Origin of the sequence: Pseudoalteromonas sp. GCY (genome assembly GCF_016695175.1) — a bacterium.
GTDB lineage: Bacteria > Pseudomonadota > Gammaproteobacteria > Enterobacterales > Alteromonadaceae > Pseudoalteromonas.
Map to the genome: position 1 here is coordinate 862,227 of NZ_CP068023.1, position 230,686 is coordinate 1,092,912.

Here is a 230,686-nt window from a genome sequence, read left to right on the forward strand (position 1 = left end):
ACTTGCCGCCAAGCATGGTCGCATAGCAGTAATAGCTTATAAAATAGTGCGAGATAGGGGCCTGCCGTTAAATACAGTAAAGCAATGACAAAAAAATGGCGCAAGGTATTTAATGCGGTGCTATCTATGGCGGCTTTACAAATGCCAAGCTCTGTTAGCTTCTCTACATCTCTTGCTACCATTCCTTGCAACACGGCTCTTGCGGTTACTTTTTGCTTTGACTTTATCAGCGCGGAAATACGCTTAGCACGGCTTTCATGGCTAATATCTAAGCATAAAAACAACACCAGCCCACCGAGCCAATTGGGATAAAAAGCAAAGCTAATAATCGCATAAGTCAATATAGTGATGGTTAATGCAGGGAGGAAGAATCCCAGTGTACCGGATAAAAGTTGATAACTAGAAGCGGCTTTAGGACGATAAACTTTTTCGGCAATCGCTTTAAAAATAAGGCTAAGAATAAGATTAGGGTGATAAAGTGTTGATAACCTTACCCCTAGGCTGGCAAAAATCGCCAGTAAGAAAATGATCAGGCCCTCATGGGCCTGAAGCAAGCTGTCGAGCACTAAAGCGTAACCTTATCCAGCTTATTAAGTAGTGCCATCACCATCTTAGAAGAGTTAACAGAAGCGACTTCTAGATACTCTTCGAATGATTGCGGTGATTCTTTGCCGGCGATATCAGATAGCGAGCGGATCACAACAAATGGGGTGTTTAAAGAATGACAAGCCTGCGCAATTGCCGCACCTTCCATTTCTACTGCTAACATCGTAGGGAAGTCTGCACGCGCCTTATCGATGCGTACTGGGTCACACATAAACGAGTCACCCGTACAGATCAAACCAACCATAGTTTGAATGCCCTCAAGCTCATGTACGCTTTGCTCTGCCGCTTCAACTAATTTTGCATGCGAAGTGAACGCAGCAGGCATTTGCGGAACTTGACCAATTTCATAGCCAAATGCAGTAACATCAACGTCGTGATGACGTACTTCATTTGAAATCACCACATCGCCGACGTTTAGTGATGGTTCAAAACCACCTGCAGAACCCGTGTTGATCACGCAATCTGGCGCAAAGTTGTCGATAAGCAAAGTTGTCGCAACCGTCGCTGCCACTTTACCAATGCCAGACTGTACAAGCGTTACGTCAAGACCAGCCAGTTTGCCGGTATAAAAAGTAAAGCCACCTTTGGTCAATGTTTGCGGGTTTTCCATGGTGTTACGCAAAATGGTAACTTCTTGCTCCATTGCGCCGATAATGCCTACTTTCATCAAAAGATTCCTAATTTGTGTTGGGGAAAGCCCCAGTGTCAAAATTGCTTTTATTATACGAAAGGGGTTTTGATAGGTAAAACAAAAAACGGGCTGACGCCCGTTTTGCTAGATTTCTGCCAACTGAGTTGACTGTGCTTTTGCCTGTGAAGGGGACAGCACCGCAGGTTTGTAGGTGCGGTTTCTGGTTTTCCTTGGCATCTCCACTTTTTGGCCAAGCTTGAATAAGATTGCCGCACGAACTTCAGCACTTTGGTAGCCACTTTTGATTTTCATGCGAATGTGTGGAATACCCGCAGATTCCAGAGCGCCACTGACAAACCAATCTTTTTGTGCTTTGTGGCCGTTTTTATTGGCGTTATTGACCAAATCAACAGCGGCAACAATTTTCAGTGTCTCTTTGTCTACCAAAACATAATCCAACTGCTTATTCTTAGCTTTAGTTACCGCAGCACGACGTGCTTTTGGAGAGATACCCGGTTTGCACTCAATCACATCAATGAGCTTAATGCGACTTACGATTTTATATCTATCGCCAACGGCACGTTCTAATAATTGTAGAAACGATGCTTCAACGGTGGTAAAAACAGATTCTTTACGATTAAACGGATAAGGATTGCCACCCACATCGGTGTACTTAGAAGCGACAATGGAAGCAACGACCACTAGAGCCAAAATAGCAAGTAACGCAAATTCCATACAAAACTCCAAATCAAAAAAATGACATCTGTGGTTTTACAAGCAATAGGTGTGCCAAAAAGTACAGAGGTTCCTTTGCGATGAAAGCGTTCAAACAGCGACGATATTGCAGCTTTGATAAGTAATAGATGTTTACAAAAACATGGCTGCAAAGTCTCATTGCAGGTTTATCTGAACATATGCTGGTGATATTCTCTTACTCATAATTGTAAACGCATAATAACAATAATATGTCGGTTAACTTGATCCCCACAGTACTTTACTCGGCTATGGTGGGCGTGGTTTTGTCTGCGCTGGTCCGTATCTTCACCATAACTAAGCCTAAACAAACCATGTATTTATCTGGATTGTTGGTATTGTTGTTCATTCATATTATGGGCGAACTCTATATTTTTACAGGTGTATTTCAATATGCTCCCGCTATTGCTGGGTTTCAATTACCCGTCAGAATGTTGATGGGGCCTGCGCTCTATTTTTATGCGTATAAGGCGATGTTTCCCAATAGCAAAATTTCTTTAAAGGCACATTTGCTCGCTTTACTTGGGCCTGCAGTGGTGTTTTTGTCTATGATCCCTTTTATTTTTAGCATCACTCCAGAGCAGAAGCTTGCCTTGGCCGAACCGAGCACGCGTGATCCTGAACTTTGGAAAATAGCCGTATTTGTCTGTTTGTTTACCGCGGTCACTTTTATCGTAGTTACTTTTGCCTATTTAATCGCGGCATTAAGGCTTCATAGTCGTCATCGCAAGCAGCTTATGGATAAGTACTCCGCGATTGAACAGCGCGCAATGGATTGGCTGAAAGTCATCTTGATCCTATGGGGGCTAGTATGGCTTTTTTATACAGCAAATTACGCGGCCTCATTTTTTGGGTTGAATTGGTTCGCGATGCGGTCATTGTTACCCATATTTGAGCTGGCTGTATTAGTTTCATTTCTTAATTTAGCCCTCAAGCAGCTCGAATTGAGCGAGCCTGAAGAGGCAAAAAAGCCAGAGGTACAACCAAGAGAAGCCGTTATTTCCCATGATAAAATGCAGCTGATTGCAGACAAATTAATCACAGCGATGTCTGAGAAAGCACTATTTAAAGATGAAGATCTGTCTTTAAATGGCTTATCGACAGCGATTTCTGTGAGTGAAAACCACATATCAGAAACGCTCTCACAGTTTATGAACACCAACTTCTTTCAGTTTGTGAATGGTTATAGAATTGAAGAAGCAAAAAACCTGCTAACAAATAGCGACATGTTGGTTTCCTCTATCGCTTTTGAGGTGGGGTTTAAATCAAAATCGACATTTAATAGCGCGTTTAAAAAACGAGTTGGTGCAACGCCAACTGATTATAAAAAGAACAATTGAAGGAAAAGTGATGCTGTTGATGTGCTAATTAGTACGAATATGCCCATTCGGACGACAACAATGACAAGTTCTTAGAAAATTTGATGAAACATTTCGTTGAATATAGAAGGACGCATTATGAAGGTCACAACAGCGCGTTTTAGGCTATCAAATGAACAACAAAGTAGTGCTTCAGCGACTACACAGACAAAGCTAGAAAATGCCAATAAGTTATTGAAATATTCAGCTATATTTTGGTTCTCGGTGATATTGGCTGGCCAGTGGTTTTTCTTTTATTACATTATTAAGTTTTATGGTATGTCGGTCATTAACGACAATATGGAAATCTGGAATCGCTGGGAACCGATGGGAAACACGCCGCATAAGGCCGGAGATACAGCAGGAAATATGCTCTTTTTCGTTCATGTCATGGGGGCTGGGATCGTTGCGTTTGGCGGTGCGTTACAGTTGCTCCCAAAAGTGAGGGCTGTTGTACCTGTTTTTCATAAAATTAATGGCTATGTTTTTTTGGCTACGGTGTTTTTTTTAGCGATGTCTGGATTTTATTTATCTTGGATAAGAGGCGCGAGTCCAGATATTATCTCTGAGATAGGCACGAGTATTAATGGATTTTTTATCTTAGGCTTTGCCTATATGACGGTGAAAACGGCGATAAGCAAGGATATTGCCAATCATAGAAAGTGGGCGATTCGACTATTCCTTGTCTCTAACGCGCAGTGGTTTCTTAGAGTCGGGGTATTTAGTTACTTTATTACGGGGACGATGCTAGGAGCTTCTCCAGCGTTTGGAGACCCGTTTTTCCCTATCTGGACTTTTGGCTGTTTCTTGTTGCCTCTGGCCGCTTCACAGCTTTATTTCTACGGCTCTCAAAGTAAGCGCTCGCATGTTAAAGTCGCAACTTCAGGTGTACTGATTGTGCTTACCGTGCTGATGTCATTAGGGATAGTTGGATTCACCCCGTTTTTACTGCAAATCATGAGTGGAGATCCAATTACATTTTAAAATGCATCCAAACCTATTGAGCGACATAAGGCTATTGCTAATCTTGGGTAGACAATTAAGAATAAGATGCTACTCAAGTAATTGAAAAAAATACAAAGAAAAATAAAGTGCTTTAAGTAACCAGAACTAGGCAGCAGTGTTTTATGGCATGGCTGCCTAGTACGGGTGAATGATAACGGCTCGCGTTATTTGTCCTCTTTAAGCACATAGATCTCGCCGTCGAAGCTGCCTTGAATAGTCAGTCCTTGGCCTGCCAGTTCCTTGAGATATTCAATATGCTCTTGGGTGATATGTTGGCCCGGCACCAAAAGCGGAATACCCGGAGGATACGGGGTGACTAAACCCGCACAAATACGGTTGTTGCTCTTGCTAATAGGTACAGACTCACGCTCGCCGTAGAAGGCATCACTAGGAATACAAGCAAGGTCAATAGCGGGTAAATTCTCTGGTAAGCGCGAGCGTCGCGTTGACTTCGATAGTTTTACCTTGCCGCCATCGAGTTTCTTTAAGGCATTGTATAAACGAATGATCTTTGAGCGTGTACCACCCAAGGTTAGTAAGACTAAGATGGTACTGTGCGTGTATTTCTCAATCTCCAGCCCAATTTCGTCCAGCAGAAACTTATGAATATCCTTTAATGAGTATGGCAGTTCACTAATATCGATGAGGATTTTAAGCGGATCATGCCCCATATTATCGCCACTAAAATGTGGGAATATGTTCATAAAATCTTGCTTATCAAGCACTTTTATATGTTTGAGCGAGGCCATCTGCTGTTTAAACTCTGCAACATGGTTCAGCAGCGCATTGAGTAACTTATAGCCTTCCATCTCTAACTGCTTTTGGCACACATCCAAAGACGCAATAAGCTGGTATTTTGGCGAGGTGCTGGCGTAGATACTGTAAATTTCACGGAAAAAATCAGCATCAAAATCAGGGTCGTTAATATGGATATAAGATGCCTGCGAAAATGCCGATACGACTTTATGCGCCGAATGGGTGACATAATCGGCACCTGCATGAATGGCGGAATAATGGCGCAAGCTGGGGTGAAATAGCGAGTAAGCAAACCAAGCTTCATCAATAAAGACTTTGATGCCATGCTGATGGGCAAATTCTACGACTTGTTTCAGGTCGCTCAGCAAGCCATCATAGGTACAGCCTGTGAGTACCAGTAGTTTTGCATCGGTATTCTGTTCAATCGCTTGCTTAATATCGGCCAGAGAAGGCGGTGCGAATATGCCATATTTGGGGTTTAAAATACTCGATAAATAGATAGGGAAACTGGCCGATTGCAAAATGCCATAGTGCACAGACTTATGGCAATTGCGGTCGATGATCACCTTATCGCCCTTGCGAAGGAGGGTTTGCAAAATAATTTTATTCGAGGTGGACGAACCGTTGGTCACGAAGTAGGTGCGTTTAACCTCAAACGTTGCTGCTGCGGATTCCTGAGCGCGGCCAATGGTATTGGTGCTGTCTGACAGTGAACCTAACGAATCAACCGATACAGACAAGTCTCCGACAAATACATTACGGCCATAGAATTGATAAAAATCTTTGATATAAGGAGAGTTTCTAAAGCTCGAACCGCCGCTGTGACCTGGAGTATGCCAAGAGTCGTTCGCTTCGCCGACATAACTGCGATACGCCGTCCAAAATGGCGTCTCGGCTCTGTCATCAAAGTCGTTGATCATATAACCTAAAATGGCTTCAGGATCTGAGATAACTTCATCTTTAAAGAAGAAAGACTCGATTTCCTCGGATTCGTTGACTATCTCAAGCCCTTTAGTGTCATCGCCAATAACGTAAACCGGTAATTCTAGACGAATACTTTTTAGTTGCTCGATAAAGCGACTATAGGTTTGTTCGCCACTTTTCTGTTGCACATCCCAACTCAGCACGACGGCTTGAATATCACCATCTTCAGTGACATGCTCCAAGGCTTTTGAAAGTTCGAGACATTCAATAATATCGATTTGAACATCCTCTCGCTCAAAGTTAGGGATTGTTTTTGACAGATTGCTTGAGAGCGCTTGCAATACGGCTGGCTCTTGTTCTATTAACAAGATACGAAGGACAGGTAGCATAATGATATTCGCATTAAAATTTAAAGACTTTCATTAGCATAAAGAAAGCGCAGTGATTTGTGAAATCAATACTTTGAAAATGTTCCAGAAATTGTAAAACGGATGTAGGCGAGGAAGTTGTTGCGAGTGATGGAAAGTGTGCTATTCAACATAGGAAACAGGAAGGTTTCGAGTATCAGGCTTGTCTGAGTTAAATTTGGGATAGGGTGTTTTTGAAGGCTGTATTACGATTGCTTTTCAATGATAAATACAGTAGTTATAAAAACAACAGTACTAGTAATCATTCAGGCTAACAGATCAATAGGAGTCAAAATGAGATTGGTTAATAATGTTGTGTATGTGTTCTTATTTGGGTGTTTAATCAGCTTCCCTTCATGGGCTGATACAAATAACTTGTCGGGAACATTGGTTGTTGTAAATAAAAAGGGGGACTCGGTTGATTTCATCGATCTTAGCAGCCGAAAAATTAAGCTGACGCTCGCAACCGGCAGAGGACCACATGAATTAGCAATGAGTGCCGACGGGCATACGGCTGTTGTCACTAATTATGCACGTGGCAATAGTCTAAGTGTTTTTGACGTTCGGCAAGCAAAAAAAGTTAAAACCATTGATTTTTCTCGTTATCCAAGGCCACATGGCGTGTTGTTTTTAAAAGACCAAAAACGCGTTGCAGTATCGTCTGAAGGCTCCGACAGTGTGGTAATCGTTGATATAGAGTCGGGGAAAATTGATAAAGTAATAGCAACAGAGCAAAGAGGCTCTCATATGGTGGCGCTGCCGGCGTCTAGCGAGCGTGTTTACACCACAAATATGCGCGCAGATTCAGTGTCTGAATTAGATGTAAAGTCAGGTGCCTTACTTCGCAAAATTTCAATGCCAAAAGTACCAGAGGCTATCACCATAAATAAAAGTGGCTCAGAGCTCTGGGTTGGTAGCAACGATGATGGCTTAGTTACCGTGTTTGATGTAGCAAATGAGCGTATAATTAAGCAATGGAAAGGCTATAGCTTTCCATACCGTGTGTTACTTACCCGCGATGAGCAGTTTGCTGTGATCTCAGACTATAGGAATCACACCCTTGATGTGATCGATGCAATGCACAAAGAAAAGCTGCGTCAAATAAAGTTTGAGCCGGGAACAGGACCAAAAGGCGTGATCCTCCATCCAGACGATCGCACTTTATTTTTATCCGCTTACCAAAAAAATAAGGTCCTTGTTATAGATATTGTATCTGGCAAAACCTTATTTGAACTCCCTACTGGTAACGGACCAGATGGAATAGGGTATTCAGCAGTTGTATTGCCTTAGGCTAACCATCACGTCGATACGAATGTGGCGTGAAGTAGGAGCTGCTTTACGCAGCGATCTGTGTTTTCATATCGCTTGAACAATTTTACGAAACAACAAATTCACGGTAACCACCACAAATAAAAGTTGTGCTTATGCTAAAACAAAGATTAACTATCAGTCTTCTCTTTAAACTCACATAAGTCTTCAATAATACAGCTGCCGCATTTAGGTTTACGCGCGGTGCAAACATAGCGGCCATGGAGAATGAGCCAGTGGTGGACATCTACTTTAAACTCTTTTGGTACCACCTTTTCTAGCTTTTGCTCGACTGCCACCACATCTTTACCCATGGCAAACTTGGTGCGGTTGGAGACGCGGAAGATATGGGTGTCTACAGCGATAGTAGGCCAGCCAAAAGCGCAGTTTAATACCACGTTTGCGGTTTTTCGGCCGACACCAGGCAGAGCCTCTAGCGCTTCACGGTTTTCGGGGACTTCGGAGCCGTGTTTGTCGACGAGGATCTGACACATTTTATAAACGTTATTGGCTTTTGAATTAAATAAACCAATGGTTTTGATATAGTCTCTTAAGCCTTCAAGGCCGAGCTCCAGAATTTTCTCTGGTGTGTTGGCAACAGGGAACAATTTGCGTGTCGCTTTGTTCACTCCAACATCAGTGGCTTGTGCTGAGAGGGTAACGGCAACTAAAAGCTCGAATGGTGACGAGTATTCTAGTTCGGTTTCAGGGTGCGGATTTTCGTCCCTGAGTCGCGTGAGTATTTCTATACGTTTTTGTTTATTCATAAGATTTACTTGCTAAATTCAATGACGGTAGCATGCGGTTATTTTCATTAAGCAGCGATAGTGACGGTATCGCTGCTTAATGGCATTATTATTTCCGCATTAGTTTAAGTTAGTGACCCGCGCTCTTGGGCCTTTTACTTCTTCTGCTGTTGGCGCTGCTTTGGCTTTGAGTTGAGCGTCGATAATGTTTTTAGCAGCAATCAAAAAGCCAAGTCCTAAAAAGGCGCCCGGTGGCAGGATTGCAACTAAAAATTGATGATCGAATGAGAAGATCTCAATACGCAATACACTTGCCCAGTTGCCAAGGAGTAGCTCGGCACCATCAAATAGTGTTCCTTGACCAATCAATTCGCGCATTGCACCCAGTACAAATAGCACCAGTGCAAAACCCAGTCCCATCATTAAACCATCCCAAACCGATAACAGCGGACTATTCTTCGAAGCGAATGCCTCGGCACGACCAATAATGGCGCAGTTGGTCACTATCAACGGAATAAATATACCAAGGGATTGATACAGACCAAAGGTATAAGCGTTCATGAGTAGTTGAATAACCGTAACAAAGGCGGCGATGATCATTACAAATACTGGAATACGAATGTCTTTTGGCACCCAATTTCTCACTACGGATACGGTAAAGTTAGAACCAACCAGTACCAGTAGTGTAGCGATACCAAGCCCTAACGCATTGGTTACCGTTGAAGTCACAGCAAGGAGCGGACACAGCCCTAAAAGCTGCACCAGTGCGGGGTTATTTTGCCATGTTCCTTCTTGAAAGAGCGATTTTAACTGACTCATTGCGACACCTCGCAAGTATTAGGCGCGTTAAATAGCGCATCAAAATGAGTTTTGGCAAACCATGCTGCCTGATTTACCGAGGTTACCACGGCACGTGGGGTAATGGTTGCGCCGGTAAATGAATCAAATTGACCGCCGTCTTTTTTTACATTCATTTTTGGGTCTGCTTCACCTTCAACTTGAACGCCGTTGAAAGTCGTAACCCAAGCAGACTTTGCAAGCTCTACCTTATCACCAAGGCCTGGGGTTTCTTCATGGCGCGTTACACGCACACCTGAGATCAGACCTTGTCTATCGACAGCGGTTAAGACATCGATATTGCCACTGTAGCCTTTTGGGGTGATATGTCTCACTAACAGGGCTGAGGGTTCGCCATTGAGTCTGGCTCTGTAAATTGTGTGCGGGCCGTCTGGGCCGAGTTCTAAGGCGTTGCTGGTGGTGCAATCCAAATACAGTGTATTGTCATACTTATCTGCTGCAATCACCTGAGAAAGCAGTTGCATCAGGTGCTGCTGCTCTTGGCTGGCAATTTTATCTTTGGTGAGGTCATTAATCAGTGCGACCGCTCCTGTTGTTGCCAGTGCAAATGCTGCGAGGATGAGGCCATTTTTCTGCATCGATTGAATTATCATGATTTTGCTCCATGACCATAAGTACGAGGCTGAGTGTAATGATCGATAAGTGGTACTGCCATATTCATGATCACAACTGCAAATGCAACGGCGTCTGGATAGCCACCAAATTGACGAATAACATAGACAGTTAAGCCGATTGCCGCGCCGTAAATCAGGCGACCTAAGTTAGTGGTGGAGGCCGATACCGGATCGGTGGCAATAAAGAAGGCACCAAGCATAGCGCCGCCACTTAACAAGTGGAATAGGGTGCCTGGCTCTGACTCAGGGGCAATGATATAGCCAATCGCACTAGCAAGGCCAAGACTGGCAATAAAGGCCACTGGAATATGCCAGTTGATCACTTTGGCTTTTAGCAGGTAAAGACCACCTAGCAAAAAGGCGAGGTTAACATATTGCCAACCAAGTCCTGCAAGCTCTCCGAAACCCTGCTTATTCATCGCCTCATTCACGGTTAAGCCTTGTGAGACTGCGGTTTTTACCGAGTCTAATGGCGTTGCACCAGTCGCGCCGTCAATCACGCCCGCGCGCCATACGTCAAGTGTGACACCTTGGCTGGTGGACTCGGTAAAGATCATCGCGAGTTGGTCGACAAAGCTTAGCGACTCTAGCGTGAGCGCTTGAATAGGTGACCATGAAGTCATTTGTACAGGGAAGGAGATCAGCAATAATACATAGGCCGCCATGGCCGGGTTGAAAAGGTTAAAGCCTAGGCCACCGTATAGCTGTTTTACAATTGCGATGGCAAAAAATGCGCCAATGACGGTTATCCACCAAGGGGCTAGTGGCGGAATACTGATTGCCAGTAGCACAGCGGTGAGCCAAGCACTGCCGTCGCTGAGGCTGGGCCATATCGCTCGACCTCTTAGCTTTAGCACTAGCGCTTCAGCAAGGCTTGCGGTAATAAGCGCCAAAGCCAACTGGATCAATACACCAAAACCAAAATAGTAGGTTTGGACTAAGATCCCGGGAATACAGGCTGCCATGACGGTCATCATGATTTTGTTGACCGACTTATGGCTATGATTGTGCGGGGATGAGGCCATGGTTAGTTTCATGACGGTTCATTTCCTTCTTGTTCTTTCGCTTGCTTCTTCGCTTTTGCTCTTGCAATTGCGGCTTTAACGGCGGCTTTTTTACGTGCTTCAGGGCTAAGTGCTTGTTGCTGCTCAGATGTGCCCTCAGTACCTTGCTCTGTACGGCTGGAGTCTGTTTCTGATCCCGCCGTTGGCTCATTTGCTTCTTTGCCTTGCTCACTCACGCTTGCGCCTGCTTCTTCAGCCTCTTTAGCAGCTTTCTTGGCCTTAGCTCTGGCAATTGCGGCAGCAACGGCGGCTTTACGTGGATCTTCGTCAGCGCTTTCCGTTGAAGCGGCTTCTGCTTGTTCGCTCACGCTTGCGCCTGCTTCTTCCGCCTCTTTAGCGGCTTTCTTGGCCTTAGCTCTGGCAATTGCGGCGGCAACAGCGGCTTTACGTGGATCTTCCTCAGCGCTTTCGGTTTGAGTAGCCTCTGCTTGCTCGCCTGTGCTCTCGCCAGCTTCTTTAGCTGCTTTCTTGGCCTTAGCTCTGGCAATTGCGGCGGCAACAGCGGCTTTACGTGGATCTTCCTCAGCGCTTTCGGTTTGAGTAGCCTCTGCTTGCTCGCCTGTGCTCTCGCCAGCTTCTTTAGCTGCTTTCTTGGCCTTAGCTCTGGCAATTGCGGCGGCAACAGCGGCTTTACGTGGATCTTCCTCAGCGCTTTCGGTTTGAGTAGCCTCTGCTTGCTCGCCTGTGCTCTCGCCAGCTTCTTTAGCTGCTTTCTTGGCCTTAGCTCTGGCAATTGCGGCGGCAACGGCGGCTTTACGCGGATCTTCCTCAGCACTTTCTGTTTGAGCGGCTTCTGCTTGTTCGCTCACGCTTTCACCTGCTTCTTCCGCCTGTTTAGCAGCTTTCTTGGCCTTAGCTCTGGCAATTGCGGCAGCAACGGCGGCTTTTTTATCGCTTGGCGCTGCATTGGCTTCAGGTTCAGCAGTGTCTTCTGCGGCTGCTTTTTTGGCTTTAGCCCGGGCGATTGCAGCAGCTACGGCTGCCTTTTTATCACCTGTTGCTGTAGCTGCTGGCTCAGACTCTGGTGACGCTTGGGCTGCAGCCTTTTTCGCTTTAGCACGAGCAATGGCGGCGGCTACTGCATCTTTTTTATCTGTGCTTTCAGGCTGGTCAGTTTTTTCTTCTTTATATTTACGCGCCTGCGCTTTGCGTTTTGCACGCGCTTCAGCAATGGCACTGTTATCCGGCTCTAACTCGCCGTTCTCACCACGTTTGGCTTTGGCGCGTGCAATCGCAGCTTGGACCGCGGATTTATCTGATTGCTTATCTTTAACGCGTGAGAGTGCTTCTTGCACTTTTTCTTTATCAGCGGCTTTTGGCGCAGCACCCGCCGAACGGCGTTTATGTTTATTTTGGCGCTCTTCTTGTTCGCGCTCTAAGCGCTCTTTTCTTGCTTCAAAACGCTCTTTAGCGCGTTCTGCTTTGACCTGTTCAAGCTTTTGTTCGCGAATGTCGGCTTTGGCCACTCGATAGTATTGCACCAAGGGGATTTCGCTTGGGCAAACATAAGAGCACGCACCGCATTCGATACAGTCAAAGAGGTTATATTCTTCTAGCTTTTGGTACTCTTTGCCTTTAGCAAACCATTGCAACTGCTGAGGCAATAGGCTTTGCGGGCAGGCATCGGCACAAGCACTACAGCGAATACATGCCTTTTCATCACCCGGGATCGCAAGTTCTTGGTTGTCTGGCGCGAGTATACAGTTGGTGGTTTTGACCACTGGGATCCTAACCGATGGCAAGGTAAAGCCCATCATTGGACCGCCCATAACGACGCGCTGCGCCTCTACTGGCGAAAAGCCTTGTGAGTCTAGCAGGTGCTTTATTTCAGTGCCGAGTAAAGCCCACACGTTGCTTGGCTGAGTAATGGTATTACCGGTTACGGTAACTACGCGCTCGATAAGTGGTTTACCCTCAAAAATAGCTTGCCAAATTGCGAACAGTGTTCCGACGTTCTGCACCAGAACGCCGATATCCGCTGGTATTCCAGCACTTGGTACTTCTATGGAGGTTAATAGCTTGACCAGTTGCTTTTCACCACCAGAGGGGTATTTGGTTGGCACACTACGGACTAAGATATCCTGATTATGCTGAGTCGCTGCGGTGATAGCTGCAATAGCCTCAGGTTTATTATCTTCAATGCCAAACAGCACCTTTTGTGGCTTTAATATACCTTGTAGCACTTCGACGCCAGCGATGATTTCTTTGGCGTGTTCACGCATCAAACGATCATCGGCTGTAATATATGGTTCGCACTCAATGCCATTGACGACTAAAAACTCAATGGGCTTTGGGCTGTCTGCTTTGACATAGGTTGGGAATCCCGCACCGCCCATACCAGCAATACCAGCTTGGTGGATAATATCGATAAGCTGTTTGTTATCAAGCGTGCTAATGTTGCTAATTGGGTTCAGTGGTGTCCACTTATCTTCACCGTCTGGGCGCAAAATAATACTGAGCTCAGGTAGTGCAGATGGATGCGCCGACGGCATCGGCTTTATCGCTTCAATGGTGCCAGATGTGGGGGCGTGAATGGGTAGCGACCAGTTCGTGCCCGGAGCGGTTAAAGCTTGTCCTTTAAGGACGTGATCGCCAGAGTTAACTAACAGGCTACCATTGGCACCAATGTGCTGTTTCAGTGGCAGGATTAGTTTATCAGGCAAAGGTAAACGAGCAATCGGTTGTTGGTTGGATAATGTCTTTTGCTCTGGTGGATGGATGCCACCTGGGAACTGCCACAGTTTTCCGCTTTCTATTTGTTCAAGTAATGTTTCCACTTAAACCTCTTAATCAATCTGTGTCACAGGAATGGCGTCTAGCTGCCACTTCCACGTTTGCTTGGTCTGTGCAACCGGGATCATATCAATACAATCGACCGGGCAGGGCTCGACACACAGATCGCAGCCTGTGCACTCGTCGATGAGCACGGTGTGCATTTGCCTAGTTGCACCAACGATGGCATCAACGGGGCAAGCTTGAATGCATTTGGTACAGCCAATACATTCGTCTTCACGAATGTAAGCCACCTTCTTGACCGGCTCTGCGTCTTCACCGCCAGCGAGCGGCTTTGCTTCTACGCCCATTAAGTCCGCCAGTTTTTTTACTGTTGCTTCACCGCCGGGAGGGCATTTATTTACGTCATCGCCATTCGCAATCGCTTCAGCGTACGGTCGACAGCCGGGATAGCCACACTGGCCGCATTGAGTTTGTGGAAGAATGGCGTCTATCTGTTCAACAATTGGGTTGCTTTCAACTCGGTATTTCACTGCGGCATAGCCAAGCACAATACCAAAAATAAGCGCCAGCGCACCAAGCGCAAGTAATGCGTAAAGTAATGTCATATCTAAAACTTAACCAATCCAGAAAAGCCCATAAACGCAAGCGACATGAGTCCTGCGGTGATCATTGCTATCGATGCGCCTTTAAACGGTGTCGGCACGTCAGCGACAGCTAAACGTTCACGCAAAGCGGCAAATAGCACCAAAACCATAGAAAAGCCAACCGCAGCGCCAAAACCATAGACTGCAGACTCTAAAAAGGTGTGGTCTTTCTTGATATTAAGTAGTGCAACGCCTAGTACTGCGCAGTTGGTGGTGATCAAAGGTAAGAAAATCCCCAGTAACCGATACAAGGTTGGACTGGTTTTACGCACCACCATTTCCGTAAATTGTACAACTACCGCGATAACCAAAATAAAGCTCATTGTTCTTAAAAAAGTGAGGTCGAGCGGCAATAAAATATACTGATTGACCAAATAGCTGGTGACTGAGGCTAGCGTGAGAACAAAGGTGGTCGCTAACGACATTCCCACCGCGGTATCCAATTTTCCAGATACCCCCATAAATGGACATAAGCCCAAAAATTGGACTAAAACGAAGTTATTCACCAGCACAGTGCCAATGAGCAACAAAATGTATTCGGTCATTCCTGCCTCTATAACTTATTCACTTTATGCGGGTTTCTCCCGTCAAATCGAGGTGATAGTTAACTGTATTAAAGAACTTACTAGGTGCAAGTTTTGACTGGATTTAATTTTGCTAAAAATACTTTTTAGTAGAATTAAACCGATAGCACCGTTCTGCTTTGAATTTTTTAAGTGAAAACATGTGTCTTGCTGTCATTTAAGCTAGCGTCTCACATTTTATGAGGCTGTAGCTTGTCATGTAATGCTGACAGTTTTCATTTAGTTATTAGCAAGTAATCCTAATTCAGAGTTTGCTTATTAGGCTAAATATATGAGCTTTTAGCAATAAAATCATGGTGATAGAGTGATTTTGTTGCTAGGCCTTAGATTACCGCTAGCGCCGAAATAATCTTCAAGTTTATCTTTGTGAACTTCTTAGATCGCATGGATAAATTTGAATGATAATTCCTGCCAATAGTAACACAGATTGTAACTGGTGTGGCAAATGATAGTGTGCGAAAGTCAGCGCAATGGCAGGGGGATAAAGGGAAGGGCAAACAAGTTGCCCTTGGAACTCTCGTTGAACTTGGATAAGAGGTGAATTATCCAAGCTCTGGTTACCTAGATTTCTTTCGGCTTTTCGATGTAATAGCCTTGTACACCGTCCAAACAAAGCGTTTCGACTATGTGTTTTTCTTCTTGGCTCTCGATACCTTCGGCAAATACGTTGACACCGATACGGTGTGCAAGGTCAACCATTAAGCGCATAAAATATTGATTATTCTTGTCTTCTTCAAGGCCGCGAGTATAGCTCGCATCCATTTTGATATAGTCAGGTTTTAAGTCTCTAAAGAACTTAAATGACGTCAAACCCACACCAAAACGTTCAACGGTGATACGAGCTCCGGCACGATGCACCATATCAATAAAGCGCTTACTGGCTTTAATATTTTGCTGTAAGCCAAACTCGCTAACTTCAAATACCAGTTTAGAGGCTAAATTGGTTTCTTTTAACAAACGACGCTCTAACCAGATCACAAATTGATCGTTATGAGCGCTCGATGCAGTAACGTTGATCCCAAAGTACTTCTCATTAAAGTTACGCGTTTTGATAAGTTCTAGTGAAGTGTCGATGATCAGCTGATCAATCTCGATGGCCATTTCCAGCTTTTCCGCCATGGCAAGGAAGGACGCCGTTGGTAGCATTTGTCCTTCTTCGGTTTTGAAGCGGGATTGGATCTCTGCATAGGCCTTAGAGTTTTTACCAATTGGCATGATATTTTGCATCATCAAGCTAACACGCTTGCTGTTGATCACATCGCGGATCACGCGACGCCAGTTTTGATTGCCAAATCCAGCACTGACATTATTCACTAAGTCAGACTCACGTTGAATATGCCAAGCATTGGCTTGCTTGCTCTGCGCCATACTCATCGCATTATCGACGACCGAGAGTAGTTCTCCAAGTGGTTTACCGTTCTCGTAAGGCACGATCCCGGTGTTTGCAACCGATGATAGCTCTTGGTTTTGCTGGAACTGAGTAAAGCGCGCTTGCAGTGTTTCACCAAATTCTTCCGCTTCTTTACTTGGCACATTGGGTAAGATCACTGCAAAATCCGAGCTATTTAAACGGAACACCTGGCTGCCAGCATAAGTGCCGGTGACGTGCTTGATGATATCCGATACTGACTTAATGTATTCATCGCCTTTTTGATAGCCGCGGGTTTGGTTAATGACCTGCAATTCAGAGCAACGGATCATCGCCAGTGAGCCAAATGCCTTTTTGGCAGACGACTCGATATATTGCTCGTAGTACTCAACAAACATATTGCGGTTGCCAAGATCAGTAACCACATCTTTATACGCTTCTTGCTTGATAGAATGGGCGGCATTTTTAATGTCTTCTTGCTTTGACTTTAAAAAGCTGGCTAAGCGTTTAAAAGAGGGGATTAAATCTTGGCCGAGTTCCGCAACTTTGCCATCGTTAAAGTCAAATTCAATATTGTCGGTAACTTGATTTTGCGTGATATATGAATCTACAGCATTGGCTACTGTCATACTAACGTTGCGATTCAGCTTTTTATAGACGCCTTGCATAAAGAAAACAGGAATAAAAGCAACTAAAGCTGAAATAATGATAAGTAGCAGTAGGGCTTGTTGTAGTAATTGCGCCTGACTTTGTGCATTGATCAAGAATTCGATTTTGATGTCTTTGCTATCGTTAACAGCAAATTGGGGGCGAATAGCATTGATATTTGATTCTATGAGTTCGGCGATAAAGGGGAGGTTGCTCGGTGTATTGACTTGCAAAACGGTTTGACCGTCAAAGTCTCGTACAATAAAAGTTGAGAAAACATCTCCGCTATTTAAGGCTTGGCGGATATGTTCAGGAGTAACTTCAGTGAGTTTCTTATCCTTTATATACTCTGTCACCATGGTATGGGCACTTTGCTGTGCTTTGTTGATTGCAGAGTCAAAACTTGTTGCGAAAAAAAAGCTACCAATCAAGGAGAATAATAGCCAAGAGGTGACTTGGAGTACGATAAGTTTTTTAAAACCAGCCATAGTACGCTTCTTAAAGAGGGTTATTCCATAGTATCGGGTGCATTGCCAATTTCTTTATCAAATTCATCGGTTTGATTTTTGTCTGGTCGATAAATTACAGAGAAGGTGTTATTCGAGCAAATGCAGTGAGAATATTGCTTGTAGAGTAGTGTAAATGCTGGGAAAAGTCTAATGCTTTCGTGGAATTGGCTCCCCCTCCCCGACTCGAACGGGGGACCTGCGGATTAACAGTCCGTCGCTCTAACCAACTGAGCTAAGGGGGAACAATTTGGAACTTTGGGAATGCTCTTTTTGAGCAATATCTTATTGATTGGCTCCCCCTCCCCGACTCGAACGGGGGACCTGCGGATTAACAGTCCGTCGCTCTAACCAACTGAGCTAAGGGGGAACTACAATAAGATGTTGACTTTCCAGTAAATTAGTGGCTCCCCCTCCCCGACTCGAACGGGGGACCTGCGGATTAACAGTCCGTCGCTCTAACCAACTGAGCTAAGGGGGAATAGTCAAGTGTGAGAATTTGGCTCCCCCTCCCCGACTCGAACGGGGGACCTGCGGATTAACAGTCCGTCGCTCTAACCAACTGAGCTAAGGGGGAAGCGTATCTCTCAACGGGGCGAAATATTAATGACGACATTGCAAGGTGTCAACCACTAAAATCACAGAAACGTAAAAAACTCTACTAAGCGATGAATTAATGCGCTATTTGTTGGCTTTTTAGCTAGTTTAGGATTCTTGATATAGGGGCTGTTGACCTTTGCTGTTTGATTTTTGTTTCCCTGAGTGGGTTTTGGTCGCGGCGCTCGACTTGCCGCCTAGTAATCTAAGCAAAAGTTGAGCAATACGTAATTTTTCCATCGTTCATATGATGACTCTTAGTGAGTTTTGATTTCAATATGCCTAATGCCTATATGATGAAGATCCGCAAAATATGAAAGATAGGGGTGTTGTATAAAATTCCTCAATCATCGTGTAGGGGATGTCGAATAAAATTAACATATACAGTATTTACTGTTTATCTATACAGTGATATATTCTGTTTAATGTATTTTTTGAACGTTTTGTTTGAATTATATCCCTAACTGCTCATTTTATGATGTTTTCTTGAGATCTTTAAATCATTGCAATTATCACGTGAATGAGATCAATGAGCACAAATAGTGTGGTATTGATAATCTCTATTTAAACGCGGCGTGACAAACAGTAAGTAGTTACTATCATTAAAGTGAAAATCAATAATTTAATAAAAAGTTGAATTAAAACAGTTGGATATGTGTTCCTTATTATTTTTAGTCGTTAGATGCTTTTTACTTCCAGAAGCAAGGTTAGCCTAGAGATCTAAATTGATCCAGTTGTTGTTTTAAGAATGATCACACTAAACACGCCATTGATCAAAATTACTCCAAGCTGAAAACCTTTATTCTATTGGCTTGGAGCGACTTATCCACGGAATCTGTGGATAACATTGTTTATTATTATTTGAGAAGTATTGCAAGACTATGAAATTAGGGCGCTGCAGCCGTTTCAAGTAAAATTCGATAAATATTTAATTGTAATAATATCAATGGCTTATATTTGGTTGGTTATTTTTGTTTATTTGTTGTTCAGTGTGAAGCTTTTATGAACTTTTTACCATTTTGGCTGTGCAAAAAACATGCTACTTTGCAAGCTGGATTGTAACTTTTTTGTCAAAACATACTGAATCGTTATTTTCAACACTAAACCTTAATCCTGTAGCGTAATACAAGCTTTTTATAGGTAACTGTTGCTAATTTAGACTTTATAACGACTCTTAACGTTTACCGCATAGCGTCAACATCTTGAATAGCATACAATGAGCCGCTTAAAGTATCAGAAATAGGTTGTTATGACTCAAGCTAAGTCAAATTCCAATGGCAACGATATCCTTTTTGGTGATATTGGGGCGACTTTAAAGCGAATGACGATCCCCATGATATTCGGGATGATCACGCTGATGATGTTTAATCTCGTTGATACTTTCTTTATTAGTATGCTTGGCACCGAGCCGCTCGCGGCAATCAGCTTCACCTTTCCTGTTACCTTTACTGTAATTAGCTTAGCCATCGGGTTAGGTATTGGAACATCCGCCGTTATCGCTAAGGCCTTGGGTAGCAATTTGCTCGATGAAGCCAAATTTGATGCCGCAGTGGCTATTATTATCTCTGCGATATTCGTTTCATTACTTTCTATTCTTGGTTTCATTTTTGTCGATGAGATCTTTATTCTCCTCGGGGCAGGTGAAGCTGTTATGCCATTTATCCACGACTATATGTCGGTGTGGTTCATTGGATCGATTTTATTGATAACGCCGATGATTGGTAATTCAGTGCTGCGTGCCAGTGGTGACACCAAAACGCCAAGTTTAGTCATGGGACTCGGGGGATTAGTAAATGCGGTGTTGGACCCGATATTAATCTTCGGATTTGGGCCTATTGATGCAATGGGTGTAAAAGGGGCTGCAGTGGCCAGTGTGTTGTCTTGGAGTCTTGGGGTAACTATCATTTTATATTTGCTGATAGTTAAAAAGCGTCTTATCTCACTGTCTGCAAAATACACCAGCTTCACAAATGCGGCGAAAAAAATTCTCACCATAGGCTTGCCTGCAGCTGGCGCAAATATGCTGACGCCTTTAGCAATGGCGGTAATGACCGCACTTATTGCTAGTTATGGACCTGAAGCTGTGGCTGCATTTGGTGTTGGAAGTCGTATTGAGTCTATCGCAAGTCTGGTGGTTTTAGCGCTTTCTATGACGTTGCCTCCCTTTGTAAGTCAGAACTTTGGTGCAAAGCACTATCAGCGTGTGTCTGATGCCTATACCCAAACACTTAAATTTGTGCTTGGTTTTCAATTTGCGGTCTACTTATTACTGGTATTAAGCGCTTACTACATCAGTCATACTTTTGGTAATGAGCCAGCTGTCGTTGAAACCATACAGCTATTTATTTATATCATGCCGCTAGGATACGGCCTTCAAGGCGTGATCATATTAACCAATTCGTCATTTAATGCGTTGCATAAACCGATGAATGCGCTCATTCTAAGTGTGATCCGACTGTTCATATTTTATGTACCTATTGCTTATATAGGCTCAAAGTTGGCTGGGTTGCCCGGGCTATTTGCAGGCGCTGCTTTGGGGAACTTATTTACCGCAGCCATTGCCTACAATTGGTTTAAGAAAGTGATTAATGAAATAGCAGCAAGCGAGGTCCAAAAGGAGGCGTAATGGAAGATAAGTTTCAGCTAGTTTCTGAGTTTCAGCCAAACGGAGATCAACCAACAGCGATTGCTCAGCTGTGCGATGGTTTAGAATCAGGCCTTGCACATCAAACCTTGCTGGGGGCTACGGGAACGGGTAAAACCTTTACCATGGCCAACATCATTAATAACCTTAACCGCCCGACAATTATTATGGCGCATAACAAAACGCTGGCGGCGCAATTGTATGGCGAAATGAAAGAGTTCTTTCCTCATAATGCGGTTGAGTATTTCGTCTCTTATTATGACTATTATCAACCCGAAGCCTATGTCGTTGCCAGCGATACATTTATTGAGAAAGACGCGTCTATCAACGATCACATAGAGCAAATGCGTTTATCTGCGACCAAAGCCTTGCTTGAGCGCAGAGACACTATCATCGTCGCCTCAGTTTCAGCGATTTACGGCCTTGGCGATCCCGACTCTTACATGAAAATGATGCTGTTACTGAAAGTCGGTGAAACCATTGATCAGCGTGACATGTTAAGGCGTTTGGCAGAACTACAATACACGCGTAATGATATGGATTTTAGCCGTGGTACCTATCGAGTTCGCGGTGAGGTTATTGATATTTTTCCTGCCGAATCGGAAACCATTGCGGTACGGGTTGAAATGTTCGACGATGAGATTGAACGGATCAGTTTATTTGATCCCTTGACTGGCGCTGTTGAAAAACACCTCGTTCGCGCGACTATTTATCCAAAAACTCACTATGTGACGCCAAGAGAAAAGATCCTTGATGCCATTGAGCGCATTAAGGTGGAACTCAAAGATCGCCGTACTCAATTATTGGATAAAAACCGCTTAGTCGAAGAGCAGCGCATTGCTCAACGTACACAATACGATATTGAAATGATGACAGAGCTTGGCTATTGCTCTGGTATTGAAAATTACAGTCGATATTTATCGGGACGTGCACCAGGCGAGCCACCACCAACTTTGTTAGATTATTTACCGGATGATGCGCTTATGATCATCGACGAGTCTCACGTTACCGTTTCGCAGGTGGGGGCGATGTACAAAGGCGATCGCAGTCGTAAAGAAAACTTAGTTGAATATGGTTTTAGATTACCGTCTGCATTAGATAATAGACCACTAAAGTTTGAAGAGTTCGAAGCGATTTCGCCGCAGACTATTTATGTTTCGGCGACTCCCGGTGATTATGAATTGAATAAATCAGCGGGTGATGTTGCCGAGCAAGTGATCCGCCCAACAGGGCTATTAGACCCAGAAGTAGAAGTGCGTCCAGTTGCAACTCAAGTTGACGATTTGCTCTCTGAGATCTACAAACGGGTGGAAGTGAATGAGCGTGTGCTGGTTACTACGCTAACAAAACGCATGTCAGAAGATCTGACCGATTATCTTAACGATCATAACGTTAAGGTGCGTTACTTACACTCTGACATCGATACCGTTGAGCGTATGGAGATCATTCGAGACCTGCGCAAAGGCGTTTTTGATGTACTAGTCGGCATCAACTTGTTACGAGAGGGCTTGGATATGCCAGAGGTTTCTTTGGTTGCCATACTTGATGCAGATAAAGAAGGCTTTTTACGCTCGACGCGCTCTCTTATTCAGACAATTGGCCGCGCGGCACGTCACTTACATGGTAAAGCAATCTTATATGGTGATAGGGTGACGAACTCAATGCGCCAAGCTATAGATGAAACGCAAAGACGTAGAGAAAAGCAAGAGGCGTATAATGAGGCCAATGGCATTACACCAACGGCGCTCAATAAGAAGATCACGGATGTGATGGATCTCGGTGAGGAAGTGGCTGATGACAAAGTGGTTGATATTGATGCCAAATTTAAACCAGGCATGCCTGCAATGAATGCGAAAGAGATCGCCAAAGAAATAGACCGACTTGAAGCACAAATGATGAAGTTTGCTAAAGAGCTTGAGTTTGAAAAAGCAGCTCAAGCGCGCGATCAAGTTCAGATCTTACAAAAGCGTTTGATTAAAGCTTAGGGCTAAAACGTAGGCTTTAAAGAATAAAAAAGCATGTGTAGACCACATGCTTTTTTATCGGTTGGGTAGGCCGCTTTAGAAGCGGTAGCTGACACCTAGAGATAGGCTAGATGTATCCAAGTCACCCATATCAAGGTACTTGTAGCCAAGGTTAACTGCCATACCGTTATCCCAGTCATATTGCCAACCGGCTTCAGCTACAAAGCCGATACCATCGTCGGTAATTAATTTAGTGCGGCCACGAGTGATTTCGTAATCGTAATAGTTTGCACCTAATTTGCCGTAAAAGTAGCTGTTGTCGGAAATTTGATAGTAGCCTTTTGCCGCAACGACAAAGTTATCAAATTCTAAGTTATTAGCACCAAGGCCAAACAAGGTTTTGTTGTTTTGCGCACAGGTAAACTTGCGATCGTTTTCGTCTTCACACTTCCAATCATCTAAGTCTTCACCGCTGTTGTAACCTAATTCAAGCGCCAAAATTGGCGTAAAGTGATAGTTGTAATACAGATAGGCTTGGCCTACACCATCACCATCTTTACTTGAGCTTTTATAAGAAGCGCCACCGCCAGAGATGTCTAAACCAACGCGATGCGTCTCATTATTTTGTTCTGCAAAAGACGATAAACTTGTTGTGAGTAATGCAAGAGATAAAAGCGCTTTAATTTTCATAATCAATGTCCGTTGTGGTTAACTTGAGGACAGTATAAATAGCGGGGGTGTCAAGGTCTGTTGGGGGGGTGTCATAAAGTGTAAGAAGGCGTCGAATTTGGTTCTAATTATTTCACAAATATAAATAGCTGTATTTGCTAAGTGCTTTTAGCTGTCTTAGGTTTTGCAATGAACGTTTGGTATTTTAGTATGGTCGTCAATGTTAAAATCGCAGCAATAAGCCCACTCCATATGTGATGCATGATCAAATGACTTGCAATGAACATAGGCACGTCTTGCCAGCCATCAATTAACAAAAGTTTACTCACTAGCAGCAAATATCCGAGCAGGTGCGCGAAGAGAACAAACTTAAAGGATTTAATAAATTTGCTTTTTGCATTGACTGGCAGGGCTGGGAGGTTGAGGCGTAACGCGACGATAAAGGCTACCGAGAGCACAATACTGACTACTCCTAACCCGAGTAATGAGGTTTTTATCAATACGATGGAGTAGATAAAAGCAAGTAACATGAGCCAGCCTAACAATTACGGAAAACGCAGTTTATATACGCTTAGGTTTTGAGTCTATTCGAATTATTCTAAGGATTAGGTAGTGATTTTCTGAGTGATCGCTCTATACTAAAAGCCGATTTTATCAATAGTTTGTAAACCGATGTAACATTGCCCTATATTTTCACGGCATGTTTCGCTATAAATGCAATGTTATGTCGTAGTAAATTCGAATAAAACAATAATTATTATAGTAATTAAGACCAAGTTGGGAACTAGGGAAATGAAATTCGCTTTTAAGGATTTTTTGTTTGATAGCAAAGAGCTAAAGCTTTATAAAGACGACAGAAAGCTAAATTTAAAACAAAAACCTGCTCAGATATTGGAGTTATTTTTATCCGCTCCTCAAACTATCCACAGTAAAGAAGATATCTTAGAGAAAGTATGGCCAGATAGAAAGGTCACGGATCAGGTCGTATTTCAAAATATTGGCCATTTACGTGCTTTGTTCGGTGATGATGCCATCAAAACCTTTTCACGAAAAGGGTATCAATGGCAGATCCCTTGTACGGCTTTTGAAGGGACTGCGGAAGCTCAGGCTTCATCGCAGGCTTCACCTCAAACAGCGAATGAGTCGACTAAAGTGGATGTACAACCGGAGGAGGACGAAGCTGTAGTGACTGAATCACCTTCTGAAGTGCTCGAAAAATCAGAACCGATTGGTAGCAAACTGCCAATGTTTGGGCTTGCAGGTGTACTTGTGTTGCTAGCATTGGGTATCTACTTTACGTTATCGTGAGTCAAATTTACATGAGTTGAGGTTGTGTCATGTTGCAAACGTTGTATATCACAGGTGCTGGGGTGAGTGCCGAAAGTGGTATTCCGACTTTTCGGGGAGAGGATGGCTTTTGGACGATAGGTTCGGCTAATTACACTCCTCAAGAAATGGCCACGCGAGCAATGTATAAATCACAACCGTCGGAATTTTTAAAATGGTATTACCATCGTTTTGTGACTTATCGTAACTATGGCCCTAACCAAGTTCATCAATGGCTTAGTAATAAAAATGTGATCACGCAAAATATCGACGGTTTAGATGGTAAAGCAGGCAATAATCACTTTATTGCGATCCATGGACGTGTTGATCAGGTGACACCCTTTCATACACAAGGAGAACCCACAGAGTGTTTTACTGCTCCTTGGGATGAGGTAGATGAAAGTCGATTAGCCGAGTCGTTGTTAGCACTTTTCAAGATTGCTCGACGAGGGCCTGAAAAAGGCGTGTCACTCAAGCCATATGTGTTGCTATTCGATGAGTACTATACCGATCTTTATCGTATTAGCGAAGCACAGTCACGAATGTATGCTGCGGATAGAATCATTTTTATGGGCACCTCCTTTAGTGTCAATATCACTCAAATGGCCTTGGAAATAGCAAGGCACAAAGCAATTCCAATTGAAGTGGTTGACCCAAACCCTGCGCACTTACTCTATGAGCAAGTCACCTATCATCGCATGACAGCAAGTGAATACATCGCTAGTTTGCAAGCCTCTTAACCTAAAGCTTGGAGAAAGTTAGCCTGCTTTGCCTTGATAGTAAGTCGCTAGCAGAAATTGTTTATATTCACTGAGTCGGCGTTGTTGAATGAGGTGTGATTCAATCACTTTTGCGTTGTGGTTTTCCATTGTGCTTATTTGCCGCCTTTCGATTTCCATCAAGCCAAGTAACGCGCTTAATTCTTGAATACTAAGTGGCGCAGTATGGCTATTAAAAGCTAAGTAGCATTCGAGAGGTGTTAACTTTTTTGTATTTCTTTGACTAAGCGCGTTTTGTAGTAGCTCTTTGCTTTCAAAGTGCAATAAGGTTCTAAGGTAGTTGAGGCCGTTATCTTTCGCGGGCATTTGCGATAAAAGAATATGCAGTATGTTATTTCCTTGCGGGTTGAGGTTATTGATTTGCTCAGCTTGGATCAAAGGTGTTGAGAAAAAGGCAAACTTCTCCAAGGAGTTAATTGCAGCTATCATCGCTTCTGGAAAGCATGCTGCTTGTAAGCAAATACTCGCTATATCTTGATAGTGGCCATAGAGTGTAGTGTTACTCTGCGCACTTTGAAAAAGAAACTTGAGGACTTCAATCTGCGTGTCTTTGGGAGCGTGTGCGTACACGGCTTTTATTTTTTCTATATCCGCGCTTTTTAACGCTAACAAAAACTGAGTTAGACTATTATTCGACATACATAGAACCACAATTTATTATTTAATGCTCACGCAATATGATAGCCTATTCGCCTGCTGTTTTGCTCAATTTATAACGATAATAACAAAGAGACGATTACGTGTTGCACTTTAAGATAATACTGCTTACTTGTTGCCTACTATTAAGCCCGCTAGTTTATGCCAATGAGCGTTTATACGATGCTTTTATTAAAGAAATTCAGCAACAAGAAACACGTGATAGCGCACTTCAAAAAGTCGACCAAGTATTAGAGTCGGGCTTAACGCTGGAAGAAATTGCTGACGTTCACCATAAGACCACGGTTATATTAAAAAACGCTTTCCAGCTCGAAGAAGCACATAAATGGGCAGAACGTTTTAAGCAAGTATTACTCACACATCATTTACCCGAATATGAAGCTAAATATTCATTAACGTATGGTGACCTCATGCTTAATGAGGGAAGGTTTAGCGATGCCATTAGTCATTTGCAGATCTCGGTTACCCAATTTTCCGAGCTTAAAATGTATCGCTTGCTTAGCCATGCACACCGTTTTCTAGGCGTTGCATATACTCAAAACGGTGATTATAAAAACGGTGTAAAGAGCTACGAGATGTCGATTGAAATTGCAAGGACTAATGAGCTCCCGGAGTTGCAAATATTGGCTATTACTCAGCTTGCAGACACCTATTCAGAGTTGTCCTTACCTGACAAAGCCCTTGAGCTATTACAACAATCAATTGCGGTACTAAAAAGTCAAAAACAGGAAAACATCGTTTTACTTGGACAAGTTTACTATAACTTGGGTAGCGCCCATCAAGTGATTGGCGACCATGAAAAGTCGTTGGCAGCCTATCAAACCGCTTATGACTATGATATTAAAGCGGGCAGTGCAGTTTACTCAGCCTATACTTTGATCCGCATTGGTCGTGAACAAATGATGCTAACCCAATATAAAAATGCCGAAGGTTCCTTTAAAAAAGCATTTACGATTTTCGAGGAAAATGGCCACACCAGAAACCAGGGCTGGGCGCTGAGTAATTTGGCCGAAGTTAAATTAAAAGCAGATGAAAAAGTTAAGGCCAAAGAGTATGTTGAACAGGCGTTAGAGTTAATTGATCCGGTACAAAGCAAAGTGCTTTATCAAGAGACGATGACCACCTATGCGCATATTGTTTTACCTGAGCGAGCTGATTTTTTTATAAAAAATATGAAGCAAATTATAGCGCAAGATGAAGTCCAGCCTGGCCTTAAAGTAATCGCTTTGCTGGTGTTAAAGGACGCCTACAGCGCGAAAGGTGACTTTGAGTCTGCACTTAATTATCACTTGCAATATGCGGAATCTAAGGTTTCTCAGCTTAAAAAAGAAGCCAGTCAAAAAGCCTTGGCCTATCAGATGGATACCGAGTACCAGAAGAATCAATATGAGCTACAAAGTCTAAAAACACAGCGTGATGTAGAGCTGGCCGAACAGCGCGTAGAACAAATAGTAACGGCAGCAGTGGTGGGAGTTTTGGTCATTCTACTGAGCGCGTTCCTATTACTTGCGAGAAACAAACGTCGCGCACTGGAACTCGAGAAGCAGCTTCTCAACAAAACCTTGGATTTAAAGCAGCAACTACTTGCAGATATTTCTCATGAATTAAGAACACCGCTTACCGTACTTAAGCTACATATTGAATCTCTGGAACATAATTTGGTGGAAAATCCAAAGCAGAGCTACAAAGTGCTTAACCGCCGTCTCGATACTCTTAACACATTAATTAAAGATATCTATGAACTCGCGCAGGCAGATACTGGCAGCCTTAACTTGGCGTTAAAGCGTGTCAATGCCAAACAAGCGTTTATTGGTCTTGTTGAAGATATTGATGACTTTGTGACGGATGAAGGGCTTAAGTTTAATGCCAATATAGAATTACCAGATGAACTGGAAATCGATATTGATGTAACTAGATTTGCTCAGGTATTCAATAACTTGGCTCGTAATAGTGTGAATTATACCGACAAGCCGGGAGAAGTCTCCGTGGATATTAGCTATCAAAGCCAGCAGATCCAATGTGTTATTGAAGATTCAAGCCCAGGTGTGGGCGATGAAGCTTTAGGGAGATTGTTTGAACGTTTATTCCGCTGTGATAAATCACGTAGCCGAGATCTTGGTGGCTCTGGCTTAGGTTTATCTATTTGTCAAAAACTGGTTGAATTGCACGGTGGCAGCATTGCCGTTGCGCACAGCGAATTAGGTGGGTTGAAAGTGAGTGTTATTATACCTTGTGAGTAATAACAAAAACCTGCTTTTACCTGAGGTTATATACTCAGTGCGATTTTACATCGCGATTTAGTAAAAGCTCGCCGCATAAAGCGGCTCCTATCAGAGGTTATATATCGTGTGTCGGAGCGATTTTACATCGCGATTTAGTAAAAGCTCGCCGCATAAAGCGGCTCCTATCAGAGGTTATATATCGTGTGTCGGAGCGATTTTACATCGCGATTTAGTAAAAGCTCGCCGCGTAAAGCAGCTCCTACCAGAGTTATATATCGCGTGTCGGAGCGATTTTACATCGCGATTTAGTAAAAGCTCGCCGCATAAAGCGGCTCCTACCAGAGTTATATATCGCGTGTCGGAGCGATTTTACATCGCGATTTAGTAAAAGCTCGCCGCATAAAGCGGCTCTTACCAGAGCTTATATAATAGGTGTAGGAGCGATTTTACATCGCGATATGGCACAAAAGCTCGCCGCATAAAGCGGCTCCTACCAGAGGTTATATATTACGTGTAGGAGCGATTTTACATCGCGATTTAGTAAAAGCTCGCCGCATAAAGCGGCTCCTACCAGAGGTTATATATTACGTGTCGGAGCGATTTTACATCACGATTTAGTAAAAGCTCGCCGCATAAAGCGGCTCCTACCAGAGGTTATATATCGTGTGTCGGAGCGATTTTACATCGCGATTTAGTAAAAGCTCGCCGCATAAAGCGGCTCCTACCAGAGGTTATATATTACGTGTAGGAGCGATTTTACATCGCGATTTAGTAAAAGCTCGCCGCATAAAGCGGCTCCTACCAGAGGTTATATATTACGTGTAGGAGCGATTTTACATCGCGATTTAGTAAAAGCTCGCCGCATAAAGCGGCTCCTATCAGAGGTTATATATCGCGTGTCGGAGCAATTTTACATCGCGAAAGGTACAACACCGCAACTACAAAAAGTTGCGTTCAAATCGCTTAAGCACTATGGGCTTTACCTTTGCAGCGGTGAGTATCAGCATAATAAAAGTGACAATAAACCAGATGGGGCGATTACCATGCTCTGCATACCAGCTCACTCCACTAATTAGTTTTACATCACTTTTCAGTATATTGGCTTCGAATTGTGGAATGACATGCTGAACTTTGCTAAGCGGATCGTAAACACCAGTGATACCATTATTCGTTACTCGAATTAATGGGCGCTGTAATTCTAAGGCACGCATGCGAGCGATCTGCATATGCTGATGCGGGCCGTGGGAATCTCCAAACCAAGCGTCGTTGCTCACAGTAAAAAGAATATCTGACTCAGAGGTAAAGTTACCTCTGACAAGCTCGCTAAATGCAATTTCGTAACAAATAGCGGGTAACACATGCAAACCGTTCGCAAGTAGGTTTGGTTGTACCGCATCACCTCGAGTAAATGACGACATCGCTAAGTTAAAAAGAGGCGCAATAGGACGCAATAGGTCTTCGAACGGCACAAACTCACCAATAGGCAACAATTGGTGCTTCTGGTAGCGGTTTTTGTGCAGATAGTGATATTGCCCTTCGCTATCTTCTTTTTCTTTTTTACCAAGCGAGATCAGCGTGTTGTACGCGGTTCTGGTATCAAACTGATAATCGGGAATGCCCGTTATCAGCGCCGTGCCATTAAACGCGGCGGCTTTGTCCAGCCCTTCTAAAAATGGGTAGGCGATATCTTCAAATTCAGGAATAGCCGCTTCTGGCCACACCACTAAATCAACGTCTTGCCAGTTAGGTCTAGTCATATCTCGATATTTAGACATGGTAGGCCAAAACTGCTCAGGCTCCCAGCGCAGACTCTGCTTGATATTACCTTGTACAAGCAAGGTGGTAATTTCATCACCGGAGTATTTCAGTGGGCCTTGAATGACTGGCACACTGTATAGACCGGCAATGCCAGCAAAGCTGATAATGGTGAGATAAATCGCACGTTGTTTAAGTAGATAGTAAAGGCTTGTTGTCGCTAAAATAACTAGCAATGTTAAGCCAAATTCACCGATCCAAGGGGCTAAACTGCTCAATGGCGAGTCAGTTAACGTATAACCAAAGCTAAGCCAAGGGAAGCCTGTGAGCATGTGGCCTCGCAGCCACTCGGTAATGGCAAACCCCGCAACAAGTGCCAGCACCCGTTGCCAAGGTGTGCGAGTAAAGTAGCTGGCAAAAGCAAATGCCAATGTCGGGTAGATGGCAAGATAAGCACATAGCAATGCCATCAACAGCACTGAGACAGGTAAGGGTAAACCACCAAATTCAGCGATAGAGACATGCACCCAGCTTATGCCAAGGGCAAACCAGCCAAAGCCAAATAAGAAGCCATACTTAGCCGCGAGCTTTGGATAGGGTTTATCGGTAAGCCAAGTCGCTATAATCAAGCTGACAAACGCGATAGGCCAAAAACCAAAAGGGGAATAAGCAAAAGTAAGCGCACAGCCAGAAATGAGTGCCAGCCATGCAAACTTATCTTTTGCGAGGTTACTCAGGTTAGATACTAGAGTCTTCAACATGTTCAGATTTAGGTACACTTACTTGAATTTGTAAGATCCTCCGGTTATCGGAGTTAGTTACCTTAAACTGAAGGGGATCTATGTCTATAGTTTCACCACGGCTTGGCATATGGCCAAATGCATGAAGAATAATACCGCCAATGGTATCGGCTTCTTGGGTGTCGTAGTTGGTTTTGAAAAATTCGTTGAATTCATCCAATGGCGTGAGTGCTTGCACGGTATAAACATGTTTAGATAGCTGACGAATATCTTGTTGTTCTTCGTCGTCATCATGTTCATCTTCGATTTCACCAACAATGGTTTCGAGAATATCTTCGATAGTAACCAGTCCAGATACACCACCGTATTCATCAATCACAATAGCCATATGGTAACGTTTTTGACGGAATTCGTTGAGCAGGGTATCGACACGCTTACTTTCAGGCACGACCACAGCGGGACGAAGATATTCGCGGATACTTGGCAAATCGCTCTCTTCGCGCAAAATCAAAGGTAAGAGATCTTTGGCAAGTAAGATGCCTTCTACGTGGTCTTTGTCTTCACAAATCACAGGAAAACGCGAGTGTGAAGATTCTACCATCATAGGGAGTTGAGCACTGAGCGGCTCATCTACATCAAGTGTAATCATTTGCGAACGTGGGATCATGATGTCACGTACTTTCAGCTCTGAAACGCTGAGTACACCTTCCATCATATCTTTGGTTTCTGGGTCAATCAGCTGGCGCTCTTGCGCATCAGCGATGACTCCAGCCAGTTCTTCTTTATTTTGGGGTTCCCCTTGCAGCATCTGTGTGATGCGTCCCAGCCAGGTCTTGCTAGAAGAACCCTGACTACTTTGCGAGTTATCGTCGCTCATTAGTTGTGTCTGCTCCGTTAATTTAACAATCGTCTCTGTAAGGATCTGCGATATTCAAAGAAGCGAGAATTTGCTTCTCTATTGTTTCCATTTCTACCGCGTCTTGTTCATTTATATGGTCAAATCCAAGTAAATGCAAGCAACCATGGATAACCATATGGGCGAAGTGGTCATGAAAGGTCTTTTCTTGCTCTATGGATTCTTGGTATACCACTTGGGGACAGATAATTAAATCACCAATAAGTGACAACTCAATCCCCGGTGGCGCATCAAACGGGAAAGACAACACGTTGGTTGGCTTGTCTTTGCCCCTGTACTGGCTATTGAGCTCTTGGCTTTCGTGCTCGTCAGCGATACGAATCGTTAATTCTGCTTCTTCGCGAAATTGCGTTAATGCATGTTCTGCCCATAATTGAAATTGTGCTTCGGATGGCAAGTTTTCAAACTCACAAGCCAATTGCAAATCTAGCATTAAGTCCATGGTTTATTCCTCAGAAGGTTGCTGTTTCGCTTGATGCTTTTCAGCTTTAGCGAGACGCTCTTGTTCTTCTTTCTTCTCGTATGCTTCGACGATACGAGCAACCACAGGGTGTCTAACTACATCGTGAGATTTAAAGAAGTTAAATGAAATTTCTTCTACATCATTGAGCACTTCTATCGCATGACGAAGTCCAGAGCGCGCACCACGAGGTAAATCGATTTGGGTGATATCACCGGTGATCACCGCTTTTGAATTAAAGCCAATCCGCGTTAGAAACATCTTCATTTGTTCAGTAGTGGTATTTTGGCTCTCGTCCAAGATAATAAACGCGTCATTGAGTGTTCGACCACGCATATACGCCAAAGGTGCAACTTCGATGACATTTTTTTCGATTAAGCGCTCAACTTTTTCAAAACCAAGCATCTCGAATAGGGCGTCATAAAGTGGACGAAGGTAAGGGTCGATTTTTTGTGTTAAATCACCTGGTAAGAAGCCCAGCTTTTCACCAGCTTCAACTGCTGGACGAGTGAGGAGGATGCGACGTATTTCTTGACGTTCCAGCGCATCAACCGCTGCTGCAACAGCAAGGTAGGTTTTACCAGTACCCGCAGGACCAACACCAAAGGTAATATCGTGAGTTAAGATATTAGCGACATATTGACTCTGATTTGGGTTACGAGGCTTAACCACACCGCGACGAGTCTTAATATAGACTTCTTTGTCCCACACGGTTGGGGCGTCTTGCTCAAGTACGTTCGCTTCTGTGATGGCCAGATGAACCTGATCTGGTTCGATTTCTGTCATTTTTCCTTTCACAGGCTGAGTATCAACATATAGAGACTTTAGAATATCCACAGCTGCTTTTGCCGTTACCGCTTGTCCGGTCACTTTAAACCAATTGTCACGGTGCGCGATTTCAACTCCAAGGCGACGTTCTATTTGTTTTAGATTTTCGTCGAACGGACCACAAAGTGAAGAAAGGCGGTGGTTATCTGCGGGTTCTAAGTAAATTTCTATATTCTTTATCTGATTACTCAAAATGTCTTCCTATAAAAATGACGCTAGCCGAAGCTAGCGCACAATTTAAAAATGCTAGGGGGTAAAAGTACCAACACCTAATTCGTTAATTTCAGGTTCTTGTGGTGCTTTATTTAAGATATCCGACGGTTTTACGTCACGACGTAAATCCATTTCTGCTTCAGTACGGATAAGCTCACCACGTAACGAGTTCGGTAACGCCTCAGTAATACGTACATCGACGAATTGGCCGATCACTGAGTGTGGACCTTCGAAGTTTACAACGCGGTTATTTTCAGTTCTACCACGCAGTTCCATTGGGTTTTTCTTCGATGGGCCTTCAACCAAAATACGCTGCTCGGTATCGTGCATCTTGCGGCTGATATCCTGCGCCATTTGGTTGATACGGTTCTGTAGAAGATAGAGGCGTTCTTTCTTTTCTGATTCCGCAACATCATCAGGTAAGTCGGCTGCTGGTGTTCCTGGTCGCGCCGAGTAGATGAAACTAAAACTCATATCAAAACCGATATCATTAATCAGGTTCATCGTTGCTTCAAAGTCTGCGTTCGATTCGCCTGGGAAACCAATGATGAAATCTGAAGACATGCTTAGGTTCGGACGGATCTTACGTAGCTTGCGGATCGTTGACTTGTACTCAAGCGCAGTATGACCGCGTTTCATAAGGTTTAGAATACGGTCTGAACCACTTTGTACCGGTAGGTGTAAATGGTCAACAAGCTCTGGCACATCCGCATAGGCTTCAATGATATCTGGTGTAAATTCAACCGGATGAGATGTTGTATAACGAATGCGGTCAATACCGTCAATTGCTGCAACGTAGCGAATTAAGTCAGAGAAGTAACAAATTTCACCATCGTGCATTTCACCGCGATAAGCATTTACATTCTGACCGAGTAAGTTAACTTCACGCACACCTTGCTCCGCAAGCTGAGCAACTTCAAGGATAACGTCATCTAAAGGACGGCTTACTTCTTCGCCACGCGTGTACGGTACAACACAGAAAGTACAGTACTTAGAGCAACCTTCCATAATTGAAACAAATGCACTCGGGCCTTCAGCCTTTGGCTCAGGGAGACGGTCAAATTTTTCAATTTCAGGGAAGGAAATATCAACGACAGCACCTTCTTTGCTTTGCACCTGCTTGATCATCTCTGGTAGGCGGTGCAATGTTTGTGGGCCAAACACGATATCAACAAATGGAGCACGCTGGCGAATGGTGTCGCCTTCTTGTGACGCTACGCAGCCACCAACACCAATAACAAGATCGGGGTTTGTGTCTTTTAGTAGTTTCCAACGACCAAGTTGGTGGAATACTTTTTCCTGTGCCTTCTCACGAATCGAGCAAGTATTGAGTAGGATCACATCAGCTTGCTCAGCTTCTTCTGTAAGCTGATAGCCATTTGTTGAATCCAAAAGATCCGCCATTTTCTGGGAGTCATACTCGTTCATCTGACAACCCCAGGTTTTAATATGCAGTTTTTTACTCATTTAAATATTGCCTCGTTTACAACTCGGTGTTTAGCACTACGCGTTTCTCGTGCAGGCGATGCTGAATTGATATCATTATGCCTAAAGGACGCGTATTTTATATGACCTATCTTGTCTAGCCAAGTATAGATTTTAACTTTCAAAATGTGGATCAATACAGGGTGTTTTAAGCAAACATCTGTTTTTATATGCGTTACAATGCGCAAAGACTCAATTAAGTGGAATATGGCATGAAAAACAAGGCTCTGATAGTCGGTGGTGGCATGGTTGGTGCAGCGTGTGCTGTTAAGCTAGCGAAGCAAGGTGTTGACGTAACCATTATTGAACATTCTCCCATCTTACCTGATGCAACACTCGCAAGTGATAAGGTAGATATTCGCGTATCTGCTATCAATCGCTTTTCCGAGCAGTTATTGGATGAGCTCGGTGCTATGCCTGTGTTAAGAAGCACCAGAGCTGCGGTTTACAAGCAGTTAGAAGCCTATGAGGATAAGCCAGGACAATTGATATTTGATTGTGAAGCACTAAACGCCTCGCACTTAGGCCACTTAATTGAGAATAACCTCATTCAAGCTGCATTGTGGCAACAGTTTGAGGAATTTGATATCAAAGTGGTTTCACCAGAGGGGATCCCAAAGCGCATTGTTCATAATGATGATTCCGTGACGATTGAGTATCAAGCAGCATCCTTTACCGCCGATTTGCTAATTGCAGCTGATGGTGGCCGTTCTATCGTCAGACAAATGAGTGGCATAGGCGTGACGGGTTGGCAATATGAGCAACATTGTATGGGGCTGCTGATTAAACTCGACGCGCCGCAGCAAGAAAAAACATGGCAGCAATTTAAGCCATCAGGTCCCATTGCCTTTTTACCTATGCAGTATCCGTATGCCAATCTGATTTGGTATGACAACGGCAATAAACTCAATTTACTTAAGCAACTAGATAAGCAGGCGCTAAAACAAGAAGTAAAGGCTGCATTTTTTGAGCTACCCGGTGACTTTGAGATTGAAGAAGTGGCGGTTTTTCCTTTAGCAAGGCAACATGCTAACCAATACGTGAGCGAACGAGTGGTATTAGTAGGGGATGCAGCTCATACCATTAATCCGTTAGCAGGGCAGGGAGTAAATCTTGGCTTTAAAGACGTAGCGGCACTTGCTGAAGCGATTGAGGCAAAAGAAGATATTGGTGATAGCAGCGCACTACATCATTACGAGTCAAAGCGTAGGAAAGACAACCTCTTGATGATGAGTATGATGGATGCGTGTTATTTTGGCTTTTCGAATCAAGTAACACCGTTAAAGCATTTGAGAAATCTGGCGCTGAATGTGGCGAATAAAGCTGGGCCGTTAAAAAAAGAAGTGCTAAAGCACGCCATGGGAGGAGTTGGTTTTTAATTACATTTGTAGGAGAGAATTAATTATCCGGATCTCAGGTTACTGGGCTCTCCTACATTTTCTTGCTATAAGCTACCGACTAAACGTGTTCTATCAATGATTTGAATTAATGTTCGTTTGTTAAACTTGCCATCAATCTGTAATAGCCAGTCGCTATTTTCTAACAACAAAAACGCAGTATTTTGACCTGATTTATTTAGTGCAGAAAAAATATAACTACCTTTAACTTTTTCAACAAACAGTTCGGACGTATCAATGTCACCAAATACTGCACTGATTTTATGACCGTGTGGCTTTTGTTCTTGAATTTTGCCATTAAAGAGTTGCTCAAGGAATGTGATCGGGGCTAAGCCATATTTCTTAGGTAGATCGGCAAGTGCAATTGAGCTGGGCAACCAATTTAAAAACAATTCAGACTCCTTGTTGCTTATAACCATTGAATAGGAATTATCGCTAAAGGTATGAAACGAGAGTTTGCTAGTCTGCTCTGGAGCAATGCAGTAATTAAAGTGTTTAAGTGAGATATCAATATTTGGAGGTGTGCAGTGGGTCTTCATAGCTGCTTGAGCACTGACGAGTAGAGGTAACAAAGTCAATATGAGTAATAATAACTTTCTCATTATCATACTCCTAAAGCAGCGATTTGTAGGTGTCTACGGTAACCCCATATAACGGACTTAGCACAGGTAAGGGACTGCTTTTGCTCCAGCTGCGCCAATACACTTTGTGTAAAGTTTTTGGCTATCCATGAAATTGAAGCTTTTCCACCAGTAGGTTCAGGAACCCAATTAAGGGCTTCAGTGCAATCTTTTGTTTTTTTTACCATCTCACCGAATATTTCAGCGACTTTTGGGTTCGCTTCACCGCTAAAGGCTATCTCTAATCCCGCGCCTTTATAAAATGAGTTTATTGCTGCTTTAACTTTATCTTGTTCGGTCATGATAATAATCCTTTATTATTAATTTCTAATAAAGAATCTAACATAAATGTTGATAAAGTAAAATTAACGAGATGATGGTTTTTGGGGGAGGATTTTTTATATAGAATAAATGGTGCGGAAAGAGAGACTTGAACTCTCACATCCGAAGATACTGGAACCTAAATCCAGCGCGTCTACCAATTCCGCCACTTCCGCACAGTAGATATTTTATTTGTAGCTAACATCTCAAAAAGAGATGGCTGGAGTACCAGGATTTGAACCTGGGAATGGCGAGATCAAAACCCGCTGCCTTACCGCTTCCACTTCGTGTCGAGACAATACCCAGCAATAGAGGTAAGTTCAAACCTTATTTAGCCCAGATTTGATTTAGGCTACCTTACCGCTTCCACTTCATGTCGAGACGATACTCAGCAATAGAGATAAGTTCAAGAGTTTGAGTTCTACTTGAAAGAACATGGTGCGGAAAGAGAGACTTGAACTCTCACATCCGAAGATACTGGAACCTAAATCCAGCGCGTCTACCAATTCCGCCACTTCCGCATATCATTTTGCATTAGTTATTAGAACCTAAATCCAGCGTCTATATCAAGACATCGACCAATTCCAAAACTTCCGCATTTGTAAATGGTGGCTATGCCCTGATTTGAACAGGGGACCCCATCATTATGAGTGATGTGCTCTAACCAGCTGAGCTACATAGCCATTGGCTGGAGTACCAGGATTTGAACCTGGGAATGGCGGGATCAAAACCCGCTGCCTTACCGCTTGGCGATACTCCAACGAAATAAAATCTTTTTGAGTTCTGATTTAAAAGAACATGGTGCGGAAAGAGAGACTTGAACTCTCACATCCGAAGATACTGGAACCTAAATCCAGCGCGTCTACCAATTCCGCCACTTCCGCATTTATTATCTAGAGTATATTGGAATCTAAATCCAGCGTCTATTTCAAGACATCTGCCAATTCCAAAACTTTAGAAATGTGGCTGGAGTACCAGGATTTGAACCTGGGAATGGCGGGATCAAAACCCGCTGCCTTACCGCTTGGCGATACTCCAACGAAATAAAATCTCTTTGAGTTCTGATTTAAAAGAACATGGTGCGGAAAGAGAGACTTGAACTCTCACATCCGAAGATACTGGAACCTAAATCCAGCGCGTCTACCAATTCCGCCACTTCCGCACATCTTTTGGCATTAGTTATTGGAACCTAAATCCAGCGTCTATATTAAGACAACTGCCAATTCCGCCACTTCTGCATATATTATCTGGAGTATTTGGAACCTAAATCCAGCGTCTATTTCAAGACATCTGCCAATTCCTCAACTTCAGAAAGTTGGCTGGAGTACCAGGATTTGAACCTGGGAATGGCGGGATCAAAACCCGCTGCCTTACCGCTTGGCGATACTCCAACGAAGTAAAATCTTTTTGAGTTCTGATTTAAAAGAACATGGTGCGGAAAGAGAGACTTGAACTCTCACATCCGAAGATACTGGAACCTAAATCCAGCGCGTCTACCAATTCCGCCACTTCCGCACATCTTTTGGCATTAGTTATGGGAACCTAAATCCAGCGCCTATATTAAGACAACTGCCAATTCCGTCACTTCCGCACATCTTTTTGCATTAGTTATAGGAACCTAAATCCAGCGTCTATATCAAGACATCGGCCAATTCCACTACTTCTGCACATTTTTTGCAACAACAAATCGATGAGTTTTGGTAGTAGTTAAAGCATGGTGGCTATGCCCTGATTTGAACAGGGGACCCCATCATTATGAGTGATGTGCTCTAACCAGCTGAGCTACATAGCCATCTCTTTAACTTCTCATCATCGCTGATGCGGGGCGTATTATGCGTATATGCCCCCAAGCCGTCAACACCTTTTTTGCAAAAAATCTGCTAACACAGTTTGTTTGCAGATAAATTAAGCGAAACGGCTTGTTTTTATATCAAATCATGCGGGGCAATTGCAAATTTTTAACAAAACCTGTGAATTTTTATTCCTTTGGAGTCTATAACTTACTCTGAAGAACAAGGTACTTATTTGATTAAAAAGCAGAGTTGATAAAACTAAAAAGGAGCCGAAGCTCCTTTTATTGAAATAGCGTGTAGTAACTATGGTTACACGTTAAATAAGAAGTTCATCACATCGCCATCTTTTACGATGTATTCTTTACCTTCTTGACGCATTTTACCTGCGTCTTTCGCACCAGATTCACCACGGAACTCGATATAATCATCAAAGCCGATAGTTTGTGCACGAATAAAACCACGTTCAAAGTCTGTGTGGATTTTACCAGCAGCTTGAGGTGCTGTCGCGCCAACAGGGATAGTCCATGCACGTACTTCTTTTACGCCAGCTGTAAAGTAAGTTTGCAGTTTTAACAACTCATAACCACCACGGATCACGCGGTTTAGGCCCGGCTCTTCTAAGCCTAAGTCATCCATAAACTCTTTCTTATCTTCTTCTTCAAGTTCAGAAAGTTCAGCCTCAATTGCTGCACATACTGGGATCACAACCGCGTCTTCTGCAGCTGCAATTTCACGTACTTTGTCTAGGAATGGATTATTTTCAAAGCCATCTTCGTTAACATTGGCGATGTACATAGTTGGCTTGATCGTTAAAAAGTTTAGGTAGCTTATTGCTGCCGCTTCTTCTTTATTTAGCTCAAGTGAGCGAAGCGTTAAGCCTTCGTCCAAGTGCGCTTTCACTTTTTCAAGTACAACTAGTTCAAATTTCGCGTCTTTATCGCCGCCTTTCGCTTTCTTCGCGTTACGTAACACTGCGCGATCAGCAGTATCCATGTCTGCAAGTACCAGCTCAGTGTTGATAACATCAATGTCTTCAGCAGGATCGATTTGACCAGCAACGTGAACGATATTTTCATTTTCAAAACAGCGAACTACGTGACCGATAGCATCCGTTTCACGGATGTTTGCCAAAAATTGGTTACCTAAACCTTCACCTTTCGATGCGCCTTTTACCAAACCGGCAATATCCACAAACTCCATTGAAGTTGGGATAGTGCGCTGAGGGTTTACAATTTCAGCTAGCTGGTCAAGACGAGCATCTGGTACTGGTACTACACCGGTATTCGGTTCGATAGTACAGAAAGGAAAGTTTGCGGCCTCAATGCCCGCTTTAGTCAACGCATTAAATAAAGTAGATTTACCTACGTTAGGTAAACCAACAATGCCACATTTAAAACCCATAGTGTTTATTCCTAAATTTCTACCGTATTATCTCAAGCACGCATCATGGCGAACGAGAAGCTTAGGTATTACTCAATCAATCGCAGCAGTGAACTGTTACGGTTTAAATGAATGTAGTCGATTTTGCGCTTTTAACACACCGTCTTTTGCGAGTATTTCCATACATCGGACTGCTTCATCCACAGCGGCATCAATTTTTTCTTGATCAGCTTGTGGTGCTTTGCCTAAAACCCACCCCGTGACTTTGTCTCTGTGTCCTGGGTGACCAATACCAACGCGCAATCGCATAAATTCTTTGTTATTTGCCATTTTAGCGATAATGTCTTTTAAGCCATTGTGACCGCCGTGACCACCACCTTTTTTTAGTTTGGCGATACCGGGTTCTAAATCCATTTCATCGTGAGCAACAAGAATACTCTCGACGGGGATCTTATAAAAATTGGCAAGACTCGCGACCGCTTTACCACTTAAGTTCATATAAGTCGTAGGGATCAGCAATTTAAACTCTTGATTATTGATGAGCACTTTGCCGGTGAGGCCGTGATGTTTAGCGTCTGGTTTTAGGAGGCAGTTGTATCTTCTGGCTAGTTCTTCGATAAACCAAGCGCCAGCGTTATGACGGGTGTTTGCGTATTCGGGGCCTGGATTAGCCAGGCCCACAAGCATTTGAATATTATTCAAGGTGTTAACACCTGAACAATTACTCAGCTGCGTCTTCAGCAGACTCTTCAGCAGGAGCTGCTTTAGGAGCGTTTACTGAAACAACTGCTTGGTCGTGATCTGCACCTTTAGCAAGTTCAACTGAAACAACGCCAGCTGGAAGCTTGATATCAGATAGGTGTAGAGTTGCGCCAACAGCTAGAGTCGCTACGTCAACTTCGATGAACTCAGGAAGTCTTGCTGGAAGACAAGTGATTTCAATTTCAGTTAGTTGGTGAACGATAGTGTTGCCACCTTTAGTTGCTTTCTCTTCGTTGATGAAGTGAACAGGAACTTTAGTGTGAAGCTTTTGAGAAGCATCAACGCGTTGGAAGTCTAAGTGAGTGATCTTAGGCTTGTACGGGTGACGTTGCATATCTTTAAGAATTGCTTCAACAGACTCACCGCCAATGTTTAGCGTTAGGATGTGAGTGTAGAAACCTTCGTCTTCTTGCGCTTTCAATACTTTGTTGTGATCAAGAGTTAGTGAAACTGCATCTTTACCAGCACCGTATAGGATTGCAGGAACTTTGTCAGCGCGACGTAGGCGGCGGCTCGCACCAGTACCTAGGTCAGAACGTACTTCAGCGTCTAATTTGTATACAGACATGGATGTCTCCAAAATAATTTAAGTTAATGTGTCAGAGAGCTCGCGACCAAGCTCCCTGCCTAAAAAAGGCGCGCCAATATACCACTAACGCACCTGCAATGAAACCTATAAAACAAAAAAAGCACCAGAGGTGCTTTTTGGCTAATCAGTTTTGGTGCCGATTAGTGTTGAAACATCGCAGAGATTGACTCTTCGTTGCTGATACGGCGGATAGTTTCGGCCATCATATCTGCAAGTGTTAGTACTTTGATGTTATCAAGCGCTTTCAATTCATCAGAAAGTGGAATTGAGTCAGTCACGATAACTTCATCGATAACTGAGTTGCGTAGGTTTTCCGCAGCATTGCCCGAAAGTACTGGGTGGGTTGCGTAAGCGAATACGCGTTTTGCACCGTGCTCTTTAAGTGCTGCTGCTGCTTTACATAAAGTACCGCCTGTATCTATCATGTCATCGACAATGATACAGTCACGACCAGCAACATCACCAATGATGTGCATAACTTGAGAAACGTTAGCCTGTGGACGACGCTTATCAATGATCGCTAGGTCTTTATCATCTAACAGTTTTGCAATCGCACGAGCACGAACCACACCACCGATATCAGGTGAAACTACTACTACATCTTCGAACTTACGCTCTTTCATGTCTTCGATTAGCACTGGGCTACCGAATACATTGTCAACAGGTACGTCGAAGAAGCCTTGGATTTGTTCTGCGTGTAGGTCAACGGTAAGAACACGGTCAACACCTACGCTTGAAAGGAAGTCTGCAACAACTTTAGCAGTAATTGGAACACGAGCAGAGCGCACGCGGCGGTCTTGACGTGCGTAACCGAAATAAGGAATAACGGCTGTGATACGACCAGCAGATGCACGACGTAGCGCATCAACCATGACGATTAACTCCATTAAATTATCATTTGTAGGAGCACATGTTGATTGGATGATGAATACATCTGAACCACGAACGTTTTCGTTGATTTGAACGCTAATTTCACCGTCGCTAAAACGGCCAACAACGGCATCACCTAACTCAATAAACAAACGTTTTGCAACTTTTTGAGCTAGCTCAGGTGTTGCGTTACCAGCGAAGAGCTTCATGTCGGGCACGGTAGGGTTCCTCAGGCACTGAATTTTTTGGACTAACATGCAATGACCATGAAATAAAAAAGTCAAAACAAGCTAACTTAAACAATTTACTTCTAGTTTTGCCAAGCGCGCAATTGTCGATGACAAATTGACTCACTTGTATTTTGGGCAATAAAGCCCTGCCAAGATGAAGGTAGAGTTTCGAGCACACGCAGCGCTGCCTCACGATTTTCAAACTCCGCGAAACAACAAGCTCCAGTACCAGTCATTTTGGTTGGTGCATATTTTAGCAACCACGCGAGGGTCTTTTCAACCTCGGGGTAAAGCTTTTTGACAAGAGTTTGACAGTCGTTGCCCGTATCCGAGAGTTTCCAACCGCTTTTTAGCTTAGGCGTATTGCGCGGTAAGTCTGGGTGAGTAAAGACTAATGCTGTGCTGACATGAATGGCTGGTGCGACCACCAAATACCATTTTTGGGCGATATCAATTGGCTCAAGTTGCTCCCCAACGCCGTGGGCTACAGCTGTTTTACCTTCAACAAAAACAGGCACATCGGCGCCTAGCTGGAGACCGAGTTTTGCAAGTTCTGGGATAGTAAGCTGACATTGCCACAGCGTATTGAGTGCCAATAAAGTCGTGGCAGCATCAGACGAACCACCACCAACACCTCCACCCATGGGAAGCTGTTTATTTAAGTGAATGTCGACACCAGCCGCAATTTTTTTATAGGGCTCAAGAATTTTGGCGGCTTTATAAATGAGGTTATCTTCAAGTGGAATACCTGCGGTGTCACCACAAACGACGATTTCTTGCTGGTTACTGGTTAGCGTAAATGCTAATTCATCACCAAAATCTAAGAAAGTAAATAAAGTTTCTAGTTCATGGTAGCCGTCTTCTCGACGGCCATTGATATGCAAAAAAAGATTTAATTTTGCCGGAGCGCTTAGCGTCAATGTCTTCATTTAAACTGCCATGAAGTGATTAATACTTTGACCTCAATATTGGTCGATGAGAGTTTCATGCGGCTAGGCAGCCACATTCCATCTTGCATTTTATATTGTTGATAGGTGATTTGCCACACTCGGCCAGATGGGCTTTGCCACTGTGCATTGCTTATTCTGCCAAGGTCATCAAGTTCGCTGGCTGGTGCTTCAATTAAGCCCGTTAGCCACTGAGGGGCTTGATTTACCGGAAGAGAGAGACCACTTAAACGCTTAACTAGGTCGCTACTGTCCATGCCTTTATGGACATTGTCTTCAAAGGTCAGCTCCGAATGTGTGTCTAATTCTTCTAGCTCGAATATGCGGGTGCCAACAAAGCTGGTTAAAATCAGATTTTGTTTATCTTCTTTTAAATACCAATTAAAGTTAGTTGATTGACGATTGTCTGGGGCAATAAATGCAAGTTTACCTCTCGCTTGCCAATTTTTTTGTTGTTTTAGCCTAGATTGCCAGTCTTGTGCTACGTTTTGCTGAGGTAATTGTTGCGCACAACCGGTTAAAATTAATAAAAATATGAGTAAAATCAAATGAAGTTGTCTCAAAGGCCTTTCCTTACTTTCCATATTCGATTGATTTTTGGTAAAATTGCCCGCTTTAAAGCAGGGCTCGAGCAATACTGGCATCTATGACCATCATCGCACTTGGTATCAATCACAAAACCGCGTCTGTAGAATTACGTGAAAAAGTTGCGTTTTCTCCAGAACAGCTTACAGAAGCATTGCACCAACTCCAACATTCTTCGCAGTTTAAAGAATCTGTGATTGTGTCGACCTGCAATCGAACCGAGATCTATTGTAGCCTTGAGTCTGCTGATCCCCAAGCACTACTCGGTTGGTTGTCAGATTTTCATAACATAGAGCAACGAGACTTAACAGAAAATGTCTATGTGCATATGAATCAGGATGCGGTGAACCATTTAATGCGAGTTGCCTGCGGTCTTGACTCATTGGTTTTAGGTGAGCCACAAATTCTTGGGCAAATTAAACAAGCTTTTAGTACAGCCAAACAACACCATGCAATTCAGCCAACATTTGAGCGCTTATTCCAAAAGACTTTTTCGGTGGCGAAGCAAGTGCGAACTGAAACCGATATTGGTGCAAGTGCTGTCTCAGTTGCATATGCCGCTGTTAACTTGGCAAAGCATATTTATGGTCAATTGGATAAAACTCAGGTCTTGTTAATTGGTGCCGGTGAAACAATTGAGTTAGTTGCTAAACACTTATCGCAGCATAATCCAAAGTCAATCACAGTCGCGAACCGCACAATTGAGCGTGCACAAAACCTAGCAAAAGAAGTTGGCGGCAGTGTTATTTCACTGGCACAGTTGCCAGATGCGCTACCAAGTGCAGACATTGTTATTAGTTCAACTGCGAGCACCTTACCAATTATCGGTAAGGGAGTGGTCGAGCAAGCGCTTAAAAAACGTCGCCATAAACCAATGTTATTTATCGATATCGCGGTGCCTCGCGATATCGAAAGCCAAGTGTCAGAGCTGGATGCCGCTTATCTTTATTCAGTTGATGACCTTCAGGCGATAGTCAATGAAAACTTGGCCAGTCGTGAACAAGCGGCCATTGAAGCGCAGCAGATCATCGATGTACGCACGCAAGAGTTTTCCGAGTGGCAACGTTCGCTGCATTCAGTGGATGTGATTAGGCAGTATCGCCAAAGCGCGCAAGAAATTAAAAATGAGCTCGTGGACAAAGCACTAAATCAGCTACAATCGGGCAAAGAAGCAGATAAAATTATTATTGAATTAGCAAATAAGCTGAGTAATCGACTAACACACGCACCAACACGCGCCATTCAAGAGGCTGCGAAAGAAGGCGATATAGATAAGTTAGCGCAACTCAAGCAAACATTAGGTATTGAGCAGGAATAACGTGTAAATGAAAGAGTCTGTATATCGTAAGTTAGAAACCTTAGTAGAGCGCTATGAAGAAGTTCAAGCGATGCTAAGCTCGCCTGAGGTGATTAGCGATCAGAACCGCTTTCGCGCCTTGTCAAAAGAGTTTTCAGAATTGGAAGACGTAGTTAAAGCGTTTACAGCCTACCAACAGGCTCAGGAAGACGTCGCAACTGCAGAAGAAATGCTAAAAGACTCAGATCCAGACATGCGTGAAATGGCACAGGAAGAGTATAAAGAAGCAAAAGCTGCCATTGCTGCGCTTGAAGATGACCTTCAAGTATTGATGTTACCCAAAGATCCAAAAGACAATAACAACGTATTCTTGGAAGTGCGTGCGGGAACGGGTGGTGATGAAGCCGCGATTTTCGCTGGCGATTTATTCCGTATGTATAGCCGCTATGCAGAAACGCAAAAGTGGCGCGTTGAAATCGTGAGCGCTAACGAAGGCGAGCACGGTGGCTATAAAGAAGTTATCGCTAACATTAGCGGTGACGGTGTTTATGGCAAACTTAAGTTTGAATCTGGCGCTCACCGTGTGCAACGTGTGCCTGAAACCGAATCTCAAGGCCGTGTTCACACCTCTGCGTGTACGGTTGCCGTGATGGCAGAGATCCCAGAGGCAGAAGCAATCGAAATTAATCCATCCGATCTAAAAGTGGATACTTTCCGCGCCTCAGGTGCAGGTGGTCAGCACGTAAACAAAACCGATTCTGCTATTCGTATCACTCACTTGCCGACAGGCGTCGTGGTTGAATGTCAGGACGAACGTTCACAACATAAAAACAGAGCGAAAGCGCTGTCTGTACTAAGTGCGCGTTTACAGCAAGCAGAAGATGAAAAACGTGCAGCGGCAGAAGCTTCTGAACGTCGTAATCTAGTAGGTAGCGGTGACCGCTCTGAGCGTATTCGTACTTACAACTTCCCGCAGGGCCGTATTACCGATCACCGTATCAACTTGACGCTGTATCGCCTTAATGAAGTGATCTCTGGCGAGTTGGGTGCTGTTATCGATCCGCTGGTTATTGAATATCAGGCTGATCTACTAGCAGCAATGAGCGAAAGCGATTAATGCCAACACTTAACATTGCCCAAGCCGTTGCTTGGGCAACTTCTGAGCTGTTACCACACTCCGAGTCAGCAAAGCTCGATAGCGAAGTGTTGTTACTCCATGTTATCGATAAAAACCGCACTTATCTCTTTACTTGGCCCGAAGCTGAGCTTTCGGCACTAGAGCAGCAGCAATTCGAAGAATGTATCGCACGCCGTGTTACGGGAGAGCCTGTCGCACACATCACAGGTCAAAGAGAATTCTGGAGTCTGCCTTTAAAAGTCAACAACAGCACGCTTATTCCAAGGCCTGATACTGAAACACTGGTTGAGCATGTTTTAACACTCAGCATGCCAAAAGACGCTCAGGTGCTAGACTTAGGCACGGGTACTGGCGCGATTGCACTGGCGTTGGCGAGTGAATATCCAGCTTGGCAAATCACCGCAGTAGATGCTTCAGCAGACGCCGTGGCCCTTGCAAAGTCTAATCAATCTCAGTTGGGCTTTAATAACGTGTCGATTTTGCAAAGTGATTGGTTTAGTGCGGTTGCAGAGCAACAGTTTGATTTGATTGTGAGTAATCCACCTTATATTGATGAAGCCGATCACCACTTATCACAAGGTGATGTGAGATTTGAGCCGCTCAGTGCGCTGGTCGCGGATGACCATGGCTATGCGGATATTTTTCATATCATCAGGACGGCTAAGCAACATCTGAACTCGGGGGGATATTTGCTACTTGAACATGGTTTTGAGCAAGCAGATAAGATCCAACAGTTTTTTGCAGAAATGGCGTATATTAATATACTTACAATAAAAGATATGGCAGGGTGTGATAGAGTGACGTTGGCAATGTTGCCGTAAAGTCATGAACTCATACGAAAGTTAGGCGCTTCAATAGGATCCGCAATATGGATGATTTTTTGTTTTCAGACGAACCCGCTGACGTAGTTGAACCTGAAAAAGTAGGCACTTGGAAGGTTATTATTGTCGATGATGAGCCCGAAGTGCATGCAGTGACAAAGTTAGCACTGAGTGACTTTGAGTTTCAAAAAAAGCGTCTGGAATTTATTAGCGCTTATTCGGGTGAAGAAGCAAAGAAAATCGTCGATGCCAATCCCGATGCTGCGGTGGTGTTACTGGATGTTGTCATGGAAACCGACGATGCTGGTTTGCAGGTCGCAAAATACATTCGTGAAACCGCCAAAAACAATCATATCCGTATTATTTTAAGAACTGGTCAGCCGGGTCAAGCGCCTGAGCGCCAAGTTATCGTGAACTACGATATCAACGACTATAAGTCAAAAACAGAACTCACCGCGCAAAAACTCTTTACTGTAGTCATGTCGAGTTTACGTTCATATCGCGACATTCTCGCCATCGATCAATCAAGACAAGGGCTTGAGAAAATCATTAAAGCCTCCCGTGATATTTTTGCTACTCACTCAATTGAGAGTTTTATTGAGGGCGTGTTACAGCAACTCACTTCGCTGATAGGTACGGTCGACCAAGCCATGTATGCAACGTCACTTGCGGCGGGTAAAGAGCCTGGTCAAACGAACGATCAACTGGTTGTATTTGCAGGGCGTGGAGAGTTTGAAAGTAGCGAAGGTAAGCCGATTTCTGAAGTGCTTAGCAGCGATCAAATGGATGCCTGCTTAAAAGCACTACAAGATAAAGACATTGTATATAAAGACAATTACCTATTTGCCTATTGCTCCAGTGACTATAACCACGCCTCAATGCTATTTGTGTCTGGTATTCCTGAGTTCTTAACCGAAACTCAGCGTCATTTAATTGATATTTTTGCTCAGAATATGCAATTGGCGTACGAAAATGTACAGCTACAAGCCGAGATTGAAGATACCCAGCAAGAACTGGTGATCCGTTTAAGTGAAGCGCTTGAGCTTCATTCCACCAATACCGGCAATCATGTTAAGCGCGTAGCATATCTTTGTCATACGCTTGCCAAAGAAATGGGTCTTTCTGATAAAGAAGCTGAGCTGGTGAAAATGGCGTCACCACTGCACGATGTGGGTAAAGTTGGAATTCCTGACGCGATTTTAAATAAGCCTAGCAAGCTGGATGACGAAGAGTGGAAAGTCATGCAAACCCATACAGACAAAGGCTTTGACTTGTTAAAAGATTCTCGCCGTGAGATTGTCAGTGCGGGCGCGTTAATCGCTCGAGACCACCATGAAAAATGGGATGGCAGCGGTTATCCTAAAGGCAAAAAAGGCGATGAAATACACCTTTATGGTCGCATCGTAGCACTAGCTGATGTGTATGATGCTTTACGCCATAAACGTTGCTACAAAGAGGCATGGAGCCAAGAAGAAGCGCAAAAAGAGATTACTGCGCAAAAGGGAAAACACTTTGATCCTAAACTCGTAGATGTATTCAACCGTTGTATTAATGAGTTAGAATTGATCCTACAACGTTTCCCTGATTAGAGAATAATATGGATTACATGGCGTTAAAACATACGCACTTACTATTTGTGGTATTGAGCATAGTGCTATTTTACACTCGCGCGTTTTCGCGTTTGGGCTCTGGTAAATTAGCAGCAAACAAAGGCGTGTTTATTACCAGTCACAGTGTAGACACTTTGTTGTTAGTTACAGCGGTTATTTTGGCGGTAACGGCGGGGCTCAACCCTGCACAACAACCTTGGCTGCTACAAAAAATTGTTTTAGTGTTTGGTTATATTGCGCTGGGTTTTGTTATTGCAAAAGCAAGTGTTAAAAAGACCAAATATTTGGCGCTAGGCGCTGCAACATTGGTACTAATGGCCATCGCGCATCTCGCCGTAAGCAAACAAGGCTTCTTTGCTTAACCATTTCAATTGGCGCTTGGCTTATCACCGAGCGCTTCTATATCTCCATAATAAGTAAACATTTTTACTATTTCAGCGAACGATAGATTGGTATTACTAAATTTCCCCCCTTGGGAATATGACAAAAAGTGGTAAACTAGTCGTTCTAAATGAAAGCAATTCAAGAGAAACCGAATTCTATGAAGAATGATATCTGGTTAGATGAGAATGACTTATCTCTCGATGACAATTCAGATGCATTTTCCTATCCGCCATTGATCCGTTGTATCAAGGCTGAGCAAAGTTGGGATGCACAAGCTGACACCAATGAAACTTTGTGTCAGTTAGCAGAGCTTGAATTTGCCGTGGATGAAATTCGCCATAAGCATGCAAACAATCATAAATGTTTGGATGAAATCTTAGACGCTTTTTATACCTTGTGGCTATTCAGTGGCAGCAGTCAAAAGGTGCCTGAATATAAGCTCAATAGCGTTTGTTACGCACTTTCTATGCGCAGTGGTACCAATACCGCACTGGGTCTTGTCTTAGTGCATTTGCTTGAACGAGCGAAATTAGAGGCCAGTCTTGCTCTAAGTCAAGGGGAGATTGTCGTACACGTCGCTTTTAGCGAAGAAGAAGGTTATGTCATTGAGCCAAGCTCAGGCCACCAGAGCTGGTACATAATTCCAGAAAACGAAAACAACCAAGATAAAGAGCAAGAAAAAGACCAAGAGCCGATGGAGCTTATTTTTAACGAAGAGTCGTTAAAGCTTTATTTGTCTCAGCAAAAGTGGGCGTTTATTGCCGCAGAAAAGTTTGGTCACGCGCTAAGTTGCGTCGAGCAATTGATGGATATCTTAGGCGATGATCCTTATGAACGTCGTGATAGAGGCTATCTACTCAACCAATTAAATTGTCCGAAGATGGCAAAAGACGACTTACAATTTTTTGTTGATGAATGTCCGGACGACCCAACCATTGAAGTGATCCAGCATCAGATCAAAGAGTTGGCCGATCATAATAATATTTTGCATTAAAAATAGTTATATAAAAAATAATAACAGCGAGGATTTATGGAGCAAAGCGCTGCGCTCGTTACCAATAACGCGGTAATTATGGGCCTGTTGGCCGTTATTCTGGGATTTGTTTTTTACACATCGAGTCAAAAAAGCGGAGTTTGGGCAAAGTTTTACAAGTACGTGCCAGCGCTGTTGATGTGTTATTTCTTACCATCTCTGTTAAATACCTTTGGTATCGTTGATGGCAACAATAACGATGTTTACACGGTAGCAAAGTATTATCTGTTACCCGCTTGTTTGGTGTTATTGACACTGAGTATTGACCTAAAATCGATAGCTGCTTTGGGTAAAAAGGCAATTATCATGTTCCTGACTGGAACTGTGGGTGTGGTGATTGGTGGCCCAATTGCGCTTTTAGTTACTGCTACCTTTATGCCTGAGCTACTTGGTGTAACTGGCCCAGAAGCTGTATGGCGTGGTATGGCCGCGCTTGCAGGAAGCTGGATTGGTGGCGGTGCCAATATGGTGGCGATGAAAGAGATTTACGGCGCAGGCGGAGAAATCTTCACCATCATGGTAACGGTTGATATTGTTGTCGCAAACTTGTGGATGGCGTGCTTGCTTTATATGGCGGCGCGCAATAAAGAAATTGATGCGCGAACAGGGGCGGATACTTCTTCAATCAATCGCCTAATTGACAAAGTACAAGCATTTGAAGCCGAGCACGCAAGAAAACCCGAGCTTAAAGATTTGATGATCCTCGTTGGTTTTGCTTTTGGTGCTACGGGGCTTGCGCATTTTGCTGCGGACCTACTGGTGCCATTTTTTAGTAGCAACTACCCAGAGCTGAAGAAGTTCTCTCTTCATAGCAAACTGTTTTGGATCATTGTCCTCGTTACGACCATAGGTCTAGCACTTTCGTTTACCAAAGCACGTCAATATGAAGCGGTTGGCGCGTCAAAAATTGGCTCGAGCTTTTTATATATTTTAGTAGCAACCATTGGTCTACATATGGATATCACCAAAATTGTTGAGGCGCCTAAATACGTCGTTATTGGTGTTATTTGGATGGCCGTGCATGTTGGTTTGTTATTTATCGTTGCTAAATTAATTAAAGCACCTGTGTTTTATGTTGCCGTTGGCAGTAAAGCAAACATTGGTGGTGCGGCATCTGCGCCGGTGGTGGCCTCGGCGTTCCACCCAGCGCTCGCTCCGGTAGGTGTGTTACTGGCGGTGCTTGGTTATGCCCTTGGTACTTATATGGCTTGGTTATGCGGACAATTGCTTCGTGTAATAGGCAGCTAAAGGATAAAAAATGAATACAGATATTATTAACGTTGCGGGACGAGAAGTTGCAAACGATAAGCAGTTTGTACTGTTCGGTGGAATGAATGTGCTTGAGTCTCGTGACTTAGCAATGCAAATCGCAGAGCATTACGTTGAAGTCACAAGTAAGCTTGGGATCCCATACGTATTTAAAGCGTCATTTGATAAAGCCAATCGCTCGTCAATTAACTCTTACCGTGGCCCTGGCATGGAAGAAGGCTTAAAGATTTTTGAAGAAATCAAAAAGACCTTTAATGTACCGGTGATCACCGATGTACATGAGCCATTCCAAGCAAAACCCGTTGCAGAAGTTGCTGATGTGATCCAATTACCTGCGTTTCTTGCCCGTCAAACTGACTTAGTTGTCGCTATGGCAGAAACTGGCGCGGTGATCAACGTGAAAAAACCACAGTTTTTAGCGCCACATGAAATGCGTCATATCATTAAGAAGATCAATGAAGCGGGCAATGACAAAGTTATCCTCTGTGAACGCGGCAGCAGCTTTGGTTATAACAACCTGATCGTAGATATGCTGGGCATGGATGACATGAAGCGTATGGCTCCTGTTATTTTTGATGCGACACATGCGCTACAGCGTCCGGGTGGTCGTAGCGACTCTGCTGATGGCCGTCGTGCTCAGGCTGCTGAGCTTGCCCGTAGCGGTATGGCACTTGGGTTAGCTGGACTCTTTATTGAAGCGCATCCAAACCCAAATGAAGCTAAGTGTGATGGTCCTTGTGCATTACCATTGGCTAAACTTGAAGGCTACCTACAACAGATGAAAGCGGTAGATGAGCTAGTTAAGAGTTTTGCGCCACTGGACACCAGCGCAGCTGATTTATAATCTATACCCAAGCGACCTCATAATTAGATGTTGTTTGGGGATTTTACTTGCCCGCGGTTAGCGGGTTTTTTATAGGCATGAATGAATGTCACGACGAGTTCCACCATTAAATGCATTAAAAGCCTTTGAGGCGGCGGCACGACACCTGAGCTTTACCAAAGCGGCGGAGGAGTTGTACGTCACTCAAGCTGCGGTTAGTCATCAAATTAAAATCTTAGAAGAACATCTAGGTTTAAAACTGTTTTTGCGAAAAAATCGCTCCTTACTGTTAACTGAAGAAGGGCAGGGTTATTACCTCGATATTAAAGATATTTTTTCACAATTAATCGATGCGACTGAAAAGCTCCTAGCGCGAGGCGCAAAAGGGTCGTTAACGGTGAGTTTGACGCCGAGCTTTGCAATTCAATGGTTGGTACCAAGGCTGAGTAACTTTAATGAGTTGCACCCTGAAATCGACGTGCGGATCAAAGCCCAAGATCATGACGATAACTCGTTAACGGATGATGTTGATGTTGCGATTTACTACGGTCGTGGGAACTGGAATGGGGTGCAAACCCATAAGCTACATACCGAGTACTTTGTGCCATTATGTAGCCCATTTTTGTTAACAGGCCCCAAACCGCTTAATCAGCCAAGCGATTTGGCCCAGCATACTTTACTCCATGACACCACGCGTCGCGCTTGGAAGGCATGGATGAAAACCGCTGGGGTCAGAAATGTGGCGGTAAATACCGGGCCTATCTTCAGTCATTCTTCTATGGTGTTACAGGCAGCAATTCACGGCCAAGGCGTGGCGCTGGGTAATAGCGTACTGGCAAGACCGGATATAGATGCAGGGCGACTGGTTATTCCGTTTAGTCACCACCTTGAAAGTAAAAATGCCTATTACTTGGTATTTAGAGAGTCGCAGTCAGAGCTGGGTAAAATAGTTTCATTCAAAGAATGGATGCTCGGTATGGTAGAACACGAACAAGAGTTAAATAGTTTATGAGCGCAGTAAATATTGAATGGCACTATGCTGAAAACCCAGTTGCACAGTTTATTTTTGCCCATGGTGCAGGTGCAGGAAGCGATAGCGATTTTATGCAAGAAATGGCTAAATTGCTTGCCTCTAAGGGAGTTCAAGTTGGGCTCTTTGACTTTGAATATATGCAGCAAGCCAAACAAGAAGGGAAAAAACGCCCACCAGAGCGTGCCCCTAAGCTACTCGCGTATTTTGAGCAAGTATTGGCAGCAGTAGAACCAAGTCTACCGCTCTTTATTGGTGGTAAGTCAATGGGCGGGCGTATGGCATCTATGCTGGCCTGTGAAACCATTGTAAAGGTGGAAGGGATACTTGCGTTTGGCTATCCATTCCATCCGCCTGGTAAGCCGGAAAAACTCAGAGTGGACCATTTCCCTGAGTTGAAATGCCCGCTGCTCATTCTACAAGGCGAACGTGATACCTTTGGCAATCGTACAGAGGTTGATGCCATGTGCTTTCCAGAGCAAGTCATGGTGAAATGGCTCAAAGATGGTGACCATTCACTAAAGCCACGTAAAGTGAGTGGTGTAAGCGAGTCAGAGAGCCGCGCGAATGCTGCTGTGATAGCGGCGAATTTTATCAAGGAGCGCTGTCATGGCTAAGCTCTACTTGATTATTGGCGGCATGTTTTGTTTGTTGTCTGTGGCACTGGGCGCTTTTGCCGCTCACGGTCTCAAAGGACGTTTGAGCGACTATGCCATTGGTATTTTTAATACGGCGGCGCAGTACCAAATGACTCATGGTCTTACCATTATTGCCACCGCGTTTTTAATCAAATGGGGCCTCAAGGTACAAGTGGCCGGTGGTTTCTTTATTGCTGGCGTATTGCTATTTAGTGGTAGTCTGTACTTACTTGCCTTAACAGGTATGAAATGGCTAGGGCCAATCACTCCAATCGGTGGTACCTGTTTTTTAATTGCTTGGATTTTATTGATAGTTCAAGCTGCTAAATCTTCCTTTTAATCTAGAGAATCTAATGTCGAGTATCGTTATCTATTGTCGCGGTGGTTTTGAAAGTGACGCCGCAGCCGAAATTAATCATTATGCTGCAAAGCATGGAATTGCTGGCTACGTAAAAGCTAAGCCAAATACTGCTTTTGTAACATTTGAGTGTTTTTCGCCAAATGATGCTGAGACCTTAGCGAAGAAAATCGATTTTAAGAAACTGGTGTTTGCAAGGCAGTGGTTTGTTGGCACTTTACATACCCATATGCCGATTGAAGACAGAGTGAGCGTGATAAAAGCGGCAGTGGAAGGCTTTCCTTTGTGTGGTGAGCTGCGCGTTGAAACGCCAGATACTAACGAAGGAAAAGAGCTCTCTAAATTCTGTAAAAAGTTTTCAACGCCTTTGTCTAAGGCGCTTGAGAAGCAAAATAAGCTGACTCGTGAGGTAAAACCTACCAAGCCTGTATTACATGTACTGTTCCTTGCCAATAACACCGCTTATGTGGGTTATTCGTTTAGTGATAACAATTCGCCATTTTTTATGGGGATCCCGCGTCTGCGAATGCCATCGGACGCACCAAGTCGCTCGACGCTAAAATTAGACGAGGCATTTCACGTCTTTGTGCCTAAAGATCAGCAAGAGACTCGTGTACGCGCGGGGATGCGAGCCGTTGATTTAGGTGCTTGTCCGGGCGGTTGGACATACCAACTTGTGCGCCGTGGCATGTTCGTAGCCTCAATCGATAATGGTCCGATGAATGATGACCTGATGGAAACAGGACAAGTGAAGCACTATCGTGAAGATGGATTCAAATATCGCCCAGAAAAACGCAATATTGATTGGCTGGTGTGTGATATGGTCGAAAAGCCAACGCGTGTTGCTGATCTGATGGTGGACTGGGTGGTGAATGCGTTTGCTCGAGAGCTGATCTTTAACTTAAAGCTACCGATGAAAAAACGCTTCGACAGCGTGTATGAATGTCTTACGCTTATCCATGAAGAGCTGCAAAAGTACAATGTGGATTATGAGATCCAAGCAAAGCACCTATATCATGACCGTGAGGAAGTCACGGTACATATTAATGTGCTTAAAGTACCGCAAAATTTGTATAGCTGATTTGTAGGAGCGATTTCACATCGCGATATTTTTTCTCAAGCTCGCCGCGTAAAGCGCCTCCTACACGGATGTTAGCTTATTTGTAGGAGCGATTTTACATCGCGATATTTTTTCTCAAGCTCGCCGCGTAAAGCGGCTCCCACACAGGCGCTATCTTATTTGTAGGAGCGATTTCACATCGCGATATTTTTCATCAAGCTCGCCGCGTAAAGCGGCTCCCACACAGGCGCTATCTTATTTGTAGGAGCGATTTTACATCGCGATCTTTTTCATAAACCTCGCCGCATAAAGCGGCTCCCACACGGATGTTACCTTAGTTGTAGGAGCGATTTTACATCGCGATATTTTTCATCAAGCTTGCCGCATAAAGCGGCTCCCACACGGATGTTACCTTATTTGTAGGAGCGATTTTACATCGCGATCTTTTTCATCAAACTCGCCGCATAAAGCGATTCCACACGGGTGTTAGCTTATTTGTAGGAGCGATTTTACATCGCGATCTTTTTCATCAAGCTCGCCGCATAAAGCGGCTCCCACACAGGCGCTATCTTATTTGTAGGAGCGATTTTACATCGCGATATTTTTTATCAAGCTCGCCGCGTAAAGCGGCTCCTACACGGATGGTAGCTTTTTGTGGGAGCGATTTTACATCGCGATATTTTTTCTCAAGCTCGCCGCGTAAAGCGGCTCCTACACGGATGGTACCTTATTTGTAGGAGCGATTTTACATCGCGATATTTTTTATCAAGCTCGCCGCATAAAGCGGCTCCTACACGGGTGTTAGCTTATTTGTAGGAGCGATTTTACATCGCGATATTTTTTCTCAAGCTCGCCGCGTAAAGCGGCTCCCACACAGGCGCTATCTTATTTGTAGGAGCGATTTCACATCGCGATATTTTTGTCTTAATCAATCAGCCTTAATAACTTGTCACTCGGTTGATTTCTGTAAGCGATGTCACCCCTGCGGCGGCTTTTTTCAGGCCAGACTTACGTAGGTTATCAAAACCCAACTGCTCTGCTTTTTCGGCAATCTCGAGAGAATTACCGCCCTCCATGATCAGGTGCGAGAGCTCTGGCGTGATTTTTACCACTTCATAAATACCCACACGGCCTTTGTAACCATCGGTGCAGTGTTCACAGCCTTTTGGTGCAAAAAGGGTAATCTCTTTAATTTGCTCGGCAGTAAAGCCTTGCCCTAGCAAGGCTTCTTCTGGCAGCGTTTCAGGTGTTTTACACTTAGGGCAAAGGCGTCTTGCGAGACGCTGGGCAATAATCAAACTCACCGAGCTTGCTACGTTGTACGCCGGCACGCCCATGTTTAATAGGCGAGTGAGCGTTTCAGGCGCAGAATTGGTGTGCAGCGTACTCAATACTAAGTGACCGGTTTGGGCGGCTTTTATTGAGATCTCAGCGGTTTCAAGGTCACGGATCTCACCAACCATTACGACATCCGGATCCTGACGCAAGAATGCTCTCAAGGCATTGGCGAAAGTCATATCCGCTTTGGTATTGATTTGTACTTGGTTAATACCCTCAAGGTTTATTTCTACAGGGTCTTCCGCCGTGCTGATATTTCGCTCTGGCTGATTAAGAATATTCAAGCCAGTGTAGAGTGAAACGGTTTTACCAGAACCCGTAGGCCCGGTTACCAAAATCATGCCCTGAGGCTGCTCTAGTGCTTCGAGGTAGAGCTTTTTCTGCTCTGGTTCATAACCTAAAACATCGATGCCGAGCATGGCGCTGGATGAGTCTAGAATACGCATTACGATTTTCTCGCCCCACATGGTAGGCAGTGTACTCACACGAAAATCGATACTTTTGCGCTCGGAGATCTTTAATTTAATGCGGCCATCTTGCGGTTTTCGTTTTTCTGCAATGTCCAAGTGCGCCATCACTTTGATACGGGCGGCGAGTCGAGTAGCTAATGTGTTAGGCGGGCTTGCCATTTCATGCAGCAGACCATCTACACGAAAGCGCACACGGTATTTTTCTCGTACGGTTCAAAGTGTAGATCCGACGCGCCTTTTTTAATTGCATCCATCAAGATTTTATTGATATAAACGATGATTGGTGCATCGTCTTTATCTTCATTGCTGCTTTGCTGTTTAGGCTCGTTATCAACTTCTAAGTCGGCAAATTCTTTAAATTCTTCTTCAGAAATTGAGAGGCCGCCCGTTGCATCAAACAGCTGATCAATCTTTGCTTCGAGCTTTTTGTAGTCGACAACCAGTACTTCACACTGCAATCCAGTGCTAAACTCAAAGTTTTCAAATGCGCCAAAATCAGTAGGGTCAGAGGCCGCCACATAGAGTTTTCTACCTTTTTGTACCAACGGTAAAATATGGTGCTTGCGGATCAGCTTTTCTTTGACTAGCGCTGGTGGAATTTCACTGACGTTAAAGTGATCAAGATTAAAAAAGGGCACCTTGAATAAGTCTAGGCATTCTTCTGCTAGCTCTTTGGAGCTCATTCCTGAACTTAGGCAAATCAACTCGGCGGTGGTGTTTGCTTCTGACTGGCGAGACTTTATTTGCTCAGCAGTGACTCGCCCTAAGGTAATAAATTTACGCAGTAGCGGGGAATGATGTTCCATAGTACCTCTTTGCCTTCACATTGAATGCATATTCAATATTTATCATTAAGTTGGAAAAATGCCAAGTTATCACTGTGAGTGTAGATTAAGTTTTACAGCCAAGTCTAGCCTAATTATTTAGTCTTACTTTCTCTTGCGCCAGTGTAAGAAACGCATTGTGTAATCTATCTGTCTCATGCAGGCTTTCAAGTAGCGGTCGGTCGTTGTCTAGTATGTAGTCCGCCTTTGCTTGTTTATCTGAGCGCGGTAACTGCGACTCGATAATACGTTTTACTTGCGCTGCATCTACCGAATCTCGGCTGGTTGTTCTCGCGATTTGCGTATCAACCGCAACATCAACAAGTAAAGTGGCATCGCAGTAGCGCTCTAAGCCATTTTCGAACAGCAGAGGCGCCGCTAAAACCACATAATCGCTTTGCGCTGCGTTTAACTGCGTGAGTATTTCATTACGGATAAGCGGGTGAAGTAGCTCATTAAGCCACTGTTTTTTGTCGCCATTGGCAAAAATAATGGCTCTTAACTTGGCCCTGTCTAAGTTGCCGTCAGGCTGTAAAATGGCACTACCAAACTCATCAGCAATCGCTTGTAGCCCAGTGCTGCCTAGCGCGACTACTTCTCGCGCGACGACATCAGCGTCAACAACTACTATCCCTTTTTGCTGCAAGTGTTTAGTGATGGCCGTTTTACCCGAACCAATACCGCCCGTCACCCCTAAAATCCAGTTATTCGTTTTTAGCATTGTTTTACTTTACGTTATTAAGTTTACATACCACAGCTGCAGCTGCTCGCCGTACATTAGGGTGATCCAGCCTGCGATGGCTAAGTAAGGACCAAATGGGATAGGCGTGGCTTTATCTCGGCCTTGAACACTTAATTGGATGCTACCAATGATTGCGCCGACTAGGCTTGAAAGTAACACTATAGTTAAGATTGCTTGCCAGCCCATCAATGCACCAAAGATGGCTAGCAGTTTAAAGTCGCCATAGCCCATGCCTTCTTTACCTGTGAGTAATTTAAAGAGCCAATACACACTCCATAAACTCAAATAACCTATGGCCGCACCGATAATGGCATCATTGGGCTCGATGCCAACACCAAAACAACTGGCAACCAGTACTAACCATAAGGTTGGTAGTGTTAACTGATCGGGCAACAACATTTCGTCGATATCGATAACCGTAAGTGCGACTAACACCCAAGTAATCAAAATATACAGAGTGGCTTCTAAAGTGGCACCAAAATGCCACGCAACCCATGTGGAGAGTAGGGCGGTTGTTAGCTCTACCAAAGGATAGCGGACAGAGATTGACGCGTCGCAGTGGTTGCATTTGCCTTTTAATAATAGCCAGCTGATCAGTGGAATGTTTTGCCACGCCTTAATCGGCGTTTTGCAGCTGGGGCAATGAGAGTTTGGTTTAATTAAATTAAACACGGGTGCTTCAGTGGTTTGTTTTGGTAGCTCATCAGCGAGCAACACGCGACACTCTGATTGCCAGTTCTGCTTCATCATTTTAGGTAAGCGAAGAATAACCACATTGAGAAAGCTGCCGATGCAAAGACTAACGAGTCCGACGGTGAGTAACCAATACCATAACTGGGTTTGCATCAAGTTGATAATATCCTGCATAAGTTGTGCGCTTGCTTATATTTTTTGTTTAAATTTTCGAGGCATGCTCGGTATGGATTTTTGCAGTTTACCACACAGCACTATTGAGAGGCACAGCACTGTACCTCTAAATAGTGTAACTTTGTGAACAAAATTAAATAACTGAGCCTAGTTGGAATATCGGTAAATACATGGCAATAATCAGGCCACCGATCAGTACGCCGAGCACCACCATAATGAGTGGTTCTAATAGGCTAGAAAGGCCATCTACCGCATCATCGACTTCTTGCTCATAAATGTTAGCGACCTTTGCCAGCATACCATCTAGAGAACCCGATTCTTCACCAATAGACACCATTTGCACTACCATATCTGGGAAGACTTTGGTGTTATGCATCGCCCAATGCATTTGGTTACCCGAGTTAACCTCAGCTTTAATCTCGGTAATTGCATTTTTATAAATAATATTGCCCGATGCACCAGCAGCAGAATCGAGCGCATCACCAAGCGGAACACCTGCTGCAAAGGTGGTTGAAAGCGTGCGAGCATAACGCGCCACAGCAGCCTTTTTAAGGATCTCGCCAATCACTGGAATACGTAAAACCATACGGTCATTAAAATGCTTTACCGCAGCGCTGCGAATAAGCATTTCTTTATAGGTATAACCAAAAAGGCCAATACCAAGCACAAATACCCACCAATATTCCTGCATAAATTCGGAAATCGCGATAACCATTAGCGTGAAAGCGGGAAGCTCTGCGCCAAAACCGGCAAAGATATCTTGAAATTGAGGCACAACGAAAATAAGCAAAATGCCAGTAACTATGAGTGCTACAGCCACTACGGCAATAGGGTAGAAGAGAGCCTTTTTAATCTTAGACTTAAGTGCTTCAGTCTTTTCCTTATAAAGCGCGATGCGGTCAAATATAGTATCAAGTGCACCAGACTGTTCCCCGGAATGGACAAGGTCACAGTAGAGTTCATCAAAATATCTAGGGTAAGCTCTGAGAGATTTAGCAAGAGGTTGGCCTGCTTTTACTTCATCCGCGATATGGGCAATCAGCTTGGATAAGCTCTTGTTTTTTATGCCACGAGCAAGCATATCTAATGTTTGTACTAAAGAAACACCAGCCATTAGCATAGTTGCTATTTGGCGAGTTGTAGTGGCTATATCAACGGGTTTAATTTTTTGCGTTCCAGAAAAGCCAAAGAGGGGTTTTGGTTTTCTCTTAACTTTTGAAGGTGTTATACCTTGTTTTCTTAGCTGGGCTTTGACTAGGGCCACACTTTGTCCTGTCATCTCACCATTAAGTTTTTTGCCTCGAGTATTTACTCCAAACCAAATAAATACGTCTAGCTGCTCAGTTTTTGTGGTTGAATTTTTGCTCATATCACTATTACAACGCAGAAGCTAGCTAACCGTAGCTTCTGCGCACTTTTGCACTTTAAATTAGCCACCAGGTGTTGGGGCTGCCGCAGCTTCACAACTACTAGGTAACCATGAGGTTTTTGCTGCTCCAGTTACAGAGCCTTCACACTTCCACCCATAAAGAGCAAAACCAGCACCAGAGAAATCAGCTTTTGCGGCTGCAGTATTTGCCGCTTTTTGAGGGGTCAGAGTAATTGTTAAACCTGCCAACTCACTTTGACCAGAAACCGAAATTAAGCCCGCATCACTTACAGTAAACGCTGAAGCAAATTGAGTCGCTTTAGCATTTGCATCACAGCCATCTGGATCACTACCGATCTGCGCTTTTTCGGTAACACAAGTTTTTCCAGAGCTTGCTGCAAGTAACATTTCTGAGGCGCGAGCACGTTGAGTGTAATCTTGATAAGCAGGCAGAGCTACTGCAGCTAGAATACCGATGATTGCGATAACAATCATTAGTTCGATTAGGGTAAAACCACCCTGTTGTTTTTGAGTCATGATGTGTCTCCTAAATTTTAAGTGACTTAACCATAATAGGTTTAAGTTAAGCGTTTATTAAAACCTTTGCAATAATTACCAATCCATCGAATCAACAAACTGGTGCGCTCAAATTTACTTAACGGTGACCAGAGGATGAAACAAGTACATGGTTTCAAGTCCCTAAAAGCTCTAGACCCGTTAAATTTGTGACCGGTCCCTAATCACCTAAGAGTGTAGCACCGATTTAGTTTCAGCGATCACAATTAACATTTACTTTAATAGTAAACACTGATGCCTACAATCAAATTTTAATAACAAATTATTGATTCTCTTGCGATAGCTCAAGCTTTCCTAATGTCGGTTCAAAAAACGAACGGAACCAATCGTTACCGAACATTAAGATCTTGTTACACTCTAGTTCTTTTGTCGTATTTAACGGGTTTTAAGTAGGTTTGTCAACGAAATAGAAAACTTTCTCTATTACGGAGGGTTATAGAGTGAGTGCAACACTATTTGCTGGTACGAAGTAGTATTCTTTTTAAAAATGAAAAATCCGATATCTTAAGGAGCGGACAAATCAGCTAAAGTGAGTGATTTATTGGCTACTAAGTAGCACTACAAAGAAAAGGGCCCGGCAATGAGCCCTCTCAGAACGTTTTTTAAATTTAGCGCTGGACGTTATTCAAAGCGCATCGACAGGTCGATGCTTTGTACATGCTTGGTCAGTGCGCCGCTTGAAATAAAATCAACACCGGCTTGTGCGTAAGTCGTCAAAATTTCAATGGTCATATTACCAGAGACTTCCAGCTTGGCTTTACCTTGTGTGATTTCAACCGCTTGTTGAATTTCACTCACGCTGAAGTTGTCCAGCATAATAATATCGCTGCCAGCATCTAAGGCTTGTTGCAATTCGCCTAGATTTTCTACTTCAACTTCTACCGGCTTGTCTGGGTGGTTATTACGCGCAGTCGCAACGGCTTTGGCGATACTGCCACAGGCGGCAATGTGGTTTTCTTTAATAAGATACGCGTCGAATAGACCAATTCTATGATTTTTACCACCGCCACATTTAACGGCGTATTTTTGTAGCGCTCTTAATCCCGGGATGGTTTTACGTGTATCTAGTAGTTTGGTTTGCGTACCGCTCAGCACTTCAACATATTTTGCTGTGGTGGTGGCCGTACCCGATAGCGTTTGTACGAAATTAAGCGCCGTGCGTTCAGCGGTTAGAATGGCTCTGGCTGAGCCGCTTGCGGTAAACAAGCGAGTGTTGGCGGCAACAAAATCGCCGTCGTTCACAAGTACGTTGACGCTAACACTTGGGTCGACCTGCTGAAAAACCTCCTCAATTAACGCCTTGCCAACGAACACACAATCTTCCCTTGTGATCACATAGGCATTTGCTTGCTGCGTTTCTGGGATAAGGGCCGCGGTAATATCACCTTCGTTTGGTGTTTGATAATTAAGGTCTTCGTCTAGCGCCTGCTTTACCAATTGGCTGATTAGGTTTTGGTCAATCATAGGTTGTCTTTTCATTTTTTCTGCAATGGCCGAATTTTACGCGCGTTTGCCTAGGAGTACAATTGATGTAGAAGAATTCACGGAATTTGACGGTGTGTTTGATTTAAAGTGCAAAGCTTTGTTTGTAGAGAAAGAGTTGGCGGTTAAACGGAGGTCGCGGGGTAAACCCGCTGCTACGGTTATGTGTTGCTTGCTGTGACTTTATGCCGAACCCTTGTGTGTTTTCGTAGCAGCGACTTTATGTCGCGACAGTGTGTTTGATTTAAAGTGCGAAGCTTTGCTTTTAGAGAATGAGTTGATGGTCAAAACGGAGGTCGCAGGGTAAACCCGCTGCTACGGTTATGTGTTGCTTGCTATGATTTGATGTTGAACCCTTGTGTGTTTTGTAGCAGCGACTTTATGTCGCGACAGTGTGTTTGATTTAAAGTGCGAAGCTTTGCTTTTAGAGAATGAGTTGATGGTCAAAACGGAGGTCGCGGGGTAAACCCGCTGCTACGGTTATGTATTGCTTGCTGTGACTTTATGTCGAAACCAATGTGTATTTTTGTAGCAGCGACTTTATGTCGCGACAGTGTGTTTGAAATACAAAGCCTTGTTTGTAGAGAATGAGTTGATGGTCAAAACGGAGGTCGCGGGGTAAACCCGCTGCTACGGTTATGTGTTGCTTGCTGTGACTTTATGCCGAACCCTTGTGTGTTTTCGTAGCAGCGACTTTATGTCGCGACAGTGTGTTTGATTTAAAGTGCGAAGCTTTGCTTTTAGAGAATGAGTTGATGGTCAAAACGGAGGTCGCGGGGTAAACCCGCTGCTACGGTTATGTGTTGCTTGCTATGATTTGATGCCGAACCCTTGCGTGTTTTGTAGCAGCGACTTTATGTCGCGACAGTGTGTTTGAAATACAAAGCCTTGTTTGTAGAGAATGAGTTGATGGTCAAAACGGAGGTCGCGGGGTAAACCCGCTGCTACGGTTATGTGTTGCTTGCTATGATTTGATGCCGAACCCTTGCGTGTTTTGTAGCAGCGACTTTATGTCGCGACAGTGTGTTTGATTTAAAGTGCGAAGCTTTGCTTTTAGAGAATGAGTTGACGGCTAAAACGGAGGTCGCGGGGTAAACCCGCTGCTACGGTTATGTGTTGTTTGCTGTGATTTGATGTTGAACCCTTGTGTGTTTTGTAGCAGCGACTTTATGTCGCGGGGTAAACCCGCTGCTACGGTTATGTGTTGTTTGCTGTGATTTGATGTTGAACCCTTGTGTGTTTTGTAGCAGCGACTTTATGTCGCGACGGTGTGTTTGAAATGCAAAGGCTTGTTTGTAGAGAATGAGTTGACGGCCAAAACGGAGATCGCGGGGTAAACCCGCTGCTACGTGTATGTGTTTTGCTGTGCGAACAATTATGTCTTTTATGTCCCGGTACTATCGTTACATTACACATAAACCCATCCCTACCTTTTGTCTTATTTTGTCTTTATAATCGAATACAAACCAAGGCTTGGAACTAATACTTTGAATTGGCTACCTTTTGCTAAACACAAGCAATCCCCCCATTACGATGAAAGGCCACAAGCGTGCGAGATAGATTTACTGGTGATCCACAATATCTCGCTGCCAGCGGGGTGCTTTGGCACGCCTTATGTGGAGGAGTTATTTATGGGCACGCTGGACTGCGGCGCACATCCAACTTTTTCTGACTTAGAGGGAGTCAGGGTGTCGGCGCACTGCGTTATACGTCGCGACGGTAGCATCACCCAATACGTTCCCTTTATTGAACGGGCTTGGCATGCAGGAGTATCGCAGTGGCAAGGTCGAACACGCTGTAATGACTTTGCAATAGGTATTGAAATGGAGGGTACAGACACCACGCCATATACCGAAGCGCAATATGCGAGTTTAGTAAAAACAACGCGTTGGCTGCAGCAGCACTATCCAAAGCTGACGAATGATCGTATTGTAGGGCACAATGATATTGCTCCAGGAAGAAAGACAGATCCCGGGGCTGCATTTGATTGGCAGCATTACTTTACCTTGTTAAATAACCAAGAGAGCTAGGCAAGCATGATCTTAATTTCTATCATCATCGCGCTTATTATTGAACGACTTGGCGCGCGGGCGAACTACTGGCAAGTCGACTATTACCTGCAAAGTTACTACGCGAAAACCAAATCTTGGACTCAGCCAAGTGCAATGTTGGGCTCGCATTTCGGTGTGATGCTTTGGTTAGTTATTCCTGCATTGATCGTTGCTTTTATTTACAGCCTAAGTGACTTTGTGTTTTGGCAGTTTGCAATCAATATCTGTGTGCTCTTAGTCTGTTTTGGTTGTGCAAAATATCGCAAGCTTTATAAAGGCTATTTGAATGCGCTGACCAGAGGTGATAACGAAGCGGCTACGCTTTATGCGTTGCAAATGGGGCAGGACAAATTAGAAGATGAGCCGGGCGGCGAGACTTTTGGTCAGACGCTTTCTTGGATCAACTTTCAACATTACTGCGGAGTTATTTTTTGGTTTGTGGCGTTGGGCGCGCCGGGCGCTGTACTGTATGCGATGGTAAGACAAATTGTGCATTGGCATCATGAGCAAGAAAATCCGCCGCTACAACATGTATTTGAGCAGTTTTGCCGGTTATTTTATTGGTTAAATTGGCTTCCGGCACGGATCGCAAGCTTTGGTTTTTTGATCATTGGTAACTTTAGTAAAGGCACGTCAAGTTGGTTGAAGTATGTGCTAGATTTTAAAACTACGAATCGTCAAATCGTCACAAGCACTGCGCTTGCGGCTGAGCAAATTGAACAGCAGTTTTTAGGTTGTACTTTTGAAGCAAGCTGTATGATGCGTTTAGTAAAGCGTAATATCTTGTTTTATCTCGTGATTATTGCAGTATTAACCCTTTTTGGTTGGGTGGAGTAAACCTTAGCTGCAAATTACACACACCTTTATAACAATGCTCCATATACAGTAAGCGCATATGGAGCAGTTGAAATCAGTGTTTAAAATTGGCTTCTAACCAGCGCTTTTTCTGCTCTTCCATTTTAGTAACAAGCGGCGCATCAAAGCCCATGTTTCGAACCACATATTCCGTAACATCTATCAAATCACACACCCCAGTTACTGACCAAAGCGCTTCTTCTAGGTCTTTTGCTTTGTGGATTGCATAGTGGCTTACATAGCGCAGCTCATTAGCAAGATAGTCCATATCTGGCCGCCCAGTTTTTGATACATAGAGTTGATAGACAAAGAGTAGGTCATTGCGTAGTGCTTTTTTAGCATACAAATACAGGCTATCAATGGCTTCTTCATGGGCAATAACTTGCGCACCTACCGCTTCGTGTTGACTGCTTTGGTTTGGATCAAACTTAATAAACACCAAGTATTTGAGTGGTTTATCTTGTCGCGATTTTGTTTTTAGAATTTCGGTTAGCTTTTCTTCGACGAAGCGCTCGGGGAAAATCGCTTTGGCGTCCAACGTGTTATCGTCATTATCGCTAAACGAATGCAGTAAGTGGTGAAGGGATGTCGGGTAAAGCCCTTGTCCAATCGCTCCCACAGCATTATGTGAAGTTTCTTTGTGTAAATAAAGTGGAAACTGACAAACGGATTTAGTAACCATATTACGCAGTGCAAGAGACAGTCCCGGCACTTTTGGTGCCTCATCGCAGGCAACTAGCTTGTCTTTGTTATTTTCGATCAGTGCTTTGAAAAAGCCCATTGCAGAATGGTCCAGCTGACCTATTTTTTGCACTTTTAGGTTAATAATAGTTTTAGTTTTATTTACCATCATCACTTCATAGCGCAAATTCGTTAAATTGTGCTGTTTCGTCAGTCTCTGCAAATCAACTAAGTCCAAGTGTATTGAGTCACCTTTACTCAACGGCATTTCTTGGCCGCATTCTATTTGTAAACCCATGACTGAAAAGTCACGAGTAACGCAGTTGAAAGTGCCTTGACCATCAATATGAACGACGACATTGGTTTTATAAAGGTAGCGTCTGTGCGCACGCAAGTTAACGTATTCTAACGAAACCACCTCAAGTGGAGGAGGAGTGGCTGATTTGCCGTGACCGAACTTCTTTAACTGATTAACTAAGCTTTGTTCATAACTCAGACGTTGGAATCGCTCAGTGATAGATGGGTTATCGATATCTGTCAGTAACATGAGATATTTCACGTCTTGGATAAAGCCTTGCACCCTTGGTGTGGGGCGTTTATTTAGCTTTTCGACATTTTTACCTGCACTTGCAGGAAGCGAAAGCGGGATAAAGGCATCCTCATGATGGCTTGGCATTAGCTGTACTTTAAACGTGCGCCAGCTCTCTTTTTGACTGCCAAAGGCAAAGAACAGATCGTTTAGTTGCTGCATTTCTTCCAGCTCAAAGTCAAAGGCTGAATAAAAGTACATTCTGCCTTGACTTGAGTGAGTAAACACGTGACATATCGCTTCTTTTACCGCGCCTGAAAGCGCAAGCAGTCGTTGCATTCGTTTTTGGTTGAAGACGGAATAAAGCCCTGATTGCTTTCTTTCATCCTCAAAGTAGTAATTGATATGGGCATTATTTTCGTTGGTAAGCACCATGCTTGGATAAAGCTGTTTTTGTTTCTCACTGATGAAAACAAACAAGGAGCAGACGCGTGGCAGATAATATTGTTCGTAGCCTTTACAAACCACGGCATCCAAAGTGTTGTCGAGATTTATCTTATAACGGCGTTTGTTACCGTGTATAAAGCTATTTAAGAAGTCATCAAACCCTTGGTTTTTCTCGATAAATGTGCGTTTTAAGCGAACTTGGTTATATTCAATCGTGCCGGGTTCTACGGCGACGACTTCGTACTGAATACCTTCTTTCAAGCCAAGTTCAAAGTCTTGCTCCAGACCCACTAAGCGAATTGAAATTATTTGTCCGGGGTCTACTTGCTGATTGGTCGGTAGCTTTATCTTAGCGCCGCTGAGGGAAATATCGGAGGTGGAAGCGGAAATCTTAGGGCGATTTTTTGCCAGTTCCACGGTGATCTTAATGGAGTAATTCATGCGCTCTTCAGAGCGACTTTCGTATGATGCGAAACGAACGAGTTTAGTGTAGTTATGATTTACTGCGTCCTTTTCTACTTCTTCTTCGCGTGCTTTGGCCTGCTTTTGCATGACCTTATAATTATTGTCGGTACTCATTACGGATTCGTAAACTGCAAGGGTATAACCCCCATGTTTAGCGACTTCCCGCTCGAAAACTTCGATTGCTAAGTCATCCATAAAGTGCTGTTTGCCTTCATATTCATAAGGCTTAACTTGACCTGCGACTTGTCCTCTGAGGTCAATAAATCGTGCCACGGGCTGAGATAGCCGCGACATTTCCATTTTTAATAGAAATTGGTCCGGCTTGGATAGGTCCGCAGTACGTTGCTTAAATATGCGATCAAAAGCCGGATCGCCAAGATCCAGTTTTAAATCTTCAATTAAGCTTTGATATTTTTGTAATCTATCTTCAGGCATAAACAGTTTTACACGCGCTCATTTTATGTGACCAGTTGGGTCACCGCCAATATTATGTCAACATTGGCGCTTTATTAGTTTATTCTTAACCTATTATTATGTTTAAGCAAGATATATACCTGTAATTTATGGCAAAAAAGAAAACAGCATTTGTATGTAGCGATTGTGGTGCCGAATTCGCGCGTTGGCAGGGCCAGTGCTCAGAGTGTAAGGCGTGGAATACCGTAACGGAATTTCGTGTTCCTTCAGCAAAGTCAGTCCCTCAAGGAGGGGCAACATCAGGTTATGCCGGTCTTGTTGAAGCTAAAGTACAAACCTTAGATGAAGTTAACCTAGAACAACTACCCAGATTTTCAACAGGCTTTAAAGAGTTTGATCGTGTCCTTGGTGGTGGAGTTGTACCGGGAAGTGCAATATTAATCGGTGGTAGTCCCGGCGCTGGTAAGAGTACGGTGCTGCTGCAAACCATGTGTCGCCTTGCCGAAACCATGAACACTTTGTATGTCACCGGTGAAGAGTCGCTGCAACAAGTTGCCATGCGTGCGACACGGTTAGGGCTACCGACAAATAAGTTAAAAACACTCGCAGAAACCAACGTTGAGACGATTTGCCAGCTCGCACTTCGTGAAAAACCAAGCATTATGGTCATCGACTCGATTCAAGTAATGCACATGAGTGATATCCAGTCTGCACCTGGGTCGGTTTCTCAAGTGCGTGAAAGCGCTGCCTATTTGACGCGTTTCGCCAAAACCAATCAGGTCGCCATTATCATGGTGGGACACGTAACTAAAGATGGCACACTTGCCGGCCCTAAGGTGCTGGAGCATTGTATTGATTGCTCTATTTTACTCGAAGGTAGTGCCGATAGCCGCTTTAGAACCTTGCGTGGCAATAAAAACCGTTTTGGTGCTGTAAATGAGTTGGGTGTGTTTGCTATGACAAGCCAAGGCTTAAAGGAAGTAAACAATCCTTCGGCTATTTTCTTAAATCGTGGTGAAGCGCAAACACCAGGCTCATTGGTCATGGTTATTTGGGAAGGTACGCGACCATTACTTGTGGAAGTCCAAGCGCTAGTCGATTACTCACAACTCGCCAACCCGCGTCGCGTCACCGTTGGTTTGGAGCAAAATCGTTTGGCCATGCTACTTGCGGTATTGCATCGTCACGGTGGTTTGCAGGTGTCGGATCAAGATGTGTTTGTAAACGTTGTAGGCGGTGTCAAAGTGACCGAAACCAGTGCTGATTTAGCCTTAATAGCCGCACTGGTTTCAAGCTTTAAAAACCAAACGTTAGACAGGCAGCTGGTGGTATTTGGTGAGGTGGGCCTTGGTGGTGAGATCCGCCCAGTGCCAAGTGGGCAAGAGCGGTTGCGTGAAGCATCTAAGCATGGATTTACAAGAGCAATTGTACCAAAAGCAAATAAACCAAAAGAAAATATTGAAGGGATGGAAATTGTTGCCGTCTCTAGCCTTAGCGAAGCGCTCGAGGCACTTTTTTAAATAATGGAGTGAAATATGAATAAGTCCACATTAGCAATTGCCGTTGTGGTACTAGCGGGCGCAGGGTATGTTGGCGCCAACTATTATGTAAATGAGCAAGTGAAGCAAGAGATCACCAAGCAGATAGAAAGCTTCGAACAAGACAGTGGCCTTACGGTGAGTTTTGCAAACAGCTCAGTTGATTTATTTACACGCGGTGTAGAAATTACCGACTTAACGATTTCACAAGCCGATGATAATATTCCTATGTTCACCATTGAAAAACTCAATCTTGTGGGTTACGAACAAGACAAAATTAGCCCTTATACTGAGCTTGACCTAGCTGGTTTAAAAATAGCAAAAGCAGCAACTGAGTTTACCCAAGGGATGTCGCCGGAGCTGGTGAATGCAACATACCATTTAAAAACAAGTCTCGCCTATGACGATGCATCTGGTGCGAGCGAGGTTAAATTCGCAACGTCGGCAGAAGGCATTGTAAACACCTCTTTTAATGCTGCGTTTGGAAATAGCAAGGCTTTTATGGATGCCTCATTGGCGGCTTCAAAAATTCAAGGAGATACATCAAACCTTGAACAAGAGCTTCAAGTGCAGTCGCAAATGATGGCGGCGATGCAGTCCCTTGAGTTAAAGTCCCTTAGCATTAATATTGATAATGCAGGCGGCTTACCTCAGTTACTTGAGTCTGAAATTGCTCAGCAGGGCATGAGCAAGGCTGACTTTCAGGCGATTGTTGCCCAGCAACTACAAATGATGATGTTACCTGCTGAAATTCAAACGGCTGTGAATGACTTTGCCAATGGAATGGAGTCACTTGCTATATCTGTTTCGGTACCACAAAGTCAAAGTATGATGGCGCTTGGGCAGCAGTTATCCATGTCTATGGCGCAAAATCCAGAAACGCTGCCTGAACTTATCGAGATCAACGCGAGCGGTAAATAAAGCTAATCCAGCTTGTTTAGCGGGATTGTGGACTTGCTCCTCAATCCCTTCATCTCTCATAAACCTATTCATTCACCTTATCTATTTCACCAAATTGATGAAATCTAAAGCAGCCTTGAGGCTGATCATACAATTCGTTGGAGTTGCAAAGGCTGCGGTGGTAGCATTGGAGTATCAATTGCTTGGGAATGTATTTATGAGCGAATTCAAAGACTACCAGCAAGCTCAATTGCTATTAGAAAAACACGAATTATTTATTGCCCCGGCCGAAGTTCACGGCACCATTTCTGGGTTATTGGCCTGTGGTCTGAATATCGAAGATTCAGAGTATTTAGGGCTATTGAGTGACGTATTCAATGACGGTCAAAAATTTTCAGCGCCAATTAGAGAATTTTGCATCGATTTATATAAGCAAGTTGCCGAGCACTTCAACGACGGCGAGTTCCAGTTTGAACTGTATTTGCCGCCAGAAGATGAGTCATTACATGACCAAGCTAACGCACTGATTGCTTGGGTATCAGGCTTTTTACTTGGCTTTGGTTTAAAGCAAAAAGATTACGGTAAGTTATCTGCAGATGTTAAAGAAGTAATTAACGACTTTAGCGAAATAACTAAGCTTGATACTGGTTTTGAAGACAGCAACGACGATAAAGAAGCACTGCTCGAAGTGGTAGAATATGTGCGTGTTTCTACACTGTTATGTTTTGCCGAAATGGGTAAAGAGCCCCAGTCCGTTAGCACATCAAAGACGATACATTAATTATGATAAAAAACAGTGAGTTTGTAGCACGCCGTGCGCGTCTTATTGCGGCATTAGATAACAACGCCGTAGCGATTATTCCTGCGGCCGTAGAGTTAACCCGAAGCCGCGACACCGAATTTCCGTTTCGCCAAGATAGCGACTTTTTTTACCTGACGGGCTTTAAAGAGCCGGATGCGGTTTTGGTGCTCACGAAAGACAGAGACGGCAATGCGCAGTCTACGCTGTTTTGTCGTAATAAAGATAAGGTAGCCGAGATTTGGCATGGTCGCCGTATGGGCTATGAGCAAGCTAAATCGCAACTTGAACTCGACCAGACCTTCGCATTGAGTGACTTAGACGACGAGCTATTAAATCTCGTGAATGGTCGCAAGGTATTATTCTACGGGCAAGGCACATATAACTCCTTTGATGATAAGGTTTGGCAGTTACTGAGTACATTGCGTGGCGCACCGAAAAAGGGCTATCGTGCCCCTGAGATCATCAAAGATATTCGTCCACTCGTCCATGAAATGCGCTTATTTAAGTCGGATGCTGAAATCGCTATCATGCGCGAAGCGGGCAGAATTAGTGCCGAGGCGCACAAACGCGCCATGCAGTTTGCAAAGCCGGGTGCGACGGAATACCAGCTTGAAGCTGAAATTCATCATCACTACGCAATGAACGGTGCGCGTCACCCAGCCTATGGCACCATTGTTGGTAGTGGCATTAATGCGACGATTTTACACTACACCGATAACTGTGATGCGCTACAAGACGGCGACTTAGTACTGATTGACTCGGGTTGTGAGCTTGAAGGCTATGCGGCTGATATTACTCGTACCTTCCCAGTAAATGGCCAGTTTACTGATGCGCAGCGCAAGATTTATGACTTGGTATTGGCGGCGCAAGATGCAGCCTTTGATGAAGTAAAACCGGGTGGTACGTTAGTTAAAGCGAATCGGGTTGTGATGACCGTATTAACTCAGGGGTTAGTGGATTTAGGGATTCTTGCGGGTGATGTGAATGAGCTCGTCGAAGCACAGGCGTGCAAAGCATTTTACATGCATGGTTTAGGTCATTGGCTAGGTCTTGATGTTCACGATGTCGGTGAATACAAGTTAGATGAAGCGGATCGTCCATTTGAACCTGGCATGGTACTTACCATTGAGCCAGGCCTGTATTTTGACGAAGATGCGCAAGTTCCTGATGAGTATAAAGGAATTGGCATTCGTATCGAAGATGATTTGTTGGTCACCGAGTCAGGTTATGAAAATTTAACCGTACTGGTGCCAAAAACCATCGCAGAAATAGAAGCATTAATGAATAACTAGTGGACACTTTGCGTGCAACAGTTTGATGTCGTCGTGGTTGGTGGTGGTATGGCAGGAGCCAGCGCCGCCATCGCCATAAAAAAAGTCTCTCCGCAGGCAAAGATTGCGGTTATTGAAGCTTTTGCGCCGAAAGGTAAGCAGCATCCAAGTTTTGACGACCGTAGTATTGCGCTTGCTGCGCAGTCGGTCGCATTTTTGGGCGAGCTAAATCTATTTAATCCCGAGTGGCAATACGTTGAGCCAATCACACAAGTGAATGTTTCTGACAGAGGTCATTTCGGTAAAGCGTGGATCAATCCAGAAGACTACAACCAAAAAGCGTTAGGCTATGTGGTTGAAGTCAATCCCTATGGCTGCTTTTTACACGAGCAGTTGAGCAATCTTGATATTGCACTGTTTTGCCCAAACCAAGTAGCGCATTTACATCAACAACCAGAACAGGTTGAATTGACCCTCGATAATGGTGAGCAATTACAAAGTCGATTATTGGTTGTTGCGGATGGCGCGCAATCTCCCACGCGGGCTAAGCTTAATATTGGCTTTGATAGCATAAGCTACGAGCAAGGCGCATTGATTGCCAATGTGCAAATCGACACGGCACATCATGGTCAGGCGTTCGAGCGTTTTACCGAACATGGCCCGATGGCACTGCTGCCAATGAGTGATAATCGTTATTCACTGGTGTGGTGTATGCCAAATGAGCACCTTAGCGAGTTTGAAGCGATGGCAGCATACGAGTTTTTAGCTGCATTGCAGCAAGCCTTTGGTTATCGCGCTGGGCGCTTTGTGCAAGTGGGTATGAGAGCAAGCTATCCGCTGGTGCTTGGGCGAGTAGAGCAACTCACTCATCATCGCGTGGTGGTGATTGGCAATGCGGCGCATGCCATTCATCCCATTGCAGGACAGGGCTTTAATTTAGGTCTACGAGATATTCAAGTACTAACCTCACAATGTCAGGCGAACGTGCTTGATGAGTGGGGAAGTTTTCAATTTACGCGTGCTTATCAACTGGCGCGAGCGCAAGATATTAATACGGTGATGACATTAACCGATGCGCTCGTTCGACTATTTTCAAACTCATCAAGAACCTTAGCCTTAGGCCGTAGTTTAGGTCTACTTACCATGGCGCTGTCCAAAACAGCGAGAGCGCCGCTGGCCAAGCAATTGATGGGATATAAAGGATAAAGGAGTTGGCATGCAACAAGTTCAAGTTTGTATTGTTGGTGGTGGATGTGTTGGTTTAACGCTGGCGCTAGGGCTTGCGCAACAAAATATCTCGGTATTAGTGCTAGACAGTGGTGAAAAACCAACACCATTGGCACAAGAATACAGCGCACGCGTGAGCGCGATAAGCGCTGCAAGTCAGGCTTTATTTGAGCGCTTGGGCGTTTGGCCTGATATTAAAGCGCAGCGCGCCGCGGCATATACTCGTATGGATGTACGCGATAAAGACAGCTTTGGTAAAATCGCCTTTGATAATGTCTCGCTAGACTTACCTGAGCTTGGTCACATCATTGAAAACGACGCCATTCGCTATGCGTTGTTAACGGCACTCGAAGCACAGCAATCTGCCAAACTGATGTGGAACACAAAATACCAAAGCTTGCATCAAACAGACACCGATGTGTTGCTAACCTTAGCTACTGGTGAACCTGTGATGGCGAAGCTAGTGGTGGCGGCTGATGGCGCACGTTCGGCTATTCGCCAGCAGTTTAATATGCCAATCACGTATTGGGATTATGACCACCATGCGCTGGTAGCAACGATAAAAACCGCAGCGCCACATGATGCAACGGCAAGACAAGTGTTCCTCCCTGATGGACCGCTGGCCTTTTTGCCGCTTGATGATCCACATACTCATTCAATTGTATGGTCTACCGCACCGGATAAAGCAAAGCAGCTACAAGCCATGCCGGTAGAGGCGTTTAATAAAGCGTTGAGCGCTGCAATTGATATGCAGTGCGGCGTGTGTGAGCTGGTGAGCGAAAGACATGTTTTTCCATTGACCATGCGTTATGCAAAACAATGGGTGCAAGGGCGCATCGTTTTAATGGGCGACGCGGCACATACCATTCACCCGCTTGCAGGCCTTGGCATGAATTTAGGGCTAAAAGACGCTGCCTATTTGATCACCTTGTTATCAGCACCGCAAGAGCAATTTGCCAGCACACGGATACTGCGCCAATATGAGCGCAGCAGAAAAGCAGATGCTCAAAAGCATATTGCCATGATGCAAGGGCTTAAAGAGCTGTTTGAAGGCAACCACCCGTTGAAAAAGTTAGTGCGCGGTGTGGGTCTGAGCTTGGTCGACAACCTCGGCCCAATCAAGCACCTGTTCGCCAAAGAAGCGATAGGCGGTAAATAAAAAGATCGCCGCGTAAAGCGGCTCCCACAGAGATTTTATGTTGCTGGTAGGAGCGGGTTCACCCCGCGAGCATTTCAACAATCTCGCCGCGTAAAGCGGCTCCCACAGAGGTTTTATGTTGCTGGTGGGAGCGGGTTCACCCCGCGATCATTTCAACAATCTCGCCGCATAAAGCGGCTCCCACAGAGGTTTTATGTTGCTGGTGGGAGCGGGTTCACCCCGCGAGCATTTCAACAATCTCGCCGCGTAAAGCGGCTCCCACAGAGGTTTTATGTTGTTGGTAGGAGCGGGTTCACCCCGCGATCTTTTAACCTAGTCTTAATGCAATAAACTCAGCGAGTTTATCAACCGCGTGGGCGGATTCTTGGGTGTTTTTGACAAGGCTGATACCGATTTGGCCGAGTTCGGGTAATACCTGAGTTTGGGTCTGATAAGGCAGCTCTGCTGGCACGGTGCTCTTGGCAAGCACGGTGATCCCGAGCCCCTCTTTTAGTGCGGCGGTAAGGCCGGTTAAGTCGGCATTGCTATATACAATCCGGTATTGTAATCCAGCTTGTTGTAGCGCCTCGATAGCGCGGCGGCGATAAATACAGCCCTCCGGCGCGGTGACTAAAGTGACAACCGAATGCTGCGCAAGCGATAAATCGCCAACCCAGACCAACTGGTCTTGCATAAACACCGGGTACTTGGACGAGCTAAGCTCTTCATTAAGCGCTAGTACCAAATCAAACTGGTCTTGTCTTACCACAGAAAGTAAGTGTTTACTCAGTCTTGATTTAACTTCCAACGCAACATCAGGATATAAAGAAACGAAATCGCCAATAATCGAGGGTAAGATCCGTGCTGCAAATTCGCTGGGAATGCCTAAACGCACTCGGCCTGTCACGCTCTCAGAGGTAAATTGCTGAATAATGGCATCGTTTTGCTGCAGCATTTGTTTGGCGAGGGGTAAAAGTAACTCACCATATTGATTCAACACCTGCCTTTGCCCCTGCTTTTTAAACAGCTTGCAACCTAGCATGTCTTCTAAACGTTTGATTTGCAAGCTAACAGCAGGCTGGGATAAGCCAAGCAACTCACCGGCCTTGGCAAAACCACCGACATCAACCACAGTGACCAGCGTTCTTAATCCATCAATTGATAAGTTTTTCATATAAGGAAATGCAATTTATAAAACCCAAGTACATTAATATTATTTATCAATTGATAAGTAAATACAATTTGTTGTTGAGTTTGCGCATCCTTATACTTTTGCTCATCGAAATTTCACTAAGGTAGTGCCATGAGCGTCACGCCAATTATCTTTGCAAAGCACCGTCAGGGCAGTGTTCCGGCGCAAAACCATTACATGCCAACTGATGCTGTTGTTGTACTAGATTTCAGCGGCTTTGAGACCACGCCTTTCTTAAGCCAAATTCTTGCACTTAACTTGAATAAGTTAATGGCACCAGGCTTAGGTTTTCAAGGGAAACTAGACAGTGGCGAAAATTTCGCCGTGTACTATTTTAGTGAAACGGCTTACCGTTTTGTTGTAAGTGAAAGCGCAGCCGCTGAGCTGGCAACACTGATTGATAGCCATGCCGACGAGTTCGATATTGAACTGGTACGCCGTCATGATTTAGTTGCCGCCACCATAAGCGGTGAGCTTGCGTTTGAGCGTTTAGTCAGTGACTTTACGTTAACGCCAGGCCTTAAGATCTCAGATAAAAATGCCTGCTATGGCAAGCAAAGCGGTGAAGTATTTATTACGACCTTGCTGGTGGACGAACAGCAACAGTATCAGTTGATTGCGCAAGCTGCTGTATTAGAAAAGTGGCAAACGACGCTCACTGACGCTGGTTTTAAACTCGTTTCATAAATTCCGTGCAGTTATCGTAAGCGCGATAACAATAACCCCCTCAGCACCAACCGATGGCGGCTGAGTAAAAAAGTGAAGGATAAGTATGACTTCTAAAACAGTACTACACGCTAAGCACCTAGAAGCTGGCGCGAAAATGGTAGACTTCCACGGTTGGGAAATGCCAATCAATTATGGTTCACAAATTGAAGAGCACCACGCGGTGCGTCAAGATGCGGGCATGTTTGACGTTTCACACATGACGATTGTTGATATCGAAGGTGTAGACGCAAAGGCATTTTTACAAAAGCTAGTTGCAAACGATGTAGCTAAGCTTACTGTGGCTGGTAAGGCGCTATACACAGGCATGCTAAACGAGCAGGGCGGTGTAATTGACGACCTTATCATTTACTTCTTCACTGAAACGCAATATCGCCTAGTAGTTAACTCTGCAACACGCGAAAAAGACCTTGCACATATCGGCGCGGTAGCGGCAGATTTTGATGTGGCAGTCACTGAGCGTCCTGAGTACGCGATGATTGCGGTACAAGGTCCAAACGCAAAAGCAAAAACAGCAACTATCCTAGACGAACAACAACAAGCGGCTGTTGAAGGCATGAAGCCATTCTTTGGTGTGCAAGCTGGTGACCTATTTATCGCAACAACGGGTTACACTGGTGAAGAGGGTTATGAGATCGTAGTACACAACGATGGTGCGGCGGACTTGTGGCAAAAATTATTAGACGCAGGTGTGCGTCCAGCTGGCCTAGGTGCACGTGATACGCTACGTTTAGAAGCGGGCATGAACCTTTACGGCTCAGACATGGACGAGACTGTGTCTCCACTTGCAGCGAACATGGCATGGACAATTGCATGGGAGCCAGAGGAGCGTGACTTTATCGGCCGTGCAGCTATCACTAAACAGCGTGCAGAGCAAAGCACTGATAAGCTGGTAGGTTTAGTCCTAGAAAGCAAAGGCGTATTACGTGGTGGTTCTAAAGTTATCGTAGAAGGTGGCGAAGGTGTTATCACTTCTGGTACATTCTCACCAACTTTAGGCTTCAGTGTAGCGCTTGCGCGTGTACCTCGTTCAATTGGCGAGACTGCACAGGTTGAAATGCGTAAGAAGCTAGTTGATGTTAAAGTAGTTAAGCCAAGCTTCGTTCGTAATGGCAAGTCAATTATCTAGTTTTTATAGATAATAAATAGAATAACATTGATGTCGCTCACGGGGTGACATCGCAACCGACCAAAGGAACAAAAAAATGAGCAACATTCCTAGCGAGTTAAAGTACGCTACTTCACACGAGTGGGTTCGCGCTGAAGGTGACGGCATATACACTGTTGGTATCACTGAGCACGCACAAGAACTTCTAGGCGACATGGTATTCGTTGAATTACCAGACGTAGATGATGAAGTTGACGCGGGTGAAGACTGCGCGGTAGCTGAGTCTGTAAAAGCAGCGTCAGACATCTATGCACCAATCGGCGGCACTATCGTTGCAATCAACGAAGACCTAGAAGATGCGCCTGAGACTGTAAACAACGATGCTTACGGTGACGGTTGGTTGTTCAAAATTAAAGCGTCTGATGAGTCTGAGCTAGATAACCTACTAGACGCTGAAGGCTACGCAAATTCAATCGACGAAGACTAATTTGTTGATAGTAATAAAAGCCCCTTTTTAGGGGCTTTTATTGTTGCTTTTTGGGCAAGGGTGCTTGCTCAAGGTATGACGAGATCATACCAACGTTTTTAGAATACTGCCGTTACCAAGGTATCTCATTTAGATAAAAACAGTATTCACCTTTTTCATTTGGATCATAGGAACCTGGACTAATGTCAAACGCCAAATCTCTTGAACAGTTAGAGCAAAAGCAAGATTTTATCCGCCGCCATATCGGGCCAAGCCCAGCACAGGTGAGCGAGATGCTAAGCGCTCTTGGAGTATCTAGTGTTGAAGAGCTGATCGGTCAAACTGTACCTGCTTCAATTCGTTTAGAAGAGGGCTTACAGATCGGTGAAAGCCGCACAGAAGTGGAAACCCTAAGCTACCTTAAGTCAGTAGCAAGCAAAAACAAGGTTTTCAAATCTTATATCGGTCAAGGCTACCACCCAACTCACGTACCTCACGTTATCCTACGTAACGTACTTGAGAATCCGGGTTGGTATACTGCTTACACCCCTTATCAGCCAGAGATTGCGCAAGGTCGCTTGGAATCACTACTTAACTTCCAAACGCTGACTATGGACATTACCGGCCTAGACTTAGCAAGTGCATCACTACTTGACGAATCCACAGCAGCGGCAGAAGCAATGGCGCTTGCAAAACGTGTATCTAAAGCGAAAAAAGCAAACATCTTCTTTATTGCCGACGACGTACACGTACAAACTATCGACGTAGTATCTACGCGTGCTGAGCAGTTTGGTTTTGAAGTAGTAGTAGGTCCTGCAAGCGACGCTGCTAACCACGAGATTTTTGGTGCGCTATTCCAATATCCAACAACATCAGGTGAAGTGGTTGACGTTACTGACCTAATCGCACAAGTACAAGACAAAAAAGCGATTGCCTGTGTTGCCGCAGACATCATGAGCTTAATGCTACTTAAAGCACCAGGTAAACTAGGTGCAGACGTAGTACTTGGTTCTGCACAGCGTTTTGGTGTACCTATGGGTTACGGCGGTCCACATGCAGCATTCTTTGCTACGCGTGATGCTTACAAGCGTTCATTACCAGGCCGTATTATTGGTGTGTCTAAAGACCGTTTAGGTAACGACGCGCTACGTATGGCGATGCAAACACGTGAACAGCACATCCGCCGTGAAAAAGCCAACTCAAACATCTGTACTGCACAGGTGCTACTTGCAAACATGGCTGCGTTTTACGCGGTTTACCATGGTCCTCAAGGTCTTAAGATCATCGCTGAGCGCATTAACCGCCTTGCAAGCATTCTTGCAACGGGTCTTAAAGCAAAAGGCGTGGCACTTAAGCACGATACGTGGTTTGACACCATTACCGTTAAAGCAGACGACGCTGACAAGCAAGCGGTTGTGGCGCGTGCAGTAGCAAAAGGCGTAAACTTTGCCCTTAACCACAACGGCGAATACTCAATTGCAGTAAACGAAACCACTACGCGTGCAGACGTAGCTGAGCTATTCGACATCATTTTAGGCGACGACCACGGCCTAAATGTCGATGCGTTAGACGCACAAGTATCAGGCGAGAACATTACAGGTATTCCTGCAAGCCTAGTGCGCGATGACGAAATTTTAACGCACGCGAACTTTAACAGCTATCACAGCGAAACCGAGATGCTGCGTTATATCAAGCGTCTTGAAAACAAAGATTTAGCTTTAAACCACTCAATGATCTCATTGGGTTCATGTACCATGAAGCTAAATGCAACTGCTGAAATGATCCCAGTGACTTGGCCTGAGTTTGCAGAGCTACACCCGTTCTGCCCAATCGACCAAGCACAAGGTTACAAGATCATGATGACTGAGCTGCACGACTGGCTTGTGAACATCACAGGTTACGATGCAGTATCACTACAGCCAAACTCAGGTGCACAAGGTGAGTACGCAGGTCTTATCGCGATCCGTAAGTACCATGAGTCTCGCGGTGAAGGTCACCGTAACATCTGTTTGATCCCAAGTTCAGCGCACGGTACAAACCCAGCGTCTGCACAAATGGCAAGCATGAAAGTGGTTGTGGTTGACTGTGATAAAAACGGTAACATCGATATGGAAGACCTACGCGCGAAAGCCGCAGATGTAGCTGAAAACCTATCGTGCATCATGGTCACTTACCCGTCTACACACGGTGTATACGAAGAGTCTATCCGTGAAGTATGCGACATCGTGCACCAGCACGGCGGCCAAGTATACATGGACGGCGCAAACATGAACGCGCAGGTTGGGGTAACTAGCCCAGGTTCAATCGGCTCTGACGTATCGCACTTAAACCTACACAAAACATTCTGTATTCCACACGGTGGCGGTGGCCCAGGTGTTGGTCCTATCGGTGTTAAATCGCACCTAGCGCCATTTATGCCTAACCACAGCGTGATCAACGTAGAAGGCACAAACGTAGGTAACGGCGCGGTTTCTGCGGCACCTTACGGCTCAGCAGCTATTCTACCTATCTCGTGGGCATACATCGCGATGATGGGCAGCGAAGGCCTAAAACAAGCAACAGAAATGGCAATCGTGAACGCTAACTACCTAACGGCTAAGTTGAGCGAGCACTACCCAATTCTATACCGTGGCCGTAACGACCGCGTTGCCCACGAATGTATTGTTGACCTTCGTCCACTGAAAGAAGCCACAGGCATTACCGAAATGGACGTTGCTAAGCGTCTACAAGATTACGGCTTCCACTCACCAACGATGTCGTTCCCAGTAGCGGGCACACTTATGGTTGAGCCAACGGAATCTGAGTCTAAGGTAGAAATCGACCGCTTTATCGAAGCCATGGTTTCTATCAAAGGTGAAATCGACAAGATTGCATCAGGCGAGTGGTCTATCGAAGACAACCCATTAGTATTCGCACCACACACGCAAGCTGACGTACTAAGCAACGATTGGAACCGTGCATACGACCGTTTCTACGCTGCATTCCCAGTACCAAGCGTAGCAAAAGACAAATTCTGGCCAACGGTAACCCGTATCGACGACGTATACGGCGACCGTAACCTAATCTGTTCTTGCCCAGCGGTTGATACTTACCGCGACGCGTAAGGGTTTTGATAACTGGTAATGAAGATTGTGACAGTTTTAATGAAGTCTGTGACAGGTAATTAAGATTGTGACAATCTAGCTAGTAGATCACTAAAAAGGCGAACCAAATGGTTCGCCTTTTTGTTAACTCGTTATTGCCCCATTATCAGTTACGCAATTACCTATAGGTCCGCTTTGAGTGAGAAGCGAAAGTTCGGTAACTTAGCAGCAGGCCTTTATGGCTCTGCTTTCTAATTTGATTCTTGTATTCAGTAAAAGGCACCAATAGAGCAAGTACAGAAAATCCTTTTTTGGTGTTTATTGTTCATATTCAAAAGATGAACTCTAGCTCTTAACCTCTATCGCATGAATAAAAAGTCATTATAAAACGATCACCTAACCTTTCCGACATTTCCCTTTTTACCAAGTCAAGCAAATATAAATTCACTTTAAGTAGTAAATAAGCACATGACTTTTTGTTTAAGGTGTTACATACAGTGAAATTTTTCGTAAAAGAAGAGTTATCGTGGATATAACAATAAATATTAAAAATAAATGAATCATAGAAGGTGAGTTATGTTGCGGAATAAGATATTACGCCCAGCTAAGTTAACGTTAGCTATAAGCAGTACACTAGCATTTACTACCCCTACTTTTGCTGAAGAAGCTACATCAGCAGACAATGCAAAAATAGAGAAAATTGTTGTGAGTTCAAGGGGGCGCATTGAGTCTTTGCAACAAATCCCTGATTCAGTGACAGTGATTAATGAAGCAGAAATCCAACAAGCCAGAATAACTACTATTAAAGATTTCTCTGCGCTTACTCCTAACTTAGATGTTTCTACTAACTTCCGCTCAGGATTAAATTTTGTCACTGTACGCGGCCTTATCACACCTCAAGTTGGTGAAGCGCCAATTGCTTATGTGGTTGACGGCGTAACCGTGCCAAACCTTGAATTTATCAACCAAGGTCTACACAACATAGAGCGTATAGAAGTATTACGCGGCCCACAAGGCGCCCTTTACGGTAAAAATGCCATTGGTGGCGCAATTAATATAGTTACTAAAGCGCCAAGCGATGAAACCGAAGGTTCAATCCAAGTATCGTTTGCTGAAGGTAATGACGTTAAACTAAATGCAGCTATTAGTGGTGCAATTAGCGAGGATAAGCTTTACTACCGTTTTTCTGCTAATTACCACGACCGTGATGGTCAAATTGCTAACACCTACTTAAATGAAGAAGTTGACTTTGTTGACGGTGCTTATGGTTTCCAAGGTATGTTGGAATACTATATTGATTATGAAACTAGCTTAACCATACAGGGTAATTACTCTGACACTCGTCAAGGTAGTAACTATATGGCGTATATCACTGCTGAAGAATTAGAAGATTTCGATATTCAGCCAGACGCCAACACTGTTGGTGAAGATATCTCAGAAATGTATTTTGTATCAGCTAAGCTTGAGCGTGAATTTAATACAGGTGAATTAACGGTTGTCGCTTCTGCTAATAGCGCCGATATCGAGTTTTTCTCAGATGGTGACTTTACCCATTTAGATGCCGGTGAAGAGAACTTCTATTTCCCAATTACTCAAATCAACCCGATTAAAGAAGATGGCAAGAGCATTGAAGCACGCTTTACCTCATCAATTGATAATGCTTTTCGTTGGACAGTTGGTGGATTTGCTGAAACTAAAGACAGAAGTGTATCTTACGACCAAGTGTGGGATGTTACGCCAACTGAGCGTGTTACTTATGACGATGTCAAAGAGTTAGTTAAAAGTGACCCTACATTAGTATTTACCGGTGAAAAAACCGAACAAGAAAGTGATGCTTATGCATTATTTGGTCAAGGTAACTACGATATCTCAGAAGACTTAGAATTAACTTTTGCTCTTCGTTATGACTCAGAAACCCGTGAAGCTTATGATAAGCGTGATGTTGCTGCATCAAGAGCCAAAGCAACCTTTAGTGAATTACAACCTAAAGCGTCATTAGCATGGCAGTACACGCCAGATGTTTTATTTTACTCAACCTATTCAAAAGGTTTTAGATCTGGCGGCTTTAACGAGTACGCACCAACAGTGAACCGCCAGTACAGCGAAGAGGTGTCAGACACTGTTGAAATCGGCTCAAAAACCACTTGGTTAGATAATCGTGTTTGGTTAAATGTAGCCGCATTTCATATTTTACAAGAGCAGGCGCAATTCACTCGCTTAAACCCAACAACCTTTACGCTAGAGAACTTAAACATTGATGAAGTCACTATCAATGGTTTAGAGCTCGAATTATCAGCCAACGTGACTGACGATTTAAAAATCGCTATTGGCGCTGGATTAATTGATAACGAAATTATTAAAAACCAAGGTGTAGATATTTTATCAGGCCGCGATCTTCAAGAAACAGAAGGCGGCACTATGCCTTATGTTTCTGAGTTCAACTTTAATGGCTCCGTTACTCACTTCACTGAGCTTTCAGGCGATTGGTTATTAAGCTCTCGCGTTGCATTCAACACGGTTGGTCCAAGAAGCTTTGACATATTTAACGAAGATACCGGCAAGTCTGATACTCACACTTACCTAAATGCCAATTTCACTTTTGAAAATGAAAACTGGTCTGTGTCGTTATTTGCCAACAATTTAACTGACGAAGAATCACCAGAAACAGTGTTCTTATTTAACCCATTAATTCGCATGCCAAATGCACCAAGACAAATTGGTATGCAGGCGAAGTTTAATTTTTAGTCGGTAAATTTCGGTGCGGTAGCCACAAATAAGTGGCTACCAATTTTCCCCAATCTTCTTTTTTTAGAGGTCTCTATGACTGTACGAGTTGCAACTGATGTTGGTGGCACCTTTACCGATCTTGTTTACATAGATGAAGGTAAAGTTAAAGCGGTAAAAAGCGATACCACACCACCTAATTTTGAACAGGGCGTTGTTAACGCTGTTGATAAAGCGAGTATTTGCCTTGATGATGTTGATTTCTTTGCCCATGGCTCAACGGTAGTAATTAACGCAATCACTGAACGTAAAGGTGTTAAAACGGGCCTTATCACCACTCAGGGTTTTCGCGATATTTTAGAAATTGCTCGCGGCAATACGCCAGATATTTTCAATAACTGCTACCAAAAACCTAGTCCATTTGTTGAGCGCCACCTACGCCTTGAGTTACCCGAACGATTAGATCACCAAGGTAATGTTGTAACTAAGCTTGATTTAACTAGTTTGCCTGAAATCATCAGCTATTTTAAGTCACAAGATATTGAAGCGATTGGTGTTTGTTTCCTACATGCCTATTTAAACCCTATTCATGAGCAAGAAACCGTTGCTGCAATAAAACAAGGGTGGCCAGAAGTGGATGTAATTTCCTCACATGAAATCTCAGCCGAATGGCGTGAATATGAGCGCACTAATACCACTGTGCTCTCGGCTTATGTTCTGCCACCTACACAGCAATACTTAAATAAATTGAAAACTAAGCTAGCAGAGAAAGGCTTAAAGAATGATCCATTCATCATGCAATCTAACGGTGGTATCGCCACTTTAAATGCGGCAAGTAAAAACCCGATCACTTTAGTGGAGTCTGGACCTGTTGGAGGTATTTTAGGTGCGGCGGCTTACGGTAAAGTTATTGGCGATGGCAATATCATGGCACTTGATATTGGCGGTACAACCGCGAAATGTTCACTAATTCATAATGGTGAAACCCGCATAACCACTGAATATATGTTAGAAAAAACTGCAAAATCAGCAGGTTATCCAGTAAAAACACCAGTTATTGATATTGTTGAGATTGGCAATGGCGGTGGCTCTGTTGCTTGGATTGACGCGGCAGGTAGCTTACATGTTGGTCCACAAAGTGCGGGCTCTACGCCAGGACCTGTGGCCTATGGCCGCGGCGGCAATGAGCCAACTACCACTGACGCTAACCTTTATACTGGTCGTATTAACCCAGAAAACTTTGCTGGTGGTGATATCAAGCCTGATGTAAAAGCAGTACACAATGCCTTTGCTAAATTAGGAGGTGAGCTCGGTGTACAAGCGATGGATGTTGCCCATGGAGTGCTAAAAATTGCCAATTCAAATATGGTAAATGCACTAAAGCTTATCTCGGTAAACCGTGGATATGATCCTCGTGATTTCTCGTTAATGGCCTTTGGTGGCGGTGGTGCCTTACATGCAACGGCGCTAGCTAAAGAACTTAATGCGAAAAAAGTCATTATCCCACCATTTGCTGGAGTGTTCTCAGCTTGGGGAATGTTAATGATAGATCTGCGTCGCGACTACATTCAAACCCATAAAATTGCCATTAGTAGACACAGCAAAGCTGAAATTGATCATGCTTTTGATGGCGTAATCAACAAAGCTTTAGCTGATTATCAAGAAGATGGTTTTAGTGATGATCGCGTAATGCACGAGCTCTATCTTGATGCGCGTTATGATGGCCAAGAGCACACAGTAAAAATTGCTGTGCCTGACTTAAAAATGGCACAAGAGGACTTTATCAACGAATTAATTACTCGTTTCCACAAAGCCCATGAACAGGAATATACCTTTAGTTTAGAAGGTTCAGCCATTGAAGTGGTTAATCTTCATTTAGTAGCCTATGGCTTACTTGATAAAGCAGAAATTGCTTCAGTAGCGAAAAGTGAATCAATAGATGCCAGCTCTGCAAAAGTTGGTGAGCGTGACGTTGATTTTGACGATTTAGGGGTTCACAACACCTGTATTTATCAACGTGAGTTATTACATCATGGTATGGAATTTACTGGCCCTGCAATTATTGAAGAGCCAACCACAACTACAGTTGTTCTTCCTGATAGTAAAGTGGAAGTGGATGCCTTTGGCGGTATTCATATTCACTTAAACCAATAACCAACACAGAGGATTTAACTAATGACTGCGATTAAAGAGAACACGTCAAATACCACTAGTGTTGATATCTTCACCATTGAGATCATAAAAAATGCCTTGATAGCCATTGGTGAAGAGATGTTTATTGCACTACAGCGTAGTAGTAAAAGCCCAATCATCTATGAGTCACTCGATTATGGTATTGGCGTTACAGATGCCAAAGGGCGATTAATTTCTCAAGGTAATGGTATTCCTGGTTTTATCGGTACACTTGATGCTGGCGTAAAAAACATCATTAAAAAATATGATAGCGATCAGATTTTCCCTGATGATGTCTTTATCTTAAATGACCCTTACTCGGGCGGTGGAACCCATTTATCTGATGTTTGTATGATTCGCCCAGTGTTTTACCGGAATACTTTAGTGGCTTGGACAGCCAATAAGGCTCACTGGACAGAAATTGGAGGTAAAGATCCTGGCAGTTATAGTGCAGACGCTACGTCTATCTATCAAGAAGGTTTGCAATTCCCTGGCATTAAAGTATTTGAAAAAGGCGTCGCTAACCAAGCACTACTTGATTTAATTGAAGCAAACGTGCGTTTACCAGATATGACCTTAGGTGATTTACAAGCATGTGCCGCCTCGTTAAAAGTTGGTGAACAACGCTTTTTATCAGTCATGGAAAAATACGGTCGAGATACTACGTTAACGGCAATTGATAAGTTACTTGATCATGGGGATGCTATGGTCATGGAGAAATTTAAAACCTTACCTAAAGGTGATTTCTATGCCGAAGATGTTATTGATGAAGATGGTATGGGCAACGGGCCATTTACTGTAAAAGTAAAAGTGACGATCACTGATGAAGTTTTTATTTGTGATTTTACTGGCTCGTCAGAGCAAGCACCGGGGCCAATTAACTGTACGATGGGCGTACTAGAGTCAGCCGCCCGTGAAGTATTTATGGGTGTTGTTGAACCAGATGCACCATCAACAGATGGCTGTTTTAGACGTTTACATGTACGTTGCCCAGAAGGTACGGTTTTAACTGCAAAACGCCCCGCGCCAGTCTCTTCTTATTTTGAAGCTATGGTGTGTGCTGCTGATGTTATTCGAAAAGCATTATCTCCTGCTATTCCTGAAGTTTTAACGGCAGGACAATTTGGTAGTGTTTGTACGATGAACTTATCAGGTATAAATCCATCAACTAAAGAGCCATTTTTATTAGTTGAGCCACTGGTTGGCGGTTGGGGCGCAAACAACGCTAAAGATGGGGAAAAAGGTCAGTTTTGTGTTGGTAATGGTGAAACCAGTAATATTCCAGTAGAAATTACCGAAGAACGCTATGGTGTACGTATTGAACGTTATGAATTTAACACTTCAAGTGCCGGCGCAGGCCAGTACCGTGGCGGTAATGGCGTCATTTTAGAATATCGCATTCTAGAAGATGGTGCCGATATCTCAAGCTTTTTTGGTCGAGGTATTACGCCGCCTTGGGGCGTTGATGGCGGTCAAAGTGGCTCTTGCAACTATGCAGAAGTGGTTGGCGCTGATGGCAAAGTTAAAGCTAAATTTAGCCGCACGAGCCGATATCCATTGCAAAAAGGCGATATTTTACGCCTTGTTACCGGTAATGGTGGCGGCTGGGGCGAGCCGAAGTTAAGAGATAAAAAGGCTATCGCCAAAGATATCCTGAATGGCTTTATTACTGTGCAAGACGCTAAAAGCATTTACCAGTATAATCAGTAACCATAATGAGCCTAGCGAGTAGCTAGGCTCTATTATTTTCGGAGGGTATATGTCAGCTGTTGCCTCACACCAAATAAGCAAAAATAATGATCTCGCCTTTGGCCTTTCTGGATTACTCACGGCGCCAATTGGCTACTTGGTATTGCTATTTTTACCAGTGTATTTAGAAGTTGTCGCCAAGACAATGGCACTCACTGATCAACAAATAGGTCATCTAGCGTCAACCGACTCCGTCGGCATTGTTATCGCCACCTTACTATTTTCTTTTTTTATCCAAAAGCTTCAATTTCGACAAGTAACATTGGTCGGTGTTGCCATCACTGTTTTGGCTAATTTAGCTTCGGCTCTTACTGACAGTTTTACGCTACTATGCTTCATCCGTATCATTGCAGGTTTTGGTGAAGGCTTACTAGTAGCAGTTGGGATAACAGCCATAGGTATGACATCAAACCCTAATCGTTGGTTTGGCTTTTATACCGCGGTGGTGGTTGGCGTACAAGCTTTGGGTTTAGTAACGGTTGCACCTATTTATCAAGCAGGTGGCCTAATAGCAGTATTTGTTGCTATGGCCGCGCTTTACCTATTGCCCTTACTGGTCGTTAAACAATTACCGCAAAATACTACAAGCTATTTGACTAGTGAAGAAGCCAACCCATGCAACCACTATATTGCGCCTAAGTACTTTTTAATCGCCCTTGCTGGCTTACTATGTTTTTACATTGGCATTGGCAGTACATGGACTTACATTTCATTTGCAGGTACAGACGCTGGGTTATCGTTAGACTACGTATCACAAGCTTTAGCGCTGGCAATGATTGCTGGCTTACTAGGTGCTCTATTTTTTGCATGGCTAAATGACAAAGGAAAAAATGCGTGGCTGTTATCACTCTCTGTGGTCATTATGGGCGTCTCATTAATCGCTGTGCTATTTGACGTTAGCGAATTTAAGTATTTAATGCTTTTAAGTGTTTTTAGCTTTTTCTGGAGCATTGTTGGCGCACGTACTTTTGCCATTATTTCAGATGCTGATCACAGTGGTAAATATATTAGTGCTGCACAAACACTCGTTGGCGTTGGGTATATAATAGGTCCAATGATGGCGGCACAAATAATTGTTGGTTATAGCTACCTCGGAGTTAATACCATGGGTGCTATCGCTTTTATGCTGTGCTTCGCTTTGATGATGCCATTAGCAAGGAAATCGCGATAAATTTATAGCTCACAAAGCCAAACGTTATGAATTACTTTATATCGCTTGGCTTTTCAACAAGGAAGATTAATTAGAGTAAAGTAATCGAATGAATGATGATTTCATTTTCCAAATACTCTTGTTTTTCCCCTTTCTCGTAAATCGCTATCAAAACGTCATCGCCTTCAGTAATACGACCAAAAGCGGCAAAGCCTAAGCCATCTTCATAGCGCTTACCGCCGTGATTAAGCTCTAATTGATCACCAATGCAAAAGAAAAAGCTGCCATCTGCACTTCCAGGGGCAAAACGTGCCATTGAGATGGTGCCATGAGTATGGGAAATACCGGTAATGTTCGTTGCTTCGTGAGCAATAGGTGCTAACAAGCTAGGATGCTCAGGAGGTAACCCCGCTTGAACCACTTGAATTTGGGTATTGGTGTCTTCTGGTTGATTAGCGTTGTCTTTGGTAACAATACGAAAAACACTACTCTCGTCAAAAAGCTTTTTTTGTACGTAGGTTAAAAAGTTACTAACCGTTACAGGGGCTTTATCAGCAAAAAGTGATACGGTAATATTGCCGAATTGAGTTTTAATTAAGACATTGGGATTATCTGACATTTAGAGCTCCAATAATGTGTTTTGACACTATTTTACGTAATGTCTTAAAAATAATGTCGCTTAACTAGGCTAAAAATTAACAAAATATATTGAAATGAGACGTTGAAACTACAATTAGTTTTGTCTCTATCACGTGGTGGTAACTATGGTGAAGAAGCAGGTTAAACTCGATAAAATTAATCGTAATATTTTAATCGAACTCCAAAATAATTCTCGCATTAGCAATAACGAGCTATCTGAGCGGGTTGGCTTATCGCCGAGTGCCTGTTTACAGCGTGTCAAAGCGATGGAGGAAGCAGGATATATCCTACAGTATGTGATGGCGCTCGATGTAAATAAACTTTGTATTAACGTAAAAGCCTATGCCAACATTAAGCTGAAAAGTAATACTTATCAAAACTGTAGTGTTTTTGAAAAAGCTATTAAGAAATATCCTCAAATGGTCGATTGTTTACGAGTAAATGGTGGCATCGATTACATAGCCTTTGTTATTTGTACTTCTGTAGAAGAGTTTAACGAGTTTTGTGATGAGTTATTGCAAGAAGAATTAGGTATAGAAAGTATCACCAGCCACTTTGTAATGGACGAGCCAAAATGGTTTGGCGGCTACCCCTTAGATAAATTACAATGGAAAGAGTAGCTTAACCTATATTCATAAACGCTAATTTAAAAAATTAATAACTAGCACATTATTTGTGCCTTGCGATAATAGATTTTTGAGCGTCTGCTTCCGATCGTATAGAGTCGGGAATAGTTCAATGTAAAGGTATCTTATTGATACAGAGCCACCCGTTGGCACTAACATTTTTGTCTAAAAGTGAGCTTGATTCTCTATGACCACTCATTTTAACATCAGAATCAGGCAAAAAATCTTTTTTATGGGAGTCTAGTCTTCCCCATTCAACATGCTTTTATCGATTAATAACTATCAAATTGGAGAATTATTAAAAGTTTTTTGTTATTGATTTTGTGGTTTTTATAACCAAAAACATTCTCCAATTCCGCCATTTTTTATTAATACTGAAATAGTAAATAACCCCGAAAATACCAGTATCTTGTTTTCATTATGATTTTAAAAATGTCAAAAATTGCCATTCTTTAAATTGGCAGGTCTTTTTATTATCGATATATTATATTCTCAATTATATCATATAGTTATGTTGTTTTGTAGACTGCCGGATTAAACTTTTCTCTGCTAAATTGTTTTTTATTTGTGCAGAGTTGTCTATGTCTAAACTTGTTGTAACCAACAAGGAAACAATCAGAAAGTTAAATAAATGGAAAAAGTTGATTCATAACTTAGATGATTATGAATCATATTTAACTGTTCGCGATGTGAATCAAATCGGTCGCCGTCACTGGATTTATTGTCCAATCCAAAAGCTTCACGTCCACTTATTGTCAGATGGTGAGCTAAGGGCATATAAAAAACTTCTACTTCAAAAGAATATAGTGCGAATCTTTTCTCAATATGCTCTGGATTTGGACGAGACACTCGATATTTCAGTGAGTTTGAATTTGATTCATCCTCGAAATTGGCAAACGAATGTAGCTCATGTAATGACTACAGATCTGCTTGCAACATATAGAAATAAAGAAGGGAAAGAATATCGTATTGCTTACACTTTCAAATATTGGGATCAAATTTATAAATTAAACACTAAAGACGAAGTTGAAAGAATTAACAAAAGAACTTGGCAAAAGTTTGAGATTGAACGTCAATACTGGAAGCGTAGAGATGTTGAGTATCGAATACTGACTGAACGTGATGCAACAAAAGAAGAAGCATGGAACTTTGATTATTTTCAATTAGCTTATGATTTTGAAACTAACATAGATGAATTAAAACAGTTCTGCGTTGCATTTATTCAAGCTTGGATAGTGAGCCCAAGAGCTGAGCTGCAAGTCCTTCTCAAAAGCCTGTCCGTAGCACAAAACCACTCATTTCAGAGAGCTCAGAGCCTGTTCCAATTCTCTGGTTTACATAACCTTCTGCCCGTAAATATCAATAAGTTTATTCGCTTGTTTAGACCCGTGGAGTTGCTGCTATGATTTTCGTGGGTCAATGCATTGTCTTTAAAAGTAAGGCTTCTACAAGTCAGAATAGTAAAGAAACGCTTATAAGATGGCGAGTTTGTCACGTTAACTTCCATCTCAAAAAGGCTGCTGTCTCTGATATGTGCATATCAGAAGTCGCTGACAACATTTCGAAACCAAAAGTTTTTTCATTTAATGAACTGTATAAGCGCATTAAATTAGCTTCAGAGGTGAGCAGCTATGATCTACCTGCTGAGATGTCGTATTCAGATAAAGAACTAGTGAGAATTGGTCGTCAAACATGGATAGATAAAAGAGACTATAAGTATCAAAAATTAGCGCCTTTAACGACCGAAAGTGTAATTAATCAATACCTTTATGGAAAAACAAGTATCAGCAAAGAAATTGATGAGCTAATTTTGTCTGAAAAAATGGCTAAGGATAAAGATAAGGATAAGGATAAGGATAAGGATAAGGATAAGGATAAGGATAAGGATAAGGATAAGGATAAGGATAAGGATAAGGATAAGGATAAGGATAAGGATAAGGATAAGGATAAGGATAAGGATAAGGGAAAGCGCTGGTTAACACGGGGTGTTTATTACAACGCTTTAAATCGTTACATTGTGTTCGGTTGTTCAATCAATGCGTTATTACCCACTAAATTAAAAAATACCGGATCAAACTATTTTTTACCAGCCGCTCCAGGTGAAGACAATGTAAAGCGCGGTCGCGGACGTGCTGATAATAGCAAAAGCCTCTCAAAATCAATTGGGGTTACACAGCAGCATAAAGAACAATTTAAGCAGGTTTTAGCTTTCTTGAACTCAAAGGAAGGCAAAAAGAAATTTGCATCGTTTAGCTATAAAAAGGCTGTTGAGCTTTATCAATATAACTTTGAAACATCTGTAGTTGTGCGTGAAATTGATGGCATTGAAGTTGAAACTCGTATTCCGTTCGAAGAGCAATATTGTTTATCAGAAGAGCAAATAACATATCATTTGAAAAAGCTAATAGATAAAAAGCTTTATGTCGAAATTCGCTATGGAAACATTGTTTACGAAAAAGATTATGCCGCACGGCAAGGTGCTGCGCATGACGGCGTGATTGGTGCAACTCATCGATATGAAATAGATGCGACAGTGATAGATAGCTATGTTCGTTACCCTTTTGATGTGTCTGGTCAATATTCTATGGGGCGACCGGTTTTGTACATCGTTATTGATGTTTACTCAACGATGATTATGGGGTTTTACATTGGGTTTGATGGGCCTAACTGGCAAGGGGCATGTCAGGCTCTGATTAACGCATGCAGTTGTAAAGTTAAATATGCAGAAAGTATCGGCTTGACAATAAGAGAAGAAGATTTTCCCTCACATCATATGCCGTATCAAATCACCGTTGATAATGGCAATGAGCATCCTGATCGCGTCATAACCTCGGTACTTCAGTCTGAAGTAGGAGTTTTGGGATATAACTTTACAGCTGTGTTTCGCGGAGATGCAAAAGGCACAGTAGAGAGTAAGTTTAACACCTTAAATGACACGACTATTCACTTCACACCTGGAGCAATTACTAAAGATCTTGGTCGAGGAGAGCAACATCCGTCCAATCAAGCACTATTAGATTATGACTCACTAAGAATTGAAATTTTCCAAACCATTATGCTGGTCAATAATACAGCTGATCGGTTACATCGACATGATATTAATGCAATAAGAAACAACATTGATATCACCCCTAAAGCGTTATTTGTTCACAGCTTAAAGCAAGAGATGAACGGCGGACGAGATGCGAAGCTTATTGAGCGAGGGAAAATCTACTGGGCTTTTTTACCTGAAGAAACTGCGACTGTTCGCGCCGATGGAATCTACTTTAAAGGGTTAGTCTATTACTCTGATTACGCAAAAAAAGCTAATTGGTTTTCAAAAGCTAAACATGACAAAGCTTTTAAGATACCAGTCAAACGCTATAAAGCGTGGACAAATACTATCTATCACAAAACTCAGGATGGTCAGTACATTCGCTTTGATTTAAAAAATGTTAATGATGAATCTCCGTTTATTAACCAGCACTGGGAACCGGTACTGCATCTCTTAGAGCAATTTAAAGATAAACGTCATAAGAATCGATTGAATGCTAAAAAGCTTCGAATATTCAAGGAAAATTTATCTCAACAACTTCTAAAGCTCAATGAGCAGCAGATTTCTGATGCGCCAGAAAACACTCGCACAAGCATGCAACCGGGTGTCAAAGAGCGACAACTTCAATTTAAAGCGATTCATCAATTAATGCATCAGATAGAGCTTTATGAAAACCTCTCTGGCAGCAATCAAGCTGAGTCAGAAACTTATATAAATCACAATCAATATGATGATTTAGACGAAGAAATGAATTAACGGAGCACCAGGTCATGATTAAAGCAGAATATCATCCTCATTTAGATCCAAATTTAAATGACAATCCGCTTTCTGAAACAATTCAAGTTGAATTGTTTGAAGAGTCATTTCTTAAAAAGTTGACTGTTATCACTAACATAGTTCCTAATTTTTGGGAGTTACCTGAGATATATCAATTAACTCAACTTCGACAACTAACAGACGTATATATACCGGATCCTCAGGCTTGGAGAATACATAATAAAATAATGAGCTTATTGCTATTTTGTTATGTTCATCGAAATCCATTTTCAAAAACAATGCAAATTTTAATGAGAAAAATATCGCACTCATTAAAACACCAAGAAATGTTTGATGGTCAAGTAGCAGGGATGTCAACAGCCCCAGCATGTTTAGTGTACGGTGAGTCTGGAACAGGTAAAACAACAACCATTAGGAAGGTTCTTGGCACAATTCCGCAAGCAATTGAGCATACAAGTTACAAAGGCGAGCATTTCAAAAAACTACAGCTGGTCTGGGTCTCATTTGACTTGCCAGCTAATGGCTCACCGAAAGCGATGTGCGCTAATTTTTTTAGAGCGGTCGATAAGGCATTGGGCACTAGCTATCACGACATATGGATAGGGCAAAATGATAAGAAGTACTCAGTTGATAGCTTGATGGCAGCAATGCAGAGTATTGCTGCTAATCATTATCTTGGGGTTGTGCATGTTGATGAACTTCAATTTATGCTCGGGTACGGAAAGATTAAAGGGAGCCCGAATTTACAGACTTTAGAAACACTGTTTAATAAAATAGGCGTACCAATCATACAGAGTTCAACTCAAATTGGAGTTGAGTTATTCGATACACTAAAAGAGTCAGATCATCGACTTGGGCATGATATGTCAACAGTTAGACGTATGCTTAATGATCGTCAGTTTAAATTTGTTTTGCACCCAAAGAGCTCAGTTCATTTTAATAACTTGTTCGATGCGTTATTCCCTCACGAGCTACTATTAAATAACGACGAATCAAATCGAGAACAGTTTAAAGGTAAGTTTCACGAGCTGTCAGTGAGTCTACCAGCGATCATGGTTCGCTTAGCTTTGTTGCATCATGAAACGTTGAAGGCTCTTATCAACAAACCTGGTCAGAGCGAAAAATATCGCTCAACGTTCGATATCATCTTGCTAGAACGCGTATATCAAAATCAATTTCATTTAATTGATTCTGCTCTTTCAGCCTTACGAAAAGGAAATCGTAAATTATTCGAGCAAAAAATCCGAGCTAACAACAGTAAGAAAGCTGTTTACTCTAACGAAGAAGCCAAGGAGGCTAAGAAAGCCGATAAAACCAGTGAAGCGAAATTACCTCAAGTTAAGAAATCCGATGATACCCCGCATTCAGACGTAAAGCTGGTGGATTTTAATTTGCTTGCGCAAGAGATTTGCACTGGAGTGGGTGGCGATGAATAACATTTCAATGCCTTTCCTGTTTCCAGGAGAGCACCTTCTTAGCAGTTTAGCGCGATGGTTTGATATACAAGGACGTAATGATTTTTTGATGACTTGCAAGCCTTACTTCCCAAACATCAATCAACTTAACCCTTCAGTAATCTGGCGACCTATTTATGCAGAGCTGCTTTCACATTACATTGATACTTATGGTGTTGATAAGATCATCAATGAGCATACTTTACTGCCGTTTTACAGGTACTTCTTATCTGAGCAAGATGCGGCGAATTTAAATGAGCAGGGTTATTTGTTATCAGGGGGGAAAGTTCAAGTAGGAATGCAGACTCATGTAAAATCAGCTTATCATTGGCGATGGTGTAATGAATGTGTTCAGGCTGATTGTGACCAATATGGGACAACGTATTGGCATGCATGTCATCAAATACCGAGCATTCAACGCTGTTATAAACATCAAACGCCATTAATAAGTGGGTGCAAACATTGTGGATTTGAATACAAGCATTTTCAACGACACAGCTTACCTCCTGAAAATGATCGCTGTCTTGAGTGTGAACATCAACTACTTCCAAGTAGCTTAGCTCTTTATCCCGACTCTCACTGGCTTGATGCAATAAGTTTAGCTCTTTATCAAAACCCTTTGCAGTTGAGTATCGAAGATTTAAGAGGGCTAATGAGAGACAAACTTGGTTACAAGGAACTTCCTAGAAATCTCAGTGTAGCGCAACGCCTTGATGTTTCAACGATGCAAACTAATTTTGAGCAAAGCTTAAATGACGCTGTTTTTGATATTTATTTCAAACGCTCTAGGGGCGATATTTTCTCTGTCGGTCAAAAGGTATTGAATATTGTTACTTTTGCGTATCGTGATGCAAGGATCCCACCGATCAGCATTCTTTTGATGCTCAAATCGTTAAAACTTGATGATATTTTCAAGTTAGTGATGGACTCTCGTGATGAAAGCTGAGTATTTCTGTCCGCCTATCTATATGGGGGAGAGCGTTTATAGTTGGTTATCTCGTTGGATTATTGGAATGCCTTTTCCTTGTATTACACAAGGTCAAAACCTTTTGTTAGGCAGTCGAAACAAGCAAATGAATGCGCAATTTCCTGGATACCTACCTCAACTTGCAGCGCAATCAGGGTTGACTCTTTCTCAGTTGATTAATGATCACACGTTAATTCCTTACTTTAAACATTTTTGCCAAGCTAACGATTATGCATCTTTGTTAAAAGACGTAAAAAATGGTGATACATGTGCAACGTTTTCAAAGATGTCATTAACTGCGAGCCGAATTCATCCAAAGCATGCTAACAATTATTGCCCTATGTGTGTTCAGGAGGATATTGAGCGCTATGGGGTGACATTTTGGCATGTTAGCCATTTTTTGCCTGGTGTGACTTCGTGCGTTAAGCACGGAATAGATTTAATTAGTGTGGATATACCTCGTAGAGCACTCTCAACGCCACCTGAGAGCGATTTAAAGACAGAGTTTAAAGCATCTCCCCCTAAGGCTTGTCTTTTGGCTAATTTGAGCTTCTCGTTGCTTACAGAGGTGAATTCTTTGGGGGATGGCATTAAAGCCGCTGAAACTTATCGTACTAAGCTCGTTGAACTTGGATTTGCAGCCAATGTGAATTCAATACACCAACGTGAATTAAGGGAAAGCTTAGAGGGGTTTTGGGAGCCTATTTTAGATAGCTATGAAGTGGCGCTTATCTTTAATCTGGGGCAAGGGATCACTTTCCCTTCTTGTCTTTTTTATCAAGCTGACTCTCATCACCACCCGTTATTACACCTTTTAATGATTGGAATGTTGTTTGGCTCAATTGAGGGGTTTAAGGATTATGGGCAATGCAGTGGAAATCAAACTCTTGAAGTGCAGACACCAAGTTTAGAGAAAGAGCGATTTATACAAAAAGAAAATCAAGCGTTAGAGGCTTTGAAAGCGGGGGAAAGTTTAAGGAAAGCTAGTTCATATAGCGGCCTGAGTGTGATTAAGGTTAAACAGCTAGCGATTCAGAACAATATCTTCATAGATAGGCGTGAACAATTCATCTTCGCCTATGAACGAAAAGTTATTGTAGAGCAATTGCGCCAAGGGATACCCACAAAGGTCATAGCGCAAGCATTTGGTTGCTCCATTGGTGCTGTTGAGCAGTTATTGTCACAGCATCCTGACGTTGTAGAGCTAAGAAAATATAGGCGGTATCAGATAAAGCGTGGCAAACACCGCGCTAGATTACTCGCGTTTTTAAAGCAAGAGCCCAATAGTACGCGAGGGAATATCCAAAATGCTATAAGAGCAGCATACACTTGGTTGTTTAAGAGGGATAAAGCTTGGCTGTATTCACATTTACCGAAGCGCGTTCGTTATAGATACTGGCCAAGAAAGTGAATATTAAGTTTCCGTATGTAAGCGCCAAAACATGATTTGAACATGCTTTGGCATTCTACAAGGTCTCTCAGTTACTAAAATGGAAGGTTCAGTAGGTTCTGGCTAGTGAGGTCTCTAAGAAGGCATTTTTAAAATTGGTAGACAGTTATTTATTGTTATCAATTAATCTTGTTATTCCGCAACTGCGTTGCGAAGAAAGCCAGTTAAGTAAGACACAAGCAACTCAAACAGCTAATAAATAGATTTTTAATGCGTATCTCTCAGCAAAAGACATGTTTTGTTGTCTCCAAATAAGAGACTAATGATTTCAAAAAAATTTGCAAGCATGAATTTGCTAAGTCATTGATTTAGGATGTTCGTTTGCACATTCTGTAACCAAAATGCCAAAGAAAGTGCTTGACAGGAAAACTGTGAAATTTGGTAATTGGTTTATAAATCAATGTGTTATATGAAACCTGTTGCATATGCTTAGTGTTTGGTGGGTATTTAGCTCTTCGTTTTTAAGAACAACATTGGAGGTACGGTGAAACAGTTGAAAATCAGCGGTTCGTTAATAATTTTGGCTCAACCCATCAAAATTGGGTGATAACGCCGTATCCGCATGCAAAAGTCTATTTTACAGAGTCGAACTATTTGGACTTGCGATTGCTGCGTTTTGAGGGCTGTAAAGCTTCACTGTTTTTTCGGAACCAGTTAAAGCATCTTTTTTAACGAAATTTAAGTGACACTTCCGAGATTTAAGTGACACTTCCGAGATTTTTCACCAATTCTGGCTCATTCTTAAAGGATAGGTTTTTATCGTTTTTGGAGTTCTTTTATGTATGCGGCAGCACTTGAACAGCATCTTCGGGACTACTCACCAAACGTATTTTTCTACACCCCTTTGGAGGTGGATGACGTTTTTGTGTTTGTTTTACATCGTTTGTTCCGAACGTTATCCGAAATGGTTGGAGATGGGATTGTAGAAGTATTGCATGTAGCGGTTTGCCCTAAGACACACATCCCAACTATTCAACTGATGCTACCGCCCCAGCTTAATGAGAAAGACTTTGGCGCATTATTTGAAGATACACAGAGACTATTACATCAAGCAGCTCAAGAGTGGAAGCCGCAGCCAACTGAAGAGAAGTTGAAATGAATATCTTATTTTTATGCACCTCGAATTTAAATCGCAGCAAAACAGCTGAAGATCACTTCGCAGCAAAAGATCCACTGCGCGTCTACCGGTCAGCAGGTTTGAGCGAGAAGGAGTGTAAGCGAAACAACACAACATTATGCAGTGAAGAGTTATTAACTTGGGCTGATGTCGTATTTGTCATGGAGAAGGAACATGTTCGCCGTATCGAAAAGTACACTGATCAACGCTTCTTAGAGAAAATCATCAACCTCAATATTCCAGACGTATATCAACGTGGTGAGCTAGCTTTGATCGAGCAACTTGAAAAACGCCGAGATGCGATGCAATTTAAAGAGCTGTTTGCTCGTATTGAATCGCCATCTTCAGCTCGCGCTGCACTTCGTTTATTTGAGGCTAGTGCTACTGAGCTTGCTGAAACTTATCAACCTGGGAATACAGAAGAAAAATTTTAACATTGGGTTCAAATTTGGGATTGTGTTTGTGGAACTGTATTTCGAATCAAATCAATTGTACAAAATCAGTTGTAATGACTCATACACGATCCGACAATCGTAAAGTAGGCTTTGATTACGTAATAATGATTTTTTGCAATATTATTGTCAATATTTAGACACAATAATGGAAATTAGCACTATTATAGAGCTCGATAGAAAAAGTAATATATAAGACCTGAATATGTTGGTATTCTAAATTTTATCTTTTACAATCAAGATTCTAACAATAACTACAGTCTTCTTCTATATGGACAACACTACTTGTAGTGATTTGGGATAACATGGCTAAAGATACTATTTACCGCGGAGCTTCAGATAAAACCAAAGGCTTTCGACTTCAAAAGATCCGTGCAATCAAGCTGATGATTGAAGAAATCATTAAGAACGATAGGCAATTATTTTACACTGCGATTGAAATTACAGAAGATGTTGACCATACCATAGTCAATGAGTCGCATATTGAATCTAGAGTTGAAGAACTAAAAGCATATGACAATAGTGCCTTTACCCTCCAAAGTGAAGCTGTTAAGAATACTTTAGTTAGCTTTTTCGATATATATTTTAAGAACTGGCAGTCTAGTGATAACGTAAAACTAGGGTTCTATACGACAGCAACAATAGGTAAAGAAAAAAAGAAGGTCTTGTTCAACGGTACTACCTTAGAACCTCCGGCTCAACCAATTTTGAAAATTTTGAGTGACGGAGGCACGCTAGACCAATCAGCATTCGAATACTTTAAAGCTACCATTCTCGAAGAATATCGTAGTCAATACTTCAAAACTCCTAATCCAAAATCGAAAAACTACGCTCAAGAGCTAGCTAAACAACAAAATAAATTAGATAACTCTTATTTCTCTACACTCGAAAATTTAACTCTAGAAGAGGCAAATAATTTTCTCGACAAAATATATTGGCATTTCGATGATGAAGATAATGACGCTCTCAAGGCTAGTGTACTGCAACTAATCAAAACCTGTCCCTTATCAAATCTTAGTAATGAGGGTAAAGAAGAAACTATTTTTTGCGAACTTATGGAGCTACTAGATGAGAGGCAGAATGATAATGTGTTTTCTAATAAGTTTATCACTGGTTCTGACGTAAAAATGGTATTCAAAAACGCAGAGAGCAGCATTTCAGTTGAACTATTAGACCCTTCATGGGAGAGGTATCATGAAGAATCTCAAAGAATCACAGATAAAAGAAACCTGGGAGATAAGCTCATGTCAGTCTGCCCTGATTTCTCTAAGCAACTTCACGGGATTTACTCGCGAGAGGCATGCACAGTAAAAATTGATAAAAATAGTGGAAAATCATTCTTAGCTCTAAAGTATAGAGTTTTCTTAGCTTGTGCAGAGTATCTAGCACTCAATGCACAGAGCACCTATACGCAAGATGAAATTATTACAGCCATAGGAAAGATGCTTGAGAAGTCAACAGCTACAATCGAGACACTAAAAAATGACTTTACTTATAAGGTGTCAAATGAGGTCATTATTAAAAGTATAATCTACGATCTGTTTGATGAGTGTTTTATTGCTCTGAACGAGGTATAACGATGTGTGATATAAAAAAAAGGCTTATGTTCAGTTCTAGTGATGATCCCTACTATATGTGCTTTTGGATATTGATAACACTAGATCGATTAGGAAAAAGAAATGGCACCTATTTCAATGATAGTCGGAAGCTATTGTTCATAATCTTGCTATTAAGTGACACTAAAACATTTGACTCAATGATAAAATCAACAGAGTTTAGTGCTTCTAAACAAGAAAAAGAAATACTATATGAATCATATAAAGATGGGGTCACTCAAATAACTAGGTTTAATTCCCTTTTGATTACACTAGAAAAAAGGGGCTTAATCACGTTAAGGAAAAGTAAAAGCCTAGACACTTTAGATCTTACTTTAAACAAGGGTGAAATTCCTAAAGAGTTTTTTAGTAAAAAAGAGTTTGCCAATGAATATGAAAAGATAAAAAAGTTAAAATCATCTGTTGAGCGAATAACAGCCCTTTCCTTAGATACATTTATTGAAAGAGTTTATAAAAATAATGGTGTTAAAACATGGCATGTTTGAGAATAAATAAAATAAACTACTATGGAGATAAATATTATTTCGAGTCAGAAGAATTCGATACTAATATAGTACTCATAGAGGCTGACAATGGGACAGGAAAAACAACACTAAATAGCCTTATTTATTACTGTTTGGGAGGGAAAGTAACTCACTTTGATAGTAAATCAGATGAACCACACGAACAAATAGCATATGATAAAAACAATTATGCTGAATTATTTATCTCTATAAATAGTAAAAATTACTTACTACGTCGTCAAATCCAAAAAAATGAGATACTCGTAGCTGAGTATTTAGATAACGATGATGTATCTTTTTTTAGCCCTGAAGTGGTTGCTGACACAACCCAAATATACAGTATTTTTAGAGCTCCCAATAGTAACGATAACATTTTCTCTGATTGGATACTTGATGAGCTGGGCATCGACGTTGTTAGCTTAAGCCAAGGTAATAGTACTTTTAAATTCAATTTTTCTGATTTACTAAGGTTGATTTATCACAATCAGCTACCTGACCCAAGCGGTATCTATAAGCCTTTAGACAACAAAACGAACTTCTTAACTGATTCTGAATTGATCAGAAAGGCTATTTTTGAGCTTTTACTTGGTAATCAGTTCTCAGAGCTTTATACAGGAATAACAAAAGAGAGAGAGGCTGATAAAAAATATCAAGTTGCTAAGAATGTATCTGAAGAGTATAGAAAACTCGTAGATAATTTAAATGAGCTATCTGGAAATAATGATATTTTAAATGTCGATGCCATTAGAGGTGAACTGAATGAAAATGAGTCTCGTTTAAGTAAGCTACTCTCAAGAAGAGAGCAGATAACGAAACAATCGTTACCTGAACCTTTACAGACTACTCAAATCGACATATTAAAAAATGACATCTCGTTATTAGAGCAAGATATTATTGAAATGAAACGCTCAGAATATATTTTTTTAAAAGAGATCGTTGATTTAAAAGAACTAATAAAACAAAGAGATCAAGATATAAAGAATATTGAGAAAATAATCCACACACATAATAACCTCTCTCTATTTAACTCCAAGACTTGTCCTTATTGTTTAAAAGAAGTTGAAGTAGATGAAAATCACTGCATTTGTGGGAGTCCCGTTGATGAAATGAGGTTTGAGAGATTCACATATACATCAAATGAATATATAGATATTCTCAAATCTCGCGTTAAATCTAGAGAAACTATTGTCGTGGCTTACGAGGCATGTATTTCCGATCTGAACGAACTAAAACATAAAGTCAGGGATTCTGAAGAAAAAGCACATGAAATGAAAACCCTCCTTAATGACAAAATCGAATCTTCAGGACAGATTTCACCCTCATCAAATCTAGAAGAAATAGATTCTTTCATTTTCGAGTTGAAAGACGATATTTCTAAATTAAACCACAGGCTTACTATGGAGGAAAAACTTCTAGAACTGATCAAAAAATCTGATGAACTTAAGGAAAAATTTGATAGTGCTGCGTCTAATAGAAAGCTCCATGAATCAAAAGCTGAGCTTGATATGCAAGAGAAACTAAAACAATTTAACAGTGTATACAACGAGCTAATGACTGAATCTTTGGACGAGTGTAGAACAGCAAAAATTAGCTCTGAGAACTATATGCCAATCATTAATGGAGGGTCTTACAAAGAGGCCAGCTCCAAAGTTTCTGTTAGATTAATGTACTACTTAACGTTGTTAAAAATGTCATTGAGTGACTCCTCGATAACATTTCCTAGATTCTTACTCGTTGATACACCGGAAACAGCCGGAATTGAAGAGGATAATCTTTTGGCATGTTTAGAACAATTTAAAGGATTAAAGGGTTCATATCAGATAATTCTATCAACAGGTCTAGGAAAATATCCGAAAGAGTTTATTAAATATAGAAAGCTCTACCTACCTGATAAGAAAACAAAACTGTTAAAACTACGTGGGTAGTTTCAATCAAGATTTTACTAATGAAAGTAATAAAGCTGGAAGACGATAATAAAAATCCTTAGAAATTCGTGCGTTACTCACAGTAGAAATACGTCTACGGCTAAATCGTCTTATGTACATTGTTAATTTAGCAAGTTAGCTAAAATGAAATTATTTAGAAAAACGCTAGATAAAAGCTGAGTTCCTTTAAAACTCTTTAAGCTACCACGCTTGGTTGAGTGATATTGAAAGCGGTCGAGGTGACTTTATTAAGTTTTATGAAGAGTAAGGCTATTTAATTGTCACAAACTTTATTGAAGAGATAATGGTATCATTGTTGAGAATTGATCACAGCAGTCACAACCTTTATTAACTTTAACATGAGCAGAGCTAAAGAAAAGTCTGAAGCTATTGTCACAAATTTCATTACCAGTCATCAGGTTTTGATAACTACAATTGAAGTTGGAAACTAGTTGAGTAGTTCATAAAAAGCGAGTGTTGCGAAAGTGACACTCGCTTTTTTTATTTCCTAAATAAATTCGCTAATTCAGTTAGCAATTGAGCTTATGTGTTTCATGTAAAGGTTCATGCGGCATATACGTAGGGTTGGTTGTTATGAAGATGGAAGTTCATGCTTGCCTGCATGAGATTCGCATCTAACCTTTACCATTTTATCTCTGCTGCAACTTGAAAAGTGTTGAAGTATCTGGTTTATTCTTGTTGTAGTGGCAGAGTGGCTTCGGAAAGATCGGCACTGCGAATCAGTTACATCTGGTTTATATTTGCTTTTGTGTGTAATTTAATATTGGAAAGTGTGTTGGCATGCTCTTATTAAGAGCAGCTTGAAAATGGAATGTGAAGAAAAGTTATGGACCAGCGATTAGTACCTCAATTAAAAAATTCTGATGAAATAAAAAATGTTTTGAGGCAGGTAGAAGTTAGTTTTCAACTCAGTGATGGTAGGAAGGTAGAAACCCTCCTAATATACCTACTACCCGATGCAGAAGGTAATTCCCTTAATGATTTTTTCACAGTAATTAAAAACGGCATAATGGCAAATTTCGTATTTTCATGTACGGAAGTCGAGAAGAAGTTAGGTATCAATATCCCCGATGCTGCTTCTAAATTGTTTGAAAAGGCCATACGAAAAATTAGCCAACACACCGCTCATGGTGAACTTGGTGAACTGATATTATTCACATTGCTCGATGTATATTTAGAAGCTCCAAAACTTCTAAGTAAAATTTCCACAAAAACCAGTAGACGTATGCCTGTGTTCGGTGCCGATGCAGTTCATGGTCAGTTCTATGATGGTAAATTTCGATTGATGTTGGGGGAGTCAAAGTTACATCAGGATTTTAACTCGGCCGCAACAAAAGCTACAGAGTCAATAAAGTCTGCCAAAGATACATATCAATCAGAGTTTGATTTGCTAGATAGCAATATGGATTTTCCAAATATGGACTCAGATTTGGAAAATTATTTACTCGAAATCCTCGACCCGTTTTCCAATATTGATTTAGACGAAGTGCTTCACTCGCCATGTTTTATTGGATTTTCAAATCCAGATTTGCTCAAGATTAATGGGGATGATTTTGAGAAAAGTTACGTTGAGATCGCTTGCCAGCATGTTGGTAATTATTTTGGAAAAATCGAAAAGCAAGGAATCACTATCGATAAGACGATGCTGATTCTTTTACCTTTTGATTCGGTTCCTGATTTGGTTACTAATTTCATTAAATATATGGATATTAAAAAATGAGTGATTTTGTAAAAAAACTCTCGTTGAAAGCCATAGCCAGTAAGGGCTATCGAACTGCAAGTGACAAACTATTTAGTTCATATATATACAAACTCGTTGGACAAGATTCAGATTTGGACAGAAGTCTGCTAAAGCAATTGGTAAGCGTTGCACAGTTTTTATATAAAGTAGATGATCCGAAGTTTCGCAAGGAAGGGGCGGCAATTTTATCAATGCTCATTGAAGTATGTGGTGATTCCTATCCCGAAATAATCGGTATCGCCAATAAAGTTTTTTCAAGCGTTGGTGACTTCCCGAACCTAAAGCTGATTGAGAAGAAATATCCTGAGTTAACTTTCAACTATCACTTCTATTCAGAAGCAGAAATGGACTTCAGGAAAGAGCTCAATACTGTACCAGAACTTGATTTTCCTTTGACTGATTTTCAACGTGTAGTGGCATAGTTAATTTGGCCACCCATTAAGAAAGAAATGTTATGCTATTTGCATACAAATTTGGGTGAAAAAATGACGAAATTAAAACGCGCAACGTATTCTGCTGCAATCAAATTAGAAACAGCTCAGCTTGTAGTTGATCAAGGCTACACGCAAGAAGATGCAGCCAAAGCTATGGGGGTTGGTAAATCAACTGTAAGTAAGTGGGTAACTCAATTAAAGCAAGAACGGAATGGCCAGTCCCCATTAGCTTCACCAATGACACCCGAACAAATTGAAATCCGCGAACTTAAAAAGCAAATCCAACGTATTGAATTAGAAAAGGATATATTAAAAAAGGCTACCGCTCTCTTGATGTCAGACTCCCTGAACAATTCTCGTTAATTGAGAAATTAAATCAACGAGAGCGTTACCCAATTAGCGTGTTGTGTAGCGTATTCAATGTGCATCGCAGCAGCTATAAATATTGGGCCATACGGGATACAACGCCAACACCAGAGCAAATAAGGCTAGAAGCTGAAGTTAAAGCCATACATGCAATGAGCGGCGGTTCAGCTGGGGCACGGACAATCGCAGCAATCGCAACGAATAACGATTTTGAATTAAGCCGTTATCGCGCCGCTAAGCTAATGGTTAAACTAAAACTAGAGAGCTGCCAAGTACCACAACATCAATATAAAAGGGGTGGTAATGAGCATCTTGAAATCCCAAATTTGCTAGATAGGCAGTTTGATGTTGTTGAGCCGAATACGGTGTGGTGCGGTGATGTGACGTATATTTGGACAGGCAATCGCTGGGCCTATTTAGCGGTCGTTGTTGATTTATTTGCACGTAAAGTCGTTGGTTGGGCAATGTCGTTGTCGCCAGATACTAACTTAACGCTAAAAGCGCTTGAACTCGCGTATGAAAGCAGAGGTAAACCAAGTGGATTGATGTTTCACTCAGACCAAGGAAGCCATTATACAAGCTTGAAGTACCGCCAACGTTTATGGCGCTATAAAATTACACAAAGTATGAGCAGGCGCGGAAATTGTTGGGATAATGCGCCAATGGAGCGATTTTTTAGAAGCTTTAAAACGGAGTGGATGCCAAAGGTTGGATACGAAAACTTTAAAGATGCTAAATATGGTGTGAGTGATTATATCAACGGATATTATAACAACGTTAGGCCTCATCATTATAATGCTGGTTTAGCGCCAAATGAATCTGAGGTTAGATACCAAGATTCTAAAACTGTGGCCAAAATTAGTTGACCACTACAACGAATGCTGTGGGCTGATCTAATGTCTGAAGAAGACATTATTACCGTCGCACCCACCTCCGCTGGTAAAACTCATATTATTCTCAGTTATCTTGTAAGGCGATTGAAAGATTCCGAAGGTGCATTTGCTGCAATCATTGTCCCTACAAGAGCGCTTATTTCCGAAGTGGCAACAAAACTATATGAAATTGCAACAGAACAGAAGTTTGAAAAAGAAATAGAGATTTGTACGGTTCCTCATGACAAAGGATATGGTGACAAGACATTCTTTGTTATGACACAGGAACGTCTTTTTGATGTACTTCAAAGCGGCGACATATCGTTTAACTTTTTGTTTATCGATGAAGCACACAACATTACTGATGAAAGCCGAGGTGTTTTATTACATTTGACAATCGAGAAGCTTCTTGAGGATAGCCTACCACAAGTAATTGTCAGTATGCCTTCTCCTAGTTATCAAGATTCCTTTTCTACAATATTCGAGGATATCCAGTTTAAAAAGGAAATTACTGCATTCTCTCCTGTTGCCAAAATCGTAATAGACGTAAAACCCGAAGGCAGAAATCTTAGGATTAAGCGACAGAATTCTGAGAATGAATTAACCATAAGCAAAGGATTTACTGGCAGCCATTTCGCAGACATTGTATTTAAGCTTGGTCAAGGAAACAGTAATATTATTTATCGGAACCAGACTCATCTTTGTGAAAATTTTGCTAAAGCGATCGCTGAAAAAATTGTCGATTTTGATGTAAGTGGTGAGCTTGAAGAAGCTGCTGACTACGTTGAAGAGTTTATACATAAGGAATTCACGCTCGCAGAAAACTTACGTAAGGGGGTTGCCTTTCACTATGGACCTTTGCCCAGTTCATTACGAGTGATGATAGAGAATCTGGTTAAAGAAGATCGGATTAAGTTTGTTGCGTGTACAAGCACATTAGCAGAAGGTGTTAATTTACCAGCCAAGAATTTATTCTTAAAAAATCCGCTTAGAATCATTAGAGGCAAGCCGTCAGAACGGCTAGAAGATGTAAAAATTAATAACATTACGGGTAGAGCTGGGAGAATGTTAGAACACTTCGCTGGTAATATTTTTGTCGTTGAGCCTGATACTTGGAAAGTAGATGATTACTTTGACGAAGAACCAGATCAAGAAGAAAAAATCCCCACCTACTTTAAATCCCTAAACGAGGAACTTGGTTCCGTAATTTTGGCTTTGAATGGTAACTATCCGCATGATGGTGAGGATCATTACAAATTCTATTCAATTGCAAATAAGTTAATTAAGGAAATTTATTCTGGGAAATTATCCAGAACGATAGATGCGCCTGAACTGAACTTAAGTCAGGTTAGCAAACAGTTTTTAATAGATAATGTAAGCCGAGCCTATAACAGTTTGCAGGTTGCACCGTTTACGCTCGAAGCTAACCCTACAATCGGTTATATCCAGCAAGATAAACTATTCAAATTTTTAAATGAAAATGGTGATTTAAAGGAGTGGACACTGCCACATCCTAAGTCGACTAATTTGTATGAAATATTACTAAGGGTTTGCGAAAAGCTCACGTTGTTTGGCGTGTATACCCCCACTGGCGATTATCAACTGACTTATATTTGTTTAATCACCAAAAAGTGGATTCAAGGGGATAGCCTTAAAAGCATTATTACAGAACAAATCAATTGGTTAAGAGATAATGCTGAGGATAATGAAGTTAATCCAAATAAAGCGGTAAGGGACGTAATAAAAGTTATAAATAATGACATTAGGTTCAGACTTGCGAATGCCTTGAGATGTTATCAGGTGCTGTTAAGCAATGTCTTAGCGCTTAAGAATCTCGAAATTTCTAATACCAAACTTCACTCTTATATTGAAATTGGTGCTTGTGACGACAGAATGATTTCTCTAATAAATATGGGGTTGTCTAGAGAAGCTTCAAAGGAGGTGAATGATAAATTGCCGTTTAATATTAGAGCAGGATCTCTCAATGAATTGCTTGAAATACTTGAAAGAGGCCTGTTGGATAGGATACATCCTATAACCAGAAAGGAACTGAGATCAATGGCGAAGTAAAAGAGGCTTGCATTGCAAGCCTCAGGTCATAGGACTTAAGAAGTTACTAGAGTTCTTAATTCATTTTATGATGTGCTTTTTGGTGCTGGAATTTGAACTGTAATTCATTAAAGCATCATCCAAAACATTATGTGCAATTACTTCATCTATATACTTGTGGCGAGTAGAAATTTCTGTTTTGAAATTAAAAAAAGCATTTCCGAAGTCTAAATGAACACTAGAACCATCAGAATTTTTACCTTTTACTTTCAAGACTGTACAGTCGTCGTGATTGGACAAATAATTCACTATTTCAATGACGTTTTCTTTTGAAATACCACTTTTCTCATGTTCATCAAGTGACAAATCTAGGGCTAACTGCATGTTGCCTTCTAGATAAGGGGCGCTGCTTAGATCTTTTATCAGCTGAGGAGCATCGTCAGAAACGTCAGACAGTGATGAGGAACCAATTTTGAAATGAAGGCTACTGTAATCAGTTATCTCAATTAATTTTGAAAACTCTTTTTCTTTTGGAATTAATTCAAGTTTGATTTTTTTCGAGCGATTGTTACTAAACAGTTCAAGTAGGGAAGTACCAACGCTTTTCAAACTTACACTTGGTCCAGATGTGAACCCAATTACTATTTTCAATTTGGGAACAATAGAAAAAAAGTAAGGGTCGCCAATAATGCCTTGGTTGATTTCAATAGATGATATTTTTCCATCACTGGTAGCTTTTGTTTGCCAAGTGTTTCTTTCTCGCACTACAGTCAACGGATAGACTTGTTCATCGGAGCATATTTTGGATGGGGAAGCTTTTATTAGATGCTTCTTATTTCTGATGCTAATGATCCGAGTGTTATTATCGTTCGCTAAATTGGCTAGATAATTGGATGTAAGCTCATTAAAAAAGGAGTCTTCTACATCAATAGAGAAGAATCTCACTGTAATACTTTTTTTAAGCTTATTCATATCCGTCCATAACTAATAGTATTGATAATTCCATTTTAAGATTTTGCCTCTAACTATGCCATATGGCAACAGATACGTCAATAAAGTATATGTATATAAAAACAGTGTTTTGGTGTTCTGTTTCTAGTCCGTTCCTACTTGCTCTAGCGCTATATATGGGAGCTGACATGGATTCAAGGCTTTGATGTTGTGGACGCACCACCTTTTTAGCGTAGCTGTATCAAATTATAAGGTACGGTCAGAGTGGGAGTAATGAACGTGTCTATCAAATTAGTTGGTATTGATTTAGCAAAAATTATTTTTAAGTATCTTATTGAGTACCTCTGGAACGATTTTATCCAATCGGAAAGTAAACCAAGGTTCTCTTCTTGATACCATCCGTCAACTTCCTGAAAAGACCAGTTGAATTTTTATATGACGCATGAGGATTGAAAGTTGGTTTGGCTTTACACGATAATTTTTTGTTAAATTGCAGCATTAATATACTCTTTCTAAATACCTTATTCTTTCTGGTTATATATATACTATATTTAAATATAAGCGGCTGTTAATAATTGTTTTTCAAGTCTTTGATTTTACAAAAGCTCAAAAATTGACCACTTTAAATTATTAGTGCCTACTAATAAAATCCTTTAATTATCAGTATATTATGTTTGTTGATGTAATTTGAACGTTCGACTATCTTCCTCTTTTTTTACTATTCAAAGAGGAAATCTAGATGAAAAAAGTTACTCAACCTATCATCACAGATAAAGAGCGAAGTCGCATTGCTCGATATTATGCAAAAGTCAAAAAAGAGGGATATCGCCCCTGGATCACTGTTCGACAATCTCACACGATCGGGCAAGGGCAGATCATATACAGTCACAAAACCAAACGCGCTCATCACTTTCTGAGCCGTGGAGAACTTCAGGCATTTTTTCACTTTGAAGCAAACAAACGAGTGATGCAGTATTATTTTCTGACGAAAGTGAGTTGGTGTATAAAACTCAAGGTATGGCAGCTTTTCATGCTCAAGAAGATGAAAAACAAGATATTCCCATGCAAGATGGGCCGTACGCCAATTTGTTAAGAAAATTGTCAAAACTGCAAGACAGACTTCCGATAAGAGTTGAGTATTCGCCTATTCGGATCGCTATTGTTACTGCCAGAAATAGCCCATCCGAAATGCGCGTAATCAAAACGCTGCGGGAGTGGGGTGTTTATGTTGATGAAGCGTTCTTTTTAGGTGGGGTAAGTAAAGATAAAGTATTAAAAGCCTTTAACCCTCACATATTTTTTGATGATCAAGACGTGCATTTGGAGGCGGCTGCTAATATAGTGCCTTCAGGTAAGGTTCCTTACCTCAGTAGTTCAGAAATGGCGGTAAAACAGCCTAAAGCGGAAAAGAAGGTCTGATGAAGTTACTATTCTCTGCCAGTAATGCATTAAATAAATGGCTTAAAACCGATCTGCCGAGATTACCAACGCGTGAAGGTAAACAAGCGGGCGTTAATACATTGAAATCAGATAGCACAGCTATGTGCTGGCAAGCTCATGTGATTGATAATCGATACAAGTCATATGAAAAGACCATTATTGTTTGTGAAGCCAATAGTCGCTTTGTCTTCTTTATACCAGTTATTGTACGACTAACTGTTGATGAGTTAACTAAGTTACTCACTATGGAGTGGCAGGCAATGTTGGCGGAAACATTGGAAAGCTATCAAAGCGCTGATGGAAGAATGCCTAGAAGTGAAATAGCCTTGTTGTTGAGTGAGTTATCAGACATAACATTTAACGTTGAGTGGGTTAAAAATACTGATTTAAGTATAAATGGGCATATTTGCGATGCAGGGATTTGGGTTGAACAAATTTTAAGAGAGCAAGGTGCATCCCAGTTATCAGCCCGGCAAGCGACTGAATTAGCTATTTACCTAAACACGTCCGTAAAACGAATAACAAACAAAGAAACTAAGCGTAAAGAGAAGGTTATTCCGATAAATAAGCTACTGGCCTATTGCCAAGCTTTGGTTAAAAGTGAGTGCCTTGGGGATGTGAACGAAGTTGCGTCACATGATGCTTGTGACTTATCCAACGTAGTGTATTTAAAGCATTATAGAAAGTAGAGTTGCTTATCAAAAGGTAAAATTGCAGGTTGGATTTGAACAACATATCGCGACATAAAGTCGCTGCTACGAACTGTTTGTGCCGCTGGTAACCATCAAAAGATCGCGGCGTGAAGCCGCTCCTACTCGATCAACTTCAGCTCGGTGTAGAATAGATTAGTCCGTTGTTTGTCGTCGGCAAGGCGATATAAAGGTAAAATTGAAGGCCGGATTCAAAAAACAAGTCGCGACATAAAGTCGTAGCTACAAATTGTTCGTAGCCGCTGGCAAGCATCTGAAGATCGCGGCGTGAAGCCGCTCCTACTCGATTTGTTTGTCGTTATAAAGGAGGGGAATTATTTCAAGTGATTCTGGGGGAGCTGAGATTGACTCAGAACAGCTACTATCAGAATAAAACCATCTTCTTTGGTAAAGTAGGCCGTGTGCTTAGCAACAGGGAAATAGAAGCCATTTGGGTATAACTCATCACAGCTTTTACCAACTGCTGGATTGTCAGCAAGCATTTGAAAAGCAGTGAGTAGGTTGTCTCTGTAGCTATTCCATTGTGATTCGGAAAAGTGTGTGACGGTGTAGCTTTTAATTTTGCGCAAATGGCTTTGTGCCAATTTGCCAAGCTTATATTTGTTCGATTGCATATTTTAGGTTACAGACTTTTCAAGAATGTTTCGCCATCAACTGCATCACCTTGTGCTAAGTCCTCTTTTGCAGCTTCAAAGCAATGTTTAATGTATTCAGCCTTCATTGCTTCAAGTTCTTCGTAGTCTTTAATAGACATAACGACGACAGCATCTTTACTGTTTTTGCTAATTTTAATAGGCTCGCGTTGAGCATTTAGAAGTAGTTCGCCAAAATTACGTTTGGCATCATTCGCTGTTAATGTATGCATGTTAGAGCTCCAAGCTTGGGTTGTTGGTAAGAGTATAGCTTTTTGTGCTAAATGTTCAATTTAATTAAATCGTGCGATTTGTGTTTAATTTAAGCGCTCTTATTTATCGTCGGCAAGATGATATAAAGGTAAAGTTGAAGGCTGGGTTCACAAAACAAGTCGCGACATAAAGTCGCTGCTACAAACAGTTCGTAGCCGCTGGCAAGCATCTAAAGATCGCGGCGTGAAGCCGCTCCTACTCGGTTTAGTTAAAATAGAAGAGCCAAGGGTTTGTAGGTCGCGCTTTAGCGCGACTTAGCAAATATTGAAAAGCCGCCCTTTGTAAAAAGGGCGGCTTTTTTGTGGGTGTGGATTTGGTGAAGACACGTATTTGGCTCTTTTCTTGGCTTGTGGGAGCGGCTTCACGCCGCGATCTCTTATAACGACGAATAACTACGACTTCACACAAAATCTCTGCGTAGGTCGCCATTTATGGCGACAAATAATGTGCCTATTTGGTTTTTCCTTGCCGGCGAAGCGACATGAGGTAAAGTTGAAGGCTGGACTCAAAAAACAAATCGCGACATAAAGTCGCTGCTACAAACAGTTCGTAGCCGCTGGCAAGCATCTAAAGATCGCGGCGTGAAGCCGCTCCTACTCGGTTTAGTTAAAATAGAAGAGCCAAGGGTTTGTAGGTCGCGCTTTAGCGCGACTTAGCAAATATTGAAAAGCCGCCCTTTGCAAAAAGGGCGGCTTTTTTGTGGGTGTGGATTTGGTGAAGACACGTATTTGGCTCTTTTCTTGGCTTGTGGGAGCGGCTTCACGCCGCGATCTCTTATAACGACGAATAACTACGACTTCACACAAAATCTCTGCGTAGGTCGCCATTTATGGCGACAAATAATGTGCCTATTTGGTTTTTCCTTGCCGGCGAAGCGACATGAGGTAAAGTTGAAGGCTGGACTCAAAAACAAGTCGCGACATAAAGTCGCTGCTACAAACAGTTCGTAGCCGCTGGCAAGCATCTAAAGATCGCGGCGTGAAGCCGCTCCTACTCGTGCATTTACCGCCTTAATGGACGGTAATAGGGAGATCGTTTACCACTAACGATTGGCCATTTTGCTGAGCTCGAAGAAAACTGGATACCAAAACATCGTTGGATAGGGTGCTGATGTCGTTAACGGTTTCGACCATGCAAAACGTAATGGACTCCCAACCTAGATCTTTAATAAAGGCCTCAAGTTTATTGATGTTATCTTCATAGTTTTCGTCTGTGGTTAGCAGGCCGATGGAGTGTTTATTGCCGAGTTTGTATTTCCCTTGCTGAGTGATGGCGCATTTGGCGTAACCGCTCAACACATAAACTGTATTTGTGCTTTTGTTCATATTAGTGACATGCTTAAGTTTAATTCTGATTTTGGTTTCAGATGCATTTTTTAAACCAAGCTTGTAAATATTGCTCCGCTGTTTGGTTATGTATTGAAAGTATTGAGAAAATTCATTGTGTATTTATCTTGGTTGTTGATCCCATAAAAGGCGTCAATTTTTTGTGAGATTGAATGACAGGGATAGCGCTTGAATTGTGTTTGTATCTAACGTTGCGCTAGTTTCGCTGAAATCAAAGGAAGTGGGTGTATTATTTGTCGCCATAAATGGCGACCTACGCGGGGTGGCGTAAGGTTGCACTGCGAAATACTGGATTTGCTTTCCTTATCCTTGCAAGTTGTCTTTAAACTATCTCGTTAACCTTGTTGCTGGTACGATGAGTTGTTACTCTCGAGTTCAATAAACAAAATTAAAGGTAACATCATGCAGGAATTTTTAGAAAAGTTTGCAATCACCACCAAAGTGAATGTGGTATGGGGAGAAATGGATGCGTTGGGGCATGTGAATAACGTGTCGTACTTTCGCTATTTTGAAACCGCGCGAATCGATTTTTTAACTCAAACGGGTTTACTTTCTGTATTATCAGAACCCACCCATAGTCCGGTTTTGCGTGATACTTACGCGCAATATAAAAGACCCGTTACTTTTCCCGATACCTTGTATATTGGCTCATATATTACCGATATCAAAGAAGACCGCTTTACCATGCGCTATGAGGCGTTTAGTGAATCACAACAAGCAGTATGCACAACGGGGTATGCGAATGTGGTGATGTTTAATATGAAAACAGGGAAAAAATCGCCAATACCAGAGAGTATGCTGGCTATATTGAAGCAATATGAGATGGACGATAACCAATAGAAGCGCGAAGTTTGGGTGTTTCGTTGTGTTGCTGTTTTAAAAACTGTCGCGGCATAAAGCCGCTGCTACGACAATGTGAGATGGACGATAATCAATAGAAGCGCGAAGTTTGGGTGTTTCGTTGTGTTGCTGTTTTAAAAACTGTCGCGGCATAAAGCCGCTGCTACGACAATATGAGATGAACAATCATCAATAGAAGCTCGGGGTTTGGGTGTTTCGTTGTGTCGCTGTTTTAAAAACTGTCGCGGCATAAAGCCGCTGCTACGGCAATGCGAGATGAACAATCATCAATAGAAGCGCGAAGTTTGGGTGTTTCGTTGTGTCGCTGTTTTAAAAACTGTCGCGGCATAAAGCCGCTGCTACGGTAATACAAGATTACGCTATGATTTTGATATCAAAAAGTGAGTAAAGGGACCAATGTCAATATTAACTGCGAGGCAGAATATAAAAGCGATAGTGACTGCGATCCAAGCTGAAGAGCAGTCGCTTAGAGCGCGTTATCCTATTTTAAATCAGCAAAATAGTATTGCTATGGTGATTTTGCTGTTGTCGTTAAGTGCGCTAATTGGCGTTGCGTCGCTTTACTATTTTGCCGTTATTCCTGTATGGCTGTGTATTATCTTGGCGGCTTTTATTACCTCTATTTCTCATGAACTTGAGCACGACTTGATCCACAAGCAGTATTTTAGTGACCGCCCGTTTGTACATCATTTTATGATGTTGACGGTGTGGCTAATGCGACCTAATACGGTAAATCCTTGGTATCGCAGACAAATTCATTTACATCACCATAAAGTGTCTGGCACTGAACAAGACTTAGAAGAACGCTTAGTGGGTAACGGCATTCAATCCCCTTGGTTGCGAGCAGTGGTTGTTACAGACGGATTGTTAGGCTTATTAATTAATGCCAAGCGTTTTGGTAAAGAAATCAAGGGTTTTACGTTTTTGCAGGTATTTAATGCTGGCTTTCCGCTTGCCACGGCTTATTTTATGACTTTATATGGTGTGATTGCTTACTACGTGCTGCAATTTGTTCAGCCATTTGAATTACCTAGATGGGGAGCTGAGTTATTAGCGGTTGCTGAGTTTTTAATGGTGGTGCTGATTGTGCCTAATATTATCCGTTCAGCTTCTTTAAACCTCGTCACATCTTCAATGCATTATTATGGTGGCGTGAGTAATGTGTTAGAGCAGACCCATGTGATCACCAGTCGCTGGTTTTTACCGTTTCAGTTATTTTCTTTTGATTTTGGCCGTACGCACACGATCCATCACTTTGTACCTAATCAACCGTTTTATATTCGACAATTGATAAGTAAAAAAATACGCACCGTTATGGCCCAGCATGGGGTGCGCTTTGATGACTTACAAAGCCTAAAACAGGCAAATCACTACCCGGTCAATGAGCGGGTTAGTCAAAAATAAAAAGATGTTTACAGCAAAAAAATTATCCAACCGTTAGGCGGTTATTGATATCACGGCTGGTGAGTATCTGACTAGCATCAAATCCCGTTGAGCGTTTTGCCATACGGTCGTATAACAACACGTTGACTGTCGCGGCTAGGTTCATGCAGCCTGTGGTTGGTACATACACCACGGCATCGGCGGCATCCACGATTTCTTGTGGAAGACTGCCATCTTCAGGGCCAAAAATGTATAACGCATTGTCGGGGTGAGCAAACTGTGGCAGTGGGGTTGCGCCTTCTACCAGCTCAACACAGACAAGCGCACGGCCAGCTACTTTTAAACTGGTGAAATCATCAACTTGCTTGATGGAAATGTTGTCGGCAACGTTTTTTGTATCCGTATGATACTTTGCAGCCCTTGCGTAACGATTGCCACTAAAGTAGATGGCTTGCGCATCATAACAACCTGCGGCCCGTAATACACCACCCACGTTGGTTGGTGATTTAGGGTTTACTAATCCGATTGCTACAAATGACTCGCTCATACTTTTTAATTCTCACTATACCGGCAGTAGCGCCAGCAAAAATTCGACGAACGATTATATCATGCGCGTGATTTTGTGCCAGTTGGTATTGTGGGGGAGAGCTGGTGTTGTCGAGCTAAAGCTGGTGATGTTGTCGAGCTAAAGCTCGACCTACAGGAGTTGGGCTTAGTAGTCTTCTAACTCATCGTCAGATAAATCGTTTGATTTTCTATAGCCTGGCTTTGCTAAAATCTCAACATAAAAGGAAGTGAGGTTTTCAGTTTGCGTTTTATCAATCAACTTGTTTAGTTGCGATAGGTGCACCGGCTCGGCTTCTGCTTCTGTGTTACCAAACTTACAATCAAAATCCCAATAATCAGCGCCCGCTGGCAAAGTTTTGTTGCGCTCGCGCTTGAGGTATTTTTTAAGCTCATGCTTAACCGCGTCAACGCGTCTTTCAAGTTTGATTTTAGGGTGAATTAGTTCAAATGTCTTTTTCATAGTTGCCTTCAAGCAAGAAATACTCAATCGGCAAAACAGTATGCCTGAGTAGATAATGTGTATTGATTTAAGCGTAAAGCTTACGCTTAAATCAATACAGGATTGTAATAGGATATTTTACGTTATATTTTGTGAACTGGCGAGGGGCTTTGTGAATGCCCAAGAGAATAAAAGCTGAGTTGGTTGCGCGAGTTCGCAGCCAACCCGTATTGCTAACGTAACCATTGATAATGGCGGGTTAATTCGCTTTTGGTTGCGTTTGAGTTGGGGCTGTTGCAGCCAATTTACGCTCCAAGCGTTCTAATTTTTCTGCCAGTGCGGTTTGTGTCATCTCTATTTGGGTAACGCTTGCGCCGATCTCTATCTGTTTGGAATCTCGGCTTTGCGCTTGAGACTTTAACTGATCAACATCGCCATTAATGGCAGCAATTTGATTTTTGAGTACGTTAGCGGCTTGCTGTTGTTCTTCTAGTAGCGATAGTTTTAAAGCAAGCTCCGTTTGACTCTGTGATAGCGTTTCTACTTTGGAAGTCGTACTGGTCTGGCTTTTGGCGTTATTACTTGCTTGCTCTTCGAGCTTTTTGATGTCTGATTGGTTTCTTCGCCACGCTGACGCCCACAGTTTATCCATCTGTGACCAAAGCTCGTCTGTACGTTCGGTTAGTGTGTTCAATTTTGCTTGCATTGCGCCTGCGGACAAGTCCATCTCTTCATCTGTAGCGGTGAGGGTATGCTCAAGTTCGGCAATGCGCTTTGTTGATTCGAGTAATTGTGCCTGGGTTGCTAAATTTTGTTGGTAGAGCGCAAACGCCGCAGCGGCCAACGCAATAATCGAGATTGCACCTAACCAATTCATCATCCCCATCCCTTTGGCGGGCTGGCTTGTTTGTTTCGTGCTTTCTTTTGGTGCTGAGGTCTTACGGCTCGCTTGGGTGGTGGAGTTTTTATAGGCTTCAACCTGATCTAAATCGGGCGTAATACTGGGAAGCTCAGGTTCAATTCTCTTATCCAACGTACTTTCCTCTTTTTTGGAATTTATAAGGAGCCTTGGCAGCTTACTTTAAAATAACGCAATATGGAATTTACAAACGATAAGAACCAATGCCACAACATTATTATGGCGCTCAATAAACTTAAAACATGTTATGTCGTTTGTTGCGCTGTAATAAGAAGGCAAGCTTTGGATATCAAAGACAAGTAGTAGTCTAAAAAGTTTGCAACCTCATAAAAAATAAAAGGAACTATATGCTAGTCACGGGAATAAAAGTAGCAAAAGGGAGCTTCTTATTGTTGAGCACTTTTATGGTCTTGCCGATATTACTTGTTGCTTATATTTTGTGGATATCTCGCCAGAGCTACCTCATGAAGAGGTGCCGGACACTCATTCCCAATCATCGTTTCAGCAATCAATTATGGTGGCAACACGATGGCGAATGAGAGCTGTTAATCTCGACTAGCCGAATAGCGTTCAGTTGTCCGGCTAGATTTTATCGCCCGTTTTAATGCTCGGGACCAAGCAAAGTAAAGGTTAAATGTTTACGCATATCTTTTAAAATCACCCCTTTTTTCAGCATGGCGGCGCTTAAACGCTTTTGCCATTTAAGAAGGTCTGGCTTTGCGGCTTCCAATGCTTGTTCATTCTCAAATTGGAAAAAGAGTATTAATGAGCCGGGGAACAAGTGATATTCCACATCAAACCAACATTGCACCATGCCGGGAATTTCTGCACGAGCTTGTTCTTCGAGTTTGTCTGCAATGGTCAATACCAAGGCTTGTTGTTTTTCTTGTACTTTTGAGAGCTTTTTCATAATGCTATGGATGTAAGAGGCCAAAAGCCTAATTATACCCAAGCTTATGGGCCACCAACAACTTTGTTGATGGTCGTACGCTCAAAGTGAATTGCTTTTGCAGTTCACTTTGAGCCGTTTTTGGGATTAAGGTGCTGACAGCGCAAGTTTTGGCAGCGGTAGTTGGATTGCTTCTGCGCTGACGGGTTTTCCGCTTAAGAAAGTTTGCATTCTTGCGAGCACCAAGGGTGAGCTTGTATAAAGGTTGTGGCCCGCATTGTTGACCATAATCTGGGTCAGATTTGTGAGCCCTCTCACAGCTTCAAGTTGTTCTTCTGGATAAGTTCTACCGTCTAGACTCCCTGTAAACAATAAAGTTGGGATGCGGGATATGGGAGCGGTTCTAAAATCATCACCTAAATCTAGTTTTTTATCTATCAAGTGAAGTGTTGGCATTGGAAAGTTAAGCTTGTCGCCAAGCAAGGCTGTTGGCGATTGGGTTGTCACTTTTTCAAGGCGTTTAGCGGTGATCCCTGAAGCCACATCCATCGCCAGCGGCATCAATTTGAATGTAATGGGCTCATCGGTAAACATTCCACGCTGCAAAACATGCTTTAACAGCTCGGTATTGACGTTATCTAAACCCAAATAAACGTGAATTAGCATGGCAAGATATTGGTTAGGATCGGCAATCATCATGCTAGCTAACGACTGAATATGATGCTTTTGAAATAACATGGGTGTTTTCGAGCCGTCTTTTTGTGTAATTTGAAGTGCAATAGGCTGTTGCTCAAGTTTACTGTGCACTCGGCGCATCAAAGCGGGTAGATCCGAAACTTGTTGTTTAAGAGCTTGCTGATTGATAATTCCTTGAACTCTTTCAAAGTATCGATCGGTTTGATGAGGTAGTTTAACGGTCTGATTGAGCCCTTCAGCACTGGCGATAATTACTTTGTCAAGATGCGCTGGCATCGTTTTTATGGCACTGAGTGCCAGATGGCTGCCGTAAGAGATCCCCCAAAGTGATACTTTGTCAGCTTTTAGGTGTTTTCGTAAGTCGTTTATATCTAGCGCATTCTGCTCGGTATTATAACCATATATATCAATGTCTTGAGACTTCCATTGAGTAAAGCATTCTAATGCAGCTTTGCGGTAGCGGTCTGCAATTTGCGCTTCAGTGGTAACAGAATTAAGCGCAATGTGTTCACTAGACACGCAAGGAGCAGCTTGCTCTGACTGGCCCGTACCTCTTTGGTCTAACGCAATAACATCACCAAACTCTCTTAGAGCTTGAAATAACGGAAATCTTCGCCATTTTGCAGTCGCGATGCCTGAACCGCCGGGGCCACCAGATAAATACACGATAGGGGAACCTTTATTACTGCCGGTTGCAGGAAAGCGCACATAGTTAATTCTAATTTTTTTGCTGTTGGGATTATTCCTGTTTTCAGGCACCCAGAGGTGCCCAGCTATGGCATCCGTCGTTTCTCCGCTGTTGGCTTGAAACTCGATTTGTTGCTCATTGCTGTACAGCACCTGCTTATCGCTGCCTTTCTTAGCGTTTACGCATAAGCAAGTTAATAAGCTTAACGCGGCTATTAATGTGTGTGTTGATCGCATAGTATTACTCCTTAATAGTTTGTTTTTATTGAATACCATGGCAACTTAATGGGGTAGCGAACTTCTATGAGAGGCCGATATTTATTGGCTCATAGGCTCAGCGGTAGTAAAAGGCCGACGAACGGTTAAAGGAAAAGCGGTAGAGTGTGAATATTAATCTTGTACTTTATTTAGTGATGGTAGTGTGTTGCTCGGGTGCTCTAGGTAAGGCTGATGCCAACCAACCTTTGTTGCCATTTTCTTATGATCAAGCCGTAACGGTTTGCCCATGGTCAGTCTCGCCAAAAGAAATTCCACAGTTTACTGAGCCGCAGTGTCACCGGGCAAAGTTATCTGAGATTGACCCGCAAAATCAGGCCGTTTGGGTGTTAATCGAATTTGAGCGAGCGAAATTAGCCTCAATACCAAGGCCCGTAGGGTTGTATTTATTTGCTAAAACATCAAGCGAAGTCTTTTTAAATGGCATTAAGGTGGGGAACAGCGGTTTTCCTGCCGTAGATAAAGCTGAGCAAATAGGCAAAATGGACAGCGTATTTTATTTGCCAGATTCACTTATAAAGAAAAGCAATCAACTGGTGTTTGGTCTGTCTGCACAGCATAGCCTTATTTCATTAGGATACCCAATCCATTTTATTGGGCTAGGGCAATTTGGCGATCCTAAGCAGTATATTCAATCATTTAGTGGTTTGGGCCTGATTCTGGTTGGTGCTTTTTTATTGGGCGCGTTGTACTTTATAAATGTGAGTTTTGGTCGTTATGGCAATGCAAGCGTTCGGATATTTGCCGCATTGTGCCTGCTTGCGGCAATGCAGCTCAGTGCTGAAATATCGCGAGGATTAGTTGACTATGGCTATGTGTGGCATGATATTCGGCTGTTGACGGTGACGGGCTTGTCGTTTTTATTTGGCACTTTGTTGCTTGTATATAGCTCCTTAAAAGTCGCAGAAAAGCACGCTCTTCACTGGATTTATATCGGTACTATAGTCACGCTTATTGTTATTATTTTTGCTCCAGGCTTTGACTCTAAAACCACTGCCGGAGTCTTTGTGCCATTACTCGTTAGCCTAGTCCAGCTAGGTTATTGTTGGCGACGCGCGAAAAACAATAATTTAGCGACTTGGTTTGTGGTGCAGTTATTGGTGGCAGCAACCGTGCTCTTTGTTGCATCAAGCTTCCACGAAATTATTCACTTTGTGATCATTGCCGTCTTGCTAGTCTACCTTTTCATTCGCCAGGCTAAAGAGTATCGTGCTCAGCAAGTACAACTGAGTAGTGATCAAGCTCATATTGCCAAGCTTGAGTTTAAACTCGCGCAGAACAAACAACTTCAGTCTCCTTCTAAGCTGGAAGTCAGTATTGCAGGTAAAACTGACTATGTTGTGCTCACGGATATTGCGTTTTGCAAAGCCGCAGGGGACTACGTTGAGCTGCATATGAAAGACACCACGCAGAAGCTGTTTACAGGCTCACTAAAACAACTCGAACTTACTTTGCCCTCTATTTTTGTAAAAACACATCGTTCTTATTTAACTAATCTAAACGAAGTGGTGTCATTAGAAAGTGATAATAATCAGAGCAACTTGAAATTAACCAATGGAGCAAGTGTTCCCGTCAGTCGTCGGCTTGTCCCGTCGGTTAGGGCGACGCTTAAAGCGTCTAATAACTTCAGTTAAACCTTGAATATTGTAATTAGACCACATATCACAAAGGACATTACAGTTTTTGATTTAAGTTTCTCATATGACATTTTCTGTTCACAAATTTATCTTTGTCCCTCTAAAGTTTACTGGTTAGATCTAAATCTAATTTTATTTATATAAATGTAAAAAAATAGTGAATTTGCGTGGCGGCTTTAGTAGTGTATTTGGTAAATAAGCGCAGCCTTACTAGCTAAGATGCTAAAGTTTAGTTGTGCAATGAAGAACCAAGGAAAAACAAAAACTAAGGAAACGCATGAAATTATCGAGTGTACTTTCACTGGTCAATCAAGTGGAGAAGTCAAAATTTATAAATGCTATAGATAGGATTTGTCTAGAAGCTGTAAAGCACGACAACAAAATAGCAACTCAGTTAAATAAACTTGATGGTCAAATTAAAAATGCAACAAGTAATGATATTACTCAGCTATTTAAAATTGTATTACCTCACTTTGAAAAGTCGGTAAAAGAACAATTAGCGATGTTGGGAGCTCAAGCTACTCTTTTGACAAATATTCTAAGTAGAGATGGAAACTGCATTGCTAGGGTTAATTGGATTGAGTCTTTATATACAAAAGAATGGGAACTCATTGACTCAAAAGCTAACGAATTGCGTTCTGAAATTGCAAGTATCAGTGATGATGACATATTCTCCGAGGGAAAACGGTTAGGAATCTATCATGCTTGCCTAAAAGAAGCATATTCGAATGATGAAAGAAATAATAGAGAAGCGAAAATCACGGATGATGAACGCGGTATTCTTAATGTATTAGCTAAGCACCTTGATGTTACCTCAGATAATCAAGCTGGAATCGAGCATTTGATTGATCAAATCCCCAAGAATGGTGTGCAAGATGCAATTAATGATTTACGAGAAATTGGACTGGTTTTTGTAAGTAGAAAAAGGCAAACCGTATACGTTCCTGATGAAATTGTAAGCTTGTTTCACCGACTACAAGGAAAGGAACTTGCCGACAAGCATCTGCTAAGAATTCTTAGAACCTTTACTGATGCGGAGCTCTCAAACGTACTTAAAAACCACAGAAAGAAAATTCGTGGTGTTGAGAGAAAAGATAAGATCGTAAATATAATCAAGTTGGGGCTGTCGGTCACTCAAATCCTAAAAGTGGACATGTTTAGCGAGGGTACGCCAGTCAACGATTGTAAAGATCGCTTAAAAACATTGATACAAGATCTAGATCTAGAATTGGATAAATTTGGTTCAACGATAGAAGAACGTATAGATCTAATCTTAAATGCTCTGAATCAAAGCTCGGAGAGAGAGTTTAATGCTTTAAGTGCTACAGGATTTAAAGAGCTATTTTCGACGCTGCAAAATCACTTCCCTTCATTAGCTACAATATTGAAACAAGAATTCGAGCTTGAAGAACAAGAGGAGCTAGATGTCGAGAAATTGCGGGCGCTGAGTATTACACCATATGATATTTTATATATGTTGACCAATGATGAAGTGAAAAGTGTTGTTGAAAGTATGGGGATTAAAAAGCGAGGAAACTTAAGGCTAAATATCCTTAGCAGCTTCGCTGATGCAACAGACAAACTGATTGATAATTATGGTGCTCTAGCGAGACGAGATTTGGCTAAATTGAAAAGTGAAAATATAGATGTAGCTGAAGCCGAATTAGGAGTTAAATTCGAAGAAGTAACTAAGGCAATATTTGAACAATTAGGTCTTGAAGTAGATGAAGATTTGAGACGTTCGATTAACACCTCGAAAGATAAGGCTGATATTCTCATTTCATTGAGTGAGGATGATGTAATTGTAGGCGAAGCGAAGACATGTAAAAACGGAGATTTTGCAAAGTACTCGACGACCTCAAGACAAGTAAAGTCATACGTAGGGAGATGTGAAGGTGCTGGTAAAAGAGTTGCTCAAGTTTTAATCGTCGCTCCCTCGTTTTCTGATGACTTTGTTGAGAGTGCGGAAATGGATACTGAAGTAAATATCTCTTTGCTGGAGGCTGATGGACTTAAGCGAATTCTGGATGCCTATAGAGCACGGAGAAAACCTAAGTTTTCAGCAAAATTGTTTACTAAAGGTGGCTTGTTGAAAGCTGATTTAATAGCTAAGAACATTTAAGTGTTAAAGTCAATGAAGTCAGAAAGTAGCTTCTAACCTTTGTGATTTCATTGATCACTTTACATTAGTATCTCACCCAGCAGCTGAGATATCTGCTCGACCAAAAGGGCTAAACATTTTATTATTGTGGCTGTATAAATCTTATGCAAGGAGCATAGTCTGTTATGACCAAGGAAAAATCGTTATCACTCTCTACTAAGCTGAAGTTTTTGTTTGCTGCAATTGGCAAGCATTTGGGTGTTATCTCCGTTGGCATTCCGTTTTATATTGTTGGTGGATTCATCATTTACATTGGGGTAACTGAGCAGTACGGCGCAGGTGTTGGAGCTGTTATTTTTGGCGCTATATTTATCTTGATACCTCTCGGGATGTACGCTTTTTCCCTGCCATCAAGTATTCGCTACTACTACGAAAAAGAATTGACGAAAGAGTTTGGTAAACACCTCTTCGGCACCATCACTAACAAAAGAATTGAGTCTAACACGTATGTTCACCGAGATGAGTATGACCGTGAAGTAGAACATCAGGAGGCTTTCTATTTCGTTGAGTACAGCTATCAATTTCAGGGCAGCCATGAAGGCGAGTTTATTCTGGACAACAAGGATTTTTATGACAAGTTACAGGTTGGAGATGATTTACCTATCCAAGTATTGACGGTAAAACCAAGCGTAGCAGAGCCCAGACTTATCAAATTGGGAAAGCGCTACGGACTTAAACCCGCTGAAAGTTACTAGGTTAAATACACAATTGGTTGAGGCTTACGCTTCAACCAATTGGCGCTGAAAATACCCTTTTAGAAAATCGAGCAGTAGTCGCACTTTTTTAGAGTTGGCATTGCCTTCTGGGAAAACGCCATAAACATGTATGTCTGGCAGCGTGTAATCTTTTAATACGGGAACCAAGGTACCGGCCTGTATTTTTGGTAACGCATCGTAAGTCGGAATTCGTCCAAGACCGTGACCTCCCTCAACAAAAGCGGTGCGTGCCGCAGCATTGTTGGTGCTTATATCGCCTTTCATCGTAATGCTATAAGCCCGAGAACCTTTAATTAATGTGAGTGCGCCCGATGTCAGCTTGTAAATAACCCATTGATGCTGATAGAGATCGGTAGGGTGTTTGGGGATGCCATACTTTTGCAAATAGTCGGGCGATGCGCACAAACAGGTTTTTAGCACCGAAAGTTTACTGGCTTGCAGGCCTGAATCGGGAAGAGGTGCGCCTCGAATGGCTAGATCAATCCCTTCTTTGATGATATTGACGACTTCATCTGTGAGCATGATATCGAGCTGGATCTTTGGATACATCGCTCTAAATTCATTGAGTGCAGGCACTATGGTTTGCAGGCCAACATTCACAGGGCAGGTAAGCTTAATTAGGCCGATTGGCTCTTTCTTTAAATTCTCAATTTGCTGGTTTGCGGCAAAGGCTTGCTCTGCAATCACGCGGCAGCGCTGATAATATTCACTGCCTGCCTCTGTAAGTGAAATGGTGCGAGTCGAGCGGTTGAGTAATTTTATGCCTAACTGTGACTCCAGTTTTTTGACATGATAGCTCACCACTGCACGAGACAAGTTCAAGTGTCTAGCCGCGCCGCTTAAGGTGCCTTGCTCAATCACCTGCGCAAAAACGACCATGCTTTTAAGTTGCTCAAACGAAATGTCCACGTGTTGCTCCGTCGACTTAGATGATTTGATTGTATCAATTGTTTGAATAAAGAGTTAGCTTTTGTCTGCATTGTTTAACTTACCTTGAGTTCATACTCTTATATTCAGTCGCTGGCCTAAAGATTTGGTTGGCAATCGTAGATAACTAATTAAAGGTGATTCCGATGACAGCAAAGAAAATACTAATGGTGCTAACGTCACATGCAGAACTTGGCAATACAGGTGAGAAAACAGGATTTTGGATTGAAGAGTTTGCCGCACCTTACTACGCCTTTGTAGATGCAGGTGTAGAAGTAACGCTTGCTTCACCAAAAGGTGGTCAGCCGCCAATTGATCCGAAAAGTGAACAGCCTGATTTCCAAACCGACAGTACTAAACGCTATTTTGATGATGAAAAAACGCAGGAACTGGTGGCAAATACGGTGCCACTAGCTGAGGTGAACGCGGCGGATTTTGACGCTGTGTTCTATCCTGGCGGTCACGGACCATTATGGGATTTAGCAACAGATGCCAATTCAATCCAGTTGATAAGCGCCTTTTTAGCTGCAGATAAACCAGTTGGTGCGGTGTGCCACGCTCCGGCGGTGCTGATGGATGTAAAAACCACCGAGGGTGAATATCTTGTAAAAGACAAAGTGGTGTCTGGCTTTACTAACAGTGAAGAGGCGGCGGTAGGGCTGACAGATGTTGTGCCATTTTTATTGGAAGATGAGCTGGTTAAGCGGGGAGCCGATTTCCAAAAAGTGGATGACTGGAATGTGTTTGCTGTTAGAGATGGCTTACTGTTTACAGGACAAAACCCTGCAAGCTCCGAACTTGTTGCTGAGAAAATGCTGACGTATCTAAACCAGCTATAACCTGCTCCGTAAAAGGAATAAATCATGAGTAATACAATAAACCAAGCTCAAAACGGTCAAACGAATCGTCGCATTACCTTGGCGTCACGCCCACATGGTGCGCCAAAGCAAGAAAATTTCAATTATGAAGAAGTGCAGATCCCAACGCCAAAAGAGGGAGAGGTGCTCCTTCGTACCGTCTTTTTATCGTTAGATCCATACATGCGTGGCCGTATGAGCGATGCAAAATCTTATGCTGATCCGGTTGCTATTGGCGAAGCGATGGTAGGTGGTACGGTATGCCGAGTTGAAGCGTCAAATAACCCCAAATTTGCCAAAGGTGACTGGGTACTCGCGATGAACGGCTGGCAAGACTACAGCGTTTCGGATGGCACTGGCTTACTTAAGTTAGACAACAATTTACCCAACCCATCATATAGCTTGGGCGTGTTAGGGATGCCAGGCCTCACTGCCTACATGGGACTGATGGATATCGGCCAGCCAAAAGCTGGAGAAACTGTAGTCGTTGCCGCAGCAACCGGTGCTGTAGGCAGCCTTGTTGGGCAAATAGCAAAACTACAAGGCTGTAGAGTAATAGGCATTGCTGGTGGCGCCGAAAAGTGCAGTTATGCTCTAGATACGCTTGGCTTTGATGCCTGTCTTGATCACCGCGAGGATGATCTCGCTGAACAGTTAGCGCAGGCATGTCCGTCAGGAATTGACGTCTACTTTGAAAATGTTGGTGGTAAGGTGTTTGACGCAGTTCTGCCACTGCTTAATTCAAGCGCGCGTGTTCCGTTGTGTGGGTTGATCTCTCAGTATAATGCAACTGAGTTGCCATCGGGACCTGATCGTATGTCTATGCTGATGGCGACACTGCTGATTAAGCGAGTGAAAATGCAAGGCTTTATTGTGTTTGATGACTATGGGCATAGATACAATGAGTTCAGCGAAGCGATGCTGCCATGGTTAAACGCGGGCAAGATTAAGTACAAAGAGCACTTAGTCGAGGGTATGGATAATACAGTCGAGGCATTTATTGGCTTATTGGAAGGTAAAAACTTCGGCAAACTTGTCGTGCGCTTAGGTCCAGACGAACTCGTATAATTATATTTATCAGGAAAAATTAGATGTTAACTGTTCACCATTTAAACGAATCACGCTCGACGAGAGTACTTTGGCTTTTACATGAACTCGACATGCCTTATGACCTTGTGAAGCACCAGCGCAATCCGAAGACGCGTCTTGCACCTGATAGCTTAAAACAGGTGCATCCGCTTGGAAAAGCACCTGTGATGGTTGATGGCGACCTAGTCTTGTGCGAGTCTGGAGCGATTATGGAGTATTTGCTCGATAAGGCGGAAGACAGTAGTTTGCGACCAGATGCGGGGACACCTGAGTATTATCAATATCAAGAATGGTTGCACTTTGCTGAGGGGTCATTGGCGCTGCCTGTGATCGCGTCTTTGATGATGAAGATGGAGCAGCGTACAGGCGATAAACCAATGGATGGTTACATTGCTAAAGAAGCAAATGTCGACTTTTCTTATATAGATGCCACACTCGCCAAGCAAAGCTATTTCGCAGGCAACGACTTTACCGCCGCCGATATTATGATGACGGTGATGCTAGAAATCGCAGACAAAGTCGGTTTGCTCACTGCGCGTGGTAATATCAAGGCTTATCTTGAAAAAGTGCAAGCTCGCGCGGCATATCAAGCTGCGCGAAGCTACGGTTAGCTCGATTTTGAGGCGAAGTCTATAAGCTCTTGATTTCGCCTTATTACTCTTGTTCTACGCATGATTACAGGATCATGTTAGAAAGAGTTTTTAGCTATCAAGTTTTGTTTTATTTGCAATTGTTTGCAATATCTTCAGCATCAATTTGCCACTCTGCACATTGCCAAAACTTTAGCTTTCCAAAATGACCGTGTTTGAAAGGGAGCTTATCATTGTCTTTATTATAAGACTTTAATACAACGGGATCCGTTACATTTTTGAAAGCTGCAGTTATGGCTATAAGAGAGGAGTGGATATTCACTTCAGAGCCGAATGTACGCAATAAATGATGTTCGGGAGCATCATGATACTTATCAATAGAGACTAATAAAGAGCCGCTAGGCGCTAAGCCAAATCCATAAGTTTCAGCGACTTCAGCTACTCTGTTGAGAGTTAGGTTGTAAAAATGAATTGTTTTTGGGTTATTTTTTAATACATCGGGAATGATAGATAGAGTGTCACTAATATTTGCAGCTGCGGCCATGTAAACAATAGAGTCAAGGGACTTACTTTGCTCAAATTTAGACTGATAGCGAGTAAGTAGGTTATTGAAAACTATCGTGCCCATGCTATGCCCGACGAGAGTTAGTTTGATCGGTAGATCCGGATATTTGTTTTCAAGTTTAAAGAGCTCTTCAAAGAGAAAGCCAACACTTTGGCCAATACCTTTATTTGCATTTGTTCGAATGGTCTCGTTAACTTCACCAGTAGGGTAGGCTATAGCTCTTGCTCGACGCTTCATCATATCCCAGCTGTCTCCAGCTAAAGTACCATTCCACACAATTCCAGTGGCATATCTGATGGGAGTGACTGCGATGACTCCTGCGGATTTTGCCCCGTTAACAAAGCCTTGATTACGATAAGTACTTTGATTGACTTTTATATTGTCTAGCTTGTTGACGTAATAACCATGTGATTCGTAGGAGTTAGGGTTATTTTTAAAAAAATGATTTTGATATTGATAATTTGCTTCACGCCAGACATTTGATAAGTATTTATTGCTTGAACCTGATGCGAACCGGTCCTTATCATTTGTAAATTGATAATAGATACTTGCCGGAGCTCTAGCGATTGCGGTTACCAAGTCTTCAAATAAGACAAATGGAGAACTTAGAATACCTGCCAAAGCCGAAGTGTCTCTGCCTTCACGTATTTCAAAAAAGTGCTCAAATACAGTCCCCGGAATATTAGATGGCCATGATATATAAATCGGATAATGCCAGTCAGACTCCTCAGATAAAATGTGCTGAAGTTGCTCTTCCATCCTCTCATCAGTATCTTTGTATGTGTTAAGCCCTCCATGCGCATAAACCAATACTTTGACTTCTTTTACTTTTGAAACTACGTCCGTAGAAAGGGAATCTAACGATGTTAGTTCATTACATGAAAAACCCGATTTAATGCAGCTAAGTTTTATAGCCTCGATAAGCATATTTTCAATTTGTTGATTTACTTCAGCTACAGGTTTTGCACGCTGTGATTGCCGAGAAAGCACTGGTTTTGCAGCAAAGTCACTATCAATAATGTACCCATGACGATTTACCCCACGGCGGGATCACACTTTGTAAAAAGGCTTTAACACTCGGTCTTTTTCTGATCTAATAACGCCCACATTATCACTATCTACTTGTTAATTATGTCGTTATTTAGCCACCTTGAACTTGTTGAAGATAAGCGTTCTTCTATCAATCAACATCATGATCTTGCTGATGTTTTGTTTCTTATCATCTCGGCGGTTTTATCTGGTTGTGAAGGCTGGAAAGATATCGAGGTGTTCGGGCACAGTAAACTGCCTTGGCTCAGGCAGTTCAGAGCATTTAAGCACGGTATTCCAACGCGACATAGCATTGCACGTATTCTTAAAACAGTAGAAACTGACTCTCTGGTTTTGGCCTTGTTCAGTTGGGTCAACGAACAGCGCTCTCAGTCTGGTAAGCCAATTATTGCGTTTGATGGTAAAACTCTGCGCGGTGCCAGTAAAAAGCGTGAGGATAACTTACATTTGGTGTCTGCTTTTGATTGCGAGTCTGGTTTAACTTTGTATCAGCGAACGGTAGAAAATAAGTCCAATGAGATACCGGCAGTTAGGGCCTTATTAGATGTGCTCGATATTTCAGATTCTATCGTCACACTAGACGCACTACATTGTCAGAAAGCGACACTTTCAGCATTGATTTCAAGAGGGGCTGACTATCTGGTTCAGGTCAAAGCAAATCAGAAAACACTCTATAAAGCAGTCACTTCATGTTTTGAAACAGCCTTTGAAGAAGAAAAGAATTTGCCTGAAGATGTACAAGTCAGCAATGGTCATGGACGTCAGGAAACACGCATCACTTATGTTCTGAAGGCCGACAATCTGCCTGAAGAGATAAGAGAAAAATGGCCTGAACTCACTTCGCTAGTCGCGGTTGAAAGACACAAAAAATCCGAGTCGATAACAAAAATAGACACGCACTTTTATGTCACTTCAGTTGAGCCTGATGCACAGATGTTACAAAAAGCTATCCGCCACCATTGGCACATCGAGAACCAGCAGCATTGGGTGTTGGATGTCGTGTTTAAGGAAGATGCTTGCCAGATCAGTGAGCCGATTTCCGCAGAGAATATGGCGCTGTTCAGACGGGTCGTTCGCAATCTGGTAAAACAGCACACAGGCCGTAAAGATTCGATACGTGGTAAGTGTGTTCGGGCCAGCTTTGACGATGAATTCAGGGCAGAGCTTATCTTCGGTTAATGGTCGTTAACGAAGTATGCTCTCACCCTGCGATTTACCCTTAGAATATGTTTTTGAGTGTCCATCTTATAATCGTTGTAATTGGGATAGATTTTCTTATCGGGGGAGTGTGCACATGCAGCAAGCATAAGAGTAAAAATTAAAGTTACCAATAATTTCATTTTTTCTTTCCTTCTTAAATGATTGTTTACATAATTAGCACATTAATTTCTGTTTTGCGTAGTTTTTGATGTTTTAGATTTTTTAAGGATTTAACTTTTTGATATTAATAAACTCTATTTTCATCCTGCATGTTGTTAGAGGGCGAGAAAGTAGAGTTGAAGTAGATGCCTTTTTTGGTATCTTCTTAAAAGGTAGAAGTTATACCTTGGTTATTTAGATAACATGTTTGATACTATTAAATGAAAGAGGGTTTCAAACCCTTGATTTTACCTTTTTTATAAACAAGCTATATAGGTATTTTTGGAACTAATGATTTCGGGTTATACCCATTTACTCGATAAAAAGTCTGTGTAGTTCTTGTGGCGTGGATATATTTTTGAATAGCTAAATTTATTTTTATCCAGTTTACATTGAACAGTGAGCTCACTTACAAGCAGAACCATGTATTTTCTATCGAAATCTCACTGGATACCGGCGAGCAGTTTTCGCTTGAATCACAAGAGCTGAGCTTTGCTGAATAGGTGAAATGAACAAAGCACTCAATCAAGAGGTTGAGCGCTTTTAATGTATTCGACAGTAAATTTAAAGCTACTTGAGTCTGTCCATAAGGTAAACAAACTCAAGGCTATTTACCATAGCTCGCTGTTCATTGTTTGCAGCGCCTGAATGGCCACCTTCGGTATTCTCAAAATACAGAACTTCAAAACCCATATCTTTCATTTTAGCAACCATTTTACGTGCATGGCCTGGGTGTACGCGGTCATCTCGGGTTGAGGTTGTGAAAAATACTTTTGGATACTGTTTGTCTTTACTTAGGTTATGGTAAGGCGAGTACGTTTTAATGTATTCCCACTCTTCAGGAACATCTGGATTACCATATTCGCCCATCCAACTTGCGCCAGCGAGTAGCTTATTAAAACGCTTCATATCGAGTAATGGCACTTGGCAAATAACGGCGTTGTAAAGTTCAGGCCTGCGAGTGAAAGCCGCGCCCACTAGCAATCCGCCATTACTACCACCTTTAATACCTAAATGTTGAGGCTTGGTTACTTTGTCAGCTATCAATTGCTCTGCTATGGCTTCAAAGTCTTCATACGCCTTGTGGCGATTTTCTTTTAGTGCTGCTTGGTGCCAACTTGGTCCATACTCACCGCCGCCACGAATATTCGCAAGCACATAAACCCCGCCTTGTTCTAACCAGTTTTTACCAGTTGATGCCGAGTAGTATGGCTGCATAGAAACTTCAAAGCCGCCATAGGCATATAATAAAGTAGGGTTGCTGCCATCTAACTTGATATCTTTCTTATGAACAATAAAGTAAGGCACTTTTGTACCGTCTTTTGATGTCGCAAATTTTTGCTGGGTAACGAACTTATCTGCGTCGAAATGTGATTTATTACCTTTAAGCTTTGTTGTTCCAAGTGATTTACCATCTACTAAGTAAAGACTGGTCGGTGATAAAAAGTCGGTGTATGTGACAAAAAAGTCATCTCTATTGGGATCAGTATCAAAAACGGATAATGAACCGGTATCAGGAAAGTTCACTTGGTCTATTTTCCACTGCCCATTAGCTTCAGGCATATAGCGGAAAACCTTATTTTTTACATCATCTAACACGGTAACTAATATCGCTGATTTGGTAAAACTCAAATCTTCTATTGAACGATTTGCTGTTGGCTTGATTAAGCTTGTAAACTGGATATTTTTAGAATCCAAATCGTTAATGTTGGCATATATTACTTCTGCTTGTGAAAAATGCTTCCAAGCAGATTTTAGTTGGATAAAGAACATGCCATTGTTTAATCCGAGGAAGCTTGCGTCGCTGGGCACTGGAATTTTTATCTGCTTGTCACCTTCGAGTTTATAGACATCGCGAGTGTAAAAACTGGTAGAATCATATAGTAAGTGATTTGTATTGCCTTGATCGTAGACCGTAAAGCCTCCGGCACTGATAGAGCTTTTATTGGCCTGATAGATCGTTTTAGCGTCGTCCAGCAGCGTACCGCGTTGCCACACTTTAACCGTTCCAGCATAACCTGAGTCAGTTAATGAGCCTTCTCCAAAATCTGTTGCAACAAATATTGAATTCTCGTCGAACCAAGATACTGAGGTTTTTGCTTCAGGTAAATAAAACCCATTTTTTACAAAAGATTTGCTTGGAATGTCGAACTCTCTCACGACTTTTGCATCAGCACCACCGCGCGATAAATACACCAAACAGCGTTCATACTTTGGATAGTGACAGTTCATTCCGCCATAAACCCAGTTTTCGTCTTCAGTTTTTGCTAGGGCATCTAAGTCGAGAATAGTTTCCCACTTAGGATCCGCTTTTTTATACTCTTCGAGGGTTGTTCTGCGGTATATGCCCCTTACATGATCCGCATCTCTCCAGAAATTATAGTAATAACCTGCACGTTCAGTTGCGTAAGGAATACGAGACCGATCATTGATAATATCTAATGTATTTTGAAAGATATGATTATATTGGCTGTGGCTTTTGAGTTGTTTTAGTGAGCTATCGTTTTGTGCCGTTACCCACTCTAGCGCTTGTTTTCCTTCAACCTCTTCAAGCCATAGGTATGGATCTTTTTCTAATGCTATAGATTTACCTGCAATGGTTGTTAGCATACATAGTGTCGCAATATTAGTAATATTTTTTCTCAAACCTTAGTCCCTGTTTTATAGTTATTTCTTACGTTTTATCATCAAGTCGTCAAAATAGGAATATGTGCTGATTAAAAAAACGTAATCTGTTTACATCGATTCACAGTTAATTTTTTTGCGATAGAGAGAGCTGTGCTTCAATGGCGTGGATCAGCAACATCGCTTTATGCCATTGTTGTGACAGTTGCCACATCTCCGCTAATGTATTGATATTGCTTACCATCTTATCTATCGCCAGCGAGGCGTGAGTACCAGCCAGAATTAAATCGTCTTTCACATCGTCATGTAAACGTTGCAGTGCCTCTTGTGCTAGTGACAGCTCTGCAGGTGTTACGCTTTGCTCATGTAAACTGGTTTTCATAAAGTGGCTAAGCTGGGCTTGGTATTCATTCAATTGTGCATGCAAGTCATGGTGCTCTGCGAGTTGCTTATATGGAGCGTGTTTCGTTAATTGTTCTACACAGTGGCTACAAGTAAACAAATACTGCTCAATACGCATGAGTTTAGCGAGTAGTGAGGTGGTCTGTGATGATAATGCTGATTGCTCTACCGACACAATAAAAAGGCTAATTTGCTGACACAGTGATTGGATAGCATGGAGTGCCTGTTCAACCGCGAGTTTATCGGTCGGGAGTAGGCATTTATTAAACTGGGCTAACACTTTATCTGCAACAAGTTTGGACTCAAGCAATAACGCATTGATTGCAAGTTCTGGCGTTTGGGCGATGGTATTATCTAAAAAGCGTAGCCTCGAAGCCATCTCCTCGGCACTACAAAAGCGTTTCATTAAAAAGCCAGCGAGCCTGTCATTTAGTGGAAAGATTAGTAGCACGCCCAAAATATTAAACAAAGTATGAAAAAGTGCCAATGACAACGCAGGATCTGCAGTGACGCCGAAAAGCGCGGTAAAATGGTTGATGAGATAAAACAGCACAGGTAACACCATAAAAGCGACCATCGCGGTGAACACATTAAATATTACCTGAGCCGCCGCGACGCGTTTGGCATTAGCTGTTGCGCCAATAGATGCCAGAATAGATGTTGACGTGGTGCCGACGTTTGCGCCGATGACCATCGCGCCTGCGGCGTATAATCCAATCATACCACTAGCAGCGGCGGTAATGGTCAAGGCGATGGAAGCACTGGAAGACTGGGTGAGGGTTGTCATCACTATGCCCACCAGTAAAAAGGTTAACATGCCGCTTATTCCCTCTGCAGTAAATTGGCTTAAATCAAAAGCCGCAACAATATGCTCAAATGCGCCTTTGAGAATATCAATACCGATAAAAAATAGCCCAAAACCGACCAAAGCCATACCTGCCGACGCCAGTCGCGAGCGAGGAAGTAGCAACTTCATCAAGGCGCCAATGCCTATCAAGGGGAGTGCGATAGCTTGGATATTAAATTTAAATCCAACCGCAGCCACTAACCAGCCAGTGATGGTGGTGCCAACATTGGCGCCATAGACGATACCAAGCGCCTGATGCATGGTAATAAGGCCTGCGTTCACAAAGCCCAAAGAGGCCACGGTAACCGCGCTGGAAGACTGCACTAAGGCTGTCATGCAAAAGCCAGCAGCAATACCGCGCTGAGGGGTTTTGGTCCACACTCCAAGCACTCGGCGCAGCGACGAGCCAGCCGCTAGTTTCAGGCCTTCCGTCATCATGCTTATCGCAACTAAAAATATTCCCAAACCGCCGAGTAGCGTTCCTGCAAGTTGAAGTGTTTCCATATTCCTTCCGCGTATTACATTTTTACTCTGTTTGCTTGTTGCACAATATCACTTTTGTTGTGCTTTGCTTTGTTTAACGTCAACTTTTACCGTAGAACTCAAACTCTGCAGAAATTGCATAGGCGTAACGCCATTCCACGACTTAAACGCACGTATAAAGCTACGCTCATCTGAAAACTGCAGCGCATGCGCCACCTCATACAAACTACTGCCTTGAGTTAGTCGCAGTTTGGCCTGCTTGTTCTGTACGTTATTTTTGAGTTGCCTAAAACTGGTTTGATACTCAGCGAGCCTTCGTCTTAATGTTGCCGGACTGATATTGAGCTTGTCAGCCATTTGTTCTTGGCACAGTGTTCCTGCGTTAAGCTCACTATAGACTTTATCGAGCAAGTTAGCATGGTCGTTAATCGACTGCTGGTGATGGAGTGTACTTGCGAGCGAATGATAAATGGTATTGAGCGTTAAGTGCTCTAGCTTCGCTAAATCTAATGATTGATTAGTTTCTTGGTATTGATAGGTGAGTAAGTAGCGATTGCTTAAGGGTTTAATGGGAATGTGGGTGATAACCGAATTTAGCAGCGAGCTTGAGTCACTTTTGGTCTGCACTTGTGTGAGTTGAACTTGGGTGGTTTCGGCGCACACATATTTTACGAGGCCATGGATCAATATCAGCATGCTATCTAACATACAGCGAGAAAAGAGCGCGTCAGCGGCCGTCGCGTAGTCAAAGGCTGCATCATCAATTATGTAACTCACTTGAGTGTGTGACACCTCGCAGAAATTGTAAGTTCCCGCGTGGATAAAGTTATAGCCACGGGCAAGCTCTTGTAATAGCTGAGTAATGGTACGGCAATGGCGCAGGCTATTGAATACAAATTCGTTGGTGCCAGGCAGAAGCTTTTTGCGGTTGAGGTTTAGACTTTCGTCATTGAGCTCGACCGCACAGTGTTCCATCACGCGCATAAATTCAATGGCATCTAGGGCGTCAATGGCTTTATTGATAGCCAAATACTGCGCGACCGCAGCAAATTCCAGTTTTGCTGCGGTGAGTGTGTGCTGCATCAATTGCACGTAGCAAGGTGCAATGGCGGTGTTTGACATAAATACGTAAGCTCATCCTGTCACTCTCAACAATTCAGTTAATCAACATCAACTCAAGATAGCAATAGTTTTGCGTTGCAACTTTAGTGCAGTATTTTGTCACCACCCGCCGAGGGGGCTGCTAGGGTGCACTTAACCAATTTTTGATTTGGTTGATTGCACTGGGTTCCCAGCCAAGCTCTAGGTGGTTGGTGGCTACAACCGCTGAGCCCGCTAAGTTACTTATTCCGGTGCTGTCGATGCAGCTACTGATAAATACAACGCCATCGGAAGGGCCGGTATGTTCATTGTGAATAAATGCCATATCGGCCTGATCGCCACAAAGATTATAAACTTGAACGCTGCTGTCGGTGCCAGCGCTACGAACTTGCTCTACCAGTGAGTTGACCGTAAACGCTGCGATACCTCGGCCTTTGCTCACAAACCCTAAGCCACCGTAGTAAGTGGTGTACCAATCTTGTTCTGTGGTGGGGAGTGCATATTTATCATCTAGTGCTTTTAGCATCTGCGCGGAGCCTGGAAAGTAAGGCGAATCGTAAACCCACTCGGAACTTGAATACCATAAGCCAAAACATAATATCTGATCATGCGCAGTAGGCCCATTTATGCTGCCGCCACATTGCGAATAAGCACCATAGGTATGATTAACGCCGTGACGAAATGACCAATCAATGCCGTTGTTGGGGGCACCGAGCATCACCAGTTTGCGTACGTCACTGTTGAATTTAGTGCTCCAAGCATTGGTTAAAGAAGAAATATACATGCGGGCATTAAACGCGCTTTTTGACCAAGTGACTAAATCGACTTGCGTTGCCCCCGTCTTATTTTTAACCTGAGCGATGGCATTGGCTATCTGCTCCGCCCAGATATAGCCATCGCCATTTTTATGCGCCAGATTTAAGGCGAATACTTTGTAATCATCATTAGCAAGGGCTTGCATTAAGCCTTGCGAAGGGCAGTTTTGTCGACCACAGCCGTAACTACCGGCCTCGTTTGGATTTGCCCAAGCCAAGTCAGCATCTTGATTGGCACCGTGGATCAGCAACACCGGTGTTTGGCGGCTGTTACTATCCCAACCCGGCGCATGATAAAGCAGAAACTGCGCAGAGCTTGGTTGGCTAGATGCAAAGAAAGTAGCACGCTGACCTGATTGATCGCCACGGCCGTCGGCAGGAAAGCTTTCATTGCCGATGTGCCCTGAGCTATCTCGCCATCTTTCAACCTTTTGCCAGCCATTGTTAATACCTGTGGTATAGGTGGCTTCAAGTGTCGCTGATGCGTGCGCTAAACCACTTGCTGCGAGTGAGATAAAAACGAGCAATCCATAAGTGTGAGTGCGCAACGCTGTGTTTGTGTTTTTCATATTTTTATCCTAGGTCAAGTCATGTTTTAACTGATTGGCGATATTACTGCGCGCGAGCTTGCAGACGTCGAGCACGGCAAAGGAGAAAAACGCATGTATGGTATTTTCAAAGCAGGTTAAGGTATTAAGCACACCCGCTTGCTTTAGTTTTTTGGCGAGCAGTACTCCCTCATCGTAAAGTGGGTCGCAGCCGGCAAGCAACACACTGGTGGCAGGAAGATGCGTCATGTCTTCAATAAATAATGGCGAGACATTGACGTCCGCCGCGGTTTGTTCGGGTGCTAGATACCAGTCGCAGGTGTCTTTAATTGCCTCTCTGGTTAGCAACAAGTCTCCATCGCCATACTTCATGCGTGACGGATAGGTTTCATGGGGAGAAAAGGAGTCAACCACCGGGTAAACTAGGTATAAGTTACTTAGGGTGTTTGGCTGTTGTTGATGTAAGTTATGCGCTGCAACAAGCGCTAAGTTACCACCCGCACTGTCGCCCATCAGTGAAATCTTAGTGGGGTCTAGCTCCAACTGCTGGTGGTTTTCTTGCAGCCAATCTACAACGGCTATCACTTGTTGCAGGGCGTATGGAAACTTATGCTCAGGCGCGAGGCTGTATTCCACACTGAAAAATACGACACCGGATTGCTGGCATAAGTCTTTTACCAGTCCGTCATAGCAGTCGACATCTCCTAAAGACCAGCCGCCGCCGTGGACAAACACCACCGCGGGACTGGGGCTTGCCAAAGGATGCGCTGGGCGGTAACAGCGAACGCCCACGTGAATACCATTGTGTTCAATGTGTAGATCTTGGCTACTTACTTGTGCTTCAATCTCTCCCGCGAGCCCTAAAAACATCGCTCTTGCGCCTTCTCGAGAGGTCTCAATGGAGATTTCAATGTCATGAATGTCCCCAGCTTGAGCCGCGAGGTCGTCTAACAATGCTTGTGTTTGTTTGTCTAATTTCATAATTAAAACTTATATTTAAGGTTGATACCGTACGTTCTAGGCGCGCCGTAATAACCAAGTTGAACCCCAGGTGCTGCGCTAAGATCGAAGCCGTGTTGACGATAGCGTTTATCGCCTAAGTTTTTGCCGTATAAACTTGCTTCCCAACTGTCGTCCGCTGAGCGGTAGTGTAGTGACATATCAAAGAGGGTGTAGCCAGACTGTGCGAGTACCTCTGAACTACTCACGGTGAGATAGGTTTTACTGCGATAGGCGGCACTACCACGTAGTGAAAATTCGCCTTGCGTAAAGGCGCTAAAGAAGTATTCAAAGCCCGCACGGCCATTCCATTTTGGTGAATTAACCAGCTCTCTTTCATCGCTGACTTCTTTACCAAAGTCGCCGATGAGCTCATCATAACCGCCCCCTAAATAGCCTAGGTTGAGGTTCAGAGTGAGATTATCGGAAGCCACGGCTTCGAGCTCCATTTCTGCGCCATAAATAGTGGCTTTACCTGCATTTTCAAAAAGGGATAAAAACGCGCCGGTGTCGGGGTCGATAGAAAAGCGGCTGAGCTGAAAGTTTTTGTAGTCATTGAAAAAAGCCGCGGTATTTAAGCGAATATTCTGCTTATTCAGTAAAGACTTAGAGCCAACTTCATAGCTCCACAAGGTTTCTGGTTCAAAAGGTTGTGCAAATGAGGTGATCCGGCCGTTAAAACCGCCACTTTTAAATCCTTTTCCAGCGCTCAGGTAAACCATGCTGTCGTCGGATATGGTGTAATCGAACACCACCTTTGGAGTAAACTCTTTCCATTCCTTGGATGCGCTGTAACCTGAAGGGCTATAGCCAATCCCCGTGCCGAATACCGCCTCCATTTCCTCAGCCGTTGTTACACCAGTGCCAAAAAACTCCTCGCCTTTGGACGTGACTTCTTTTTTCTCTATGGTGTAGCGTGCGCCAAGCGTGACGTCGAGCTTTTCAGTCAAAGACCAAGAGAGGTTAGCGTAGAGGGCTGAGCTGGTATTTTCTTGATCACGTTCTCCTGCGTTAATCACAGGCCAAGGCAGGTAAACGTCTGGTGCCACCATAACGAAAAAGTCCGGAGCAACGGAGCCGCCAAAACTCAGATCGTCCTCATTAAAGTAATAGAGCCCAGATACCAAAGAGAACTGGTCGTCTTTGTATAACCATTGAAATTCTTGGCTTATCTGCTGCTGATCTTCGAAGTTAAAAATACCAAATGATGCGTCGGGGGTGGCATCTAAGTCTAAGTGCGTGCGGTATTCCATTTCGCGTCGAGCAGTGATGGATTTAAATACCGAGTGGCCCGTGAGATATTCAAGCGTTAAGCTCGCTCCCGAGGTATCTAGTTCTTCTAAATCGTTGTAGTTAACGTCGACGACAAATGGGTCTTCCTCGGACGCATAGTCGCCTTCTTTTATCACCGAATAGATAGGCGTTTCTCGATGTGGAGTGCGTGAGCTTGAGGGAGATGCGTTTGAGCCATCGACGACTAAATAAGCCGAAAAATTCTCACTTGGCTGATAAAGTAAGCTGCCGCGCCACGCTAGGGTATCTTTGTCGTGGTCGTCACTATTGTTATAGCGATTCTCACTAAAACCATCTCGGCTACTTTTGGCAATCGCAAAACGCCCAGAGAGCGTGTCTTCAATCAATGCACCGTTGACGCTAGCTTTTATCGTCCGAGCATTATAATTTCCAAGCGCCACGCTGACATATCCTTCGTTATCTAGCGAAGGTTTGGCACTACTGAAACGCACCGCGCCACCTATGGTATTGCGACCGTAAAGGGTACCTTGTGGACCACGCAATACCTCGATTTGCTCAGGGTCGACGACATCTAAAAAGGCACCTTGAACGCGCCCAAGATATACATCATCGAGATACACGCCAACGCCGGGATCGTTAAACGAGATAGAGTCAATTTGGCCAATTCCGCGGATATAAATGACGGCGTTGGAAGCATCACCTGAGTGCAGATTAAGGTTTGGAACGTGAGATGCCAAGTCACCGAGGTCTTGTACGTTCATCTTCTCAAGCTCTGAGGCGGAGAGGGCGGTCACCGCAAGCGCGACATTTTGTAGATTTTCGGTTTGCCGCGTTGCGGTGACGCTGATCCGCTCAATTTTTTTGCTTTGCTCAGTGCTAAGCGTGGGTTCCGCTTCGGCATAACTATGGCCTGATAATACAGCCGCTATCAGAAGTGATAGTGTATGCAGTGGCATACCTTTGGTTGAACTGACTCTGTGCGATTGAGTTGCTGCAATCATGCTGAGTAACCTTTCGTCGTTATTATTATGTTCTCCAGTATAGGAATGAAGAAAATTCAATAGCTAGGACAAAAACAGTCAACTTGATGAGCAAATTAGCTCAGGACAGAGCGAAGCCGTACTCGACTAGTATTTAATCAATAAATAGGTTAATTTTATTGCACCTAAAAGAGATACAATCCGAGTTGCATGAAAAATACAATAACATTAACAATTACTTTGCTATTCTCGTTGCTACTAATGCTATCAACGCCAACTTTGGGATCTGAGAGTGAAAATAAGCTGCAGATCCATGTCCATTATCAACAAGCCTCGGATTCATGGTTGATACAGTACAAATTGCCTAAAGCAGTTGAGCGGGTAAGCTTTGCAAGACAAAGTAACTTCGACCGCACGCAGCACTACCAAATAACTCAACTAGACCTGAAGTGGCAGCAAGAAGATGGAGTACTATCAATCACCGCAGCGAATGGTAAAAAGTTTACGTCTTTCTCGCTTACATTTGATTCGTTTTATGGTTTTATCCTAAAAGACTACAGCCAAAATGTGCAATACAGTGATGGCAGCGTTTTGTTTTACACCAATCATCTTAGCCTTAGTGAAAAGTTAACTGCACAATCGGAGCCTATATTTGATGGGACCCGGTTTTATTTTTATAGCCCAAAGACCGATATTGTTTTCTCGGGCAAGCGATATAAGCATAAGGCAAGCTGGGATTTAGTCGGAGATGGAACTTATATTTACTTTGGCACGATCACTCCCATTGAGAATGACAACATGATAGCGGTAGTAGATCCAGCGCTACCTAAGTGGGTGTGGCAAAACACACAAACATATTTCCCCAAACTATTTGACTATTACGCCAAAAAACTAGATCAACCACTTAACTTCAAGCCTGTCGTATTTTTTAATTATGCACACTTAGCTGACGATTTTGCCAATTATGAAGGGGGAACGTTAGCTGGACTGGTGCAGTTAAGTGTGAATGGTAAACGTTGGCAAAACAAAGACAGTGAGCGTTTTAACCAGCTCTTCCACTTTCTTGCCCATGAAGCTGCTCATTTTTGGAATGGTCAAATGTATGCGATTGAAGACTATGAACATGCTTGGCTACATGAAGGGGGAGCCGATGCTTTTGCTTACTTTGCAATGCTAGAATTTGGTTTTATTGACGCTAAACAGTGGTTACAAAAATTTGAAGAGTCAGCCAATCAATGTTTATTGAACAAAGAGCAAACGGCGCTTAACGAGTCAGCGAAGCAACAACGATACAAAAACTATTATTCTTGTGGCGCGGTAATGGCGCTTGCCAGTCATTATCAGGTTCAAGCTACAAACCCCTCGCAGTCACTTTTTGATATCTGGCGACATCTATTCGCACAAAGTAAGGCCTACTCATACAATCAAAACGACTATTTTAATACACTACATGGTTTACTCGGCAATGATCGGCTTGCTAAGGCATTGGGGCGTTTTAGCGATCAAAGAGTGGAAGATAATCTCAGTGAAATAGTGACTTGGTTTGACGGCACTGTGCTTAAGGGGGTTGTGTCAACGGACTACCCTAGTTTTTACCATCAACATTGGGGTAAAGAGATTATCATAGAACTAATGCGCACTCATTGTCGCAGGATTAGCCTCAGCTATTACGATGACTATATCAAGACCTACCCGATAGAGAACTGCAAAGTATTTGACCGTGATATGGAAATACAGTTTGTCGATGGAGTGGATCTGCTTAAAAATGGGGTATCGGCTTATCAAGCTTTCAAAGCAAAATGTCAGCGCGGTGGCGTTGTTAATTTTGCAGATAGAACAAAGCAACCTGTTGCCCAAATCCGCTGTTTGGATCAAGTTGACGCACTTACGCCTTACATACAATTAACGACCGAATAGTCAAATCCAAGGATGTATTGAGGCGGTGTTTTAATTAAAAAAGTTGGACGAACAGTCATAGTGAGATGTGATACTAATTTGAGCTTGTATCACATTTCAACATTATTTATTCAGTACCTCGTTATGGTTAAACTTTATTTAAATTAAATTCTGGTTAATCGCCTTTATGACCGCTTGGGTTCTGTCTTTAACTTCAAGTTTTGCGAGTATTTGAGAGACATGATTGCGAATGGTGCCTTCGGAGTTGTGTAAGGTATTGGCGATGATTTTGTTTGACATGCCGATAGATAAACAGCGCAACACTACTTGTTCTTTTTCAGTCAATTTTTCTTGTGGTGCTGACATGGCTCCCATCATGTGTTGCGCGGCTTTGAGCTCTTTGTAATTTTGCCGAGATTGGTAGTGTATATTAAGGCTTTCGACTATGCGTCTGCTGACAAACCAATTCATTGCACAAAAAACAGCCAAACAGCAAAGGTGATCCAAGGTACGCTTCCTTCCCACCTTGCATAGTGTGTAAATCCGTATAACAGCATCGCAAGTAGCACGGCAGACAAAACTTTAGGGAATGAAAAGTGCGGACTAAAAATCACGGAAAACATAACCAAGTGGATAAAAACTAATGAAGTCGTTGAAAGTTGCATAAGTAGAGCGATCAATACTAGGTAGGTACTGGCCGCTGTATTGACTCGCCTGTTAGGGTTTTTAATGATAAAAAACAACAATGCCAAAATGGCGCTGCTAATCACTAGCTGGCCTACTAATGCAAGCGGAGAGTTACGGCAGTACATACTCGCAATAGTAACCCCTAACCAAGAGGCAAGTGTTGAAAAACGCCAGTCTGTCGCGTGGCGAATAGGAGAGTCTATCATTTCTGCGTAAAATCTTTATTTTCGATTATTACAGAATCGCTATAGTGATAATTGTCATAGTCAAAATATGAGATTTATCACTGGTGGCCTGACACCACTTTACTAAGATAGTGATGGGTATCGGTAATTCATTATGAGGCTTATTTATGACAGACACGGCAACGATTTCCTCAATGGCCACTGTTCAATGTGGCGTCGCTCGTGCTGATGGGAGATTATGGGCGACGGCAGATACACTGCATTTTAGTCCTTTCAATACCCTGCTGGGATTAGGTCCATATCAAATTGATATCGCCGATGTGATTAAGCTTGAACAGTGCCTTGGCAAAGGTGCGGGACTGCTTCCCCTCACAACCCAAGCGATCCAAATTACATTAAAAAGTAATCTAACGTTCCAATTTATGCTATCTGAACCTGAATCATGGGTAAGGTGGTTTAATTCTATTGACTGTTGATTAAATCGAAAGGAGTAAAACCCCAAAATTTATAGACGGTTTGCTTTAAGTTGTTGTAAATTTAATGTTCTAGTTTTTATTTTCTTGGCTGATTTCATTTGGTAACTAGTTTAAAAAAGGGGATTGTTAAGTTTGATAATTAACCAATAATTAATTTGGCAGGTAGAAATAAAGCTGATAACCTATTGCCCGTCTTAAAATAATCTCACTTAAACACAAGGATTATAGTGTTATGAATGCTCAAAGATTGGAGCGCATATTAAGTGCGTTTTTACCTTCTTTTATTGCCAAGCAACTGGCTAAATCACCAAAGCTTTTGTTGTTTGTTGTTCTATTTATCACCTTGCTCGTCATTTTTATTATTAAAGTCGCCTCTTTTGCTATTTACTCTTTGGTCGTAGGAGCTGTGTTATTCGGCTGTTGGATGGCGTGGAGTGGCACTAAACGTATCATGTCGAAGCGCAAGAAACGAGTGTCTTAAAGTTAAGTCAAGATACTCTGGGTTTAATAAGCATTACTTAATTAATCTGAAATATATTTTGTCGGTTTGTCTGCCGTATTAGATATTACATAAATTGAAAATCTCAATCTATTTAAGGAAAAATAACCATGAGTCTATTAAATAAATTCAAAACTCAAGCGCAATCTATCGGTAGTAGTATTGGCGAATCTACCAGTAAACTAAGCGGTGATATTGTGTCTTCAACAAAAGACAATGCAAAGCTTGCTGGTTTGAAATCAGATATCGCGTCAATCGATGGTCAACTTAATATTGCATACCAAGATATTGGCCGTAAATACATTGAAAACCTAATCAAAAACGATGGTGCAAACCTTGAAGCTGTATTGCAAGATACTATCGAGCGTATCGACCCGTTAATTAAGCGTAAAGATGATTTAGAAGCGGAAGTTATCGCTATTGAGAAGCAACTAAAAGATCAGATTGTTATCCAGGAAAAAGCGGTTTTCCAAAAAGAATTTGATGGTGAAAAAGAGAAGCTAGAAAAAGCGCTAAAGCTTGATGTTATCTCACAAGACGAGTTTGATACTAAGCTGGCTAAAGCGCGTTTGAAACTAGACAATTTCGATGAAATTCGTAAAACCAAAAAGCAGCACGAAATGGGTCTAATCAATAAAGAAGAATTAAAAGAAAAGCTAACGGCATTAGGTGCGTAATTTTAACGCTTAATTACTCCCTGATTAGCCAGCGCTATTAATTTAACCGTTATCTGTGCTGGCTATATTGTGCCTTTGCGATAAGCCGCAATATCTCACATCTCGTGTACATCATTTCTAACAAGTGAATTACTCAATTCGAAGACTTTTTATTGCAATGCTTGCTTCACCACCTTCCACATCCGTTAAATCTGGTACGAAGTAAAGAGCTGAAACATGCTTGAGTATGACCCCTTTGTCTTTTGACCAAGCAGGTGTCCAATTGGGTCTGGCAAAATCACTCAAAGATACGTTGATCGTATACCAAGTGTTTGATGCCGGTAATTTAGTTTGGTAGTGAGCATAGCTTTTATCACCTGAGCCGCCATACTCCTGTTGCGATAACTTAACGAGCAAAGGGTTATCACTTTTATACGTCAGTGCGATATTGAATTGAGAAGGAAGCTGTTTAGTGGGCAAGTCGTAAATAAGCTCTACCCAAGAATTGTTGTGTTTGTCAATTCGCGGCACGCGTTTAAACTGAATAGCAACTTGTTTTTCATTAACAAGTGGGCCGTTTAGAATTGCTTGGCTGCCATGCGGATCGGTCGCAAAACGCCACTGTTTTGGCTTTAAGTTTGGCTGAGTATAGCTACAGCCAGAAACCGCTACAACGAGTAAAAGTAATAAAAAACGCATAGAAAAATCCTTAGAACAACGTCCCTAAAATATAATTTTTTAGTGTATTTACAAGGGAGTAATATGACAACGGGGCCCATGTGCATTTTTGGTCAATGTTAGAAAATTTCAAGTCGTCCTACTTTTTATGCGGCTTGCTAAAGTCATGGCTCCCATCATGAGAGATTGATTTATTCGTGTGGTTGATCTCATACTGTTTCTAATACAGGTTAGCTAGGGCCTAGCAAACAAATAAGGAGTCGTATGGAAACGGAGTTTATCTCTTTTATTTTTTATCTTTTTGTATTTATTGGCGCTGTTTTTGCTCTACAAGATAGACAAAGGCTTAAGCAACTCGTTAAAAAAGTACATCAGTTACAAAATACGATAGAGCAGCAAAGTCGCCGGATCTCGACACTTGAAGGTCGTGAATTCTCAGATCAAGCATGCTCAGAGCAAACACATTCAGAGAATAAGCTTTCTGAGTGTGGACAAAGGAATGACGAAACAGCTGATAGTACATCATTAACAGCACGGACTGCATTGGGTGGATCCACGGCAACAGCCAATCCCACACAGCCTCAGCAGCCTGAAAGCGAAAGCACGGTCACTATCACAAGAGCCAAGCCTAGTAAGAGTAAACCTGCTTTTAAATTTGACTTTACTTTAGATTCCTTATTAAAAGGGAATGGACTTTTTTGGATAGGTGCCGCAGTGCTAGCCCTTGGCGGTGTTTTTCTGGCTAAGTATTCTATTGAAGCAGGGCTTCTACCTCCAAGCGTACGAGTGATACTGGGGGCTCTTTTTGGAGTCTGTTTGGTCACTGCTGCTGAAGTCGTAAATCGCTACAAAGAAAAGCTAAAAATTAATACTCCATACATTTCTGCAGCGCTTGCTAGTGGTGGCGTGATCACTTGCTTTGCCATGACATTGGTTGCTTTTGATTTCTATCATTTTATACCGGCTAATATGGCCTTTGTTTTACTCGCCATTATTTCATTGGCTGCGACCTCTTTGGCACTGAGATTTGGCCCTGTGCTAGCAGGTATTGGCATCGTTGGTGCATATGTCGTGCCTGCTTTGGTATCGACAGGTTCTAATAATATCGGTGCGTTACTGCTATATATCAGTTTTGTTTCACTCTCTGCGATATGGGTTGCGGATTATGTGAAGCAAAAATGGTTGCGGTGGCAAAGCTTTGTTGGGCATTTCTTATGGTTTTGCACCGCGGTAGCAGTTGGTGGGAGCAGCGACTTTTGGGTGCTGCTGATTTTTGCGCTTATCTCTATGTACTTATATGTGTTGGTAGACGTTCTGGGTTGGCGACTGACGAATTCGATGGTAAGTCCGTTGCCTGTCAAAGATCTATTAATGCCAAGAAAAGAGCAGTTGGGAATTTTACTCCCACTGTTACTTATCGCATGTGCGCTAATAATAAAAACCCATATCGATACGCTTATTTGGGCTAATGTCTTATTTGCTAGCGTTGTTTTGTGTGCGGCTTATAGACATAGTGCATTGGATAGTTGGCCATTTTATTTGCTATTGTTTGTACTTCTCTCATTCTACTTGATGCCCAAAGTGGGAACTTACGACGACGTACTTTTTCCTTTTACCGGTAAGTATTTGTTTATTCAAGTAGCAGTGGTCATCACGATGTTATTTAGCATGATGATGATTAAGCGATATCCATCAAGACTCGCTTATTTGATGCTGTTGAACGTGGCACCTCTTGCGTTGTACGGTGTAAGCTATGCTGTTTCCCCTAAAGTCTCAGAAGCAATTTTGTATCCTGTGTGGGCGATTGAAATGTTGGCCATCGGGCTCTTCGCTTCGTATTGTGCGATGAAAACGGATACAAATATTCAGCAGGTCACTTACCTTATTTTGGCGAACGCCATGCTGAGTTTGTGTTTTACGATGTTACTCTCGGCAAGCTCGTTGACTTTAGCGATTGCGGCACAAGTAGCATCTATGAGTTATTTGAGCTGGAAGTACAAAGTGCGTTTACCTGATTGGTTGTATAAGGCTGCACTTATTGCCGTTGTTACGCGTCTTACTTTTGCGCCTTGGCTTGCAGATTACAAGCACGAAACGATTTTAACCATACATTGGACGCTTGTTGTCTATCCGCTGGTGCTGGGCATTATTTGGTTTGCTACCAAATATAACCCTTCAAAGGCCCTGAACACTTGGTTTATGGGCGTCGCAATGCATATTGTGGCGCTTCTGGTCACGACCGAAACAAGCTATCTCTTGATTGGTGACTACCCTGATTTTACTAATCTCGGTTTCCAAGAATCCGTGTTGCTTGCTTTGAATTGGCTGGTGCTTGGCGCTGTGTATCTATGGCGAGGGCGGCTCAGCGAGAAGGCCAATAGACTTTATCCGCTTGCTGCGAGCTTGCTAGTACTTGCAAGCTTGTTGATCCACGCCGATATTTCGTTTGCCAATAATCCGTTTTTTGACAGGCAATATATTGGAGACAGTGTGTTTAATTGGCTACTTTTACAGTGGTTGGCACCAGCATGCGTACTCGCTATCATGCTCCAGTTTAAGTTAATACCACCGCAATTTAAGCGTTTGGTATACGGACTGATAGCCGTGCTAGGGGTCTTGTTTATCAACGGTGAAATTCGGGCGTTATTTCATGAGGGCTTCCTTGTGCTGTCGATGCCGATGGAGCAATCCGAGTTATATACCTATTCGATTGTTTGGCTATTGATTTCAACCGTATTGATTTTTGTTGCCAAGCGGATAGAGCATAAAGTGTTGATTAACGCCGGTTTTGCAGGGCTAGCCATTGTTATTTTAAAAGCCTTTGTGGTCGATATGGCAAACCTCGAAGGCTTGCTGCGCGCCTTGTCTTTTATCGGTTTAGGCTTATGTCTGGTGGGCATTGGTTGGCTGTTTCAAAAAATGCAGGATCAGCCCAGAGAGGCAAAACCAACGGCGGACTGACCCTCTCATTTTTACAAGCAGTAACCACCGTCAACAGTGATGTGCGCGCCGCGCATTGCTGTTGACCCTTCGCCAGTTAAAAAGTCTAAGCTTGCTAGCATTTCTGTTGCTTGTAACATGCGCCCTAATGGAGTCGACGACAACCCTGCATTTAGCTCGGCTATTTGTTGCTCGCTCATTCCCGCTTTGTTTTGGATTTCAGTATGGGTCACCCCGGGACGCAGGTGGTTAATACGTACTCCACGGTCACTCCATTCTAGATTGAGCGTTGCTGCTAGCGCCTCAAATGCGGCTTTGCTAGCGGCATAACTTGCCGCTCCAGCAAAAGCACGCTGTACCGCAATACTTGATACATAAACAACACTACATGGATTATTCATTACAGGTAACAAGCGTTGTAATAGTATTGCAGGGCCTGTGAAGTTAATAAGCATAGTTGTATTTAAATCGCTTAGCTCATTGTCAGCAAAAGGTTTTGGATAGAATACACCCGCATTTAAAATCACCGCGTCAAGCTTAATATCTTGTGCTTGTAGCGTCTTTGGTAAGCTTTCAAAGTGTGCTGGAATGCTGCTGTCACAGAGCAGCCCAAGCACTTGTGAGGGATGGCTTGCACATGCTAGCAGTTGGTTTTCGGCCATTGCAATTTTGTCTTCGTTTCTTCCCGTAAAAATGACTCTCCAGCCTTGTGTGAGGTAATGCTTGGCAGCCGCAAGTCCAATTCCAGCGGTTGCGCCAGTGATCAATATGGTTGGTAATGACATGGTAAATCCTTATGCGTTATTCGATGGTATAAATGGCATTGTAGTTATTGCAATTCGTGCTGATAAGATGATAAAAAACGAATTAATAAGTTCTCTTAGAGAAACAATAAAATGGAATTACACAAGCAATTAGAAAATTTGTATTTATTTAGGCTAGTGGCCTCTATAGGCAGTTTTCAGGGAGCTGCCGATAAGGTGCAGTTACCACGCTCGTCGGTCAGTAAGCGCATATCGCAGCTAGAGCAGCAGCTCAATGTACGTTTATTAGAGCGCAGTACGCGTAAATTGGCTCTGACCCAAAGCGGCAGCCAATTACTCAAAAGTACCGAAAAGTTGCAGGAAGTATTAAGTCAGACTGAGCAGTTAAGCGAACAGCAACGTTTAACACCAAGCGGTAAAGTAAAGATCAGCTGCTCGACCTTAATGGCTGAGCGCTATTTGCTGGCTAAACTACATGATATTTCTAAACAGTTTCCTGATATACGTTTCGAGCTGAACTTGACGGACAATATTGTTGATTTAATCGATAATCAGATAGATATTGCTATCCGAATAGGGCATTTACCTGATTCTTCATTACTTGCTAAGAAAATCGGTGAAAAATCTTTTGCTTGGTTTGCCAGTCCGGAGTATTTGGCTGTAGCCGGCATGCCTGACTCTCCCGATGCTTTATTGAGTCATCGTTGCTTGGTATTTAAAAATAAAGGCACCACTATGGACAAATGGTCATTTGTCCATCAAAACGGTCAGGTGTTCAACATCAAGCCTCATGCCGTAGCTTATTGCGATGATGCGCGTGCAATGGTGCAACTTGCGGTGCTTGGGCAGGGGATTGTGATGGGAGACCCTTACTACGTTCAACAGGAATTAAACCAAGGTCAGTTGGTGCCTATTTTAACGGAATACGCACATCCTGACCGCCAACCAATTCATTTAGTGTGTTTAGGTAAACAAGGTCGCAGTAAAGCCGTACAGTGTGTATGGGAAGCATTAAGCCATAGTTTGAATAGGATGTAATTGTGTGGTGTCAGGTTCAATCATTTCAACATAACTGGTATTCTACGCGGCATACTGAGTAAGTGAGAGTAAAGAGATGATCAACGATAAAGATATCATTGAAACCTTGGATGAGCTGGAAGCTTTTTTGTTGCTAATTGATAACGGTGGCTTAGGGTTGCAAAATGTGGCCGGTGTGGCACTGGCAACGAACAACAGCGATGGCAGACCATTTATTGCGATTTTGGATGATAAACACCAATTGTTGTTGGGTCGTTGGGTATCTCAAGACGTGTATGAAAACGGCAAAGACATGGTTCGTTACGGACCAAAGAAAGCACATTAATATCTTTTGAGTAGCCGCATCACTGGATTTAGGATTGGAGTGCAGAATAAACCTGCTTCCAATCCGTTTTGTCGGCGGTTATACAAAACTGTGTCTGTGTTTAAACGTCGTTTTCAATATACACGGAATCGCTTGCCATTAGCTCTATGGCGACGATTTCAGAGCGGTTCATGGTGAGTTTATACCTCTCTAACTGTATTCCCTGAGAAGATTTAAACCGCATTACCAAGTTTATTTGATAGCGACGTTCAACTGACTTTTTCGAGACCTTTTTCCCTTCAAGGCTATAAAGCTTTCCTGCACCTTTTTTTAGATAGCGTACAAACGAACTCATGTTAAAGGTGATACGTTGCTGTACTTCTTCGTAACCGGGTAAAAACTCATCAATATGCACTTGGTTTTTACAGCAAAAATGCAGTAGATGCGCAGCTTGTTTATTTTGCTGTCGACGCTTCTTTAGCAGCTTATCAACATCCTCTGGTAGGTCTTTTTTACGAATATGTTCCAGCCATATCGTTTGTGTACAAACGATGGCGTCCGTCACTGAGTTTTTAAACTTGTTGCGCCACTTTGGTCGGCCGCGTTGAATATGACGCCATGCCCACTGGGTTAAATCTTCTTTGAATGTTTCTCTAAGGCCATAAATTACCCCAAGCAAAGCGATAAGGGCGACGGTGACTTCTTGGAAGTTAGAGCGGGCGTTGAGCACAATAAACATCACGAAGGCCATGATAATGCCAGTAACCACACCGCGAACTAAACGCTTTAGATTGGTACTTAAGTCAATGGTTTGTTTGTTAAAAACAACACCATATTCAATGAGTCTTTCAAGCAATTTCATTTTATTGGTAATGCGGTTTGGGTCGTCCAACGTGACTTGCGAGTTGTAGCTTTGCTCCTCGCGGTATAGGCTCTCTCGTTGACAGAAACTAACAATACAGCTTCGCTCATGACTAAAGTCGCTTGACTTAGGCCCGCTGGAGAGGAGTTTCAAAAACGCTTGCTCAGTATGCCAGCTGAGGTAGTTATCTGCGTTTTGATAATAAGGCTTAAGCTTATTATCTGGTGGCGTGTAGCGCCTGAGCTTCTTCAATAGGCGTTCGGTTTCTTCCACTAATAATTGTGCGGCTGGATAAAACTCATCGGCCTCTTTTAGCTTCAATGTCTGCTTTACATCGGCATCCAGCGCAATGCGGATCTGGTAGCAAAATAGGTTTAGATTAACGCGGTAATCCGTTTTTTGACCTTTGCTTTGGCTGATAAAGCGGCTACGTACCAAGGGGAGATGAAGCTGCTCCGAGTAATATGCACTATGGCTTTTTATATTGGCATTAAAGTAGTCTACTTCGTTCAACGTGTTGGTATTAATCCCCATATCGGTTGGGATTGAAAAATACAGGTCGAGTTGGTTTGTCTCTTTGGGAAGGAGTTGATAGTTGATTTTAAAAGATAAGCTTTCGTCTTGACTTAGTTTGGCTCTGCTCACTCGGGTATGGTGCCTCCTTGAATTAACACTTTGTAATTATAACACATTAACCTGAACAAAACCGGAATAGGCCTTATAACTACTTGTTGTATCTATTTTTATTAATTGTTTCTTGTTGTCATCTATACCACTTTTTAGCCAATAAAAAGCATAATTAACCATAACTGAGAAAAGCTAGAAACCAGGAAGCTTCATAACGCACCAAGTCAATTGGAGACTTGGTGCGCTAGCATTAGGTTATAGGTGCACTGAATCGCCTTCATTTAAAATATACAGCGGCGTTTGGGCTTTTAGCACTTGTTGCATATGCAGTAGGCGGAACAGCGCTGAATGTGAGGTTTTATCTCCCATTTTCCAACTAGCATTGCCATAGCCCCATGGCACCATAACCTTACAGCCGAGTTCTTTTGCGGCAGTCAGTGCATCTTCTGGCGTGGTGTGTACTTTACGATACCAATTAGGATCTTCTTCGCTGTAGTATGAGGCAATTGGAAGTAGGCACACATCAATATCACCGTATTTTTCTTGAATGTCTTTAAAGTGCGGTGAATATCCTGTATCTCCTGCAAAAAACAGGGTCTTACCTTGGTGTTCTAATATCCAGCCACCCCATAGTGCGGCGCCATGATCTTCGTATAAAAATGGCACCCAAATACGGCTGCTAAAGTGATTTGCTGGCACAAAGTGTGCGGTTACTTCACCAAGCTGTTTACTTGAATACCACTCCATTTCAGAAACTTTGTATCCATCTTCAGGAAAGTGCTCTGCAAATCCAAGAGGGGTGAGGTAATTTGGTCCAGTACCAATCGCTTCGATATCGCTCTTGTTAAAATGATCGTAATGAATATGGGAGTACATTACGGCATTGGTTTGTTGTAACTCTGTTTGACTGAGCTGTGCAGGTTGATTGCGATTAAACCCTTCTGAGAGGCGAAATGCCCAGTTTACAGGCCAGTCAAATTGAGCCGTGACAGGGTCAAACAAAAACTGTTGTCCATCTTTGGTGTTGACTTTGAAACTCGCATGCCCAAGCCATTGGATAGCAAAGCCGGTATTGAGCGAGAGAGTGGGGTTGTTGCCAACGTAAGTGCAATCTTGCATTTCGGACTGACATTGAATTTGTTGGGTGACTGGGTAGCAGTTTTCTTCGCAAGTCACGGGATAATCTTTAAACTTATTGTAGATGTTGGAATATCTATCTTCATACCCTTCTACAGAGCTATGTTTTACCACGGAAGACTCAGATTTTATCCGCTCTACAACATTACTATTACTGCAGCCTGTTAATGTGATCATGACTGCAAAAGTAAGCCTTTTCATGTCCATTCCTTTTTATAATTATTAGCTATTTTTGTGAGTTTACCAATAAAAGGGAATGGGGTGTAGCGGTGAATTAAGCCTTAGGTGAGAGTTGGATTAGTGCATAACTCAACTCTCATTGTGGGTTAGGGGTTAGGAATTACGTTCCTGCGCTTCAAACTTATATCCCGCTCCGTAAATAGAGTGGATAAAGTCGTATTTAGGCGCGATGCTTTGCAGCTTTTTACGAATATTTTTGATATGACTATCTATGGTTCTGTCGCTAACAATATGGCTGTCATCGTAGATGTGATCCATCAATAAGTCGCGGCTATAAATTCGGCACGGGTGTCCGTACATTGCCTTTAAGAGCATAAACTCGACATAAGTGAGCGTCGCTCTAGCGTCGAGGAAGGAGACAAACAAGCTCTCTTAGTCCAATTTAAGTTTGCTCTCTGTTTCCGACACTGTGCCGCGCTCGTTTAGCGTCACGCGCCTTAAAATCGCCTTCACCCTTGCGACGACTTCTTTTGGACTATAGGGTTTACACACATAATCATCAGCACCCACTTCAAGACCAAGGAGACGATCGATTTCTTCTACTTTGGCGGTGATCATGACAATTGGCACGTTTGAATAAGCTCTGATCCGCTTGCAAATTTCGATACCGTCAAGATTAGGCAGCATGAGGTCGAGTAAGATAAGGGCGGGTTGCTGTTGTTTAAAAGCCTCGTCAGCCAAAGCGCCATCATGAACACAATGGCTGCTATTGGTAAACTTGCCACCGTGGTAACAAGTGCCATTGCACGTAGAAAGTTCGCGTTGTTCATCGTTATTCCAAACCTTATTGTGATTCGAGTTTTAAAATTGGCAGGCAAAAGTGCAGAGAATGTGAAAATGGAAATTTTTGTTTTGAAAGGGAGAGAAAGAAGAAATAATTTGGAACCGTTACAGCATTTTCTAAAACCTCAAATGGGTTTTGAGTTATCGGTAAAGCAGGTTATTGAGCTATTAGGCTTAACCGATATTTAACTTGTGTAAGTGGGATTTGTATACGACGTATTGAGCTTGGGAAGGCTGATAGAAACATAGGCTCAACAGCGCTAATATCAAATGCGTATGCTGGCGCATTGTCATATTCGCCGAATAAGGCGGTAACCTGAGAAAAAGACGTAGGTACAAGCTTGTATGGCGCTAGCGATTGCGGTATATCAAGTTGATATTGATATGCTTTCACGAGTTGTAATGCGTGATCAAAGTGGCAAATATTCCAACTTTGATTTTCATTGTTTAGCTGCAAAGCCCACACCCCATTTTTATCGGTAGCAACAGAGTATGGGTTTTCACAAGGCGCAGGTAGTGACTGTGTGTTACTGCGCTGCCAAGTACCCTGAAGATTCAAACAGAGATTCTCTTTGCTATTAAGCGTCACAACTCGTGTGCTGAGTCTTGCTTTACAAGCATCTTCCACAGGTAACCAATAGGCGGGTTTGGTGGTGGAAAGTACCATAAATCCAGCAGGTCTTTCTGGGTCGTGCGAGGTCCATCCAATAAAATAGTGGTTGTCTATGTGCCACTGATCATAGCTTAACCGACCTCGTTGGTATTGACTAGCTAAAGGCAAAGCGCCTTGTCGGTCAGCAAACTGGCAATGGATGGTGTCACTCTTAAGTTTACAGGCTGACTGAACCCTATCGAAATTGAGAGGTATTGCAGCATCTGGATAGTTTGGTGGAATAAAACGCGTGTGCGGCAACGATGTTGGCTTTAACTCATTATTGTCTGATTGTTCAAAGAGGCACTCTGGCCGCTCAGTAGAAGGTGCTAAGGCTACTTTATCGCTAGACATAGCGAGCTCGCAGCTTAATAAATCAAAGCTTGCCGAAATGCTAAAGATAGCGAGATAAATTAGCCAAGCGCTATTCGTCATTATTTTCCTAATTCAAAATGAAAGTCGGTAACCTGTAACGATTTAACTTGAGGCACGAAATAGCTAGTATCGTAGATATTGCTGTAGTCATGCCAAGCTTCACCTTCGCTATCAAGCTCGTTATCATTAGGAGCAAGCCAAGGTTCTAAAGGTTCAGTTAAGAAGCTGACATGCAGGTGATTCTTATGATTTGATTTAACATCTGTAACGCCTTTCAAATTATCGGCAAAGATAATTTTAGTTGCGCCTAATTGTACCAAAGCGTCAACTATAGTCTGTGTGGCTTGGCGGTGGTAGTGTGCGTCACCAACGCTAACCGGGCCTGATGATGTTCCTATCGGACGAATATCTACTGTACCACCAAACTTGTGCGTAAAGTGAGGAGGATTTATTCCACCCCAGCGCATGGTTGCTCCCGTTATTGTGAGATAATTTGGCATCCCGACAGGTTTGTTTTGTACGTTTTTCCAAGCTTGTCCTAAATTTTGTAAAGCACTTAGCAAGTCTGGGTGTAAGTGGCGGCCAACTAGACCTGCTGTAGTAAGCCCCTCACTTGCGCGGTCTGGAATGTTGACTAAGCCTGTTACTGCGCATTTTACGATTAGCTGAGCCTGCAAATTACTAGTTGAAGCTGTTAACTTATCAGAGCCTGGCTGTTGTTCATTACCGCAGCTATGGAAGTTATTTACGGTAACTTTCACTTGGCCATTAGCATCGGTCACTAGACTTGAAGCCTCGTAAGGTGCACGTAATCGGAACAGCCCTTGGTCTATTCTTTGGATTACAGTTGCTCTTGAACCACTCGGAAAACGGTTTGCCATCGTATTTTTATTTCGCCAACTTGATGTGGTGAGCGTGTTATAAGTTGAATTTATAGTAATGCTTTTACCAACGGCCGGTCTGCCATCAGAATAGGTTAATGTTAATGTCCAAAGCGCGCTGTTGCCATTTTTTGGGTATAAAGTGACTTCACTGGCATTTTCAAGCCATTGCTGACCAAAATAAGCCTTTCCATTTGGTGTTGTAATGAGGCCGTCATAATCAAGGTTAGTGTTGATCGAAAGGGTTGGTTGAGGTGTCTTGGCGGATAAGTGGGCACAAAATCCCAAGGCAACACAGATTAGTGCATTTCTTCTGTTCATCGTTAATCTCCTTTTATTAATCGATATGAACGTGATTACTGCGTTAAATTTGCTTTGTTTTAAGAAAACACCTAGCGAGACAAAAGTAATGATAGTAACGCTATCGCTTTTGATGAATAAACTAGCACTACACTCCTTGTGGTGAATCCAAGATAGACTAGTATAAAATTTGTTAAATACAAGTGAGCTTTTTGTGTTTTTGATTTGGGTGTACATCTAAGCTTATTGAAATAGTGATCGACTCAGCTATCTTTAATAGAGGTATGGAATTTAGGTTGTACTCCCATGTCCAAGAGTAGACGTCAATTTCTTGAAGCTTCACTAGCGGCATGTTTGAGTGCTTCATTTCCGGTTAGCCAAGTACTTGCACTAAATTTATTCTCAGAAGATGAACGAGAACAAGAAATGGCTAAGCGCAGTGCTGCCCTCCATATTTTAAGATTAGCTTCCCCATACCCCGCGGATCAAAGTGACTTTATCCCGCACATGCATCAAGTGTTTAAGGAAAATGTTGAGTCTATGACTCGCGGTAAAATCTATGTTGATGTTCACCATAGTGGCGCGCTTGGAAGTGGCCGCGAGTTAATGGCGGCAGTGACTCGTGGACATGTAGAGGCCGCACTTATCTCTGTGTCAAATCTGTCTCGGGCGTTACCTGTGCTAGATATCCTTAATATCCCATTTTGGGCGAGCTCAAACCGCGCGTTTCTCAATCTAATTTGTTCGCCACAGTGGCAGTCACTTGTTATTAAGCCTATTAGTGAACAAGGAAAACTGAATATCTTAATGCATCATCTCGTTGGAGGTCGCACCCTAACAAGCACAAAACAGTTCAACCGCTTGATTAATTTGCCTGAAAAACTCAAAGGAGTAGTGTTAAGAGTGCCTGCTTCTAAGGTTTTGAGTCATTTTTACAGTATGACGTCGGCAAATGTTATTGATGTGCCTTGGGCACAAGTGGCCAAAATGGCAAGAACAAAACATATAGAGGTTATTGACCCTAGCGTTGTTGGCTTGTTTGCAGGTCCTGATCTGCTAAAAAACGAGATAGGGCAGATAGCTTTACTCGGAAGTGTCCCCGATGCTTGGGTGACCGTCGCAAATCAGCATTGGTTAGATGGTTTGCCGCTGCGCTTAAAAGGGGAAATCAAGGACGCGGGTAAGCAAACATTTCATACTCATATTGCGCAGATAGAGCAACTGCAAAAGCACTGTGAGCGCGAGCTCATGGCCTTGGGCGCAAAGCTGCACCCTTTAAGTGTGGACGAAAAGCGCGAATGGCAATTAAGGTTTGGTCATCACAATGCACAGTGGAATAAGGTAAAGCGAGAGCTCCTAGGCAGTACTCGCGCATTTCAACAGCTGGTAAATGCAACAGAAAAAGAGTTTATTTAATAACCTAGGTTGAGAGCAACAACAGGCCTTCTTGCTATTGTTACTCCCAACTCAAACGAATTATTGGTACTTTGTTATCGACTCTCTTTAACCAGTGGAATGCCGTTGGTGCCAACCGGAATATAAACCGTTGTATGGTTAGGAGATTCTGCCATTTTTAGCTGCGCATTTATCGCTTCATGTTGTAAGTAGTTTGCAGTAAGTGTGGCGTTGATGATTTTTTGCGCTTCAGCGATACCTTTTGCTTCTTCAATCCGAATTTCAGCATCTTTTTTAGCAATGGCCTTTTGAGTTTCTTTTTCTGCTAGCAGCTGTTGCGCAGCGAGTTTCTTTTCTACAGCATTGGCTACAATATCTGGATAATTAATGTTACCGATCACCACTTGTTTGATATCAAATGGCGCTGACTGTAGGTAGCCTTTTAAGCGCTTTGTTACGATTTCAGCAATTTGTTCGCGTTTGCTTTTTAATGCGCCACTATCGTATTGTTGGACTTCGTCGCGAACATAGGTTCTGAAAGTTTCGCGAACAAAACGCTGATACCAATTCTCTGCACCATAATTTTCAACGACATCTTTTACTGTGTCTGGCTTAATTGCAATGACTGCATGAAAATCAAAACTGATGTTCAAGTCATCTTTGGCTAAGATCTCAAAGCGTTCTGTATAAGTGTTTGGGCGCATATCGATATTGACGACTTGATTTCTGAGCGGGGAAAAACCATAGTTGCTCGGACCTACTAAGCTACCTTGGTAACCACCAGAACCAAAAAATCTCGGTTGCTCAAAAACATAGCCTTCATGTCCTGCGGGTGTGCTTGGATTTGTGCAAGATGTGATGGAAAAAAGTAACACAATGCCAATCACGATAATAGATACAATTGAGCTTCCAATGCTAGATTTTGATTTCATCATAGATGATTCCTTTATAGGTACTTTGCTGGCTATGATAGGTGACAATACTAAAACGAACAACAATTACCTTAGTTCAACGACATCAACCGGAGCACAACAGTGAAAATATCCGTAGTAGAAAATCCTGAGCAACAATTTGTCGATTTTTTAAGTAGTAAAATTAGCGAGTTTAACTGGGCGAATTGGGAGGTCACGGAGCGCCTTCCATTGGCGGTTGAAGTAACGGATGAGTCTGGAGAGGTTGTTGCAGGTGCAGCCGCGCGTACTTTTGGTAACTGGTTGTTGCTCGATACTTTGTGGGTTTCTGAGACACTTAGAGGTCAAAATATCGGCTCACAGATACTAAAAAGTCTAGAAGCGGCGGCCAAGCGAAGAGGGTGCGTGAAATGCTTACTCGATACCTTAAATTTTCAGGCAATGCCGTTTTATGAAAAGCATGGCTACGAAACCCAATGGATCCAAGAGCATTACCCTAAAGATGGCTGTAAGTATTTTATGGTAAAGGTGTTATAACACGTTTTCTGTGGAAGAGTGAAAGAGTGGAGATAATCTTGGCGCCGATACGTGGGTGAATGTGCTAAGGCGTTTTTAAGTAATAATGTTAGCTAAACTTCAGAGACCTCACTGTGCCCATAAAGCGATACAGTTTTTAATTCAATTGCGATTATAAGACGCTCAGCTATTGAGCGCGCGCGTGGGATTACCTACAATACAGCATGCTTAAATAATTGAAGAAAAACGATGACAGATTCAACCGAAAAACCAGCATTACCAGATAGACTTTCAATCAACCCTCGCAGCCCACATTATGCTAAAGAAGTGCTAGAACACCACATTGGCATCCGTTTTAACGGAAAAGAGCGCACTGATGTTGAAGAATACTGCATCAGCGAAGGCTGGATTAAGGTAGCATCACCAAAGGCATTAGACCGTCGTGGTCAGCCTTTGCTACTGAAGTCAAAAGGGACTGTTGAAGCTTACTACTGCTAAGCTTAACAATCTAAGATACAAAAATGCCGGACTTTATCCGGCATTTTTTTACATCAATTATATTACCACTCAATTAATGTGCTGAAGTTAACCAGCTCAGAAATTGACGTGCTTCGCCGCCATTGGCGAATTGTGTGATCTTACGGCCTGTGCCGTCAGCAAAGATCACTTTAGATTTGTTCACCGAAATTGAGCGAATTGGTTGCTCAACACGGATCTCTGTTCCGTTATATGTATATGACATAATAAAACTCACTTTTATAATGCACAGCAAATTAGCTGATGCTTTTGATAGTAGATGAGCTTCATTACAGTTTAGCGAACAGAAGACACTGTCCTCGCAACGACCCGAGACGGGTATGACAGCTTATACCAATTTCTTAATTGGCTTGATTTCGCCTGACTATATTAAGCTCTACTTGTATTTTTTTATGCGGACTTACTGGATCAAGGCAAGGAGGCATTACTTGAGGTCTGCTTTATTTTGAGAGGAAGTTAAAGCAAGAGATGGATGATATAGAATTGTATTTTTTATAGCAAGCTTTTTATGTCAGCGTAGCGGTAAATATTTTCAACATTTAGCCAAATTAAAGCATCTAAGTTTGCCCCGAGGCGTTAAACCCCGAGACATAGTTACTCTTAGCATAGGGTTTGTTCGACTGACTGCTTGCCGTTAAATAACTCAAACGTTAGATTCTGAGGATGCTGAGCTGCAAGGTAAACTAGCGCGTCTGCGACATTCTCTCGATTTATCACGGCATCTTCTCTATTTTTAGGGCGTGAAGTGGAGAACCCCCCGGTTGCAGGCTCATTTAATAAGGAACCTGGCCGAACGATGGTGTAGTTTACAATACTTCTCTGTAGGTGTTGGTCAGCCATGTGTTTGGCTATCAAGTAAGGTTTGATTTCACTTTCAATGTTATCAGGATCGTCGGCACCAATGGAGCTGACCATAATAAAATGTTTAACGTTAGCTTTCACAGCATAGTCAATGGCCTTAATGGCGGCCCACAAATCAATAAGTAGGGTTTTATCCGCACCGGTCTCTCTACCAGAACCTGCACTAAATATTACCTGCTCGACGTTGTCAAAGGCTGAACTAAAATCGCCTTCAAGGTCTTGCTCAATGATAGTGAGTTGCTCAGACTGAATATCAGCTAGCTTACCTTTATTGCGCACTAACGCCACGACGTCATGGCCTTGTTCCAGCATTTTCTTTGTCGTCATTTTTCCAATTTGACCACTGGCACCAATGATTAAGGTCTTCATAGATAAACTCCTTTAAAGTGTTTGCTTAATTAAGACCTTGGGGTCATGGTGTAGATTTAAACCCCTTTTGTGTGAAATAAGTTATAAATAGGCGAGTAATTGCTTGGATAATCTAAAAATTGTGGTGGTCAGGGAAAAGTTGACCACCATAGAGCGGGGGAAGTGACCTGTTACTTTGTTACTTTGCGAGCTCTAAAGTTACGGCCTTTCATTTTTCCTTCTGAGATTGTTTTAAGCGCCACGTTGGCAATACTGCGCTCAACCGCAACGTATGATGACATCGCGGTGACTTTTATTTTTCCGATTTGGTCACCTTTTAACGTTTGATTTGAGGTCAGTGCACCTAAGATATCACCCGGTCTTAATTTCGCTTTCTTACCGCCGTCGATTTGAATGGTTACCATCGGCGCTCGGTTAATTTTGTTATTTAACACTTGGTCGCTTGGGAGGGGATTGGGCTCTATTGTCTTGCCTAAATAGTCTTCGAGGGCATTTACTTTATGCGATTCTTTATAACTCATTAAAGAGCATGCCACGCCTTTATTGCCTGCACGTCCGGTTCTGCCAACGCGGTGAACATGCACTTCTGGGTCATGGGCGATATGGTAGTTGATCACCATATCTACGTGATCGACGTCGATACCTCGAGCAGCGACATCCGTTGCCAATAAAATGGTCACGCTTTTATTCGCAAAACGAACCAATGTGCGGTCGCGGTCTTTTTGCTCTAAGTCACCGTGAAGTGCTGCCGCATCAAAACCTAGGCTATATAAGCTGTCGCATACGTTCTGGCATTCTGCCTTGGTATTACAGAAGATAACCGCTGAATTTGGTTGAAATTGCATTAACAGCTTTTGTACCGCTGGCAATCTCGCGTCGTTATTGTCGACTTCGTAAAAGTACTGTTCAATTGAGCTATCATCATGTGTTGCTTCAACCGTGACTTTGGCTGCATCTTTCATGATGTGCTGCGCGAGCTGCTCTATTTTTGGCGGGTAAGTTGCACTAAATAACAGGTTTTGGCGCGCTGTAGGGCAGTGATCTATGATGCACTGCAGCGACTCTTCAAAACCCATCTCCAACATGCGATCCGCTTCATCAAGTACAAAGGTATTCACTTCATCTAGCGACAAACGGCCTTTGCGCAGATGCTCTTCAATACGCCCTGGCGTGCCCACAATGATGTGCGCACCGTGTTCAAGAGAGCCAATTTGTGGACCCATCGGCGCGCCACCACACAGCGCTAACACTTTGATGTTATGAATAGCACGGGCAAGCTTGCGAATTTCAACCGCAACCTGATCGGCAAGCTCTCGAGTTGGGCATACTACAAGCGCCTGCACGCGAAAGCGTTTCACGTTTAAATTATGTAATAGTCCTAAAGAGAAAGCGGCGGTTTTACCTGAGCCCGTTTTACCTTGGCCAATGACATCTTTACCCGCCAAGATAAGCGGTAAGGTTTGTGCTTGAATGTCAGTCATGGTGTGATACCCCAATGACGCGAGGTTATCGAGTAAGGCGCTGGAAAGTGAGGTACTTGAAAAAAGTGGCTGAGTCAAAGTCGCTGTCTCTGTAGTTCTAAAACAGCAATTATAACATGGCTCGAACGGATAGCGCGTGTAAGGCCGTGATAAAATTTTTTACCACGGCCAAGTGCGTTAAAAAATAATCTTAAACATTTCCCATGAACAGGGATAAGTGGCGTTACAGCCTATGACGGTAGCATGCACATTGGCTCCTGCGCCACCATTACCTGCGGCTTGGATATAGTGACCATTGATTGACTTAAGCGCCACTTTATCGCCATTTTGGATCAAGGCGCCGGGGTTATTCGGCAACTCAATCGTGAAGGTTTCCCAAATAGAAGCCACCGTTCGGTTGGCATTTAACTCAGCGCCACCACCTTGCTTTGCAACAAAGTAATAGCCAGTGGCTGTTTGAATGTGGATTGTGTCGCCATCAAACAGGTTACCGCCGTTTACATCGATAAGATTAAATCGCTCCCAAGGGCCAATCGCGATACGATTGGCATTTACTGTATTACCGCCATTGTTTTCTGCAACGAAGTAATATTGCCCGCCCGTTTCAAACGACACATTAGTAAAAATCGTAGGGCCACATGGGGCTGTGGTGAAGGTTAAATCTTCACCTTGAATGGTGGTGCGGGGTGGTTTTGGGTCTCCTCGAAAACGAAAATGATATTCGGTGCCACACTCTAGGTTCGCTATTTGTGCGCTTACCGGACCATTAATGCCTGCGGGTGTCGCGAGTGCACTATAGCCGTAGTTGGTGGTTAGGCCATAATCAAACGTTTCTCCACTTAAACCAATAGTAGAAGCGGAGTAGCCGTTTAATTGAGCGGAAGTTTCTGTGATATTGCTCGCAGCTTGGGTCACATATTGCGTACCAGCATGCGCTAAAAATGTACTACCAAACAATGTGAACAGTATCAATTTCAAGATATTCATTGTCTAGCTCCTTTGACGAAAAAAGGCTGTTACGATTAACAGCCTTTTTAGCTTAGGAGAAGGTGTTGCAAATGCTATTACACCGGCTTACACCTTTAATTGCCAGAAGCAGGCTTCTGACGTGGTGTACGCTTGTCTCCAGAGTGTTGGCTCTTTGGCTTGTTTGCAGACGATGATGGGCGACGTCTGCGGCTGCCACTGTTGTTACCCGCAGGTTTGCCGTTACCACTCGGCTTATTGTTGCGAGGACCTGAATTTTGCTTAGGTTTATTTTTCGGCTGAGCGGAAGGTGCTTGCTCAGCGTCTGCCGCCTTTGGCTTTTTCGGTTTCTTTGGCTTTTTCTGCTTGATTGGGCGCGTATCTAACGTTGACTCAGGTACGGCAAGTTGCGGTTCAAACCCTGGCTCCACTTTACGCGGCACCAACTGTTGAATTAATCGTTCAATGCCAAATAAGTCGCTTGCGGTCTCTTGCGTAACAAATGAGATGGCTTCACCCGTCGCACCAGCGCGGCCTGTTCTACCGATACGGTGAACATAATCTTCGTAAACATTTGGCAGGTCAAAGTTCACGACATGAGGCAACTCTTGAATATCCAGACCCCGTGCCACAATATCAGTGGCAACAAGTACACGTACTTCACCATTTTTAAAGCCAGCAAGGGCTTTCATGCGAGCGCTTTGGCTTTTATTCCCATGGATTGCTGCGGCATTGATCTTGGCTTTTTCTAGATCTTTAACTAAGCGGTTAGCACCGTGTTTTGTGCGGGTGAATACCAACACTTGTTGCCAATCATGCGTTTGCACTAAATGCTTTAGTAAGCCCGTACGTTTACTTTTGTCTACTGGATAAACCCATTGAGTCACGCTTTTAGCTGTGCTGTTTGCCGGTGCTACAGATATTTCTACTGGATCATGAATTAGCCCTTTCGCCAATGCTCTAATCTCTTCAGAGAAAGTTGCAGAGAACATCAAGTTTTGTCTGTGGCTTGGCAATACTTTGATGATGCGCTTGATATCGTGGATAAAGCCCATGTCTAGCATACGGTCGGCTTCATCCAATACCAGTACTTCAAGGTCATCAAATTTGACAGCATTCTGCTGGTAAAGGTCGAGTAATCGTCCAGGTGTTGCCACTAAAACATCAATGCCTTTACGCAGCTTCATCATTTGCGGATTGATCTTCACACCGCCGTAAACTACTTCAGAGCTGATAGGAAGGTGTTTACTGTACAGCGCAACACTTTGCCATACTTGGTCAGCAAGTTCTCTGGTCGGCGTTAGAATTAACGCGCGTACGTTATTTGCACGTGGCTTAGTGCCAGCAATCAGCTTTTGCAACAAAGGTAGTGTAAAGCCCGCTGTTTTTCCCGTTCCCGTTTGTGCCGCAGCCATCACGTCTCTACCTTCTAAAATGGCAGGAATGGCTTGCTCTTGAATGGGAGTCGGTTTGTCGTAACCTTGTTCGACAACGGCTTGATTTATTTCTGGGGCTAAACCTAGGTGGCTAAAGCTCATGATTTTGTACTCTGTATTGGGCGGCGGGCAAGAGTACAGTATTTACTCCGCTTAAGCAATTTCGCCGTGTTGTTAAATAGCCTTAAGTTAAATAACGATAGGCGGGTAGATAACAAAGCATAGCGTTAAAAGTAGAATGTAAACATCAGGATTACAATCAAAATAAATGAAAGGAAACGTTCGTGCTGCAGGTCTATTGATGGCATTAGTTATTCACGACCAGTTTGCTCTGTATATAAGTCACTAATTCGGCAAACTGGCTTAACTTAGGAGCCGTTTTGTGAAATACACATCTGTATCCTTGTTAGAAAAGGGGTTTTACTTTGCGAGCCTTGGTGTTGCGTTGCTACTTTCACCATTAACACAAGCGCAAACTGAGCAAGTCACCGCCCAGCAATTTGTCGATTTGCAACAAGGGCAAAACCACTTCCCAGGGTTCCGTAGGGCACACGCAAAAGGGATTTGTGTGTCAGGAGAATTTAAATCGAATGGACGGTTATCTCAGTATTCAAACGCAACAGTTTTAAAAGCTGGCACGCATCCATTTATTGGTCGATTGTCTATTGCTGGAAATAGCCCGCACGCCGCTGAATTAACTGCACCAGTAAGGAGTTTTGCGCTGAGCTTCGTGACAGGTGTTGAGCGTTGGAATATTGCGATGAATACGCCTCCCGTGATGGCAGTAACAAACCCCCATGATTTTTATCAACAAATTGTTGCTCTGAAGCGGGGCAAAGAGGCAGTAAAAGACTTTTTTGCTAAGCATCCAGAGAGTACGGATTTTTTAGCATGGAAAGCGAATTACGCGCCAAGCCCGAGTTTTGCCCTTGAGACTTATCATAGTATTAATGCTTTTTATTTGGTCGATGAAAAAGCGCAGCGTCAGGCTGTACGCTGGAGAATGCTGCCATTAAACGAAGAAAGTAAAAATACTTACACTGACAAAGATGCGCTACAGCAAGAATTTGCAACTCGATTAGAGAAGGGAGCTGTGCGTTTCACTTGGCAGTTTATATTTGCCAAGCAAGAAGATGATGAAAATAATCCAGCTAAACTCTGGCCCAGTAACCGCGCCAAGTTAGATGCAGGAGAGGTCTCCATAACGCATTGGCGACCGCAATTAGAGGGTAACTGCCATGCGCTCAATTTTGATCCCTTGATATTACCTAGCGGTGTAACTGCAACTGAAGATCCAATTCTAAGAGCGCGCTCTGCTGCATATGCAGAATCCTATCGCCGTAGGGCTAAGGAGCAATTGATGGGCGCGCTTGAGGAGAAAGCGAATGACTGATCAGACAACACGATTTAATCTCTCGATGAGAGTGCTTCACTGGTCTATGGCATTACTTATCTTTGCTATGATTTTTGCCGGCCTTACGATGGTACGTGCGCTTGAGCCTTGGCAGCTTACTTTACTTGGGTTACATAAGTCGTTTGGTGTGCTGGCACTTATGCTGCTTTTATTGCGCTTTCTTATAAGAATAAAGTCATCGACACCCAGCTTGCCATCTGGTATGTCGGCAATACAAGTCAAACTAGCCAAACTCAGCCACTGGCTGCTTTACGTATTGATGTTAATCATACCGACTAGCGGCCTGTTGATGCAGTATTATGCAGCGCGACCAATTGTGGTGTTCGACTTGTTCACCATTCCAGCCACGATGGTGCCTCACATCGAATACTTTGCTGTATTTCGCGAAGGGCATGGTTTAGCTGTATTGCTACTGATTGCAGTACTTGCGGTTCATATTGGAGCGGCGCTTCACCATCACTTTATAAGAAAAGATGGCGTGCTAAAAAGCATGTGGTAATGACCTAAGGCCTGCTTACTGGTAGGCCGTTATTTTAAATATGTTTGCAGTGCTGTTAAGTCCACCTTGGCTTGTAACTTTGCCGCGATTAAATATAACCCTGCCAACTTGCGGTGAATAAACAACGCATCCACAGGTGGAGTATGCCATTCGTCACAGCGGTTATTCAATGCTAGCCCTTTTTCGCTTATCTTTTTACTCAGCTGACTATTAGCAAAATCAAATGGGCTGTCACAGCGAAGTGGAGTCGTTGCAAGTAAAAACAGTTCAATAACCGCGTCACAATACTCAGGTGAAATATCGGTATCGAAATAACCAATGTTGCACGCTGCTTGTTTAACTGCTGCATGATTCTGTTCCATCGCAGCCCTTAACAAGTTTTTATAGCCACTGCTAATGGTATCGCTGACTACACGCGTTGCGCCAAAGTCTAGTAACACAATTTTGTGAGTATCTTTGTTAAATAGATAGTTGGCAAAGTTAGGATCGGTTTGTATCAATTTAAGCTCGAACATTTCAATAAAGAAGAGCTCGATCAGTGCGGTCACGATGTTATTGCGAACAGGTTGAGGTAGAGCAACAGCTTCAGCTAGTGGTTCGCCATTGACATACTCCATAGTCAGCAAGTGTTGGCTACTTAGGCTTGGATATACCAGAGGGATTTTAAAGCGCGTATCTTTTTCAAGTCCGCGGGCAAACTGCTGTAAATGGTCCGCTTCTTGTTGGTAGTTAGTCTCTGCGAGCAATTGCGATTTAGCTTCCGCTATTAGAGGCGCAATATTGATCCCCTTAGGAAGTAGACCAGTCATTTTGATTAGACTCGCTACGTTGTCTACATCGCTTTGAATACTTTTTGCCACTCCTGGGTATTGTATTTTGATAGCAAGTGGTTGCCCGCTTTCGGTATTGGCTCTGTGCACCTGTCCAATAGACGCTTGTGCAAAACTTTTAAGCTCAATATGGCTAAACTTATCGAGCCAGTCTTGCCCTAATTCTTGTTCAAGTACGCCAACGAGCTGCTTGTGCGGCATTGGCATGGCGTCTGAACGCAGGTGTGAAAGCAACATCGCAAGTTCCGGTGGTAGAAGATCGCCTGCATCCATTGAAAGTAATTGACCTAACTTCATTGCCGCACCACGCAAATGGCTCAGCTTTTTTGCAACTGCGTGAATGTTTTTGCTTTGTAGTAGTAAATCAGTGCGTTTGATTGGCTTTCCTTGAAATGCCTGCTTTGCACCTTCAAGTAGCATATTTGAAGCAACTTGACCTGCTAGCCCACCTAAGTGAGCGAGGCGACTAAACCTTGACGATGGTACTTTTCGTGAGCTATTTTTCAAACTTAGACCCTTAGCGGTACAATTTTATTTCACACACGAACAATACGACATACTCTACTGTAAGGTTCATCTCTCTGTGAGCGGTTTTGAGATAACGCACGTATAAAAGGCTGTCTAAAACGTTGGGAGGATGCTATGTGGTGCGCAGATTGCGAAGCAATTGAGTCGTATTTTTTTGAAACAACTTACTTTTGGTTTTTCTTGCCGACCAGTAATGCTGAGCAAAACTTGATGCGGATGTGCATTGAAATGGGACTAGCCCCCAAGTTAGTGGCAGACAAGTGCATTATGGTTCAGGTGAATAAAAACGGACTTTCTACGTTTTTAAATAATATCGGTGGTTGTTTAGCAGGGCCTGAGTTTGGCCAATCTAAAGTGACAACCATGGCACAGGAAGGCCACCCTGATATCAATGCGATTAGCCGAGTCGCCAGTGTCGAAACTTTCGTGCGCCGTCACCAAGCGCGGTGGATTAAAACTGCGGTAGAAAACGAGACCTATCAAAGCTGGTTTCAACCTATTGTACGAGCATATTCGGAGCCGGGAAACCTCGATGTGTTTGCAAATGAAGCGCTATTTAGGTTATTCGATGATGAAAATAATATGGTGCCACCACACCTCGTTTTTAATTTAGCCGAGCAAAGCGGTTTACTTTTTTCTCTTGATTTAATCGCGCGAAAGTCTGCTGTGGAGCATGCTGCAAAGGCGAATTTAAATTCCAAGATATTCATAAACTTCAACCCTTCTAGCATCTATGACCCGTCATATTGTTTGCGCTCGACCGCTTCTGCGATTAGTGAGCTGGGGTTTCAACCTCAGGACATCGTATTTGAAGTGACCGAGACACACCAAGCTCGGGATATGAATCATTTGAAAGGAATTTTGGCGTTTTATCGTAGCTGTGGCTTTGGTGTTGCACTAGATGACATTGGTTCTGGGTGGTCGAGCTTAAATATGTTGGCGCAGCTGAGGCCAGATTATATAAAGATAGATATGGAGCTGGTAAGACACATCGACACCAATCAACACAAGCGTAATATTGTCTCTCATTTAATCCAGCTCGCACATGAAAATGGTATCGAAGTAATTGCTGAAGGGGTGGAAAGTCGTGCAGAAGCACAAGTGCTCCGAGATATTGGAGCAGATTATCTACAAGGTTATTATTTCGCGAAACCAGCAGCGCTGAGTACGCAATTGTCTAATAACCTTGAAGAGGAGATAACGCAAAAGGTAAAGCCCTTATCAAACGCCGCTAGTCAATTTGATAAATTGTGATAAATAAGCAAGAGGGGGAAGACGTTTTTAAAGAAGCCGAGATAGTATCCCTCTTCGAGTTGAAGCTGCCTTTTTAGGAGCGTACACATTTGAGGTGGGTGTCTGGTTTAAGTTATTGTTTAGGTTTAGAGATCACTTATTAATGTGTTTAATAAATGTTTTATATGTTGATTATTTGTTTCTCTGCTGCCAGTATAGTCATTAGCTAGTTTCCAATTTGGAAACTTTAAACAATGATCATTAAGGAAATAAAATGAAACTGAGCCTTAAGAAAAGGAACATGAAAGTACTCAATAAAGACAATAGCCAAGTTGTTAAAAATGCCACAGCGCAAATTGCTGGTGGTTATAATCGAGGTTATACAGACTTTTATTTTTGTGGAACAACGCATTGTCCATCTGCGTATCCGGAGTGTGAAACGATGGGGTGTAACGCGTAACCTCTCTATAGTCAGCGCCTACTCATCAATTCACAGGTTTGTTCTGGATCTCAAACCTGTGAATTGTAATTCTGTGAATTCCTATTTTATCAAATACCTTCCAAAGTGCTTTTGCGTTTATCTGCTACAACATTGTAAAAATCACAACAAGCAGAGATTGACTCTCTAGATGCTTTAAATACACGCTACTTTTGTATTTAGGGCTTTGTATCGAACACTCTTGTTGTAGTACGACTTTAACGTTTTACTCTTTTTTGATTGGTATGTTATATTGTATCAGTTAGGTGCATCCATGACGAAGGAGAAAGCGTGAACGCAAAAGTACAGTCGTTTGGAGACAAGGCAGCAATTGGGTTATCTATGCTGTGCTTAGTCCATTGTTTAATATTACCTTTTTTATTATTTGTACTTCCTCCCTTTGCGGGTTTATTAGCGCTCTCTGATGAAGCCTTTCACGAATGGTTACTAATAGCCGTGCTACCCATTAGCGTATTGGCCATTGGATTTGGCTATTTGCGGCATAAGTCAGGTCTTGTGGTGGGTTTGGGGTTAGTGGGCTGCACACTCTTGGTGCTAGCAACTATTTTAGGTGAACAACGCGGAGAAACCTTGTTCACAGTGCTTGGCGCTATGCTCATCTCTTACGCTCATCTTCGAAACTATGCGCTGCGTCGCAATTTTCACTAAATAAACCCTATTTGGAGTTACTATGAATAGCCTTATGCCTATAGAGCCGTTGCTTGAGGCGGACTCAGTGCATCATCAGCAGTCAGAACACGCTACCGTGTTAACCAAGATTTATGAGCCCGACACCAATATTGTGATTTGGCAACATGCATTATCACCTGCTTTGAAAGCAGAGTTTGGTCGCTACTTAGAAACAGAAAAAGAGATAGAATTAGCGCTACAAATTGCGACTAGCAATATCACTTGCGAAGTTAGTGAGCCGTTAAAGCGGTTGAATTTTAGCGATACGATGGTGGCGCATATTATTGAAATAGTAGATATGTTTAGCTGCTTATTTGAACTTCGCGTCGTTGGTTTACGGTTAAAAATGCTCAAGACTGCAATGTGCCCGAAATTTCATGTTGATAAAGTGCCAGTACGACTGGTGACTACGCTAGCAGGCGCTGGCAGTGAGTGGCTTAGAAACCAGCATGTATCAAGGGATGGCAACAAACTGACTGTTGCCCCGGAAGCAGACGCAATACAGCTTGCCTGTGGGGATGTGGCATTATTAAAAGGTGAGCGTTGGGACGGTAATGAAGGCCGTGGCTTAGTACATCGCTCACCAGCGGTAGTAATAGGAGAAAAACGATTGCTACTGACGTTAGATTTTATCGCGTAGATTGGATTCATTATGACAACAAAATTAACTGCATTTGTATTTAGCGCTATTTTTAGTCTCTCGCTGTTGGGATGCCAATCGGAGCCTTCAAATATCGGTACCTCCGCGGTAAGCGGCCAAGCAACGGCCGTATCGCTTAAAATCGCGACTTGGAACATGGAGCATTTAGCATATCCATCGAGCGCAGGATGTAGGCCTCGTGACGAGCAGGAGATAAGCGCACTGCGCGATTATGCAAAAGGGCTTAATGCAGACGTTATTGCGCTGCAGGAAGTCGCATCGGTTAAGGCATTAGAGCAGGTCTTTCCAAGTAGTGAATGGCAATTACTGATTTCAAGTCGAGCTAATAGCGCGACGTACGACTGTAGAGGAAGTGACAACGTCTCTACACAGCAGAAAACCGCGTTTGCGATTAGAAATAACCTTGTCCCAAGCAAAGTGGATAACGTGAGCGAACTTAGCGTGGATGTTGAAGGGCTAAGACATGGTCTAGTTATAACCTTAGATACTCAGTTTGGTGAGCTTTCAGTGCTTAATGTCCATCTTAAAAGCGGCTGTTTTGTTGATAACTACTCGACTTCGGATAAAAAAGCTTGTCGACTGCTGGCAGAGCAATTACCAGTACTTAAGTCTTGGTTGGAGAAACACGCAAATAGCAACACCATTGTGTTGGGCGACTTCAATCATCGTTTAAGTCATGGCGACAATCAATTTTGGCAGCAGTTAACCAAGCACCAAAATAATGCTTCCGCACCTTTGGTAAACGCAACTAAAACGCTGACAGGTTGTCACCCACGTTATCCTGTGCCGATTGACCATATATTGCTGAGCAACAAACTTGCAAACACGGTGAAATTCGACCCCAGCGTACACTTTTTTGCGGATATGTCTGAAGAGAAAATGCTCAGCGATCACTGCGCTATTTCGGTGTCAATTAGCATGCGTTAAGACGGTTGTTCGTTGCACCAAAAGGGAGCGCATATAGCCAAAAAGTAAACCGCTGACGTGCAAATATTATCAAGGTCTAATCGCCAAAAGCGGCGTCTTTAACGGTAACTTTAGTGTTGAAATTAGACCTTATTTGCTTTAGTCTGCTGCGCAAATTGAGCTGAGTTACATAGACTTAGCGCTTTGCATTCAAAGGATTTGAACAATGACTAAACGCTTTTGGTTTACCACGCTTTATGGTGTATTGCTGGCAATCATTTTATTGGTTGTGAGCGCGCCTTCTCTGGCTTATTTAAGATTTAAAGATGCGTCGGTAGCGGATCCTCACTTCTCTCAGCTACAAGTTAATCTCGATATTAATAGATCTGGTGCACTTCAAGTTACTCAGCAAGGCATATTGCAAGGGGGAAACTTCGATTGGCAGGGGCTCGCGCAAACAATTGAGCTGGATGTGAGGTATCCAGATGGTACACACTATCTGAGCGATATCAGCATTGACTCAGTAAAAATCGACGAGCAAGAAGTGCGTTATGCACTGAAGTATAACTACGATAGAAGTGCAGTCACGCTTGTAATAAGCAAAGAGCAGCTCCCAAAGCAAGGACAAGCTCAGCAATTTGAAGTGCGATATCAATCAAAAAACCGTATGCGATTTTATCCGGCATTGGATGAATTGACTTATGCACTCTTTCCGAATGTTAATCTGAAAATAAAAAAGCTTACCGTCTCCATTCTCTATCCTCAAACCGCGACGCTCAAGGAACACCAATTGTTTGTCGATCACCTAAAAAATGATGCGTTTGTGATAAGCGATGGAATGATTGACGGACGTAATCAACTCCTATTTGAGAGCCAATATGAGATAACAGATAAAGCACGGGGAGAAATCGCCCTCGCGTTTGAAAAAGGTGTATTTAAGGATAATTATCTTTACCGCAAAGTATGGTATCCGTTTAGAGTGTTATTTATTGCTTTGCCGTTTTTAATATTATTTGCATTGGCTGTGTGGCAAACGCGTAAACGCCTCCATGCGTTGCCAAAACTTGCCGATGCACTTCCTTGTTCAACTCAACCACCAGACTTACCGATTTGCTTGGTGAGAGAACTGGTTGCTGCAAATATTGAACGCATGCTGACAGCAAGAGACGCGTTAGCTGAGGTGTTAAAGCTTGCTGTGGTGAAACAGTTAACGATTAGCGAGCGAGGTAAAAATAATGATGAGTTTAGTAATGTTGACCCAAAAAAGCTGCATCAAATTCAGTTAAATCCTGAAGCGCCAAGCCAACCAGAAGCGGCAGGGTTAAGCGGTAAATTGCAACGTTATTTTTATCAACAGCAAGACGTTCAAAACTCGAGTGGAAAACGCAAGCGAAAACGAGTGATAAAAAACCGCTTTGTTATCGATAAAGGAAACGAGGGGAGAACGTCGTTCACAGAAATGATATGCCATTATGTAAATAGTGCCGAAGTGGGGAAAGCTCAGCATAATGTAAACTTTCCTGCTTTTATTGTGCCTATTCTACTTTGGCTAACTGCTTCTTTTGCTGTGATTGGACTGGGGGCTGGCGATGGTTGGCAAGTGTTTGTGGGCAGTTTAATTGTGGTCTTATTATGCACTTCAATGTTGTTAATTGCGGTGGTTATTGTAGAGATGTTCATAGAACATCGCAGCGAAGATAAAAAGAGCCGACAAATGTGGCTTGTACGCGCGTTAATTTATATTCCTACGTATTTATTTTTATTATGGATGTGTGTTGATGGTGGTGATGAGCTGGTGAATGGCACCAGTGTGGTTTTTCACTTCTTTTATCTTGGTTTTATTGCGGCCTTCTTTTCGTTTATCGGGCCTTCCAAGCAATTTAAAGCTTGGGTGTTGCAGTCTCAGCAATTTTATCAATACATTAAACTTAAGAGTCAGCACTGCTTCGCTGAAGGAGTCGAAAAAGCGGAGTACGAAGCATTGTTACCTTATGCGTATGCATTTGGTTTGTTGAATGAATGGATAAAAGGGTATGAGGCTTATCTAACGGCAGAGCAGGACGACACTACGCCTTTGATCCCTTGGATCCGGTATAAAAAAATTACCGAGCCGAGAGAATTAAAACAACATTTAAGTTGTCTTGAAGCGGTCATGCCTGCAATATCATGTGTGGCCTATGATAAAAATATTGTGTATTAGGGCCTGTTGCTAACATAAGCAGTTATTTGACAACCGCACCTGATGAATAACTTAAACGAAAGGAGTGTGCTATGCCATCCGCAAACTTACTTGCCTTGCTTGATGATGTCGCTGCGCTAACAAAATTAGCCGCAACGAAAACCGCTCCGGTGTTAGGAGACGACCTTGCCGTCAACGCAGAGCAACTATCGGGCGGGATCAAACCAGATCGGGAGCTTGCAGTGGTATGGAAGGTGTTTAAAGGCTCCTTGCTGAACAAGTTTATTTTAGTTCCCGTTGCCTTGGCTTGCAGTTACTTTGCGCCGTTTATGATCCCCATTATGCTAATTTTAGGGGCGCTGTACTTGCTGTTTGAGGGTGGTGAAAAAATTCTCCACGCCATTTTTCATCGGCAGGAGCAACAGCAAGAAACCGATGAGTTTGTCAAAGCGCTTGAGGATGAGAGTGTTGACCTAGTCGAGTTTGAAAAAGACAAAATCAAGGGCGCTATTGTTACCGACTTTGTTCTGTCGGCGGAAATTATCATTATTGCGCTGGGGGCGATTGCTGATCAGCCTTTTGAAAAGCAAGCAATAGTCCTTTCGTTAATTGGACTTGCGCTGACAATCGGGGTTTACGGAATTGTGGCCCTGATTGTTAAGCTTGATGATATTGGTTTAGCCATGATTAAGGACGCAAGTAAGACTACACTTGCGGCGATAAAACGTAAGGTGGGTAAGGGGTTGCTTTATTTTGCCAACGGTCTGATGGAGTTTTTGTCGGTCGCCGGTGTGCTGGCAATGCTTTTAGTTGGCGTTGATATTTTGGCTCACCAGTTCCACTTACTCGAAGAAATTGTTCACGCTATTGAAAAGCTGATCCCTGCAATGAGCTGGCTTTTGAGTATTATCGCCAAGCTCGGATTGGGTGCGGTGATTGGTGTCATTATTGCGGCGGTGCTAAGTCAGTTGTTGGCAGTGTTTAAAAAAGTATAGATAATCGCAAGTAGCCCGTATATTTCAGGGCTACTTGCAGAGCTTTTCGATTACCTTCTAATCGGCACTTGCTGGTTGACTGGCTTTTGCGGTGCTTCATTGAGGCTTTGTGGTAATAAACGTTTTGCTTTACGCTGCTCTCGTAGCGTAAATTGCAGCGCTTTTAAAATCCGCGCATCCAATGGCGTTTCGCAAAACGGGCTTAACAGGTTGTTCTCTTCCGTCGGATCTTCACTCAAGTTATAACACTCGTATTCACAGGGAATGAACTGAGTGGTTGTTATTCCGTCTGGGTTGCCGACGCCAACGACATTACTCACAGACGATTGCGTGGTAGGCTCATCGTTACCACCAAGATCAACTAAGTTCGGGTCTTGCTCATAGAATCGAGCGTTATCAAAATAACGCACAAACTTCCATTTCGTGTCACCGCTGATATCCGGTAGTTGCGTTACCACGGCTTCGATATGATTCGGTTGGATAATACTATTGTAAGCTTTACCGGTAAGCATGTTCGTCATATCACTGCCAACCTCGATGTTGTCATCGGTCATAAAGTAAATGGCTTCTTCTTTGGGCGACGTTTCACCTAAAATGACGTTGGCCAGGTTTCTGCCAACGAGTGGCTGTGCTTCACTGTGATCTTTAGCAAGCTGAGTACGAGTTTGCTCAATATCTATATCCGCTAGACCAAGCAGGGTAGGCAGTAAGTCGATGTGTGATGTGGTGATATCAAGCTGCTTAGGTTGGTTGAAAAGCACAGGATTAGAAATAATAAACGGCACGTTTAATACTTCTTGATACGCGGTGTACCACTTTTGATGTAGACCGCCGTGAGCACCAAGTAGCTCACCATGATCTGAGGTAAAAACAACGATAGTATTTTCATAAAAAGATGACTGCTTTAATGCGTTAAATACCTGTTCTATATGCTTGTTTACTTCTGCGATAAGGTAGTAATAAAACTGTCGATAGGTTTCATCTGGTGGCTGTGGTAGATACATATGCGGGTACATAAGCTGATAGTCTTTTTGGCATCTAGGCTTGTCCATTAAGCTTTCAGTTTGGCTTGGGGCTGGCGCAACACTTGGAAGGTTACCGGCTTCTTTTTCGGCGTAAAAGTTGGAAAACCAATCTTTTTGTCCCATTAATACAATGTCATGAGGGTTTACGAATGAAGAAACCAGTAAAAATGGCGTTTGGTCGCCGTTTTGTGCCTTTTCTTCAAGTTGTTTAAGGGTTTCACAAACTTGATTGGCAAATCCCGGATCTCGAGATGTACCTGAATTGTTCTCTGCAGCGCCATGAGGTTCAGGACCTATCCATTGACTAAAGCCAAACTTATCTAGACGCTCTGAGCGCTCATAGAGAGCTTGTTTTGCTGGGTAAGGCTCTCCGGTTTCAGAGTTACTATACAGCGCTTGCTGACTCCCCGGTACGATAATATCCTCATCGGAGAGGTGCCACTTACCACGATAGTAGGTTTGATAACCCGCTTCGCGAAACCAAGAGCCCATGGTTGGCACCGTGTTGGGAGCCAGCCAGAACATGTTTTGATCAAATGACGACTTGCCAATTCCAGGTGTTTGGCTCACGCCGTGTAGTGATGGATATTGTCCCGTGTAAATGGATGTTCTACTCGGTGCGCATGCCGTTGCTGCTGCGTTATGATTCATAAATTCCATGCCACAACGGCGCATTTCTGCCATACACGCACTGTGCTTGAGTCGATATTCTTTTGCTTGTGAATTTTCGTAGGGCGGAGGGAAACGCTCTTCATCGGTGGTGATGATTAGAAAATTCGGTTGTTTGCCATTAATCTTCATTACAATCTCCTTTTAACTTGCACAGGCCAAATGCCCACGGAGAGTGTAGTTGAAGATCCTTAGGTATTTGCGCTTTGTGTAATTTAATTGTTTTTTTGTTTTAAATAATGTGTAAAAACAACGTTCTGTATTTTCTCAACCACGAATAGAAAAAAGGCCTTATCGGCCTTTATATATGTTTTGGTATTTGGTGAGTTACCAGTCGCCTGGGTCGCCGCCATCTGAGTCGCTGATCTCCTCGTAAGTACCGCCAGTGTCAATACTCAGCTGTTTAAGAAACTGAAATGTAGGGGTACTAGATACCGACTGAGATGCAGATGAAACATCTAATACATACATCTTATCTTTATTAGCCAGAATATTTTGCACTGTGCCTGTATAGATTGTGGCATTGAATTGCACTGGTGGTAGCTCAAACAGGTATTTAGAGTTTACGCTCGTTTGCCAATTTGAGCCGCCACAGCTAGAGACTGGACTGTCATTTTCGCCGCCATCAGTAGAACCATACACTCTTAGCAGTGCGCCATTAGCGGCTTCCGTTGAGTAATTTGCTCTTAACTCATCAGCGCCATCACACATAGCTTGTGCAAGTGCGGTTAGCCCCGAGCACCCTTCTGGATCTAGTTGATAGAGTGCCATCATTGCCGCATTGAAACCGACAAACCCGTTAGTTAGAGATTGAATTTGACCGCCACTAGCAAACGTTTTCACATTTAACTGTTGGCCATTAATTGTGGCATCTAAAAAGAACTTTGATACTTTTTGCACTGCCTGTTGCTTTGAGAATGAACATCGGCTTTGTCCATCTGGGCGCAACGTGTTCATTGAACTACTGCGGTCTAAAAAAAGCACGCCATAAGATTCAGGCGCAGCGAGCGAATTGAAACTCGACATTGTGGTTGCCAATACAATGGCAGATACTAAGATTTTCATCATCGTGAACTCCATGTCAAAAGATACCATTTGCATTATCTAATCGGAAAATCTCACGGCAGCGACAAGATATTGTTCAAATGGTGTAAGAAGTATCTGGCTGTACTGCTGATGCAGATACATGATTTGCGCAAGTAAAAAAAATGAACCAATTGGTTGCAAATTTGTTGCGCAGCGTAAGGGTAGGGTAGATTCTGATTTTATCCATTACACCACATTACAGCGATAATTTATTTTTAAAACATAATGTTACATTGATTTTTGACGTAAATTTTAGTGCTTTCAGGATGTTATGTTTAGCTGCCTGATATAATAGCGGTTGCGATTTAGTTTCTAAAAAATATACAGTAGGATGAAGTAAACAGTATTCAAAAGTACGAAATAATAAAAACAATGACAGGAAGTTTTATGAAGCGATATCTATTTTCTCTCTTAGGTTTAATTGCCAGCGTAGCTGCTGGTTGGAAGCTTACCCAGTATCAGTCTCATTACACTTCAGATTATGTTGATGTAGTGTTGCCTTCACAAGTGCTTAATGAAGATCGAAAGGTCTTTATTCGCCTCCCGAAAGGATATGACAAGGCACATAGTTATCCACTCATTATTCGCACCGATGGCAACTTTAATCTCGCGCGGTGGGATGAGGTACTAAGTAGCCTTGCCGAACAAGGTAGGGTAGAAGATGCCATTTTAGTGTCTATTCCCAATCAATTTTGGACAGAGACCCGCAATCGCGACTTAGTACCACCTTATGCTCGGCAAGATGTTGCGATTGAGGCTCGTCCAGAGAGTGACAATGACCCTGCCATTTTTGGTCGTGCAGATCGTTTTTTGCAATTTGTTGAAAGCGAGCTGTTACCCTATTTAGAAGCTAACTACTCAATTAACGACAACCGTGTATTAAGCGGGTTCTCTGCTGGTGGAAGTTTTGTACTTTATACCATGGTGACTAAACCTGCGCTTTTTGATGGCTACTTTGCTTTCAGTCCTGCTGCGTGGTATGACGACTCGGTCGTCGTAAAAGAATTCGCAAAAAGCCTAGCCAATATTCAAGGCAAACCTAAGTATATTTACCTCTCCATCGGCGGTGCTGAGAATGACATCATTACGGGGTCATTTCGCGGTTTATTAGATGCACTTGAACAGCATGCGCCTGCCAATGTGCGTTGGGGACACAGCATTAGCGAGGGCGCGGGGCATTCACAAAATCCAGTGGTTTCCGTGCCACTTGCGTTGAGTGAATATCATCACTTTAGAAAAAATCAGTTAATGTAAGTGTTGCAATGCTTTGATTTCAGAAAGCAAATGTTTTTGTTCGCTTTCACTTAGCCCTTCAAGCTTAAGCATGGCTTGGTAGGTCTTTAATAGCGATGGCTTATCTCCTTTTTGCTGATAAGCCGTGGCCAATTGCTGCAGTGCATTGAGAGACGCTGAGTTGTGCTGGCTCACAAAGCTGAACAGGTTGATGGCCGCAGTGAAGTTACGTTCGAATAGGGCGCCATACCCGAGCGAAGTCAGTGCGTCGTAGGGGTAAGCCTTGAGTCCATATAGTGACTTAGCGATGGCGACATGATTTTCCAGCTGAGTGACACCGGCGGCCGCTACCTTCAAGGATGGCTGATAATGGTTAAAGAGGTGCTGCAAACCATGATAATAGCTCGGGTAAACGACGCTCATATGGGTTTCGCCGCTAAAGTGCTGTGCTTTGAAGTCAATTCCATTTGGCTTTCGCCAAGCATCATTAAGACGTTGAAATGGCTGCGTTATGATTGCGCTTTCGTCTGCCATGCTGATGTAGATACACTTGTTGATTAACGCTTTTGCCAGTAAGTCATTTAATAATCGCTCTTTATCCCACCAAAGGCTTGGACTTGCCAACATCACACCATTAAATAAATCGGGTTTTTCAAGTAGCGCATAGGTTGCAAACAGCCCGCCAAATGAGTGTCCTGCTAACGCGCGATAGCCTGATGTGCGATAATGCTTGTCTACGTAAGGGATGAGTTCTTTGTCGATAAATTGCAGTAGCATTTCTGCACCGCCCGGATTTTGCTGCCGTGTTGGACCTGCAAAATGTCCCAGTACCGCAAGGCTGCCTTTGCGATAAGGCGGGGTAAGATCTCGAGTGCGGTGTTCGTTGGTTTCGATGGCAACAATGATAAGTTCCGGTATTTTATGTTGTTGTGCCAAGAAGCGAGCCGCTGAAGCGGTATGTTCAAGATTGATCTGACCATCAGTCAGATATAACACTGGATAGCTTGTATTGCCTTGCTCATAGCTTGGTGGCAGGACGATATGAACCGTTCTTTTTTGCGAAAAATAAGCGGATGAAAGCTGCAGTGTCGAGTTCGAATCTACTGATTTATTAGCAACAGCGCTACCAATTGACAGCAATGTAAAAATAGCCACGATAACAATGTGAGTAACTAACCTAGTTTGCATAACCGCTCGTTCCTTGCTTAAAAATCATCGCTAATTTAACACGAGTCAAAACGACAAGGAACGAGTTATATAGCAGCGCCTAGGAATTATTTGTTTTGTCTCCTAACTGATTAAACTGTAATTTAACTAAAAAAGACGGCTGAAATGCGTGGCCACCACATCATGACAGCGGCTGCACTTTGCTCTGTGAGTCCCACGATAAGCGGGATGGCATATAGGCCTAAGATATAAACAGCAAACATCCATTGTCCGAGCAGGGCGACACATACCCAGCTCTTTACGGCACCATTCAATACACTAAAGGGACTAAAAAACTCCCCTGTTGAATTGGTTAGATTGAGTGAAGACAAAATACTTAGCCTTATAAATCAATAAAATTGGTATATAAAATGACAAGGTTTTGCAATCTCGTCGCTTTGATTTTGAAAATCAAAGCAAAGAAAGTAGGCCGAATTTTAAAAATGATGGTGTTAAGTTTACTTAACCTGATGTAATGGTTATTTACAAAGTTAATTAGAATGCTTTTGGTGTGGCTGTTAGAGTTTCTGTGTCTATCAATATTCCTTCAATCACCATGACTATTGAAAACTATTACCTACTTTTGCTTAGCCTATGTTGCACTTTGGTTGTTGCTCAGTTCTTTGTAAAAGAGAAAAAAGCAGCACATTTACTCTTTGCTTTAGTGTGGCTCAATTGCTTTGGCTACGACCAAAAAGCTGACTCAGGACTCCTTGAATGGATATCAGTATTTAATTGGCATGGGCGCTTGTGTGACCTGTAATGGGTTTTGGTTGCTTGCACGGGCACTATTTAGAGAAAAACATGCCGTGTTAAAAAGACATATTGTCTTTGCAATCGCCATTGCTGCTTTGGTCGTGTGGCGACAAGGTTATTTGTTTATCGACAGCCAATTACACATGACTTCCAGCGGATTTGTTGAGTGGCTTAACATTGCGGCGTATGAGCTTACCTTATTGTTGTCATCTAGTGCACTTATGCTGGCATTTTGGGAAGGGTGCCGAGGGTTTTCGCAGTCTCAAGGGCAAGAAAAAGCACAAAGGGTGCTATTCTTATCCGCTTATTTTATTTGCGTCGCAGGCACCAAATTAGTCGAAAATCGTTTTGCCGATAATCGTGAGGTTCAAGAATGGGCAGTGACAAGTGCAGCCATCCTCATCATATTGACGGCACAAGTGTTACTGTATTGGCGATTTTCATCTCAACGTACAATTACATCCGTTAGGTGCGTTGAATCAAATGAATCAACACAAACCGAGGATGATATTGCGCTCCAGCAACAAGTGGAACACTTTCTGATCGTTCAAAAAGGCTTCCTCAAAGAAGGGTTAAAAGTTGCTGACTTGGCTCAGCAATTCAATGAACCTGAATACAAGATAAGCCGGGTGATACGACAAAACCTGCAAGCGCGAAATTTCAGCCAATTGGTCAATGAGTTGAGGGTTGAGCATGCCAAAGCGCTATTGCAGGACCCCGCTAAACAGCATTGGCCAGTTCGTTGGACTGGAAAGTGGTTTCGCGTCGGTTGGGCCATTTACTAGAGCATTTAAAATCGCCACGGGAACCACGCCAAATCAATTTAGAAAGCAAAATAGCCAAACGCAAGTGCTACGTGAAGCACAAGAGTAAGTGGCGATTAATCTAGCTTAGTCAGTTTGTATTGTAGCTGCTGAATAGGCAGCTCTATCGTCTGTGGGTCAAGCTCTGGCGTAATATCACTGACCGGAAAGACGTTATCTATTTCCACCGCATTCGCGATAGCGTTAGTATCGCTATTGGATAAAAAAGTTAGTTGGGTGTAATCACTGGGCTGTAAGTCATACCGAGCCAGCGTTGCCTTTAAATCTATGCTGTATTCGTATGCGGCTAATAGGCTACCTGCGTTATCTTTGTATCTGCAGATCCGCCATTGATAGCTACTTTCGATAAACTCCAGCGCCCAAATCCCACTTTTATCTTGGATCATTTGTTGTGGTTGTTGGCAGGGCTGTGGTAGGGGGAGTAAACGGCTATGAGACCAAAGCCCCTCGTGGTTTTGGCACAATAAGTCGCCCTTACCAAGGTCGATAATATGCGAGCTTAGACCATATTGGCAAAACTGGGAGGCGGGAATGAAAAAGGGAGCGCTGTGCTTGTTAAGCGCGCCAAACGCAATATAGCCCATTAATACCTCAGTGTTGGTCATCCAGCCAAGGTAAACATATTCATCATCTTGCCAGTTTGTTGATGCGATTTTCCCCTGTTTAATGGTGTTAGTCAGCGTGAAGTGGTCGCTTTTGCCATTAAATGTACAAGTCAAACTGCCTTGTGTAGCGTCGATGTTACATGATTGCTGAGCTTGCTCCTGCGATAGCCGCTTTATTTTAGAGTTTGGCGTTTGATGAGTTAGCACGGAGGTGAACTTAGCCGCAGCAGACAATTGGCCGGTTTGATCTTGTTTAAAACGACATTTAGGCTGTATCTTTGAGGAATTGAGCACGACACTACCATCAAGCATAGCAAGCTCACAGCTATTGGCTATGGTACAAGCCGTGAGCAGCATAACGCCACAAAAGGCAATCCATGTGTTTTGCAAATCACAATACTCATCAATCATCAGCTACATCCTATAAACATAGCTGATAACACCTTGATTAAGCAATCTTTGGTTACGAGCGTTTATCAGTCAGACTATGGCTGAGGTTTGTTAGTCGTTTCGACCAGTTCCTCGGTTGGCTCACTATCTTGCTCATTGTCGTCGAGTTCATCGTCGTTACCGCGGGGGGCGTCTTCGTCAACGACAAGTAGTTGCTCGTGTGCTGTTTTTTCCTCGATACGCGGGTCCATGGTGGCAGCGAGCGGTGAGCTGGTAATATCAGAGGTCGCAGCAACATAGTCGCTAGGTTCTGGCTGCTCGGCCTTTTGTCTAGCGTTTATAAAGTGGAGGAGTAAGAACATGACAACGGTTAGTGCGCTTAACGAAGCGTATAGGGCTTGATGACCAAAATGGGACATGATCTGTGCAATAGCGGCCGAGCCAACACAGGCCCCTCCGCCAAACGCCACCAGCAGTGCAGAAGAAACGCCAACACGGTCTTCATCATCAACGCGGGAGTTTGCTAGTGCCGAAGAAAGTGGATACATGGTAAATGCAAATAACCCAAAGCCAAAAGTTAGCCAAAGACTGTAGCTTGGACTCAATGGAAGTAAAAATATACAAAGAGAAATCAAACCGATAAAAACGGCATTACTGCGCAGTAAGATACTTCTGCGAACTCGGTCAGAGATAATGCCCATTGGCCACTGTGCAAGCAAACCTGCAAAAATCGTTACCGACATATACATGGCAATTTCTTCGGCATTAAATCCTGATTGGCTGGCAAAAGTCGGGGCAAGGCCATAAAAACTACCATTAATCACTCCGGCAAAACAGACTGCGGTGAGAGATTGAGGCACTTTTTTGAAGTAGGTAAACAGACTGACTTGAATAGGCTTAAGTGGCTTAGGGTGGATCCGCCTCGTCGTTGAAATAGGGATAATTCCAAAGGATAAGGCAACAACAATTAAAAACAGCGGCGCATAGCCAAGCTCTGGAAAGTTTGAAAGCGCAAATTGCCCAGTTACCATACCGAGGTAGGAGGTGAGCATGTAAAAAGAAAATACCCGCCCTCGCTGCTCAGGTGCCGCTTGTTCATTCAGCCAGCTTTCGAGCACCATAAAGTTACACATCATGCCAAGACCTACCACAAGTCGTAGTCCAAGCCAAAGATAGATATTGTCACTCACCCCATGTATTGCTACGCAGGCCGTCACTGCCGCTGTGCTCGCCGCAAACGCGCGAATATGCCCAACTGACTTGATCAGGTGGTAGCCTAATTTGGCACCGAGCAACAAACCCAAGTAATAAAACGAGGTAAGCAAGCCAATCCAAAACGTACTGACGCCGTGCTGGCCTAAATAAAGCGCTAAGTAAGTGGTCAGCAGGCCTGTCCCACCGACTAAGAATAGATTTGTTAAATAAAGCGATGGAAAAGATTTCATATCGACCTTGGGATTCATTATGAATTTGCGTGTAACGCTCTAATAGTAGGGGAGAAATAGTTTATTTCCAAGCAAAAAGCTGTTGACTGTTTATCTGCCTTGTTAGCTTGTGTCGTTGGCTGATTGCTACATAGCCTAAGTTATAGGGTTATTCAATGTGGTTCTGGCAAAAATACAAAGATCAACAGGCCCTAATCATTGAATTGTTGCTTTAATTAGGTTGAGTGTTTTTTGTTCAGGTGATACAACTTAAGTTCAGGACTATATTATTACGAGCTAGTTCCTGAATTTATCAATAAAATAAAAAAGGATTACCAATGAAATTAACGGTTAAAAAATTAAAGTCTTTATCTAAAAACAGCCAAACACTTGATTATGCTGCGACGCCTAATGTGGCAGGTGGTTATACAACGAGGCCTGGTACGATTGGTTGCGAAACCACGACTAAAGAGTGCGATTTAATCACCACAGCACTTTGTACAAGCGCTAGATGTGGCAATTACACGACCGAAAATTGTTAGCAATCAAGTAAGCCGGAGCAGGGCTGTACCTGCCTTTGTTATTTGTATTTTATTGATTAATCAACCTGAGCTCAGAATAACGTTTGACGTAAATACTAAGCTCAGGCCAATGTAACTTTAATTTCCTTGATTCATCTGCGTTAATTTATCGCCAATGGGTTGAGAGAAGTTATAGCCATCGTACTTGTCCCAGTTAATCGACCATGTCATCACGCCACCAAAGTTCGGATAAGCCCTACTGGGTTGGATAGTGCCACATCCTGTACCTTTGGTTAAACAATCTAAGGCATTGATGATATTGCCGATAGGCGCTTGACCTGAATTTGCCGACTGTGGGCCAGAAGGTAGACCGATGGCTACTTGGTCATCCCGAAGTGGCGCAAAGCGGGTGCCATCAGCAAGCTCAAATCCCTCAATCAACATTTTTGCATGGGCAACCATCATGTTCACTGAGCCCTCAGGGGCGCTTCCCGGTTCATATGGGTTAGGTAGACCGCCATTGTTGTATAGCTGTACGTGAAGTAAATCTAACGTATCGCGTAGCTCGTTTATAAGTGGAATATAAGCGCCCCAAATACCTGAATAGGCAATCATGCCACCATGCACATAGGGATGCTCAGGGGCCATGGTAAGTACCATATTGCCACCAATATTTTGTTCAATCTGCTTTAATGCTCTAGGCAGCCGAGCTTGGATCTGAGAGCCATGCACAAGGTTCGAACCACTCTCTAAATCAATATCGAGCCCATCAAATCCCCATTGTTGAATAATATCGGTGAGGCTACTGACAAATGCCGCTTCATCGGAATCCGTATTGAGGGTAATTGTGCCTTCCGCACCACCAAGACTTAGCACAAAAACCTTACCTTGTGCTTGTAATGCCTGCATGTCGGATTTGAATTTTACCGGATCGATAGGGGGGCAGTTAGAGCGAATGTCTTTTTCAAATGGCGTGAAGTGCACCGTGCCATTCGAGTTTCTATCATTTTCAGCAAAGGCAATATCGATGATGTCCCAAGCATTAGACATCTGATCAAGTGGAATAGGGCAACCAGCTGGATTAACAAAGTTATGCCAATAGCCAATCAGTTTGTGCTTTTTACCGATGGGCTTGTCGATGACTTGAACTGTCACGCCGCTACTGGACACTAGATCATTATTGTCGTTGGTGGCCGTGGCATAAAGTGTTTTTGTGCCGATTGAGGCCGGTGCATAACTATATTCGTAGGGCGGCGTTGTGTCTGTATTGAGTAACACGCCGTCAGCATAAAACTGCACTTGTGTGATTTGTCCAACAAAAGAGGATGCTTGTGCAATCAATTGAGTGGAATTACCCAAAGTAATTTGGCTGCCGCTAGTGGGGGCGAGTAAATCAACGGCAATTGGTTTATCAGTCACATTCACTGTAATTGTTTGCGCGCTTTGATTACTTTCGTTATCGACGGCAACGGCTTTTAAGCTTACAGGATTGAGGGCTGTTGGTGTCCAGCTGTGGCTAAGCATTCCTTGATTGGCTGTGGCGAGGAGTGTATTGTCGGCATAGAGTGTCAGCGTAGCAATAGTGCCGTCTGTATCTTGAGCACTGACAGAGATAGTGGTGGGCGCATTGACCAAAACAGTACCATTATTGGACGGGCTTTCGAACGTTACGGTTGGCGCGATTGCGCAGATCCCTAAATCGCTCCATGCATCGGTCCAATACTGGCCTGCACCTGGCTCATATGCCCATTGCGCGTTTGAGCTACACCAACCTGCAATATCACAGCGATATTTATGATTATTATGAGCGACGAGTTCACCAGCCTGGTAATTTTGTCCAGCGCTGTATGCTCTAAGGCCTTGGCAGCCACCGCCTACTTTTGTTAGCACATCGATGGCAAGGTTTGCCTCACTTACCAAACCTTGATTGTCTATCGCTTTTACATTTAGTTGGTTTACGCCCACTTGCTCCGCTTGGAATTTGAACTCAAAAGGAGAGGTCGTTAGGTTCGTAACAAGCTGGTTGTTCACGCTAATTTCCACTCCCGCAATAGTACCGTCGCTATCTTCAGCTGTGATGCTGATCCCTACCATATCGCCTTGATAGAACTGCTGACCGCTGGCTGGCGCTACAATGGATACGTTTGGTGGTAAATTTCCTCCGCCCGGTTTTACTGTGATCCGTGCTGATTGCGAACTTCCGGTTAGCCCTTGTAAATCGGTGGCAATTGCACTGATGTTGTATTCGCCAAGTACTGCGTTCCAAGTGGTTTGAAATGGCGCGGTAGTGTCCGTAGCGATAACTTGCCCATTTACTAAGAATTCGACATAAGCCAGATCACCATCGACATCATTGGCATTAGCGGAAAAAACAGCGCTGTCATTTTCGCCCAGCACAGCGCCATTATTTGGGCTGGTGAGTACGACACTCGGCGCTTGACCTGACCCCGTTGCGCAAGCTCCAAGTGACCGCCAGACATCATAAGGACCGGAGTGGCCAGCTGGATTGTCGTTTTGACTGTACCACTTAGCTTCATATGCTTGGTTTTGGGATTGTGTAATATCCCCTTGTCTGTAGACTTGTTGTTCAGACCACAGGGTTAAATTACTACAGTCGTAGGCTTTTGCTTGGCCTGCGAGGATGAGAGCACCGCTCGTCCAAGCCAATCGTAATATAGAAGTTGGTTTCATACTGATCCCTTACATGTTGTTGTGTGTTTTATGAACAAAACCAAATTAGCATATAGGTAAATAATTCGTTAATCAACACTCGAGTTATGAGTAAATCTCATCGCTGCAATAACATGAGCATCGCAATTTTAATTCGCATATTTCAAATAATCGGCTAGGTTTAGAGGGAATTTAACGGACTCTATAGGACTCAATAATGGCGACTTCTTCAATTCCTTCCGGTTATCATTCACTCACGCCTTATCTTATTGTGGCTGGTGCAGCAAAAGCCATCGAGTTTTACCGAGCTGCTTTTGGTGCCAGCGTAAAGCTTCAGTTACCTATGCCAGATGGAGGAATAGCACATGCGGAGCTGCTGATTGGTAACTCTTATGTGATGCTTTCAGATATGTGCCCTGATGTGCACTTTAAAGATCCCAAGGAGCTTGGTGGCACGCCCGTTAGCTTAATGTTGTATGTTGACGATGTGGACACTGTATTTGCGGGGGCAATTGAATTGGGGGCACAGCAAGTCACGCCCGTTTGTGATCAGTTTTATGGTGATAGGGCAGGAACGCTACGAGACCCATTTGGTCATGTCTGGACGATTGGCACGCATAAAGAAGATCTCACAGAAACCGAGTTACTCGCGCGTATGGCTGATTTTATGGATAAGCAACAAGATGCCTAGTTGAGGTGAGCTTATCTCATTAGATTGCAGATTTATTAATTTTTTGTTTGTTTTTGATGGTGTGTTTTTTGGGGTCCTTGGTTAAAAGTCATTATTTAACATATGGTTAAGGCTTATCTTTGTGGTGGGATGAATTTTAAAGTTAATTTTATTGTTAATAATGTTGAATTTTTTATTTTTTCATGGCAGCTTAAGAATTAGTGATAAATTTTTATCACTAAACGACTATTTCAAGGAAATGATAATGAAATTAAAATTAAAAAAATCAGCGTTGAAGCAACTAGATAAAAACCAAAACCTACCTTTACAGCAAACGCCTCAAGTAGCTGGCGGTGCTGAGCCAAATACTAGAATCCCATGCCGTTTAACGGAAACGTTGACTGGTACGGATTACGGTCAGTGCCGTTGTTAGTATAGTCGAGCAGTGTTTTAGGTTAGCCTGATGAGGTAGAGAATCTACTTGTTGGACTACCAACCTTAAACAACATGATTTATAAATTAAGATTAACTCAAGGATAAGAAGATGAAATTGAAATTTAAAAAAACAGCATTAAAACAATTAGATAAAAAACAAAGCTTGCCTCAAGAGCAAACACCAAACATCGCTGGTGGCGCGACAGGTATTCGTTGTCGTCCTCCGATGTCAGAAACTGGCAATCAGTATTGGCAATGTGAGTGTTAAAATTAGTGACAAATTAACTTGCATAAGCTCACAGTCAAGTGAGCTTTTTTATTTTCGAAAAGTTACCAATATTTACTTTATCTTCATGTAATTCAGCGCTTTACGTATTTTATAGCGCCTCAATAAATTAAGTGGTTTACGCTTTAATCCAGCAGCAATTACAGTCTCTGTTGCCGCGAGTATGCGCTCGGCGCTTTTACCATCGCGGTAAGGGTGCACTTGCTGAATATATTGCTCAATATGTTCACTTTGTGCCTCAGATAGATTAAGTGCTTGTTCAACCGCTTCAGATAATTGGCCTGCTTCGGTAATATTGATTAAGGCATCTTGAGGTCGGTGATTATTAAAAGTGATAACCGGTTTACCAATTAATAGTGACTCATCAACGGCGCTAGAGGTATCAGAAATCACCACATCGGCTTGCTGAATGAGTGGAATAAGATTGTCATTCCCGGCAATTTCAAAGTCGCTGATGGTTTCAAGTTCCATATACATCTGTTGCCACTGCAGTTTCGTCTTAGGATGAAACTTAAGTTGGACTTTGTATTTTCCTGACTCTGCGAGCTGTTTGATTTGTGCATGTAATGCTTCAAGCGATGTGAGGTTTGGTGAAAAAGTGGGAGCGTACAGTATGACTGGCTTTTCATTCTCTTGCTTGATGTAATCAAAATAAGGGTCGAGTTTTGGCCAGCCAGTTTCAATCACCGAGAAATAACCATGCTTTTGTGCGAGTTGGTTAAATGGCGCGGTGGTAATTGGGCCATGAGTACAATACAAGTCGAAGAAACCACGGATCCCAAAGTGACCTTTCTTTTTATATTCTAACCCGTGAAATACTTGCACTTTGGCGCCTGGAAAAAAGTCAGGAACAACGTTTCCAGGTACAAATACTGCTCTAGGATTAAACGCCTTGACGTCCTCTACGCTCAGTAACTCCGCTTCGTCTGGTGCAAGTGAACTTGAGTTTACATCTTTACCTTTTAAAAACCACTTCACCACGTCACCGTTAGCACGGATAGCGTTTTGGATAGGTCTCAGAATGGCAAAGCTATATGGCTGCTCAATGTAGAAAAGATAATGTTTAGGCATTGAAAGTCACTTATAAAATCAGAGTTTATGGCCAGCACTTGAATGGCGCAACTAGGGCCAGAGCGATATTAAGCAAATAATACCGCTTTTACCGCATCAATACCAAACATCCGTTACTTAGCTGTACTGTTGCCGATACGTGAATGCACCTCAGTGGCTTGAGCCATCATGTTATCCATTAAGGTTTGTACTGATTCGATTTCTCGAATTAAGCCTTGAGATTGACCAATAAACTGCACTCCATGGTCTAAATCTCCGTGGATTGTGGCGGCTTCAAGCTTTTCGGTGGCGGCACCAAAGAGCGACAGCATCTTAATTTTATCGAATTGAGATAACAGTCCTAGTAGTAGCTTCCATAAGGGCATGTCGACCATTTTGGCGGCCTTGAATGATTTTATGGTGGCCATGAAAAAGTTCATCGGGCGGCGCGTTGCCTTTTCAGCCATGGGGGTTTTCATTACTCGAGCATAAAGACCATCGAAGTTTTTGGAGTAAATCGTCTGTTCAACGTCTTTTTCCACTACAGTATCTTTGACATGTTGATGCAAAGGGCTTTCTTTAGATGTTGCAAAACGAGAGCCCATCGCAACGCCCTCTGCGCCAAGAGCTAGCGCGGCGATAAGTCCTCGACCATCGGCAAATCCCCCCGCGGCAATCACAGGTATATCGACAATATCGACTATGCTCGGCACTAAACACAGTGAAGTTACTTCACCACCATGGGCTGCGGCCTCATGACCTGTAACTAATAGCGCATCAACGCCAGATTTTTGTGCTGCTAATGCATGCTTTTGCGTCACCACAGTGGCAATGACTTTTCCGCCGTAAGCTTTAGCCGCCTGCACTAGCCAATCGCCTTTTCCTAAAGAAAAATTGATAACAGGCACTTGCTCTTCTAATGCGATTTTGGCATTTTCTTTGGCGCCTGGCATCATTAACGTTACACCAATACCAAAAGGCTTGGCGGTGAGTTCACGAATTTTCCGTATTGCTTGACGTGTCTCGTCCTGACTGAGCGGGCCCGTGGCTAAAATACCTAAGCCACCAGCATTGCTCACTGCCGCAACAAGCTCAGGGACAGAAATCCAGCTCATGCCGGGTAATATAATGGGTTTTTCGATGCCAAATAATTCGGTGATAGCAGTTTTCATCATTGTTATTCTACTGGTCAGATGTGTTTATGAGCATAGCTGGAATTTTGCTTGAAGTGAATACTGGTTGTAAGATACCTGTTTAGAAAGAGGAACTAAGATGAACGTAGTTATATTATTAGTGAGTTTAGTCATTGCATTGGTCGTCTTGATCCCTTTGTTGGAAAAATATCAGCAACGTTTAGGGCTAGATAAAATGCAAAAGTATGCCAAATATGTACTGCCTTTATTAATGGTGGTGCTGATTATTAAACTCATCTATGTTTTGGTAGTTGAGTAAGACGCGCCGAGCTATTTTTTACGGCGCTTACCATTTTGTAACTTTAGCCATCCTGGTTTTTGCGAACGATTTAATTCACTTAAAATGAGGGTTGCCTTTTCTATTGTGATCCTAAAGTCGGCGATATCTTTGTATACCTGAATTGCGATTTTCTTCCTTTTTACCGCCGCGCCGGCGTCTAAAAATGACTCGACCAATTTACTCAAAAAGCGTGTTAGAGGCGAGCGAGCTTGGGTATTATCCTTACTTTCTAAGCGTTGTGTTTGTTGCTCTAGTTTGCGCTTTATTTGCGTTAATTCGGCTTGGCTAAATTCACTTTGGGCATTGGGCAACGCTTCGAACAAGTCGAGCTTGTCAGCTAAGTATTGACATTCAAGCGCGCTGAGCTCCTCTTGTTGTAAAATTCTACTTAAGCCATTTCTAAACTCAGTTTGTGTCACGCTTCGGCGGCTTAGACGCTCGCAATGCTGATTAAATAACTGCCACTTTTGCCACATGTACACATAGCCTAATCCCGCTCCTTTGATATTTTGCATGCCGACGATAATTTGATGCTCATTTGGCAGTGCTTGTTTGGCAATGACTTGATTTAAGGCATCAGGCTTGATGTCGCTATCATGCACTAATGTACATTTGAGTGTGGCAAGTTGCTCTGCAAGCGCAGTTGTTTGCGAAAGCATAGTGCTCAGGTCTTCAGCTTCCAAAAGCGACTGGGCAATTGTCCACGCTTCAAAACGCTTTAGTGTGAGCCGGTGTGTGTCGTCTTCGTTATTAAGTTGCGACTGCAGAGAGTCGATACTTGAAAACGCAGACTCAGGCAGCTTGTCTGCCGTAGTATTTAATGATGCGATAAGCGCATCTCGCGATAATGTGAGCCTAAAGCGCGTGAGTAAATCGCGTAGCGCATTGTGGTCGTTATTGCTGAAAATATTGTGTAAGAGGTTTTCCAGTGCAACCATAAAGTACTTAAAGAAACCATCGATATTGGTGCCGATCACCACAACGGCATCAAAATGCAGATCATTGGCCAGAATGTTCGCAAATACTTGCGAGCGCGCTACACGGTCGTTACGATTATTAATTAGTGCAACAATTTGCCCCTGCTTTCCCTGTTCGACAATGTTTAAGCGTTTCCAGTTTTCTATCGTTGCTAGGCGTTCGTTGGCAGACATGCTGTTGATAAAGCTTTGACTGATTGCACCGATCTTTGCGGTCGTAAATTGCTGAAGCACGCCAACATCGGGAATAACCCTAGAAGCCGTTTCTTTGAACACATAGTCTTTATTGATGCCAATATATTGCGCCATTTTACAGACCAGGGCGATGTTGTCCGGATGCTCAACATAGGGGTATTTTGCGAGAATGTCAGGCGTTATTTGATACCCATCACCCCAATGAATTTGAATGAGCGAAGTATTTTTTTGCTCCGCCGCCAAGTTGAGCACGGAGGCCATATTCTGCTCGGCGGTGAACACTTGGGTGTTGTAGCCCAAAAAGGCAGACATTTCTTTTGCCACATCCAAGCCTGTTGGGCCCAAAATATCTTCATGATCTGGGTAGGCATTAGTAATGGTAGCAAAATTGTCTTTCATCCAGCGAACTAGAATTTTTACATATCTTGGGTTTAAGCCCATACACTCCCACAGGAAAACGTCCGCTTTTACCTGTTTTGCAAAATGTAGTACATCAGCTTGCTCCCAAATACTCGCTTTGTCGAAGGGCCGAAATAGTGGGATCTCATATTGCTCACCAGAAATTTTTGAATAGATAAGCATCGCTTCACAGCCCGTGGTCTTGCTCACGACTCTCAGCGCCAAGCTGCTAAATAAAGCCGACTTAAGCCTCTCGGTTCCTGATTTTCCTCGTGTTCCCCAGCCGCCAATGGACACCGGAATGTGTTTTCGATTTTGCTTTATTCTTTTACTGACATAAATATGCCGAGTCCAAAAGTAGCTAATAAATGCAAGCACAAAGAAAACCAGCTGCGAAATACTATTTTGATAAATGGCATCGACGTATTCTTTAAAACTGCTCCAAATGGTGAGTAGCGCTGAGGTTGCACCAGAGCGAGTATAAAGTTGCTGAATGTCTTTCGCGACAGGAAATGACGTTTCTGCGATGTCGCCATAGGCACTAAAGCGCAGCGAAAATCCCAGCGTGTTAAGTGCGTCCAAATACTTACCTTGCTCAAGCTCGTTGCCTTTTCGTAAGCGGTCTAGCTCTGCAAACTGCCATGTTATGGTCCAGTACGCCTTAAGGCGTCGCCACAAAGTCGATGGCGGAGTAACGGCTAAAATACCATCCGGCGTATAGGTTTTGGCATCCTCTTTGCTATGGTCATTGGTCAGTACACTTAGTAAAAAGTCGAGTAACGGTAGATGTGGTCGACTCGTTTGTTCGGCAATATTAAAGAGCAACTCCCCCGGCACTTTTGTTTCGCTAATTTCCGCGGTAGTGCAGCTAGGGACGTGGATTGATACGCTGGGCTTTTTCGCTTTGGTATGGGAATAGCTTTGACGTTTATCGGTACTTGGTTGTCTTATTTCGTGTATTACTCGCCATAATCTTCTTGCTTGACGGTAGCCTTGTTGGATACGCCAGCCAGCTTTTGTTTTTGAGGCATTAAGACTTTGACCGCGCTGTGCAATATAAGAAAGTGAGCGGCCCAGTTCATCACGAGACCAAGTTGCCAGTGCGTCACTTTGTTCGTTGGCTTCAAGAGAAGCATTGAGCTGCGCGATGATGGCTTGATGATAGAAGCTACCTAGCTGCTCTCTGGCTCTGGTGATATAACGGCAAACGGCGATGCTTGTTTCGTTCGATAAACAGTCATTTAAGGTATCAATAAACCGTTTGAAGCAGAGATCGACTTGATCTGATTCAAGTTGCATATTCAGCATAATACGCGCGCTTTGCTCAAGCGCTAAGCGCTTTAACGGCATACTAAAGTCGCCGGTGAGTACGCGTTGCCACAGTAAAAACGAAAAATCGTGTTGACAAAACCGGTCGGCGGATAGCTGTTTTATCAGGGTGAAGCGCACAGCATTTTCACTCTCTTGCTCAAACCGGTTGGCGATTAACTCTTTTGCAAACTGTGTGGGATAAAACTCGACAAACTCTAACGTAACTTGACGCACTCTGGGTAAGGTATGCTCGCTTAGTGCACCAAGCATATTGAGATCTTTTTCTGTAAGCTTTGGTTGGCTGACAATAATTTTAGGAAAGATACTCAGAATATAGAGTACTTCGGCATCAACTTGCTGACTGTTTTCAATGTCGTTCGCCTCTTCCAGCAAGGCCCACATGTAAGCGCGAATAAAGGTGGGGCGTTGATGTATTAAGATCTCTAAAATATCGACAGTTGCCTGATAGGGCATGTTGTCAGACTCAAGCAGCTCAATAAGTTTGGCGATAAGCTCTGCGTCTAATTCTGGGTCGACCTCAAAGTTGTTTAAGGTTGCGACCATATTGACGAGTGCACGGATCAAACCATGACGAATATGTTGATTTTGGCTATGGTCGAGTAAATTTAAGCAAAACGGTTGTAAATCTAAGCGTTGCCAGGCATTTTCTAGGGTATCGTGGTGTGCGCGTAAATATCGATTAGTTAAGGCACCAAGTTTGGCGATTAAAAACTTAATCTGTTGTTCAATCGCGGCAACTTGATGTTGATATCGAGCAACTACAGCGCCTTCGTCAAACCATCGTGAAAATGCTTTTTTGTCTTGCTCTAATACGACTTTAGTCGCCCCTAGCTCCTGAGCGTAGGCGATAATATGTAGCTCTTTTTCGCTGGCAAATTCAGACTTAGCAATGCGCTGTACAAATCCGGTGTGGGATACCTCGACCAGCAAGATTTGTTCATGTAAGGTCTCAATCTTATGCCTCAAAAAGGCGATAGATTGAAGCACGAGCCAGTCGGTTTCATCCTCGTTTTCAGGGCGATTGTAGAGTAGTTCCCATGCACATAATTCGTCGATCAACGCACTGTATTTATGTTGATACAGGTTCAGCCAAAACTTTTCAGTTTCGGCAAAAAATAAGGCTTCTAATTGACTCTTTAAGGCTTTAGCGCTCATGTAAATCTTGCTCTAATAAATGACTTAGCTGTAACGATTCAAAAATAATTTCGTCGTGAGCATAGGGGGCAAAAGCGGTTTGCTGTACATTGCCTAAACGTACTTGGAGTCCGACCTGATGGGTGTTGTTAAACCAGTCTTGAGTCCAAGTTACGCCTAACCAACCTGCGGTGTTATGACTAAAGTCAAAACCCGTTTGCCAACCCAATTGAGTTAAGTACTGCCATGTTGGATTGGGGCGGTTCTGATCGGCAAATACATAGCTTGATGTTAATCCTGCATGGAAAATATGTCCTTGATAAAATTGATACCAATCAAATGAAAACAGTGCATTGTCGAGCGTTTGCCAATCTTGATTTGATGTCAGTGTAACGCCGGAGCTGAAGTAACTATCAACCCAAGGCTGATAGCGCAGCCCAGCATGTGCTTGCCAGCCGTGCTTGTGATTATTACGGTAAAAGGTGTACATATCAGGGCCAATTTGCTCGTCTGCAATAAACTCTTCTTTGCTGATACTGGTGTACTTGTAAAAAGGCTGCCACCACCAAATGCTTCTAAAACCGCTGTTATAACGGTGAATTTGGCCAAACTTTGCCGAAATATTAGAGCTTAAATGGGTTTCACTGATAGCCGTTGCATCCTGCCAACGATTACGTACCCTCGCTTCTGCAAACCAGTTCGACTGCTGCGAGAGCCAATCATATTGACCATTGATAGAGAAGGTGTCTTGGTGATGATTATCCATCGTGTAGAAAGTATCGATACGGTACCAGTTATTCTCATCCTTCACTCTCAATGATAAACCTAAATCGAGTGTGGTACGGCTAGGGCTAGGCTCTGTTGTCTGTACAATGTCATCGTTATCAATATTCAAAAAGCCTTCGACGCCAGTGCGACTTTCATCAGTTTCAATGCGAGCTTGCTGAAATACTGGCTCAGTACTTGTTGGTGTTAACTGTTGTTTGGCTTTTAAGAACATTGGCACTTCAGGTACTAGGTTAACGCGATGCAATGTTGGACTTAACGTCCAGATAGACATGCGTGCTAACGTTTGCTGTTGTTGGCCGGTTAGTGAGACTTGTCCTGCCGGGTGAAAATAGGTGGCTTCATTTCTAATACCATCGGCAAAGGTTTCAATTTTAATCAGACTATCTCGAGTTAATTTTGCCGTGATTGGGGTTGCTTCATCAGAGCGATAAAAAATCTGCCTCGTATCCAACGGGATATCATGCCATTGACCTTGATTGAAGTATTGCGGACGTACGCTCACACTTTGCCCCGATAAAGGGTTGAGCCAACGCAATTGCAGCAGCCCTTGGCGCGTTTCGATTTGTTTAATACCGTAATAGAGCGGTTGCATTGGTTGCAGCGAGATCACATCACCTTGATTTGGCCCCACCAGCTCCACATTAGCAGGCGGTGCTACTATTTGTTTGGCAGAAGAGTAGGCAAACTTAACTCTTACTTGAACTTGTTGGTACTCAGAAAAATCAATAGTCAGTATCTCGTTTGCTCTGAGCGGCAGGCCTGATGGCTGGTTTTCTGTGAGGTGTACGGTAATTTGGTCACCAACGCTTTGCGCCGCAAGCGTATCGACCTTAACCTTTTGTGTGCCAACATAGCTTGTGTATTGTTCAGCGGCGAGCCATTGACCATAGCGCATCAAGCGGGCATATAAATCGGTTAAAACGGCATCACCCGATAAGCTCGGGTGCAGACGTTGAAGGACCCTGTTGTAGCTTTCGTTAGACAATGTTTGCTGACTCAATTGATACAAGGCATTTATCGCGATTTCTTTAGCGCTGAGTTCGTCGGCTATGCGCGTATCAGCGCTACTAACCAAGTGTGCAGACTTATCTGCAAAAGCCGGAGTATTAGCGGTTTCTGGTTGCACTCGGATCTCTACAAACAACTCATTACTACTGAAAAGTGTGAGGCTTTCATTTGCCGCTAATTGAATATATTGCTGCGATGCAATAGATAATCGAGTCGTTTGTGGCTGCAATTGTAAGTTTGCTGCGATATCACTAAATATGGGTAAAAGCCGGGTTTTGGTGTCGTGTTCATACAGCAGCCATTGGGTATTTTTGTATTCTTGTCCTTGGTACGCAGCACGAGCACTCAGCTTTACCGTCAAAGGCGTTTTAGCAACCAATTTGATAGGCTTATCCGAACTTAGCGGGTACAGCTCAGTTTGATTATCCAGTGACTCCACGACTTGTAGCCCATAGTGAGTGAGGCTGTATTGTGGTTGGGTAAGTTCGTTTGTTTGAATTGCCGCGACTCGTTCGGCCTGTTTTGGAGTTAATACCATTTGCTGGCTTGTCCACAGCGCTTCTTGCTGAAGCCCGGAGTCAAGTAGGTATGTCAACAGGATATCATCGCATTGATATTGCGTGATATCGGTCTCGTGGGCAGCGCATAATAGGCTAGCTTGGATATACTCATTCAGTGCTAAATACCTCGTGAGTAGCTCATTGGCAGCGTATTCTCTTAAAGATTGAGCGGTACTTTTTAGCAGCGATTTTAGTAACACCTCGGCGTTTCCACTGCGTTCTAGCTGAGTCAAAATAGCAATATTAAGTTGCCAAGCCATTAAGGTAACTTGCTCACTATGACCACTCAAATACGGCTTCAGTTTCGCAAGCGCCATGAGTGGTTTAGTCTTTGCTGCCATTTGCAGCTCCGCAAGTGCTTTGGTGGCGGTAAATTGGTCATGGCTGTCTGCCTTAATGCTTATTTCCGGCGCACTCAGCCCGCTAAGAGATAAATAGTAAGTGTCCGCTCGATTTTGTTTGCTTCTTGCCAGCAGACCTTGAACCAGTGCCCCTTGGCCTAGTGCCTCCTGCGTCATGGTCAAAAAGTCGGGAAATGGTTGTAAGCGGTTTACTGCTACAGCGATATCAAGCGCTTGCTTAGCCCCTTCAATCGTCACAACTTTGGATGCTGGATTTATGTGTAGGGTAAGTCTTTGAAAATCACTGCTAGGCGCAACAAGCAGCGTATGTTGGCCATGCTCGTTGGTGATGGTTAAGCGCTCTTGCGTTTTTGCTCGAACATATAAGGTAATTGCATTATCAATTCTCAGTATATTCTCAAGATGATAGTTAAGTGGCTGAGACGATGTTATGTAATTGACTCGCTGAGCGCTCGAGGTGAGCAGCACTTGCCCAGCGGAGCTGCGGCTGCCCAGCGTCACTCCGCTTAGGGAAACATGATGAGTGAGCGGTTGAGGGGAGCTTGGCGTTAAAAAATACACCGTAGAGGCAATATCGTTAAGCATTTGCTTACGTTTGACCGCCAACGCCGTGTCAGTAGCGCTAAAAGTGAGTGGAGAAGTATCACCATTCATGTAAAGGGCGCTAAGCTGCTCGTTCAGCTGTTTATTCCAATACGGATTAAATAGCGACTCTTGCTGCTTTATTCCCACATTGTCGTCGTAAATACCACGGTGCATTTGTAGTAAGTTAAGGTAGACAGGCACCGTCGTTGTGATAGTGAGATAACTACCTTGCGGGACGGTAATATAATCTTGGTTAGACAAGCCGACTTTAGGCTCAAGATACTCATCCGCTTGGATATCTGATATTGCAATGGTGCTGATAACCTCACCGTTGACTTTAATTGTGACAGTACCATTTTGCGCAATCGCGTGCAGATCTTTTCGAACCTCTAGTTTGAGTTTTTTGGCGTGCTCAAAGAACACGCTTGTCACTTGTGTAGGTTGTAAGTGAAACCAGCGCTCTGTATCTTGCGCTAATTGCAGTGTTTGGTCGTCAAGCCCTGGCAGTTTGAGCGCTCTTCGATACGGATCTCTATGGCTGTGCATGCTGCCTTGCCAAAGCGCAAGAGATTGAACGTTATCACCGGTGTAAGCAACCTGAATTAAGCGGTTTTGTGCTGTTGCACTCAGTTGGCAACGGGATTGAATACATAACCAATCGGACGTTGGAATGGCACGTCGTAGCTCCGGGGTTTCCCCTGCAAAAAATTCGAATGTATCGAGGGCACTTGGTGTTGTGACTAACCACGCGTGACTTGGCAAAAACAGCCACGCTTTTTGCTGCGGTGCAAAGTGCTTGTTAGCGTTGGCTTGAGTAAATTGCATACGTGACAGATCAACCCATTGGGCAGCCGTTTGTATCCCTATCTCATTGGCTCGGGATATCGTTGCAAACAGCAGTAGTGTTATTATAAAAGTGATTGCACGCATTTAGTAAACTGCTCTAGTTGTTGATTGTTATTAATTAATTGCTTTCTTGTTTGATAGCTTAGCTCAATATGGATAAAGCTATATTCAGGAAGCGCAAGCTGATGCATGATATTTTGCGTCCCGCCAAGTTCTTGCACTTCTTGAGGGTAAATCAGCGCCCGATAACCTTGCTTAACAAGACAAGACTTCAACTTCCATAGCGTGTCGTCATTTGTTTTGCCTTGGCTCAAAATTATTTCGCTTAGTTTACCGCCGTCGGTTTTTCGTTTTTTCTGACTAAATCCATGTATTTGGAACACTTTTGCTGTTGGGTGTAAAGATGTAAAAGCTACGATAGCTGAAGCGTGAATATTGTGAGGTTGCTTGGCGTAATCATAGCTTTTTGTTGTGTCATTGTTATCGTATCTGTGTTTTGTGTTGTTCAGTAACACTTGGCAACTGTGCTGGAAAATGTGCTCACCAATGGTCAGCGTATGTTTATCATGAAATCGATGTGGAACAGACACCACGCAAGGCCGATGTTTTGGCGCATAAGTGACTTCGCCATGCGCATCACTTTGAGGCTTTGGCGTCAATGTAAATTGCTCTGCTTGGTGCGTAAATTGCCAGCCATCAAGCGCTACAGGTTGGTTAAACCATTGCGCCATCTTGCTGTTGTTGGGAACCGCAGCGTTAACATTCAATGACAAGCACAATGCAATGTAAAGTGCGTAGCGACTAAGGCGTCTCATTTTGCCACCAGTTTAATGTTGCATCAGGCTGTTCATGTTCCTCCAGTACACTTATCCAAACATCATGTGAAAAGCGAAGCGTCATGGTTTTAGGCGATATTAAGTCTTGAAACAGCGGCAAAGTAATACTTGGGTACTCGTACAGCTCTGCGTGATTAGGGTTAAAAAACATCCTCGTTTGTGCTGGGTTTGGGTGTAGGACAAAGTGTTTAGCTAAAATAGTGTATTCATCGCTTGGGGTGATTACCTTAGTGCTATCCAGAGTGGTTGCTACCGTGATTTCATCTTGAGGAGCGGCACTAAACACTTTGACGACCAAAGCGTTAGGTTGCAGGTTATTCTCACTAACAGCAACAGTGAGCGGCGTTGCTTTCGCTACTTTGTACAGGCGGATCTTCCGCACGGTTCTTGGGATCCCTTGATTGATGAAAAGAGCTTGGGTATTAGCTAACTCCTCTATTTGTAAGCTGTTTAGCGGAACTTCAAATAGCGTTGGTTTACGCTTTTGCTTCACAATCACACTGCTTGGGTAGCTTGTCGCTTCACCGAGCTTAAAGAGTGCAGATTTAGCTACCTGACGATATTCAAACTCCATTTGCGGTACTGAGTTATCAAAGTAAGCTTGCTCAATGGGCACCAACGCGATATCCGATACAGCTAAACGCTGATCTAAGTCTTTGGAGCGGTATTGAGGTAGCAACTCAGGTACTTCTGGTGGCGCTTCAAATAAGCGCACCGATGCTATCTGTTTTTGTGTATGAAAGAGGTAATGGTTATCGGCCTTTTGGCTAAACCATGCGTCAATACCCTGATAAGTTGGACTTTCAGGGTCACACACTGGGTCGCAACGATGGCTCAGGTAATTAAATGTTGGGCTGCGGGCTTGCAGCTTCACCATCGCGTTTTCGGCTTCAATTTTGATTTGATTAACGTTATCTGGTATTGCCAAATAACGCTTCTCTGCGGTCGGCAAGGCTTGACGCTCTGTGGTTTCAGTTATCAGTCTATCGTACAAAGCTTGCTCCGCCGTTGCGGTAAAAACATAGTCCTTGATCCGCTCATTATTGCTATAGAGGCTCACGGAGAGAGTGCTGCCAGTGGGTGCGCGCCACTCCAAAGCGATATCGCTTTTAGGAGAGACTTGATAGTAAACCGGCGTTTGCGCGTTGAGCATGTAATAATAACTATGCAGCGGGACTATTGGGTCGACGCCATTGCTAAATATCCGAATACTGGTGGGGGCGTTTGCGCTAATGGTAACAAGGCCAGCTGGTAAGTTGCTTAGTTTAGCTTGGGTAGTGGATAGCATCTTAGGCGTTAGTCGCTTTGGCGCATCGAGTTGGCGTAAATCATGCCAAACAAAAGTGAGATTTGCATTCTCTGGATGGCTTAATAAATATTCCGTGTTTTCATAGACGCGAAAACTGGCGTTCAGCTGCTCAGAAATAAACAAACTGTCTAAATCTAGCTGGGTCGAAAAATCATGATTAAGCACATTGTAGGGGAGTGACTCGTATAACAAGTCAGCACGAAAGTCGATGTTGGGCACGCCCTGTGGCGCTAGCTTTTGCCAATCTAACATGACCGAATTGTATTTTTCTTCGTTGGTTAATGCGTTTTCGCCTATGGTGTGGTAATTCGTCATGCGCTCACGCCACTCGGTTGGCCTTTTCAGCCATGCTTTGGCGGGGTCGGTAATACTGTTACTAGTTTGGGCATGGACGCGTACCACCACGCCTTTAAGCTGAGCATTTTCTGGTATCAACTTTAACGTGATAGTCGTAGCTTGTTGTAACTCTTCACGATTTAAATAAAAGGATTGCCCAGACGCCACTGCCAACGCTTTACGGTTTTCAATGATCTGTTTTACCTGTTGCTGAAAGTCGTTCGAGGCGGCTTTAGCTGCATGGTGATAAGTACCGCGATAAATAATGGCTCCTTTTGCATCAAGTAACTGATATTCAATAGCATAGTTGACAGGCTGATCATCCAGCGGCTGAAATTCGAATATCCCATTGGACAACACCCGAACAGATATGGTCCGAGACGCAGAAAAGGAAAACTTCAGTGCACTGTCGGTCTTTAGCCAATGAACATTGGAGCGGATATTAAACAGAGTCGAGGTATTTGAAGGCTCCGCCGATTTTACCCAAACAAATAAAGTGACGGCGAACCAAACAAAAAGTAGCAGCAAAGCCGTAAAAATAGCAAATCGTAATATCTGCTTAATCCAGTACATAACGCCCCTCATGAACCGCTTTTGCATAAGTGGCTAAATCAATAACGCGATTTCTTCTTGGTAAGTATAGCGCGAGCAGAGCGTTATCTTGGGTAAACATTAATCCCAGCTCACCATTTCTATGCGTGCTAAAGGCGCTTATTTTGCATTGGCTTTCAAATTGACAAAGTGCTTGGAGCACCGGTAAATGTTGGGTGGTGGCATAACGCCCAGTGGCGGCGTTAAGTGCATCAATAAATGGTGCACTAGCCTCATGCCAATCATTTGGAGAGAGGGTAAGCAAGTCGATTACTTTGAGCCGAGGTGTGTGTGCAACGGCTAAAAGGCGTTGCAATAAAGCATCGTTGGTAATGGCAAAGTGAGATTTAAAATCCGATGCTAACCACAGTGCCGCTAACTCACTTTTTGGTGCGAACAGCTGATATCCCGACTGCGGTGTGGTACCGAGTTCCAAACCTCTTGTTGCTTCTTGTCCTGAAACGGTTTGAGTATTAACACCAAGATCAGCTAGCACCCTTTGAAGTTTAGCAATGGTGTCATTATGGATAGGGTTAGGTGTTGTGAATTGGTACGCAAGCGCTGAAGGTCTGATGCTTGCAGGCGCGCTATGACTGCGGATCTGTAAATTAAGTAAGGGGTTGTCATAAAAGTAGCGCTGTGCACTTTGATACACCACATTAAATAGTGACCGCACGTTGTCGGCTGCCATTACATTTGCATCTATGCTGGTATACGGGTGAGCGCCAGCGATTGCCAGTAACTTTGCATGAGTGGCCGTAAACAACTGACCAGAGAACTCCAACGTGTTACTTTCAAAGAGTGGTCTAGGCACCGCAATGGTGAGGGATGGTTTAGCCAGCATTGCGATAAAGTACACCCCTTGACCCAAATCATAGGCAGATTTGGTATCTAAAGGAGAAATTGCAACGAATTTTCCTTGGTTATTTTCAACTAATGTTAATTGATATTGTAATAGGTTTGCTACGCGATTTATCTGACTCAGCCTTATCTCAAGCATTTCTGGCGTTGTTACTATTTCAAGGTTTTGGGTGATGGCAAATAACGGCCTTAATACTTCATATTCCCACAGTGCAGCATTGGTATCACTCAGTGCGCTAAATGCACCGCTGCCTTTGGCGCTAATGTGACTTGCAAATGCTTCAATAAGTGCCTGTATGCTCTCATCGCTTGTGCTTATCTTATCTATGTCTTTGTCGATACGTTGCAGGCCATATGCGCTTAGCAACGACGAATAGCTATCCGAGCTTAAATACGCCTCAATCATCTGGCCATGGAACTGGCTGTAAGGTAAAGGTGCATTTGCCGCGAGACCAAAGTGTGCATCGTTGATGTTAAACAAGGTAGCAAGTTCAGATTGTTGCACTGAGCTTGGCACACTGTTAAATATCCACATCTGTGCGTCTTCTTTTAAACTGTGTTGGTGCATCAATTGGCTTACTTGCCGATTAATTTCTCTGAGTTGGACGACCTCAGGAATATCCATCGCCATAAAAAAGTCACTATAGAACTCGCTTTGTTTACCGTTCTTATCGCCACTTTGGTTAGGTCGCGCATTGCCAAACGCCATTGCCTGACTTTGCCAATAGGAAAACAATATCCCACCAGCTTCGCTGGCAAGCCGCTCAGCGGTGGGGTAAGGCACGCTGATGATATGGGCTTTTTGAGCAGCTAAATTAATGATAAACAGGCCGCGTTTATGATCTTGTTGATTGTCTTTTATTACTAAAAATTGTGTTGTACGTTGCAAAGAAAAGTCGGCTTGACGAAGTAAGGTAGCGGCCTCGGCATAGCGTGACTCACTATCCTGTTTGAGCAACCTAATCGCTTGTTTAAAGTGGCTACGTTGCTGCTCCGTCACATATTGGCTGACATTGACGGTAGCCACATTTTGAGTATACAGCTGGCTCTTGTAATTACTGATCACTTGGCTGAGTGTTAAATCGCTGGCTGTTTCATTTATCGTTAATGTATTACTTTGTACGAACAGGCTTGGAATAACCATAATTGCAAAACCGATACAGATGGCGATGAAGCCACCAACAATTGAGGTTTGAAAAGTTGCACGGATCACAAGGCCTAGCGCATTTTTTTGGTAAATTTTAAGGGCGAGTAAGGTCGATAGCATGTAGCCAAAAGCAAAGGTATCGGTCACTTTTAAGGTTGGGAAGTAACCGACGACGACGTAGTTTAAAATCAATTTGTAGACAAAGCCGATATTAAAAAACAGCAGCATGAGTCGCGCGCCTTCGATATTGGCGTGTTTTAAACGAGTAAAGTTTAAGACTACATATCCAAAGACTAAAATAATCGCTGTTTCTACGAATGATGTGAGCAGCTTAGTGGGTTGCATCAGTTGTAGTGCCAGCAGCGCCGGTAGCATAATGCCATTGAATTCCCAGCCGTATTTTAAATTAGCCCTTGATGCGATAAAAGCGGTGATCACCAAGATAATATAAGCTTTAGGGGCTGCAATAATTGAGGCCGCGACAGCTTCGTACATGACGGCAAGATTGGCAATGCTAAAGTTGGTGAACGTCATCAATCCAAAACGAATGATGATATAGGTAACAATCAACTGAATAGCAGTGACTTTTATGCCGTATTTAAAGCCGCCATTCCACATTACATTGGCGGTCAATGCGATGATAATCAGCCCGAGGCTATACAGCTGTGCGGCGTAATCAAAAGTGATGTCCCATTGTGTTAAGTACGCAGCGACCAACGGCCAAAACAGCACATCCATGGTAACTCGAACAATAATGCTTAACAAAACGATGGCAAAAAATCGATCACGGCCGAACATTTCTGCATAGCCCAGTCGCTCAACAAGTGTTTTGGCAAAAAACCGCATTAAGCCATAAACGACAATGGCCTCAACAATGATCACCCAAGCCGATGTTGGGCTCACGATAAATAACGGGACTAGGTAACCAGGAACCACTAAACCAGTTAACGGGAAGCCAAACCTAAGATTGAAAAATGCAACAACCGCGATGCCTATCCAAACACACGTGATAACGGACTGCCCAAGTCCGCCCGCGCTTGGGAATAGCGTCAGTGTCCAGTCCATTTATTCGTCATCCCACTCTTCAGGCAAAAGTTGCTCGTTAATCGCAAGCTGCTCTGACAAGTGTGTTAAAAAGGCTTCTTTATCATCTAGCTGAGATAATTGCTCGCCAAGGTCGATAAATTCAAACAACACCCCGCTGGTTTCAAATGGGGTGCTAGCGTTAAGGCTGGTTGATTGTTTGAGTAAGGCGCGAATGCTTAGTAAATAAGTTCGATTGTCTAAATAGACGGGTAATACGATTTTGCCACGTTTTAGGGTTAAATAGCGCAGCTTTCCTTTAGCTTGTTCACTATCCATCTCGGTACAGCGGCAAAGTAAGTCTAAGGCGGACATGTCGAAAATAGACAGCTTATGTTCTCTAGCAAAGCGTTCAAGAGATTCATTTACCTGCACAATTTGGCCAAATAAGTTATATAAAATACTGGCACTGTGAAGCTGGTTGAAGACATGCTCCAGTGAGGTAAGCTTTTGATCCATCTCATTAATTGCATTTTTAATTTTATGACTTAGAGGCTCCTTTAGAGAAAAAGTCAGCGTCCGAATCAGTGTGCTTTTGAGGTTTTTTTGCTCAGCAGAAAACACTTTATAGTGGAATAATAATTCACCAATTTGATGCGCAAAGAGGTTCACATTTTTAATAAACGCTTGCTCATCAAAGTTGTCTTGAGGAGCGACGGTTAGCGCCCAAAAACCCCGAACATCTCCTGCGTACATCAGGGGAACGATGTACTGCTGCTCATCTTCCGCTAGATGTTGGAAGAAAGGGCGGGTAATTTTGATAGCACCAAAGGCTTTGATTGCATCTGAATAAGGTACTCGTTCGTAATCTCGTCGCATCTCTAAGATATCACTGAGCTGACAGTGTATTGCGCGTATTTCAGTTACTCTGTGGTCACCCTCTAAGCGGGTGAGAAAGATACTTCTTTTCAGGTTGAGCTGCTGATTAACCAGTTGGATAATCGCATCCCAAGGTTCATTATGCTCAAGAAAGTGTCGTGGTAGATATCGACCCATCATACGTTGCTGAATTTGGGCTATTAGTGACTTTAAGTTTTCTTCTTCTGACCACTTCAGTGAGATAAACACCCAAAGTAGCGTCAGCCATATCAAAGATAACAACTCACCAAGCGGCAATAACACGGAGTACCAATGATGCGCAGCAAGGCCACTTATAATCAGTAATATGCTGGTGAATACCGCAATGACGACATTGGTCTTTGTCGCATTTCTTTGGTACCACACTAAGAAAAATATTGATGCTAGTACCATGAGTGCGACGATCGTCACTTTATGTAAAGGCTGAATAAAGCTGTCGGATGCAAAGCTGTTGGCGATAAATGCTTGTAGGTAAACGGGTGGAAGTTCTTGTGCGCCAAAATAAGCGTTACTATTCAAGCGTGAAAACTTTGAATGCTGAGCAACTAAGATGACCTTTTGACTGAGTTGTGCTGTGAATAGGTCGCCATCAAGCACTCTCTGCGCACTGAATTTTGGTAGTGAATAATAAGGTAGCGAGTAGTCTATGATTTTGTTGAGGTATTCGCCATGCTGTGGAAATATTTTATCCCACAAAATGTCACACGCGCTTGCTGGTGGTGCGAGGCTGATTGCACTGCCATACCAATTTTCTGTTTCCAACAGACAAACCGATTGCGTATTGAATGGATAGTAAATCGAGTCGTCGTTTTGTTGTGGCGAAAGTTCGGTATTAGCAAAGAACACAACGGCTTTTGGTTGATAGCCAGAGAGTATTTTTGCTAACTGCTGATGTTGTTGCTGTAAGTTTTCCGCTTCAATCACGACTACTTGCGTTGCTTGCGTGGTGTTGAGGTTGGAAAACCATTGTAACCCAATTAGGTTTACCTGTTTATATAAGCCTGATGCTGACGCGATCAACAAAATAGCGAATAAACTCATAAATAGCCAAAACTCATGTTGGCGTTTTATAAAGTTTAATTGATTAAAAATCGACATGCTTTTTCACTCTCTTATTGCTGGCTGAAAGTGAGAGTCAGCTCAGTCGTCTTCGCTACTTTTACTTTGATAAATTCTAGGCCATGGATTTGTGCGCTTTGCCACTGACCGCTTTGAAGCTGCACTGGGCGCTGCCACGAGATCATCGCAATATCATCAACAAATAAGGCACTTTCACCGCTACTTGGTGGCGCCATGGAGAGGCCAAACTGGACTCCACGAGCAGGCAATCCTTCATCGCCAAGCACAACGGAATCGTCAGGTAAGGTAATATCTTGTCTAAACGTTTGCCACTCATAACTACCTGCTGGCTTTAATTGGGGCGTTGACTCAGAAAAGATAAGGTTATCTTCTGATGTTAAGATACGAATATCAGCCTTAAACTCACCAGCGTTTTCTCCTTTGGCATAGCCAAAGAGCGAGAGCTCATGGTAAGCCTGTGCCGTGCTCGGCGCTGGCGTAATAGGCATGGTACGAATTGTATGTTTGAACGGCACACGCGTTGGTGTTTCGTTAAATTGCGTTCGTTGTAGACAAAGCCCTTGTACGCCACGATATTTGCCAACTAAGCACGGCGCGATATCGTCGGCCTCAATTAACCAACGGGAGACTTCCCCTTTTTCGTTATCGCTGTCCCAGTCTTCAAAATCCCCAAAGAACAATAAGTCCCGACCAAGCACAATCTCTGCTTGAGCATCACTAGCCGTGAGTTTGCTAAGGAACTCAGCACTGCTTGAATATTGGCGTAAATCGACAATATGCTCACCGGCTTCCAAGGTAATAACTTTTTGCTCTGTTGCTTTTGCTTCAACCAGTTTATAAAAGGTGACTTCTGCAAATCCGGAGCGCAATGAGATACCAACTTCGGGTGAAGAAAATTCAGCGATACGTTTTAGTAGGGCATTGGCAAGATCACCACTTACAAACTTAGGAACATAGTCTTCTAGATAAACAGGATAGGCTTTTAATGCACTGATTTTAGGTGTGCCTGCAGTTTCTAACTCTACCACAGCTATCAGTCCTAAAAAGGTTTCAAGACGATTTTGCTCAAACACAAAGTTGCCTAGTCCAAGTATGCTCGGTACGCCATTGTATAAGCCAAACCCTTGCGCAACGTGAGGGTGATGCGCAATCATCAAGTTAGCGCCATTTTTGGAAAGCAAATCAAAGCGGTTTGAAATATACGCCGTTGGTGCGTATGAATACTCGTCACCGCCGTGCAGCTGAGCCACAACAAAGCGGCCGTTGTTACTGGCTTGCATCACCGTTTCTTTCATGCCATTGGTATCTGTCAGGTCAGCAGCTCCCCCTTTAGCGTCTGATGCCACATAAGTGACGGTATGTTGATCGCCTGTAATAGAAGTCGCAGACACAAAGTCTATGTTTGCTTCACCAAGACTTAGACTATAGGGCTTAAATGCCTCTGCCGCGCTTGTGCCTGCGCCACTGTGTTTAAGTCCCGCTTGCTCGACGTACTTCAAGGTATCGCTAAGTCCAGATGCTCGATAGTCATAAACGTGGTTATTGCCAAGTGCGACATAGTCAATACCCAAATCATTGAGGGCAATTAATGACTCTGGCAGACTAAAAAATGCAAACTCTTTACTTGGATGGACCGTGGTTGGATTTTTTAGGATTGGAGACTCCAAGTTAACCGAAGCAAAATCGACATGTTTAAATAAAGGATGCATAAACTGCACCAGCGCTTGGGCATCAGGTCCTGCGCTTTGGGGCTGGATAAGTCCGTTAGGGGTGCTGGGCAATGAATTCCCCATGGTAATGAGGTCAGGGTTGAAATAACGACGCCCAAACATGGTATCACCCGCAAAAAGTAAGGTTTTTAGCGTGCTCGACTTAGCTTTTAGTTCAAGCGTGAGCTGCTGTTCATTGTTATTTTGAGTCGCGAAGGTAAAAACCAAGGGTAAATAATCGGGGTGAGATATTTCTGCAACATAAGCGCCGTATGCTAGAGCCGACAGGTCAAAGATACCATCGCTATTTGAGGTAAATGACAGATCATCTATCGTGAGGCTGGCATTGGCGATGGGCATTGCTGCTGTGTTTTGCAGCAACACGCTTAAGTTGGGCGTCTCGTTATCCCTATCTTGTTGGCTTTTATCTTCATCCTCATCTATTTGTGAAGGACCTGTTTCATTTGGGTCCTCTACTGAGCAGGCCGTGAGCGCAAATAGTAATACTAAATTTAAGATTTTTTTCATTGTGGCCAGCCCTGCTTTCAAAAAAGATACATTATCCAATTCTTTAGTATTATATCTGTAACTCTTTATGCGTTGCAATCCTTTGAAATGGAATGTAAGTTTCCAAATCAAAAACTTAACAAGCGCTGAAAAATGTCTTAAAAAGCAAATTTTTCAGTTCTTCATTAGTATAGGACAAGAATTTACGAGGATAGCTAAAATTCTGTTCAATATTCTTTACGTTTTTCTAGTCGGCCAGCTATTCTTAGAGTATGATCTCGTCAATTGTGAAAACCCGCTTTGAGGAACAAATGCGTCTAGAGATACATTGCGCTGACCGTATTGGTATTGCCCAAGAAATTCTCAATATCTTGGTGAGTTACCGTGTCGATTTGAAAGGTATAGAAGTCGATTCAGTAAATTGTCGAATGTACGTGAGCTTTCCACCCATCGAATTTGAACAGTTTCAGAAGATTATGCCTGAGATCCGCTTAATCGATGGCGTTGAAGATGTTCGTACTACAGCGTTTTTACCGTCAGAACGTGAGCACAATGAGCTGAATACCTTGCTCAGTGCATTACCTGATGGTGTAATTTCTATTGATGCTAAAGGCTGGGTACGTCATTGCAATGACGCAGCTTGTCGCGACCTTAACATGGTTGAAAAGGAAGTGATCAGTGCCAACATTAACAACCTTTTGAAAGGGTTTAACTTTACCCGTTGGTTAGAAGGTAAAGAGGTGTTAGGCCAGACAACCCGTGTAGAAGTGGGCGGGGAAGATTTTATTGCTGATATTTTGCCAATTTCGGTGCCCCAAGGGATCGAAGGCGATGTATTAGCCGGTGCGGTGATCAACATTAAATCGCAGTCGCGATTAGGACAGCAAGTCAGTGCGTTTCGTCGTTATGGCCAAGAAAGTTTTGCGACGATTCATAACCACAGCACAGCCATGCGTAGAGTCGTGCGTGAAGCCAGAAAAATGGCACAGCTAGAAGCGCCAATTCTGATCACGGGTGAAACAGGTACGGGTAAGGAGCTATTAGCTAGAGCATGTCATTATGCGTCTAACCGTTCGTTAAAGCCGTTTATTGCGCTTTCTTGCGCTTCGCTGCCAGATGACGTTGCCGAGTCTGAGCTGTTTGGTTATGCAGGCTATGAAGAAAATGCAGCGCCAAAACGTGGTGTGCTAGAACAAGCTGATGGCGGCACGGTATTCCTTGACGAAGTGGGTGAAATGTCAACTCAGTTACAAACTAAGTTACTGCGTTTTTTACAAGACGGCACGTTCCGTAAAGTTGGTGACGAGAATGAAGTTAAGGTCAATGTTCGCATCATAGCTGCAACGCAAAAAGACTTGCCGGCAATGGTTCAAGAGGGCGTATTTAGAGAAGATCTCTACTATCGCATTAACGTGCTAACACTTGAAATTTCTCCGCTGAGAGATAGGAAAGCAGATATCGGGCCTTTGGCTGAGCATTTTGTACAAAAATATGCCCAGCAAAATGGTCATCCAGCGCCAACACTTGCTAGAGAATGTATTGAGTTTTTAGAGAATTACCCTTGGCCTGGTAATGTGAGGCAGCTAGAAAACGCCATTTATCGTGCGGTTTCATTGCTTGATGATAAAGAACTTCGTACTGAGCATCTAAACTTACCGACCTTTACCCATGACTTAGGTTATTTGGAGTCTGATTTTGAAGGGACGTTAGACCAAGCGGTGAAGCGATTTGAAGCAACCTTGTTGCGTAAGCTTTACCCCGCTTATCCGAGTTCAAGGCAGCTGGCTAAACGTTTGGGATTAAGCCACACAGCGGTTGCCAATAAGCTGCGTGAGTATGGGATAAACAGAAAAACAGTCAAAGTATGATCTAAAGGCCACGCAATGTGTGTGGCCTTTATGATTTAGTTCCCATGTCTTTTGTCACGCCATCTACCTTAATATTCTTAATGCCATCTTCTTCAAAAGAGAGTGTGATACTAACGTTATCTCGCGCAAAGAAGTAATCTATCCCATTTACCGTCAAGACATAATTACCCTTTACAGAGTCGCTAAACTCTTTTTTCACAAGAGAGATGTGATGATCTGCAATTTGCCACTTAAATCCAGAAATAAACCCTTGATTGAACTCTTGGATCCACACGCGGGTATCGTCTTTACTCAGTGTAATGGCAACTGAGTAAGACTCTGGTAGTTCAGACATGTCATAATGATTTTCACCGATGCGAAACTGTTCAGTCTGTTTGTTCCAAGCAAAACCAAATTCAAACGCTTTCTCTACACCGGTTGGGTAGGTTAGCGCACCTTCTCCTTTAAAGTCGAAGTCTGCGTAGCACATACTGGAAAAGACAAATAAGGTGGAACAGGTAACAAGGGATAATTTTTTCATTGACTTCACTTCAGTTATTTTACTTAATTTGAGTTTCGCATATGTAGTAACCGAACTCATTGTTTTTAAGCTCATTTTATGGTTCTTTCTTGTCGTGCTAGAAAGGCGTTCATTTTTTGAAGCTCAGGTTATTAATCTAGTTTACCGACAGCATTACCGCAACTAAGGGTCAAAGTAATGTATCGGTTATAGACGCAAGCGTAGCAAAATAATCACTTTAGAATATGAATTGCTATGCTAGAATCGAAAAATTATTAACTGGTAAGACCATTGTTATGAATTTATATTTTCGTTTACTGCTGCTGTTTTGGAGAATAAGACAGAATAAACAAACAGCAGATTCCATTTTGTCTCCGATAGATATCGAGTACCGCGCCCTGCCAAGCGATTGCGATATCAATATGCACTTGACCAATTCACGATACCTAGCATTTATGGATTTGGCGCGTACTTGGATGACAGAGCGAGTTGGGTTATTTGCAGCTGTGATGAAACGCCGCTGGTTCCCAATTGTTAACGCAACGGCGATTACTTATATTCGCGATATTAAACCACTGCAAAAATTTACCATTACCACTAAGGTGGTGGGATGGGATCATAAATACTTTTACATTGAACAGCGCTTTCATTCTAAGCGTGGGCTGCATGCAATTGCTTATGTGCGTGGGGTATTCAAGCGCAAGGGCGGTGTGGTTGCGGTCGAAGAAATGCTCGAAGTAGCTGGGTTTAACGGTGAAGCACCTATTTTATCTCCTGAGATTATGCATTGGAAAGCCATGTTAGAGGCAAAGAAAAACAGTAATCTATAAACTATAAAGGCCACATCAGTGGCCTTGGGGATTGAGAAAGTAACAGTAATTCTGTGTTCCACACTGTTTAGGTGTTAGAACTTATATTTCACACCGAACATGGCCACAACAGGGTCTAGCTCAACGTCAGATGTCAGTGCCTTTACACCGTTAGCGTAAACTGTTGCATCGGTATTGATGTCAATTTTAGAGATCATGCCGTGCAGACCCCATTTTTCATTTAAGTCGTAGTTAAAGCCGATTTGTAATGCAATACCAAAAGAGCTATCCAAATCAACTTCTACGTCGTTAGTCTTTAGTGTTGCTTTTAGTGCAGCACTTGGCTCTTCATCGAAGAATACTGTGTAGTTTAGACCCGCGCCGATAAATGGGCGAAACTTAGCGCTTGCATCAAAGAAGTGATACTGTGCAAGTAATGTTGGTGGCAAGTGTTTTATGTCAGCGATTTCAGCCCCTGCTAAGCCACCAGCACCGTCAACTGTGTGAGAAAATGGTGTTGCCGCAACCAGTTCAAATACGATGTTATCGCTGTAGTGGTAGTCAAGCGTGATACCTAGCTGAGTATTTGAGTCAGCAACTAGACCAAGAGAGTTATCTTGATCAATTGCGGAAGCCGAATTGTCAGGGTTTACGTTAATAGCACCAACATTAACACTGAAATTTGCGTGTGCGAAGGGAGCAGCAACTAGCAGAGTAGATAAAAGTGCAGCGCTTAAAGTTTTCATTTTCTTCTCCTAACCCTATGTGAGGACATTTTTAAACTGTGAAACAGTGTGTGTTTTTAATGAAGCCATCTTAAAAGGGTTCAAAAAATGAAAAACTGTTCTAGATCAATTTTTAAATTGTAAGATTTCAGAAATTTTTGAAAGTTTGATTTAGATTAAGTTTTCTCGATGTCATTAATTTGCATTAAAACTGCAATGCTGTGGTCAAAGTTTCATCTTTAAATAATTGCTAGATTTCACCTACAAATCATTCTTAGTTATGTCACTAGCAACACAGTATCAAAACTTCAGTACTTCATACGCCACAGAGATATTAACGCGTTTGATCCAAGCGCCTTCGGTTACGCCGTGTGATGCAGGCACTATCGCTTTCATGTCAGAGCAACTCGCTGCGCTGGGCTTTACTATTGAGCAGTTTGAGGCGCAGGGAGTAAAAAACTTAATTGCAAGTTATCGTTTCTCTCAGGGACCAACTTTTGCTTTTTCAGGTCATGTGGATGTCGTGCCTGCAAATAATAAAGGCTGGATTGTACCACCATTTAGTGCGCAGATTATTGATGGCGTGATGTATGGACGTGGTGCTGCTGATATGAAAGGTGGCATTGCGGCAATGCTTGCTGCAACCAAAACATTACTACAGCATCCTGAAAAATTACGAGGAAGTTTTTACTGGTTGCTCACTTCTGACGAGGAAGGTGAAGCGGAGTTTGGTTCCAAATTGATTGCAGAGCGATTAGCGGAAAAAGGCATCGAGCTAGATGCTTGTTTGGTTGGTGAACCGACTTCACACCAAGTGGTAGGAGATACGGTTAAAAATGGTCGTCGCGGGGCGATTTCTGGGCGTATTCAGGTTAAAGGAAGAGCGGGGCATGTGGCTTATCCAGAACAAACGGTTAATGCAGCCCACATCGCAGGCCAGTTGGTTAGCCAACTCGCGCTTTTACCTTGGTGGAAAGATGAAGCGGGATCGCAAACCACGCTGCAAGTCACTGGGATCACAGTACCAAATATTGTGGATAATTTAGTGCCAGCAGAGTGTGAAATCACCTTTAATATTCGTTACAGCCATGCCTATAAGAGCCAAGAAGTTGTGCACTATATTCAAGAGTCGCTGGCTAAATCCGGTGCCATGTTAGCGATCAGTTGGGAGCGGCCTTGTGAGTCGTTTTATACCGGCGCAAAGCAAGAAAACTGCTTCTTAACGCTGGTAGAACAAGCAATCCAAGAAACAACGGGGCAATATCCGAGTTTAAGTACTGCAGGCGGCACCTCCGATGGTCGCTTCTTTGCGACCGGAAAAACGCAAGTGATCGAATGCGGGGTAAAGAATGATTCAATTCATCAAGTGAATGAACATCTATCTCTTAGCGAGCTACATGCGATAGAAAAAATATACTTAGCTGTTTTAAATAGGTTTTTTAAAAAAGTTGAAAATTTTTAAAAGAATTTTCTTGAAAATAAATTTGCTGACCATAAATAGCTTTATGAGGACGCCGACAGGGCCTCATAAATTAAATAACCATTTGTTTTAAAAGTGCTTATTGGTTCTTTTTGAAGAGTGAGCACCTATGTATAGCTTTAAGAGGATACAAAATTATGCGTACAGTAGATTTATCTCCATTATATCGTTCATTTATCGGTTTTGATCATTTAGCTTCTATGATGGATGCTGCTGCAAGAACAGATAAACAACCTAGCTACCCACCATACAACATCGAAGCGCTAGGTAAAGACAAGTATCAAATTACCATGGCTGTTGCAGGGTTTACCGAGCAAGAGCTAACACTGGAATCAGAAAACAATACGTTGACCGTGAAAGGTCAAAAGCAAGCGACTGAAGAAGCTAACGAGCGTAAATTTATTCATCAAGGGATCGCCGAACGCGGGTTTGAACGCAAATTCCAACTTGGCGATCATGTCAAAGTATTAGGCGCAGACTTAGCGCACGGCTTACTGGTTATTGACCTTGAGCGTAAGATCCCAGAAGCACTGAAGCCAAGAAAAATAGAAATTGGCTCGGGCAACTTGCTTGAAAGCAAGTAATATCAATCTAATTTATTGATTTCCAACTCGCCGCCGTCAGGCGGCTTTTTTTTGCCTAAATACAAAGCATTTGTTATTAGTAAAGTTATGCTTCACTCGTTATCCCCCAGAAAATGAAACTAGGACTAAGACAATACGTAAAAAGACGAAATGGTGTACCACTGGGTCATAGTCAGTCACTAGGAAACATGTTACGGCGCGCTTTCGGCGCTCAGTCTTTCGATGGCTTCTGGGTTTATTGGAATCCTATCTGGAGTTATTACTTGGCACGCTTCGTATTTCGCCCATGCGCGGAGAAAGTGGGCGAAAAACTTGGTTATTGGTTTACTTTTATCGTGAGCGGCGCATTGCATGACGTCATTGTTGGATTAGTGGTGGGAGAAGCTATTTTTACATTTACCCCTTTCTTTGCTGTACTCGGGGCTGCTGCGCTTGGATTTAAAGTGACGGGTTATCGTTATCCGAGTCAGCACTTTCTCATTGCATCTTTGTTTAACGGCTCGATCATTGTATTTAGTTTTTATCTAAGTAGTGTTTTTAGCTAGTTACTTGTATGGTAGAAGAAAAATATTGTGTTGAGATGAAGAATGGAATTAAAAGATAAGCTGATATTGTTGTTGAAATCAGGTGGGTTATCGTTACTCATCGCGGGTGGATTTTATACTTTGTTGTTTCACATGTCTGCACAATTTCATCACCAAGTGCAATTTTCGCCCTTTTCGCAAGATACTGGCGTAAACGCGATGCTAATTTATAGCTTCTTGGTTTTTCTATTTAGTGCCATTTTTAGCTATTTCTTTTTGAAAATGCATGCTGCCCGTCATGATATGCATGTCGATGGCTTAGTTCTGAGCATCAAATATACACACTTAGTGCTTTGGGGAGGTGTTTTCAGCATTGCGATTTATATCTTATTACACATGAATCAACATGTTTTAGTGTTAAAACAAGCCAAAGACAGCCACACTTCAGCTCAGCAACTTGAAGCGTTGGTTTCTTATCTGCCTGAAAGTGGCGATGTGATAGATCTTGCGGTTGCACAAAACCCCGCGACGGCACCAAACACGCTAACTTATTTGAGTCTAAAACGAGACTTTGCTACGCACTTAGCACTTGTCATGAATCCAAGTACTCCCAAAAAAGTGCTAGAAGAAATTATTAGCTATTACCACGGAGGACAACAAGATGTAGTCCTCAATGCGGTGATGAAAAACCCTAATGTGGCTAGCGGCAACATTCAGCTTCAGGTACGTTAATGGTGTTGTTCTTTGACTGAGCGTGTGGGAGACACAAGTGGAGCCACAGCCTAACTTTATTTGTTATCACGTTCTCTCAATTCAGTACGCAATTTACTTTGCATGTCTTTAAGTGCTGTGATTTTATCTCTTGCCTCTTGTAACTGTTGTTGTGGTAATCCCTCTTTGATCCCACGCGCTAGCAGTGCTTCTATTTGCGCTACTTTGACATCGACGGCCGCAATATACTGTTGTTTTAACTTGACGTCTTTTTGATCCAAATACGCTTGGTAAGCTTCGGTATCCGACAAATCGCCCTGAAAATCATCCATTTGCTTTTCGGTTTGGCTTATTGGAGGCAGATATTCAGGTTCCGTGATCGACTTAACGGCTTTGAAAGAGGTCTCGGCATTTGACTTGATTGGAGCATAAGTATTGTTTGGTGCGCTTAATGCTTCAGCTCTTTTCTCCTGCTTGGGCTCAGCCTGTGATGGGGCGGTATATGTGGGGTTTTGCCAACCGATGTTGGCAAAACGCAGTGTGAATACAGCGATCACTGCCCCAAGGAATATGACAATCAATGCTTGCCAATACTTCATATTACTACTCCGCTGTTTGCCGCTTTCCAAGCCATATAATCTCGCTCGAATTTGTTCTGGGCAAACTCTTGGGTAAGTGCCCGCAGTGCTTGGTAGCGTACTGTTTCACTTTTCACATCGTAGTAATCATATACCGGTGACTGACTATACAATACCAGCCATTCGCCACTTGGCGTGCGAATACTAGGTGTTATCTTGCCTTGTTGATTACTAAACGCCAGCTGTGTTTCCCATTTCGGCGTGCTTTGGCGCGTCAGCGGAGTGAGTTGGGCCTGCCATATTAATATCGGGGTATATTTAGCGATGGCTTGTTGCCATGAGTGTGCAGTTGCATAATCATTAAATTGCTGTGCGGCTTTTTGTTCGGGAAATTTCGCTGCGCTCGCACTGACTTGCTTGATGTATTTAAACCGCTTCTTATGACGCTCATAATACTTCGCGATAGCACTTTCTGGAATTTCACTTCTCAGGGTATCAACATACTGGCTCGTTGCACCATGCATCTCTTCCTTAACACCAAGAAATGCCAACATGCTCGGCCTCAATAGTTCTGCGGTTACCACTTGTCGTAACTGTTCTATTGTCAGACCTTGCTTAGCAACATAAGGTTTTGCGGCGGTAAATAGCGCCTGTTGATTGAGATGTTGATTGACAATAGCTTGCAGTAACGCGAGTTCCCCCTGGTGAAGTTTAAAGCGGTTTTGCATTGATTGGCTATGTAATACTTGAGCAAGTGTCAGTGGCGCTGATTTTGTTAGTTGCAGCTGTTGCCACTTGAGTAATTGCTCAGCAGGGTATTGCCCGTCAGCGGGGTACTTTCCTAGTAACGACAGCACCTGATCCTTATCAAATACCAAAGGGTAGTGCTTTTTTTCAAGCTGAGAAAGTGCTGGGAACCAATGTAAGAGTGAGCTTGCGAGAAATTTATCGACGTGATATCGGGTGCTGAAACCAACGTTAGATTGGCGCTCCAAAATACTTGGGTTAAGTTGCTTCGCTTGGAATAGTAAAAACTGGTTTTCAAGTAACTGCGCTGTAGTTTGCTTTTTAGATAGTGTTCGGCCTTGCTCAAGGTAGAGTTGATGAACTAAAGGCGTCAGGCCTTTAGGTAGACTTGGTGAGGCAAAGCTTGGTAAGCAAAAACTGCTTACCAAGAGAAGTAAAACAAATCGCATTATCTCACGTCCATCGCGTGATTAAGTAAGTGAACCACCATAGCTATCGCATGTGGGATCACTTGTTTTCCTGTATTTACGCGGTCGTAATGATCCTCAGAATTCAATACGATACCACCTTGTGAGTAGGAGAAAGCGCCGCCTTGCGTTAGTAGTGGGCGGATGTCTGTTGAGTTGGTATCAACTGCACTAAAACTATTCATTGCTTGCTTGACCAAAGTAAAGTCATTTAATGATTCTTGATCATAATAGTCTTTCACCCAAGACTCCCAGCCAGCATGATTCAGATCTGATGTTGTCCAAGTATGGTGTGGTTGAAGTAAATCCGTGGTGTGAAATACAAAACCGAGTACCTGTGGGTTTCCGCTTTGCACATAACTTTGGTACCAATACTGACCTAAGTTGTCAATCGGTTGAAAAGGCATTTCTTCAAAATCATCATACATGCTGTACGTTGAGTGGCTATCAATACGATAGTGTTTTTCTGTGATCCCATAACTATCGTATTCAGTGTCATCTGCACTGAACCATCCAGTTTCGCCGCCATGACCATCGTCTAAATAGTCACCTTTTAGCCAAGTAGCCGCCATCGTATCGACAGAGCCCCATACGGTTAGCTTTTGATAATTATAACCACCGAAGTCATTGCCGTGAGTATCAGCTCCTTGAGTATGGTTTTGGAAGTGCCAGTAACTGGTGTATTTCACGATGCTTTCAGCAGCACCCCAAAGAGGTGCCTGTACACAATCACCCGTAATGGCGCCACAAAAAAACGTATCTTCAAAATCATCGACGTCATAAGCCGCTTGACCTAGTAAGTTGGCAAGCGCAGATACAGACATACCGTTAGCTTGTGCGTAGGCTTGTAGCTTTGCATATTGTGTTGTTGTCGGGTTTTGCGCCATGTAGTTTACAGCGTCGATTACGATACGCTTATGCGTTTCTTGACTAAATGCGTAGCTTTGACCTGCTGCGACTACTAGCGCCAAAGGGAGTAAATATTTTTTCATGAATTGCCTCTATTGATTTTAATTTATGTGAACGCGAATTTTTCTGCTTAAAGCAAAGTGCGCTATTTAAAATAATTTATGTGAAATATTTATTAAAATAAAGTTAAATTATGCTTGAGTTAAAAATTAGAGAAGATGCTTGTTGGTCACAAATGGGTCAGGTATGATCTCGGGGAGAATTTAGGCACACCTGCGCTAAACGAATGGAACTATGAAAAAACTACTTATAATAATCAGTTTATTGTTACCGTTTTATGGAATTTGCGAAGAACAAAGTGACGAACTTGATGACGAGTTTGCTTGGCAGCTGAGTGTTGGTGCCTTTTATGTTGATATGACAATGCCAGCTTTGATTGGGACGGACTCGACATTCAAACATGGTACTTTTCTAGTCGATGCAAAAATAGAATATAAAAGTTTTTACTTGAATACCCACTCAGGAGATTTCTTTGGTGGCTCGGATGTTGGTTACCAAATTATCAACAATGGTGAATGGGGAATTGATGCCATTTATGGTAGTTATATGTTGCCTTTTTCTGAACGTGGTTACTACGATACCGACGATGTGGTACCTGAGCTAAGAGGCATTCGTAAACGCGATCAAGATAATTCTTTAGGCTTTTCCTATTATCGCCATGTCGGTGAATTTCTTGCCGTTGCTGAAATAGTCTACGATGTTTTTGGTGACACAAACGGTTGGGTTTTTCACCTCGAAGCGACACGTAACTTTGAATTGAGGAACTGGGATTTATGGCTTAACTTTGGCGCTAACTATTATTCTAGTAATTTTCATAATTACTTTTATGGTGTTTCAGAGGATGAAGTCAATGACTATTTGACTCCCTATAAACCCGGTGCTTCGGCCTCGGCGTTCGCACAAATGCAACTAAATTATCCAATTGCAGAAGATTGGGTGTTTAGCGCAGGCGCATCATGGTTAGTTGGTTCTCAAGATACGTTAGATAGCCCCTTAGTTCGCTCTCGTCACGCCAGAGTATTCTTTACTGGGGTAAAATATGTCTTCTAAATTAATCACATGGACAGTGTTGTTTCTGGGGATTTTGTTGAGCCACCAGCTCCGCGCCGAAGAAACTAACTCAGTGGGAATACTTCATGCTGTACCGAGCAAGTGTGTTGCCCTGAACCAAGGGAGGACTTGCTATGCGGACGTCAAAGTAACGGTAAATGCACCGACAGAGGGGGACTATTGCATTCGGGAGAGCTTGTCGAAAAAGATCCTCCAGTGTTGGGCCAAAGCGGATACCTTTAAATATGAGTTAGACTTTAGCTCTGATGAAAGTTTGAGTTATGAGCTTATCTCAAAGCAGTCTCGAGATGTGCTAGCAGTGACTACTATTGAGGTGAATTGGGTTCATAAAGTAAAAACCAAAAAAAGGCGTTGGCGCCTCTTTTAATGTTAAGGCTACGTGCGAGCGTAGCCTAAAGTTGCTCAATGTTATCTAAGCACCATTGTGCCCTTGTGAGCACTTCCTTGCGTGTTTTCTCATCTTGTTTTTGCCAATTTCGATAGATCATGCCAATACGGTGGTTATTGGCAAACTTATCCTCATGGCGGTGCATAAAATGCCAATAGAGGCTGTTTAGTGGGCAGGCATCATCACTAGATTTTTGTTTGACGTCGTAGTGACAATGCTGACAATAATCACTCATTTTTTGCATGTAGTTACCGCTTGCGGCGTAGGGTTTTGTTGCTACTATGCCGTGATCAGCAAATTGTGTCATGCCTCTGGTGTTCGGCATTTCTACCCATTCAATGGCGTCGATGTATATACCTAAATACCATTCATCCACTTGATCTGGGTGAATTCCGGTCAACAGGCAAAAGTTTCCCGTGACCATTAATCTTTGAATGTGGTGAGCGTAGGCGTAATCTAGGCTTTGGGTGATGGCTTCACTGAGGCAGCGCATCTTCGTTTTTCCATGCCAAAAATAGCTTGGTAGATTACGCTGAGCAAGCAAGTAATTTTTATTGCGGTAGTCAGGCATATTGAGCCAATAAACAGCGCGGATATACTCTCGCCAGCCCAATATTTGCCTAACAAACCCCTCAACCTGCGCAATATCAATTTGTGAGTTGTCTTGGTATGCTGCGATAGCACTGTCGATAACGTGTTTGGGGTGAAGCATTTTTGCATTGAGCGCAAAAGAGAGTCGTGAGTGATACAGTGTCCATTTATCGACACTTTTACAGGTCATTGCATCTTGAAATTGACCAAATGAAGGCAATAGGTGTTCACAGAAAAAGGCCAAAAGATCTTGAGCTTGTGCACGGGTAGTCGGCCACAGCAATGATTCTTCACTGTTGCCAATGGTCTTTACTTTATGCCGCTTAATCCGCTTTAAAATGTCACTAACATCGTTGGCAAAACAAAGCGGTTGTGGGATAGCGTCGATGTCTTTTTGCTTGAGCTTGTTACGGTTTTGACTATCGAAATTCCATTGCTTGCCAAGCGGCTCACCGTCATCCATTAATACATTAAAGCGGCGCCTGAGTTTGCGATAGAAAAACTCCATTGTGGTGTGTTTTCCTGGCGTTAAGTAGTCATCCAGCTCTTCATAAGGGACTAAAAAATGCTCAGTGTCATAGCAACGAACCTTTAAATAGTCGAGTGTTAATTCCATCATTTGCTTCAGTAAGCGATATTCATCCGGTCTTTGATAGTCAAAACTAGACACCTGATATTTATCACATAAATGAGCAATTAAAGCGGGGAGATCCGAATAGTCCTGAGTCTCATCGAGGGTGAGATGTAGCACATGGAATCCCGCTTTATCCAGCGCGAGGGCAAAATTCTCCATGGCTTTGAAGAACGCACATACCTTTTGTATGTGGTGTTTGGTGTAGTTGGCCTCTTGCTTGAGTTCTGCTATCAGATAAAGATACTCTGCTTTATCGTCAGCAAACCAACTATGTTTGGCGTTGAGTTGGTCACCGAGAATTAATCTGAGGCCTTTATATTGAGGCTTTTGTTGTGCCATTAGTTATCCTCCAAAGGCCAACCAACATGATCTTGGCTGTCAAGTTGTGGAGTAGCTTCTCCTTGCCATAATTTTATATATTCACCGTTTGGGTCAAATAGTGTTTGTTGCTTTATGATATTGAAATGGCGACCGCCACGGGGATCAGCTCCAACACCTGCGATATACTGCCAATTTCCCCAATTTGCCGCGACGTCATAATCGATCAGATGTTGCTCGAAAAAAGCGGCACCATAGCGCCAGTCTAGCTGTAGCTCATTAACAAAGTAGCTCGCAGCTATTTGTCTCGCTCTGTTTGAAATCCAACCGGTTTTAGTCAATTCGTGCATAATGGCATTGACCAGTGCGCTGGGCGTTCGGCCTTGGCACCACTTTAAAAAGCGCTCTGGATAGAAACTGGTTTTTGGTGTTTTGGCTTTGACGCCTGAAAAGCAAAATAGCGTGTGTTGATGTTTGAGGGCATACCAATGAAAGTACTCACGCCACAACAGTTCAAACCAAATCCAATAGGTTGATTCATTTGCGCCTCTTTGCAGCTCAAATTGAGTAAGTGCTCGCTTGATCTGTCTAGGGCTGATAGCGCCAGAGGCAAGTATTGGACTAAACCGAGTGGAAAAATGCTCACCGAACAAGGCGTTTCGGGTTTCTTTGTATGTGAGAGCCGCATCCGTTTGGAAGTATTGTTGTAGCTGTTGCTGAGCTTGCGCTTCACCCGCGGCTACTTTGATACTGTATGAAGAGCTTGCTTTAAACTCAGCTAAATCTGAAACCCGCTTCGGTCTTGGTGGAAGCTTCGCGGTTGCAATAGGTGAGTTAGGTTCAATTTCCTCTACTGCTTTTCGAAATGGTGTAAAGCTCGGTGGTAGTTCACTGACTTCTGTTGGTAGAGACTCTGGCTCAAAAAGGGTGTTTGAATAAGCGCTAATATATTGAATATGTGGGAAATTGTATTGTAATTTTAACCAAAACTTTTGTTCATCGAAACCTGGATGAACAGCGCGACCAATATGAGTTACCTGCTGTGTATGAATAATCTCGGTCAGTGCTTTGAGCTGAGCTGTGTCACGCAACAGATACAGCTTCTGTTGTTGTGACGCTAGTGATTGATGCAAGGCGTTGAGCGTCTGATTGCGATAACATTCGACAGCAAAAGAAGGTGAGCACTGCGCTTTGCGAGCCGTCCACAGGTTTGCATTGGGTAGATAAATGCAGATAAGTGTGTCGACTTGAGACGCCAGCGTTGTAAGTGCGGGATTATCACTAAGGCGGCAGTCGTTTTCAAATAAATAGAGTCCTACTTTCACGTTTATTCTTAACAGTCATGAACGAATAAGACTCTATACGTAACAATCAGCTAAATTGCTCAGTTAGTTTGGCAAGATTCTATAAGTGTACGCAAGTGAGCACCAACGTCTTGTGTTTTGGTTTGGCCTTGCTCAAGTAAGTTGCTTGCTTGCTGTTTTAGCTCAGCCAAATCATACTGCTCAAGCAAAGTTCTTAAGTATCTAACTGTATCAGCACCTTGCTGAAGCAAATCAGGAAACTGTTCGATGGAAATTTCCTGTTGGCTTAGGCGAGAAATAGAGTTGAGTAGGTCGCTTAAATTTGCACTGTCTTGTAATGCGCCTTCAACCGCAATAAGCGCGCCCATCGGATCGGCATCCAGATTATTTGCAACGCAAGCTGCAACACTACCTGCCTCTGCTGATGCTTGCACTGACCCGATTCCTTTATCACGGATCTGCTCAACCACTTGTTGTAGCTCTTGATGTTCAGATAAATATTGTGCCTCGATTTGGGCTTTAGAGTCTTCCAGCATATCGCATGCGGTAAGTGAAACGACCATAGTAGACGCAAAGGCAATCGCTCTTAGCATTTTATCACTTCCTATATAAAGATTTTGTGAAAGTCTAAAGAGCTTAGAGCCAGAAGTCACGCAGAGTTTGGTTTTGTAAGCTCTGCATGACTTTGATCTTAGAGTAATGTTTAGTGGCTGCCGTTGTCTCGTTGTTTGGCAGCTCAAGTTAGTTTGCTTGTTGCTGCGCTCTTTTGAACTCCTGTAGACCAACAATATTCGTTTTCTTGAATAATTCAAAGCGCAGCATATTTTCGACGAGTAGCAGTGCTTTGTTCCAAGCGTTTTTTGCTGCTGTGGTAAAATGCCTGCCAAGATGACTTTTTAGCGTTGCTGTAAAGGTAAACAACAAGACACTGATATCTTTTTCTGACGTTCCCATAAATAACAGCGTACCGCGTTGTTTTTGCAGATAATGTAATAAGTTTGACTGCTGTGGGATACGCATTACACAATTTTGCACAAAATCAAATATTTGATGCTCCCAGATTATGAGTTGTCCCACATTTGTTGGAATTTGCATGCGCAAATCGTAATGTTGAATTTGGTTGTACCAAGAAGTGCAAAAGCCATGGAAATTCGGACGAATACTCGCAAGCGTTTGAGTTAAAAGTTGATATTGATAGGGAGTAATGCTCATAGACGCCTCTTCAAACTGATGAAGAGCGGATCCTTTGCTCAAAAACAAATAACCTAAGTTTGAGTATAGCTGTTTTTTTAAAATGCGAGACTTTTTAATATTTTTTTTGTGAGATTTTTCTTACATTGCAATAATTAATTGAATTTCAATATGCTGGACCTAGCTATAGTAGGCCGATATTGAGCAACGGCCCACATTCATTTAAAAATATTAGTGCTTAATTGGTGAGAGTAACTGTGGATCTGTCACGAGTTTACGAATGCCATGCGCATGGTCCTCTTCAAAAGCATTGTCTTTACACCAACGCGCGAGACTATTTATATCAACTTTGGCACAGCTTGGGCGTACACTCCAGCTTACCTGTAAAGGTGAGCACTGTTGGTTGTTATAGCTAGGTCCTGTAGTTGAACCTAAAAACTCAACGGGTGTGCCTGTATTGCTTGGTAGAGCACCTGCTTGATGATAACCGTCAACTTGGCCTTGATAATCAAGCTTGGTAAAGTCTTGCGCATTTTCATCATTAACTACCAAAAACACTTGGGTTTCGACACGTAGATCGGGGTTGGCGCAGCTGTCATTTAAGCAAGCGCCGAGGGTCGGGCCTGGTTTGACATCACAAGAGCTATGTACCCAGTGGACTTCAATTGTATCGCCGGGCTTTACGTTGTTACATACTTTATCTTCTACAGGAGCAAGCTCCGCAGGGGTGAGGCTTGCAGTTGCATTACATTGGAATCCACCATACTTCGGGTCATTGGAAACGACAGAGAAGTCTTTGGCTTTATGCTCTGCATTTTTATGAAAATGGATGTTACATAGGTTGAGTTTTTCTTTTGGTGGAGCCATAGCAAAAACCCGTTTGTTGTGACCCTGCAAACTATCAATATCTCTCGGTGTTTGTGGTCCTGCCGATTCACATTGCGCTGCAAACGCTTCAAAGCTAAAAATAGACAGCGCTGTCAATTTGCTTGATTTTATAACCGTTCTCATTTGGTTTTCCTTTCTTTCGTGATTTTGTTGTCCCCAATTATGGATCAAATATTTCTTTTTTGTTACAGAAAAATAGAAGGAAACTAAACTGGACCGATGAGTTGGGCATCACGGTGTTGTATGTGAAAAGTAAAATACCTGATTACATCTCAGCAACGAGCTGAAACGTCAGAAGATAGTTCTAAATCAAGGTTGCTATCTAGGCTTACTGTCTTTATAATACGCAGCATATTTAGTCAATCGGACTGAAACTTTCGTTTTTCAGTACAATTGGCTTTAAGCATGGGCAATACATCGCTCATTCAAATGGCATTTTTGAGATGTCACTTCTTCGAAAAGTAGAAGTAAAACAATTTTATGTTTCGGTGTAGAATGGAGTTGCTCGATAGATGGTCGGGCGCTTGATTTTGTAAAGTGCCGAAGGTCGCCGGTTCAAATCCGGTTACCACTTCTTTGAAAAGCAGAAGTAAAACAATTTTATGTTTCGGTGTAGAATGGAGTTGCTCGATAGATGGTCGGGCGCTTGATTTTGTAAAGTGCCGAAGGTCGTCGGTTCAAATCCGGTTACCGCTTCTTTGAAAAGCAGAAGTAAAACAATTTTATGTGTTGGCGCGGGATGGAGCAGCCTGGTAGCTCGTCGGGCTCATAACCCGAAGGTCGTCGGTTCAAATCCGGCTCCCGCAACCAAGTTAAAGATTGAGTTCTTTGATTTCGCGCATTCCTTGTAATGCGCGTTTTGCGTTTAAGCATCAGCTTTTTTGTTTAAGTTGATGATTAATTTGGCTGAGATAGCTCGCAAACCAAGCACGGCCTTTGGCCACACAGTTTGTTATTCGTGTGACGCCCCGCTTGGTTCGGGGCGTTGTTGTATCTGGCGCAAGGTGTATTCTGAGCCCAAGATCAAGCAGCTATGATTTGGGGCTTTAGGCCCTTTTTTTGTTTGTATGGAGGAGTTCTGTGTCAAAACTCGAGCAAGATTTGACTGAAATGTTGGAGCCTGCAGTTGCTGCGTGTGGCTTTGAATTACTCGGTCTTGAGTTTGTGCAAGCTGGTCGTCATTCTACACTTCGTGTATATATCGATCATGAAAACGGCATTAATGTAGATGACTGTGCGGAAGTGAGTCGTCAAGTTAGTGCAATTTTAGATGTCGAAGACCCGATTACGAACGAATATAGTTTGGAAGTATCTTCTCCTGGTGTTGACAGACCATTATTCAAACAAGCTCACTATGAAGCAGCAGTGGGAGAGGAAGTACGTTTGCGTACTAAACTTCCGCAAGAAGGTCGCCGTAATTTTAAAGGCGACTTAGTAGCAGTTAATGG

General features: G+C 42.9%; 193 protein-coding genes, 15 tRNA genes and 3 pseudogenes (2 of these 211 only partly in view). 101 read left to right on the forward strand and 110 right to left on the reverse strand.

The genetic code is table 11. The annotated features are described in order from the left end of the window. The 3 genes from JJQ94_RS08955 to JJQ94_RS08965 all read right to left on the reverse strand — a co-directional run. Window positions 1–566, reverse strand: the 5' portion of a protein-coding gene (locus tag JJQ94_RS08955) for a cobalamin biosynthesis protein (RefSeq protein WP_099031954.1). Its footprint begins 391 nt before the window's first position; the window shows 566 of its 957 coding nt (coding positions 1–566); it begins with the start codon at window positions 564–566; the stop codon falls past the left edge of the window. After that, window positions 566–1,273, reverse strand: a complete 708-nt coding sequence (mtnN, locus tag JJQ94_RS08960; protein ID WP_017217969.1) for a 5'-methylthioadenosine/S-adenosylhomocysteine nucleosidase — start codon at window positions 1,271–1,273, stop codon at window positions 566–568. Before mtnN ends, JJQ94_RS08955 begins: the two co-directional genes overlap by 1 nt. A gap of 108 nt (window positions 1,274–1,381) precedes the next feature. Then, window positions 1,382–1,972, reverse strand: coding sequence for a DUF2726 domain-containing protein (locus tag JJQ94_RS08965; protein ID WP_099031955.1), 591 nt, complete (start codon window positions 1,970–1,972; stop codon window positions 1,382–1,384). Between the two features lie 230 nt (window positions 1,973–2,202). Between JJQ94_RS08965 and JJQ94_RS08970 the strand changes: the two genes are divergently transcribed. After that, on the forward strand, window positions 2,203–3,330 hold the full coding sequence (locus tag JJQ94_RS08970; RefSeq protein ID WP_099031956.1) for a helix-turn-helix domain-containing protein: 1,128 nt from the start codon (window positions 2,203–2,205) through the stop codon (window positions 3,328–3,330). Window positions 3,331–3,447: 117 nt separating this feature from the next. Further along, entirely contained in the window at window positions 3,448–4,332 is an 885-nt protein-coding gene (locus JJQ94_RS08975) for a DUF2306 domain-containing protein (RefSeq protein ID WP_099031957.1), read from the forward strand. A gap of 185 nt (window positions 4,333–4,517) precedes the next feature. On the opposite strand, the gene JJQ94_RS08980 is transcribed toward JJQ94_RS08975, so the two are convergent. Next, a complete protein-coding gene (locus JJQ94_RS08980) occupies window positions 4,518–6,422 on the reverse strand; it encodes an aminotransferase class V-fold PLP-dependent enzyme (protein ID WP_099031958.1) in 1,905 nt (634 codons plus the stop codon). Window positions 6,423–6,734: 312 nt separating this feature from the next. Here JJQ94_RS08980 and JJQ94_RS08985 point away from each other — a divergent pair, with 312 nt between their 5' ends. Then, complete coding sequence (locus tag JJQ94_RS08985) at window positions 6,735–7,730, forward strand: YncE family protein (RefSeq protein WP_099031959.1); 996 nt, start codon at window positions 6,735–6,737, stop codon at window positions 7,728–7,730. Between the two features lie 149 nt (window positions 7,731–7,879). On the opposite strand, the gene nth is transcribed toward JJQ94_RS08985, so the two are convergent. The 12 genes from nth to JJQ94_RS09045 form a co-directional block, all read right to left on the reverse strand. Beyond that, window positions 7,880–8,515, reverse strand: coding sequence for an endonuclease III (nth, locus tag JJQ94_RS08990; protein WP_069022907.1), 636 nt, complete (start codon window positions 8,513–8,515; stop codon window positions 7,880–7,882). Between the two features lie 99 nt (window positions 8,516–8,614). Next, window positions 8,615–9,313: an electron transport complex subunit E gene (locus JJQ94_RS08995; protein ID WP_010370368.1), complete on the reverse strand. Its 699-nt coding sequence runs from the start codon at window positions 9,311–9,313 to the stop codon at window positions 8,615–8,617. Beyond that, window positions 9,310–9,945, reverse strand: a complete 636-nt coding sequence (gene rsxG, locus JJQ94_RS09000; protein WP_099031960.1) for an electron transport complex subunit RsxG — start codon at window positions 9,943–9,945, stop codon at window positions 9,310–9,312. Before rsxG ends, JJQ94_RS08995 begins: the two co-directional genes overlap by 4 nt. Further along, window positions 9,942–11,003 carry an electron transport complex subunit RsxD gene (rsxD, locus tag JJQ94_RS09005; RefSeq protein ID WP_099031961.1) on the reverse strand — a complete coding sequence of 354 codons (1,062 nt, stop codon included), beginning with the start codon at window positions 11,001–11,003 and terminating at the stop codon, window positions 9,942–9,944. Before rsxD ends, rsxG begins: the two co-directional genes overlap by 4 nt. Continuing rightward, complete coding sequence (gene rsxC / locus JJQ94_RS09010; RefSeq protein WP_201435450.1) at window positions 11,000–13,807, reverse strand: electron transport complex subunit RsxC; 2,808 nt, start codon at window positions 13,805–13,807, stop codon at window positions 11,000–11,002. The genes rsxD and rsxC overlap by 4 nt, the downstream gene beginning before the upstream one ends. Window positions 13,808–13,816: 9 nt before the next feature. Next, a complete protein-coding gene (gene rsxB, locus JJQ94_RS09015) occupies window positions 13,817–14,371 on the reverse strand; it encodes an electron transport complex subunit RsxB (RefSeq protein WP_010370380.1) in 555 nt (184 codons plus the stop codon). Between the two features lie 2 nt (window positions 14,372–14,373). After that, on the reverse strand, window positions 14,374–14,955 hold the full coding sequence (gene rsxA, locus JJQ94_RS09020; RefSeq protein ID WP_010370383.1) for an electron transport complex subunit RsxA: 582 nt from the start codon (window positions 14,953–14,955) through the stop codon (window positions 14,374–14,376). A 600-nt stretch (window positions 14,956–15,555) separates the two neighbouring features. Next, window positions 15,556–17,499: an EAL domain-containing protein gene (locus JJQ94_RS09025; RefSeq protein ID WP_010370387.1), complete on the reverse strand. Its 1,944-nt coding sequence runs from the start codon at window positions 17,497–17,499 to the stop codon at window positions 15,556–15,558. 186 nt (window positions 17,500–17,685) lie between these two features. Beyond that, window positions 17,686–17,762, reverse strand: a tRNA-Asn gene (locus tag JJQ94_RS09030). Window positions 17,763–17,810: 48 nt separating this feature from the next. Beyond that, window positions 17,811–17,887 (reverse strand) — tRNA-Asn (locus tag JJQ94_RS09035). A 34-nt stretch (window positions 17,888–17,921) separates the two neighbouring features. Further along, window positions 17,922–17,998, reverse strand: a tRNA-Asn gene (locus JJQ94_RS09040). A gap of 19 nt (window positions 17,999–18,017) precedes the next feature. Beyond that, window positions 18,018–18,094: transfer RNA gene (locus JJQ94_RS09045), tRNA-Asn, on the reverse strand. Between the two features lie 1,269 nt (window positions 18,095–19,363). On the opposite strand from JJQ94_RS09045, the gene JJQ94_RS09050 reads away from it, so the two are divergent. Continuing rightward, the gene (locus tag JJQ94_RS09050) at window positions 19,364–20,740 is read left to right on the forward strand and encodes an MATE family efflux transporter (protein WP_099031170.1); all 1,377 of its coding nucleotides are present in this window, start codon (window positions 19,364–19,366) and stop codon (window positions 20,738–20,740) included. Continuing rightward, complete coding sequence (uvrB, locus tag JJQ94_RS09055; RefSeq protein WP_099031171.1) at window positions 20,740–22,743, forward strand: excinuclease ABC subunit UvrB; 2,004 nt, start codon at window positions 20,740–20,742, stop codon at window positions 22,741–22,743. The genes JJQ94_RS09050 and uvrB overlap by 1 nt, the downstream gene beginning before the upstream one ends. A 75-nt stretch (window positions 22,744–22,818) precedes the next feature. Here uvrB and JJQ94_RS09060 read toward each other — a convergent pair whose 3' ends face one another. Then, window positions 22,819–23,412: a porin family protein gene (locus JJQ94_RS09060; protein WP_099031172.1), complete on the reverse strand. Its 594-nt coding sequence runs from the start codon at window positions 23,410–23,412 to the stop codon at window positions 22,819–22,821. A gap of 137 nt (window positions 23,413–23,549) precedes the next feature. Beyond that, window positions 23,550–23,921 carry a hypothetical protein gene (locus JJQ94_RS09065; RefSeq protein ID WP_099031173.1) on the reverse strand — a complete coding sequence of 124 codons (372 nt, stop codon included), beginning with the start codon at window positions 23,919–23,921 and terminating at the stop codon, window positions 23,550–23,552. Window positions 23,922–24,183: 262 nt separating this feature from the next. Here JJQ94_RS09065 and JJQ94_RS09070 point away from each other — a divergent pair, with 262 nt between their 5' ends. Together JJQ94_RS09070 and JJQ94_RS09075 are read left to right on the forward strand one after the other, a co-directional pair. Next, entirely contained in the window at window positions 24,184–24,699 is a 516-nt protein-coding gene (locus JJQ94_RS09070; protein WP_099031174.1) for a winged helix-turn-helix domain-containing protein, read from the forward strand. 29 nt (window positions 24,700–24,728) lie between these two features. Further along, complete coding sequence (locus JJQ94_RS09075) at window positions 24,729–25,457, forward strand: SIR2 family NAD-dependent protein deacylase (protein WP_099031175.1); 729 nt, start codon at window positions 24,729–24,731, stop codon at window positions 25,455–25,457. Between the two features lie 18 nt (window positions 25,458–25,475). On the opposite strand, the gene JJQ94_RS09080 is transcribed toward JJQ94_RS09075, so the two are convergent. After that, complete coding sequence (locus tag JJQ94_RS09080; RefSeq protein ID WP_099031176.1) at window positions 25,476–26,135, reverse strand: hypothetical protein; 660 nt, start codon at window positions 26,133–26,135, stop codon at window positions 25,476–25,478. 101 nt (window positions 26,136–26,236) lie between these two features. Between JJQ94_RS09080 and JJQ94_RS09085 the strand changes: the two genes are divergently transcribed. Beyond that, on the forward strand, window positions 26,237–28,393 hold the full coding sequence (locus JJQ94_RS09085) for a tetratricopeptide repeat protein (RefSeq protein WP_099031177.1): 2,157 nt from the start codon (window positions 26,237–26,239) through the stop codon (window positions 28,391–28,393). A 920-nt stretch (window positions 28,394–29,313) separates the two neighbouring features. Here JJQ94_RS09085 and lnt read toward each other — a convergent pair. From lnt to miaB, 5 genes are read right to left on the reverse strand one after another with little or no spacing between them, the layout of a single operon-like run. Further along, window positions 29,314–30,891, reverse strand: coding sequence for an apolipoprotein N-acyltransferase (lnt, locus tag JJQ94_RS09090; protein WP_099031178.1), 1,578 nt, complete (start codon window positions 30,889–30,891; stop codon window positions 29,314–29,316). Then, complete coding sequence (corC, locus tag JJQ94_RS09095; RefSeq protein ID WP_099031179.1) at window positions 30,869–31,747, reverse strand: CNNM family magnesium/cobalt transport protein CorC; 879 nt, start codon at window positions 31,745–31,747, stop codon at window positions 30,869–30,871. Before corC ends, lnt begins: the two co-directional genes overlap by 23 nt. A 22-nt stretch (window positions 31,748–31,769) precedes the next feature. Then, a complete protein-coding gene (ybeY, locus tag JJQ94_RS09100; RefSeq protein WP_099031180.1) occupies window positions 31,770–32,228 on the reverse strand; it encodes an rRNA maturation RNase YbeY in 459 nt (152 codons plus the stop codon). Window positions 32,229–32,231: 3 nt separating this feature from the next. Further along, complete coding sequence (locus JJQ94_RS09105; RefSeq protein WP_010370423.1) at window positions 32,232–33,266, reverse strand: PhoH family protein; 1,035 nt, start codon at window positions 33,264–33,266, stop codon at window positions 32,232–32,234. A gap of 54 nt (window positions 33,267–33,320) precedes the next feature. Continuing rightward, complete coding sequence (gene miaB, locus JJQ94_RS09110) at window positions 33,321–34,754, reverse strand: tRNA (N6-isopentenyl adenosine(37)-C2)-methylthiotransferase MiaB (RefSeq protein ID WP_010607359.1); 1,434 nt, start codon at window positions 34,752–34,754, stop codon at window positions 33,321–33,323. 230 nt (window positions 34,755–34,984) lie between these two features. On the opposite strand from miaB, the gene JJQ94_RS09115 reads away from it, so the two are divergent. Continuing rightward, complete coding sequence (locus tag JJQ94_RS09115) at window positions 34,985–36,151, forward strand: FAD-dependent oxidoreductase (RefSeq protein ID WP_099031181.1); 1,167 nt, start codon at window positions 34,985–34,987, stop codon at window positions 36,149–36,151. A gap of 65 nt (window positions 36,152–36,216) precedes the next feature. On the opposite strand, the gene JJQ94_RS09120 is transcribed toward JJQ94_RS09115, so the two are convergent. The 18 genes from JJQ94_RS09120 to lolB all read right to left on the reverse strand — a co-directional run bounded on the left by JJQ94_RS09120 (window position 36,217) and on the right by lolB (window position 44,244). Continuing rightward, window positions 36,217–36,771, reverse strand: coding sequence for a hypothetical protein (locus tag JJQ94_RS09120; RefSeq protein ID WP_099031182.1), 555 nt, complete (start codon window positions 36,769–36,771; stop codon window positions 36,217–36,219). A 2-nt stretch (window positions 36,772–36,773) separates the two neighbouring features. Next, on the reverse strand, window positions 36,774–37,091 hold the full coding sequence (locus JJQ94_RS09125; protein WP_099031183.1) for a hypothetical protein: 318 nt from the start codon (window positions 37,089–37,091) through the stop codon (window positions 36,774–36,776). A 110-nt stretch (window positions 37,092–37,201) separates the two neighbouring features. Continuing rightward, a tRNA-Leu gene (locus JJQ94_RS09130) sits at window positions 37,202–37,286 on the reverse strand. A 260-nt stretch (window positions 37,287–37,546) separates the two neighbouring features. After that, window positions 37,547–37,631: transfer RNA gene (locus tag JJQ94_RS09135), tRNA-Leu, on the reverse strand. Window positions 37,632–37,716: 85 nt separating this feature from the next. Further along, a tRNA-Met gene (locus JJQ94_RS09140) sits at window positions 37,717–37,793 on the reverse strand. A 2-nt stretch (window positions 37,794–37,795) separates the two neighbouring features. Beyond that, window positions 37,796–37,870: transfer RNA gene (locus JJQ94_RS09145), tRNA-Gln, on the reverse strand. A 39-nt stretch (window positions 37,871–37,909) separates the two neighbouring features. Continuing rightward, window positions 37,910–37,994: transfer RNA gene (locus JJQ94_RS09150), tRNA-Leu, on the reverse strand. A 79-nt stretch (window positions 37,995–38,073) separates the two neighbouring features. Beyond that, a tRNA-Gln gene (locus tag JJQ94_RS09155) sits at window positions 38,074–38,148 on the reverse strand. 39 nt (window positions 38,149–38,187) lie between these two features. Beyond that, window positions 38,188–38,272, reverse strand: a tRNA-Leu gene (locus tag JJQ94_RS09160). Window positions 38,273–38,426: 154 nt separating this feature from the next. Continuing rightward, a tRNA-Gln gene (locus tag JJQ94_RS09165) sits at window positions 38,427–38,501 on the reverse strand. Window positions 38,502–38,540: 39 nt separating this feature from the next. Continuing rightward, window positions 38,541–38,625 (reverse strand) — tRNA-Leu (locus JJQ94_RS09170). A gap of 200 nt (window positions 38,626–38,825) precedes the next feature. Beyond that, window positions 38,826–38,902 (reverse strand) — tRNA-Met (locus JJQ94_RS09175). Between the two features lie 310 nt (window positions 38,903–39,212). Further along, window positions 39,213–40,304 (reverse strand): redox-regulated ATPase YchF, encoded by a 1,092-nt coding sequence (gene ychF / locus JJQ94_RS09180; RefSeq protein WP_010370435.1) that lies wholly within the window; start codon window positions 40,302–40,304, stop codon window positions 39,213–39,215. Window positions 40,305–40,400: 96 nt separating this feature from the next. Then, window positions 40,401–40,985, reverse strand: coding sequence for an aminoacyl-tRNA hydrolase (gene pth / locus JJQ94_RS09185; protein WP_010607356.1), 585 nt, complete (start codon window positions 40,983–40,985; stop codon window positions 40,401–40,403). Between the two features lie 19 nt (window positions 40,986–41,004). Then, window positions 41,005–41,613 (reverse strand): 50S ribosomal protein L25/general stress protein Ctc, encoded by a 609-nt coding sequence (locus JJQ94_RS09190; RefSeq protein ID WP_017217941.1) that lies wholly within the window; start codon window positions 41,611–41,613, stop codon window positions 41,005–41,007. 161 nt (window positions 41,614–41,774) lie between these two features. Then, window positions 41,775–42,722 (reverse strand): ribose-phosphate pyrophosphokinase, encoded by a 948-nt coding sequence (locus tag JJQ94_RS09195; protein ID WP_010370444.1) that lies wholly within the window; start codon window positions 42,720–42,722, stop codon window positions 41,775–41,777. A 92-nt stretch (window positions 42,723–42,814) separates the two neighbouring features. Further along, the gene (gene ispE / locus JJQ94_RS09200; RefSeq protein ID WP_099031184.1) at window positions 42,815–43,663 is read right to left on the reverse strand and encodes a 4-(cytidine 5'-diphospho)-2-C-methyl-D-erythritol kinase; all 849 of its coding nucleotides are present in this window, start codon (window positions 43,661–43,663) and stop codon (window positions 42,815–42,817) included. Then, window positions 43,660–44,244: a lipoprotein insertase outer membrane protein LolB gene (gene lolB, locus JJQ94_RS09205; RefSeq protein WP_172439962.1), complete on the reverse strand. Its 585-nt coding sequence runs from the start codon at window positions 44,242–44,244 to the stop codon at window positions 43,660–43,662. Before lolB ends, ispE begins: the two co-directional genes overlap by 4 nt. Before the next feature lie 83 nt (window positions 44,245–44,327). Here lolB and hemA point away from each other — a divergent pair, with 83 nt between their 5' ends. From hemA to rlmM, 12 genes are all read left to right on the forward strand, one after another. Further along, the gene (gene hemA / locus JJQ94_RS09210) at window positions 44,328–45,584 is read left to right on the forward strand and encodes a glutamyl-tRNA reductase (protein ID WP_010370453.1); all 1,257 of its coding nucleotides are present in this window, start codon (window positions 44,328–44,330) and stop codon (window positions 45,582–45,584) included. A 7-nt stretch (window positions 45,585–45,591) separates the two neighbouring features. Then, window positions 45,592–46,680: a peptide chain release factor 1 gene (prfA, locus tag JJQ94_RS09215; protein WP_010607352.1), complete on the forward strand. Its 1,089-nt coding sequence runs from the start codon at window positions 45,592–45,594 to the stop codon at window positions 46,678–46,680. Continuing rightward, window positions 46,680–47,522 carry a peptide chain release factor N(5)-glutamine methyltransferase gene (gene prmC / locus JJQ94_RS09220; protein ID WP_099031186.1) on the forward strand — a complete coding sequence of 281 codons (843 nt, stop codon included), beginning with the start codon at window positions 46,680–46,682 and terminating at the stop codon, window positions 47,520–47,522. Before prfA ends, prmC begins: the two co-directional genes overlap by 1 nt. A 47-nt stretch (window positions 47,523–47,569) precedes the next feature. Continuing rightward, window positions 47,570–49,111 carry a response regulator gene (locus JJQ94_RS09225; protein ID WP_069022213.1) on the forward strand — a complete coding sequence of 514 codons (1,542 nt, stop codon included), beginning with the start codon at window positions 47,570–47,572 and terminating at the stop codon, window positions 49,109–49,111. Between the two features lie 8 nt (window positions 49,112–49,119). Beyond that, on the forward strand, window positions 49,120–49,494 hold the full coding sequence (locus tag JJQ94_RS09230; RefSeq protein WP_017217936.1) for a SirB2 family protein: 375 nt from the start codon (window positions 49,120–49,122) through the stop codon (window positions 49,492–49,494). Window positions 49,495–49,643: 149 nt separating this feature from the next. Further along, window positions 49,644–50,510, forward strand: a complete 867-nt coding sequence (locus JJQ94_RS09235; protein WP_039491951.1) for a tetratricopeptide repeat protein — start codon at window positions 49,644–49,646, stop codon at window positions 50,508–50,510. Between the two features lie 36 nt (window positions 50,511–50,546). Continuing rightward, window positions 50,547–51,797 (forward strand): DUF819 family protein, encoded by a 1,251-nt coding sequence (locus JJQ94_RS09240; protein ID WP_099031187.1) that lies wholly within the window; start codon window positions 50,547–50,549, stop codon window positions 51,795–51,797. A 10-nt stretch (window positions 51,798–51,807) separates the two neighbouring features. Beyond that, on the forward strand, window positions 51,808–52,662 hold the full coding sequence (kdsA, locus tag JJQ94_RS09245; RefSeq protein WP_099031188.1) for a 3-deoxy-8-phosphooctulonate synthase: 855 nt from the start codon (window positions 51,808–51,810) through the stop codon (window positions 52,660–52,662). Window positions 52,663–52,747: 85 nt separating this feature from the next. Then, the gene (locus JJQ94_RS09250; protein ID WP_010370478.1) at window positions 52,748–53,653 is read left to right on the forward strand and encodes a transcriptional regulator GcvA; all 906 of its coding nucleotides are present in this window, start codon (window positions 52,748–52,750) and stop codon (window positions 53,651–53,653) included. After that, the gene (locus JJQ94_RS09255; protein WP_099031189.1) at window positions 53,650–54,288 is read left to right on the forward strand and encodes an alpha/beta family hydrolase; all 639 of its coding nucleotides are present in this window, start codon (window positions 53,650–53,652) and stop codon (window positions 54,286–54,288) included. Before JJQ94_RS09250 ends, JJQ94_RS09255 begins: the two co-directional genes overlap by 4 nt. Further along, window positions 54,281–54,649: a DUF423 domain-containing protein gene (locus tag JJQ94_RS09260; RefSeq protein ID WP_099031190.1), complete on the forward strand. Its 369-nt coding sequence runs from the start codon at window positions 54,281–54,283 to the stop codon at window positions 54,647–54,649. Before JJQ94_RS09255 ends, JJQ94_RS09260 begins: the two co-directional genes overlap by 8 nt. Before the next feature lie 13 nt (window positions 54,650–54,662). Continuing rightward, a complete protein-coding gene (rlmM, locus tag JJQ94_RS09265; protein ID WP_088531405.1) occupies window positions 54,663–55,748 on the forward strand; it encodes a 23S rRNA (cytidine(2498)-2'-O)-methyltransferase RlmM in 1,086 nt (361 codons plus the stop codon). A 917-nt stretch (window positions 55,749–56,665) separates the two neighbouring features. Here the strand turns inward: rlmM and pilB are convergent. From pilB to nadC, 6 genes and pseudogenes are all read right to left on the reverse strand, one after another. Then, a pseudogene (pilB, locus tag JJQ94_RS09270) lies at window positions 56,666–58,218 on the reverse strand (type IV-A pilus assembly ATPase PilB). 232 nt (window positions 58,219–58,450) lie between these two features. Next, the gene (gene coaE, locus JJQ94_RS09275; RefSeq protein WP_099031192.1) at window positions 58,451–59,080 is read right to left on the reverse strand and encodes a dephospho-CoA kinase; all 630 of its coding nucleotides are present in this window, start codon (window positions 59,078–59,080) and stop codon (window positions 58,451–58,453) included. 9 nt (window positions 59,081–59,089) lie between these two features. Continuing rightward, window positions 59,090–59,968, reverse strand: coding sequence for a prepilin peptidase (locus JJQ94_RS09280; RefSeq protein WP_099031193.1), 879 nt, complete (start codon window positions 59,966–59,968; stop codon window positions 59,090–59,092). 133 nt (window positions 59,969–60,101) lie between these two features. Further along, the gene (locus JJQ94_RS09285; RefSeq protein WP_099031194.1) at window positions 60,102–61,337 is read right to left on the reverse strand and encodes a type II secretion system F family protein; all 1,236 of its coding nucleotides are present in this window, start codon (window positions 61,335–61,337) and stop codon (window positions 60,102–60,104) included. A 60-nt stretch (window positions 61,338–61,397) separates the two neighbouring features. Next, window positions 61,398–61,874, reverse strand: a complete 477-nt coding sequence (locus JJQ94_RS09290; RefSeq protein ID WP_099031195.1) for a pilin — start codon at window positions 61,872–61,874, stop codon at window positions 61,398–61,400. A gap of 660 nt (window positions 61,875–62,534) precedes the next feature. Further along, a complete protein-coding gene (gene nadC / locus JJQ94_RS09295; protein WP_099031224.1) occupies window positions 62,535–63,377 on the reverse strand; it encodes a carboxylating nicotinate-nucleotide diphosphorylase in 843 nt (280 codons plus the stop codon). A gap of 1,505 nt (window positions 63,378–64,882) precedes the next feature. Here nadC and ampD point away from each other — a divergent pair. Both ampD and ampE read left to right on the forward strand, forming a co-directional pair. Further along, complete coding sequence (gene ampD, locus JJQ94_RS09300) at window positions 64,883–65,425, forward strand: 1,6-anhydro-N-acetylmuramyl-L-alanine amidase AmpD (protein ID WP_099031196.1); 543 nt, start codon at window positions 64,883–64,885, stop codon at window positions 65,423–65,425. Window positions 65,426–65,431: 6 nt separating this feature from the next. Next, window positions 65,432–66,283 carry a beta-lactamase regulator AmpE gene (gene ampE, locus JJQ94_RS09305; protein ID WP_099031197.1) on the forward strand — a complete coding sequence of 284 codons (852 nt, stop codon included), beginning with the start codon at window positions 65,432–65,434 and terminating at the stop codon, window positions 66,281–66,283. A 73-nt stretch (window positions 66,284–66,356) separates the two neighbouring features. On the opposite strand, the gene JJQ94_RS09310 is transcribed toward ampE, so the two are convergent. Next, on the reverse strand, window positions 66,357–68,858 hold the full coding sequence (locus tag JJQ94_RS09310; protein WP_099031198.1) for a PilZ domain-containing protein: 2,502 nt from the start codon (window positions 68,856–68,858) through the stop codon (window positions 66,357–66,359). Between the two features lie 128 nt (window positions 68,859–68,986). Between JJQ94_RS09310 and radA the strand changes: the two genes are divergently transcribed. The 6 genes from radA (at window position 68,987) to JJQ94_RS09340 (ending at window position 75,734) form a co-directional block, all read left to right on the forward strand. Next, complete coding sequence (gene radA / locus JJQ94_RS09315) at window positions 68,987–70,357, forward strand: DNA repair protein RadA (protein WP_088531392.1); 1,371 nt, start codon at window positions 68,987–68,989, stop codon at window positions 70,355–70,357. Between the two features lie 15 nt (window positions 70,358–70,372). Beyond that, a complete protein-coding gene (locus JJQ94_RS09320) occupies window positions 70,373–71,296 on the forward strand; it encodes a DUF945 family protein (protein ID WP_099031199.1) in 924 nt (307 codons plus the stop codon). A gap of 196 nt (window positions 71,297–71,492) precedes the next feature. Continuing rightward, window positions 71,493–72,056, forward strand: coding sequence for a UPF0149 family protein (locus tag JJQ94_RS09325; RefSeq protein ID WP_026000986.1), 564 nt, complete (start codon window positions 71,493–71,495; stop codon window positions 72,054–72,056). Between the two features lie 2 nt (window positions 72,057–72,058). Further along, window positions 72,059–73,369: a Xaa-Pro aminopeptidase gene (gene pepP, locus JJQ94_RS09330; RefSeq protein ID WP_099031200.1), complete on the forward strand. Its 1,311-nt coding sequence runs from the start codon at window positions 72,059–72,061 to the stop codon at window positions 73,367–73,369. Window positions 73,370–73,381: 12 nt separating this feature from the next. After that, the gene (gene ubiH / locus JJQ94_RS09335; RefSeq protein WP_099031201.1) at window positions 73,382–74,554 is read left to right on the forward strand and encodes a 2-octaprenyl-6-methoxyphenyl hydroxylase; all 1,173 of its coding nucleotides are present in this window, start codon (window positions 73,382–73,384) and stop codon (window positions 74,552–74,554) included. A 10-nt stretch (window positions 74,555–74,564) separates the two neighbouring features. Further along, complete coding sequence (locus JJQ94_RS09340; protein WP_099031202.1) at window positions 74,565–75,734, forward strand: FAD-dependent monooxygenase; 1,170 nt, start codon at window positions 74,565–74,567, stop codon at window positions 75,732–75,734. Window positions 75,735–76,041: 307 nt separating this feature from the next. Here the strand turns inward: JJQ94_RS09340 and JJQ94_RS09345 are convergent, their stop codons facing one another. Continuing rightward, window positions 76,042–76,887 (reverse strand): LysR family transcriptional regulator, encoded by an 846-nt coding sequence (locus JJQ94_RS09345; RefSeq protein WP_099031203.1) that lies wholly within the window; start codon window positions 76,885–76,887, stop codon window positions 76,042–76,044. Between the two features lie 129 nt (window positions 76,888–77,016). On the opposite strand from JJQ94_RS09345, the gene JJQ94_RS09350 reads away from it, so the two are divergent. The 8 genes from JJQ94_RS09350 to JJQ94_RS09385 all read left to right on the forward strand — a co-directional run bounded on the left by JJQ94_RS09350 (window position 77,017) and on the right by JJQ94_RS09385 (window position 90,104). Further along, window positions 77,017–77,592 (forward strand): hypothetical protein, encoded by a 576-nt coding sequence (locus JJQ94_RS09350; RefSeq protein ID WP_099031204.1) that lies wholly within the window; start codon window positions 77,017–77,019, stop codon window positions 77,590–77,592. 85 nt (window positions 77,593–77,677) lie between these two features. Then, entirely contained in the window at window positions 77,678–78,760 is a 1,083-nt protein-coding gene (gcvT, locus tag JJQ94_RS09355; RefSeq protein ID WP_045990156.1) for a glycine cleavage system aminomethyltransferase GcvT, read from the forward strand. Between the two features lie 76 nt (window positions 78,761–78,836). Beyond that, complete coding sequence (gcvH, locus tag JJQ94_RS09360) at window positions 78,837–79,226, forward strand: glycine cleavage system protein GcvH (protein WP_099031205.1); 390 nt, start codon at window positions 78,837–78,839, stop codon at window positions 79,224–79,226. Between the two features lie 182 nt (window positions 79,227–79,408). Further along, window positions 79,409–82,309, forward strand: a complete 2,901-nt coding sequence (gcvP, locus tag JJQ94_RS09365) for an aminomethyl-transferring glycine dehydrogenase (protein WP_099031206.1) — start codon at window positions 79,409–79,411, stop codon at window positions 82,307–82,309. Between the two features lie 555 nt (window positions 82,310–82,864). After that, window positions 82,865–85,033, forward strand: a complete 2,169-nt coding sequence (locus tag JJQ94_RS09370) for a TonB-dependent receptor (protein ID WP_099031207.1) — start codon at window positions 82,865–82,867, stop codon at window positions 85,031–85,033. 75 nt (window positions 85,034–85,108) lie between these two features. Further along, window positions 85,109–87,166 (forward strand): hydantoinase/oxoprolinase family protein, encoded by a 2,058-nt coding sequence (locus tag JJQ94_RS09375; RefSeq protein ID WP_099031208.1) that lies wholly within the window; start codon window positions 85,109–85,111, stop codon window positions 87,164–87,166. Between the two features lie 21 nt (window positions 87,167–87,187). After that, a complete protein-coding gene (locus tag JJQ94_RS09380) occupies window positions 87,188–88,894 on the forward strand; it encodes a hydantoinase B/oxoprolinase family protein (RefSeq protein WP_099031209.1) in 1,707 nt (568 codons plus the stop codon). A 49-nt stretch (window positions 88,895–88,943) separates the two neighbouring features. Then, the gene (locus JJQ94_RS09385; RefSeq protein WP_099031210.1) at window positions 88,944–90,104 is read left to right on the forward strand and encodes an MFS transporter; all 1,161 of its coding nucleotides are present in this window, start codon (window positions 88,944–88,946) and stop codon (window positions 90,102–90,104) included. A 70-nt stretch (window positions 90,105–90,174) separates the two neighbouring features. Here JJQ94_RS09385 and JJQ94_RS09390 read toward each other — a convergent pair whose 3' ends face one another. Then, window positions 90,175–90,702, reverse strand: a complete 528-nt coding sequence (locus JJQ94_RS09390; protein WP_099031211.1) for a peptidylprolyl isomerase — start codon at window positions 90,700–90,702, stop codon at window positions 90,175–90,177. Between the two features lie 145 nt (window positions 90,703–90,847). On the opposite strand from JJQ94_RS09390, the gene JJQ94_RS09395 reads away from it, so the two are divergent. From JJQ94_RS09395 to JJQ94_RS09465, 15 genes are all read left to right on the forward strand, one after another. Next, window positions 90,848–91,342 (forward strand): Lrp/AsnC family transcriptional regulator, encoded by a 495-nt coding sequence (locus JJQ94_RS09395; protein ID WP_099031212.1) that lies wholly within the window; start codon window positions 90,848–90,850, stop codon window positions 91,340–91,342. 587 nt (window positions 91,343–91,929) lie between these two features. After that, on the forward strand, window positions 91,930–92,754 hold the full coding sequence (locus JJQ94_RS09400; RefSeq protein WP_099031213.1) for a TnsA endonuclease N-terminal domain-containing protein: 825 nt from the start codon (window positions 91,930–91,932) through the stop codon (window positions 92,752–92,754). Then, window positions 92,751–95,138 carry a Mu transposase C-terminal domain-containing protein gene (locus JJQ94_RS09405; protein WP_201435451.1) on the forward strand — a complete coding sequence of 796 codons (2,388 nt, stop codon included), beginning with the start codon at window positions 92,751–92,753 and terminating at the stop codon, window positions 95,136–95,138. The genes JJQ94_RS09400 and JJQ94_RS09405 overlap by 4 nt, the downstream gene beginning before the upstream one ends. Window positions 95,139–95,152: 14 nt before the next feature. Continuing rightward, the gene (locus JJQ94_RS09410) at window positions 95,153–96,595 is read left to right on the forward strand and encodes an ATP-binding protein (RefSeq protein ID WP_099031215.1); all 1,443 of its coding nucleotides are present in this window, start codon (window positions 95,153–95,155) and stop codon (window positions 96,593–96,595) included. Further along, window positions 96,588–97,559, forward strand: a complete 972-nt coding sequence (locus JJQ94_RS09415) for a TniQ family protein (RefSeq protein ID WP_099031216.1) — start codon at window positions 96,588–96,590, stop codon at window positions 97,557–97,559. Before JJQ94_RS09410 ends, JJQ94_RS09415 begins: the two co-directional genes overlap by 8 nt. Beyond that, a complete protein-coding gene (locus JJQ94_RS09420) occupies window positions 97,549–98,991 on the forward strand; it encodes a TnsD family Tn7-like transposition protein (RefSeq protein WP_099031217.1) in 1,443 nt (480 codons plus the stop codon). The genes JJQ94_RS09415 and JJQ94_RS09420 overlap by 11 nt, the downstream gene beginning before the upstream one ends. A gap of 817 nt (window positions 98,992–99,808) precedes the next feature. After that, a complete protein-coding gene (locus tag JJQ94_RS09425) occupies window positions 99,809–100,129 on the forward strand; it encodes a hypothetical protein (protein WP_099031218.1) in 321 nt (106 codons plus the stop codon). Continuing rightward, window positions 100,126–100,581 (forward strand): hypothetical protein, encoded by a 456-nt coding sequence (locus JJQ94_RS09430; protein ID WP_201435452.1) that lies wholly within the window; start codon window positions 100,126–100,128, stop codon window positions 100,579–100,581. The genes JJQ94_RS09425 and JJQ94_RS09430 overlap by 4 nt, the downstream gene beginning before the upstream one ends. A 323-nt stretch (window positions 100,582–100,904) precedes the next feature. Further along, the gene (locus JJQ94_RS09435) at window positions 100,905–102,176 is read left to right on the forward strand and encodes a hypothetical protein (RefSeq protein WP_099031219.1); all 1,272 of its coding nucleotides are present in this window, start codon (window positions 100,905–100,907) and stop codon (window positions 102,174–102,176) included. Between the two features lie 179 nt (window positions 102,177–102,355). Beyond that, window positions 102,356–102,700: a hypothetical protein gene (locus JJQ94_RS09440; protein WP_141557624.1), complete on the forward strand. Its 345-nt coding sequence runs from the start codon at window positions 102,356–102,358 to the stop codon at window positions 102,698–102,700. Beyond that, window positions 102,688–104,643, forward strand: coding sequence for a hypothetical protein (locus JJQ94_RS09445; RefSeq protein WP_099031221.1), 1,956 nt, complete (start codon window positions 102,688–102,690; stop codon window positions 104,641–104,643). Before JJQ94_RS09440 ends, JJQ94_RS09445 begins: the two co-directional genes overlap by 13 nt. Window positions 104,644–105,490: 847 nt before the next feature. After that, entirely contained in the window at window positions 105,491–106,384 is an 894-nt protein-coding gene (locus JJQ94_RS09450; RefSeq protein ID WP_099031222.1) for a HamA C-terminal domain-containing protein, read from the forward strand. After that, a complete protein-coding gene (locus tag JJQ94_RS09455) occupies window positions 106,381–106,827 on the forward strand; it encodes a hypothetical protein (RefSeq protein WP_099031223.1) in 447 nt (148 codons plus the stop codon). The genes JJQ94_RS09450 and JJQ94_RS09455 overlap by 4 nt, the downstream gene beginning before the upstream one ends. A gap of 63 nt (window positions 106,828–106,890) precedes the next feature. Further along, window positions 106,891–108,071 (forward strand): IS3 family transposase gene (locus JJQ94_RS09460; RefSeq protein WP_201435417.1). Its coding sequence is split into 2 segments (ribosomal slippage): window positions 106,891–107,149 and window positions 107,149–108,071, totalling 1,182 coding nucleotides; the frame shifts between segments, so codons are not numbered across the junction. A gap of 30 nt (window positions 108,072–108,101) precedes the next feature. Beyond that, window positions 108,102–110,147: a DEAD/DEAH box helicase gene (locus JJQ94_RS09465; RefSeq protein WP_141557635.1), complete on the forward strand. Its 2,046-nt coding sequence runs from the start codon at window positions 108,102–108,104 to the stop codon at window positions 110,145–110,147. Between the two features lie 60 nt (window positions 110,148–110,207). On the opposite strand, the gene JJQ94_RS09470 is transcribed toward JJQ94_RS09465, so the two are convergent. After that, window positions 110,208–111,098 (reverse strand): DUF6731 family protein, encoded by an 891-nt coding sequence (locus JJQ94_RS09470; protein ID WP_099031993.1) that lies wholly within the window; start codon window positions 111,096–111,098, stop codon window positions 110,208–110,210. A gap of 252 nt (window positions 111,099–111,350) precedes the next feature. On the opposite strand from JJQ94_RS09470, the pseudogene JJQ94_RS09475 reads away from it, so the two are divergent. The 3 genes and pseudogenes from JJQ94_RS09475 to JJQ94_RS09485 all read left to right on the forward strand — a co-directional run. Next, window positions 111,351–111,501 (forward strand): annotated as a pseudogene (locus JJQ94_RS09475) (IS110-like element ISSod21 family transposase); the annotation flags it as partial. A 575-nt stretch (window positions 111,502–112,076) separates the two neighbouring features. Further along, complete coding sequence (locus JJQ94_RS09480; RefSeq protein WP_236596570.1) at window positions 112,077–112,496, forward strand: 5'-nucleotidase; 420 nt, start codon at window positions 112,077–112,079, stop codon at window positions 112,494–112,496. After that, a complete protein-coding gene (locus JJQ94_RS09485; protein ID WP_201435454.1) occupies window positions 112,496–113,206 on the forward strand; it encodes an amino acid adenylation in 711 nt (236 codons plus the stop codon). The genes JJQ94_RS09480 and JJQ94_RS09485 overlap by 1 nt, the downstream gene beginning before the upstream one ends. Before the next feature lie 335 nt (window positions 113,207–113,541). Here the strand turns inward: JJQ94_RS09485 and JJQ94_RS09490 are convergent, their stop codons facing one another. From JJQ94_RS09490 to JJQ94_RS09500, 3 genes are all read right to left on the reverse strand, one after another. Further along, the gene (locus JJQ94_RS09490; protein WP_099031992.1) at window positions 113,542–113,841 is read right to left on the reverse strand and encodes a type II toxin-antitoxin system RelE/ParE family toxin; all 300 of its coding nucleotides are present in this window, start codon (window positions 113,839–113,841) and stop codon (window positions 113,542–113,544) included. An 8-nt stretch (window positions 113,842–113,849) separates the two neighbouring features. Continuing rightward, on the reverse strand, window positions 113,850–114,092 hold the full coding sequence (locus tag JJQ94_RS09495) for a type II toxin-antitoxin system Phd/YefM family antitoxin (RefSeq protein WP_099031991.1): 243 nt from the start codon (window positions 114,090–114,092) through the stop codon (window positions 113,850–113,852). A gap of 1,050 nt (window positions 114,093–115,142) precedes the next feature. Beyond that, a complete protein-coding gene (locus JJQ94_RS09500; protein WP_069021488.1) occupies window positions 115,143–115,457 on the reverse strand; it encodes a hypothetical protein in 315 nt (104 codons plus the stop codon). Between the two features lie 423 nt (window positions 115,458–115,880). On the opposite strand from JJQ94_RS09500, the gene JJQ94_RS09505 reads away from it, so the two are divergent. Further along, window positions 115,881–116,318, forward strand: coding sequence for an acyl-CoA thioesterase (locus JJQ94_RS09505; protein WP_010607300.1), 438 nt, complete (start codon window positions 115,881–115,883; stop codon window positions 116,316–116,318). A 417-nt stretch (window positions 116,319–116,735) separates the two neighbouring features. Beyond that, window positions 116,736–117,743: a fatty acid desaturase gene (locus JJQ94_RS09510; RefSeq protein ID WP_099031990.1), complete on the forward strand. Its 1,008-nt coding sequence runs from the start codon at window positions 116,736–116,738 to the stop codon at window positions 117,741–117,743. Between the two features lie 22 nt (window positions 117,744–117,765). On the opposite strand, the gene JJQ94_RS09515 is transcribed toward JJQ94_RS09510, so the two are convergent. From JJQ94_RS09515 to JJQ94_RS09535, 5 genes are all read right to left on the reverse strand, one after another. Continuing rightward, on the reverse strand, window positions 117,766–118,269 hold the full coding sequence (locus tag JJQ94_RS09515) for an RNA methyltransferase (RefSeq protein WP_099031989.1): 504 nt from the start codon (window positions 118,267–118,269) through the stop codon (window positions 117,766–117,768). Window positions 118,270–118,434: 165 nt separating this feature from the next. Beyond that, window positions 118,435–118,749, reverse strand: coding sequence for a DUF6172 family protein (locus JJQ94_RS09520; RefSeq protein ID WP_010370561.1), 315 nt, complete (start codon window positions 118,747–118,749; stop codon window positions 118,435–118,437). 238 nt (window positions 118,750–118,987) lie between these two features. Continuing rightward, window positions 118,988–119,761, reverse strand: a complete 774-nt coding sequence (locus JJQ94_RS09525) for a hypothetical protein (protein ID WP_099031988.1) — start codon at window positions 119,759–119,761, stop codon at window positions 118,988–118,990. Between the two features lie 487 nt (window positions 119,762–120,248). Then, the gene (locus tag JJQ94_RS09530) at window positions 120,249–120,557 is read right to left on the reverse strand and encodes a hypothetical protein (protein WP_099031987.1); all 309 of its coding nucleotides are present in this window, start codon (window positions 120,555–120,557) and stop codon (window positions 120,249–120,251) included. 126 nt (window positions 120,558–120,683) lie between these two features. Next, window positions 120,684–122,156, reverse strand: coding sequence for an alpha/beta fold hydrolase (locus JJQ94_RS09535; protein ID WP_099031986.1), 1,473 nt, complete (start codon window positions 122,154–122,156; stop codon window positions 120,684–120,686). A 146-nt stretch (window positions 122,157–122,302) separates the two neighbouring features. Here JJQ94_RS09535 and JJQ94_RS09540 point away from each other — a divergent pair, with 146 nt between their 5' ends. The 3 genes from JJQ94_RS09540 (at window position 122,303) to JJQ94_RS09550 (ending at window position 126,688) form a co-directional block, all read left to right on the forward strand. Continuing rightward, entirely contained in the window at window positions 122,303–123,829 is a 1,527-nt protein-coding gene (locus JJQ94_RS09540; RefSeq protein WP_099031985.1) for a LytR/AlgR family response regulator transcription factor, read from the forward strand. A 280-nt stretch (window positions 123,830–124,109) separates the two neighbouring features. Further along, window positions 124,110–125,954: a hypothetical protein gene (locus JJQ94_RS09545; RefSeq protein WP_099031984.1), complete on the forward strand. Its 1,845-nt coding sequence runs from the start codon at window positions 124,110–124,112 to the stop codon at window positions 125,952–125,954. A gap of 164 nt (window positions 125,955–126,118) precedes the next feature. Beyond that, on the forward strand, window positions 126,119–126,688 hold the full coding sequence (locus JJQ94_RS09550; RefSeq protein WP_099031983.1) for a hypothetical protein: 570 nt from the start codon (window positions 126,119–126,121) through the stop codon (window positions 126,686–126,688). A 24-nt stretch (window positions 126,689–126,712) separates the two neighbouring features. Here JJQ94_RS09550 and JJQ94_RS09555 read toward each other — a convergent pair whose 3' ends face one another. After that, a complete protein-coding gene (locus JJQ94_RS09555) occupies window positions 126,713–127,618 on the reverse strand; it encodes a LysR family transcriptional regulator (protein WP_099031982.1) in 906 nt (301 codons plus the stop codon). A gap of 164 nt (window positions 127,619–127,782) precedes the next feature. Here JJQ94_RS09555 and JJQ94_RS09560 point away from each other — a divergent pair, with 164 nt between their 5' ends. From JJQ94_RS09560 to JJQ94_RS09570, 3 genes are read left to right on the forward strand one after another with little or no spacing between them, the layout of a single operon-like run. Continuing rightward, window positions 127,783–128,475: a type 1 glutamine amidotransferase domain-containing protein gene (locus tag JJQ94_RS09560; RefSeq protein WP_099031981.1), complete on the forward strand. Its 693-nt coding sequence runs from the start codon at window positions 127,783–127,785 to the stop codon at window positions 128,473–128,475. Window positions 128,476–128,499: 24 nt separating this feature from the next. Continuing rightward, window positions 128,500–129,561, forward strand: coding sequence for an NADP-dependent oxidoreductase (locus JJQ94_RS09565; RefSeq protein ID WP_099031980.1), 1,062 nt, complete (start codon window positions 128,500–128,502; stop codon window positions 129,559–129,561). Window positions 129,562–129,584: 23 nt separating this feature from the next. After that, window positions 129,585–130,193: a glutathione S-transferase family protein gene (locus JJQ94_RS09570; protein ID WP_099031979.1), complete on the forward strand. Its 609-nt coding sequence runs from the start codon at window positions 129,585–129,587 to the stop codon at window positions 130,191–130,193. 109 nt (window positions 130,194–130,302) lie between these two features. On the opposite strand, the gene JJQ94_RS09575 is transcribed toward JJQ94_RS09570, so the two are convergent. Then, entirely contained in the window at window positions 130,303–131,727 is a 1,425-nt protein-coding gene (locus tag JJQ94_RS09575; RefSeq protein WP_236596571.1) for a hypothetical protein, read from the reverse strand. A gap of 141 nt (window positions 131,728–131,868) precedes the next feature. Here JJQ94_RS09575 and JJQ94_RS09580 point away from each other — a divergent pair, with 141 nt between their 5' ends. Continuing rightward, the gene (locus JJQ94_RS09580) at window positions 131,869–132,966 is read left to right on the forward strand and encodes an ISAs1 family transposase (RefSeq protein WP_201435408.1); all 1,098 of its coding nucleotides are present in this window, start codon (window positions 131,869–131,871) and stop codon (window positions 132,964–132,966) included. Between the two features lie 750 nt (window positions 132,967–133,716). On the opposite strand, the gene JJQ94_RS09585 is transcribed toward JJQ94_RS09580, so the two are convergent. The 6 genes from JJQ94_RS09585 to JJQ94_RS09610 form a co-directional block, all read right to left on the reverse strand. Then, complete coding sequence (locus JJQ94_RS09585; protein WP_236596624.1) at window positions 133,717–135,756, reverse strand: prolyl oligopeptidase family serine peptidase; 2,040 nt, start codon at window positions 135,754–135,756, stop codon at window positions 133,717–133,719. 142 nt (window positions 135,757–135,898) lie between these two features. Continuing rightward, window positions 135,899–137,524, reverse strand: coding sequence for a Na/Pi cotransporter family protein (locus JJQ94_RS09590; protein WP_099030832.1), 1,626 nt, complete (start codon window positions 137,522–137,524; stop codon window positions 135,899–135,901). Window positions 137,525–137,572: 48 nt separating this feature from the next. Further along, window positions 137,573–138,625 (reverse strand): helix-turn-helix domain-containing protein, encoded by a 1,053-nt coding sequence (locus JJQ94_RS09595; RefSeq protein WP_099030833.1) that lies wholly within the window; start codon window positions 138,623–138,625, stop codon window positions 137,573–137,575. A gap of 121 nt (window positions 138,626–138,746) precedes the next feature. Next, window positions 138,747–139,988, reverse strand: a complete 1,242-nt coding sequence (locus tag JJQ94_RS09600; protein WP_099030834.1) for an esterase/lipase family protein — start codon at window positions 139,986–139,988, stop codon at window positions 138,747–138,749. A gap of 9 nt (window positions 139,989–139,997) precedes the next feature. Continuing rightward, the gene (locus tag JJQ94_RS09605; RefSeq protein ID WP_099030835.1) at window positions 139,998–140,948 is read right to left on the reverse strand and encodes an alpha/beta hydrolase; all 951 of its coding nucleotides are present in this window, start codon (window positions 140,946–140,948) and stop codon (window positions 139,998–140,000) included. Between the two features lie 2 nt (window positions 140,949–140,950). After that, window positions 140,951–143,221 (reverse strand): TonB-dependent receptor, encoded by a 2,271-nt coding sequence (locus tag JJQ94_RS09610; protein ID WP_099030836.1) that lies wholly within the window; start codon window positions 143,219–143,221, stop codon window positions 140,951–140,953. A gap of 189 nt (window positions 143,222–143,410) precedes the next feature. Here JJQ94_RS09610 and JJQ94_RS09615 point away from each other — a divergent pair, with 189 nt between their 5' ends. Continuing rightward, window positions 143,411–145,117, forward strand: coding sequence for a hypothetical protein (locus tag JJQ94_RS09615; RefSeq protein WP_099030837.1), 1,707 nt, complete (start codon window positions 143,411–143,413; stop codon window positions 145,115–145,117). 138 nt (window positions 145,118–145,255) lie between these two features. Here JJQ94_RS09615 and JJQ94_RS09620 read toward each other — a convergent pair whose 3' ends face one another. Then, a complete protein-coding gene (locus JJQ94_RS09620) occupies window positions 145,256–145,462 on the reverse strand; it encodes a response regulator transcription factor (protein ID WP_236596572.1) in 207 nt (68 codons plus the stop codon). Between the two features lie 101 nt (window positions 145,463–145,563). Beyond that, complete coding sequence (locus JJQ94_RS09625; RefSeq protein WP_172439953.1) at window positions 145,564–145,989, reverse strand: hypothetical protein; 426 nt, start codon at window positions 145,987–145,989, stop codon at window positions 145,564–145,566. A 146-nt stretch (window positions 145,990–146,135) separates the two neighbouring features. Here JJQ94_RS09625 and JJQ94_RS09630 point away from each other — a divergent pair, with 146 nt between their 5' ends. The 3 genes from JJQ94_RS09630 to JJQ94_RS09640 all read left to right on the forward strand — a co-directional run bounded on the left by JJQ94_RS09630 (window position 146,136) and on the right by JJQ94_RS09640 (window position 147,620). Next, window positions 146,136–146,444, forward strand: coding sequence for a hypothetical protein (locus JJQ94_RS09630; protein ID WP_099030838.1), 309 nt, complete (start codon window positions 146,136–146,138; stop codon window positions 146,442–146,444). 232 nt (window positions 146,445–146,676) lie between these two features. Then, window positions 146,677–146,925: a hypothetical protein gene (locus tag JJQ94_RS09635; RefSeq protein WP_010370628.1), complete on the forward strand. Its 249-nt coding sequence runs from the start codon at window positions 146,677–146,679 to the stop codon at window positions 146,923–146,925. A gap of 128 nt (window positions 146,926–147,053) precedes the next feature. Further along, entirely contained in the window at window positions 147,054–147,620 is a 567-nt protein-coding gene (locus JJQ94_RS09640) for a hypothetical protein (RefSeq protein WP_017217868.1), read from the forward strand. A gap of 129 nt (window positions 147,621–147,749) precedes the next feature. Here the strand turns inward: JJQ94_RS09640 and JJQ94_RS09645 are convergent, their stop codons facing one another. Beyond that, window positions 147,750–148,298 (reverse strand): carbohydrate binding domain-containing protein, encoded by a 549-nt coding sequence (locus JJQ94_RS09645; protein ID WP_099030839.1) that lies wholly within the window; start codon window positions 148,296–148,298, stop codon window positions 147,750–147,752. 243 nt (window positions 148,299–148,541) lie between these two features. On the opposite strand from JJQ94_RS09645, the gene JJQ94_RS09650 reads away from it, so the two are divergent. Continuing rightward, window positions 148,542–151,238, forward strand: coding sequence for a DUF2339 domain-containing protein (locus JJQ94_RS09650; protein ID WP_099030840.1), 2,697 nt, complete (start codon window positions 148,542–148,544; stop codon window positions 151,236–151,238). A gap of 11 nt (window positions 151,239–151,249) precedes the next feature. Here JJQ94_RS09650 and JJQ94_RS09655 read toward each other — a convergent pair whose 3' ends face one another. Next, the gene (locus JJQ94_RS09655) at window positions 151,250–152,002 is read right to left on the reverse strand and encodes an SDR family oxidoreductase (protein ID WP_172439954.1); all 753 of its coding nucleotides are present in this window, start codon (window positions 152,000–152,002) and stop codon (window positions 151,250–151,252) included. Window positions 152,003–152,113: 111 nt separating this feature from the next. Between JJQ94_RS09655 and JJQ94_RS09660 the strand changes: the two genes are divergently transcribed. Continuing rightward, window positions 152,114–153,019 (forward strand): LysR family transcriptional regulator, encoded by a 906-nt coding sequence (locus JJQ94_RS09660; RefSeq protein ID WP_099030841.1) that lies wholly within the window; start codon window positions 152,114–152,116, stop codon window positions 153,017–153,019. Window positions 153,020–153,095: 76 nt separating this feature from the next. Beyond that, window positions 153,096–153,344, forward strand: a complete 249-nt coding sequence (locus JJQ94_RS09665; RefSeq protein ID WP_010370646.1) for a hypothetical protein — start codon at window positions 153,096–153,098, stop codon at window positions 153,342–153,344. Window positions 153,345–153,444: 100 nt separating this feature from the next. On the opposite strand, the gene JJQ94_RS09670 is transcribed toward JJQ94_RS09665, so the two are convergent. From JJQ94_RS09670 to JJQ94_RS24365, 3 genes and pseudogenes are all read right to left on the reverse strand, one after another. After that, the gene (locus tag JJQ94_RS09670) at window positions 153,445–154,830 is read right to left on the reverse strand and encodes a hypothetical protein (RefSeq protein ID WP_099030842.1); all 1,386 of its coding nucleotides are present in this window, start codon (window positions 154,828–154,830) and stop codon (window positions 153,445–153,447) included. A 237-nt stretch (window positions 154,831–155,067) separates the two neighbouring features. Continuing rightward, a complete protein-coding gene (locus JJQ94_RS09675; protein WP_099030843.1) occupies window positions 155,068–156,150 on the reverse strand; it encodes an MBL fold metallo-hydrolase in 1,083 nt (360 codons plus the stop codon). A 132-nt stretch (window positions 156,151–156,282) separates the two neighbouring features. Beyond that, window positions 156,283–156,897, reverse strand: a pseudogene (locus tag JJQ94_RS24365) (response regulator); the annotation flags it as partial. Between JJQ94_RS24365 and JJQ94_RS09685 the strand changes: the two are divergent. Further along, window positions 156,880–157,161, forward strand: coding sequence for a hypothetical protein (locus JJQ94_RS09685; protein WP_099030844.1), 282 nt, complete (start codon window positions 156,880–156,882; stop codon window positions 157,159–157,161). The pseudogene JJQ94_RS24365 and the gene JJQ94_RS09685 overlap by 18 nt on opposite strands. Here the strand turns inward: JJQ94_RS09685 and JJQ94_RS09690 are convergent. Both JJQ94_RS09690 and JJQ94_RS09695 read right to left on the reverse strand, forming a co-directional pair. Then, window positions 157,130–158,059: a hypothetical protein gene (locus tag JJQ94_RS09690; protein WP_099030845.1), complete on the reverse strand. Its 930-nt coding sequence runs from the start codon at window positions 158,057–158,059 to the stop codon at window positions 157,130–157,132. The two genes, JJQ94_RS09685 and JJQ94_RS09690, sit on opposite strands and share 32 nt — an antisense overlap. Then, on the reverse strand, window positions 158,059–159,201 hold the full coding sequence (locus tag JJQ94_RS09695) for a hypothetical protein (protein ID WP_099030846.1): 1,143 nt from the start codon (window positions 159,199–159,201) through the stop codon (window positions 158,059–158,061). The genes JJQ94_RS09690 and JJQ94_RS09695 overlap by 1 nt, the downstream gene beginning before the upstream one ends. A 285-nt stretch (window positions 159,202–159,486) precedes the next feature. Between JJQ94_RS09695 and JJQ94_RS09700 the strand changes: the two genes are divergently transcribed. Further along, on the forward strand, window positions 159,487–160,596 hold the full coding sequence (locus tag JJQ94_RS09700; protein WP_099030847.1) for a TRAP transporter substrate-binding protein: 1,110 nt from the start codon (window positions 159,487–159,489) through the stop codon (window positions 160,594–160,596). Between the two features lie 74 nt (window positions 160,597–160,670). Here the strand turns inward: JJQ94_RS09700 and JJQ94_RS09705 are convergent, their stop codons facing one another. Further along, a complete protein-coding gene (locus JJQ94_RS09705; protein WP_069023363.1) occupies window positions 160,671–161,507 on the reverse strand; it encodes an SPFH domain-containing protein in 837 nt (278 codons plus the stop codon). A 102-nt stretch (window positions 161,508–161,609) separates the two neighbouring features. Here JJQ94_RS09705 and JJQ94_RS09710 point away from each other — a divergent pair, with 102 nt between their 5' ends. Both JJQ94_RS09710 and JJQ94_RS09715 read left to right on the forward strand, forming a co-directional pair. Beyond that, on the forward strand, window positions 161,610–162,023 hold the full coding sequence (locus tag JJQ94_RS09710) for a GNAT family N-acetyltransferase (protein WP_099030848.1): 414 nt from the start codon (window positions 161,610–161,612) through the stop codon (window positions 162,021–162,023). A gap of 228 nt (window positions 162,024–162,251) precedes the next feature. Continuing rightward, window positions 162,252–162,500 carry a DUF3297 family protein gene (locus tag JJQ94_RS09715; protein WP_010370670.1) on the forward strand — a complete coding sequence of 83 codons (249 nt, stop codon included), beginning with the start codon at window positions 162,252–162,254 and terminating at the stop codon, window positions 162,498–162,500. A 73-nt stretch (window positions 162,501–162,573) separates the two neighbouring features. Here JJQ94_RS09715 and JJQ94_RS09720 read toward each other — a convergent pair whose 3' ends face one another. The 5 genes from JJQ94_RS09720 to JJQ94_RS09740 form a co-directional block, all read right to left on the reverse strand. Further along, window positions 162,574–162,744 (reverse strand): hypothetical protein, encoded by a 171-nt coding sequence (locus JJQ94_RS09720; protein WP_010370673.1) that lies wholly within the window; start codon window positions 162,742–162,744, stop codon window positions 162,574–162,576. Window positions 162,745–163,139: 395 nt separating this feature from the next. Continuing rightward, the gene (locus tag JJQ94_RS09725; RefSeq protein WP_099030849.1) at window positions 163,140–163,769 is read right to left on the reverse strand and encodes an SDR family oxidoreductase; all 630 of its coding nucleotides are present in this window, start codon (window positions 163,767–163,769) and stop codon (window positions 163,140–163,142) included. Between the two features lie 170 nt (window positions 163,770–163,939). Further along, a complete protein-coding gene (dbpA, locus tag JJQ94_RS09730) occupies window positions 163,940–165,328 on the reverse strand; it encodes an ATP-dependent RNA helicase DbpA (RefSeq protein WP_099030850.1) in 1,389 nt (462 codons plus the stop codon). A gap of 99 nt (window positions 165,329–165,427) precedes the next feature. Beyond that, complete coding sequence (locus JJQ94_RS09735; RefSeq protein ID WP_099030851.1) at window positions 165,428–166,237, reverse strand: fascin domain-containing protein; 810 nt, start codon at window positions 166,235–166,237, stop codon at window positions 165,428–165,430. Window positions 166,238–166,332: 95 nt separating this feature from the next. Beyond that, entirely contained in the window at window positions 166,333–167,754 is a 1,422-nt protein-coding gene (locus tag JJQ94_RS09740) for a DEAD/DEAH box helicase (protein ID WP_099030852.1), read from the reverse strand. Between the two features lie 280 nt (window positions 167,755–168,034). Here JJQ94_RS09740 and JJQ94_RS09745 point away from each other — a divergent pair, with 280 nt between their 5' ends. Then, the gene (locus tag JJQ94_RS09745; protein ID WP_099030853.1) at window positions 168,035–169,045 is read left to right on the forward strand and encodes a catalase family peroxidase; all 1,011 of its coding nucleotides are present in this window, start codon (window positions 168,035–168,037) and stop codon (window positions 169,043–169,045) included. After that, window positions 169,038–169,565, forward strand: coding sequence for a cytochrome b (locus tag JJQ94_RS09750; RefSeq protein ID WP_099030854.1), 528 nt, complete (start codon window positions 169,038–169,040; stop codon window positions 169,563–169,565). Before JJQ94_RS09745 ends, JJQ94_RS09750 begins: the two co-directional genes overlap by 8 nt. Window positions 169,566–169,594: 29 nt before the next feature. Here the strand turns inward: JJQ94_RS09750 and JJQ94_RS09755 are convergent, their stop codons facing one another. Further along, on the reverse strand, window positions 169,595–170,902 hold the full coding sequence (locus JJQ94_RS09755; protein WP_236596574.1) for an ABC1 kinase family protein: 1,308 nt from the start codon (window positions 170,900–170,902) through the stop codon (window positions 169,595–169,597). 135 nt (window positions 170,903–171,037) lie between these two features. Here JJQ94_RS09755 and JJQ94_RS09760 point away from each other — a divergent pair, with 135 nt between their 5' ends. The 7 genes from JJQ94_RS09760 (at window position 171,038) to JJQ94_RS09790 (ending at window position 178,065) form a co-directional block, all read left to right on the forward strand. Further along, complete coding sequence (locus tag JJQ94_RS09760) at window positions 171,038–172,177, forward strand: EAL domain-containing protein (RefSeq protein ID WP_099030855.1); 1,140 nt, start codon at window positions 171,038–171,040, stop codon at window positions 172,175–172,177. A 253-nt stretch (window positions 172,178–172,430) separates the two neighbouring features. Then, entirely contained in the window at window positions 172,431–172,616 is a 186-nt protein-coding gene (locus JJQ94_RS09765; RefSeq protein WP_069020990.1) for a hypothetical protein, read from the forward strand. 309 nt (window positions 172,617–172,925) lie between these two features. Further along, entirely contained in the window at window positions 172,926–173,303 is a 378-nt protein-coding gene (locus JJQ94_RS09770; RefSeq protein ID WP_099030856.1) for a MerC domain-containing protein, read from the forward strand. 22 nt (window positions 173,304–173,325) lie between these two features. Then, window positions 173,326–173,964, forward strand: a complete 639-nt coding sequence (locus JJQ94_RS09775; protein WP_099030857.1) for a DUF1826 domain-containing protein — start codon at window positions 173,326–173,328, stop codon at window positions 173,962–173,964. A 12-nt stretch (window positions 173,965–173,976) separates the two neighbouring features. Further along, window positions 173,977–174,912, forward strand: coding sequence for an endonuclease/exonuclease/phosphatase family protein (locus JJQ94_RS09780; RefSeq protein WP_099030858.1), 936 nt, complete (start codon window positions 173,977–173,979; stop codon window positions 174,910–174,912). A 205-nt stretch (window positions 174,913–175,117) separates the two neighbouring features. Then, window positions 175,118–177,091 (forward strand): DUF2207 domain-containing protein, encoded by a 1,974-nt coding sequence (locus JJQ94_RS09785; RefSeq protein WP_099030859.1) that lies wholly within the window; start codon window positions 175,118–175,120, stop codon window positions 177,089–177,091. A gap of 71 nt (window positions 177,092–177,162) precedes the next feature. Next, window positions 177,163–178,065, forward strand: coding sequence for a DUF808 domain-containing protein (locus tag JJQ94_RS09790; RefSeq protein WP_099030860.1), 903 nt, complete (start codon window positions 177,163–177,165; stop codon window positions 178,063–178,065). A gap of 50 nt (window positions 178,066–178,115) precedes the next feature. On the opposite strand, the gene JJQ94_RS09795 is transcribed toward JJQ94_RS09790, so the two are convergent. Continuing rightward, window positions 178,116–179,891, reverse strand: a complete 1,776-nt coding sequence (locus JJQ94_RS09795; protein ID WP_099030861.1) for a sulfatase-like hydrolase/transferase — start codon at window positions 179,889–179,891, stop codon at window positions 178,116–178,118. 195 nt (window positions 179,892–180,086) lie between these two features. Then, window positions 180,087–180,827 carry a hypothetical protein gene (locus JJQ94_RS09800; protein ID WP_099030862.1) on the reverse strand — a complete coding sequence of 247 codons (741 nt, stop codon included), beginning with the start codon at window positions 180,825–180,827 and terminating at the stop codon, window positions 180,087–180,089. A 405-nt stretch (window positions 180,828–181,232) separates the two neighbouring features. Between JJQ94_RS09800 and JJQ94_RS09805 the strand changes: the two genes are divergently transcribed. Further along, window positions 181,233–182,099 carry an alpha/beta hydrolase gene (locus tag JJQ94_RS09805; RefSeq protein ID WP_099030863.1) on the forward strand — a complete coding sequence of 289 codons (867 nt, stop codon included), beginning with the start codon at window positions 181,233–181,235 and terminating at the stop codon, window positions 182,097–182,099. Here the strand turns inward: JJQ94_RS09805 and JJQ94_RS09810 are convergent. Together JJQ94_RS09810 and JJQ94_RS09815 are read right to left on the reverse strand one after the other, a co-directional pair. Continuing rightward, window positions 182,091–183,266 (reverse strand): alpha/beta hydrolase, encoded by a 1,176-nt coding sequence (locus JJQ94_RS09810; protein ID WP_099030864.1) that lies wholly within the window; start codon window positions 183,264–183,266, stop codon window positions 182,091–182,093. The two genes, JJQ94_RS09805 and JJQ94_RS09810, sit on opposite strands and share 9 nt — an antisense overlap. A gap of 122 nt (window positions 183,267–183,388) precedes the next feature. Continuing rightward, the gene (locus JJQ94_RS09815; RefSeq protein ID WP_141557617.1) at window positions 183,389–183,616 is read right to left on the reverse strand and encodes a hypothetical protein; all 228 of its coding nucleotides are present in this window, start codon (window positions 183,614–183,616) and stop codon (window positions 183,389–183,391) included. 348 nt (window positions 183,617–183,964) lie between these two features. Between JJQ94_RS09815 and JJQ94_RS09820 the strand changes: the two genes are divergently transcribed. Further along, window positions 183,965–184,825 (forward strand): AraC family transcriptional regulator, encoded by an 861-nt coding sequence (locus JJQ94_RS09820; protein WP_236596575.1) that lies wholly within the window; start codon window positions 183,965–183,967, stop codon window positions 184,823–184,825. Window positions 184,826–184,920: 95 nt separating this feature from the next. Here the strand turns inward: JJQ94_RS09820 and JJQ94_RS09825 are convergent, their stop codons facing one another. Together JJQ94_RS09825 and JJQ94_RS09830 are read right to left on the reverse strand one after the other, a co-directional pair. Beyond that, window positions 184,921–185,880 carry a hypothetical protein gene (locus JJQ94_RS09825; protein ID WP_099030865.1) on the reverse strand — a complete coding sequence of 320 codons (960 nt, stop codon included), beginning with the start codon at window positions 185,878–185,880 and terminating at the stop codon, window positions 184,921–184,923. Between the two features lie 74 nt (window positions 185,881–185,954). Beyond that, window positions 185,955–187,304, reverse strand: coding sequence for an MFS transporter (locus JJQ94_RS09830; protein ID WP_099030904.1), 1,350 nt, complete (start codon window positions 187,302–187,304; stop codon window positions 185,955–185,957). Between the two features lie 317 nt (window positions 187,305–187,621). Between JJQ94_RS09830 and JJQ94_RS09835 the strand changes: the two genes are divergently transcribed. Beyond that, a complete protein-coding gene (locus tag JJQ94_RS09835; RefSeq protein ID WP_088531297.1) occupies window positions 187,622–187,825 on the forward strand; it encodes a hypothetical protein in 204 nt (67 codons plus the stop codon). A 117-nt stretch (window positions 187,826–187,942) separates the two neighbouring features. Here JJQ94_RS09835 and JJQ94_RS09840 read toward each other — a convergent pair whose 3' ends face one another. Then, window positions 187,943–190,495 carry an Ig-like domain-containing protein gene (locus JJQ94_RS09840; protein WP_099030866.1) on the reverse strand — a complete coding sequence of 851 codons (2,553 nt, stop codon included), beginning with the start codon at window positions 190,493–190,495 and terminating at the stop codon, window positions 187,943–187,945. Window positions 190,496–190,691: 196 nt separating this feature from the next. Between JJQ94_RS09840 and JJQ94_RS09845 the strand changes: the two genes are divergently transcribed. From JJQ94_RS09845 to JJQ94_RS09855, 3 genes are all read left to right on the forward strand, one after another. Then, on the forward strand, window positions 190,692–191,165 hold the full coding sequence (locus tag JJQ94_RS09845; protein ID WP_088531295.1) for a VOC family protein: 474 nt from the start codon (window positions 190,692–190,694) through the stop codon (window positions 191,163–191,165). Window positions 191,166–191,409: 244 nt separating this feature from the next. After that, the gene (locus JJQ94_RS09850; RefSeq protein WP_017217813.1) at window positions 191,410–191,577 is read left to right on the forward strand and encodes a hypothetical protein; all 168 of its coding nucleotides are present in this window, start codon (window positions 191,410–191,412) and stop codon (window positions 191,575–191,577) included. 111 nt (window positions 191,578–191,688) lie between these two features. Next, the gene (locus JJQ94_RS09855; protein WP_172439955.1) at window positions 191,689–191,847 is read left to right on the forward strand and encodes a hypothetical protein; all 159 of its coding nucleotides are present in this window, start codon (window positions 191,689–191,691) and stop codon (window positions 191,845–191,847) included. A gap of 72 nt (window positions 191,848–191,919) precedes the next feature. Here the strand turns inward: JJQ94_RS09855 and JJQ94_RS09860 are convergent, their stop codons facing one another. Both JJQ94_RS09860 and JJQ94_RS09865 read right to left on the reverse strand, forming a co-directional pair. Continuing rightward, window positions 191,920–192,936, reverse strand: coding sequence for a UDP-N-acetylglucosamine 2-epimerase (locus JJQ94_RS09860; protein ID WP_099030867.1), 1,017 nt, complete (start codon window positions 192,934–192,936; stop codon window positions 191,920–191,922). 113 nt (window positions 192,937–193,049) lie between these two features. Further along, a complete protein-coding gene (locus JJQ94_RS09865) occupies window positions 193,050–194,087 on the reverse strand; it encodes an NAD(P)H-dependent flavin oxidoreductase (RefSeq protein WP_172439956.1) in 1,038 nt (345 codons plus the stop codon). A gap of 100 nt (window positions 194,088–194,187) precedes the next feature. On the opposite strand from JJQ94_RS09865, the gene JJQ94_RS09870 reads away from it, so the two are divergent. Next, window positions 194,188–194,367: a hypothetical protein gene (locus JJQ94_RS09870; protein WP_099030869.1), complete on the forward strand. Its 180-nt coding sequence runs from the start codon at window positions 194,188–194,190 to the stop codon at window positions 194,365–194,367. 11 nt (window positions 194,368–194,378) lie between these two features. Here JJQ94_RS09870 and pgsB read toward each other — a convergent pair whose 3' ends face one another. From pgsB to JJQ94_RS09905, 7 genes are read right to left on the reverse strand one after another with little or no spacing between them, the layout of a single operon-like run. Further along, window positions 194,379–198,446, reverse strand: a complete 4,068-nt coding sequence (gene pgsB, locus JJQ94_RS09875) for a poly-gamma-glutamate synthase PgsB (protein WP_099030870.1) — start codon at window positions 198,444–198,446, stop codon at window positions 194,379–194,381. Beyond that, complete coding sequence (locus JJQ94_RS09880) at window positions 198,436–202,659, reverse strand: hypothetical protein (RefSeq protein ID WP_099030871.1); 4,224 nt, start codon at window positions 202,657–202,659, stop codon at window positions 198,436–198,438. The genes pgsB and JJQ94_RS09880 overlap by 11 nt, the downstream gene beginning before the upstream one ends. Next, complete coding sequence (locus JJQ94_RS09885; RefSeq protein WP_099030872.1) at window positions 202,638–203,390, reverse strand: hypothetical protein; 753 nt, start codon at window positions 203,388–203,390, stop codon at window positions 202,638–202,640. Before JJQ94_RS09885 ends, JJQ94_RS09880 begins: the two co-directional genes overlap by 22 nt. Next, a complete protein-coding gene (locus tag JJQ94_RS09890) occupies window positions 203,377–205,629 on the reverse strand; it encodes a hypothetical protein (protein WP_099030873.1) in 2,253 nt (750 codons plus the stop codon). Before JJQ94_RS09890 ends, JJQ94_RS09885 begins: the two co-directional genes overlap by 14 nt. Further along, window positions 205,616–208,720: a poly-gamma-glutamate biosynthesis protein PgsC/CapC gene (locus JJQ94_RS09895; RefSeq protein ID WP_099030874.1), complete on the reverse strand. Its 3,105-nt coding sequence runs from the start codon at window positions 208,718–208,720 to the stop codon at window positions 205,616–205,618. Before JJQ94_RS09895 ends, JJQ94_RS09890 begins: the two co-directional genes overlap by 14 nt. Continuing rightward, window positions 208,721–210,694 (reverse strand): hypothetical protein, encoded by a 1,974-nt coding sequence (locus JJQ94_RS09900; protein ID WP_099030875.1) that lies wholly within the window; start codon window positions 210,692–210,694, stop codon window positions 208,721–208,723. A 14-nt stretch (window positions 210,695–210,708) separates the two neighbouring features. Continuing rightward, window positions 210,709–212,913: a CapA family protein gene (locus tag JJQ94_RS09905; protein WP_236596576.1), complete on the reverse strand. Its 2,205-nt coding sequence runs from the start codon at window positions 212,911–212,913 to the stop codon at window positions 210,709–210,711. Window positions 212,914–213,203: 290 nt separating this feature from the next. Between JJQ94_RS09905 and tyrR the strand changes: the two genes are divergently transcribed. After that, window positions 213,204–214,760: a transcriptional regulator TyrR gene (tyrR, locus tag JJQ94_RS09910; protein ID WP_099030877.1), complete on the forward strand. Its 1,557-nt coding sequence runs from the start codon at window positions 213,204–213,206 to the stop codon at window positions 214,758–214,760. Window positions 214,761–214,788: 28 nt separating this feature from the next. On the opposite strand, the gene JJQ94_RS09915 is transcribed toward tyrR, so the two are convergent. After that, window positions 214,789–215,355 carry a hypothetical protein gene (locus tag JJQ94_RS09915; protein ID WP_099030878.1) on the reverse strand — a complete coding sequence of 189 codons (567 nt, stop codon included), beginning with the start codon at window positions 215,353–215,355 and terminating at the stop codon, window positions 214,789–214,791. 200 nt (window positions 215,356–215,555) lie between these two features. Between JJQ94_RS09915 and JJQ94_RS09920 the strand changes: the two genes are divergently transcribed. Further along, window positions 215,556–216,089, forward strand: coding sequence for an acyl-CoA thioesterase (locus tag JJQ94_RS09920; protein ID WP_088532277.1), 534 nt, complete (start codon window positions 215,556–215,558; stop codon window positions 216,087–216,089). A 74-nt stretch (window positions 216,090–216,163) separates the two neighbouring features. On the opposite strand, the gene JJQ94_RS09925 is transcribed toward JJQ94_RS09920, so the two are convergent. Further along, window positions 216,164–216,814: an OmpW/AlkL family protein gene (locus tag JJQ94_RS09925; protein WP_039492172.1), complete on the reverse strand. Its 651-nt coding sequence runs from the start codon at window positions 216,812–216,814 to the stop codon at window positions 216,164–216,166. A 259-nt stretch (window positions 216,815–217,073) separates the two neighbouring features. Here JJQ94_RS09925 and dapE point away from each other — a divergent pair, with 259 nt between their 5' ends. The 4 genes from dapE (at window position 217,074) to JJQ94_RS09945 (ending at window position 220,113) form a co-directional block, all read left to right on the forward strand. Beyond that, window positions 217,074–218,255 (forward strand): succinyl-diaminopimelate desuccinylase, encoded by a 1,182-nt coding sequence (gene dapE, locus JJQ94_RS09930; protein WP_099030879.1) that lies wholly within the window; start codon window positions 217,074–217,076, stop codon window positions 218,253–218,255. 155 nt (window positions 218,256–218,410) lie between these two features. Further along, entirely contained in the window at window positions 218,411–218,857 is a 447-nt protein-coding gene (locus tag JJQ94_RS09935; RefSeq protein ID WP_099030880.1) for an Hsp20 family protein, read from the forward strand. Window positions 218,858–219,120: 263 nt separating this feature from the next. After that, window positions 219,121–219,402, forward strand: coding sequence for an acyltransferase (locus tag JJQ94_RS09940; RefSeq protein WP_236596577.1), 282 nt, complete (start codon window positions 219,121–219,123; stop codon window positions 219,400–219,402). Between the two features lie 42 nt (window positions 219,403–219,444). Beyond that, on the forward strand, window positions 219,445–220,113 hold the full coding sequence (locus JJQ94_RS09945; RefSeq protein ID WP_099030882.1) for a hypothetical protein: 669 nt from the start codon (window positions 219,445–219,447) through the stop codon (window positions 220,111–220,113). A 56-nt stretch (window positions 220,114–220,169) separates the two neighbouring features. Here JJQ94_RS09945 and JJQ94_RS09950 read toward each other — a convergent pair whose 3' ends face one another. From JJQ94_RS09950 to JJQ94_RS09960, 3 genes are read right to left on the reverse strand one after another with little or no spacing between them, the layout of a single operon-like run. Continuing rightward, on the reverse strand, window positions 220,170–220,691 hold the full coding sequence (locus JJQ94_RS09950; RefSeq protein WP_099030883.1) for a hypothetical protein: 522 nt from the start codon (window positions 220,689–220,691) through the stop codon (window positions 220,170–220,172). After that, a complete protein-coding gene (locus JJQ94_RS09955; protein WP_099030884.1) occupies window positions 220,688–221,866 on the reverse strand; it encodes a peptidyl-prolyl cis-trans isomerase in 1,179 nt (392 codons plus the stop codon). The genes JJQ94_RS09950 and JJQ94_RS09955 overlap by 4 nt, the downstream gene beginning before the upstream one ends. Then, on the reverse strand, window positions 221,866–222,876 hold the full coding sequence (locus JJQ94_RS09960; RefSeq protein WP_099030885.1) for a phospholipase: 1,011 nt from the start codon (window positions 222,874–222,876) through the stop codon (window positions 221,866–221,868). Before JJQ94_RS09960 ends, JJQ94_RS09955 begins: the two co-directional genes overlap by 1 nt. A gap of 211 nt (window positions 222,877–223,087) precedes the next feature. Here JJQ94_RS09960 and JJQ94_RS09965 point away from each other — a divergent pair, with 211 nt between their 5' ends. Both JJQ94_RS09965 and JJQ94_RS09970 read left to right on the forward strand, forming a co-directional pair. Further along, the gene (locus tag JJQ94_RS09965; protein WP_017217793.1) at window positions 223,088–223,903 is read left to right on the forward strand and encodes a MipA/OmpV family protein; all 816 of its coding nucleotides are present in this window, start codon (window positions 223,088–223,090) and stop codon (window positions 223,901–223,903) included. Beyond that, entirely contained in the window at window positions 223,893–224,291 is a 399-nt protein-coding gene (locus JJQ94_RS09970; RefSeq protein ID WP_095727313.1) for a DUF3019 domain-containing protein, read from the forward strand. Before JJQ94_RS09965 ends, JJQ94_RS09970 begins: the two co-directional genes overlap by 11 nt. Window positions 224,292–224,316: 25 nt before the next feature. On the opposite strand, the gene JJQ94_RS09975 is transcribed toward JJQ94_RS09970, so the two are convergent. The 5 genes from JJQ94_RS09975 to JJQ94_RS09995 form a co-directional block, all read right to left on the reverse strand. Beyond that, window positions 224,317–225,876 (reverse strand): cryptochrome/photolyase family protein, encoded by a 1,560-nt coding sequence (locus JJQ94_RS09975; RefSeq protein WP_099030886.1) that lies wholly within the window; start codon window positions 225,874–225,876, stop codon window positions 224,317–224,319. Further along, complete coding sequence (locus tag JJQ94_RS09980; protein ID WP_099030887.1) at window positions 225,876–227,180, reverse strand: DASH family cryptochrome; 1,305 nt, start codon at window positions 227,178–227,180, stop codon at window positions 225,876–225,878. Before JJQ94_RS09980 ends, JJQ94_RS09975 begins: the two co-directional genes overlap by 1 nt. Window positions 227,181–227,239: 59 nt before the next feature. Then, window positions 227,240–227,752 carry a hypothetical protein gene (locus JJQ94_RS09985; RefSeq protein ID WP_099030888.1) on the reverse strand — a complete coding sequence of 171 codons (513 nt, stop codon included), beginning with the start codon at window positions 227,750–227,752 and terminating at the stop codon, window positions 227,240–227,242. 148 nt (window positions 227,753–227,900) lie between these two features. Then, a complete protein-coding gene (locus tag JJQ94_RS09990; RefSeq protein ID WP_099030889.1) occupies window positions 227,901–228,371 on the reverse strand; it encodes a hypothetical protein in 471 nt (156 codons plus the stop codon). Between the two features lie 210 nt (window positions 228,372–228,581). Then, window positions 228,582–229,361: a delta-class carbonic anhydrase gene (locus JJQ94_RS09995; RefSeq protein ID WP_099030890.1), complete on the reverse strand. Its 780-nt coding sequence runs from the start codon at window positions 229,359–229,361 to the stop codon at window positions 228,582–228,584. Window positions 229,362–229,971: 610 nt separating this feature from the next. On the opposite strand from JJQ94_RS09995, the gene JJQ94_RS10000 reads away from it, so the two are divergent. Then, window positions 229,972–230,048 (forward strand) — tRNA-Met (locus JJQ94_RS10000). A 270-nt stretch (window positions 230,049–230,318) separates the two neighbouring features. Continuing rightward, window positions 230,319–230,686: the 5' portion of a ribosome maturation factor RimP gene (gene rimP, locus JJQ94_RS10005; RefSeq protein WP_088531273.1), read on the forward strand. 88 nt of this gene lie beyond the right edge of the window; only the first 368 of its 456 coding nucleotides appear in the window; its start codon is at window positions 230,319–230,321; the stop codon falls past the right edge of the window.

What these genes read in the sequence shown, in the direction of transcription:
- JJQ94_RS09515 (WP_099031989.1), bottom strand. Translation starts at nt 118,269, where the DNA reads ATGAGCGAGTCATTTGTAGCAATCGGATTAGTAAACCCTAAATCACCA.
- JJQ94_RS09050 (WP_099031170.1), top strand. Translation starts at nt 19,364, where the DNA reads ATGACTCAAGCTAAGTCAAATTCCAATGGCAACGATATCCTTTTTGGT.
- JJQ94_RS09635 (WP_010370628.1), top strand. Translation starts at nt 146,677, where the DNA reads ATGAATGCTCAAAGATTGGAGCGCATATTAAGTGCGTTTTTACCTTCT.
- JJQ94_RS09500 (WP_069021488.1), bottom strand. Translation starts at nt 115,457, where the DNA reads ATGAACAAAAGCACAAATACAGTTTATGTGTTGAGCGGTTACGCCAAA.
- JJQ94_RS09735 (WP_099030851.1), bottom strand. Translation starts at nt 166,237, where the DNA reads ATGAATATCTTGAAATTGATACTGTTCACATTGTTTGGTAGTACATTT.
- JJQ94_RS09865 (WP_172439956.1), bottom strand. Translation starts at nt 194,087, where the DNA reads ATGAAAACTGCTATCACCGAATTATTTGGCATCGAAAAACCCATTATA.
- JJQ94_RS09810 (WP_099030864.1), bottom strand. Translation starts at nt 183,266, where the DNA reads ATGCAAACTAGGTTAGTTACTCACATTGTTATCGTGGCTATTTTTACA.
- JJQ94_RS09595 (WP_099030833.1), bottom strand. Translation starts at nt 138,625, where the DNA reads ATGTCAAACACCGCCATTGCACCTTGCTACGTGCAATTGATGCAGCAC.
- JJQ94_RS09995 (WP_099030890.1), bottom strand. Translation starts at nt 229,361, where the DNA reads ATGAGAACGGTTATAAAATCAAGCAAATTGACAGCGCTGTCTATTTTT.
- JJQ94_RS09520 (WP_010370561.1), bottom strand. Translation starts at nt 118,749, where the DNA reads ATGAAAAAGACATTTGAACTAATTCACCCTAAAATCAAACTTGAAAGA.
- JJQ94_RS08980 (WP_099031958.1), bottom strand. Translation starts at nt 6,422, where the DNA reads ATGCTACCTGTCCTTCGTATCTTGTTAATAGAACAAGAGCCAGCCGTA.
- radA (WP_088531392.1), top strand. Translation starts at nt 68,987, where the DNA reads ATGGCAAAAAAGAAAACAGCATTTGTATGTAGCGATTGTGGTGCCGAA.
- JJQ94_RS09625 (WP_172439953.1), bottom strand. Translation starts at nt 145,989, where the DNA reads ATGATAGACTCTCCTATTCGCCACGCGACAGACTGGCGTTTTTCAACA.
- JJQ94_RS09115 (WP_099031181.1), top strand. Translation starts at nt 34,985, where the DNA reads ATGAAAAACAAGGCTCTGATAGTCGGTGGTGGCATGGTTGGTGCAGCG.
- JJQ94_RS09455 (WP_099031223.1), top strand. Translation starts at nt 106,381, where the DNA reads ATGAGTGATTTTGTAAAAAAACTCTCGTTGAAAGCCATAGCCAGTAAG.
- JJQ94_RS09795 (WP_099030861.1), bottom strand. Translation starts at nt 179,891, where the DNA reads ATGAAGATTAATGGCAAACAACCGAATTTTCTAATCATCACCACCGAT.
- tyrR (WP_099030877.1), top strand. Translation starts at nt 213,204, where the DNA reads ATGCGTCTAGAGATACATTGCGCTGACCGTATTGGTATTGCCCAAGAA.
- JJQ94_RS09070 (WP_099031174.1), top strand. Translation starts at nt 24,184, where the DNA reads ATGAAATTCGCTTTTAAGGATTTTTTGTTTGATAGCAAAGAGCTAAAG.
- rsxD (WP_099031961.1), bottom strand. Translation starts at nt 11,003, where the DNA reads ATGAAACTAACCATGGCCTCATCCCCGCACAATCATAGCCATAAGTCG.
- JJQ94_RS09240 (WP_099031187.1), top strand. Translation starts at nt 50,547, where the DNA reads ATGGAGCAAAGCGCTGCGCTCGTTACCAATAACGCGGTAATTATGGGC.
- JJQ94_RS09485 (WP_201435454.1), top strand. Translation starts at nt 112,496, where the DNA reads ATGAAGTTACTATTCTCTGCCAGTAATGCATTAAATAAATGGCTTAAA.
- JJQ94_RS09725 (WP_099030849.1), bottom strand. Translation starts at nt 163,769, where the DNA reads ATGAAGACCTTAATCATTGGTGCCAGTGGTCAAATTGGAAAAATGACG.
- JJQ94_RS09785 (WP_099030859.1), top strand. Translation starts at nt 175,118, where the DNA reads ATGACTAAACGCTTTTGGTTTACCACGCTTTATGGTGTATTGCTGGCA.
- JJQ94_RS09590 (WP_099030832.1), bottom strand. Translation starts at nt 137,524, where the DNA reads ATGGAAACACTTCAACTTGCAGGAACGCTACTCGGCGGTTTGGGAATA.
- JJQ94_RS09620 (WP_236596572.1), bottom strand. Translation starts at nt 145,462, where the DNA reads ATGTCAGCACCACAAGAAAAATTGACTGAAAAAGAACAAGTAGTGTTG.
- JJQ94_RS09945 (WP_099030882.1), top strand. Translation starts at nt 219,445, where the DNA reads ATGGAATTAAAAGATAAGCTGATATTGTTGTTGAAATCAGGTGGGTTA.
- JJQ94_RS09340 (WP_099031202.1), top strand. Translation starts at nt 74,565, where the DNA reads ATGCAACAAGTTCAAGTTTGTATTGTTGGTGGTGGATGTGTTGGTTTA.
- JJQ94_RS09935 (WP_099030880.1), top strand. Translation starts at nt 218,411, where the DNA reads ATGCGTACAGTAGATTTATCTCCATTATATCGTTCATTTATCGGTTTT.
- JJQ94_RS09835 (WP_088531297.1), top strand. Translation starts at nt 187,622, where the DNA reads ATGAAATTAACGGTTAAAAAATTAAAGTCTTTATCTAAAAACAGCCAA.
- gcvT (WP_045990156.1), top strand. Translation starts at nt 77,678, where the DNA reads ATGACTTCTAAAACAGTACTACACGCTAAGCACCTAGAAGCTGGCGCG.
- nadC (WP_099031224.1), bottom strand. Translation starts at nt 63,377, where the DNA reads ATGATTGACCAAAACCTAATCAGCCAATTGGTAAAGCAGGCGCTAGAC.
- JJQ94_RS09465 (WP_141557635.1), top strand. Translation starts at nt 108,102, where the DNA reads ATGTCTGAAGAAGACATTATTACCGTCGCACCCACCTCCGCTGGTAAA.
- JJQ94_RS09920 (WP_088532277.1), top strand. Translation starts at nt 215,556, where the DNA reads ATGAATTTATATTTTCGTTTACTGCTGCTGTTTTGGAGAATAAGACAG.
- JJQ94_RS09845 (WP_088531295.1), top strand. Translation starts at nt 190,692, where the DNA reads ATGGCGACTTCTTCAATTCCTTCCGGTTATCATTCACTCACGCCTTAT.
- JJQ94_RS09375 (WP_099031208.1), top strand. Translation starts at nt 85,109, where the DNA reads ATGACTGTACGAGTTGCAACTGATGTTGGTGGCACCTTTACCGATCTT.
- JJQ94_RS09715 (WP_010370670.1), top strand. Translation starts at nt 162,252, where the DNA reads ATGACAGATTCAACCGAAAAACCAGCATTACCAGATAGACTTTCAATC.
- JJQ94_RS09880 (WP_099030871.1), bottom strand. Translation starts at nt 202,659, where the DNA reads ATGCGTGCAATCACTTTTATAATAACACTACTGCTGTTTGCAACGATA.
- JJQ94_RS09780 (WP_099030858.1), top strand. Translation starts at nt 173,977, where the DNA reads ATGACAACAAAATTAACTGCATTTGTATTTAGCGCTATTTTTAGTCTC.
- JJQ94_RS09505 (WP_010607300.1), top strand. Translation starts at nt 115,881, where the DNA reads ATGCAGGAATTTTTAGAAAAGTTTGCAATCACCACCAAAGTGAATGTG.
- rsxB (WP_010370380.1), bottom strand. Translation starts at nt 14,371, where the DNA reads ATGACATTACTTTACGCATTACTTGCGCTTGGTGCGCTGGCGCTTATT.
- JJQ94_RS09025 (WP_010370387.1), bottom strand. Translation starts at nt 17,499, where the DNA reads ATGGCTGGTTTTAAAAAACTTATCGTACTCCAAGTCACCTCTTGGCTA.
- ampE (WP_099031197.1), top strand. Translation starts at nt 65,432, where the DNA reads ATGATCTTAATTTCTATCATCATCGCGCTTATTATTGAACGACTTGGC.
- JJQ94_RS09230 (WP_017217936.1), top strand. Translation starts at nt 49,120, where the DNA reads ATGGATTACATGGCGTTAAAACATACGCACTTACTATTTGTGGTATTG.
- JJQ94_RS09990 (WP_099030889.1), bottom strand. Translation starts at nt 228,371, where the DNA reads ATGAGCATTACTCCCTATCAATATCAACTTTTAACTCAAACGCTTGCG.
- JJQ94_RS08965 (WP_099031955.1), bottom strand. Translation starts at nt 1,972, where the DNA reads ATGGAATTTGCGTTACTTGCTATTTTGGCTCTAGTGGTCGTTGCTTCC.
- JJQ94_RS09285 (WP_099031194.1), bottom strand. Translation starts at nt 61,337, where the DNA reads ATGAGCAAAAATTCAACCACAAAAACTGAGCAGCTAGACGTATTTATT.
- JJQ94_RS09570 (WP_099031979.1), top strand. Translation starts at nt 129,585, where the DNA reads ATGTTAACTGTTCACCATTTAAACGAATCACGCTCGACGAGAGTACTT.
- miaB (WP_010607359.1), bottom strand. Translation starts at nt 34,754, where the DNA reads ATGAGTAAAAAACTGCATATTAAAACCTGGGGTTGTCAGATGAACGAG.
- JJQ94_RS09720 (WP_010370673.1), bottom strand. Translation starts at nt 162,744, where the DNA reads ATGTCATATACATATAACGGAACAGAGATCCGTGTTGAGCAACCAATT.
- JJQ94_RS09450 (WP_099031222.1), top strand. Translation starts at nt 105,491, where the DNA reads ATGGACCAGCGATTAGTACCTCAATTAAAAAATTCTGATGAAATAAAA.
- JJQ94_RS09545 (WP_099031984.1), top strand. Translation starts at nt 124,110, where the DNA reads ATGAAATTATCGAGTGTACTTTCACTGGTCAATCAAGTGGAGAAGTCA.
- JJQ94_RS09560 (WP_099031981.1), top strand. Translation starts at nt 127,783, where the DNA reads ATGACAGCAAAGAAAATACTAATGGTGCTAACGTCACATGCAGAACTT.
- JJQ94_RS09310 (WP_099031198.1), bottom strand. Translation starts at nt 68,858, where the DNA reads ATGCCTGAAGATAGATTACAAAAATATCAAAGCTTAATTGAAGATTTA.
- JJQ94_RS09325 (WP_026000986.1), top strand. Translation starts at nt 71,493, where the DNA reads ATGAGCGAATTCAAAGACTACCAGCAAGCTCAATTGCTATTAGAAAAA.
- JJQ94_RS09805 (WP_099030863.1), top strand. Translation starts at nt 181,233, where the DNA reads ATGAAGCGATATCTATTTTCTCTCTTAGGTTTAATTGCCAGCGTAGCT.
- JJQ94_RS09395 (WP_099031212.1), top strand. Translation starts at nt 90,848, where the DNA reads ATGGTGAAGAAGCAGGTTAAACTCGATAAAATTAATCGTAATATTTTA.
- JJQ94_RS09445 (WP_099031221.1), top strand. Translation starts at nt 102,688, where the DNA reads ATGGCATGTTTGAGAATAAATAAAATAAACTACTATGGAGATAAATAT.
- JJQ94_RS09290 (WP_099031195.1), bottom strand. Translation starts at nt 61,874, where the DNA reads ATGACTCAAAAACAACAGGGTGGTTTTACCCTAATCGAACTAATGATT.
- JJQ94_RS09440 (WP_141557624.1), top strand. Translation starts at nt 102,356, where the DNA reads ATGATAAAATCAACAGAGTTTAGTGCTTCTAAACAAGAAAAAGAAATA.
- JJQ94_RS09260 (WP_099031190.1), top strand. Translation starts at nt 54,281, where the DNA reads ATGGCTAAGCTCTACTTGATTATTGGCGGCATGTTTTGTTTGTTGTCT.
- JJQ94_RS09415 (WP_099031216.1), top strand. Translation starts at nt 96,588, where the DNA reads ATGAATAACATTTCAATGCCTTTCCTGTTTCCAGGAGAGCACCTTCTT.
- JJQ94_RS09800 (WP_099030862.1), bottom strand. Translation starts at nt 180,827, where the DNA reads ATGATGAAAATCTTAGTATCTGCCATTGTATTGGCAACCACAATGTCG.
- JJQ94_RS09970 (WP_095727313.1), top strand. Translation starts at nt 223,893, where the DNA reads ATGTCTTCTAAATTAATCACATGGACAGTGTTGTTTCTGGGGATTTTG.
- corC (WP_099031179.1), bottom strand. Translation starts at nt 31,747, where the DNA reads ATGAGCGACGATAACTCGCAAAGTAGTCAGGGTTCTTCTAGCAAGACC.
- JJQ94_RS09565 (WP_099031980.1), top strand. Translation starts at nt 128,500, where the DNA reads ATGAGTAATACAATAAACCAAGCTCAAAACGGTCAAACGAATCGTCGC.
- JJQ94_RS09435 (WP_099031219.1), top strand. Translation starts at nt 100,905, where the DNA reads ATGGCTAAAGATACTATTTACCGCGGAGCTTCAGATAAAACCAAAGGC.
- JJQ94_RS09610 (WP_099030836.1), bottom strand. Translation starts at nt 143,221, where the DNA reads ATGATTGCAGCAACTCAATCGCACAGAGTCAGTTCAACCAAAGGTATG.
- JJQ94_RS09655 (WP_172439954.1), bottom strand. Translation starts at nt 152,002, where the DNA reads ATGTCATTACCAACCATATTGATCACTGGCGCAACCGCTGGAATTGGA.
- JJQ94_RS09895 (WP_099030874.1), bottom strand. Translation starts at nt 208,720, where the DNA reads ATGGACTGGACACTGACGCTATTCCCAAGCGCGGGCGGACTTGGGCAG.
- JJQ94_RS09345 (WP_099031203.1), bottom strand. Translation starts at nt 76,887, where the DNA reads ATGAAAAACTTATCAATTGATGGATTAAGAACGCTGGTCACTGTGGTT.
- JJQ94_RS09250 (WP_010370478.1), top strand. Translation starts at nt 52,748, where the DNA reads ATGTCACGACGAGTTCCACCATTAAATGCATTAAAAGCCTTTGAGGCG.
- JJQ94_RS09550 (WP_099031983.1), top strand. Translation starts at nt 126,119, where the DNA reads ATGACCAAGGAAAAATCGTTATCACTCTCTACTAAGCTGAAGTTTTTG.
- JJQ94_RS09985 (WP_099030888.1), bottom strand. Translation starts at nt 227,752, where the DNA reads ATGCTAAGAGCGATTGCCTTTGCGTCTACTATGGTCGTTTCACTTACC.
- JJQ94_RS09955 (WP_099030884.1), bottom strand. Translation starts at nt 221,866, where the DNA reads ATGCGATTTGTTTTACTTCTCTTGGTAAGCAGTTTTTGCTTACCAAGC.
- JJQ94_RS09350 (WP_099031204.1), top strand. Translation starts at nt 77,017, where the DNA reads ATGAGCGTCACGCCAATTATCTTTGCAAAGCACCGTCAGGGCAGTGTT.
- JJQ94_RS09860 (WP_099030867.1), bottom strand. Translation starts at nt 192,936, where the DNA reads ATGCCTAAACATTATCTTTTCTACATTGAGCAGCCATATAGCTTTGCC.
- JJQ94_RS09190 (WP_017217941.1), bottom strand. Translation starts at nt 41,613, where the DNA reads ATGTCTGTATACAAATTAGACGCTGAAGTACGTTCTGACCTAGGTACT.
- JJQ94_RS09535 (WP_099031986.1), bottom strand. Translation starts at nt 122,156, where the DNA reads ATGCGATCAACACACACATTAATAGCCGCGTTAAGCTTATTAACTTGC.
- prmC (WP_099031186.1), top strand. Translation starts at nt 46,680, where the DNA reads ATGCCAACACTTAACATTGCCCAAGCCGTTGCTTGGGCAACTTCTGAG.
- JJQ94_RS09975 (WP_099030886.1), bottom strand. Translation starts at nt 225,876, where the DNA reads ATGGCACAACAAAAGCCTCAATATAAAGGCCTCAGATTAATTCTCGGT.
- JJQ94_RS09605 (WP_099030835.1), bottom strand. Translation starts at nt 140,948, where the DNA reads ATGAAATTAGACAAACAAACACAAGCATTGTTAGACGACCTCGCGGCT.
- JJQ94_RS09615 (WP_099030837.1), top strand. Translation starts at nt 143,411, where the DNA reads ATGAAAAATACAATAACATTAACAATTACTTTGCTATTCTCGTTGCTA.
- JJQ94_RS09825 (WP_099030865.1), bottom strand. Translation starts at nt 185,880, where the DNA reads ATGATTGATGAGTATTGTGATTTGCAAAACACATGGATTGCCTTTTGT.
- JJQ94_RS09665 (WP_010370646.1), top strand. Translation starts at nt 153,096, where the DNA reads ATGATCAACGATAAAGATATCATTGAAACCTTGGATGAGCTGGAAGCT.
- JJQ94_RS09380 (WP_099031209.1), top strand. Translation starts at nt 87,188, where the DNA reads ATGACTGCGATTAAAGAGAACACGTCAAATACCACTAGTGTTGATATC.
- JJQ94_RS09675 (WP_099030843.1), bottom strand. Translation starts at nt 156,150, where the DNA reads ATGAAAAGGCTTACTTTTGCAGTCATGATCACATTAACAGGCTGCAGT.
- JJQ94_RS09695 (WP_099030846.1), bottom strand. Translation starts at nt 159,201, where the DNA reads ATGAACAGAAGAAATGCACTAATCTGTGTTGCCTTGGGATTTTGTGCC.
- pepP (WP_099031200.1), top strand. Translation starts at nt 72,059, where the DNA reads ATGATAAAAAACAGTGAGTTTGTAGCACGCCGTGCGCGTCTTATTGCG.
- JJQ94_RS09900 (WP_099030875.1), bottom strand. Translation starts at nt 210,694, where the DNA reads ATGTCGATTTTTAATCAATTAAACTTTATAAAACGCCAACATGAGTTT.
- JJQ94_RS09690 (WP_099030845.1), bottom strand. Translation starts at nt 158,059, where the DNA reads ATGACGAATAGCGCTTGGCTAATTTATCTCGCTATCTTTAGCATTTCG.
- prfA (WP_010607352.1), top strand. Translation starts at nt 45,592, where the DNA reads ATGAAAGAGTCTGTATATCGTAAGTTAGAAACCTTAGTAGAGCGCTAT.
- rsxG (WP_099031960.1), bottom strand. Translation starts at nt 9,945, where the DNA reads ATGATAATTCAATCGATGCAGAAAAATGGCCTCATCCTCGCAGCATTT.
- JJQ94_RS08985 (WP_099031959.1), top strand. Translation starts at nt 6,735, where the DNA reads ATGAGATTGGTTAATAATGTTGTGTATGTGTTCTTATTTGGGTGTTTA.
- JJQ94_RS09885 (WP_099030872.1), bottom strand. Translation starts at nt 203,390, where the DNA reads ATGAGACGCCTTAGTCGCTACGCACTTTACATTGCATTGTGCTTGTCA.
- dapE (WP_099030879.1), top strand. Translation starts at nt 217,074, where the DNA reads ATGTCACTAGCAACACAGTATCAAAACTTCAGTACTTCATACGCCACA.
- JJQ94_RS09925 (WP_039492172.1), bottom strand. Translation starts at nt 216,814, where the DNA reads ATGAAAACTTTAAGCGCTGCACTTTTATCTACTCTGCTAGTTGCTGCT.
- JJQ94_RS08975 (WP_099031957.1), top strand. Translation starts at nt 3,448, where the DNA reads ATGAAGGTCACAACAGCGCGTTTTAGGCTATCAAATGAACAACAAAGT.
- rlmM (WP_088531405.1), top strand. Translation starts at nt 54,663, where the DNA reads ATGTCGAGTATCGTTATCTATTGTCGCGGTGGTTTTGAAAGTGACGCC.
- JJQ94_RS09850 (WP_017217813.1), top strand. Translation starts at nt 191,410, where the DNA reads ATGAAATTAAAATTAAAAAAATCAGCGTTGAAGCAACTAGATAAAAAC.
- JJQ94_RS09385 (WP_099031210.1), top strand. Translation starts at nt 88,944, where the DNA reads ATGTCAGCTGTTGCCTCACACCAAATAAGCAAAAATAATGATCTCGCC.
- JJQ94_RS09760 (WP_099030855.1), top strand. Translation starts at nt 171,038, where the DNA reads ATGTGGTGCGCAGATTGCGAAGCAATTGAGTCGTATTTTTTTGAAACA.
- JJQ94_RS09120 (WP_099031182.1), bottom strand. Translation starts at nt 36,771, where the DNA reads ATGAGAAAGTTATTATTACTCATATTGACTTTGTTACCTCTACTCGTC.
- JJQ94_RS09410 (WP_099031215.1), top strand. Translation starts at nt 95,153, where the DNA reads ATGATTAAAGCAGAATATCATCCTCATTTAGATCCAAATTTAAATGAC.
- ychF (WP_010370435.1), bottom strand. Translation starts at nt 40,304, where the DNA reads ATGGGTTTTAAATGTGGCATTGTTGGTTTACCTAACGTAGGTAAATCT.
- JJQ94_RS09640 (WP_017217868.1), top strand. Translation starts at nt 147,054, where the DNA reads ATGAGTCTATTAAATAAATTCAAAACTCAAGCGCAATCTATCGGTAGT.
- nth (WP_069022907.1), bottom strand. Translation starts at nt 8,515, where the DNA reads ATGAATAAACAAAAACGTATAGAAATACTCACGCGACTCAGGGACGAA.
- JJQ94_RS09075 (WP_099031175.1), top strand. Translation starts at nt 24,729, where the DNA reads ATGTTGCAAACGTTGTATATCACAGGTGCTGGGGTGAGTGCCGAAAGT.
- JJQ94_RS09405 (WP_201435451.1), top strand. Translation starts at nt 92,751, where the DNA reads ATGATTTTCGTGGGTCAATGCATTGTCTTTAAAAGTAAGGCTTCTACA.
- JJQ94_RS09225 (WP_069022213.1), top strand. Translation starts at nt 47,570, where the DNA reads ATGGATGATTTTTTGTTTTCAGACGAACCCGCTGACGTAGTTGAACCT.
- lnt (WP_099031178.1), bottom strand. Translation starts at nt 30,891, where the DNA reads ATGTTGAAGACTCTAGTATCTAACCTGAGTAACCTCGCAAAAGATAAG.
- JJQ94_RS08995 (WP_010370368.1), bottom strand. Translation starts at nt 9,313, where the DNA reads ATGAGTCAGTTAAAATCGCTCTTTCAAGAAGGAACATGGCAAAATAAC.
- JJQ94_RS09830 (WP_099030904.1), bottom strand. Translation starts at nt 187,304, where the DNA reads ATGAAATCTTTTCCATCGCTTTATTTAACAAATCTATTCTTAGTCGGT.
- JJQ94_RS09280 (WP_099031193.1), bottom strand. Translation starts at nt 59,968, where the DNA reads ATGCAGGATATTATCAACTTGATGCAAACCCAGTTATGGTATTGGTTA.
- JJQ94_RS09235 (WP_039491951.1), top strand. Translation starts at nt 49,644, where the DNA reads ATGAAAGCAATTCAAGAGAAACCGAATTCTATGAAGAATGATATCTGG.
- JJQ94_RS09750 (WP_099030854.1), top strand. Translation starts at nt 169,038, where the DNA reads ATGACTGATCAGACAACACGATTTAATCTCTCGATGAGAGTGCTTCAC.
- JJQ94_RS09870 (WP_099030869.1), top strand. Translation starts at nt 194,188, where the DNA reads ATGAACGTAGTTATATTATTAGTGAGTTTAGTCATTGCATTGGTCGTC.
- JJQ94_RS09490 (WP_099031992.1), bottom strand. Translation starts at nt 113,841, where the DNA reads ATGCAATCGAACAAATATAAGCTTGGCAAATTGGCACAAAGCCATTTG.
- JJQ94_RS09705 (WP_069023363.1), bottom strand. Translation starts at nt 161,507, where the DNA reads ATGAAATCAAAATCTAGCATTGGAAGCTCAATTGTATCTATTATCGTG.
- JJQ94_RS09430 (WP_201435452.1), top strand. Translation starts at nt 100,126, where the DNA reads ATGAATATCTTATTTTTATGCACCTCGAATTTAAATCGCAGCAAAACA.
- JJQ94_RS09645 (WP_099030839.1), bottom strand. Translation starts at nt 148,298, where the DNA reads ATGCGTTTTTTATTACTTTTACTCGTTGTAGCGGTTTCTGGCTGTAGC.
- kdsA (WP_099031188.1), top strand. Translation starts at nt 51,808, where the DNA reads ATGAATACAGATATTATTAACGTTGCGGGACGAGAAGTTGCAAACGAT.
- uvrB (WP_099031171.1), top strand. Translation starts at nt 20,740, where the DNA reads ATGGAAGATAAGTTTCAGCTAGTTTCTGAGTTTCAGCCAAACGGAGAT.
- JJQ94_RS09890 (WP_099030873.1), bottom strand. Translation starts at nt 205,629, where the DNA reads ATGTACTGGATTAAGCAGATATTACGATTTGCTATTTTTACGGCTTTG.
- JJQ94_RS09390 (WP_099031211.1), bottom strand. Translation starts at nt 90,702, where the DNA reads ATGTCAGATAATCCCAATGTCTTAATTAAAACTCAATTCGGCAATATT.
- JJQ94_RS09765 (WP_069020990.1), top strand. Translation starts at nt 172,431, where the DNA reads ATGAAACTGAGCCTTAAGAAAAGGAACATGAAAGTACTCAATAAAGAC.
- JJQ94_RS09960 (WP_099030885.1), bottom strand. Translation starts at nt 222,876, where the DNA reads ATGAAAAAATATTTACTCCCTTTGGCGCTAGTAGTCGCAGCAGGTCAA.
- JJQ94_RS09470 (WP_099031993.1), bottom strand. Translation starts at nt 111,098, where the DNA reads ATGAATAAGCTTAAAAAAAGTATTACAGTGAGATTCTTCTCTATTGAT.
- JJQ94_RS09660 (WP_099030841.1), top strand. Translation starts at nt 152,114, where the DNA reads ATGGAATTACACAAGCAATTAGAAAATTTGTATTTATTTAGGCTAGTG.
- JJQ94_RS09600 (WP_099030834.1), bottom strand. Translation starts at nt 139,988, where the DNA reads ATGAAAAACACAAACACAGCGTTGCGCACTCACACTTATGGATTGCTC.
- gcvH (WP_099031205.1), top strand. Translation starts at nt 78,837, where the DNA reads ATGAGCAACATTCCTAGCGAGTTAAAGTACGCTACTTCACACGAGTGG.
- JJQ94_RS09530 (WP_099031987.1), bottom strand. Translation starts at nt 120,557, where the DNA reads ATGAAAAAGCTCTCAAAAGTACAAGAAAAACAACAAGCCTTGGTATTG.
- JJQ94_RS09700 (WP_099030847.1), top strand. Translation starts at nt 159,487, where the DNA reads ATGTCCAAGAGTAGACGTCAATTTCTTGAAGCTTCACTAGCGGCATGT.
- JJQ94_RS09685 (WP_099030844.1), top strand. Translation starts at nt 156,880, where the DNA reads ATGAACACAATGGCTGCTATTGGTAAACTTGCCACCGTGGTAACAAGT.
- JJQ94_RS09855 (WP_172439955.1), top strand. Translation starts at nt 191,689, where the DNA reads ATGAAATTGAAATTTAAAAAAACAGCATTAAAACAATTAGATAAAAAA.
- JJQ94_RS09950 (WP_099030883.1), bottom strand. Translation starts at nt 220,691, where the DNA reads ATGAAGTATTGGCAAGCATTGATTGTCATATTCCTTGGGGCAGTGATC.
- JJQ94_RS09650 (WP_099030840.1), top strand. Translation starts at nt 148,542, where the DNA reads ATGGAAACGGAGTTTATCTCTTTTATTTTTTATCTTTTTGTATTTATT.
- JJQ94_RS08970 (WP_099031956.1), top strand. Translation starts at nt 2,203, where the DNA reads ATGTCGGTTAACTTGATCCCCACAGTACTTTACTCGGCTATGGTGGGC.
- coaE (WP_099031192.1), bottom strand. Translation starts at nt 59,080, where the DNA reads ATGCTAAAAACGAATAACTGGATTTTAGGGGTGACGGGCGGTATTGGT.
- ispE (WP_099031184.1), bottom strand. Translation starts at nt 43,663, where the DNA reads ATGAAGACATTGACGCTAAGCGCTCCGGCAAAATTAAATCTTTTTTTG.
- JJQ94_RS09400 (WP_099031213.1), top strand. Translation starts at nt 91,930, where the DNA reads ATGTCTAAACTTGTTGTAACCAACAAGGAAACAATCAGAAAGTTAAAT.
- JJQ94_RS09840 (WP_099030866.1), bottom strand. Translation starts at nt 190,495, where the DNA reads ATGAAACCAACTTCTATATTACGATTGGCTTGGACGAGCGGTGCTCTC.
- mtnN (WP_017217969.1), bottom strand. Translation starts at nt 1,273, where the DNA reads ATGAAAGTAGGCATTATCGGCGCAATGGAGCAAGAAGTTACCATTTTG.
- JJQ94_RS09065 (WP_099031173.1), bottom strand. Translation starts at nt 23,921, where the DNA reads ATGTTACTTGCTTTTATCTACTCCATCGTATTGATAAAAACCTCATTA.
- JJQ94_RS09255 (WP_099031189.1), top strand. Translation starts at nt 53,650, where the DNA reads ATGAGCGCAGTAAATATTGAATGGCACTATGCTGAAAACCCAGTTGCA.
- JJQ94_RS09370 (WP_099031207.1), top strand. Translation starts at nt 82,865, where the DNA reads ATGTTGCGGAATAAGATATTACGCCCAGCTAAGTTAACGTTAGCTATA.
- JJQ94_RS09965 (WP_017217793.1), top strand. Translation starts at nt 223,088, where the DNA reads ATGAAAAAACTACTTATAATAATCAGTTTATTGTTACCGTTTTATGGA.
- hemA (WP_010370453.1), top strand. Translation starts at nt 44,328, where the DNA reads ATGACCATCATCGCACTTGGTATCAATCACAAAACCGCGTCTGTAGAA.
- JJQ94_RS09580 (WP_201435408.1), top strand. Translation starts at nt 131,869, where the DNA reads ATGTCGTTATTTAGCCACCTTGAACTTGTTGAAGATAAGCGTTCTTCT.
- JJQ94_RS09060 (WP_099031172.1), bottom strand. Translation starts at nt 23,412, where the DNA reads ATGAAAATTAAAGCGCTTTTATCTCTTGCATTACTCACAACAAGTTTA.
- JJQ94_RS09420 (WP_099031217.1), top strand. Translation starts at nt 97,549, where the DNA reads ATGAAAGCTGAGTATTTCTGTCCGCCTATCTATATGGGGGAGAGCGTT.
- JJQ94_RS09495 (WP_099031991.1), bottom strand. Translation starts at nt 114,092, where the DNA reads ATGCATACATTAACAGCGAATGATGCCAAACGTAATTTTGGCGAACTA.
- pgsB (WP_099030870.1), bottom strand. Translation starts at nt 198,446, where the DNA reads ATGAGCGCTAAAGCCTTAAAGAGTCAATTAGAAGCCTTATTTTTTGCC.
- JJQ94_RS09510 (WP_099031990.1), top strand. Translation starts at nt 116,736, where the DNA reads ATGTCAATATTAACTGCGAGGCAGAATATAAAAGCGATAGTGACTGCG.
- ybeY (WP_099031180.1), bottom strand. Translation starts at nt 32,228, where the DNA reads ATGGACTTAATGCTAGATTTGCAATTGGCTTGTGAGTTTGAAAACTTG.
- JJQ94_RS09905 (WP_236596576.1), bottom strand. Translation starts at nt 212,913, where the DNA reads ATGAAAAAAATCTTAAATTTAGTATTACTATTTGCGCTCACGGCCTGC.
- JJQ94_RS09125 (WP_099031183.1), bottom strand. Translation starts at nt 37,091, where the DNA reads ATGACCGAACAAGATAAAGTTAAAGCAGCAATAAACTCATTTTATAAA.
- JJQ94_RS09585 (WP_236596624.1), bottom strand. Translation starts at nt 135,756, where the DNA reads ATGCTAACAACCATTGCAGGTAAATCTATAGCATTAGAAAAAGATCCA.
- rsxA (WP_010370383.1), bottom strand. Translation starts at nt 14,955, where the DNA reads ATGACCGAATACATTTTGTTGCTCATTGGCACTGTGCTGGTGAATAAC.
- JJQ94_RS09790 (WP_099030860.1), top strand. Translation starts at nt 177,163, where the DNA reads ATGCCATCCGCAAACTTACTTGCCTTGCTTGATGATGTCGCTGCGCTA.
- JJQ94_RS09775 (WP_099030857.1), top strand. Translation starts at nt 173,326, where the DNA reads ATGAATAGCCTTATGCCTATAGAGCCGTTGCTTGAGGCGGACTCAGTG.
- JJQ94_RS09080 (WP_099031176.1), bottom strand. Translation starts at nt 26,135, where the DNA reads ATGTCGAATAATAGTCTAACTCAGTTTTTGTTAGCGTTAAAAAGCGCG.
- gcvP (WP_099031206.1), top strand. Translation starts at nt 79,409, where the DNA reads ATGTCAAACGCCAAATCTCTTGAACAGTTAGAGCAAAAGCAAGATTTT.
- JJQ94_RS09320 (WP_099031199.1), top strand. Translation starts at nt 70,373, where the DNA reads ATGAATAAGTCCACATTAGCAATTGCCGTTGTGGTACTAGCGGGCGCA.
- JJQ94_RS09630 (WP_099030838.1), top strand. Translation starts at nt 146,136, where the DNA reads ATGACAGACACGGCAACGATTTCCTCAATGGCCACTGTTCAATGTGGC.
- JJQ94_RS09425 (WP_099031218.1), top strand. Translation starts at nt 99,809, where the DNA reads ATGTATGCGGCAGCACTTGAACAGCATCTTCGGGACTACTCACCAAAC.
- JJQ94_RS09915 (WP_099030878.1), bottom strand. Translation starts at nt 215,355, where the DNA reads ATGAGCTTAAAAACAATGAGTTCGGTTACTACATATGCGAAACTCAAA.
- JJQ94_RS09740 (WP_099030852.1), bottom strand. Translation starts at nt 167,754, where the DNA reads ATGAGCTTTAGCCACCTAGGTTTAGCCCCAGAAATAAATCAAGCCGTT.